Origin of the sequence: Pseudomonas sp. MOIL14HWK12:I2, assembly GCF_000510745.1 — a bacterium.
Taxonomy (GTDB): domain Bacteria; phylum Pseudomonadota; class Gammaproteobacteria; order Pseudomonadales; family Pseudomonadaceae; genus Chryseomonas; species Chryseomonas oryzihabitans.
On sequence record NZ_AZOA01000012.1, the window covers coordinates 56,472 to 235,011 of the forward strand.

164 protein-coding genes and 1 tRNA gene (1 of these 165 running past the window's edge) are annotated in these 178,540 nt (G+C 66.6%); 103 read left to right on the forward strand and 62 right to left on the reverse strand.

Going from position 1 to position 178,540, the window contains the following annotated elements:
- From PSK12I2_RS0111190 to glsB, 3 genes are all read left to right on the forward strand, one after another.
- Positions 1–102: the end of a response regulator transcription factor gene (locus PSK12I2_RS0111190; protein ID WP_081347947.1), read on the forward strand. It extends 594 nt beyond the left edge of the window; only the last 102 of its 696 coding nucleotides appear in the window; the start codon falls outside the window, past its left edge; the stop codon is at positions 100–102.
- Positions 103–265: 163 nt separating this feature from the next.
- The gene (locus PSK12I2_RS0111195) at positions 266–1,582 is read left to right on the forward strand and encodes an ATP-binding protein (protein ID WP_027598456.1); all 1,317 of its coding nucleotides are present in this window, start codon (positions 266–268) and stop codon (positions 1,580–1,582) included.
- A gap of 76 nt (positions 1,583–1,658) precedes the next feature.
- A complete protein-coding gene (glsB, locus tag PSK12I2_RS0111200) occupies positions 1,659–2,573 on the forward strand; it encodes a glutaminase B (protein ID WP_216352417.1) in 915 nt (304 codons plus the stop codon).
- Here glsB and PSK12I2_RS0111205 read toward each other — a convergent pair.
- From PSK12I2_RS0111205 to PSK12I2_RS0111215, 3 genes are all read right to left on the reverse strand, one after another.
- Entirely contained in the window at positions 2,570–3,454 is an 885-nt protein-coding gene (locus tag PSK12I2_RS0111205) for a hypothetical protein (protein ID WP_027598458.1), read from the reverse strand. The two genes, glsB and PSK12I2_RS0111205, sit on opposite strands and share 4 nt — an antisense overlap.
- Positions 3,455–3,536: 82 nt before the next feature.
- Positions 3,537–4,976, reverse strand: a complete 1,440-nt coding sequence (cls, locus tag PSK12I2_RS0111210) for a cardiolipin synthase (RefSeq protein WP_027598459.1) — start codon at positions 4,974–4,976, stop codon at positions 3,537–3,539.
- Between the two features lie 28 nt (positions 4,977–5,004).
- On the reverse strand, positions 5,005–6,135 hold the full coding sequence (locus tag PSK12I2_RS0111215) for a class I SAM-dependent methyltransferase (protein ID WP_027598460.1): 1,131 nt from the start codon (positions 6,133–6,135) through the stop codon (positions 5,005–5,007).
- Positions 6,136–6,207: 72 nt separating this feature from the next.
- Here PSK12I2_RS0111215 and PSK12I2_RS0111220 point away from each other — a divergent pair, with 72 nt between their 5' ends.
- Both PSK12I2_RS0111220 and PSK12I2_RS0111225 read left to right on the forward strand, forming a co-directional pair.
- Positions 6,208–6,984, forward strand: coding sequence for a ferredoxin--NADP reductase (locus PSK12I2_RS0111220; protein WP_027598461.1), 777 nt, complete (start codon positions 6,208–6,210; stop codon positions 6,982–6,984).
- Positions 6,985–7,216: 232 nt separating this feature from the next.
- A complete protein-coding gene (locus tag PSK12I2_RS0111225; protein WP_027598462.1) occupies positions 7,217–8,770 on the forward strand; it encodes a TerC family protein in 1,554 nt (517 codons plus the stop codon).
- A 153-nt stretch (positions 8,771–8,923) separates the two neighbouring features.
- On the opposite strand, the gene mscL is transcribed toward PSK12I2_RS0111225, so the two are convergent.
- On the reverse strand, positions 8,924–9,373 hold the full coding sequence (gene mscL, locus PSK12I2_RS23930; RefSeq protein WP_042136748.1) for a large-conductance mechanosensitive channel protein MscL: 450 nt from the start codon (positions 9,371–9,373) through the stop codon (positions 8,924–8,926).
- Positions 9,374–9,599: 226 nt separating this feature from the next.
- Between mscL and PSK12I2_RS0111235 the strand changes: the two genes are divergently transcribed.
- From PSK12I2_RS0111235 to PSK12I2_RS0111255, 5 genes are all read left to right on the forward strand, one after another.
- Positions 9,600–9,839, forward strand: coding sequence for a YdcH family protein (locus PSK12I2_RS0111235; RefSeq protein ID WP_007162691.1), 240 nt, complete (start codon positions 9,600–9,602; stop codon positions 9,837–9,839).
- Between the two features lie 95 nt (positions 9,840–9,934).
- Positions 9,935–10,144, forward strand: a complete 210-nt coding sequence (locus PSK12I2_RS0111240) for a hypothetical protein (protein ID WP_007162690.1) — start codon at positions 9,935–9,937, stop codon at positions 10,142–10,144.
- 151 nt (positions 10,145–10,295) lie between these two features.
- Positions 10,296–10,565 carry a hypothetical protein gene (locus PSK12I2_RS0111245; protein WP_007162689.1) on the forward strand — a complete coding sequence of 90 codons (270 nt, stop codon included), beginning with the start codon at positions 10,296–10,298 and terminating at the stop codon, positions 10,563–10,565.
- Positions 10,566–10,684: 119 nt separating this feature from the next.
- Positions 10,685–12,046 carry a DNA repair protein RadA gene (gene radA, locus PSK12I2_RS0111250; RefSeq protein WP_027598463.1) on the forward strand — a complete coding sequence of 454 codons (1,362 nt, stop codon included), beginning with the start codon at positions 10,685–10,687 and terminating at the stop codon, positions 12,044–12,046.
- 86 nt (positions 12,047–12,132) lie between these two features.
- Positions 12,133–12,843 (forward strand): copper resistance protein B, encoded by a 711-nt coding sequence (locus PSK12I2_RS0111255; RefSeq protein WP_027598464.1) that lies wholly within the window; start codon positions 12,133–12,135, stop codon positions 12,841–12,843.
- Between the two features lie 410 nt (positions 12,844–13,253).
- Here PSK12I2_RS0111255 and PSK12I2_RS0111260 read toward each other — a convergent pair whose 3' ends face one another.
- The 3 genes from PSK12I2_RS0111260 to PSK12I2_RS0111270 all read right to left on the reverse strand — a co-directional run bounded on the left by PSK12I2_RS0111260 (position 13,254) and on the right by PSK12I2_RS0111270 (position 15,775).
- Positions 13,254–13,619, reverse strand: coding sequence for a PilZ domain-containing protein (locus PSK12I2_RS0111260; RefSeq protein WP_027598465.1), 366 nt, complete (start codon positions 13,617–13,619; stop codon positions 13,254–13,256).
- Between the two features lie 147 nt (positions 13,620–13,766).
- Positions 13,767–14,405 carry a response regulator transcription factor gene (locus PSK12I2_RS0111265; RefSeq protein ID WP_007162685.1) on the reverse strand — a complete coding sequence of 213 codons (639 nt, stop codon included), beginning with the start codon at positions 14,403–14,405 and terminating at the stop codon, positions 13,767–13,769.
- Positions 14,402–15,775 carry a cache domain-containing protein gene (locus PSK12I2_RS0111270; protein WP_027598466.1) on the reverse strand — a complete coding sequence of 458 codons (1,374 nt, stop codon included), beginning with the start codon at positions 15,773–15,775 and terminating at the stop codon, positions 14,402–14,404. Before PSK12I2_RS0111270 ends, PSK12I2_RS0111265 begins: the two co-directional genes overlap by 4 nt.
- 165 nt (positions 15,776–15,940) lie before the next feature.
- Between PSK12I2_RS0111270 and PSK12I2_RS0111275 the strand changes: the two genes are divergently transcribed.
- The 4 genes from PSK12I2_RS0111275 to PSK12I2_RS0111290 all read left to right on the forward strand — a co-directional run bounded on the left by PSK12I2_RS0111275 (position 15,941) and on the right by PSK12I2_RS0111290 (position 19,657).
- On the forward strand, positions 15,941–17,998 hold the full coding sequence (locus tag PSK12I2_RS0111275; protein ID WP_027598467.1) for a carbon starvation CstA family protein: 2,058 nt from the start codon (positions 15,941–15,943) through the stop codon (positions 17,996–17,998).
- Positions 17,999–18,010: 12 nt separating this feature from the next.
- A complete protein-coding gene (locus PSK12I2_RS0111280; protein WP_007162682.1) occupies positions 18,011–18,214 on the forward strand; it encodes a YbdD/YjiX family protein in 204 nt (67 codons plus the stop codon).
- 57 nt (positions 18,215–18,271) lie between these two features.
- Positions 18,272–19,264, forward strand: a complete 993-nt coding sequence (gene yjiA / locus PSK12I2_RS0111285; protein ID WP_027598468.1) for a GTPase — start codon at positions 18,272–18,274, stop codon at positions 19,262–19,264.
- A 213-nt stretch (positions 19,265–19,477) separates the two neighbouring features.
- Positions 19,478–19,657 carry a hypothetical protein gene (locus PSK12I2_RS0111290; RefSeq protein WP_027598469.1) on the forward strand — a complete coding sequence of 60 codons (180 nt, stop codon included), beginning with the start codon at positions 19,478–19,480 and terminating at the stop codon, positions 19,655–19,657.
- 43 nt (positions 19,658–19,700) lie between these two features.
- Here PSK12I2_RS0111290 and PSK12I2_RS0111295 read toward each other — a convergent pair whose 3' ends face one another.
- Positions 19,701–20,177 carry a DciA family protein gene (locus PSK12I2_RS0111295; protein WP_027598470.1) on the reverse strand — a complete coding sequence of 159 codons (477 nt, stop codon included), beginning with the start codon at positions 20,175–20,177 and terminating at the stop codon, positions 19,701–19,703.
- 234 nt (positions 20,178–20,411) lie between these two features.
- On the opposite strand from PSK12I2_RS0111295, the gene secA reads away from it, so the two are divergent.
- The 4 genes from secA (at position 20,412) to PSK12I2_RS0111315 (ending at position 26,223) form a co-directional block, all read left to right on the forward strand.
- Positions 20,412–23,153 carry a preprotein translocase subunit SecA gene (gene secA, locus PSK12I2_RS0111300; RefSeq protein ID WP_027598471.1) on the forward strand — a complete coding sequence of 914 codons (2,742 nt, stop codon included), beginning with the start codon at positions 20,412–20,414 and terminating at the stop codon, positions 23,151–23,153.
- Between the two features lie 188 nt (positions 23,154–23,341).
- The gene (argJ, locus tag PSK12I2_RS0111305; RefSeq protein ID WP_027598472.1) at positions 23,342–24,559 is read left to right on the forward strand and encodes a bifunctional glutamate N-acetyltransferase/amino-acid acetyltransferase ArgJ; all 1,218 of its coding nucleotides are present in this window, start codon (positions 23,342–23,344) and stop codon (positions 24,557–24,559) included.
- Positions 24,560–24,640: 81 nt separating this feature from the next.
- Entirely contained in the window at positions 24,641–25,279 is a 639-nt protein-coding gene (locus PSK12I2_RS0111310; protein WP_027598473.1) for a glutathione S-transferase family protein, read from the forward strand.
- Positions 25,276–26,223, forward strand: coding sequence for a Nudix family hydrolase (locus PSK12I2_RS0111315; protein WP_027598474.1), 948 nt, complete (start codon positions 25,276–25,278; stop codon positions 26,221–26,223). Before PSK12I2_RS0111310 ends, PSK12I2_RS0111315 begins: the two co-directional genes overlap by 4 nt.
- A gap of 166 nt (positions 26,224–26,389) precedes the next feature.
- Here PSK12I2_RS0111315 and PSK12I2_RS0111320 read toward each other — a convergent pair whose 3' ends face one another.
- From PSK12I2_RS0111320 to PSK12I2_RS0111330, 3 genes are read right to left on the reverse strand one after another with little or no spacing between them, the layout of a single operon-like run.
- On the reverse strand, positions 26,390–27,439 hold the full coding sequence (locus tag PSK12I2_RS0111320) for an alkene reductase (protein WP_027598475.1): 1,050 nt from the start codon (positions 27,437–27,439) through the stop codon (positions 26,390–26,392).
- 15 nt (positions 27,440–27,454) lie between these two features.
- Entirely contained in the window at positions 27,455–28,618 is a 1,164-nt protein-coding gene (locus tag PSK12I2_RS0111325; protein ID WP_027598476.1) for an MFS transporter, read from the reverse strand.
- 16 nt (positions 28,619–28,634) lie between these two features.
- Positions 28,635–28,925 carry a helix-turn-helix transcriptional regulator gene (locus PSK12I2_RS0111330; RefSeq protein ID WP_007161865.1) on the reverse strand — a complete coding sequence of 97 codons (291 nt, stop codon included), beginning with the start codon at positions 28,923–28,925 and terminating at the stop codon, positions 28,635–28,637.
- A 218-nt stretch (positions 28,926–29,143) separates the two neighbouring features.
- Between PSK12I2_RS0111330 and PSK12I2_RS0111335 the strand changes: the two genes are divergently transcribed.
- The 4 genes from PSK12I2_RS0111335 to PSK12I2_RS0111350 all read left to right on the forward strand — a co-directional run bounded on the left by PSK12I2_RS0111335 (position 29,144) and on the right by PSK12I2_RS0111350 (position 34,957).
- Entirely contained in the window at positions 29,144–29,839 is a 696-nt protein-coding gene (locus PSK12I2_RS0111335) for an OmpA family protein (protein ID WP_007161866.1), read from the forward strand.
- Positions 29,840–30,090: 251 nt separating this feature from the next.
- Positions 30,091–32,229 carry a bifunctional diguanylate cyclase/phosphodiesterase gene (locus tag PSK12I2_RS0111340; protein WP_169853363.1) on the forward strand — a complete coding sequence of 713 codons (2,139 nt, stop codon included), beginning with the start codon at positions 30,091–30,093 and terminating at the stop codon, positions 32,227–32,229.
- Between the two features lie 174 nt (positions 32,230–32,403).
- Positions 32,404–33,558 (forward strand): phosphatidylserine/phosphatidylglycerophosphate/cardiolipin synthase family protein, encoded by a 1,155-nt coding sequence (locus tag PSK12I2_RS0111345; protein WP_027598478.1) that lies wholly within the window; start codon positions 32,404–32,406, stop codon positions 33,556–33,558.
- Positions 33,559–33,706: 148 nt separating this feature from the next.
- On the forward strand, positions 33,707–34,957 hold the full coding sequence (locus PSK12I2_RS0111350) for an acyltransferase (RefSeq protein WP_037007676.1): 1,251 nt from the start codon (positions 33,707–33,709) through the stop codon (positions 34,955–34,957).
- On the opposite strand, the gene PSK12I2_RS0111355 is transcribed toward PSK12I2_RS0111350, so the two are convergent.
- The 6 genes from PSK12I2_RS0111355 to yaaA form a co-directional block, all read right to left on the reverse strand.
- Complete coding sequence (locus PSK12I2_RS0111355) at positions 34,932–35,300, reverse strand: putative quinol monooxygenase (protein WP_027598480.1); 369 nt, start codon at positions 35,298–35,300, stop codon at positions 34,932–34,934. The two genes, PSK12I2_RS0111350 and PSK12I2_RS0111355, sit on opposite strands and share 26 nt — an antisense overlap.
- Before the next feature lie 127 nt (positions 35,301–35,427).
- Positions 35,428–36,948, reverse strand: a complete 1,521-nt coding sequence (locus PSK12I2_RS0111360; protein ID WP_027598481.1) for a fumarate hydratase — start codon at positions 36,946–36,948, stop codon at positions 35,428–35,430.
- A gap of 230 nt (positions 36,949–37,178) precedes the next feature.
- The gene (locus tag PSK12I2_RS0111365; protein ID WP_027598482.1) at positions 37,179–38,153 is read right to left on the reverse strand and encodes a D-glycerate dehydrogenase; all 975 of its coding nucleotides are present in this window, start codon (positions 38,151–38,153) and stop codon (positions 37,179–37,181) included.
- 25 nt (positions 38,154–38,178) lie between these two features.
- On the reverse strand, positions 38,179–39,042 hold the full coding sequence (locus tag PSK12I2_RS0111370; protein ID WP_037007677.1) for a TIGR01459 family HAD-type hydrolase: 864 nt from the start codon (positions 39,040–39,042) through the stop codon (positions 38,179–38,181).
- A gap of 116 nt (positions 39,043–39,158) precedes the next feature.
- A complete protein-coding gene (locus tag PSK12I2_RS0111375; protein ID WP_027598484.1) occupies positions 39,159–40,619 on the reverse strand; it encodes a mannose-1-phosphate guanylyltransferase/mannose-6-phosphate isomerase in 1,461 nt (486 codons plus the stop codon).
- Positions 40,620–41,016: 397 nt separating this feature from the next.
- Positions 41,017–41,796: a peroxide stress protein YaaA gene (gene yaaA, locus PSK12I2_RS0111380; protein WP_027598485.1), complete on the reverse strand. Its 780-nt coding sequence runs from the start codon at positions 41,794–41,796 to the stop codon at positions 41,017–41,019.
- Positions 41,797–42,149: 353 nt separating this feature from the next.
- Here yaaA and PSK12I2_RS0111385 point away from each other — a divergent pair, with 353 nt between their 5' ends.
- From PSK12I2_RS0111385 to moaE, 4 genes are all read left to right on the forward strand, one after another.
- On the forward strand, positions 42,150–43,541 hold the full coding sequence (locus tag PSK12I2_RS0111385; RefSeq protein ID WP_007161876.1) for a PhoH family protein: 1,392 nt from the start codon (positions 42,150–42,152) through the stop codon (positions 43,539–43,541).
- Positions 43,542–43,627: 86 nt separating this feature from the next.
- Positions 43,628–44,107 carry a cyclic pyranopterin monophosphate synthase MoaC gene (gene moaC / locus PSK12I2_RS0111390; protein WP_027598486.1) on the forward strand — a complete coding sequence of 160 codons (480 nt, stop codon included), beginning with the start codon at positions 43,628–43,630 and terminating at the stop codon, positions 44,105–44,107.
- A complete protein-coding gene (locus PSK12I2_RS0111395) occupies positions 44,104–44,355 on the forward strand; it encodes a MoaD/ThiS family protein (protein ID WP_027598487.1) in 252 nt (83 codons plus the stop codon). Before moaC ends, PSK12I2_RS0111395 begins: the two co-directional genes overlap by 4 nt.
- A 2-nt stretch (positions 44,356–44,357) precedes the next feature.
- Positions 44,358–44,813, forward strand: a complete 456-nt coding sequence (gene moaE / locus PSK12I2_RS0111400) for a molybdopterin synthase catalytic subunit MoaE (RefSeq protein ID WP_027598488.1) — start codon at positions 44,358–44,360, stop codon at positions 44,811–44,813.
- Between the two features lie 288 nt (positions 44,814–45,101).
- On the opposite strand, the gene rhlB is transcribed toward moaE, so the two are convergent.
- The 3 genes from rhlB to PSK12I2_RS0111415 all read right to left on the reverse strand — a co-directional run bounded on the left by rhlB (position 45,102) and on the right by PSK12I2_RS0111415 (position 48,497).
- On the reverse strand, positions 45,102–46,607 hold the full coding sequence (gene rhlB / locus PSK12I2_RS0111405) for an ATP-dependent RNA helicase RhlB (protein ID WP_027598489.1): 1,506 nt from the start codon (positions 46,605–46,607) through the stop codon (positions 45,102–45,104).
- Between the two features lie 95 nt (positions 46,608–46,702).
- Positions 46,703–47,653, reverse strand: a complete 951-nt coding sequence (locus PSK12I2_RS0111410; RefSeq protein ID WP_037007679.1) for a GGDEF domain-containing protein — start codon at positions 47,651–47,653, stop codon at positions 46,703–46,705.
- Between the two features lie 199 nt (positions 47,654–47,852).
- A complete protein-coding gene (locus tag PSK12I2_RS0111415) occupies positions 47,853–48,497 on the reverse strand; it encodes an alpha/beta hydrolase (RefSeq protein WP_027598491.1) in 645 nt (214 codons plus the stop codon).
- Between the two features lie 384 nt (positions 48,498–48,881).
- On the opposite strand from PSK12I2_RS0111415, the gene PSK12I2_RS0111420 reads away from it, so the two are divergent.
- The 7 genes from PSK12I2_RS0111420 (at position 48,882) to PSK12I2_RS0111450 (ending at position 55,291) form a co-directional block, all read left to right on the forward strand.
- Positions 48,882–49,910: an amino acid ABC transporter substrate-binding protein gene (locus PSK12I2_RS0111420; RefSeq protein ID WP_027598492.1), complete on the forward strand. Its 1,029-nt coding sequence runs from the start codon at positions 48,882–48,884 to the stop codon at positions 49,908–49,910.
- 99 nt (positions 49,911–50,009) lie between these two features.
- Positions 50,010–51,197: an amino acid ABC transporter permease gene (locus PSK12I2_RS0111425; RefSeq protein WP_027598493.1), complete on the forward strand. Its 1,188-nt coding sequence runs from the start codon at positions 50,010–50,012 to the stop codon at positions 51,195–51,197.
- A 9-nt stretch (positions 51,198–51,206) separates the two neighbouring features.
- Positions 51,207–52,307, forward strand: coding sequence for an amino acid ABC transporter permease (locus PSK12I2_RS0111430; RefSeq protein WP_027598494.1), 1,101 nt, complete (start codon positions 51,207–51,209; stop codon positions 52,305–52,307).
- 10 nt (positions 52,308–52,317) lie between these two features.
- Positions 52,318–53,085 carry an amino acid ABC transporter ATP-binding protein gene (locus tag PSK12I2_RS0111435; protein ID WP_027598495.1) on the forward strand — a complete coding sequence of 256 codons (768 nt, stop codon included), beginning with the start codon at positions 52,318–52,320 and terminating at the stop codon, positions 53,083–53,085.
- Between the two features lie 264 nt (positions 53,086–53,349).
- Positions 53,350–54,042, forward strand: coding sequence for a phosphatidylcholine synthase (pcsA, locus tag PSK12I2_RS0111440; RefSeq protein ID WP_085982652.1), 693 nt, complete (start codon positions 53,350–53,352; stop codon positions 54,040–54,042).
- A gap of 2 nt (positions 54,043–54,044) precedes the next feature.
- Positions 54,045–54,365 (forward strand): GIY-YIG nuclease family protein, encoded by a 321-nt coding sequence (locus PSK12I2_RS0111445; RefSeq protein WP_177324646.1) that lies wholly within the window; start codon positions 54,045–54,047, stop codon positions 54,363–54,365.
- Positions 54,353–55,291, forward strand: coding sequence for a glutathione S-transferase family protein (locus PSK12I2_RS0111450; RefSeq protein WP_027598497.1), 939 nt, complete (start codon positions 54,353–54,355; stop codon positions 55,289–55,291). Before PSK12I2_RS0111445 ends, PSK12I2_RS0111450 begins: the two co-directional genes overlap by 13 nt.
- A gap of 59 nt (positions 55,292–55,350) precedes the next feature.
- On the opposite strand, the gene PSK12I2_RS0111455 is transcribed toward PSK12I2_RS0111450, so the two are convergent.
- The 5 genes from PSK12I2_RS0111455 to PSK12I2_RS0111475 all read right to left on the reverse strand — a co-directional run bounded on the left by PSK12I2_RS0111455 (position 55,351) and on the right by PSK12I2_RS0111475 (position 59,411).
- Complete coding sequence (locus PSK12I2_RS0111455) at positions 55,351–55,971, reverse strand: flavin reductase family protein (RefSeq protein WP_027598498.1); 621 nt, start codon at positions 55,969–55,971, stop codon at positions 55,351–55,353.
- A gap of 10 nt (positions 55,972–55,981) precedes the next feature.
- Positions 55,982–56,452, reverse strand: a complete 471-nt coding sequence (locus PSK12I2_RS0111460) for a metallophosphoesterase family protein (RefSeq protein WP_027598499.1) — start codon at positions 56,450–56,452, stop codon at positions 55,982–55,984.
- 9 nt (positions 56,453–56,461) lie between these two features.
- A complete protein-coding gene (locus tag PSK12I2_RS0111465) occupies positions 56,462–57,991 on the reverse strand; it encodes an apoptosis inducing factor family protein (protein ID WP_027598500.1) in 1,530 nt (509 codons plus the stop codon).
- Positions 57,992–58,071: 80 nt separating this feature from the next.
- Entirely contained in the window at positions 58,072–58,986 is a 915-nt protein-coding gene (locus PSK12I2_RS0111470) for a cation diffusion facilitator family transporter (RefSeq protein WP_027598501.1), read from the reverse strand.
- Positions 58,986–59,411 carry a hypothetical protein gene (locus tag PSK12I2_RS0111475; RefSeq protein WP_027598502.1) on the reverse strand — a complete coding sequence of 142 codons (426 nt, stop codon included), beginning with the start codon at positions 59,409–59,411 and terminating at the stop codon, positions 58,986–58,988. The genes PSK12I2_RS0111470 and PSK12I2_RS0111475 overlap by 1 nt, the downstream gene beginning before the upstream one ends.
- A gap of 102 nt (positions 59,412–59,513) precedes the next feature.
- Between PSK12I2_RS0111475 and hrpB the strand changes: the two genes are divergently transcribed.
- The 4 genes from hrpB (at position 59,514) to PSK12I2_RS0111495 (ending at position 64,450) form a co-directional block, all read left to right on the forward strand.
- Positions 59,514–62,018 (forward strand): ATP-dependent helicase HrpB, encoded by a 2,505-nt coding sequence (gene hrpB, locus PSK12I2_RS0111480; RefSeq protein ID WP_027598503.1) that lies wholly within the window; start codon positions 59,514–59,516, stop codon positions 62,016–62,018.
- A gap of 109 nt (positions 62,019–62,127) precedes the next feature.
- A complete protein-coding gene (locus PSK12I2_RS0111485; protein ID WP_027598504.1) occupies positions 62,128–62,958 on the forward strand; it encodes an oxidoreductase in 831 nt (276 codons plus the stop codon).
- A 12-nt stretch (positions 62,959–62,970) separates the two neighbouring features.
- Positions 62,971–63,909, forward strand: a complete 939-nt coding sequence (locus tag PSK12I2_RS0111490) for an AraC family transcriptional regulator (protein ID WP_027598505.1) — start codon at positions 62,971–62,973, stop codon at positions 63,907–63,909.
- A 112-nt stretch (positions 63,910–64,021) separates the two neighbouring features.
- A complete protein-coding gene (locus PSK12I2_RS0111495) occupies positions 64,022–64,450 on the forward strand; it encodes a pyridoxamine 5'-phosphate oxidase family protein (RefSeq protein WP_027598506.1) in 429 nt (142 codons plus the stop codon).
- Between the two features lie 170 nt (positions 64,451–64,620).
- On the opposite strand, the gene PSK12I2_RS0111500 is transcribed toward PSK12I2_RS0111495, so the two are convergent.
- The 8 genes from PSK12I2_RS0111500 to PSK12I2_RS0111535 form a co-directional block, all read right to left on the reverse strand.
- Entirely contained in the window at positions 64,621–65,829 is a 1,209-nt protein-coding gene (locus tag PSK12I2_RS0111500; protein WP_027598507.1) for an amino acid deaminase, read from the reverse strand.
- A complete protein-coding gene (locus tag PSK12I2_RS0111505) occupies positions 65,826–66,599 on the reverse strand; it encodes an IclR family transcriptional regulator (protein WP_027598508.1) in 774 nt (257 codons plus the stop codon). Before PSK12I2_RS0111505 ends, PSK12I2_RS0111500 begins: the two co-directional genes overlap by 4 nt.
- A gap of 14 nt (positions 66,600–66,613) precedes the next feature.
- Complete coding sequence (locus tag PSK12I2_RS0111510) at positions 66,614–67,000, reverse strand: RidA family protein (RefSeq protein ID WP_007161900.1); 387 nt, start codon at positions 66,998–67,000, stop codon at positions 66,614–66,616.
- Positions 67,001–67,028: 28 nt separating this feature from the next.
- A complete protein-coding gene (locus PSK12I2_RS0111515) occupies positions 67,029–67,805 on the reverse strand; it encodes an amino acid ABC transporter ATP-binding protein (protein ID WP_007161901.1) in 777 nt (258 codons plus the stop codon).
- A complete protein-coding gene (locus tag PSK12I2_RS0111520) occupies positions 67,802–68,464 on the reverse strand; it encodes an amino acid ABC transporter permease (RefSeq protein WP_027598509.1) in 663 nt (220 codons plus the stop codon). Before PSK12I2_RS0111520 ends, PSK12I2_RS0111515 begins: the two co-directional genes overlap by 4 nt.
- Before the next feature lie 10 nt (positions 68,465–68,474).
- Positions 68,475–69,137, reverse strand: coding sequence for an amino acid ABC transporter permease (locus PSK12I2_RS0111525; protein WP_027598510.1), 663 nt, complete (start codon positions 69,135–69,137; stop codon positions 68,475–68,477).
- Positions 69,138–69,185: 48 nt separating this feature from the next.
- The gene (locus PSK12I2_RS0111530; RefSeq protein ID WP_223855486.1) at positions 69,186–69,965 is read right to left on the reverse strand and encodes a transporter substrate-binding domain-containing protein; all 780 of its coding nucleotides are present in this window, start codon (positions 69,963–69,965) and stop codon (positions 69,186–69,188) included.
- A gap of 265 nt (positions 69,966–70,230) precedes the next feature.
- Positions 70,231–71,694: an amidohydrolase family protein gene (locus PSK12I2_RS0111535; protein WP_027598512.1), complete on the reverse strand. Its 1,464-nt coding sequence runs from the start codon at positions 71,692–71,694 to the stop codon at positions 70,231–70,233.
- 175 nt (positions 71,695–71,869) lie between these two features.
- Between PSK12I2_RS0111535 and PSK12I2_RS0111540 the strand changes: the two genes are divergently transcribed.
- From PSK12I2_RS0111540 to PSK12I2_RS0111550, 3 genes are all read left to right on the forward strand, one after another.
- Entirely contained in the window at positions 71,870–73,888 is a 2,019-nt protein-coding gene (locus PSK12I2_RS0111540; protein WP_027598513.1) for a methyl-accepting chemotaxis protein, read from the forward strand.
- A gap of 96 nt (positions 73,889–73,984) precedes the next feature.
- Complete coding sequence (locus PSK12I2_RS0111545) at positions 73,985–74,416, forward strand: LexA family transcriptional regulator (RefSeq protein ID WP_027598514.1); 432 nt, start codon at positions 73,985–73,987, stop codon at positions 74,414–74,416.
- Positions 74,409–75,680 carry a Y-family DNA polymerase gene (locus PSK12I2_RS0111550; RefSeq protein WP_027598515.1) on the forward strand — a complete coding sequence of 424 codons (1,272 nt, stop codon included), beginning with the start codon at positions 74,409–74,411 and terminating at the stop codon, positions 75,678–75,680. The genes PSK12I2_RS0111545 and PSK12I2_RS0111550 overlap by 8 nt, the downstream gene beginning before the upstream one ends.
- A gap of 15 nt (positions 75,681–75,695) precedes the next feature.
- Here the strand turns inward: PSK12I2_RS0111550 and cycA are convergent, their stop codons facing one another.
- The gene (cycA, locus tag PSK12I2_RS0111555) at positions 75,696–77,078 is read right to left on the reverse strand and encodes a D-serine/D-alanine/glycine transporter (protein WP_027598516.1); all 1,383 of its coding nucleotides are present in this window, start codon (positions 77,076–77,078) and stop codon (positions 75,696–75,698) included.
- A gap of 248 nt (positions 77,079–77,326) precedes the next feature.
- Between cycA and PSK12I2_RS0111560 the strand changes: the two genes are divergently transcribed.
- On the forward strand, positions 77,327–79,504 hold the full coding sequence (locus PSK12I2_RS0111560; protein ID WP_027598517.1) for an ATP-binding protein: 2,178 nt from the start codon (positions 77,327–77,329) through the stop codon (positions 79,502–79,504).
- A gap of 92 nt (positions 79,505–79,596) precedes the next feature.
- Here the strand turns inward: PSK12I2_RS0111560 and PSK12I2_RS0111565 are convergent.
- A tRNA-Gly gene (locus tag PSK12I2_RS0111565) sits at positions 79,597–79,670 on the reverse strand.
- A 134-nt stretch (positions 79,671–79,804) separates the two neighbouring features.
- On the opposite strand from PSK12I2_RS0111565, the gene PSK12I2_RS0111570 reads away from it, so the two are divergent.
- The 4 genes from PSK12I2_RS0111570 to PSK12I2_RS0111585 all read left to right on the forward strand — a co-directional run bounded on the left by PSK12I2_RS0111570 (position 79,805) and on the right by PSK12I2_RS0111585 (position 82,513).
- Positions 79,805–80,866 carry a M4 family metallopeptidase gene (locus PSK12I2_RS0111570; RefSeq protein WP_027598518.1) on the forward strand — a complete coding sequence of 354 codons (1,062 nt, stop codon included), beginning with the start codon at positions 79,805–79,807 and terminating at the stop codon, positions 80,864–80,866.
- 12 nt (positions 80,867–80,878) lie between these two features.
- Positions 80,879–81,214, forward strand: coding sequence for a protealysin inhibitor emfourin (locus PSK12I2_RS0111575; RefSeq protein ID WP_007161915.1), 336 nt, complete (start codon positions 80,879–80,881; stop codon positions 81,212–81,214).
- Positions 81,215–81,425: 211 nt separating this feature from the next.
- Positions 81,426–82,055: a SatD family protein gene (locus PSK12I2_RS0111580; RefSeq protein WP_037007682.1), complete on the forward strand. Its 630-nt coding sequence runs from the start codon at positions 81,426–81,428 to the stop codon at positions 82,053–82,055.
- Complete coding sequence (locus tag PSK12I2_RS0111585; protein WP_027598520.1) at positions 82,052–82,513, forward strand: hypothetical protein; 462 nt, start codon at positions 82,052–82,054, stop codon at positions 82,511–82,513. Before PSK12I2_RS0111580 ends, PSK12I2_RS0111585 begins: the two co-directional genes overlap by 4 nt.
- A gap of 2 nt (positions 82,514–82,515) precedes the next feature.
- On the opposite strand, the gene PSK12I2_RS0111590 is transcribed toward PSK12I2_RS0111585, so the two are convergent.
- A complete protein-coding gene (locus PSK12I2_RS0111590; protein ID WP_027598521.1) occupies positions 82,516–83,547 on the reverse strand; it encodes an MBL fold metallo-hydrolase in 1,032 nt (343 codons plus the stop codon).
- Between the two features lie 63 nt (positions 83,548–83,610).
- Here PSK12I2_RS0111590 and PSK12I2_RS0111595 point away from each other — a divergent pair, with 63 nt between their 5' ends.
- Entirely contained in the window at positions 83,611–84,225 is a 615-nt protein-coding gene (locus PSK12I2_RS0111595; protein ID WP_027598522.1) for a pseudouridine synthase, read from the forward strand.
- A 9-nt stretch (positions 84,226–84,234) separates the two neighbouring features.
- Here PSK12I2_RS0111595 and PSK12I2_RS0111600 read toward each other — a convergent pair whose 3' ends face one another.
- Together PSK12I2_RS0111600 and PSK12I2_RS0111605 are read right to left on the reverse strand one after the other, a co-directional pair.
- Positions 84,235–85,200 carry a hypothetical protein gene (locus PSK12I2_RS0111600; protein WP_027598523.1) on the reverse strand — a complete coding sequence of 322 codons (966 nt, stop codon included), beginning with the start codon at positions 85,198–85,200 and terminating at the stop codon, positions 84,235–84,237.
- A gap of 62 nt (positions 85,201–85,262) precedes the next feature.
- Entirely contained in the window at positions 85,263–85,862 is a 600-nt protein-coding gene (locus PSK12I2_RS0111605) for a LysE/ArgO family amino acid transporter (RefSeq protein ID WP_007161919.1), read from the reverse strand.
- A gap of 99 nt (positions 85,863–85,961) precedes the next feature.
- Between PSK12I2_RS0111605 and PSK12I2_RS0111610 the strand changes: the two genes are divergently transcribed.
- The 3 genes from PSK12I2_RS0111610 (at position 85,962) to PSK12I2_RS0111620 (ending at position 88,902) form a co-directional block, all read left to right on the forward strand.
- A complete protein-coding gene (locus tag PSK12I2_RS0111610; protein WP_027598524.1) occupies positions 85,962–86,849 on the forward strand; it encodes a LysR family transcriptional regulator ArgP in 888 nt (295 codons plus the stop codon).
- An 81-nt stretch (positions 86,850–86,930) separates the two neighbouring features.
- The gene (locus PSK12I2_RS0111615; protein WP_027598525.1) at positions 86,931–87,875 is read left to right on the forward strand and encodes an NAD(P)-dependent oxidoreductase; all 945 of its coding nucleotides are present in this window, start codon (positions 86,931–86,933) and stop codon (positions 87,873–87,875) included.
- 172 nt (positions 87,876–88,047) lie between these two features.
- On the forward strand, positions 88,048–88,902 hold the full coding sequence (locus PSK12I2_RS0111620; protein ID WP_027598526.1) for a hypothetical protein: 855 nt from the start codon (positions 88,048–88,050) through the stop codon (positions 88,900–88,902).
- On the opposite strand, the gene PSK12I2_RS0111625 is transcribed toward PSK12I2_RS0111620, so the two are convergent.
- From PSK12I2_RS0111625 to PSK12I2_RS0111640, 4 genes are read right to left on the reverse strand one after another with little or no spacing between them, the layout of a single operon-like run.
- The gene (locus tag PSK12I2_RS0111625; RefSeq protein ID WP_027598527.1) at positions 88,883–89,947 is read right to left on the reverse strand and encodes a hypothetical protein; all 1,065 of its coding nucleotides are present in this window, start codon (positions 89,945–89,947) and stop codon (positions 88,883–88,885) included. The genes PSK12I2_RS0111620 and PSK12I2_RS0111625 overlap by 20 nt on opposite strands.
- Entirely contained in the window at positions 89,944–90,504 is a 561-nt protein-coding gene (locus tag PSK12I2_RS0111630; RefSeq protein WP_027598528.1) for a cob(I)yrinic acid a,c-diamide adenosyltransferase, read from the reverse strand. The genes PSK12I2_RS0111625 and PSK12I2_RS0111630 overlap by 4 nt, the downstream gene beginning before the upstream one ends.
- Positions 90,505–90,525: 21 nt before the next feature.
- Positions 90,526–92,547: an ATP-binding protein gene (locus PSK12I2_RS0111635; RefSeq protein ID WP_027598529.1), complete on the reverse strand. Its 2,022-nt coding sequence runs from the start codon at positions 92,545–92,547 to the stop codon at positions 90,526–90,528.
- 43 nt (positions 92,548–92,590) lie between these two features.
- Positions 92,591–93,505, reverse strand: a complete 915-nt coding sequence (locus PSK12I2_RS0111640) for a putative 2-dehydropantoate 2-reductase (protein WP_027598530.1) — start codon at positions 93,503–93,505, stop codon at positions 92,591–92,593.
- 123 nt (positions 93,506–93,628) lie between these two features.
- Between PSK12I2_RS0111640 and PSK12I2_RS0111645 the strand changes: the two genes are divergently transcribed.
- On the forward strand, positions 93,629–94,108 hold the full coding sequence (locus PSK12I2_RS0111645; RefSeq protein ID WP_017640080.1) for a YajQ family cyclic di-GMP-binding protein: 480 nt from the start codon (positions 93,629–93,631) through the stop codon (positions 94,106–94,108).
- Between the two features lie 98 nt (positions 94,109–94,206).
- Positions 94,207–95,079 (forward strand): mechanosensitive ion channel family protein, encoded by an 873-nt coding sequence (locus PSK12I2_RS0111650; RefSeq protein ID WP_027598531.1) that lies wholly within the window; start codon positions 94,207–94,209, stop codon positions 95,077–95,079.
- A gap of 33 nt (positions 95,080–95,112) precedes the next feature.
- Here PSK12I2_RS0111650 and PSK12I2_RS0111655 read toward each other — a convergent pair whose 3' ends face one another.
- Positions 95,113–96,834 (reverse strand): AmpG family muropeptide MFS transporter, encoded by a 1,722-nt coding sequence (locus tag PSK12I2_RS0111655; protein WP_027598532.1) that lies wholly within the window; start codon positions 96,832–96,834, stop codon positions 95,113–95,115.
- A 28-nt stretch (positions 96,835–96,862) separates the two neighbouring features.
- Positions 96,863–97,201 carry an MGMT family protein gene (locus tag PSK12I2_RS0111660; RefSeq protein WP_007161930.1) on the reverse strand — a complete coding sequence of 113 codons (339 nt, stop codon included), beginning with the start codon at positions 97,199–97,201 and terminating at the stop codon, positions 96,863–96,865.
- 240 nt (positions 97,202–97,441) lie between these two features.
- Between PSK12I2_RS0111660 and PSK12I2_RS0111665 the strand changes: the two genes are divergently transcribed.
- From PSK12I2_RS0111665 to pncB, 10 genes are all read left to right on the forward strand, one after another.
- Positions 97,442–98,449, forward strand: coding sequence for a DUF481 domain-containing protein (locus PSK12I2_RS0111665; RefSeq protein ID WP_027598533.1), 1,008 nt, complete (start codon positions 97,442–97,444; stop codon positions 98,447–98,449).
- A gap of 151 nt (positions 98,450–98,600) precedes the next feature.
- Positions 98,601–99,068 carry an FxsA family protein gene (locus tag PSK12I2_RS0111670; RefSeq protein ID WP_027598534.1) on the forward strand — a complete coding sequence of 156 codons (468 nt, stop codon included), beginning with the start codon at positions 98,601–98,603 and terminating at the stop codon, positions 99,066–99,068.
- A 189-nt stretch (positions 99,069–99,257) separates the two neighbouring features.
- Entirely contained in the window at positions 99,258–99,551 is a 294-nt protein-coding gene (locus tag PSK12I2_RS0111675; protein ID WP_007161933.1) for a co-chaperone GroES, read from the forward strand.
- A gap of 39 nt (positions 99,552–99,590) precedes the next feature.
- Positions 99,591–101,231: a chaperonin GroEL gene (groL, locus tag PSK12I2_RS0111680; protein ID WP_027598535.1), complete on the forward strand. Its 1,641-nt coding sequence runs from the start codon at positions 99,591–99,593 to the stop codon at positions 101,229–101,231.
- 197 nt (positions 101,232–101,428) lie between these two features.
- The gene (locus PSK12I2_RS0111690) at positions 101,429–102,103 is read left to right on the forward strand and encodes a response regulator transcription factor (protein WP_007161935.1); all 675 of its coding nucleotides are present in this window, start codon (positions 101,429–101,431) and stop codon (positions 102,101–102,103) included.
- 2 nt (positions 102,104–102,105) lie between these two features.
- A complete protein-coding gene (locus PSK12I2_RS0111695) occupies positions 102,106–103,395 on the forward strand; it encodes a HAMP domain-containing sensor histidine kinase (protein WP_027598536.1) in 1,290 nt (429 codons plus the stop codon).
- A gap of 91 nt (positions 103,396–103,486) precedes the next feature.
- Entirely contained in the window at positions 103,487–104,173 is a 687-nt protein-coding gene (locus PSK12I2_RS0111700; RefSeq protein ID WP_027598537.1) for a class I SAM-dependent methyltransferase, read from the forward strand.
- 28 nt (positions 104,174–104,201) lie between these two features.
- Positions 104,202–104,900, forward strand: coding sequence for a lipopolysaccharide kinase InaA family protein (locus PSK12I2_RS0111705; protein WP_027598538.1), 699 nt, complete (start codon positions 104,202–104,204; stop codon positions 104,898–104,900).
- Positions 104,897–105,115, forward strand: coding sequence for a hypothetical protein (locus PSK12I2_RS0111710; RefSeq protein WP_027598539.1), 219 nt, complete (start codon positions 104,897–104,899; stop codon positions 105,113–105,115). Before PSK12I2_RS0111705 ends, PSK12I2_RS0111710 begins: the two co-directional genes overlap by 4 nt.
- Positions 105,116–105,198: 83 nt before the next feature.
- Positions 105,199–106,401, forward strand: a complete 1,203-nt coding sequence (pncB, locus tag PSK12I2_RS0111715) for a nicotinate phosphoribosyltransferase (protein WP_027598540.1) — start codon at positions 105,199–105,201, stop codon at positions 106,399–106,401.
- Positions 106,402–106,603: 202 nt separating this feature from the next.
- On the opposite strand, the gene selO is transcribed toward pncB, so the two are convergent.
- The 3 genes from selO to PSK12I2_RS0111730 form a co-directional block, all read right to left on the reverse strand.
- Positions 106,604–108,064, reverse strand: coding sequence for a protein adenylyltransferase SelO (gene selO, locus PSK12I2_RS0111720; protein ID WP_027598541.1), 1,461 nt, complete (start codon positions 108,062–108,064; stop codon positions 106,604–106,606).
- Between the two features lie 169 nt (positions 108,065–108,233).
- On the reverse strand, positions 108,234–111,578 hold the full coding sequence (gene mscK, locus PSK12I2_RS0111725) for a mechanosensitive channel MscK (protein ID WP_027598542.1): 3,345 nt from the start codon (positions 111,576–111,578) through the stop codon (positions 108,234–108,236).
- Between the two features lie 98 nt (positions 111,579–111,676).
- Positions 111,677–113,416, reverse strand: coding sequence for a potassium/proton antiporter (locus tag PSK12I2_RS0111730; RefSeq protein WP_027598543.1), 1,740 nt, complete (start codon positions 113,414–113,416; stop codon positions 111,677–111,679).
- A gap of 129 nt (positions 113,417–113,545) precedes the next feature.
- Between PSK12I2_RS0111730 and PSK12I2_RS0111735 the strand changes: the two genes are divergently transcribed.
- On the forward strand, positions 113,546–114,382 hold the full coding sequence (locus PSK12I2_RS0111735; RefSeq protein WP_027598544.1) for a 23S rRNA (adenine(2030)-N(6))-methyltransferase RlmJ: 837 nt from the start codon (positions 113,546–113,548) through the stop codon (positions 114,380–114,382).
- 126 nt (positions 114,383–114,508) lie between these two features.
- Here the strand turns inward: PSK12I2_RS0111735 and msrA are convergent, their stop codons facing one another.
- The 4 genes from msrA to aceE all read right to left on the reverse strand — a co-directional run bounded on the left by msrA (position 114,509) and on the right by aceE (position 122,793).
- Positions 114,509–115,168: a peptide-methionine (S)-S-oxide reductase MsrA gene (gene msrA, locus PSK12I2_RS0111740; RefSeq protein ID WP_007161945.1), complete on the reverse strand. Its 660-nt coding sequence runs from the start codon at positions 115,166–115,168 to the stop codon at positions 114,509–114,511.
- Between the two features lie 80 nt (positions 115,169–115,248).
- On the reverse strand, positions 115,249–117,855 hold the full coding sequence (locus tag PSK12I2_RS0111745) for a bifunctional diguanylate cyclase/phosphodiesterase (RefSeq protein WP_027598545.1): 2,607 nt from the start codon (positions 117,853–117,855) through the stop codon (positions 115,249–115,251).
- Between the two features lie 281 nt (positions 117,856–118,136).
- Positions 118,137–120,122, reverse strand: a complete 1,986-nt coding sequence (aceF, locus tag PSK12I2_RS0111750) for a dihydrolipoyllysine-residue acetyltransferase (RefSeq protein ID WP_027598546.1) — start codon at positions 120,120–120,122, stop codon at positions 118,137–118,139.
- 28 nt (positions 120,123–120,150) lie between these two features.
- The gene (gene aceE, locus PSK12I2_RS0111755) at positions 120,151–122,793 is read right to left on the reverse strand and encodes a pyruvate dehydrogenase (acetyl-transferring), homodimeric type (protein ID WP_027598547.1); all 2,643 of its coding nucleotides are present in this window, start codon (positions 122,791–122,793) and stop codon (positions 120,151–120,153) included.
- Between the two features lie 329 nt (positions 122,794–123,122).
- Between aceE and glnE the strand changes: the two genes are divergently transcribed.
- From glnE to PSK12I2_RS0111820, 13 genes are all read left to right on the forward strand, one after another.
- Positions 123,123–126,083: a bifunctional [glutamate--ammonia ligase]-adenylyl-L-tyrosine phosphorylase/[glutamate--ammonia-ligase] adenylyltransferase gene (glnE, locus tag PSK12I2_RS0111760; protein WP_027598548.1), complete on the forward strand. Its 2,961-nt coding sequence runs from the start codon at positions 123,123–123,125 to the stop codon at positions 126,081–126,083.
- Between the two features lie 113 nt (positions 126,084–126,196).
- Positions 126,197–127,231, forward strand: a complete 1,035-nt coding sequence (gene waaF, locus PSK12I2_RS0111765) for a lipopolysaccharide heptosyltransferase II (protein WP_027598549.1) — start codon at positions 126,197–126,199, stop codon at positions 127,229–127,231.
- Positions 127,232–128,239: a lipopolysaccharide heptosyltransferase I gene (gene waaC / locus PSK12I2_RS0111770; protein WP_007161951.1), complete on the forward strand. Its 1,008-nt coding sequence runs from the start codon at positions 127,232–127,234 to the stop codon at positions 128,237–128,239. It abuts the gene before it with no gap.
- Positions 128,236–129,354, forward strand: coding sequence for a glycosyltransferase family 4 protein (locus PSK12I2_RS0111775; protein ID WP_027598550.1), 1,119 nt, complete (start codon positions 128,236–128,238; stop codon positions 129,352–129,354). Before waaC ends, PSK12I2_RS0111775 begins: the two co-directional genes overlap by 4 nt.
- Positions 129,351–130,157 (forward strand): lipopolysaccharide core heptose(I) kinase RfaP, encoded by an 807-nt coding sequence (rfaP, locus tag PSK12I2_RS0111780; protein WP_027598551.1) that lies wholly within the window; start codon positions 129,351–129,353, stop codon positions 130,155–130,157. Before PSK12I2_RS0111775 ends, rfaP begins: the two co-directional genes overlap by 4 nt.
- Positions 130,157–130,888: a lipopolysaccharide kinase InaA family protein gene (locus PSK12I2_RS0111785; protein ID WP_027598552.1), complete on the forward strand. Its 732-nt coding sequence runs from the start codon at positions 130,157–130,159 to the stop codon at positions 130,886–130,888. The genes rfaP and PSK12I2_RS0111785 overlap by 1 nt, the downstream gene beginning before the upstream one ends.
- Entirely contained in the window at positions 130,885–131,640 is a 756-nt protein-coding gene (locus PSK12I2_RS0111790; protein WP_027598553.1) for a lipopolysaccharide kinase InaA family protein, read from the forward strand. The genes PSK12I2_RS0111785 and PSK12I2_RS0111790 overlap by 4 nt, the downstream gene beginning before the upstream one ends.
- The gene (locus PSK12I2_RS0111795) at positions 131,637–133,058 is read left to right on the forward strand and encodes a lipopolysaccharide kinase InaA family protein (RefSeq protein WP_027598554.1); all 1,422 of its coding nucleotides are present in this window, start codon (positions 131,637–131,639) and stop codon (positions 133,056–133,058) included. Before PSK12I2_RS0111790 ends, PSK12I2_RS0111795 begins: the two co-directional genes overlap by 4 nt.
- 186 nt (positions 133,059–133,244) lie before the next feature.
- Positions 133,245–134,987, forward strand: coding sequence for a carbamoyltransferase (locus PSK12I2_RS0111800; RefSeq protein ID WP_027598555.1), 1,743 nt, complete (start codon positions 133,245–133,247; stop codon positions 134,985–134,987).
- Positions 134,984–136,117 (forward strand): glycosyltransferase, encoded by a 1,134-nt coding sequence (locus PSK12I2_RS0111805; protein WP_027598556.1) that lies wholly within the window; start codon positions 134,984–134,986, stop codon positions 136,115–136,117. Before PSK12I2_RS0111800 ends, PSK12I2_RS0111805 begins: the two co-directional genes overlap by 4 nt.
- A complete protein-coding gene (locus PSK12I2_RS0111810; RefSeq protein ID WP_027598557.1) occupies positions 136,114–137,073 on the forward strand; it encodes a glycosyltransferase in 960 nt (319 codons plus the stop codon). Before PSK12I2_RS0111805 ends, PSK12I2_RS0111810 begins: the two co-directional genes overlap by 4 nt.
- Positions 137,074–137,153: 80 nt before the next feature.
- Entirely contained in the window at positions 137,154–137,885 is a 732-nt protein-coding gene (locus PSK12I2_RS0111815) for a glycosyltransferase family 2 protein (protein ID WP_169853368.1), read from the forward strand.
- A gap of 5 nt (positions 137,886–137,890) precedes the next feature.
- On the forward strand, positions 137,891–139,057 hold the full coding sequence (locus tag PSK12I2_RS0111820; RefSeq protein ID WP_027598559.1) for an O-antigen ligase: 1,167 nt from the start codon (positions 137,891–137,893) through the stop codon (positions 139,055–139,057).
- 160 nt (positions 139,058–139,217) lie between these two features.
- On the opposite strand, the gene PSK12I2_RS0111825 is transcribed toward PSK12I2_RS0111820, so the two are convergent.
- Complete coding sequence (locus PSK12I2_RS0111825) at positions 139,218–139,859, reverse strand: lipopolysaccharide kinase InaA family protein (RefSeq protein ID WP_027598560.1); 642 nt, start codon at positions 139,857–139,859, stop codon at positions 139,218–139,220.
- A gap of 117 nt (positions 139,860–139,976) precedes the next feature.
- On the opposite strand from PSK12I2_RS0111825, the gene PSK12I2_RS0111830 reads away from it, so the two are divergent.
- Together PSK12I2_RS0111830 and PSK12I2_RS0111835 are read left to right on the forward strand one after the other, a co-directional pair.
- A complete protein-coding gene (locus tag PSK12I2_RS0111830) occupies positions 139,977–141,026 on the forward strand; it encodes a hypothetical protein (protein ID WP_027598561.1) in 1,050 nt (349 codons plus the stop codon).
- Positions 141,027–141,048: 22 nt separating this feature from the next.
- The gene (locus PSK12I2_RS0111835) at positions 141,049–141,888 is read left to right on the forward strand and encodes a glycosyl transferase (RefSeq protein WP_027598562.1); all 840 of its coding nucleotides are present in this window, start codon (positions 141,049–141,051) and stop codon (positions 141,886–141,888) included.
- Here the strand turns inward: PSK12I2_RS0111835 and PSK12I2_RS0111840 are convergent.
- The gene (locus PSK12I2_RS0111840; RefSeq protein ID WP_027598563.1) at positions 141,863–142,459 is read right to left on the reverse strand and encodes a serine acetyltransferase; all 597 of its coding nucleotides are present in this window, start codon (positions 142,457–142,459) and stop codon (positions 141,863–141,865) included. The two genes, PSK12I2_RS0111835 and PSK12I2_RS0111840, sit on opposite strands and share 26 nt — an antisense overlap.
- A gap of 104 nt (positions 142,460–142,563) precedes the next feature.
- On the opposite strand from PSK12I2_RS0111840, the gene msbA reads away from it, so the two are divergent.
- The 5 genes from msbA (at position 142,564) to PSK12I2_RS0111865 (ending at position 149,740) form a co-directional block, all read left to right on the forward strand.
- Entirely contained in the window at positions 142,564–144,375 is a 1,812-nt protein-coding gene (gene msbA, locus PSK12I2_RS0111845; RefSeq protein WP_027598564.1) for a lipid A export permease/ATP-binding protein MsbA, read from the forward strand.
- Positions 144,369–145,265: a GNAT family N-acetyltransferase gene (locus PSK12I2_RS0111850; RefSeq protein WP_027598565.1), complete on the forward strand. Its 897-nt coding sequence runs from the start codon at positions 144,369–144,371 to the stop codon at positions 145,263–145,265. Before msbA ends, PSK12I2_RS0111850 begins: the two co-directional genes overlap by 7 nt.
- A gap of 1 nt (position 145,266) precedes the next feature.
- Positions 145,267–146,682: a PIG-L deacetylase family protein gene (locus PSK12I2_RS0111855; RefSeq protein ID WP_027598566.1), complete on the forward strand. Its 1,416-nt coding sequence runs from the start codon at positions 145,267–145,269 to the stop codon at positions 146,680–146,682.
- A 90-nt stretch (positions 146,683–146,772) separates the two neighbouring features.
- On the forward strand, positions 146,773–148,200 hold the full coding sequence (gene hldE, locus PSK12I2_RS0111860; protein ID WP_027598567.1) for a bifunctional D-glycero-beta-D-manno-heptose-7-phosphate kinase/D-glycero-beta-D-manno-heptose 1-phosphate adenylyltransferase HldE: 1,428 nt from the start codon (positions 146,773–146,775) through the stop codon (positions 148,198–148,200).
- A gap of 49 nt (positions 148,201–148,249) precedes the next feature.
- Positions 148,250–149,740 carry a helicase HerA-like domain-containing protein gene (locus PSK12I2_RS0111865; protein WP_027598568.1) on the forward strand — a complete coding sequence of 497 codons (1,491 nt, stop codon included), beginning with the start codon at positions 148,250–148,252 and terminating at the stop codon, positions 149,738–149,740.
- Positions 149,741–149,799: 59 nt separating this feature from the next.
- Here PSK12I2_RS0111865 and PSK12I2_RS0111870 read toward each other — a convergent pair whose 3' ends face one another.
- From PSK12I2_RS0111870 to PSK12I2_RS0111880, 3 genes are all read right to left on the reverse strand, one after another.
- Complete coding sequence (locus PSK12I2_RS0111870; protein WP_007161971.1) at positions 149,800–150,573, reverse strand: OmpA family protein; 774 nt, start codon at positions 150,571–150,573, stop codon at positions 149,800–149,802.
- A gap of 45 nt (positions 150,574–150,618) precedes the next feature.
- Positions 150,619–151,050, reverse strand: a complete 432-nt coding sequence (locus PSK12I2_RS0111875; RefSeq protein WP_007161972.1) for a DUF4398 domain-containing protein — start codon at positions 151,048–151,050, stop codon at positions 150,619–150,621.
- A gap of 267 nt (positions 151,051–151,317) precedes the next feature.
- Entirely contained in the window at positions 151,318–151,653 is a 336-nt protein-coding gene (locus PSK12I2_RS0111880) for a hypothetical protein (RefSeq protein WP_007161973.1), read from the reverse strand.
- Positions 151,654–151,816: 163 nt separating this feature from the next.
- On the opposite strand from PSK12I2_RS0111880, the gene ppc reads away from it, so the two are divergent.
- The 7 genes from ppc to PSK12I2_RS0111920 all read left to right on the forward strand — a co-directional run bounded on the left by ppc (position 151,817) and on the right by PSK12I2_RS0111920 (position 159,090).
- Positions 151,817–154,453, forward strand: a complete 2,637-nt coding sequence (gene ppc / locus PSK12I2_RS0111885; RefSeq protein ID WP_027598569.1) for a phosphoenolpyruvate carboxylase — start codon at positions 151,817–151,819, stop codon at positions 154,451–154,453.
- A gap of 190 nt (positions 154,454–154,643) precedes the next feature.
- Positions 154,644–155,291 carry an adenylate kinase gene (gene adk / locus PSK12I2_RS0111890; protein WP_007161975.1) on the forward strand — a complete coding sequence of 216 codons (648 nt, stop codon included), beginning with the start codon at positions 154,644–154,646 and terminating at the stop codon, positions 155,289–155,291.
- Between the two features lie 137 nt (positions 155,292–155,428).
- Positions 155,429–156,112: a tRNA (adenosine(37)-N6)-threonylcarbamoyltransferase complex dimerization subunit type 1 TsaB gene (gene tsaB, locus PSK12I2_RS0111895; protein WP_007161976.1), complete on the forward strand. Its 684-nt coding sequence runs from the start codon at positions 155,429–155,431 to the stop codon at positions 156,110–156,112.
- Positions 156,113–156,249: 137 nt separating this feature from the next.
- Positions 156,250–156,609 carry a hypothetical protein gene (locus PSK12I2_RS0111900; protein ID WP_007161977.1) on the forward strand — a complete coding sequence of 120 codons (360 nt, stop codon included), beginning with the start codon at positions 156,250–156,252 and terminating at the stop codon, positions 156,607–156,609.
- A complete protein-coding gene (locus tag PSK12I2_RS0111905) occupies positions 156,609–157,466 on the forward strand; it encodes a DUF72 domain-containing protein (protein WP_007161978.1) in 858 nt (285 codons plus the stop codon). Before PSK12I2_RS0111900 ends, PSK12I2_RS0111905 begins: the two co-directional genes overlap by 1 nt.
- Before the next feature lie 108 nt (positions 157,467–157,574).
- On the forward strand, positions 157,575–158,276 hold the full coding sequence (locus PSK12I2_RS23935) for an extensin family protein (RefSeq protein ID WP_037007685.1): 702 nt from the start codon (positions 157,575–157,577) through the stop codon (positions 158,274–158,276).
- A gap of 31 nt (positions 158,277–158,307) precedes the next feature.
- A complete protein-coding gene (locus PSK12I2_RS0111920; RefSeq protein WP_027598586.1) occupies positions 158,308–159,090 on the forward strand; it encodes a class I SAM-dependent methyltransferase in 783 nt (260 codons plus the stop codon).
- Positions 159,091–159,145: 55 nt separating this feature from the next.
- On the opposite strand, the gene PSK12I2_RS0111925 is transcribed toward PSK12I2_RS0111920, so the two are convergent.
- Genes PSK12I2_RS0111925 through PSK12I2_RS0111935 form a run of 3 tightly spaced genes read right to left on the reverse strand, consistent with a single transcriptional unit; the run spans position 159,146 to position 162,143 of the window.
- Positions 159,146–160,654 (reverse strand): tripartite tricarboxylate transporter permease, encoded by a 1,509-nt coding sequence (locus tag PSK12I2_RS0111925; RefSeq protein WP_027598571.1) that lies wholly within the window; start codon positions 160,652–160,654, stop codon positions 159,146–159,148.
- Between the two features lies 1 nt (position 160,655).
- On the reverse strand, positions 160,656–161,114 hold the full coding sequence (locus PSK12I2_RS0111930; RefSeq protein WP_007161982.1) for a tripartite tricarboxylate transporter TctB family protein: 459 nt from the start codon (positions 161,112–161,114) through the stop codon (positions 160,656–160,658).
- Positions 161,115–161,162: 48 nt separating this feature from the next.
- Positions 161,163–162,143, reverse strand: coding sequence for a tripartite tricarboxylate transporter substrate binding protein (locus PSK12I2_RS0111935; RefSeq protein ID WP_007161983.1), 981 nt, complete (start codon positions 162,141–162,143; stop codon positions 161,163–161,165).
- Between the two features lie 330 nt (positions 162,144–162,473).
- Here PSK12I2_RS0111935 and PSK12I2_RS0111940 point away from each other — a divergent pair, with 330 nt between their 5' ends.
- Positions 162,474–163,145: a response regulator gene (locus PSK12I2_RS0111940; protein WP_007161984.1), complete on the forward strand. Its 672-nt coding sequence runs from the start codon at positions 162,474–162,476 to the stop codon at positions 163,143–163,145.
- Complete coding sequence (locus PSK12I2_RS0111945) at positions 163,138–164,541, forward strand: sensor histidine kinase (protein ID WP_027598572.1); 1,404 nt, start codon at positions 163,138–163,140, stop codon at positions 164,539–164,541. Before PSK12I2_RS0111940 ends, PSK12I2_RS0111945 begins: the two co-directional genes overlap by 8 nt.
- 2 nt (positions 164,542–164,543) lie before the next feature.
- Here the strand turns inward: PSK12I2_RS0111945 and PSK12I2_RS0111950 are convergent, their stop codons facing one another.
- Positions 164,544–165,374 carry an HDOD domain-containing protein gene (locus tag PSK12I2_RS0111950; RefSeq protein ID WP_027598573.1) on the reverse strand — a complete coding sequence of 277 codons (831 nt, stop codon included), beginning with the start codon at positions 165,372–165,374 and terminating at the stop codon, positions 164,544–164,546.
- 41 nt (positions 165,375–165,415) lie between these two features.
- On the reverse strand, positions 165,416–166,333 hold the full coding sequence (locus PSK12I2_RS0111955; RefSeq protein WP_027598574.1) for a folate-binding protein YgfZ: 918 nt from the start codon (positions 166,331–166,333) through the stop codon (positions 165,416–165,418).
- 122 nt (positions 166,334–166,455) lie between these two features.
- Between PSK12I2_RS0111955 and PSK12I2_RS0111960 the strand changes: the two genes are divergently transcribed.
- Both PSK12I2_RS0111960 and PSK12I2_RS0111965 read left to right on the forward strand, forming a co-directional pair.
- Complete coding sequence (locus PSK12I2_RS0111960) at positions 166,456–166,713, forward strand: succinate dehydrogenase assembly factor 2 (protein WP_007161988.1); 258 nt, start codon at positions 166,456–166,458, stop codon at positions 166,711–166,713.
- Positions 166,697–167,149, forward strand: a complete 453-nt coding sequence (locus tag PSK12I2_RS0111965) for a protein YgfX (RefSeq protein WP_027598575.1) — start codon at positions 166,697–166,699, stop codon at positions 167,147–167,149. Before PSK12I2_RS0111960 ends, PSK12I2_RS0111965 begins: the two co-directional genes overlap by 17 nt.
- Here the strand turns inward: PSK12I2_RS0111965 and nadB are convergent.
- A complete protein-coding gene (gene nadB / locus PSK12I2_RS0111970; protein WP_027598576.1) occupies positions 167,106–168,728 on the reverse strand; it encodes an L-aspartate oxidase in 1,623 nt (540 codons plus the stop codon). The genes PSK12I2_RS0111965 and nadB overlap by 44 nt on opposite strands.
- Positions 168,729–169,057: 329 nt before the next feature.
- Here nadB and rpoE point away from each other — a divergent pair, with 329 nt between their 5' ends.
- From rpoE to pdxJ, 10 genes are all read left to right on the forward strand, one after another.
- Positions 169,058–169,639 carry an RNA polymerase sigma factor RpoE gene (gene rpoE, locus PSK12I2_RS0111975; RefSeq protein ID WP_026083736.1) on the forward strand — a complete coding sequence of 194 codons (582 nt, stop codon included), beginning with the start codon at positions 169,058–169,060 and terminating at the stop codon, positions 169,637–169,639.
- Positions 169,640–169,672: 33 nt separating this feature from the next.
- The gene (locus PSK12I2_RS0111980; RefSeq protein WP_027598577.1) at positions 169,673–170,200 is read left to right on the forward strand and encodes a sigma-E factor negative regulatory protein; all 528 of its coding nucleotides are present in this window, start codon (positions 169,673–169,675) and stop codon (positions 170,198–170,200) included.
- Between the two features lie 220 nt (positions 170,201–170,420).
- Entirely contained in the window at positions 170,421–171,845 is a 1,425-nt protein-coding gene (locus tag PSK12I2_RS0111985; protein ID WP_007161993.1) for a DegQ family serine endoprotease, read from the forward strand.
- Positions 171,846–171,992: 147 nt separating this feature from the next.
- Positions 171,993–173,792, forward strand: a complete 1,800-nt coding sequence (lepA, locus tag PSK12I2_RS0111990) for a translation elongation factor 4 (RefSeq protein WP_027598578.1) — start codon at positions 171,993–171,995, stop codon at positions 173,790–173,792.
- A gap of 5 nt (positions 173,793–173,797) precedes the next feature.
- Positions 173,798–174,652 (forward strand): signal peptidase I, encoded by an 855-nt coding sequence (gene lepB / locus PSK12I2_RS0111995; RefSeq protein ID WP_027598579.1) that lies wholly within the window; start codon positions 173,798–173,800, stop codon positions 174,650–174,652.
- Complete coding sequence (locus PSK12I2_RS0112000; protein WP_007161996.1) at positions 174,649–175,044, forward strand: DUF4845 domain-containing protein; 396 nt, start codon at positions 174,649–174,651, stop codon at positions 175,042–175,044. Before lepB ends, PSK12I2_RS0112000 begins: the two co-directional genes overlap by 4 nt.
- Positions 175,041–175,730 (forward strand): ribonuclease III, encoded by a 690-nt coding sequence (gene rnc, locus PSK12I2_RS0112005; protein WP_007161997.1) that lies wholly within the window; start codon positions 175,041–175,043, stop codon positions 175,728–175,730. Before PSK12I2_RS0112000 ends, rnc begins: the two co-directional genes overlap by 4 nt.
- Positions 175,723–176,628, forward strand: coding sequence for a GTPase Era (gene era / locus PSK12I2_RS0112010; RefSeq protein ID WP_027598581.1), 906 nt, complete (start codon positions 175,723–175,725; stop codon positions 176,626–176,628). Before rnc ends, era begins: the two co-directional genes overlap by 8 nt.
- Positions 176,629–176,630: 2 nt before the next feature.
- On the forward strand, positions 176,631–177,314 hold the full coding sequence (gene recO, locus PSK12I2_RS0112015) for a DNA repair protein RecO (protein ID WP_027598582.1): 684 nt from the start codon (positions 176,631–176,633) through the stop codon (positions 177,312–177,314).
- Positions 177,315–177,317: 3 nt separating this feature from the next.
- Entirely contained in the window at positions 177,318–178,058 is a 741-nt protein-coding gene (gene pdxJ, locus PSK12I2_RS0112020; RefSeq protein ID WP_027598583.1) for a pyridoxine 5'-phosphate synthase, read from the forward strand.
- The last annotated feature ends 482 nt before the right edge of the window (positions 178,059–178,540 follow it).

Here is a 178,540-nt window from a genome sequence, read left to right on the forward strand (position 1 = left end):
TCCAAGCTGCGCCGGCGCTTCGAAGAGCACCCCGGCGACGCCCGGCGGATCAAGACCGTCTGGGGCAAGGGCTATCTCCTTTCCCGCGCCGAGTGGGACTAGTGTGGTGTCTCAGAAGTTAACTGCACAATTTTGGCGGCGCTTTTTGCTTCTGAGCGTCGTTGCCCCTCCTCGCCATAGCCCTGCTATGACTCGTCGCGGCGCCTAGCCCATAAGCAAAAATCACTCGCCAATTCTTGCGCGAACTTCTGAGGCACCACACTTGATGCTCAAGATCCTCGTCCGCCTCTACCTCATCCTGCTGGTGACCTATGGCGCCGCCAGCTACCTGGTGCCCGAGGCGCTGCTGCAGGTGTTCTACGAGCGCTACAGTCGCTACACCCTCGAACAACTGCACGGCCCGCTCAGCCTGGTGCAGCGCACCTTCAACCAGGCGCCGCCGGCGCGCTGGCCAGCCCTGCAGGAGGAGTTGGCCGCGGAGCTGGCGCCCATCAGCCTGCGTCTGGTCCCGCTTGAGGATCCAGCCCTCACTCCGGAGGAGCGCGCCGATCTGGCCGCCGGCCAGCGGCGGGTACGCCTGGGCGACTATGGCGAACCCAGCGCGGCCCTGGTGCCGCTGCCGACGGATCAGGTGCTCTGGGTCGGCATCCCCGAGGCGCCCACCGACATCGCCCTGACCTATTGGGCGATGAACGCCTTGATCGGCGCGGCCCTGCTGGTCTGCCTCTATGTCTGGCTGCGACCGCACTGGCGCGACCTGGAGCGGCTGCGGCGTACCGCGGCGCGGCTGGGCAAGGGCCATCTGGGCGAGCGCACGGCCATCTCGCCGCGCTCGGACATCGGCGAGGTGGCGCGGGCCTTCGATGACATGGCCCAGGAACTGGAGGCGCTGATCGTCCAGCAGCGCGACCTGCTCAACGCCGTCTCCCATGAATTGCGCACGCCGCTGTCACGCCTGGAATTCGGCCTGGCGCTGTTGCAGGCCGATCCGCTGCCCGCCGAGACCCACCGTCAGCTGGAACAACTGGTGCGCCACGTCCGCGAACTGGATGCCCTGGTTGACGAATTGCTGTCCTTTGCCCGCCTGCAGAGCAGCCAGCAGCCGCCCGAACGCCTGAGCCTGGAACTCGAAGCCTTTCTCGACAGCGTGCTGGCCGACTTCGCCGAAGAGCAGGAGCGCCGCGGCGTCGTGATGCACCTGGACCTGACGCAGGCGCCCAGGCGGGCCGAACTGGCGCCACGCCTCACCGCCCGCGCCCTGCAGAATCTCGTCGGCAACGCCCTGCGTTATTGCCAGCGCGAGGTCTGGGTAGCGGTCCGTGACGACGGCGACGCGTTGCTGATCGCCGTCGAGGATGACGGCGAGGGGATTCCCGCGGCGGAGCGCGAGCGGGTCTTCGAACCCTTCTATCGCCTGGATCGCAGTCGTGACCGCGCCACCGGCGGCTTCGGCCTGGGCCTGGCCATCAGCCGGCGCGCGGTGGAAAACCAGGGTGGCCGGCTGGACCTGAGCGCCGGTGCCCAGGGTGGCGCTCGATTCGAGATCCGCCTGCCATTGCCGCCGCGCCTGGGGCTCGCCTGAGGCCGCCGTGGCCCCTACACTTGGCGCCCCCGCCCGTTTCGGAATCGTCATGGCAGAGCCCTTCGACCGCCACTCGCTGCAACCCCTGCTCGACCGTATCGCCGCCGCCGCGCCGCGCCATTTCGGCGAAGGCGAGGTGGCCGACTACATCCCGGCCCTGGCCGAGGTGGCGCCGGATCAGTTCGGCATTGCCGTCTGCGACGTCAAGGGCCAGGTGTGGCGCGCCGGGGCGGCCGACACGGCCTTTTCCATCCAGTCCATCTCCAAGGTGCTCAACCTGGTGATCGCCATGCAGCGCCTGGACGAGGCGGATATCTGGACCCGCGTCGGCCGCGAGCCTTCCGGCCATGCCTTCAACTCCATGGCCCAGCTGGAAGAAGAGAAGGGCGTGCCGCGCAATCCCTTCATCAACGCCGGCGCCGTGCAGGTCTGCGAATTGCTGGTGTCGCGCATCATGTCGATCCACTGGATGATGCGCGAACAGGCGCGCCGTCTGGCCGGCAATCCGACGCTCAACTTCGACGACCGCGTGGCCCGCTCGGAGATGGACCACAAGGCGCGCAACGCCGCTCTGGCCTATCTGATGAAGGCCTACGGCAATCTGCACAGCGAGGTCGATGACGTCCTCGACGTCTATTTCCACGGCTGCGCCCTGGCCATGAGCTGCGTCGACGTGGCTCGCGCCTTCGCCTTTCTCGCCAACGGCGGCATCAATCCCCAGGATGGCCAGGCCGTGGTGACGCCCCAGCAGACCCGCCAGCTCAATGCGCTGCTGCTGACCTGCGGCCTCTACGATGCGGCCGGCGACTTCGCCTGGCGCGTCGGCCTGCCGGGCAAGAGCGGGGTAGGGGGCGGCATCGTCGCCATCGTGCCGGGACAGATGAGCATCTGCGTCTGGTCGCCCCGGCTGGACAGCTACGGCAACTCGGTGGCCGGCCTGCGTTCTCTAGAGACCCTGGTGGAAGGGCTGGGCGTGGCGCCGCTCGGCTAGTAGGCCATGGACAGGCTGAGGGTCACCTGGGGCACCACGCCGTCGGTCTCGCCCTCCGGACCGCTCAACTCGCGCAGCGCGCCGTCGCGATAGAGCGCCAGGGCTTCGGCGCGAGCGCTCCAGCGCGTCTCGCCCCAGCGAAAGGGCTGCTCCAGCGCCAGCCCGGTGCGGGCATAGAGGCGATCGCCGGAATCCGGTCCATAGAAGCCGTTCCACCCCACCCCCAGGGCACTGGGGAAACTCAGGCGCAGGCCACTGGCCGAGATGTTCAGTCCGGGTTCCAGGCTGCCCTGGGTATAGAGACCGCTGTCGCCCTGGGTGCGGGTGGTCACCGCCAGCCCCGGACGCCAGGCACCCAGGCCCGACTCGGCCTGGTAGGCCAGGGCCAGGCTGGCTTCCTGAGTGGTCGCGGCAACGTCGTTGGGACTGCTCTTGACCGTGTAGACGAAGCCGACCCTCAGGCCCTCGGCCGGTGACACCACCAGGCCCAGCAGGTTGTTGCTCTCGTACCAGCGCCGCGGGCTGACCCGTTCCTCGCTGGAGGGGCTGTGCAGGCCGTTGCTGCTGCTGAACACCAGCCAGGCATCGGCATTGCCGTTGCTTCCCTGGTGCAGATCCAGGGCGAAGCCCGCCTGCAGGTGCAAGGGGACGCGGTCGAGGCTGGCCGCGTCGTCATCGTAGTTGCCGCGGGAAAAGTCGCCGTTGCGCACGTCCATGCCCAGTTGCGGATGGAAGCGCCCGGAGTTTTCGCTGACCTCCACGCTGCCCAGGGCGGCGTCTTCGCTTTCGATGGACGGCACGCTGCGCGGCGCGGCGGTGGCCTCCAGGGCCAGACAGCCCGCCAGCAGACCGGCGCAACGCAGGGGCGAGGGGCGCGACATGGCGACTCCGGGATGCGCGGGGCGCTCCGGGTGAGGCGCCATGGGGCATCGGACCAGGCCGCCGCCGAGCGGGTTCCAGGCCCTAGAGCACCGGCGAAAACACCCGGGCCACCCGCATGGCCACCCGCCGCCAGCGGCGCAGGGCGGCATTGTCCTCGGGGGTGAGTTCGCGGGAGCGACTGAAGTCCTGCTCCAGCATCTTGCGCACCTCCCAGGCGAAGGGGACGTCCATCACCATCAGCATGACCTCGAAGTTGAGGCGGAAGGAACGGTTGTCCAGGTTGGCGCTGCCCACCGCGGCCACGTCCTCGTCGATCAGCACCACCTTCTGGTGCAGGAAGCCCGGGCCGTAGCGGAACACCCGCACCCCGGCGTGCACCGCTTCGAAGGCATAGAGGTAGGAGGCGGCATAGACCACCTTGTGGTCGGGTCGCGAGGGCAGCAGGATGCGCACGTCCACCCCGCGCAGGGCGGCCAGGCGCAGGGCCGCCGAAACGGCTTCGTCAGGAATGAAGTAGGGCGTGGTGATCCAGACGCGGTGGCGCGCCGAGTGGATGGCCTCGACAAAGAACAGCGAGCAGGTCTCCTGATCGTCCGCCGGCCCGCTGGGCACCACCTGGCAGAGCACGCCGCCTTCTTCGTAGCGTTCCGGCAGCAGCAGGGTGGGCAGCTTTCTGGTCACCCAGTACCAGTCCTGGGCAAAGGTCTCCTGCAGGGTGGCCAGGGCCGGACCGCGCAATTCCAGGTGGGTGTCGCGCCAGGGCGCCAGGGGCGGCTTGAGCCCCATGTATTCGTCGCCGACGTTGAGCCCGCCGGTAAAGCCCACCTCGCCATCGACGATGACGATCTTGCGGTGGTTGCGGAAGTTGACCTGGAACCTGTTGATCAGTCCGCGTCTGTTGCTGAAGCCCTTCACCTCGCAACCGGCTTCGCGCAGCTTTTCCACATAGGCGCGCGGCAGGGCATGGCTGCCGATGGCGTCGTACAGCAGAAAGACCTGGACCCCGGCGCGGGCGCGGTCCAGCAGGGTGTTCTGCAGAGCCAGGCCGAGGGCGTCGTCGTGGATGATGAAGAACTGCACCAGCACCACCTTCTGCGCCCCGCGGATGGCCGCGAGGATGGCGGCGAAGGTCTCCTCGCCGTTGATCAGCAGCCGCACCTGGTTGTTGGCCACGCAGGGCGTGCCGGTGAGGGCGGTCATGGCCTTGAGCTTGCGATTGGCCGCGCTGCACTGCTGGGCGGCCATGGCCTCGGCGATCCAGGGTCGCCAGTCCAGTTCGGCGGCCTGGCGCGCCATCTCCTCGTCGGCCTGGCGCCGCGCCTTCACGTAGCTGTCGAAGCGCCGCCGGCCAAAGACCAGGTAGGGAATCAGGCTGAGGAAGGGCATGAACACCAGCGCCATGGCCCAGGCCATGGCGCCCTGGGCGGTACGCACCGTGATGATGGCGTGGATCGCCGCGCTGATGCCGATCAGTTCGAGGACCAGGGCGATGTAGTGGAGATCGAGGGGCAGGGAAGGCACGCGGGCAGCTCTCGCTCCTGGGTGGATGTCAGAGGGGTTGGACCGCCCTGAGCACCACGAATTTCGGCGTGGCCGCGATCTGTTCGACACGCCTGAACAGCCGCTTGAGCTTGACGTGGTAACCCAGGTGGCGATTGCCCACCAGCCAGAGTTCGCCCTGCTCGGTCAGCGCCGCCCGCGCCTGCTGGAACATGCGCCAGGCGAGGAAGTCGCCCACCACCTGCTGCTGGTGAAAGGGCGGATTGCACAGGATCAGCTCCAGCGACCGCGGCGCCTGGTCGGCCAGGCCATCGGCCGCGCGGATTGCCACCGGTCGCTCGCCGAAGGCCGCGCTCCAGTTCTCGCGCGCCGACTGCACCGCCATGTAGGACTCGTCCACCAGGGTGAATTGCGCCTCCGGATTGGCCAGGGCGCAGGCCAGCGCCAGCACGCCGTTGCCGCAGCCGAGATCGGCCACCCGGGCCTGGCCCAGGCCCTGGGGCAGGTGTGGGAGAAAGGCACGGGTGCCGATGTCCAGGCCCTCGCGGCAGAAGACGTTGGCATGGTTGACCAGGGTCAGTGGCGGCGCATCCAGGCGATAGCGACTCGGGTAGGGCGAGGCCACCGCCGGTCGCGCCTCGGGGGTGGCGAACAGCAACCGCGCCTTCTTTACCGCCAGCGAAGCCTGCACCGGGCCGATATGCCGCTCCAGCAGGTCGCCGGCGGCGCGGGGCAGGTGCTTGAGCATGCCGGCGGCGATCACCCGGGCACCCGGCGCCAGCTGGCCGTGCAGGCGGATCAGTTGCTCTTCCAGCAACGCCAGGGTCTTGGGCACCCGCACCAGCACCAGATCGAAGGGACCGCTGATCGCCTCGCTGGCCGGGACGAAGGTTACCGCCTCGGCGGCGAGGCCGTTGCGCGCCAGGTTGGCCGCCAGCGCCAGGGCCGCCAGGTGCGAGTCGCCACTGGAGGTCACCTGGGCATGAGCGGCGAGACTGGCGGCCAGGGCGCCGAAGCCGTCGTTGAGCACCAGCACCCGGGCGGATGGCGCCAGGCCATCCTCGGCAACCTGTTGCAGCAGGTATTCGTCGGCGGCGTCGAAGGCCTGCAGGGGATCGTCGCGGCGCGGGGGCTGACGGTCGAGTTCGAGGGTGGCGAAGGGCGAGACGAGAGAAGGCATGGTTTCTGTCGGTGTTTATCGGCGGCTCACTGCGGGACAATGGCGCCAAGCAATCGGGAAAAAGAGGCCAGTATGACCGCCACCGAAGACAAGTTCACCCGCGAGACGATCACCGCCGTCTGGCCCTGGAGCGACAACCTCTTCAGCCTGAGGACCACCCGCGATCCGCGCTATCGCTTTCGCGCCGGCCAGTTCGCCCGGCTGGGCGTGCGCAAGGCCGATGGCGACATCGTCTGGCGGGCCTACTCCATGGTCTCGGCACCCCACGACGACTTCCTCGAATTCTTTTCCATCGTGGTGCCGGGTGGCGCCTTCACCAGCGAACTGAGCCGCCTGCGCGAGGGCGACGAACTGCTGGTGGAAAAGCAGCCTTATGGCTATCTCACCCTGGAGCGCTTCGGCGGCGGTCGCGATCTCTGGCTGCTGGCCACCGGCACGGGCCTCGCGCCCTTTCTGTCGATGCTGCAGGAACCCGATACCTGGGAGCGCTTCGAGCGCATCGTGCTGGTCTACAGCGTGCGCGAAGCCCGCGATCTGGCCTACCAGGAGGTCATCCGCGGTTACGGCGAGGTGGAGCACCTCGAAGGCCTCACCGACCGCCTGGTCTATGTTCCCGTGGTTACCCGCGAGGATCACCCCGGCGCCCTGCGTGGCCGCATCACCACCCTGATCGAGAACGGCGAGCTGGAACGCGCCGCCGGCGTCGAACTCTCGCCCGAGCACTCGCGCATCCTCATCTGCGGCAATCCGGAGATGGTCGACGACACCCGCCAGCTGCTCAAGACCCGCGATCTGCAGCTGGCCCTGAGTCGCCGACCCGGGCAGGTGGCGGTGGAAAACTACTGGTAACAGGGGCCACCACCGGCGTCTTTACGTTTTCTTCACAATTGGAAAAGGTTGGGCCTTTAGCTTTGGCCCCGCCTTGCTCTAGGATCGGAATTTCCAAGGCTACTTTCCGAGTCCCGATGAGCAGTGACAGATCCGAGCCGCCCCCGGCCCCCAGGCCAGGTGCGGCTGACACCCCCTACCGTCTTTCTTCCTCCGCGGCCGTTCGGCCCTCTATCGCGGAGGCATCCCGCTAATGGAATGGATCGCCGATCCCACCGCCTGGTTGGGACTCCTCACCCTGATCGTCCTGGAAATCGTCCTGGGCATCGACAACCTGGTGTTCATCGCCATCCTCGCCGACAAGCTGCCGCCCGCGCAGCGTGACAAGGCACGGGTGATCGGCCTGTCGCTGGCGCTGATCATGCGTCTGGGCCTCTTGGCCAGCATCTCCTGGATGGTGACCCTCACCGAGCCGCTGTTCGAGGTCTTCGGCAAGGCCTTCTCCGGCCGTGACCTCATCATGCTGTTCGGCGGTATCTTCCTGCTGTTCAAGGCCACCACCGAGTTGCACGAACGCATCGAGGGCCACACCCACAAGACCGGTGGCAATCGCGCCTATGCGGCCTTCTGGCCGGTGGTCGCGCAGATCGTGGTGCTTGACGCCGTGTTCTCGCTGGACGCCGTCATCACTGCCGTGGGCATGGTCGAGCACCTGAGCGTGATGATGATCGCCGTGATCATCTCCATCGGCCTGATGCTGGTGGCGAGCAAGCCGCTGACCGCCTTCGTCAACGCCCACCCCACGGTGATCATGCTGTGTCTGGGCTTCCTGATGATGATCGGTCTGAGCCTGACCGCCGAAGGCCTGGGCTTCCACATTCCCAAGGGCTACCTCTATGCCGCCATCGGCTTCTCGATCCTCATCGAGCTGGCCAACCAGGTGGTGCGCTGGAAGCGCAAGCGCCAGTTGCACGAGCGGCTCGGCATGCGCGAGCGGACCTCCCAGGCCGTGCTGCGGCTGCTGGGCGGTCGCCTGCGCGAAGACGAGGTGGACGAGGACATCGCCGAGCTGATGGAAGGCGAGAAGGGCGAAGGCCCGGTCTTCGATCGCCGCGAGCGCCTGATGATCAGCGGCGTGCTGCAACTGGGCGAGCGCCCGGTGCGCACGGTGATGACCGCCCGCGCCGACGTCGACATCCTCGATGCCGACGCCGCCCCGGAACGGCTGCGCGAGCAGCTGCTGGCCTCGGCCCACTCGCGCCTGCCGCTGGTGGTCAACGGCAACATCGATGAACCCCTGGGCTATGTGCACAAGAAGGAGCTGTTCGCCGACATCCTGCAAGGCCAGTCGCCGGATCTGCGTGCCCGGGTGCGCACCCCCATCCACCTGCCGGCCCAGGCCACGGTACTGGGCGCCCTGGAACAGCTGCGCGCCGCCTCGACACACGTGGCCTTCGTGGTCAATGAATTCGGTGGTTTCGAAGGCCTGTTGACCCTGACCGACATCCTCGAGGCCATCGCCGGCGAATTGCCGGACGCCAGCGAGGAGAGCCTGCCGGAATTGGAAAAGGTGGAGAACGGCTATCGCGCCAGCGGCGGCCTGAACCTGCATCCCCTGGCCCAGCGCACCGGTTTCCAGATCGCCGAAAACGAGGACTACCAGACCCTCGGCGGCCTGGTGGTGGACCTGCTGGGACGCCTGCCGGTGGCCGGTGATCGCCTGGAATACCAGGGCTGGCAGTTGACCGTGGAATCGGTCAAGGATCGGCGGATCGGCTGGATCCGCCTGGAGCGGCCCGCCTCCTAGCGAGGCGGGCGTTCTGTAAGCCTGTTCAAAGGCTGCGAGCTAGAGTCAAACAAGGCGAAAATGGCTGAGGAAGCGGAGTTTACAAGTGGTAAATGAGCATTCCGAAGCCATTTTCAACGCAGGTTGGCTGACGCGCAGCCGCTTTTGAAAGGCTTACAGCGGGTTGACCGGCGGTTCCTGCTTCACCACGGGAACCTCGGTCGCCTTGCTGTTCTGCTCCTTGAGCAGGTCGCGGATCTCGGTCAGCAGCACCTGGTCCTTGGTCGGACCGGCCGGGGCGGCATCCTGGTGCAGGCGCAGGCGGTTGAGCACCTTGATCGCCATGAAGATGGCGAAGGCGATGATCACGAAGTCGAAGATGGTCTGCAGGAACTTGCCGTAGGACATGACCACGGCTGGCTGGTCACCCACGGCGGCCCTCAGGGTGATCGCCAGTTGCGAGAAATCCACACCCCCCAGCAACAGACCCAGCGGCGGCGTGATGATGTCGGCCACGAAGGACGACACGATCTTGCCGAAAGCCGCGCCCAGGATGATGCCGACCGCCAGGTCGACCACGTTGCCTCTCATGGCGAATTTCTTGAACTCGGCAATGATGCTCATGCTGCACTCCTTTGGATGGTTTCGAAGAGACGATAGACGATTGTGCTCGCTTCGCTCGGGTTTGGAACCCTGCTAACGGTCTCCAGGTTCCCCGGAAGCGGCAAATCGCCGCGCGATCGGCAACTGGTCGCGGCTGTCGCACTTTGTCGAAGGGGCCGGGTCCACCCTTGTACGCCGAGGGCTGCAACCCTCGCGACCTCCACCTCTCGTCCCCAAGGAGCCCCTGATGGTTGCCAAACACGACCTGCACAAAGACTTTCCCGAGTACGCCGAGCAGCTGGACAGCCGTCCCCAGACCGATGCGGCCTTCGCCAAGCTGCTGGAAGACTATGCCAAGCTCGACCAGCAGATCCTCGACCTGGAGGAAGTGGAAGAATCCAGTGGCGACGAGGAACTGGGTCGCCTGCGTCGCGAGCGCGTCCTGCTCAAGGACAAGATCGCTCAGCAGCTGAAATACCCGTCCTAGCCGTACCGGGCTCGGCGCCGGTCGTCGAGCTTCGATTATCGCGATTGGCAAAGGCCGCTGGCGTTGCCATCATGGCTTCCTTTGGAGAGGAGCCGATGACCGACGAAGTGGCGATGTACCAGCAGTGGCACCTGTGGATCACCGAGGCGGCCGTGGAAGCCCAGCGCCGTCGCGTGCAGCTCGAATTCGCCGAATACAGCCGGCTGCTGGCCGACCTGCAACTGCTCGAACAGCAGCGCTGGCAACAGGCGTTGCCCGTCTGGTTGCGTGGCGAGGCAGAAATGGTATCGACGCTCAAGCACTAGCGGCTGATCGGCGAACCTCCCCCGGCAGAGCCTGATGACAGCGCGATGAACGACCAGCGGTGCCCGGCGGTCAATGGGTTACCCCAGGCTACTTTCACGGGGTGAGCGAGGTTTATCCGGCCTACCTGGCCCTCTCAACGAGGATGTCCCCATGAAGCGTACCGCCCTGATCGCCCTGATGATGTTTGCCGCCGCCCCCGTATTCGCCAAGGATCTGTGCGCGGTCCAGCTGCAGAAGCTGGACGATGCCAGCAAGATGAAGACCAACATGATCGGCCCGGGCAGTTCCCAGGCCCAGCAGATCGCCGAATTCCGCAAGAATGCCATGGCTGCCCAGAAAGCCGGTGACGAGAAGAAGTGCATCGCGCAGGCCAACCAGGCCCTGACCATGCTGCGTCAGCCGGGTGGCGAGGGCAACTAAGGCCCAAGCCTGCCGTTCGAGAAAAGGCGCGCTCCCCCGCGGGAGTGCGCCTTTTTACTGTCTATGCATCCAGTCGTGTTATGCTGGGCGTCTTCCCTTCTCGACTGGAGAATTCCGCCATGGCCAAGGCCAAGCGTCTCTACGGCTGCACCGAATGCGGCGCCACCTTTCCCAAGTGGGCGGGCCAGTGCGGCGAGTGCGGCGCCTGGAACACCCTGGTGGAAACCGTCGTCGAGACCTCCGCTGTCCCTTCCGGACGCGCCGGCTGGGCCGGAGCCCAGGCGACCATCAAGACCCTGGCCGAGGTCAGCGTCGAGGAAACCCCGCGCTTCACCACCGATTCCACCGAACTCGACCGGGTGCTGGGTGGCGGCCTGGTGGATGGCTCCGTGGTGCTGATCGGCGGCGATCCCGGCATCGGCAAGTCCACCATCCTGCTGCAGACCCTCTGCCACCTGGCCGCGCGCATGCCGGCGCTCTATGTCACCGGCGAGGAGTCCCAGCAGCAGGTGGCCATGCGTGCCCGCCGCCTGGGCCTGCCGGAAGACAAGCTCAAGGTCATGACCGAGACCTGCATCGAGTCCATCGTCGCCACCGCCCGCCAGGAAAAGCCGCGGGTCATGGTGATCGACTCCATCCAGACCATCTTCACCGAGCAGCTGCAGTCCGCGCCCGGCGGCGTGGCCCAGGTACGCGAGAGCGCGGCGCTGCTGGTGCGGTTCGCCAAGCAGACCGGCACCGCCATCTTCCTGGTCGGCCACGTCACCAAGGAAGGCGCCCTGGCCGGACCGCGGGTGCTGGAGCACATGGTCGACACCGTGCTCTATTTCGAGGGCGAATCCGACGGCCGCCTGCGCATGCTGAGAGCGGTCAAGAACCGCTTTGGCGCGGTCAACGAACTGGGCGTGTTCGGCATGACCGACAAGGGCCTCAAGGAGGTCTCCAACCCTTCGGCGATCTTTCTCAACCGGGCGCAGGAGGCGGTGGCCGGCAGCGTGGTCATGGCGACCTGGGAAGGCTCGCGGCCCATGCTGGTGGAGGTGCAGGCACTGGTGGACACCAGTCACCTGGCCAATCCGCGGCGGGTCACCGTGGGCCTGGACCAGAATCGCCTGGCCATGCTGCTGGCGGTGCTGCACCGCCATGGCAGCATTCCCACCTACGATCAGGACGTCTTCATCAACGTGGTCGGCGGGGTCAAGGTGCTGGAGACGGCGGTGGACCTGGCGCTGATGTCGGCGGTAATCTCCAGCCTGAGGGACCGCGCCCTGCCGCACGACCTGCTGGTGTTCGGCGAGATCGGCCTGTCTGGTGAGATCCGCCCGGTGCCCAGTGGCCAGGAACGGCTCAAGGAGGCGGCCAAGCACGGCTTCAAGCGGGCCATCGTGCCCAAGGGCAATGCGCCCAAGGACCCGCCACCCGGCTTGCAGGTGGTCGCGGTGACGCGTCTGGAGCAGGCGCTGGATGCCCTGTTCGAATAGCCCTTGGCGGCTTTTGTAATATTTTTTAAAACTCTCGGCGGGGCAGGGTGGTCTATCAGGCGCTTCCATGACCCTGGATACCCGCCATGTCTCGTCTGCTCCCGCTTTCCGTATTCCTTGCCGGCTTCGCTACCAGTGCCCTGGTCCAGGCCGCCGATCCCAGCAGCTCCGCGCCGGCCAGTCTGGAGGTGGATCAGCTGGAGTGGCAGCATGCCGACGAAGGCAGCGTCTTCAACTGGGATCTGGAAGGCTGGGCCCTGGGCGGCGGCGCCAATCGCCTGGATTTCCGCAGCCAGGGCGAGCGCACCAACGGCCACACCGAGCAGGCCGAGGTGCAGGCGCTCTGGGGGCACGCCCTGGCCAAGGGCTGGGGCAGCGTGGCCGGCTTCCGCCAGGATTTCAAACCCGGCTCGCCGCAGACCTGGGCCGCCCTGGGCATCCAGGAACACGATCCCGAGGATCTCGACATCGAGATCACCGCCTTCTTCGGCGAAAACAGCCAGACCGCCCTGCGTCTGGAAGCCGAATACGACTGGGCCCTGACCCAGCGGCTGATCCTCCAGCCCCATACCGAACTCAATTTCTACGGCCGCAACGACGAGTCCCGCGGCCAGGGCGCCGGTTTCGCCGAAAGCGAAGCCGGGCTGCGCCTGAGATACCAGGTGACCCCGGAGGTCGCGCCCTATGTCGGGGTGTCCTGGAACGCCACCCACGGCAACACCGCCGCCATGGCGCGGGAAGAGGGCGAAGACACCCACGACGCCCGCCTGGTGGTGGGTCTGCACCTGGAGTTCTAGGCCCGGTCCTACGGAAGACTTCGCCCTTCGCTTCGGACAGGCGCCCTCGCTCAGGTGGTAGGCAGAGGTGACCTGGCTGTTCTATCGCGGCCACGGGCCACTCCTGCAGCGCTTTCCGTGTACCTGTAGGAGCGATCGCTAAGTCGCACCAACATGGCCGCGATAGAGATCAGGCAGAGCAGTAACGTGGAAACGGCGCAGCCTTTTCCACTGGGCCTTCGCGGCGAGGGACACCCTCACCCCAACCCTCTCCCGAGGGGAGAGGGGGCTATCCGTGCAGGTGTTCATCTCCATCGGCTTCAGGATCGCGATCAGCTGTCTGTCTACACCTGTAGGAGCGCCCCGTGACCGCGATAAGCCGCAATCAGCACAGACGATAAAGCGCTAGCCAGTACCGTCGACCCCAAGACCTAAGGCGTACCCAGTGCCGCCAACTCGCGTTCCAGCAGGGTTTCGTCGCCCAGGTTCAGCTCCACCAGGCGGCGCAGGTGGCTGATGGAATCCAGATCGATCTGGCGGCAGGCGAAGGCCAGCTGCTCCGCGGTTTCCCGAACCAGCTCCACGTCCATGCTCACCTGGGCCTCGTCGTTCAGCAGGATGCGCAGCTGATAGGTCGCGCTCGGCTGGGCCGACCAGTCGGCAGGCCGCGCCAGCAGCACGCCCTTGAGCGAGATGTCGTCCACGGGCGCTGCCCACTGGCGCTCACCCTGGTGCAACTGGGCAGGGGCATCGAAGGTGAAGCGGGTAAAGCGGCGACGCTCGTTGGTGTCGTTCATGGAAGGGCTTCCTGAGGTTTCCTGATCACTGTAGACGACCGTGGCCGTCCCGTATCGACTGCGCCTGGCAGGGTAGCCGGCGGCGGCCGCTGGGGCCAGGACGAGAGGGCTCATTGGTCGCCAGGGGGGGAGCAGCGGCCCAATTCGTCAGACGTTGGAGGTGCCCTCCGGGCGCCAGCCGTACTCGCGCGCATGGCGGACCAGATCGGCCGGCTTCTGGATGTCCAGCTTGCGGCGGATGCTCAGGCGGTGGGTTTCCACCGTGCGCACGCTGAGTCCCAGCTGCTGGGCCATGGTCTTGTTGTTGAGGCCCTGGGCCATGAGCAGCAGCACCTGGCGCTCCCGCGGGGTGAGGTCGCCGTCACTGGCGCCCCCTTCGCCCAGGCGGGCGGCGATGGCGCTGCTGTAGAAGCGCCCACCGACCGCCAGGGCTTCCACCGCGGCGATGATCTCCTCGGACGGCGCATCCTTGAGCACATAGCCGGCCGCGCCGACCCGCAAAGAGGTGCTCACGTATTCGCGATTGTCGTACATGCTCAGGATCAGCACCCGGGCGCGCGGGGCGCGTTCGGCGATCAGGGCGGTCAGCTCCAGGCCGTTGATGTCCTTGAGGCCGATGTCCACCAGCAGGATGTCCGGATCGAGCCGCGCCAGCAGGTCGAGGGCTTCCGCACCACTGCCGGCCTCGCCGACCACGACGAAGCGCTCGATGGTGCCCAGCAGCGCCCGCACCCCGGCGCGGACCAGGGCATGGTCGTCGACCAGGAGGATGCGGATGGGCGTCATGTCGGGCTTTCCTCGTCGGCCGGGAGGTCCGAGCGTAGCAGAACCACGTCCAGGGTCGTGCCGCCGGGGCCGGACTGGATGGCGCAGCGACCGCCGAACAGCTCCACCCGCTCGCGGATGTTGCGCAGGCCGATGCCGCCGCTGAGATGTTCCACCTGGCCGGTATCGAAGCCCCGACCGTCGTCGTGCACGGTCAGGCAGATCCAGCGCCCGCGCCGCTGCAGGTCGATGACGACCTTGCGCGCCGCTGCGTGGCGCTCGATGTTGGTCAGGGCCTCCTGGACGATGCGGAACAGGGCGACGTCCATGTCGCCGCCGGCGGTGCTGTCGTCCAGGGTCTGCCGATAGTCCACGTCCAGGCCGCTGCGCTGGCGGAATTCCTCCACCAGCTGCCCGAGCGCCGCGGGCAGGCCGAGGGTATCCAGCAGCGAAGGGTGCAGGTCGTGGGAGATGCGGCGAATCTCGCCGATGGCGGCGGCCAGGCGCTGGGTGCCTTCGCGCAGGGTCTCGCCGGCGCTGGGCTTGCCGGTCCCCAGTTCGCGGCTGGCCAGTTCGAACTGGAACTTGATGGACACCAGCAGCTGGCTGATGCCGTCGTGCAACTCGCGCGACAGCCGCGATCTTTCCTCTTCCTGGGAGGTGATGAGTCTCTGGGTCAGCTGCTTGAGCTTGCGATCGGCCAGGCGGTGCTCGCTGACGTTGAGCGTCAGGCCGCCGGCGAACACCAGCAGCACCGCCACCAGGGCCACCCCGGCGCTGGCCAGCAGGGTGGTGCGGATGCCAGCGGCCACGTCGTGGCGCACCTGGGCGAGGGCGGCGTCCACGTCGTCCAGATAGAGGCCGGTGCCCAGCACCCAGCCCCAGCGCTGCAGCTGGGTCACGTAGGCGAGCTTTTCCGCCATCTGGCCGCTGGAGGGCTTCTGCCAGCCATAGCGCTGGAAGCCGTCGCCCTGGCTGGCACTGCGCAGCAGCGCCTGGATCACCAGCAGGCCGTTGGCGTCGGTGAGTTGCCAGAGATCCTGGCCGACCAGCTCGGGCTGGCGCGGATGCATGAGATTGCGGCCATGCTGGTCGTAGACGAAGAAGTAGCCGTCGCTGCCGAAATTCAGGCTGGCCAGCAGCGCCAGTACCCTGGCCTTGGTCTCCTCGTCGTCGCGACCGCTGCCGTACAGCGGCTGGATGGCACTGACGCCCATCTCCACATAGTTGCGCAGCTCGGTCTTCTTGCTGCCGAGGATGCTGTGTTCGAGCAGCCGTGCCTGCTGCTCGCCCAGGCGCTGGCTCTGTTCCAGCACCACCAGGCAGACCGCGGCCACCGCCAGCAGCAAAGGCAGCAGTCCGAGGGCGACCATCTTGTATTTGAGCTGCATCGGCACCTGTCCGGGCTGGCGGCTACGTAGAACTACGTAGCGGGCCTTGGGTAGTTCTGCGAATTTCGCTGTTGCGTCGAGCCGCCGATAGTAATATGGCTCCGCTGTGGGCTCTCACAATAACAAGTATCGCCGCGGCCACCGGTGCGCGGCAGGAGAACAAGCATGACCCGAATGGCCAGCCATCTTGCCTGGTTCGCCGTTGCCGTACTGGGCGCCTTCGCGCTGGGTACCGTGGCGCTGAGTCGAGGCGAAGCGATCAACGCCCTCTGGATCGTGGTCGCCGCCGTGGCGATCTACCTCGTTGCCTACCGCTACTACAGCCTGTTCATCGCCACCAAGGTGATGGGCCTGGACGCCAAAAGAGCCACGCCCGCCGTGCTCAACAACGACGGCCTGGACTACGTCCCCACCAACAAGCACATCCTCTTCGGCCACCACTTCGCCGCCATCGCCGGCGCCGGTCCGCTGGTGGGCCCGGTGCTCGCCGCCCAGATGGGCTATCTGCCCGGCACCCTCTGGCTGATCGCCGGGGTGGTCTTTGCCGGCGCGGTGCAGGACTTCATGATCCTGTTCCTCTCCACCCGCCGCAACGGCCGCTCCCTGGGCGACATGGTGCGCGAGGAGATGGGGCGCATCCCCGGCACCATCGCCCTGTTCGGCTGCTTCCTGATCATGATCATCATCCTCGCGGTGCTGGCGCTGATCGTGGTCAAGGCCCTGGCCGAGAGCCCCTGGGGCATGTTCACCGTGATCGCCACCCTGCCGATCGCCATGTTCATGGGCGTCTACATGAGATACATCCGCCCCGGGCGCATCGGCGAGATCTCGCTGATCGGCGTGGTGCTGCTGCTGGCCTCCATCTGGGTGGGTGGCGTGGTCGCCGCCGATCCGGTCTGGGGCCCGGCCTTCACCTTCACCGGCGTGCAGATCACCTGGATGCTGATCGGCTACGGCTTCGTCGCCGCCGTGCTGCCGGTCTGGCTGGTGCTGGCCCCGCGTGACTACCTGTCCACCTTCCTCAAGATTGGCACCATCATCGCCCTGGCCATCGGCATCCTGGTGACCATGCCGATGCTGAAGATGCCGGCTCTGACCCAGTTCGTCGACGGCACCGGTCCGGTGTGGAAGGGCACCCTGTTCCCCTTCCTGTTCATCACCATCGCCTGCGGCGCGGTGTCCGGCTTCCATGCCCTGATCAGCTCGGGCACCACCCCCAAGCTGATCGCCAAGGAAACCCATGCCCGCTACATCGGCTACGGCGCCATGCTGATGGAGTCCTTTGTCGCCATCATGGCCATGGTCGCCGCCTCGGTGATCGAGCCGGGCGTCTACTTCGCCATGAACAGCCCGGCCGCCGTGGTCGGCGCCGACGTGGTGTCGGTGGCCGCCAAGATCAGCACCTGGGGCTTCGTGGTGACGCCCGAGATGCTGCAGGCCACCGCCACCGAGATCGGCGAGCACACCATCCTGGCCCGTGCCGGTGGTGCGCCGACCCTGGCGGTGGGCATCGCCCAGATCATGCACAACGTGCTGCCGGGCGAGAACACCATGGCCTTCTGGTACCACTTCGCCATCCTGTTCGAGGCGCTGTTCATCCTGACTGCGGTGGACGCCGGCACCCGCGCCGGACGCTTCATGCTGCAGGACCTGCTGGGCAGCTTCGTACCGGCGCTGAAGCGCACCGACTCCTGGACCGCCAACGTCATCGGCACCGCCGGTTGCGTCGCCCTCTGGGGCTGGCTGCTGTACCAGGGCGTGGTCGATCCGCTGGGCGGCATCAACACCCTCTGGCCGTTGTTCGGCATCTCCAACCAGATGCTCGCCGGTATCGCCCTGATGCTGGGCTCGGTGGTGCTGATCAAGATGAAGCGCCAGCGCTACGTCTGGGTGACCCTGGTGCCGGCGGTGTGGCTGCTGATCTGCACCACCACCGCCAGCCTGATCAAGCTGTTCGATTCCAATCCGGCGGTCGGCTTCCTGGCCCTGGCCAAAAAGTACAGTACCGCCATGGCCCAGGGCCAGGTGATCGCCCCGGCCAAGAGCATGGAGCAGATGCAGCACATCGTCTTCAACGCCTACACCAACGCCACCCTCTCGGTGCTGTTCCTGGTGGTGGTGATGAGCATCCTGTTCTTTTCCATCAAGGTCGGTCGCGCCGCCCTGGCCAAGCCCGAGCGCAGCGATCGCGAGACCCCGTTCCAGCCGGCCGCGGGCGTTTAAAGGAGAATCCCTATGTTCAATGACCTGGGTCGCATGGGTAAGTACCTGGGGCAGGCCGCCAAGATGCTGGTGGGCATGCCCGACTACGACACCTATGTCGAGCACATGCGCGGCAAGCACCCGGACCAGCCGGTGATGAGCTACGAAGCCTTCTTCCGCGAGCGCCAGGAAGCGCGTTACGGTGGCGGCAAGTCCGGCGCCATACGTTGCTGCTGACCCAGGGTCTCCTCCAGGCCGGGCCTCGAGCCCGGCCTCTTTCTGTCTGGAGTTGCCATGCACGAACCCATCCCCGTCACCGTCCTGACCGGCTTTCTCGGCGCCGGCAAGACCACCTTGCTCAAGCACATCCTGCAGGCCGAGCACGGCCTCAGGATCGCCGTGATCGAAAACGAATTCAGCGCCCTCGACGTCGACGGCGAATTGCTGGAAGACGCTGGCGCCGTACAACTGATGAAGGTCGCCAACGGCTGCGTCTGCTGCACCGGCAGCAAGGACCTGGCCTATGCCCTGACCGTGCTGCTGGAGCGGCTGGACAGCGGCGAACTGGATTTCGAGCGCCTGGTAGTGGAATGCACCGGTCTCGCCGATCCCGGTCCGGTGGCCCAGACCTTCTTTACCGACGACCTCCTGCGCGAACGCTATCTGCTCGACGGGGTGCTGACCCTGGTGGACGCCGTCCATGCCAGCGAGCAGCTGAGCGATCCGCTGCTGCAGGCGCAGATCGGGTTCGCCGATCGCCTGCTGCTGACCAAGCTCGACCTGGCCGAGCCGGCCGCCGTCGAAGCGCTGGAAAATCGCCTGCAACGCATCAACCGCCGCGCCCCCATCCGTCATGTCGACCATGGGCGCATCGAGCTGGCCGAATTGCTGGATATCCGCGGCTTCAACCTGCACGACGAGGACCTGGCAGCGCCGACCCTGTTCCGCCCGCTACGGCCGGTCGCGGAGGCCGTCAGCCTCACCGAACGCATCCAGTCCATCGCCATCCGCGAGCCGCGCCCCTTCGACCAGGCCAAGATCAGCGGCGTGATGGAGATGCTGCTCGATACCCTCGGCTGCGACCTGCTGCGCTACAAGGGGCTGCTCAACATCGCCGGCGAGGATCGCCGCCTGCTGTTCCAGGGCGTGCAGCAGATCTATGCCGCCGACTGGGAGCGCGACTGGCTGCCGGACGAGGCGCGCGAGAGTCGCGTCGTGCTGATCGGCATGGACCTGCCGGAAGAGCGCATCCGCGCCGCCTTCGAGCGGGCGGTGGCACGCGCCTGAGGCGGGCTGGACATCCAGCAACGTATTCCGGGACGGGCAGGAATACTCAGGGCGGCCAGGCGGACAACTGCAGGCTGCCTTCGACAAGGGCTTCAGGCGGCGCCCCAGCGCAGTGCCTGCCCCGTTAATGCGGTGTTAAGGGCTACCAGGTTAATAACGCCGGACGGGGCATAAGGCCACGGAACGAAGTATCCCTAAGCGAGGACTCCCTGCATGCTCCTGCTATGGCAAGCCTTGGCCACCGGTGGCCTGATGATGCCGGGCTCGTTGCTGGTCGAGCTCTGGTTGCCGCACCAGGAGACGCGCGCGCGACGCTGGTGGCGACGGATTGCCTATTCCTGTCTGGGCGGTCTGGCCGGCATCGCCGGGCGGCTGTTGGTGGGCTGGTCCTAGGCCTCTGCCGAAAAAAAGCTAACGCCCAACCGCGCTCCTTGCCCTAGGCGTCGCTGTCCGCAGCAGGCGCCTTGGGCGCTGCGCGGCTGGCCAGGCGTTCCAGGGCCGCCTTGAGCCCTGGGTCGCGGATACCGGCAGCCACTTCCCTGAGACTCTCGGCGCCCACCTGGCTGACCTGGCGCGGCGGTCTGGGTCGGGTGGCGACGCCCGGGCTGGGCTGCATCTTGAATTGCAGACGCAGGAGGCCGGCGAATTCCGGCGCCTGCTGCAGCAGTCTGAGCAGGCGGCGCTGCTGATAGCGCAGCCGCGTCGCCCAGTGGGCATCGTTGACCACCAGCAGCAGAGTGCCCTCGCGCCAGCTGGCCACCCGGCAGTGGGGGCGGGCAGCCGGTTGCAGCTGTTCTTCCAGCAACTGTTGCAGGCGCCCCAGTCGCTCGGCTTCGCGAAACAGCGACTTGAGCGGTTTGGCCTGGCGCAGCAGGGCAGCGGGAGCGACGGCGGAGAGAGGGCGAAAGGCCATGCGCAGGACTCGCGATGGGCGAAGAGAAGACGCCGATGGTAACAGATCGCTCTGGCGTCCTGGCGGCTGGGGGCCCGTCGTTCTTTCCTCATCGGCATTTCCGAGTAGAATGCCCGATTACCATCGCGGGACACCGCGGGTCTCAACCCCCGCGCCCAGGCGTCTGGCCAGGCTCTGCAGAGGCCTTGCCGCCCGTTTCGCTCCCCTCATTCCAGCGGAAGAATTCCAGTCGATATGTTTGCGCCTTTGTTGAAGAAATTCTTTGGAAGCAAGAACGAACGAGATGTCAAACGCCTAGGCAAGGTCGTGGTGGCCACCAATGCGTTGGAATCCCAGATTGCCTCCTTGAGCGACGAGCAACTGCGCGCCAAGACCGAGGAATTCAAGCAGCGCGTGGCCAAGGGCGAGTCCCTCGATGCCCTGATGCCGGAAGCCTTCGCCGTGGTCCGCGAGGCCGGCAAGCGCGTCATGGGCATGCGCCACTTCGACGTCCAGCTGATCGGTGGCGCGGCGCTGCACGAAGGCAAGATCGCCGAGATGCGCACCGGTGAGGGCAAGACCCTGGTGGGTACCCTGCCGGTCTACCTCAATGCGCTGTCCGGCAAGGGCGTCCACGTGGTCACGGTGAACGACTACCTGGCCCGCCGCGACGCCAACTGGATGCGGCCACTGTACGAATTCCTCGGCCTGTCGGTGGGCATCATCCTGCCGTTCCAGCCGCCGGAAGAGAAACGCGCCGCCTACGCCTCGGACATCACCTACGGTACCAACAACGAATTCGGCTTCGACTACCTGCGCGACAACATGGCCTTCAGCATGGCCGAGAAGTACCAGCGCGAGCTGAACTTCGCGGTGGTCGACGAGGTGGACTCCATCCTCATCGACGAAGCCCGGACCCCGCTGATCATCTCCGGTCAGGCCGAAGACAGCTCCGAGCTCTATCAGAAGATCAACCAGCTGATCCCGCGTCTGCAGCAGCACATCGAGGAAGAGGAAGGCAATCCGACCCAGGTCGGCCACTACACCATCGATGAAAAGACCCGCCAGGTGGAGATCACCGAGCTGGGTCACCAGTACATCGAGGAGATGCTCACCGAGGCCGGGCTGCTGGCCGAGGGCGAGAGCCTCTACTCGGCGCACAACCTGGGCCTGCTGACCCACGTGTTCGCCGGTCTGCGCGCCCACACCCTGTTCCATCGCAACGTCGAGTACATCGTCCAGCAGGACCAGGTGCTGCTGATCGACGAGCACACCGGCCGGACCATGCCGGGTCGCCGCCTTTCCGAAGGCCTACACCAGGCCATCGAGGCCAAGGAGGGACTGCCGATCCAGCCCGAGAGCCAGACCCTGGCCTCGACCACCTTCCAGAACTACTTCCGCCTCTACAACAAGCTCGGTGGCATGACCGGCACCGCCGACACCGAGGCCTTCGAATTCCGCCAGATCTACAACCTCGACGTGCTGGTCATCCCGACCCACCGCGAGATCGCCCGTAAGGACTTCAACGACCTGGTCTACCTGACCCAGGCCGAGAAGTACCAGGCCATCATCGAGGACGTGAAGCAGTGCCAGGCCGAAGGCCGCCCGGTGCTGGTGGGTACCGCCTCCATCGAGAGCTCCGAGTACGTCGACCAGCTGCTGACCCAGGCCGGCATCGAGCACAAGGTGCTCAACGCCAAGTACCACGAACGCGAAGCCGAGATCATCGCCCAGGCCGGGCGTCCGGGCGCCGTGACCATCGCCACCAACATGGCCGGTCGCGGTACCGACATCCTGCTCGGCGGCAACTGGGAAGTGGAAGTCGCGGCCCTGGAGAATCCTTCCGAGGAGCAGATCGCCGCGATCAAGGCCGCCTGGCAGGCGCGCCACAAGCAGGTCATCGACGCCGGCGGCCTGCACGTGATCGCCTCCGAACGCCACGAATCCCGCCGGATCGACAACCAGCTGCGCGGCCGTGCCGGTCGCCAGGGCGACCCGGGTTCCAGCCGCTTCTACCTGTCGCTGGAAGACAGCCTGATGCGCATCTTCGCCTCCGACCGGGTGAAGAACTTCATGAAGGCCCTGGGCATGCAGGGCGGCGAGGCCATCGAGCACCGCATGGTCACCAACGCCATCGAAAAGGCGCAGCGCAAGGTCGAAGGCCGCAACTTCGACATCCGCAAGCAGTTGCTGGAATACGATGACGTGGCCAACGAGCAGCGCAAGGTGATCTATCACATGCGCGATACCCTGCTGGCCAACGAAGACGTCGGCGACACCATCAAGGGCTTCCGCGAGGAAACTCTGACCCAGGTGATCAACGAGCACATCCCCCCGCAATCGCTGCCCGAGCAGTGGGACATCCCCGGCCTGGAAGCCGAGCTGTACAGCGTCTTCGGCCTGCAACTGCCCATCGGCCAGTGGCTGGACGAAGACGACAAGCTGTACGAGGACACCCTGCGGGTGAAGATCCTCGAGCAGCTCGAAGCCGCCTACATGGAAAAGGAAGACCTCGCCGGTCGCGAGGCCCTGCGCAACTTCGAGAAGCAGATGCTGCTGCGGGTGGTCGACGACCTCTGGAAGGACCACCTCACCACCATGGACCACCTGCGCCACGGTATCCATCTGCGCGGCTACGCCCAGAAGAACCCCAAGCAGGAATACAAGCGCGAGTCCTTCACCCTGTTCCAGGAGCTGCTGGACAGCATCAAGCGCGACACCATCCGCGTCCTGTCCCACGTCCAGGTGCGTCGCGAGGATCCGGCCGAGGAAGAGGAGCGCATGCGCCGCGAGGCCGAGGCCATGGCCGAGCGCATGCAGTTCCAGCACGCCGAGGCGCCTTCGCTGGTCGATCCCGAGGTGCTCGAGGACGAGCAGGGCGAAGACACCGTGGTGCCCTTGCAGCCCCAGCGCAATGACCAGAAGATCGGTCGCAACGAGCCGTGCCCCTGTGGTTCCGGCAAGAAGTACAAGCAGTGCCACGGCAAGCTCGATTGAGGGCCTGCCCAGGCAGTCGAGGCGACGGCAACCTGTCGGCATAGCCGCCGACAGGTTGTAAACTCCACTCGCTAGGCTGTTTGCGCCCCTTGCCCCGGCTGGGCGAGGCGGGCGCTGGAAGGCTGCTTTCCACGCCGCGACCGGTTTTCCGCTCGCGGCGTTTCCTTTTCTTTCACTGGAGTTTTCCCATGGCTGTCGGTCTCGGTCCGCTCTCCACGCTGCACCCGGTTCCCGGTTTCGAACTCGGTATCGCCTCTGCCGGCATCAAGCGCCCCGGGCGCAAGGATGTGGTGGTGATGCGCTGTGCCGAAGGCTCCAGCGTGGCCGGGGTCTTTACCCTGAACGCCTTCTGCGCGGCCCCGGTGATCATTGCCCGTCAGCGCTTCGCCGGCCCCGTGCGTTACCTGTTGACCAACACCGGCAATGCCAACGCCGGTACCGGACAGCCCGGCCTGGCCGCGGCCGAGCGCACCACCAAGACCCTGGCGACCCTGGCCAGCGTCGGCGAGGAGGCGGTACTGCCGTTCTCCACCGGCGTGATCGGCGAACCGCTGCCGGTGGAAAAGATCGAAGCCGCGCTGCCGGCCGCCCTGGCCGATCTGGCCGAGGACAACTGGGCCGCCGCCGCCACGGGCATCATGACCACCGATACCCTGCCCAAGGGCGCCAGCCGCCAGTTCCAGGTGGACGGCACCACCGTCACCGTGACCGGCATCAGCAAGGGCGCCGGCATGATCAAGCCGAACATGGCGACCATGCTCGGCTACGTGGCCACCGACGCCAAGGTCGCGCGCGGTCTCTTGCAGGATCTGCTGGCCGACGCCGCCAACCGCTCCTTCAACCGCATCACCATCGACGGCGACACCTCCACCAACGACTGCTGCATGCTGGTGGCCACCGGTCAGGCGGCCATGGCGGAGATCACCCAGCCCAACGGCGCGGCCTTCGAGCAGCTGCGCGAGGCGGTGTTCGCGGTATTCGCCGAACTGGCCCAGGCCATCGTGCGTGACGGCGAGGGTGCCACCAAGTTCGTCACCGTGCAGGTCAATGGCGGTGGCAATGCCCAGGAATGCCTGGACGTCGGCTACGCCGTGGCCCATTCGCCGCTGATCAAGACCGCGCTGTTCGCCTCCGATCCCAACTGGGGGCGCATCCTCGCCGCCGTCGGCCGGGCCGGCGTGCCCCAGCTGGACGTCAGCCTGATCGACGTCTTCCTGGGTGGCGTGCAGATCTGCCAGCAGGGCGGTCGCGCGGCCACCTATACGGAAGAGCAGGGCGCGCGGGTCATGGCCCAGGCCGAGATCGAGATCCGCATCGAGCTGGGTCGCGGCAGCCACAGCGAGACCATCTGGACCACCGACCTCTCCCACGACTATGTGAAGATCAACGCCGAGTACCGTACCTGACGGCTACCCGACGCCTTGGCGTCCGCTCCGGCGGGCGCCAAGGCGGTCCTCGCGGGCCGCATCGTTTCGAGGAATCCCCGCATGTCCCAGCTGCAACTCGTGATCGGCAACAAGAATTTCTCCTCCTGGTCGTTGCGGGCCTGGCTGGCCATGGAGCTCAGCGGCGCCGCCTTTGAAGAGGTGTCGATCCCGCTCTATGCGCCCAACAGCCGCGCCTTGCTCAAGGCCCAGTCGCCCACCGGCAAGGTGCCGGTGCTCAAGCTGGCCGAGGGCACCATCTGGGATTCCCTGGCCATCGTCGAATACCTCGCCGAGGCCTATCCCGACGCCGGGCTGTGGCCCGCCGAGACGCTGGCCCGCGCCCATGCCCGGGCGCTGTGCGCGGAGATGCACAGCGGCTTCCTGGCCCTGCGCCGCGAGCTGCCCATGGATCTGCGTCGCCGCCAGCGGTTGAAGTCGACCACCGCCGAGGCGGTGGAAGACATCCAGCGCATCCAGCGCCTGTGGCGCGAATGCCGCGAACGCTACGGCCAGCAGGGTCCCTATCTGTTCGGTACGCCGACCATTGCCGATGCCTTCTATGCTCCGGTCGCCAGTCGCTTCCGCAGCTACGGGGTGGAGCTGTCGGCCGAGGCGGCCGCCTATGTCGAAACCATCTACGCCTGGCCGGCCTTCCAGCGCTGGCTGGCGGAGGCCGAAACCGAGGAGCAGAGCGCATGACTCGTCTGCATGTCGTCGCCGCGGTGATCCGCGACCCCCAGGGCCGGATCCTCATCGCCCAGCGCCCGGCGCACAAGCACCAGGGTGGTCTCTGGGAATTCCCCGGAGGCAAGGTCGAGGCCGGTGAGGCCCCGGCCGCGGCCCTCGCCCGCGAACTGGCCGAGGAGCTGGGCATCCAGGTCACAAGGGCGCGGCCGCTGCTGCAGGTGCGCCACGACTATCCCGACCAGGCGGTGCTGCTGGATGTCTGGCAGGTGGACGCCTTCACCGGTGACGCCCATGGTGCCGAAGGCCAGCCCTTGGCCTGGGTCGCGCCTCGCGAGCTGGTCGACTACGACTTCCCGGCGGCCAACCGGCCCATCGTCCAGGCGGCGCGGCTGCCCGAGCGCTACCTCATCACCCCCGGCGAGCTGACCACCGCGGAATTGCTCAATGGCCTGCATCGGGCGCTGGACAGCGGCATCCGCCTGGTCCAGCTGCGCACGCCGGACAACTTCGATCCCCAGTACCGCGACCTGGCCGGCGACGTCCAGGGCCTCTGCACCGGCCGCGCCCAGTTGATGCTCAAGGGGCCGCTGGAGTGGCTGGGGGATTTTCCCGCGGCTGGCTGGCACCTGACCGCCGAGCAGTTGCGCCGCTATGCGCCCAATGGCCGGCCTTTTCCAGAGCACCGTCTGCTGGCGGCTTCCTGCCATGACGCCGAGGAACTGGCCCTGGCCCAGCAGATGGGCGTGGACTTCGTCACCCTGTCGCCGGTGATGCCCACCGCCAGCCACCCCGGCGCCCCGACCCTGGGCTGGGTCAAGGCCCAGCAGCTGCTGGCCGACTGCAATCTGCCGGCCTATCTGCTGGGCGGGCTGGGCGAGGACGACCTCACCAGCGCCTGGCAGGCCGGCGCCCAGGGCGTGGCGGCGATCCGGGCGTTCTGGCCTGGGGGCGTTTGAGACAAATGGTGTAATCCAATCGCGGCCATGCCGGTGCGCCGTAGCGACCGCTCCTACAGGGGCACCGAACACCTGTAGGAGCGGCCGCATCGGCGGACCGCCATGGCCGCGATATCGGCACAAAAAAAGCCCGCCAACCGGCGGGCTTTTTTATCCACGGAAAAACCTACAGCCGCGGATAGTCGATGTAGCCGACCGGGCCCTTGCTGTAGAAGGTGTCCGGGTGCGGCTCGTTCAGCGCGGCGTCCTGTTCCAGGCGTTGCGGCAGGTCCGGGTTGGCGATGAAGGGCACGCCAAAGGCCACGGCATCGGCCTTGCCTTCTGCCAGCCAGGCATTGGCCTTGGCCTTGTCGAATTTCTCGTTGGCGATGTAGACGCCACCGAAGGCCGCCTTGAGGTCCGGGCCGAGGCTGTCGCTGCCGGCCGCTTCGCGGATGCAGATGAAGGCGACCTGGCGCTGGCCGAGCTCGCGGGCGACATGGCCAAAGGTGGCGGCAGGGTCGTTGTCGCCCATGGTGTGCATGTCGCCACGGGTGGACAGGTGCACGCCGACGCGATCGGCGCCCCAGACGTCGATGCAGGCATCGGTCACTTCCAGCAGCAGACGGGCGCGATTCTCGATGGAGCCGCCGTAGTTGTCGGTGCGCTGGTTGGTGTCGCTCTGCAGGAACTGGTCGAGCAGATAGCCATTGGCCCCATGGACCTCGACGCCATCGAAGCCGGCGCGCTTGGCGTTCTCGGCGCCATGGCGATAGGCGGCGACGATGCCGGGGATCTCGGCGGTTTCCAGTGCCCGCGGGGTGACATAGTCACGCTTGGGGCGCAGCAGGCTGACGTGCCCCTGGGCGGCGATGGCGCTCGGCGCCACCGGCAGTTCGCCGTCGAGGTAGCTGGGATCGGAGATGCGGCCCACGTGCCAGAGTTGCAGCACGATGCGGCCACCGGCCTTGTGCACGGCGGTGGTGACGCGCTGCCAGCCGGCCACCTGCTCGTCGGACCAGATGCCGGGGGTGTCGGGATAGCCCACGCCCATGGGGTCCACCGAGGTGGCCTCGGTGATGATCAGGCCGGCGGATGCGCGTTGCACGTAGTACTCGACCATCAGGTCGCCCGGGACCCGGCCCGGTTCGGCGCGGCAGCGGGTGAGGGGCGCCATGATGACGCGGTTGGGCAGTTCCAGGGCGCCGATCTTGATCGGGTCGAACAGCTGAGTCATGGCTAGCTCTCTTGATTAGCTGGCGGTCGCCAGGCCGCTCTTGCGGGCCTGGCTGGCGGTCAGCAGGGTGGCGATAAGGGCCAGCAGGGCGAGCCCGCTGGCGGCGAGGGGTACCGCGGTAAGACCCAGGCCGTGGTCGATCACCAGGCCGCCGACCCAGGCGCCGAGGGCGTTGCCCACGTTGAAGGCGCCGATGTTGAGGGTCGAGACCAGATTCGGCGCGTCCTTGCCGAAGGTGACCACGTTGATCTGCAGGGCCGGCACGGCGGCGAAGGCGGCCGCGGCCCAGAGGAAGAGGGTGATCTCGGCGGGCAGGAAGGCCTGGCCGGTCCAGCGCAGGGCGGCGGAGGTCAGCGCCAGGGCCACGAAGATGCCCACCAGGCTGGTGGCCAAGCGCCAGTCCGCTAGGCGGCCCCCGATGAAGTTGCCCAGGGTCAGCCCCAGGCCGATCAGCAGCAGGGTGCCGGTGACGCCACGGGGCGAGACGCCGGTGACCTCCTGCAGCAGCGGCGCCACATAGGTGAAGAGGGCGAACATGGAGGCGGCGAAGAACACCGTCATCGACAGCGCCAGCCAGAAGCCCAGGCCGCGCAGGGCGAGCAATTCCCGGCGCAGGTCGGCGCGTGGCTGGTTGCGGTCGGCCGGCAGCACCCGCCAGAGACCGATCAGGGCGACCACGCCGATCGCCACCACCGCCCAGAAGGTCGAGCGCCAGCCGGCGGCCTGGCCGAGGGCGGTACCCAGGGGCACGCCCAGCACATTGGCCAGGGTCAGACCGGTGAACATCAGGGCCACCGCCGAGGCGCGGCGGTTCTCCGGGACCAGGCTCGCCGCCACGACCGCGCCGATACCGAAGAAGGCGCCATGGCAGAGGGCGGTGACCACCCGCGCCAGCATCAGCATGTTGTAGCCGCTGGCAATGGCGCAGAGCAGGTTGCCGACGATGAAGATACCCATCAGCGCGAGGAGGGCACGCTTGCGCGGCCAGTGGGCGGTGGCCAGTGCCATGAAGGGCGCGCCGACGGCCACCCCCAGGGCATAGCCAGTGACCAGCCAGCCGGCGCTGGGAATGGATACGCCGAGATCAGCGGCGACGTTGGGCAGCAGCCCCATGATGACGAATTCGGTGGTGCCGATGGCGAAAGCGCTCAGCGCCAGCACGATGAGAGAAGCGGGCATCAGGATTCCTTGCAGACTAGAGTTCGCGGGCGAGACGTTGCAGAAAGGCCTGGATGGCGGCCTCGTCGCGTTGGTAGAACACCCATTGGCCGATGCGCCGCGTGGTGACCAGGCCAGCCCGGGTCAACACCGCCAGGTGCGCCGAGACCGTGGACTGCGAGAGTCCGGCACGAGCTTCGATCTGTCCGGCACAGACGCCCGTACCCAGGTCGTGTTCCTGGTGCGGGAAATACTGCCGGGGATCGCGCAGCCAGCCGAGGATCTGGCGGCGCAGGGGATTGGCCAGGGCTTTGAGGATCTCGTCCATCACGGTCGCATCGTCATATTGGATTGTAACGAACCTTAGATCGCGAAAAATCGATATGCAAGCTATCTATCTTCGATTCTGCCTATCGCGGACTTAGAGGCTCACTATCGCGATAAGTGTCCGCGAGCGCCGCTTCGTTCAGTTGCGATTCAGATCACGCGGCTAGAATTGCCGGGTGCGGCCCCATTCGCCGCAATGGATTTCCAAGGAGCAAAGACATGGCGCTGCCCACCCGTATCCTTCTCGCCAGCCTGGCCCTGGCCACCCTGGCCGGATGCGCATCCCCCAATCCCTACGAAAACCAGGGTCAGGCCAGCGGTGGTACCTCCAAGACCGCCAAGTACGGCGGCCTGGGTGCCCTGGCCGGTGCCGTCGCCGGTGCGGCCATCGATCACAACCACCGCGGCAAGGGTGCGCTGATCGGCGCCGCCGCCGTGGGTGCGGCCGCCGCCGGTTATGGCTATTACGCCGATCGCCAGGAAGCCGAGTTGCGCCGGCAGATGGAAAACACCGGCGTCGAGGTGCAGCGCCAGGGCGACGACATCAAGCTGATCATGCCCGGCAACATCACCTTCGCCACCGATTCCGCCGATATCGCCAACAGCTTCTACAAGCCGCTGAACGACCTGGCCAATTCCTTCAAGCAATTCGATCAGAACAGCATCGAGATCGTCGGCTACACCGACAGCACCGGCAGCCGTGCCCACAACGTCGAGCTGTCCCAGCGCCGGGCGCAGAACGTTGCCGGCTACCTGACCGCCCAGGGCGTACCCGCGGCGCGCCTGAGCACCCGGGGCGCCGGTCCCGATGCCCCCATCGCCAGCAACGCCACCGCCGATGGCCGCGCGCAGAATCGCCGCGTCGAGGTCAATCTGCGCCCCCTGCCCGGAGCCACCGGCACCCCCGCCCAGTAGCGACCGCTCGTCGCCGGCGACCGGCAGTTTCCGCGCCTTCGGGCAGCCTGGCGGAAACTGCTTTTTCATTTTGCGCTCTGATAGACGTCGCGAAGGGTCCCGCCTGCCAATCGGCAGGCGGCAGACCCCTGTCCGGCTGCTACCCTAGTAGGGTTGAGAGCGACGCGTCGCATAACGGTCACGACGGGAAGAGGTAGCCAGCCGCGCATGGCTGCTGCACGGCGGCAGAGGCCGCGGGGAGAAGAGGCTTGATGGAGTGCCCGTTGCCGCAGACAGAGCAAGGTCCGGTGTTGCTGGTTGTCGACGACCGCCTGGAGAACCTGCTCGCCATGCAGGCGGTACTGGAGGTCGGAAACTGGCGGGTGATCACGGCCGCTTCGGGTGAGCGTGCCCTGCAATACCTGCTGGACGAAACCGTGGATCTGGTGCTGCTCGACGTCCAGATGCCGATCATGGACGGCTTCGAGGTGGCGCGCATCATGCGCAGCAACCTGCGCACCCGCTTCACCCCGATCATCTTCGTCTCCGCCGAAGCCCACTCCTACGAATCGGTCCTGCGGGGCTATGCCACCGGCGCGGTCGACTATCTGCTCAAGCCGGTCGATCCCAATATCCTCAGGCACAAGGTGCGCTCGCTGCTCGATCACGAGCGCAATCGCCGCGAATTGCTGCAGGCCACCCAGCAGCTGGAACTGGCCAAGTCCTTCAGCGATTCGCTGCTCGACAATGCCGCCGAAGGCATCCTCACCGTCAACGAACAGGGTCGGGTGACCTTCGCCAACGCCGCCATCGCCCGCATGCTGAGATGCAGCGTCAGCGACCTGGTGCACGCCAATTTCCTCGACTTCCTCGAAGGCGGCAGCGGTCTCGACGACTGGCAGACCTCGCCCTTCATGGAGCACTACGACCGCCGCGAGACCTATCGCCTGCACGATGCCCGCCTGCGCACCAATCGTGGCGACAGCCTGCCGGTGGCGCTGTCCTGCGCGCCGCTGCCGCGGATGCAGCGGGCCATGGTCATCATCGCCCTGGACATGTCGCGCATGCGCGAGCTGCAGGACCAGCTGGAATCCCAGGCCGTCACCGATGCCCTGACCGGTCTGCTCAATCGCCGCGGCTTCAACCAGACGCTGGAAGCGGCGCTGGCGCGCAGCGGCCGCAACGGCAAGCGCATGGCGGTGCTCTACATCGATCTCGACGGCTTCAAGCGCATCAACGATTCTCTCGGTCACGAAGCCGGGGATCGGGTGCTGTGCATCGTCGCCGAGCAGCTCAAGAGCTGCATGCGGCCCTACGACATCCTGGCGCGCATGGGCGGTGACGAATTCACCGCGCTGCTCGATTCCCTGGAGCATCCGGAGGACGCTGCCCGCGTGGCCGAGAAGCTGCTGGAGCTGCTGGCCACGGTGCATCGCATCGACGGCATGGAAGTCAGCCTGGGCGCCAGCATCGGCATCGCCAGCTATCCCGACTGCGGCCATACCGTGGACGGCCTGCTGAGATCCGCCGACATCGCCATGTACGAGGCCAAGCGCGGCGGGCGCCAGCAATACCGCTTCTTCTCGCCGGACATGAACGGCCGCGCCCGTTCCCGGTTGATGCTCGAAGAAAGCGTGCGCAACGCCATCGACAACAAGGACTTCGTGCTCGCCTACCAGCCGCAGGTCTATCTGCGCGACGGCCGCCTGCGCGGCTTCGAGGCGTTGCTGCGCTGGGAGCACACGGTGGCCGGCAAGGTCTCGCCGAGCGTCTTCATCCCGCTGCTGGAAGAGACCCGGCTGATCAACCGCATCGGCGACTGGATCTTCCGCGAAGGCGCGACCAAGCTGCAGTCCCTGCAGGAGATCTATGGCGACGAGCTGCTGCTGAGCATCAACCTCAGCCCGGTGCAGTTCGGCATGCCGCAGCTGGCGGAAAGCCTGCGCCAGATCATCGAGACCCACGGGCTGCGACCCGAGCAGCTGGAAATCGAGGTGACCGAGTCGGCGCTCATGCACGACATCGACTACACCCGCGCACAGCTGTCGCAACTGCGCGCCCTCGGCGTGCGCATCGCGGTGGACGACTTCGGCACCGGCTATTCCTCGCTGGCCTATCTGCGCCACTTCGAACTCGACACCCTCAAGATCGATCAGCTGTTCATCGCCAACATGCTGGATTCCTCCCGCGACGCCGCCATCGTCAGCACCATCCTCGAACTGGGCCGCAACCTGGATCTGGAGGTCATCGCCGAAGGGGTGGAGACCCTGGAACAGCGCGACTGGCTGATCGAGCACGGCTGCGAGATCATGCAGGGCTTCCTGGTCTCCCGGCCGCTGAGCGCCGAGGTGACCGGTCGCTTTCCCCAGCAGGTGGACTGGACCGCCCGACGCCCCGAGCCCACGCTCTAGGCGCGCTGACGGCCTGCTCCAGGGGCAGGCCCCTCCGTCCATCGGCGCAGGCCGTCGAGCAGGCGCCGCGCCAGAGCCGGCGGTGCTCCCCTGGCCAGCCAAACCACGCCTGCCACTGAACGAACCCCCGTCCGCGCCTTCTTATGCAATGGCCACAGGCACGGAGTAGGAAGCATGCGGGGCGCCGTCTTTCCATGGCGGGAAAACAACAGGTTCGAATTGCTGGTGGACGGCGGTCGGTTCTTTCCGGCCATGCTCGAATCCATCGCTGGCGCCAGCCGCCGGATCGATGTCGAACTCTATCTGGTGGAAGCCGGCAGTTGCTCCGAGCAGCTGCTCGTGGCCCTGACCGAAGCGGCCCGACGCGGCGTCGCGGTGCGTTGCCTGTTCGATGGCTTCGGCACCCTGCGCATGGATGCCGGCTTGCGCCGCCAGCTGGAAGAGGCGGGCGCCGAGCTGCGCATCTTCAATCCCGTGCGCTTCGGTCACGGCTTGCACAACCTGCACCGCGACCATCGCAAGATCTTCATCATCGACGGCGAAGAGGCCTTCGTCGGTGGCAGCGGCGCGACCGATGACTTCTGGGATCCGGCCAAGAGCGACTGCAACTGGCACGAGGTGATGGTACGCATCCAGGGACCCCTGGTGGAGGACTGGCTGGCGCTGTTCGAACGGCAATGGGAAGCGGTGGGTCGCCGCCGCGCCTGGAAGCCACGCCCGCGGCGGGGTCGCGAGCGACCGCCACCGCCGCCTGCCGCCCAGGAAGGGCAGGGCCGGGTCGCCTATGCCGATGCCCGTCAGCACCGCGACATCCTGCAGGCGCTGATTCGCGCCCTGGTGGGCGGCCGCGAACGCATCTGGTTCGCTACCCCCTATTTCCTCCCGACCTGGCGCGTGCGCTGGGCCTTGCGACGGGCCGCGCGTCGCGGCGCCGACGTGCGGCTGCTGCTCACCGGTCGGCACACCGACAATCCACCGGTGCGTTTCGCCGGGCAGCGCTACTACCGCAGCCTGTTGCGCGCCGGTGTGCGCATCTACGAATACCAGCCGAGATTCATCCACGCCAAGATGGTCCTGGTGGACAACTGGGTCAGCGTCGGCTCCTGCAACTTCGATCACTGGAATCTGAGGTTCAACCTGGAGGCCAATGTCGAGGCGGTGGATCGCGGCCTGAGTCAGGCGGTGGCGGCCAGCTTCGTCAAGGATTTCGCCCAGAGTCGCGAGATCACCCTGGAATTCTGGCGCAGTCGGCCCTGGTGGCGGCGCGCACGCGAGTGGCTCTGGGGTTCGCTGGATCGCCTGGTGATCGGTGTACTGGGGCGCGGTTAGCAGCCCCGGGTGTCAGGTGCGGGTAACATAACCGATCCGGCGCTGTAGGCCGGACCCATCGTCCCGCGGACGAGGCCAGACGAGTAACGCCTTAGTGCAGACTTTAGATAAACACCGCTTCATCGGTCTGGAGTGGCTCAGGTTCCTGATGGGTTTCTATGTGGTCGTCTACCACACCATCCATTTCTATCCCGAGCGCAAGACCATCCCCCTGCTGGACGAGATCACCAGCATGGGCTTCTTCGCCACCAGTACCTTCTTCGTGCTCTCCGGCTTTCTGCTCGCCCACGTCTATTGCGGCCGCGGCAGCCTGCGCGAGCCGGCGCGCAGTTTCTGGGTCAAGCGTTTCGCCAACCTCTATCCGATCCATATCTTCGCCCTGCTGCTGGCGATGGCGGTGGTGACCTGGATCGGCAGTCTGGGCATTCCGCCGGGCGCGGCCACGGCGAGCATCCGCTTCGTGGTGTTCGACACCAACGAGCCCCTGGCCCGGACCAACCCCGAGCTGTTCCAGCACTTCATGAGCAACGCGGAGCTGGCCTTCAACGCCGTGCTGCAGCTGTTCATGCTGCAGGCCTGGAATCCCTACTACCTGACCTTCAACGCACCGCTCTGGTCGATCTCGGCGCTGTTCTTCTTCTACCTGACCTTTCCCAAGCTGGCCCCGCGGCTGATGACCAGCGAGCGCCCCTGGCAGCTGTTGCTGCTGGTCTGGGTGCTCTATCTGATTCCGCCGCTGCTGGTGATCCTGCACCAGAACTACGGCATGCCCTTTACCGGCCTGCTGCAGCGAGTGCCCCTGTTCCGGCTGCCGGAGTTTCTCGCCGGCATCCTGCTGTACGCCATCTTCCGTCGCCAGCACACGCGGGGCTGGATACCCTCGGAGCGGCAGCGGCTGCTGCTGGCGAGCTACCTGATCCTGAGTTTCGCCCTGGGCACGGCGCTGTTCACCCATGGACCCAAGTTCTGGTACTTCCTGTTCCACAACGGCCTGTTCCTGCCGTCGCAGCTGATTCTGGTCTATCTGGCCGCGCTGGCGCAGGAGCCGACCAGCGAACGCATCCGCCACTGGTCGCCACGACTCGGCGGTGCGTCGCTGTCGATGTTCGCCCTGCACGTGCCCCTGTCGGGGATCTACATGACCCTGGAACAGCTGATCGGCGGCAATCTGAAGGCCTGCCTCAGTGGCGATCGCGAGGTCTGCATCGCCGCCGCCGGGGCCTATACCAACTCCATCGAGTGGTACTGGCTGTTCCTGCTGGCGGTGGTGGTGCTCTGCGTGCTGTTCCAGGAGCGGCTGGTGGTGCCGACCCGCAAGCGCATCCTCGCGGTGCTGCTGCCGCGCCTGGCGCCGCCGCAGCAGCCGCCCCAGGCTAGCGGCGGAAGCCTGCGGCCATGACGAAGAAACGGGCGTTCAGGGCCGCCAGCGGCTCGCGCAGCTGCTCCAGCTGATCGGCCGCACCGAATACCTCGAAGCGCTCCAGGGTGGCGATGGCCTGGGCCTGCTCCAGCAGATCGCCGACGTTGTCCAGGTGCGCCAGCAGCGCCTGGGCATCGCGATAGCCTTCGCGGCAACGCGCCGTGGTGCCGTCATAACAGAAGCCGTAGTAGAGGCAGCCGGGTTCGTTGCGGGTGCGCTCCAGCATGGCCTCGCCCAGGCGCTTGAAGGCTTCGAGCTGATCGGGCTGGACGGCGAAGACGGGGGCCAGGCTGCAAACGGAATCGCTGGGAAGAGTGGGCATGGGGGCTCCGGGGTCGGGGATGGTCTGCATGCGACCTCGGCCGGTCGGCAGTGCTCCCGCCGGCTGACGGACGTGCGCCCAAAGAAAAGCCCAGCATGGGGCTGGGCTTTTCTGTCGCGACGGGCGCTTAGATCTCGACGGCCAGGCTGTCGGCGATCTTCTTCTGCCACACCTGCGGACCGGTGATGTGCACCGACTCGCCACGGGTGTCCACGGCCACGGTCACCGGCATGTCTTTCACCTCGAACTCATAGATGGCTTCCATCCCCAGTTCCGGGAAGGCCAGCACCTTGGCGCCCTTGATGGCCTGGGCCACCAGGTAGGCGGCGCCGCCGACGGCCATCAGGTACACGGCCTTGTGGTCCTTGATCGCCTCGATGGCGATGGGGCCGCGCTCGGACTTGCCGATCATGCCCAGCAGACCGGTCTGGTCGAGGATCTGGCGGGTGAACTTGTCCATGCGGGTCGCCGTGGTGGGACCGGCCGGGCCGACCACCTCGTCGCCCACCGGATCGACCGGGCCGACGTAGTAGATGAAGCGGCCCTTGAGGTCCACCGGCAGCGGCTCGCCCTTGTTGAGCATGTCGACCATGCGCTTGTGGGCGGCATCGCGACCGGTCAGCATCTTGCCGTTGAGCAGCACGGTCTCGCCCGGCTGCCAGCTCTGCACCTCTTCCGGAGTCAGGGTGTCGAGATCCACGCGACGGGCGCTCGGACCGGCTTCCCAGACGATTTCCGGATAGGCGTCCAGCGGCGGGGCTTCCAGGCTGGCGGGGCCGGAGCCGTCGAGCACGAAGTGGGCATGACGGGTGGCGGCGCAGTTGGGGATCATGCACACCGGCAGGGAGGCAGCGTGGGTCGGGTAGTCTTTGATCTTGACGTCCAGTACCGTGGTCAGGCCGCCCAGGCCCTGGGCACCGATGCCCAGCTGGTTGACCTTGTCGAAGATCTCCAGGCGCAGCTCTTCCAGGCGATTCTGCGGGCCGCGGGCCTTCAGCTCATGGATGTCGATCTCGTCCATCAGCGATTCCTTGGCCAGCACCGCGGCCTTCTCGGCGGTCCCGCCGATGCCGATGCCCAGCATACCCGGCGGGCACCAGCCGGCGCCCATGGTCGGCACGGTCTTGAGCACCCAGTCGACGATGGAGTCGGACGGGTTGAGCATGGCCATCTTCGACTTGTTCTCGGAGCCGCCGCCCTTGGCCGCGACGTCGATCTCCACGGTGTTGCCGGGAACGATCTGGTAGTGGATCACCGCCGGGGTGTTGTCCTTGGTGTTCTTGCGGGCACCGGCCGGGTCGGCCAGGATCGAGGCGCGCAAGACGTTTTCCGGCAGGTTGTAGGCGCGGCGCACGCCTTCGTTGATCATCTCGTCCAGGCTCAGGGTGGCGCCGTCCCAGCGCACGTCCATGCCGACCTTGGCGAAGACGGTGACGATGCCGGTGTCCTGGCAGATCGGCCGGTGGCCGGTGGCGCACATCCGCGAGTTGATCAGGATCTGGGCGATGGAATCGCGCGCGGCGGCGGATTCTTCGCGCAGATAGGCCTCGTGCATGGCCTGGATGAAATCGACGGGGTGGTAATAGGAGATGAACTGCAGGGCGTCGGCAACGCTCTGGATCAGGTCATCCTGCTTGATCACGGTCATGTACGCGCTCCTCTTGGCGGTTTCTTGCGTCTCGGCCACGGGCGGTGGCGAGACGGGCGCGCAATTCGGGTCGCACGGACCGGGCCGCGAAGGAGCCCGATCGGAGGGGTGGCCTGACACACTGAGAGAGGCCCACCCGGCCAGGGCGGCCGACCCGAGAGCGGCGCGGCAGTATAGCCTTTAAGCGCCCGGACGGCACGCCACCTGGGTCGACGGTGGGCGATCAGCGCCTAGCGGCGATCCAGCGCCGCCGGGTTGACCAGGTCGGTCGGGCGCTCACCGGTGAGGGCCGCGATCAGGTTGTTCACCGCGCGTTCGGCCATGGCGTAGCGGGTCTCGTGGGTGGCCGAGCCGATGTGCGGCAGGGTGACCACGTTGGGCAGTTCGAACAGTGGCGAGGCTTCCAGCGGCTCGCGAGTATAGACGTCCAGGCCGGCGCCGCGGATCTGGCCCTGGCGCAGCGCCTCGATCAGCGCCGGCTCGTCGATGACCGGGCCGCGCGCCAGGTTGATCAGGATGGCGCTGGACTTCATCAGCCCCAGTTCACGGGCGCCGATGAGGCCTTCGGTGGCGGCCGACAGGGGCACCACCAGGCAGATGAAGTCGGCTTCCTTGAGCAAGTCGTCCAGCGCGCGGCGCTGGGCACCCATCTGCTCTTCCAGTTCGGGCTTGGCGCTGTTGGCGGTATAGAGGATCGGCATGTCGAAGCCGAAGTGGCCACGCTTGGCGATGGCCGCGCCGATGCGACCGGCGCCGACGATGCCCAGCGTACGGCCATGGATGTCGGTGCCGAAGTGTTCTTCGCCGATACCCTTGCGCCAGTGTCCGGCCTTGACGAAGGCGTCCAGCTCCGGCACCCGCCGGGCGGCGCTCACCAGCAGGGTGAAGCCGAGGTCGGCGGTGGTATCGGTGAGCACGTCCGGGGTATTGGTGAGCAGGATGCCGCGTTCGGTGAGGTAGTCCACGTCATAGCTGTCGTAGCCGACCGAGACGCTGGCGATGGCTTCCAGGGTCGTGGCCATTTCCAGCTCCTTCTCGCCCAGCTTGCGACTGGCGCCGATCAGGCCCTGGGCCTTGGCTGCGGAAGCGGCGAACAGGTCGATGTTGGCACTGGCGGGAATCACCTCGACGGTGAAGTGTTCGCGCAGGCGTTCCACCAGCTGTTCGGGCAGGCGGTTGAAGACCACTACGTGCTTCTTGCTCATCGATACCTCGGCGTGCGGAAAGGGATTAGGCCAGACCGGCCGCGGCGAAGCGCGGCCGCTCGGGATGTTGCCTGAGCAGCGGCTCGAGCCCCTCGCGGGTCGGCTCCTGGTTGAAGTCCAGACCGAGGGCCTCGCGGTGGATGCCGGTGGCCGCCAGCCAGAGGCAGTCGATGCCCGCCGCCACCGCGCCGGGTACATCGGTCACCAGCGAGTCGCCCACGAACAGCAGACGCTTGGCGCCACGCTCGGCCAGGGCGCCTGCCGCGCAATGGAAGGCATAGGGATCGGGCTTGCCATACCAGGTGACCGCGCCTCCCAGGGCGGCGAAGCGATCGGCCAGCTTGCCGGCTGCATAGAAGGGTAGACCCCCGGACACCACGTTGCGATCCGGATTGGCGCAGAGAAAGGGCTTGTCCAGCGCCATGGCCAGGGGCGCGAAGCGCGCCTCCAGTTCGTCTTCCGGAAAGCTGCCGACGCCCAGGATGATGGCTGCCTGCTCGATGTCCTCGACGAAGCGCGCGCGGATTTCCGCAGGCCAGCCGACCTGGCCGGTGCCAGGGCCGGAGAGGTAGATGCCGCCTTCGCTGAAGGTCGGGTCCTGCTGAAAGGCATCGATGGCCAGCTGACCCGAGGTGGTGATGCCGGCGAAGAGCTCGCGCGGCACGCCCAGCTTGCCCAGTTCTTCGACCATGCCGTCCGCATCGCGCGAGGCATTGCTGAGGAACCACACCGGCTTGCCTTCGGCGGCGCGGCGCTCCAGCCAGGCGCGAGCGCCGGGAAAGGTTTCGTAGCCGTCGATCAGCACGCCCCAGAGGTCGAGGATGAAGCCGTCGTAGGCGGCCAGGGCCTCGTCCAGTTGATCGAGGCGGAGCAGGGTGGGAGCGGTCATGCGGCGAATCCGATGGCGAAAGGGGAAACGACAAGCCTAACCGGTTTTGCCGAGCGGTTGCCGAAAACGCAGACACCGGCCGGAGCCGGTGTCTGTTCATTGCCGTACAGCGAGGCTTAGCGGGTAGACGCCTTGCCTGCCTTGGCGACTTCCAGGGCCTGGGTGTCGACGCGGCCGTAGATGTCTTCGAAGCGGACGATGTCGTCCTCGCCCAGGTAGCCACCGGACTGCACTTCGATCAGCTCCAGCGGTACCTTGCCGGGGTTGGCCAGGCGGTGCACGGAGGTCATCGGCAGGTAGGTGGACTGGTTTTCGGTCAGCAGGAAGACCTTGTCATCACATGTGACCTCGGCGGTACCCGAGACCACGATCCAGTGCTCGGCACGGTGGTGGTGCATCTGCAGCGACAGCTGGGCGCCCGGCTTGACGGTGATGCGCTTGACCTGGAAACGCTGGCCCATGTCGATGGAGTCGTAGGAACCCCAGGGACGGAAGACTTCCTGGTGGGCCTTGACCTCGTTGCGGTTCTGCTTCTCGAGGGTGTTGACCAGCTTCTTGACGTCCTGGACCTTGTCCTTGTGGGCGATCATGACGGCGTCCTTGGTTTCCACCACGACCACGTCGTCCAGACCGACCAGGGTCACCAGCTTGCCGTTGCCGTGCACCAGGCAGTTGCGGCTGTCATGCAGGACGACGTCGCCCTTGATGACGTTGCCGTTGTTGTCCTTGGCATGCACGTCCCACAGCGCGGACCAGGAACCGACGTCGTTCCAGCCGGCGCTCATGGGCACCACGCAGGCGCGGGTGGTCTTTTCCATCACGGCGTAGTCGATGGAATTGTCCGGGCAGACGGCGAAGGTGGCGGCATCAATGCTGATGTTGATGCCGTCGATGCTGCTGCGCTCCAGCGCCAGCAGGCAGGTGTCATAGATGTCGGTGTCGTGCTTCTTCAGCTCTTCCAGGAAACGGCTGGCGCGGAACAGGAAGATGCCGCTGTTCCAGCAGTAGTCGCCGGAGGCCACGTATTCGGTGGCGGTGACGGCATCGGGCTTCTCGACGAAGCGCTCGACGCGGGACACGCCCTGGGGCAGGCCGTCGTTGGAGCCGGTCTTGATGTAGCCGTAGCCGGTCTCGGGCGCGGTGGCCGGGATGCCGAACAGCACCATCTCGCCACGCTCGGCGGCGGCGGCGGCCTGTTGCAGGGCGGCCTTGAATTCGGCTTCGTCCTCGATCACGTGATCGGCGGGCAGCACCAGCATCAGGTCGTCCTTGCCGTCAGCGACCAGTTGCATGGCGGCGATGGCCACGGCCGGCGCGGTGTTGCGACCGAAGGGCTCCATGATCAGCGCTTGCGGCTTGCACTCGACGGCCTTGAGCTGCTCTTCCACCAGGTAACGGTGTTCGGCGTTGCAGACGATGATGGGGCAATCGATGCTGCCCTCGCAGCCCAGGCGATTGATGGTCTCCTGGAACATGGTCTGTTCGCTAGTCAGTGCCAGGAACTGCTTGGGGTAGAGCTTGCGCGAGAGGGGCCAGAGTCGCGAGCCGCTACCACCGGACAGGATGACGGGAATCATGGGCGTTACTCCTTCAGCGTCTGCTGATTTGTGGCCGCTGTCCCTGAGGTCGGGACGAAGCGTCCATGCTTCGAAAGATCAACCGGCCGACAGGTCGACCGGTACAAATTGAACGTGCGGACTGATTGCCTTTGGCCAGCATGACCCAGGGCAAGGACCAGACAAAGACAGAATCAAACGAAAGTGGTTCTCAGCGAATTTTCCTTTTTCCGGAAAGGCAGCGGTTTTGAGATGTCCGGCAACTTTTCGCGCCTGAAACGTCTCCGCTACGGGGCTGAAACCTTTTTTATTGGAGGGAGATGACAGTCTTTCACGGATGGCAGGCGTCGAATGTGACCCCCTAGCCAGTTCGATGGCCCGATGTGCGGGCAATTGTGCCATCCGTCGATTCGCTCGGCTAATCCGGCGCTGCATCGCGCAGAAACACCAGCGTATCGGCCGAGGATCGCTCGCTCGAATAGCGATAACCCTGGTCGTCGAAGTCGCGCAGGTCGTCCACCGCGGTGACGCGCTGCTTGATCACGTGCCGCGCCATCAGGCCACGGGCCTTCTTGGCATAGAAGCTGATGATCTTGTAGTCGCCATTCTTGAGATCGCGAAACTCCACGTCCACGACCCGGGCCTGCAGGCGCGTGCGGCGTACCGCGCTGAAATACTCGTTCGAGGCCAGATTCAGCAGGACATCGTCACCCTGGGCCGCGAGATCCGCCTTGAGCCAGTCGCTGATGCGCTCGCCCCAGAAGGCGTAGAGGTCCTTGCCCCGGGCATTGGCGAAGCGGGTGCCCATCTCCAGGCGATAGGGTTGCATCAGGTCCAGCGGCCGCAACAGGCCATAGAGTCCGGAAAGCATGCGCAGGTGGCGCTGGGCGAAGTCGAAATCCTCTTCCTGGAAGTCTTCGGCGGCCAGGCCGGTGTAGACGTCGCCCTTGAAGGCCAGTAGCGCCTGCTTGGCATTCTCCGGTGTGAAGTCCGGGGTCCAGCTGCCGAAGCGGGCGACATTGAGGGTGGCGATCTTGTCGGACACCCCCATGAGCGCGGCGACCTCCGCCGGCGCGAGCTGCCGGAGTCCGTCGATCAGCTCACGGGAGTGCTCCAGGTATTGCGGCAGGGTATGGCGGGACGTGCTCGGCGGCGTGCTGTAGTCCAGCGTCTTGGCGGGTGAAATCACCATCAGCATCGGCTTGGCTCCTCTTGGCGAGGCGCCATTCTAGAAGCCTCCGCCGCTGGGCTCCAGTGGACCTTGCCGATGGGATCGATAGGTATTGACCACGCTCCCGGGGCGAGGTTGCCAGGCCAGGCAGCAGGAAATACCGGTCCGCGAAAAAAACCGCTTACCGCCAAAAAAAGCCTTTGTGCCTCAGACCTTTTGCGTTATTACCGAAGTGTCCGTCGCATCTCTCGGGTCCCGTGCCCTCATGTTGGCCGGTCCGTGAACCCGTTGCTGGAGCGACGGCACCTTTCGCAGCGGAGCGTCGTCTGGCGCTCCGTCGACAGGCTTGCGAGTCAAGCGTTTCTACGAGGTGACCGAGTATGGATGATCACGGACGTTCCCGCCCCACCCAGCCCACCCTCTATGTGCTCGACACCAACGTACTGATCCACGACCCCAACGCGCTGCTCAATTTCGAGGAGCACCACGTCGCCATTCCCATGACGGTCCTGGAGGAACTCGACAAGCTCAAGACCGGCAAGCACAACGTTGCCGCCGAATGCCGGCAGGCGATCCGCCTGATCGACAGCGTCCTCGCCGAATCCTCGCCCGAGGACGTCGAGCGGGGCGTACCCATCCCCCGCGGCAAGGGCGAGGCCAAGGGGCGGCTGTCCATCCTCATGGGGCGTCGCGCCGGGCCCATGGCCTGTCTGCCCGACGACATCAACGACAACCGCATCATCAACCAGCTCGTCGAATTGCGTACCCAGCATCCCCAGGAGCGGGTCGTGCTGGTGACCAAGGACATCAACATGCGCCTCAAGGCGCGGGGCTGCGGCATCGCCGCCGAGGACTACCAGACCGACCAGTTGCTCGACGACGTCTCCCTGCTGTCCCAGGGTTATCACAATCTGCCGGGGTCCTTCTGGGACAACGTAAGCAAGGTGGAAAGCCGGCAGGAGCTGGGCCGGGTCTGGCACCGGGTACAGCTGGCGGCCGAGATGCCGCCCTTCAACGTCAACGACTTCGTGCTCGACGAGCAGGGCTTCGTCGGCTGGGTCAAGGCGGTGCGCGATGGCGAGGTCATCCTGCTCGACATGCACCAGGAACCGCTGATGCACCAGGAAGCCTGGGGCCTCAAGCCACGTGACATCTATCAGGCGCTGGCGCTGTTCGCCCTGCTGGAGCCGGATATTCACCTGGTCAACCTGACCGGCGCGGCGGGTTCCGGCAAGACCATCCTGGCGCTGGCCGCGGCCATCGAACAGACCATGGTCACCAAGAGATACCGGCGGATCATCGCCACCCGCAGTGTCCAGGGTCTGGACGAGGACATCGGCTTCCTACCCGGGACCGAGGCCGAGAAGATGGAGCCCTGGCTGGGCGCCATCACCGACAACCTCGAAGCCCTGCACATGGATGACCACAACCCCCACGGCAGCGTGGACTACATCCTCAGCAAGGTACCGCTGCAGTTCAAGTCGCTGAACTACATCCGCGGCCGCAGTTTCCAGCAGAGTCTGATCCTCATCGACGAATGCCAGAACCTCACCCCGCACCAGATGAAGACCATCATCACCCGTGCCGGCAGCGGCTCCAAGGTGATCTGCCTGGGTAACCTGGCGCAGATCGACACGCCCTACCTCTCGGCCACCAGCTCGGGCCTCACCTATCTTTCCGAGCGCTTCAAGGGCTTCAACCACGGGGTGCACATCACCCTGCAGGGCGTGCCCCGTTCCGTCCTCGCCGAATACGCCGAGGCCCATCTGTAACTCCCCCGATCCCCGTCCGGCCACGGGCGGGGATCAAATCCCCAACCGCGGGTCTACAATGGCAGGTCTTTTCCAGGAGTCATGCCGTGCTGACCCATCTCGATTCCCAAGGCCGTGCCAACATGGTCGATGTCACCGACAAGCAGGTGACCTTCCGTGAAGCCACCGCCGAAGCCCGGGTGCGCATGCGTCCGGAAACCCTCGATCTGATCCAGAGCGGTGGCCACCCCAAGGGCGATGTCTTCGCCGTGGCCCGTATCGCCGGCATCCAGGCGGCCAAGAAGACCGCCGACCTCATCCCGCTCTGCCATCCGCTGATGCTGACCGGCGTCAAGGTCCAACTGGCCGCCGAAGCGCCCGATGGGGTGCGGATCACCGCCACCTGCAAGCTGTCCGGCCAGACCGGGGTGGAAATGGAAGCCCTGACCGCCGCCAGCGTCGCGGCCCTGACCCTTTACGACATGTGCAAGGCGGTCGATCGGGGCATGACCATCGAGGCGGTGCGCCTGCTGGAAAAGAGTGGCGGCAAGAGCGGTCATTTCCGCGCCGAGGAGCAACCGGCATGATCCGCGTGCAATTCTTCGCCCGCTATCGCGAGGTGTTGGGGCGTGCCGAAGAGACGCTGGCCTGGGCGCCTGAGCTGGCCACCGTTGGTGACCTGCGCGAGCACCTGGTCCAGCGCGGCGGCGGCTGGGCCGAGACCCTGGGTGAGCGGGGACTGATGTGCGCGCGCAACGAAGAACTCTGTGGCCTGGCCGAGCCGCTGCGCGATGGCGACGAGGTCGCCTTCTTTCCCACCGTGACCGGAGGTTAGCCATGGCCATTCGTGTGCAGGCCGCGGCCTTCGATCCCGGCCAGGAACTCAATGCCCTGCATGCCGCCAACACCGGTATCGGTGCCGTGGTGGGTTTCGTGGGGTACGTGCGGGATTTCAACGACGGGCGCGACGTCGGCGGGCTGTTCCTCGAACACTTTCCCGGCATGACCGAAAAGGCCCTGGCGCGCATCGTCGAAGAGGCGAAGCAGCGCTGGCCGCTGCTCGGGGTCGATATCCTGCATCGCGTCGGTCGCCTGGAACCGGGCGAGCCCATCGTCTTCGTCGGCACCGCCAGCGCCCATCGCCAGGCCGCCTTCGACGCCTGCAATTTCGTGATGGACTATCTCAAGACCCGCGCACCCTTCTGGAAGAAGGAAGATACGGCCGAAGGCCCGCGCTGGGTGGAAGGCCGCGCCAGCGACCAGGATGCCGCGGGGCGTTGGGCGAAAGAGTGATGGGGTAGGGTGGAAAACCGCGTAAGCGTTTTCCACCTGCTGCTTCAAGGCTGGCGGTGGATGAGGCTACGCCGTCATCCACCCTACGACAGGTGATTTCCAGCGGCTGGCAATCACCGCGCGTGCGCAGCGCTAACACTTATCGCGGCCATGGGTCGCTCCTACAGAGGCGCGATACAGGTGTAGGAGCGGCCGCATTGGCGGACCGCCATGGCCGCGATAAGAGAGGTTCAGCAAGCGGTCGCGTTGGTAGGCCACTTAGGGGGGGGGCGTTCCAACGCGTCTGCCCTAGCGCTGCCGCGGGACCGACTTGAGCAATTCGGCCGGGGGCATTTCGCAGGAGATCTTGCGACCCAGCAAGGTCTCGATAGGCGGCAGGGCGAAGGCGTCGTCCTCGCCGGCGAAGCTGATCGAGGTGCCGCTGGCGCCAGCCCGACCGGTACGGCCGATGCGGTGCACGTAGTCGTCCGGATCTTCCGGCAGGGTGAAGTTGATCACGTGGCTGATGCCGTCGACGTGAATGCCGCGACCGGCCACGTCGGTGGCCACCAGCACGCGGATCTTGCCGGCGCGGAAGCCTTCCAGGGTCTTGATGCGCTTGTGCTGGGGCACGTCGCCGGACATCTGGGCGGCGCTGATGCCGTCCTTGGTCAGGCGTTCCTCGATGCGGCGCACCTCGTCACGCCGGTTGGCGAACACCATCACCCGCTCCCAGTTGTTCTGGGCCACCAGGTTGTAGAGCAGCTTGTATTTGTCGCTGGAAGAGACCGCGTAGACGTGCTGCTCGACGGTATCGCTGGCCACGTTTTCCGGCTCGATCTCGACGATGGCCGGATCGGTGGTCCACTGCCGCGCCAGGTTCATCACGTCGTCGGTGAAGGTGGCGGAGAACAGCAGGGTCTGGCGTTCGCTCTTGGGCGGGGTCTGGCGGATGATCTGGCGAACCTGGGGAATGAAGCCCATGTCCAGCATGCGATCGGCCTCGTCCAGCACCATCACCTCGACCATGTCCAGGTGCACCTCGCCGCGCTGATTGAAGTCCAGCAGGCGGCCCGGGGTGGCAACCAGGATGTCGCAATAGCGCGCTTCGAGCTGCTTGAGCTGCTTGTCGAAGTCCATGCCGCCGACAAAGCTCATGACGTTGAGACCGGTGTACTTGGCCAGGTCCAGGGCATCGTTGGCGATCTGCACCACCAGTTCACGGGTCGGCGCGATGATCAGTGCACGCGGTTCGCCCATGTACCTTTCCTTGGGCGGCGGGGTGGTCAGCAACTGGGTGATCGTCGAGATCAGGAAGGCGGCGGTCTTGCCGGTACCGGTCTGGGCGCGACCGATGGCGTCCTTGCCCTTGAGGGTGAAGCCCAGCACCTGCGCCTGAATCGGCGTGCAGTAGGGAAAGCCGAGGTCATGGATGCCGTGCATCAGCCGCGGATCCAGCTTGAAGTCGTGGAAGCGGGTCTTGCCTTCCTGCGGCTCGACCACGAAGTCTTCCAGTTTCCAGGTGTCGACCGGCTTGGGCTTGCGCGGACTGCGTTCGCGACGCGGCTTGGCGGCTCTTTCCGCCTGCGCGCGGGGTTCCTGTTTTTCAGCCTGGGCGCGCGGCTCCTGGCTGCGCGATTCGCCTGAGTTGCGCGGTTTGCGCGGCGCCCGCTCGGCCTGGGGCTCGGGCGCGATGGGTGCAGAAGAGGAGGGGGCGGCAGGAGCGACGCTGGGGGTAGCTTGGGGCGCAGGGGAGGGAGTCGGCTGAGCGACCTCCTGATCCTTGCCCAGAAATTTTTTGAGTGCCTTGAGCACGGAGGGTCTCGATCATCGAAAGCGGAATGAGACCGCAGTGTAAAGCAACCTACGTGCCCGGCAACAACTACCTGCCGAACGCAAGCGCAATCCGCTCAGCCGCTGATCCGATTGCGCCCGGCATCCTTGGCCTGGTAGAGCGACTTGTCCGCACGCCCTACCAGTTCGTCCAGGGAGTCGGCCTTGCGCATCTGGGCCAGGCCGATGGACACGGTCACCCCCGGCAGCTTGCCGCAGGGCGAATAGAAGTCCTTGATCTCCGCCAGGCTCTGGCGCAGGCGCTCGGCGATGGCGATGGCTTCGTCGCGGTCGATCTCCGGCAGCAGGATGACGAACTCCTCGCCGCCATAGCGCGCCATGCTGTCCTTGGGTCTCAGCTGGTCGCGCAGGGTGTTGGCCACCAGGCACAGGGCATAGTCGCCCGCCAGGTGCCCATGGGTGTCGTTGTAGCGCTTGAAGTGGTCCACATCCAGCATCAGCAGGCTCAAGGGCTGCCGATTGAAGGCGCAACGGGTGCTCTCGCGCTCGAACAGCTGTTCGAGCCGCCGACGATTGAAGAGGCCGGTCAGGGTGTCGACGTTGGCATTGCGTTCGGTATCGACGATGAGCTGGTTGCCACGGCGCATCCGCTCGCAGAGGATGCCGAGCAGGTTGTGCATGGCCTTGGAGGAGCGCTCGATCAGTTCCAGCACCAGATCGCGGTGCAGGCAGAGCACCTGGGTGTCGGCTTCGGCGATGACGTGGGCGCTGGGTCGCTCGCTGTCCATGAAGCTGATCTCGCCCGAGCATTCGCCCGGACCCAGCAGATAGATGGGCGGATTGTCCGGCGAGCCCAGGTGGACCCGCAGGCGACCTTCCAGGATCAGATACATGTACTGGTTGAGCATGGCGGGCGAGAGCAGGCACTCGCCGGCGACCAGGCTGCGCGTGGCCGAGCGGGCAATCAGGGCTTCCAGCAGATGGGTCTCCACGCCCTTGAACAGGCGCAGGTCCTTCAGGGAATCGACCGGGACTTCGGCCAACCAGACGGACAAGGGGGCAGCCATCAAAGGATCACCCCGGGGACTGAAAGGAAAACTCGGGCCATAGCTGCTCCATGCACATCACGACCTTCAGGCACCCACACTGGACCGGATGGGTACCTCAAAGTTCGTTCGCTTTGCCCTTTCCAGGCCCCCCTTCGCGTCCAGATGCTGCAAATTGTCGACCGGTTTCCAAAAACGAAGCGGTCCGGCAATTCGCCCTTTATTTTCCGCCGAGACGTGCCAGCAGCCAGCCCTGGATGTCCTGGATCTCCGCGGGGATGACCTCGTGGCGCATGGGGTAGCTGTGCCAGAGCGCTTCCACGCCCGCGGCCACCAGCGCCTCGTAGGCGGCCCGCCCCAGGGCCAGGGGTACCACGTCGTCCTGCTCGCCGTGCAGGCACAGCACCGGGGTGGCGCCGCCCCGATTGACCTGGGCGTCCTCGAAGCTGGGCGCATAGGTCGACAGCGCCATGACGCCGCCCAGTGTCGGGCAGGCGGTGTTGTAGGCGGTGTGCAGGACCACGGCGCCGCCCTGGGAAAAGCCGGCCAGCACGATGCGTTCGGCCGCAATGCCCTGGGCCTGCTGGGTCTCGATCAGTGCCCGTACCGTGGCGGCCGAGGCGTCCAGCTGGGCGCGGTCGATGGCCCGGGCCGGATTCATGGCCAGGATGTCGTACCAGGACGGCATGGCCCAGCCGCCATTGATGGTGACCGCCTGGGTGGGCGCCTGGGGCAGGACGAATCGGGTCGACGTCAGGCTGCGCTGCAACAATTCGGCAACGGGTTCGAAGTCATGCTGGGTTGCACCCAGGCCATGCAACCAAATGACGCAGCTATCGGCGGTTCCGCTGGGCGATTCCAGCACAAGAGGCGAATTTTCCAAGGCTTTGCTCCAGTTTGGTGCCACTAAAAATGGGTGTGGTAACAGATGGTGCACAAAATGCGTGTCGCATTTTCGTAATTCTGTTGTTCGGCTTTTTGCTCGAAGTCACGCGATTGCCGGGTTTGAGCGAAGTGAGCAGCTGTCGCATTCACTGGTCCGCAAATTGCCTCATCTAGGCTGCGGCCAGGTAGTGCACTAACAGGTAACACTGACTCACTGCTTCGTCACGCCTTCCAGCGCGTCTCCTCCATCCCTTGATAGAGGACGCCCAGGGATCGGGTGGGCGAGTTACACGGCAATCAGGCGAGAGACATCGTGCTGCCGTGCGACTGGAAACGTAATTCATAAACAAAGTGGAGCTTATCGATGAAGATGGTGAAGTCTACCCTGGCAATTCTGACCACCGCCGCTGCTCTGGGCCTGTCCGGCATGGCTCATGCGGGCGCTACTCTGGATGCAGTGAAGAACAAGGGTTTCGTGCAATGCGGCGTCAGCGATGGCCTGCCGGGTTTCTCCTTCACCGACTCCAAGGGTGAATACAAGGGTATCGACGTGGACGTCTGCCGCGCCGTCGCCGCCGCCGTGTTCGGCGATGCTTCCAAGGTGCGTTTCACCCCCCTCACCGCCAAGGAGCGCTTCACCGCGCTGCAGTCCGGCGAGATCGACGTCCTGTCGCGCAACACTACCTGGACCAGCTCCCGCGATGGCGGCATGGGCCTGATGTTTACCGCCGTGACCTACTACGATGGCCAGGGCTTCCTGGTGAACAAGAAGCTGGGTGTGAAGAGCGCCAAGGAACTGGACGGTGCCACCGTGTGCATCCAGGCCGGTACCACCACCGAGCTGAACCTGGCTGACTACTTCCGCTCGAGCGGCATGAAGTTCACCCCCATCACCTACAGCACCTCCGACGAAAGCGCCAAATCCATGGAAGCCGGTCGTTGCGACGTGCTGACCTCCGACCAGTCGCAGCTGTACGCCCAGCGCATCAAGCTGGCCAAGCCCGACGACTACGTCGTATTGCCCGAGGTCATCTCCAAGGAGCCCCTGGCTCCCGCCGTCCGTCGTGGCGACGAAGACTGGTTCACCATCGTCAAGTGGGCTCAGTTCGCCATGGTCAGCGCCGAGGAAATGGGCCTGACCTCCGCCAACGTGGAAGCCCAGGCCAAGGACTCCAAGAATCCTGACGTGCGTCGCCTGCTGGGTGCCGATGGCGAATTCGGCAAGGATCTGAAGCTGCCGAAGGACTGGGCGCTGAACATCGTCAAGCAGGTCGGCAACTATGGCGAAGTCTTCGAACGTAACGTCGGCATGGGTTCCGATCTGAAGATCAAGCGTGGTCTCAACGCCCTGTGGAACGCAGGCGGCCTGCAGTACTCCCCGCCGGTCCGTTGATCTCGGCGCCCTAGTCGCCGACACCTTCCGGATGTGCAGATTCTCGCCCTGCAGCGCTTTTCGCGCTGCGGGGCGAGGGTTTAATGAGGCTTCCAGTAGATGCAAAACGTTAGCAAAACCTCGCCACCAGTCCGTGGGTCGCTACTGACCGACCCTCAGGTGCGTTCGTGGCTGTTCCAGGTCGTCGCCGTAGTCGCCGTCGTGGCCTTCGGCTGGTTCCTGTTCAACAACACCCAGACCAACCTGTCTCACCGGGGGATCACCTCGGGCTTCGGCTTCCTCAACAACTCTGCCGGCTTCGGCATCCCCCAGCACCTGGTTCCCTATACCGAGGGTGACACCTACGGCCGGGTATTCCTGGTCGGCCTGCTCAACACCCTGCTGGTCTCGGTGATCGGCATCGTGCTGGCGACAATCATCGGCTTCACGGTGGGCGTGGCGCGGTTGTCCAACAACTGGCTGCTGCGCAAGGTCGCCACGGTCTATATCGAGATCTTCCGCAACATCCCGCCGTTGCTGCTGATCTTCTTCGTCTACTTCGCCGTCCTCGCGCCGCTGCCTGGCCCGCGCCAGAGTCTGAGCCTGGGTGACGCCTTCTTCGTCAACAACCGCGGCCTGTACATGCCGGCCCCGAGCGCCGATGCGGGCTTCATTCCGGGCCTGATCGCCTTTCTGATCGCCGTCGTGGCGAGCGTCGTGGTGTTCCGTTGGGCCCGCAAGCGTCGGCACGCCACCGGTGAACGTTTCCCGGTGCTGTGGACGATCCTGGCGCTGCTGATCGGCATTCCGCTGCTGGCGACCCTGGTGTTCGGCAAGCCGTTCCACTGGGAGCTGCCGGAGCTGCAAGGCTTCAACCTGCGCGGTGGCTGGGTGATCATTCCGGAACTGGTCTCCCTGGCGCTGGCCCTATCGGTCTATACCGCGGCCTTCATCGGCGAGACGGTACGGGGCGGTATCCAGGCGGTCAGCCATGGTCAGACCGAGGCAGCCAGCTCCCTGGGCCTGCGTCCCGGGTTGACCCTGCGGCTGGTGATCATTCCCCAGGCGCTGCGGGTGATCATTCCCCCGCTGACCAACCAGTACCTGAACCTGATGAAGAACTCCTCCCTGGGCGCCGCGGTGGGCTATCCGGAGATGGTGGCGCTGTTCGCCGGCACCACGCTGAACCAGACCGGCCAGGCCATCGAGACCATGGCCATCACCATGAGTGTGTACCTGGCCATCAGCATCAGCATCAGCATCCTGATGAACTGGTACAACAAGCGCATCGCGCTGATCGAGCGTTAAGGAGCGCGTATGAGTAACCAGACCCATACCTTCAAACCGGACCTGCCGCCGCCACCCTCCAGCGTCGGTGCCCTGGCCTGGATTCGTGGCAATTTGTTTTCCAGCGTCGGCAATACCCTGCTGACCCTGCTCGGCCTCTACCTGGTCTGGCTGATCGTGCCGCCGGTGGTGAACTGGGCCTTCCTCAATGCCACCTGGAGTGGCACGACCCGGTCCGATTGCGCGCCGGGCGGTGCCTGCTGGGTGTTCATCAAGGAACGCATCGGCCAGTTCATGTACGGCTTCTACCCGGAAGACCAGCGCTGGCGGTTCGACCTGACCGTGGTGCTGGCCGTGGTCGGCGCCATTCCGCTGTTCCTCGACAGCTTCAAGCACAAGGCTCGCTACGGCCTGTCCCTGCTGGTGATCTACCCGCTGGTGGCCTTCTGGCTGCTGTACGGTGGTCTGGGCCTGCGAATGGTCCCCACCAGCGAGTGGGGCGGCCTGATGCTGACCATCGTCATCGCGGCGGTGGGCATCGTCGGCGCGCTGCCGCTGGGCATCCTGCTGGCCCTCGGCCGCCGCTCGAAGCTGCCGGCGATCAAGGTCATCTCGGTGACCATGATCGAGTTCTGGCGGGGCATCCCGCTGATCACGGTGCTCTTCCTGTCGTCGGTGATGCTGCCGCTGTTCCTGCCCGAGGGCATGAACCTCGACAAGCTGCTGCGCGCCATCGTCATGGTGATCATCTTCGAGGCGGCCTACATCGCCGAAGTGGTCCGCGGTGGCATGCAGGCCATTCCCAAGGGCCAGTACGAGGCCGCTGCCGCCATGGGCCTGGGCTACTGGCGAACCATGGGCCTGGTGATCCTGCCGCAGGCGCTCAAGCTGGTGATCCCGGGCATCGTCAACACCTTCATCGCGCTGTTCAAGGATTCGAGCCTGGTGATCATCATCGGCCTGTTCGACCTGCTCAACAGCATCAAGCGCGCCACCTCGGATCCGGCCTGGCTGGGCATGTCCACAGAGGGCTATGTGTTCGCCGCGCTGATCTACTGGGTTTTCTGTTTCGCCATGTCCAGCTACTCCGCTCGCCTGGAGCGCAAGCTGAACACCGGCCACAAGCGTTAGGAGTCATCAGATGAACGTAAGCAACAAGCAGCAGGTCGACAGCAGCAAGGTCATGATCCAGCTCAAGGACGTGAACAAGTGGTACGGCCAGTTCCACGTGCTCAAGGACATCAACCTGACCGTGACCCAGGGCGAGCGCATCGTGCTGTGCGGGCCGTCCGGCTCGGGCAAGTCCACCACCATCCGTTGCATCAACCGGCTGGAAGAACACCAGAAGGGCCAGATCATCGTCGATGGCACCGAGCTGACCAACGATCTCAAGCAGATCGAGACCATTCGCAGCGAAGTGGGCATGGTGTTCCAGCACTTCAACCTCTTCCCGCACCTGACCGTGCTGCAGAACTGCACCCTGGCCCCCATGTGGGTGCGCAAGATGCCGAAGAAGCAGGCCGAAGAAATCGCCATGCACTACCTGCAGCGGGTGCGCATTCCCGAGCAGGCCAACAAGTTTCCGGGCCAGCTGTCCGGCGGCCAGCAGCAGCGCGTGGCCATCGCCCGGGCGCTGTGCATGCAGCCGCGCATCATGCTGTTCGATGAGCCGACCTCGGCGCTCGACCCGGAGATGGTGAAGGAGGTGCTGGACACCATGATCGGTCTGGCCCAGGACGGTATGACCATGCTCTGCGTGACCCACGAGATGGGCTTCGCCCGCACCGTGGCCAACCGGGTGATCTTCATGGACAAGGGCGAAATCGTCGAACAGGCCGCTCCGGACCAGTTCTTCGACAACCCGCAGAACGAGCGTACCCGCCTGTTCCTCGGGCAGATCCTGCACTAAGCGCGGCCGGGGCGGAGACCTGTCCGCCCCGGTCGTCCTGCGAACCCAGTCACGGGCGTTCGGCGGGAAGGCGGGCAAAGGGCCGCAAGGCGCGGTATCCTCGACGTTTGGCGCCCGGTTTCCGGGGTCGGCGGTCAAGGTCCGCCTTGCCGTTCACCGGCTTCATTGTCGATTTCGTAGCGTATCGCCAGAACGGGCGGTGCGCTGGGCAGTCGAAGCCGTCATCATAGAGAGACGCCCGTGAACTCCATTTCCCATCCGCTCATGCTGACAAAAGCCAAGGCCTGGGGCGCCCATGCGGTGACCTCCAGTGGTGTGATCCTCGCGCTTCTGGCGCTGCTCGCTCTGGTCGACGGTCAACCCAAGGGTTGCCTGATGTGGCTGGGCATCGCTCTGCTCGTCGACGGTCTCGACGGCACCCTGGCGCGCAAGTTCGAAGTCAAGCGGGTACTGCCCCATTTCGACGGCTCGGCGCTGGACCTGGTGGTCGACTACCTGACCTATGTGTTCATTCCGGCCATCTTCATCTATCGCTTCGTGCCCTTGCCGCCGCATTTCGAACTGGTGGCGGTGGGCATCATCCTATTGTCGTCGCTGTTCTGTTTCTGCAATGTGAACATGAAGAGCGCCGACAACTATTTCGTCGGCTTTCCCGCGGCCTGGAACGTGGTGGCGCTGTATTTCTACGTACTGGACCTGGCGCCCTGGTTCAGCATGGCGGTGGTGCTGGTGCTGGCCGCCCTGACCCTGACCCGGGTCAAGTTCCTGCATCCCTTCCGCGTGCGCCAGCTGATGGCGGTGAACATCACCGTGACCTCCATCTGGCTGCTCAGCAGCGCCATGATGGTATTCGTGCATCCCGACAAGCCGCTGTGGCTGATGGTCCTCTGGTTCGCCAGCGGCATCTACTTCGTCGGCGTGTGCGTCTGGCGTACCGCCCGGGAGTGGTTCGCCTGACGGTGAGCGATAACTCCCTGCCACCCGCGCGCATCTGGTATGTCTACCTGGTGCGTGCCGAGAATCAGGCGCTCTATTGCGGCATCAGCGATGATCCCGAGCGCCGTTTCGCCCAGCACCGCAGTGGCCGCGGTGCCCGCTTCTTTGCCTCCAGTCCGGCCCAGGCGCTGGTCTATGTGGAAGCCTGTGGCGACAAGTCGACCGCTCTGCGTCGCGAAATCCAGATCAAGAAGCTGACCAAAAAAGCCAAGGAATCCCTGGTGCTGGCCCGCGCCGGCCTGGCGTCCGCGGCCCCTTCAGGAGAGCTGTCATGTCCGAGCTGATTCTGCATCACTACTGGCAATCGCCCTTCGCCGAGAAGGCGCGCCTGCTACTGGGCTTCAAGGGGCTGGCCTGGCGTTCGGTGATCATTCCGCGGATGCTGCCCAAGCCCGAACTGGTGGCGCTCACGGGTGGCTATCGCAAGACGCCGGTATTGCAGGTGGGGGCAGATGTCTATTGCGACACGGCCCTGATCGCCCGTCGCCTGGAGGCGGAAAAGGCCGTGCCGGCGCTGTTTCCGGAAGGCCAGGAAGCGGTGGTGGCCGCCTTTGCCGCCTGGGCGGACTCGGTGCTGTTCCAGCATGCCGTGGCGCTGATGTTCCAGCCGGAGATCATGGGTCCGCGCCTGGCCAGCCTGCCGCCGGAGCAGGCCCAGGCGTTCCTGGACGACCGCAAGGCGCTGTTCAGCGGTGGCAGCCTGAGCCGGCTGAGTCCCGAGCAGGCCCGGCAACAGTTGCCGACCCTGCTGACCCGCCTGGAGACCCAGCTCCAGCGCAGCGCCGGCGAATTCCTGTTCGGCGCGCCCTCGGTGGCCGACATCGCCCTGGCGCACAACTTCTGGTTTCTCAAGAGCACGCCGCAACTGGCGCCCCTGGTCGACGAGCGCCCCGAGATCGCCGCCTGGTTCGCCCGGGTGCTGGGGTTCGGTCATGGTACCTATGAGGAACTCGGCGCCGCCGAGGCGCTGGAGATCGCCAGGGCGGCGGAGCCACTGGCCTTGCCGCGCGACCAGGCCCTCGCCGTGGAAGGCTTCGCCTGGGGTGACCGGGTGAGTGTGGCGGCAACCGACTATGGGGTGGATCCGGTGGTGGGTGAACTGGTGCATGCCGATAGCGAGGCTCTAGTGATCCGCCGTCACGACGAGCATCTGGGGGCGATCCAGGTGCATTTCCCGCGCCTGAATTTCCGCGTCAGTGCAGCGGGCTAGGGGTCGCGACAACGACAACGGCGCCCGAGGGCGCCGTTTTGCATTTCAGAGCCTACCGCTCAGTCCGGGCGGCGCATGCGGAACAGCGCGGCCTCGGTGATCTCGAAATAGTCGGCCGGGCCACCGCCGCGGACGATGGGGCGAGCGGCCGCGGTCTGGTAGATGCCGTCCTTGAGCAGGCGCTTGTCGATGTGGGCGGCCACCACCTCGCCCAGCACCAGCCACTGGTCCAGTTCGTCCCCGGCGGCGGTCTTGAGGCGGACGATCTGGCTCAGCCGGCACTCGAAGGCAACTTGGGCACGGGCGACGCGCGGCACCTTGACCACCGTCGAAGCGGCAGGCTCCAGGCCAGCCAGGGCGAATTCGTCCACCTCGGGTCCGACCATGGCGCTGCTGGTGTTCATTTCCTCGGCCAGTTCGCGGGTGGCCAGGTTCCAGACGAATTCGCCGGTACGCTCGATGTTGGCCACGCTGTCCTTGTAGCCCTGGCTGGAAAAGCCGATCAGCGGCGGCTTGTAGTTGAAGGCATTGAAGAAGCTGTAGGGCGCGAGGTTCAGGACGCCGGTTTCGCTCTGGGAGGAGACCCAGCCGATGGGACGCGGCGCGATGATGGCGTTGAAGGGATCGTGGGGCAGGCCGTGGCCCTGGCTGGGTTCGTAGAAGTGGTAATCGATGCTCATCGGGATTCCTTCAGGGGGTGAGTTCCAGGATCTCGGCCTGGATCTGGCCGGCGTCCAGGGTCAGGCGGCCGACGCTGATCGGCAGCCGAAAGCGCCGTGGGCCAGCGCTGCCGGGGTTTATGTAGAGTACGCCATCGCGCTCTTCGATCAGCGGCTTGTGCGAGTGCCCGCTGACCACCACCCTTACCTGGGCACCGGCGGCGGCCAGGTCGAGCTCGGGCAGGATGTGCAGCATATGGATGTCGATGCCGTCCAGGGTCAGGGTGACGCGCTCGGGGATGTCGTCGGCCCAGGGCACGTCGTCATTGTTGCCCCGGACCACCGCCAGCGGTGCCAGCTCGCGCAGGGCATCGAGGATCTCGGGTTTGCCGATGTCACCGGCGTGCAGGATGAAGTCGCTGCCGGCGAGGGCCTCCAGCGCCTCGGGCCGGAGCAGACCATGGGTATCGGCGATCAGGCCGACGCGATAGGGATTGGCCATGGCGACTCCTCAATTGGCCTGGACGATGTCCAGGGCCTCGGCGCGTCCCAGCGGCTGGCGCATACGCTGGGCCAGGATGGCGGTGGCGCGTTCCCGTTGGCAGGCCACCACGCCCACCACCCGATCCTCGGCCAGCAGCAGGGCGACAAAGGTCTGTTCGCCGAGGCTGCCGTCCAGATGCATGTCGTCCCAGTGGCGGGGATGGCCCAGGTATTCGTAACGCTTGCCGTGATGCAGGGTCCAGAAGAAGGGCACGTCCGCGTAGCGTTCGGCGTGGCCCAGCAGATTGCGCGCCGCCAGGCGGCCGTGTTGCTGGGCCAGGCGCCAGTGCTCGATGCGGGTCGGCTGACCGGCGAAGGGAAAGGTGGCCAGATCGCCGACAGCGTAGAGGTCCTCGGCGGCCCGGAGCTGAGCATCCACCGGGACGCTGCCGTCATCCGCCAGGCGCAGATCGGTGAGGAAAGTGGTGGCCGGCGTGATGCCGGTACCCACCAGCACCAGGTCGGCGGGCAATTGGCTGCCGTCCTTGAGGCTGACCTGGCGGACGTGAGCGTCGCCGGTGAAGCCCACTATCTCGCTGGGGGCGTGGAAGGTCACGCCATTGGCCTCGTGCAGGGTCTTGAAGTGCTGGCCGAGGGTCTCGCCCATCTGCTTGACGAAGGGCAGGGAGGCGGGGGAGACCACGTCCACTGCCAGGCCTTGCTTGCGCAGGGCGGACGCGGCTTCCAGGCCGATGAAGCTGGCACCGACGATCACCGCGCGGCCCTCGGCGGGCAGCTCGGCGAGGATCGCGGCAGCGTCGGCGCGGGTCCGCAGCAGGTGGATGCCCTCGAGCTGGGCGCCGGGAACGTCTAGCGGCTTGGGTTCGCCACCGGTGGCGAGCACGCAGCCGTCGTAGCTCAGGGTCTGGCCGTTGGCGAGTTCCAGCTGACGGGTCTGGGGATCCAGGCGGGTCACCTCGGCATGCAACCGTTCGATGCGCTGCTGGCGGAAGAACTCGGGCTCGCGCAGCGGCGGGGCTTCGTCGGGGGCCTTGTCGCCCTGGAGGACGAATTTGGACAGGGCCGTCCGGTCGTAGGGCTCGCCCGGTTCGCGACCGATCAGCAGCAGGCGTCCGCCATAGCCGAATTCGCGCAGGGCGGCGGCCGCGGCGGTACCCGCAGCGCCGGCGCCGACGATGACGAACAGGCGGTCGTCGGGCCGGGATTCCGCCGCCTGGGCGGGCAGAGGATCGCGGCCGACCAGCACCTCGCCATCGCGCACCTCCACCGGATAGCGGTGCAGGGCGTCCAGCGCCGGCGGTTCGCACAGGCTGCCATCCTCGACGGCAAAGCTCGCCTTGTGCCACGGACAGACCAGGCGCCCATGGCAGACCGCGCCGTCGGCCAGCGGCGCGCCGGCGTGGGGGCATTTGGCCTGGAAGGCGCGGGCCTCGCCGCCGACGCGCAGCAGCAGGATCTCGGTGTCTTCGATCTTGACCGCGGTGCCACGGTCTTCGCGCAGGTCGGCGAGGCGCGCGACCGGATACATGGCTTTCATGGTGGACTCCGGCGCCGTCTGGGCGCTCTCTTGAATCAGGCTCAGCAGATTCGAGAGAGCGCAGCGGCGCCGGGTTCCACTCAGGTGGCGGGCGGCAGCGGATGTCGGTGCGGAACGTCGGGTGCGTCCAGTGGATCGGCGTGGACCAGGACCTCCGCCTGGGGATATTCGGCGCGGATGGCGGCTTCCACCTCGTCGCACAGCACATGGGCGCGGGACAGGCTCATCTCGCCCGGCAGCTCCAGGTGCAGTTGCACGAACCAGTGATTGCCGGAGAGGCGGGTGCGCAGGTCGTGTGCACCTTCCACGCCCGGCACCTGGCAGGCCAGCTGCAGCATGTGCTCGCTGATGTCGGCGGGCAGTTCCTGGTCCATCAGCACGCCAAAGGAGTCGCGGGCGATGCCGTAGGCGCTCCAGAGGATGTAGAGGGCGATGGCCAGACCGAACAGCGGATCCAGCCAGTACCAGCCGAAGCCGGTCAGCGCCAGGGCGGCCAGGATGCCGACGTTGAGCAGCAGATCGGAGCGGTAGTGCAGGGCGTCGGCGCGGACCACCGTGGAGTCGGTGAGGCGGATGACGTGCTGCTGGTAGGCCACCAGCACGGCGGTCAGGGCCAGGGAAAACAGGGTGACGGCGATACCCAGGGCATGGGCGCCCAGGGGCTCGGGTTGCTGTAGGCGCCCGATCGCCTGCCAGGCGATGAGCACGGCGCTGACGCCGATGAAGACCGCCTGGGCGATGCCGGCGAGGGATTCGGCCTTGCCATGGCCATAGCGGTGGTCGTCGTCCGCCGGCTTGAGGGCGTAGTGCACCGCCAGCAGGTTGAACACCGAGGCCAGGCCGTCGAGCAGCGAATCGGTCAGACCGGCGAGCAGACTGACCGAGCCGCTGAACCACCAGGCCACGGCCTTGGCCAGGATCAGCGTCGTCGCCACCGCCACCGAAGCGGCGGTGGCGCGACGCAGCAGCCGCTCGGTGCGGTGCGGGTCGCTCATCAGGCGCGCGGGGCGAGCCCCAGGCTGGCGAGCTGCTCATTGCTGCCGCTGCGCTGCAGCAGGCGCGGATCGTCCAGCGGCAGGCTGTGGCCGGTGGCCTGCTGGATGATGGCCTTGAGGCGCGCGCGATCGACGCTGCCGTCCGGATTGACCGCCTTGTTCAGCTCGCCGGGATCGACCTCGGCGCGCTTGTTGTCGGGCAGGTAGATGGCGCCGGTGGCGAAGTCCACGCCGAAGGCGATCAGGCCGGGAATGATGTAGAACAGCAGGCCGATGGCATCGAGAGCGACGATGCCCGGATCGATCCGGCCACTGCCGGTGATCTGGCCGCGACGCTCGGGATAGAACAGCGAGCCGCAAGCGGTCAGCTGGGTGAACAGGGCGGCGGCGAGGACGCCACACACCGCGCGGGTACGCATCGACATAGACAACCTCCTGTTGGATGAGGCCGCCACTATAGCGGCCGGAATCACGGCGGGCGAGACGCTTTATACTGCCCGCCCCGTTGAGACCACCGGCCGTGCCCAATGACGCCCTTGCCCATCGATGTTGTCCTGCCCGAGCTGCGCCAGGCCCTTGCCCACCGCGACGACTGCGTGCTGGAAGCGCCGCCCGGGGCCGGCAAGACCACCCGGGTGCCCCTGGCGCTGTTGCAGGAGCCCTGGCTGGCCGGCCAGCGCATCCTGCTGCTGGAGCCGCGCCGGCTGGCGGCGCGCGCTGCCGCTGAGCGCCTGGCCGCGGAGCTGGGCGAAGGCGTCGGCGAGACCGTGGGCTATCGCATCCGCCTGGAGAGCCGGGTCGGGCCGCGCACCCGTATCGAGGTGGTCACCGAGGGCATCCTCACCCGCCGCCTGCAGGACGATCCGGCGCTGGACGGCGTCGGCCTGGTGATCTTCGACGAATTCCACGAACGCAGCCTGGACGCCGACCTGGCCCTGGCGCTGACCCTGAGCGGTCGCGAATTGCTGCGCGATACCCCGCTCAAGCTGCTGGTGATGTCGGCCACCCTGGAAGGCGAACGCCTCGCCGCGCTGCTCGGCGGCGCGCCGGTGGTGCGCAGCGAAGGACGGATGTTTCCGGTGACGACCCGCTGGAGCCGGCCGCTCGGCCAGGACGAGCGCCTGGAAGCGCGGGTGGCCGCCACGGTGCTCCAGGCGCTGGACGAGGAAGCCGGCAGCCTGCTGGTGTTCCTGCCCGGCCAGGCGGAGATCCGCCGCACCGCCGAGCGCCTGGCGGAGCAGCTGCCCGCCGGGGTATTGCTCTGTCCGCTGCATGGCGAGCTGGAACTGGCCGCCCAGCGTGCGGCCATCGAGCCGGCGCCGCCAGGTAGCCGCAAGGTGGTGCTGGCCACCAACATCGCCGAGACCAGTCTGACCATCGAAGGGGTGCGGGTGGTGGTGGACGCGGGCCTGGCGCGAGTGCCGGCCTTCGATCCCGGCAGTGGCATGACCCGCCTGACCACCCGGCGCATTTCCCGCGCCTCGGCGACCCAGCGCCAGGGCCGCGCCGGCCGCCTGGAGCCGGGCGTCTGCTATCGACTCTGGTCGGAGGAAGGGCATCAGCAGTTGCCGGCCTATGACAGTGCCGAGATCCTCCAGGCCGATCTGGCCGGACTGGCGCTGCAACTGGCGCGCTGGGGCATGAACGCCGAGGAGCTGGCCTGGCTCGATCCGCCACCCGCCGCCGCCCTGGCCCAGGCCCGCGATCTGCTGGTGCGCCTGGGCGCCCTGGACGACCAGGGCGTGCTCACCCCTCACGGCCAGGCCATGAGCGGCCTGCCGGCTCATCCGCGGCTGGCGCACCTGTTGTTGCGGGGGCAGGCCTGGGGCCTGGCCGAGCGTGCCTGCGAGGTCGCCGCGCTCTTGGGCGAGCGCGACCTGGCCCCGGGGCAGGGCGCCGATCTGCACACCCGCCTGCTGCTCCTGGCCGGTGAAGGCCGAGGTCCGCGCGGCGGCGTGGCGCGGATTCGGCAGCTGGTCCGCCAGTATCGCGGCCTGTTGCGTGGCCCGGCCGGGCAGCCGGTGGCCGATCCCGAGCACCCGCGCTGGACCGGTGCGCTGCTGGCCTGCGCCTATCCGGATCGCATCGCCCAGCAGCGCAAGGCCGGCGGCCAGGACTATCGCCTGGCCAACGGCCGGGCCGCCAGCTTTGGCGAACCGGATGGACTGATGAAATCGCCCTGGCTGGTGGTGGCCGATCTGGGCAGTCGCCAGGGACAGCGCGAAGAGCGTATCTACCTGGCTGCCGAACTGGATCCGGCGCTGTTCGAGGGGCCGTTGGCCGAGCAGGTGGCAGGCCACGACGAACTGGACTGGGACGAGCGCGAGGGGGTGTTGCGCGCCGAACGCCAGCGACGGATCGGCCAGCTGGTGCTAAGCCGCGAACCCTTGAAGAATCTGGACACCGCCGCCCGCAGCCGGGCCCTGCTCGGACTGGTGCGGCGCAAGGGGCTGGAGTTGCTGCCCTGGACGCCAGAGCTGCGCCAGTGGCAGGCGCGGGTGGCGCTGCTGCGCCAACTGGATCTGCAGCAGCAGCCGACGAGCGACTGGCCGGACGTAAGCGACGCCGCCCTGCTGGCCAGCCTGGAAGTCTGGCTGCTGCCCTATCTGGATCGCGTCAGCCGCCTGGCCCACTTCGCCACCCTGGACCTGGCCGCCATGCTCCAGGGCCTGCTGCCCTGGCCGCTGCCCCGTCAGCTCGACGAGCTGGCCCCGCGAGGTCTGGCCGTGCCGTCGGGTTCCACGATCCGCCTGGACTACAGCGAGCAGCCGCCGGTGCTGGCGGTGCGGCTGCAGGAGCTGTTCGGCCTGGCCGACACCCCGCGCCTCGCCGGTGGCCGTCTGGCGGTCAAGCTGCACCTGCTCTCGCCCGCGCGGCGACCGGTGCAGGTCACCCAGGACCTGGCCAGCTTCTGGGCCAATACCTACGCCGAGGTGAAGAAGGATCTCAAGGGCCGCTATCCCAAGCACTACTGGCCGGACGATCCCCTGATCGCCGAACCCACGGCCCGAGCCAAGCCGCGGGGGACCTGAGCACGGGGCGTCGATGCCGAGAGGATTAGGCAAGACACCCAGACGATCCGGCAGTGGGGGCGCCAGACACCGGCGCTAGCATGGCCGCTTCCAACGATGGGAGTGGACCATGAACGAGCACAAGACCCTTTTCATCACCGGCGTGAGCAGCGGCCTGGGCAATGCCCTGGCGCGGGAAGCCCTGGCGGCCGGCCACCGCGTCATCGGCACGCTGCGCCGGGAAGCCGATCTGGAGGCCTTCGCGGCCTTGTCGGACCGGGCCCATGGCGTGCTGCTGGATGTCACGGACCATGCGCGCCTGGCGACAGTGGTGGCCGAGGTTCAGGCAGCCCACGGTCCGGTGGATGTCCTGGTGAACAACGCCGGCTACGGCCATGAGGGCATTCTCGAGGAATCGCCGCTGGAAGAGCTGCGCCAGCAATTCGAGGTCAACGTCTTCGCGGCGGTCGCCATGACCAAGGCCTTCCTGCCATCCTTCCGCGAACGGCGCCGCGGTCATATCATCAACATCACCTCGATGGGTGGCACCATCACCCTGCCGGGTATCTCCTACTATTGCGGCAGCAAGTTCGCCCTCGAGGGTATCTCGGCGGCCCTGGGCCAGGAGTTGGTACCCTTCGGCGTCTGGGTCACCGCCGTGGCACCCGGCTCCTTTCGCACCGACTGGGCGGGTCGCTCGATGCGTCGCAGCGCACGCGGCATCGCCGACTACGACGAGCAGTTCACGCCGATCCGGGCGGCGCGGGAGGCCAAGAGCGGCAAGCAGCTGGGCGATCCACGCAAGGCGGCCCAGGCGCTGCTGCAGCTCATCGCCCTGCCGGCGCCGCCAACGCACTTGCTGCTGGGGAGCGATGCCTTGCACCTGGTTCGCGAACGCCTGGCCACGGCCAGCCGGGAAATCGACCGCTGGGAAGCCCTGACCCTTTCCACCGATGGCTGAAGCGGAGGCCCCATGAATCCGAGCGATCCCCTTGCCAGCCGGCTGGTGACGCTGCTGGGCAGGCTGGCGCCCCAGGAAGGCTACAACCTCAGCCCTCTGGAGGATGTGCGCTTCCTGCGCTCGGATCGCCCGCTGACCGGCGTACCCGTGCTCTATGATCCCGGGGTCGTCATCGTCTGCCAGGGCGGCAAGCGCGGCTACTTCGGTGACCGCGTCTATCAGTACGATGCCCAGCACTACCTGGTGGTCTCCGTGCCCGTGCCCTTCACCATGGAGACCGATGCCAGTCCGGAGGCACCGCTGCTGGCCATCTATCTACGCCTGGATTTTCGGCTGCTCGGCGACCTGGTGCTGCAGCTAGACAGCGAACTGGGGCCGGCGCTGGAGGCGCCCCGCGGGCTCTATGCCTCGCCGATCGATGAGCCGCTGCGCGCCTCGACGCTGCGCTTTCTGGAGGTCCTGAGCGTGCCGACCGACGCCCGGCTGCTGGGGCCGGCGCTGCTGCGTGAGCTCTACTATCGGATCCTCACCGGCGCCCAGGGCGGCTCGTTGCGCGCGGCCCTGGATCGCCAGGGGCGTTTCGGCCGTATCGCCCGGTCGTTGCGCACCCTGCACGCCCGCTATGCCGAGCGGCTGGACGTCGCCGCGCTGGCGCAGGAAGCGCGCATGAGTCAGCCCAGCTTCCACCGGCACTTCCGCGACATTACCGGCACCACGCCCATGCAGTATCTGAAGTTGACCCGTCTGCACCAGGCGCGGCTGTTGATGCTGCGCGACGCCCTCCCGGCGGCGAACGCGGCCTTTGCCGTAGGCTACGAGAGCGCCTCCCAGTTCAGTCGCGAATTCAAGCGGCTGTTCGGCCGGACCCCGCTGGCGGAGATCGACTGGATGAAGGCCACCTATGCGCTGCCGGCACCGCCGGCGACGGCGGTCTATGTCGCTTCCCACTAGGGCTGTCCGTCCGAAAAGCCCGGGCGACGCCGCTGCGCCGGAACCAAGCGGCCGCCGCCCCCGGTCTGAATGGAGACGGGCACTGCCTGCCCGCCCAACCGGAGCGACCCCCATGGCCGACAAGACCCTGCACGACCTTTCCAAAGCGATGCGCGATCTGGATTTCTGCATGCTGACCACCGGCACCGGGCGCCTGACCAGCCGGCCGATGAGCAACAACGGCGACGTCGAATACGACGGGGACTCCTGGTTCTATGCCTACGAGGACTCGGCCAAGATCCGGGACATCGAGCAGGATCCGGCGGTGGGACTGAGCTTCAGCGAAGGCAAGAGCCTGCTCGGCAAGCCCGGCATCTTCATCGGCATCGAAGGGCACGCCGAGCTTATCCGCGACAAGGCGCAATTCGAGGCGCACTGGACTAAGAGTCTGGACCGCTGGTTTCCCCAGGGCACCGACACGCCCGGCATGATCCTCATCAAGGTGCATGCCGAGCGCATCCGTTACTGGGATGGCGAGGAAGAGGGCGAGCTGCGCCCCTAGGCTTTGTCTGAAAGGTGCCTGCACTCGGTCATGCTGAGTTAAAAATCTGCTGGAATGCCAGCCCAGTCGGAATGCTCATTTACCATTCGTAAACTCGAGCGCGAGTCCGATCCGCTTCCTCACAGATTTTTGCCTTGCCTGACCTTCGTTCGACGACCTTTCAAACAAGCCTAAAAGCAGGTGGCGAAGGCCTCCACGACCTCCAGTCCTTCGTCGACGATGCAGCCCTGGCGCCACTTGTCGAAGGTCAGGCAGGGGTGGGAGGTGCCCAAGGCGATGAGGTCGCCGATGGCCAGCGCGGTCCCCGGGGCGACGACCATGAAGGCGTGCTGGTCCATGATGGCCGTGACCGTGCAGCCGCTGACGTCGACCGCCTCGGCAGCAGTCTGGCCGGGCCGGTAGCGGCGCAGCGGCAGCGGCAGGCCGGCATCGTGGGCGATGTCGCGCTTGCCCAGGGCGAGGATGGCGAAACCGGGTTCGGGCAGGGATTGCACGTGAGCCCAGACCTCCAGCGCCGGTTGCAGACCCTCGTTCAGACCAGTGCGGGCCAGGACGCCACGCTGGGCCTCGCGATAGATCCCATGGTCATGGACCACATAGCTGCCGGGCCGCATGACGGCGAGAAAGCGCTCGCGCACTTCTAGCTGGTCGAAGGCGGCGGCGATCAGGTCGTACCAGGCCGAACCCGAGGCGGTGACGATGGGTCGGTCGAGGGCGAAGGCGCCCTGGCCGCGCAGTTCCTCCGCCAAGCGCACCAGGGAATCGGCGAAGGCGCGGATGTCGGTGGCCGCCTCGGCGCCGTGGATCACCCCCTCGTAACCTTCGATGCCGGTCAGGCGTAGCGCCGGTTGCCCGGCGATGGCCCGGGCCAGTTCTCGTACCTCGGCTTCGCTGCGGCAACCACAACGGCCGCCCGGTACGCCGTACTCGATCATCACCTGCAGCGCCAGCCCCCGTGCGCCAAAGAAGGCGCCCAGGGCGGTCACCTGGTCGGGATGATCCACCAGGCAATGGAAGTCGAAGTCCGGATCGGCGGCGAGCAACTCGGCGATCAGCGCCATGTTCGGTGCGCCCACCAGCTGGTTGGCCATCAGCACCCGGCGCACGCCCTGGGCCTGGGCGGCGCGGGTCTGCACCGCGGTGGCCAGGGTCATGCCCCAGGCACCCGCGGCCAGCTGCCGCTGGAACAGCGCCGGCGCCATGCTGGTCTTGCCATGGGGCGCGAGTTCGGCGCCGCGGTCGCTGGCGAAGGCCTGCATCCAGGCGATGTTGTGGTCGAGCGCAGTCTGGTGGATGACCAGGGCGGGCAGGGCGATGTCGCTGAGCAGGTTGGCGCCAGGACTGGCGGCGCCTTTCTCGGGGGCGATGAGGGGGGTCATGGATTCTCCTGGCCGCCCAGGCGCTGGGACAGGCGGCGGGCGCTGTCGACCAGCACCTGGCGGTACTCGGCATGGTGGGCCTGGGCGTCGGCGCGGGGCGCCACGATGCACAGGGTGGCGATGCTCAGGCCGCTGGCGTCCTGCACCGGGGCGGCGAAGCAGTGGGTGTAGGTGTCGGCGATGCTGTCGAAGGAAAAGAAGCCTTCGGCGCAGGCGCTGCGGATCTCGGCGATAAAGGTCGCCGGGGGCAGGCGGCTACCGTCGGGCAGGATGAAATCGTCCGGATCGATCAGGGCGATGATCTCGGCATCGCTCAGATGACCGAGCAGCAGTCGCCCGGACGCGGTCCAGGGAATGGGCGCGTCCTCGCCGACATTGGACGAGATGCGAAAGGCGCGGGCGCCTTCCTTCATCAGCGAGACGGTGTACTTGCGGCCGTTGAGCTGGCACAGCTGGGCGGTCTCGCGGGTCTGGGCGACGATGTCGTCCAGCAGCAGCCCGGCCTCGCGGGCCAGATCGAAGTGGCGCAGGTGCGCCTGGCCGAGAAAGTACAGCTCGCGGCCCAGGTAGACCTGGCCGTCGCGGCCCACGGCATCGAGCATGTGCCGCTCCAGCAGCAGGCCGACCAGGTCGTAGACGGTGGACTTGGGAATGCCCAGGCCCGCGGCGATCTCGTTGGGGCGCAGCGGCCGACCCACCCGCTTGAGGTGATCGAGGATGTCGAAGGCGCGGTCCAGGCCGCGGGCTCGTTGGCGGGTAGGTTCGGTCATCTGGGCGGTTTGTCTCAGGCCTTGGGTTTGTAGGCGATGCAGTCGATCTCGACCTTGCAGTCCACCATCATGGAGGACTGCACGCAGGCGCGCGCCGGGGCGTGGCCGGCGAAGTACTCGGCGAACACCTTGTTGAAGCTCCAGAAATCGCGCGGATCGTCCAGCCAGACGCCGGCACGCACCACGTGCTCCAGACCGTAGCCGGCTTCGTGCAGGATGGCGATCAGATTCTGCATGGTCTTGTGGGTCTGGGCGACGATGCCGCCGTCGATGATCTCGCCATTCTCCATGGCCACCTGGCCGGAGACGTGCAGCCAGCCATCGGCTTCCACCGCTCGGGCGAAGGGCAGGGGTTGGCCGCCTGCGCCGCGTTCGCCGGCGCCGTATCGGGTGATGCTCATAAGGGTGCTCCTGTAGCGGGGGAAGGATTCAGAAGGAGGTCCGGCCGAGAAATTCGGCGAGACGGGTGGAACGGGGTCGCTCGAAGAGTTCGCGGGGCGGGCCCTGCTCCTCGATGCGGCCCTGGCTCATGAAGACGATGCGATCAGACACCTCGTAGGCGAATCTCATCTCGTGGGTCACCAGCAGCATGGTCATGCCGTCCTGGGCCAGGTCCTTGATCACCGCCAGCACCTCGCCGACCAGCTCCGGGTCCAGCGCCGAGGTGGGTTCGTCGAACAGCATCAGGCTGGGATTCATGGCGATGGCGCGGGCGATGGCCACCCGCTGCTGCTGACCGCCGGAGAGTTGGCCGGGATGATGGTCGCGTCTTTCGATCAGGCCGACCCGGCGCAGCCACTGTTCACCCAGGGCGATGGCTTCGTCCTTGCCCATCTTCTTGACCTTGCGCAGGCCGAGGGTGACGTTTTCCAGGGCGGTGAGGTGGGGAAACAGATTGAACTGCTGGAAGGCCATGCCGGTGAGCGAGCGCTGGCGGGCGATCTCGCGCTCCGGCAGGCGCTGGCGGCGACCGCCTTCCTCGCGGTAGCCGATGGCCTCGCCGGCCAGCTGGATGCTGCCGCCCTGGAAGTCTTCCAGCAGGTTGACGCAGCGCAGCAGGGTGGTCTTGCCCGAGCCGCTGGAGCCGATCAGGGTGACCACGTCACCGCGGTCCAGGGACAGGTCGATGCCCTTGAGCACCTCGGTGGCGCCGAAACTCTTGTGCAGGCCGTTGATGCTCAACAGCGGGGCGTTGGCGTCGGTCATGGCAGGGTCACCCGTTTTTCCAGATAGCGGCCGAGCCGCTCGATGGCGAAGTTGATGAGAAAGAACAGCAGCCCGGCGAACAGATAGAACTGCAGGGTCATGAAGGTGCGGGCGATGACCTGCTGGCTGCTCAGCAGCAACTCGGCCACACCGATCACCGAGAGCAGGGTGGAGGCCTTGACGATCTCGGTGGAGGCATTGACCCAGGTCGGCAGGATCTGGCGCAGCGCCTGGGGCAGCAGCACCTCCTTGAGACTCTGGGCGAAGGTCAGGCCGATGGCCTTGGCCGCCTCGTGCTGGCCACGGGGGATGGCCTGCAGGGCGCCGCGGACGATCTCCGCCACGTGGGAGCCGCAGAACAGTAGCAGCGCCGCGGTGCCGGCCTGGAAGGGCGTGGGCCGCAGACCCAGCGCCGGCGCCATGTAGTAGCAGGCCAGCACCAGCACGAACACCGGGGTGCCGCGGATCAGGTCGGCATAGACGCGGAACGGCAGGCGCAGCGGCCAGCGGCCATAGGTCAGCGCCAGGCCGCCGAGGGTCCCGAACAGGGTGCCGCCGAGCACCGCCAGCACGGAGCAGGCCAGGGTGGTGGCGAACCCGGCGGCCAGGGTCTGGCGCGCGTTCCACAATTCCAGGAACCAGGAGGGGGCTTCGTACACGATCGGGCTCCTAGCGGGTCAGGCTCAGGCGTCGCTCCAGCTGGCGCAGCAGCAGGGCGATGACGTAGCAGGTGAGGATGTAGAGGGCGCTGGTCACCAGCCAGGTCTCGATGACCCGGTAGCTTTCCAGGTTGATCTTGCGCGCCTGGTAGGTCAGCTCCGGCACGGCGATGGCCGCCGCCAGGGAGGTGTCCTTGAACAGCGAGATGAAGCTGTTGGAAAGCGACGGCAGCACGTTGCGCAGCATCACCGGAATGATGACGTAGGCCTTGATCTGCCACTCGCGCAGGCCGATGGCCAGGCCCGCCTCGCGCTGGCCCTTGGGAATGGCCATGAGCCCGCCGCGAAACACCTCGGCCAGGTAGGCCCCGGCATAGAGCGCCAGGGTGATGAGAAAGGAGCTGAGCTTGTCCAGGCGGATGCCGACGCTGGGCAGGGCGAAGTACAGCAGCAGGATCAGCACCAGGATCGGGGTGTTGCGCACCAGGGTGACATAGCCCCCCGCCAGCCAGCGCAGCGCCCGCACCGGCGAGAGCAGGGCGAAGGCGGTGGCCAGGCCGATCAGGCAGCCGATGGCGATGCCTACCAGCGCCAGCTGCAGGCCGAGGGCGAGCCCGGCCAGCAAATGGTCCAGGTTCTGCCACACGGGGGCGAAGTTGAGGGTGTAGTTCATGCTCGACGTCTACCTAGAGGGCGCGGACGGACCGCGCCGGGGCCAGGATCACTTGAACTCGACGGGGAAGCCGATCGCCGGAGAGGGGAGCTCGACGCCAAACCACTTCTTGAAAGACGCCTGATAGGTGGGGAATTCCACGCCGGTCATGGCCTCGTGCAGGGCGGTGTTGACGAAGTTCAGCCAGTCCTGGTCGCCGCGCTTGACCGCGCAGGCATAGGTCTGGGGACTCCAGGCATAGTCGGGCGAGCGGTAGCGGCCGGGATTCTGGGTCATCAGGTACTTGACCGAGGACTGGTCGGTGGCCACGGCGTCGGCGCGGCCGGTGCCCAGGGCCTGGTAGAGCAGGTCGACGCTGTCGTACTGGTCGACCTTGGCGCCGGGCAGCGCCTGGTGCACCAGTTCCTCGGCATAGACGTTCTGCAGCACGGCCACGGTCAGGTCGCCCTTGGCCGCCTTGAGGTCGTCGATTTGCTGGTAGCGGCTGTTGGCCGGCAGGAGCAGGGCCACGCCTTCGCGGTAGTAGGGCAGGGTGAAGGCCACCTGCTGGGCGCGGCTGGCGGTCACGGTGATGAATTGGCAGCTGATGTCGACCTTGTCGGTGAGCAGGTTCGGGATGCGCGCATCCGAGCCCTGGACGACGAACTCGACCTTTTCCGGATCGTTGAACAGGCCCTTGGCGATGACCTTGGAGATATCGATATCGAAGCCTTGCAACTTGCCGTCGGCGCCCTGGAAGTGCCACGGCGCATTAGTGCTGCCGGTGCCCACGACCAGATGGCCGCGCTTGAGCACGTCATCCAGCTTGGCCGCCTGGGCGCCGGTCATGGCGACCAGGCCGACCAGCAGCGCCAGCGTTTTCCACCCCTTCGTCTTGCCTGTCATCGCATGTCTCCTTTTCCGTTATAGCGGAAGTATGTTCGTAACAACGGAATAGATTGCAGCGACTGTGCCAGCTATTCGCATGACGTTGCAAATCAAGGGCTTGGCACGGGGGACAGGCAGCGGAAGGGGTTCCCGGTGCGCCAAGGGGCACCGGGAGGTGGCGGAAGGTAACGGGGATGCACCAGCTGGAGGCGTTACCCGGTAGCGCTCAGGCGGAACGTGGGAAGGTCGACCGCAGATCCCCGGCGCGCGGCAGGAAGCGACCATGACGCTCGCCAATGGCCTGCCCCGGTGCATAGGCCAGGTGCCCATTCACCCAGACCGCTTCGATGCCTTCGGCAGGCCGTTGCGGCTCGCTGAAGTCGGCCACGTCGCGGATGCGGGCGGGGTCGAACAGCACCAGATCGGCCTGGGCGCCGGGCTCGATCAGGCCGCGACCCGCCAAGCCGAAGCGGGCGGCGGAGAGGCCGGTCATCTTGTGCACGGCGGTGTGCAAGGGAAAGAGGCCAAGGTCGCGGCTGAAGTGACCGAGCACCCGCGGGAAGGCGCCCCAGAGTCGCGGATGGGGGAAGGGGTCCTCGGGCAGGCCGTCGGAGCCGATCATGCTCAGCGGATGGGCGAGGATGAGGCGCACGTCGGCTTCGCTCATGCCGTAGTAGACGGCACCGGCCGGTTGCAGGCGACGGGCGGTGGCCTGCAGGTCCAGGCCCCAGTCGGCGGCGATGGCGGCCAGGTCGCGGCCGCCGCACTCGGGGTGCGGGGTGGACCAGGTGATGGTGATGCGGTGGCGGTCGGTGACCTGCTTGAGATCCAGGGTGGAGGAGCTGGCGGCATAGGGATAGCAGTCGCAGCCGACCGGCTGGCTGTGGGCGGCCCGCGCCAGGGCGCCGAGCAACTCCGGCGCGCGGCCCCAGTTGTCCACCCCGGCGCACTTGAAGTGGGACACCACCACCGGCGCCCGGGCCTGGCGACCGATGTCCAGGGCTTCGTCCAGGGCTTCGTGCACCGCGGCGAATTCGCTGCGCAAGTGGGTGGCATAGAGTCCGCCCACGGCGTCCAGCTCGGCGGCCAGCTCCGCCACCTCCGCGGTTGGCGCCGCCATGGCGGAGGCGTAGGCCAGGCCGGTGGAGAGCCCCAGAGCGCCAGCGGCCAGGCTATCGCGCAATTCGGCGCGCATGGCAGCGATCTCGGCAGGGGTGGCGGCGCGCTGGAGATCGTCCAGGTGATTGTTGCGCAGCGCCGTGTGCCCGACCAGGGCGGCGACGTTGACGCCGGGACGGGCCTGCTCCACCGCCGCCCGGTAGGCGGCAAAGGTGGGATAGCTGAAGGCCGCGGCCGGGCCCAGCAGATTCAGCGGATCCGGCGGCTCGCCACGCAACCGCACCGGGGCGGCGCTGATGCCGCAGTTGCCGACCACCACGGTGGTGACCCCCTGACTGAGCTTGGGCAGTTGCTCGGGGCGGCGGATGACCATGGTGTCGTCATGGGTATGGACATCGATGAAGCCGGGCGCCAGCGCCAGGCCGCGGCCATCGCGGACCTCCCGTGCCGGTTGCCCGGCCAACTGACCGAGTGCCTGGATACGCTCGCCGGCAATCGCCACGTCGAGAACCCGGCCCGGACGGTCGCGACCATCCAGCACAAGGGCATTGAGAATCACTACATCATGCATGCTAGAGCCATCCTGCGACCGTTGGGAGACGCCTTTCGACCGTCGAGTGGCAAAGGGCCATATAAGCGAGACGGCAGGCCGATAGCGATAGAACTGTTACAGAAAACTCTGTCTATTAGGTCACAAATTGGGCGGTACAGCCCAAGTGACCCCCTCTGCCGCCCGTGAGCCCGCCATGAATCTGTTGACCCCTGTCGTAAGCCTAATGAATCGCCTGAGATTCCCCGCCAAATTCGCCTGCCTGGCGGCCATCATCCTGGTGCCCCTGGTGTTTCTCAGCGTCTATCTCTATCAGGATATCCAGGAACAGCGGGTCGGTCTGGCCCAGGAAATCGACGGTCAGCGCTATCTGACGCAACTGACGCCGGTCGCCCGCTTGAGCATGTTGCAGCGCGCCCTGACCAAGCGACTCCAGGATGGCGATGCCTCGGCCCAGCAGGATTGGCAGAACAACCGTGACAACCTGCTCAAGGCCTATGACGACCTCGGCCGGCTGGATCGCGAACTCGGCACCCAGCTGGAAACCGGCGATCGCCTGAGCCAGCTGCGGCGAGGCGCCGAGCGCCTGATGCAGGGAGCCACCGGCACCCCGCTGGAGGGATTCGAGGCCTGGAACGAGCAGCTGACCCAGACCCTCAATCTCTTCTATTACGTGTCGGCCACCTCCGGCCTGGCGCTGGATTCGGATTACACCAGCCTCTTTCTCATCGACATCACCTCCGTGCGCCTGCCGCGGGAAATCAACCTCATCGGCCAGCTGCGCGGCCTGGCCTTCGGCCTGAGTGCCACCAACCGCTTCGATCCGGCCAGTCTGAATCTGGCGCGCAGCGTGGTGAACCAGGAACGGCAGAGCGCCGACGAACTGGAGCAGGGCCTCAGACTCCTGGCGCGGCAGGCGCCGGAGCTGGCCCAGCGCCTCAAGGGCTCCCTGGCCCAGGCGGCGGACGACTATGCCAACTTCCGTCAGGGCATGCAGGCGGCCATGACCAATGAGGGTACGGTTTCCGGTCGCGCCCTGGGTGCCCAGGGCAATGCCGTGGTCGCCCGCTACTACAAGGTTCAGGAGGAAGCGCAGGGTCAGCTCTCCCAGCTGCTGGCCGAGCGTCTGGCCCATGCGACCACGCTGCGTAATCTTGTCGTGGGCATGATCCTGGGCGCCCTGCTGCTGCTGGCCTATACCTTCGCCGGCATCTACCAGGCCCTGCGCCTGGGGATCGCCGAACTGGTCGGGGTGACCGCCGCCGCCGCCCAGGGCGATCTGAGTCGCCGCGCCGCCCTGCACGGGCGTGATGAGATCGCCGACATCGGCCGTAGCCTGAACGCGATGCTGGAGGCCTTCGGTCGCTCGCTGCGCGAGGTGGATCAGGCCTCCAGCGCGGTGGCCGAGGCCTCGGGGTCCCTGGCCGGCTCCATCGGCCAGGCCCGTTCGACCATGCAGACGCAACAGGGCGAGACCGATCAGGTGGCCACCGCCATCACCGAGATGACCGCCAGCGTGGCGGACGTCGCCAACAACACCGAAGGCGCCGTGGCCGCGGCCCAGCAGGCCGATCAGGCCACCCGGGAAGGCACCCGGGTGATGCAGCAGACGCAACAGGCCATCGAGGCCCTGGCCGCCGAGGTGGACCTCAGCGCCACCAAGGTCGCGGCCCTGGAAACCCACAGCCAGGCCATCGGCGGGGTCATCGCGGTGATCCGCACCATCGCCGAGCAGACCAACCTGCTGGCGCTCAACGCCGCCATCGAGGCCGCTCGGGCCGGCGAGCAGGGCCGCGGCTTCGCCGTGGTGGCCGACGAGGTCCGCACCCTGGCCTCGCGCACCCAGACCTCCACCGAGGAAATCCGCCGCATCATCGAGCAGTTGCAGGCCGCCACCGGCGAGGCCGTCGGGCAGATGCAGGCCAGCCGCGGCCATGCCCTGACCGGCGTCGCGGCGGCCGAGCAGGCCAGCGTCAGCCTGACCAGCATCGGCGCCGCGGTGGAGCGCATCGTCGACGTCAACGTGCAGATCGCCAGTGCCGCGGAACAGCAGGCGGCGGTCTCCGAAGACATCAACCGCAACACCACCGGCATCCGCGCCAGCACCCTGCAGGTCCTGACCGGTATCGAGTCCGATGCCGGTACCGCCGAACGCCTCGCCGGCCTCTCCCAGGACCTGCGCGGCATCGTCTCGCGCTTCCGCCTCAGCGCCTGATGGCGCCGCTCATCGGCGCAGATTAGGTCGGACTTTACAACACGGCAGCTGCGGATAACTGTATAAGTAGACAGTTATCCGCAGGAGCGCCTTGTCATGTCCGTTACCGTCCTGGGTTGCCTGGAATCGTCCGACACCCGGCTGCCGCTCTATGATTTTCGCCTGCCGTGCGGCTTCCCGTCGCCGGCCCAGGATCATCTGGAGCGCCAGGTCTCGCTGGACGAGCTGGTCGACCTGCGCGCGCCCCACACCTATGTCATCCAGGTCAGTGGCGACAGCATGACCGGCGCCGGCATCTTTGCCGGCGACCTGGTGATCGTCGATCGCGCCCGGCCGGCACGGGTCGGCGACATCGTGGTGGCGGTGCGCGATCGCGAACCCACCCTCAAGCGCCTCGGTCGGCGCGGCGCCAATTTCGTCCTGCTGGCGGAAAATCCCGCCTATGCCCCCCTGGTCATCGGCGAGCGCGACGACTTCGAGGTCTGGGGTGTGGCCACCCACAGCCTGAGGCGTTTCGGCCATGGCTGAATCGGTGCTGGCGCTGATCGACTGCAACGCCTTCTATTGCAGTTGCGAGCGGGTCTTCCGACCTGATCTCGCCGGGCGCCCGGTGGTGGTGCTGTCCAACAACGACGGCTGCGTGATCGCCCGTTCGCCCGAGGCCAAGCGCCTGGGCATCGCCATGGCGGCGCCCTGGTTCCAGGTGCGCGAACTGGCCCGGCGCGGCGAGGTGACGGCCTTCAGTTCCAACTATGCCCTCTATGGCGATCTCAGCGATCGGGTGATGCGCACCCTGGCGACCCTGGTGCCGCGCCTGGAGCGTTACAGCATCGACGAGGTGTTCGCCGATCTGGCCGGCCTGCCCGAACCCCTGGACGCCCTCGGCCATCGCCTGCAGGCCCGGGTGCAGAAGTGGACGGGCATCCCGGTCAGCGTCGGCATCGCTGGCACCAAGACCCTGGCCAAGCTGGCCAACGCCACCGCCAAGCGCTGGCCGGAGCGCACCGGCGGGGTGCTGGATCTGCGCGATCCGGCGGTGCATGACTGGGTGCTCAGGCATTCGCCCATCGAAGACGTCTGGGGCGTCGGCCGGCGCCTGGCCGCGCGGCTGCGCGGGGAGGGGGTCAGCACGGCCTGGGACTTGGCCGGGCAGGACGCCTGGTCATTGCGCCAGCGCTACAGCGTGGTGCTGGAAAAGACCGCGCGGGAATTGCGCGGCCTGGCCTGCCTGAGCCTGGAGGAACTGGGGGCGCCGCGGCAGACCATCTGCAGCAGTCGCATGTTCGGTCGCCGCCAGTATCAGTTCGGCGCCCTGGCCGAGGCGGTGGCCAGCTACACCGCCCGCGCCGCGGAAAAGCTGCGCGCCCAGGGTTCGCTCTGTCGCACCCTGAGGGTCAGCATCCAGACCGGCATGCACGGCGCCGACGAAGGCCGCTACGCCAATGCCGCCCTGCTCAACCTGCCGGTGCCCAGCGACGACACCCGGGTGCTCAACGACCAGGCCCAGGCGGGCCTGCGCGAGATCTTTCGCGACGGCTTCGGCTACGCCAAGGCCGAGGTGCTGCTGCTCGATCTCTGCGGCCGTAGCGAGGTGGCGGCGGATCTCTTCGCCGCCGCCCCGGATCCGGCCGCGGCCCGGCTGATGGCGACCCTGGACGCCATCAACGGCCGGTTCGGTCGCGAGACCCTGAGACCGGCGCGGATCCCGCGCGATCCCGCCTGGCAGATGCGCCGCGACCTGCTCAGCCCGCGCTACACCACCCGGCTCGATGAACTCTGGACGCTGGGCTGAGCGGTCAGCGTCCGGCTAGCCGGCGCGTACCACCCGCCGCCCGCGCCACCAGTAGCCCACCCCCAGCAGCAGGAACCACAGCGGACTGGCCAGCAGCGCCTGGCGGGTGTCGTCCTGCAGGGTCAGCAGCACCAGCACCGCGGCGAAGAAGGCCAGCACCCCGTAGCACACCCAGCGCCCGCCGGGCAGGCGGAAGACCGAGGCGGCATGGCGCTCCGGACGGTTGCGGCGGTAGGCCAGCCAGGCCAGCAGGATCAGCGACCAGACGAACATGAACAGCACCGCGGCCAGGGTGGTGACCAGGGTGAAGGCGGTGACCAGGTTGGGGATCAGGTAGATCAGCACCGTACCCAGCAGCAGGCACAGGCAGGACAGCACCAGGCCACGCGCCGGCACCGCCGCCCGCGAGAGGCGAGTGAGGCCGCGTGGCGCATGGCCTTCGCGGGCCAGGCCATAGAGCATCCGGCTGGTGGAGAAGATGCCACTGTTGGCCGAGGAGGTAGCGGAGGTCAGCACCACGAAATTGATCAGGCTGGCGGCCATGGGCACGCCGGCCAGCACGAAGAGTTCGACGAAGGGACTCTTGTCCGGCACCACCTGGCGCCAGGGCGTCACCGCCATGATCACCACCAGCGCCAGCACATAGAACACCAGGATGCGCACCGGAATGGAGTTGATCGCCCGCGGCAGGTTGCGCCGCGGATCGGCGGTCTCGGCGGCGGTGGTGCCCACCAGTTCGATACCGACGAAGGCGAAGACGGCGATCTGGAAACCGGCGAAGAAACCGCCCAGCCCCATGGGAAAGACGCCGCCGTCGTTCCACAGGTTGGCGAGGCTGGCGACGTTGCCCGAGGGCGACTGGAAGCCCCAGAGCACCAGGCCGAATCCGGTGACGATCAGGGCGCAGATGGCGACGATCTTGATCAGCGCGAACCAGAATTCCAGTTCGCCGAACAGTCGCACCGTGACCAGATTCAGACCCAGCAGGAGCAGCACGCAGAGCAGCGCCGGGATCCAGGGCGCGAGGCTGGGAAACCAGAACTGGGCATAGGCGGCGATGGCGATGACATCGGCGATGGCGGTGACGATCCAGCAGAACCAGTAGGTCCAGCCACAGAAGAAGCCGGCCCAGGGCCCGAGCAGATCGGTGCAGAAGTCGATGAAGGACTTGTACTCCAGATCCGACAGCAGCAATTCGCCCAGGGCGCGCATGACGAAGAACAGGGCGCTGCCGATGATCAGGTAGACCAGCAGGATCGAGGGGCCGGCCAGGGCGATGGTCTTGCCCGAGCCCATGAACAGGCCGGTGCCTATGGCGCCGCCGATGGCGATCAGTTGCAGATGGCGATTGGACAGGCTGCGTTGCAGCCCCTCGGGCGGGGTGGGAGACGCGGACATGACGAGCGGATACCTGACAGCGACAGCGGGGGCCACACGGTAAGAGATGCACGGCGCCGGTGCCAGTCGTTTCACCGGGACAGCATGCCGCAGGCCCGGTCCCGCCTCGGGTGGGCAGGGCGGTGCCAGCGATGGATCACGGTACTGGCAGGGGCCTTGCGTACCTGCCTATCATGGGCATCCGGGCGCCTCGCGGCAGGCCCGGACGGCCACGAGATCCCTCCGCGCCTCTGCCAGTGAGTCGTCCCTTGTCCTATCTCGAAAGTTTCGCCTGGGAAACCACGCCACTGGGCGCGCGCGCCAGCTGGCCCGTGGCCCTTCGGACCACCTACGACCTGCTGATGGCGTCTCCCTTCGCCATGTGCGCCACCTGGGGCGCCGAGCAGACGCTGATCTACAACCAGGCCTACGCCCCCTTTCTCGGCGCCCGCCATCCGGCCGCCCTGGGGCAGCCGATCAATGAGGTCTGGGCGGAATTGTGGGACGAGATCGCGCCGCTGATCGCGCGGACGCTGGCCGGCGAGGCGCTGCACTTCGTCGACAAGCACTTCGTGATGACCCGCAACGGCTATCCCGAGGACACCTACTGGAGCTTTTCCTACAGCCCGCTGCGCGATGGCGAGCGCATCGTCGGCATGCTCAACATCACCACCGAGACCACCGCCAGTGTTCAGGCCCACCGTCAGCGCGATGTGGCCGAGGCCGCCCTGCGGCGGCACAACCTGACCCTCGAACAGGAGCTTTCCGCACGCATCGACGAGCTCGATAGCGCCCGCGCCGCGGAGAGCAGCGTGCTGGCCGCCGCCGAGCGCGTGCAGCTGGCCCTCGCCGCCGGCGCCATCATCGGCACCTGGTACTGGGATCTGCCCACCGACAGGTTCACCGTCGACGAGGCCTTCGCCATCAACTTCGGCCTCGACCCGGCCCTGGGGCGCGATGGCCTGAGCCTGGCGCAAGTGGTGGCCACCGTCCATCCGGACGACCAGGCCGGCCTGGCCGCGGCCATCGCCGACGTCATCGGCCGTGGTGGCCGCTATGCCCACCAGTACCGGGTCCGCCGCAGTGACGGCCGCTACTACTGGCTGGAGGCCAACGGCCACGTCGAACTGGCGCCGGATGGCACCCCGCTGCGCTTTCCCGGCGTGCTGCTGGACGTGGACGCCCGCCGGGCCCTGGCCGACGAGCGCGACCGCGCCCTGGCGGACCTGCGGGACCTGACCGCCACCCTCGAGCAGCGGGTCGAAGAACGCACCGAAGAATTGCGGCGCTCGGAAGAGGCCCTACGCCAGTCGCAGAAGATGGAAGCGGTCGGCCAGCTCACCGGCGGCCTGGCCCACGATTTCAACAACCTGCTCGCCGGGATCTCGGGCAGCCTCGACCTCATGAGCCTGAGAATTGGCCAGGGGCGCTTCACCGAGCTGGAAAAATACCTGACGGCTGCCCAGAGCAGCGCCAAGCGCGCCGCGGCCCTGACCCATCGGCTGCTGGCCTTCGCCCGCCGCCAGACCCTGGCCCCGGAAGCCACCGAGGTCAACCAGCTGGTGGGCGGCCTGCTCGACCTGGTGCAGCGCACCGTGGGGCCGGCCATCCAGGTGCAATTCAGCAGCCTGCCGGACGACCAGCCCCTGCTGGTGGACCAGTCCCAGCTGGAGAACGCCCTGCTCAACCTGTGCATCAACGCCCGCGACGCCATGCCCAAGGGCGGACGCATCCTCATCGCCGCCAGTCATCGCACCCTGGGCGAAGCGGATATCCGCGACTTCGAGCTTGCACCTGGACGCTATCTGCATCTGAGCGTGACCGACAGCGGCAGCGGCATGACGCCGGAAGTCGCCGCCAAGGCCTTCGAGCCCTTCTTCACCACCAAGCCCATGGGGCAGGGCACAGGCCTGGGGCTGTCGATGATCTATGGCTTCGCCCGCCAGTCGGGCGGTCAGCTGCGGCTGCGCTCGACGCCCGGCGAAGGCACCACCGTCTGCCTGTACCTGCCCCTGCGACCGGTGGAGCGGCCGTGCGGCTCGCCTCTGGCAGACGGTCAGCCCTGTCTGCTGGAGGGCGTCAATGCCACGGTGCTGGTGGTCGACGACGAACCCACGGTGCGCATGCTGGTGACCGATCTGCTGCGCGAACTGGGCTACGTCATCATCGAGGCCGCCGATGGCGCCGGCGGTCTGGAGGTGCTGCATTCCGATGCGCGCATCGACCTGCTGGTCACCGACGTCGGCCTGCCCGGCGGCATGAACGGTCGCCAGCTGGCCGACGCTGCCCGCGTCCGCCGCCCGGCGCTCAAGGTGCTGTTCATCACCGGCTTCGCCGAAACCTCGCTGCTCAGCGACGGCCACCTGGAACCGGGCATGGCGATCCTGACCAAGCCCTTCGCGGTCGAGGCGCTGGCGCAGCGGGTAAAGGGGCTGGTGGCGGGGTAGGTTTCGCGCGCGAAACCCCTTTGGCAGGGCCCGGAAACGCAACGGCCCCCAATCAGCGTGTCCGCAAGGACTGATTGGAGGCCGTCTGGATCTGGAGCGGGCGAAGGGAATCGAACCCTCGTCATGAGCTTGGGAAGCTCAGGTAATGCCATTATACGACGCCCGCGTGGGGTGCCTTTGTACCAGAAGCCTGCCTCCGGGTGAAGAGGCGGGAGCCGTCTGGTCGTTTCGTGGTCCAAGAAACACGGACCGCACGCTGCGGTGATCGGGGACTCTGTCCCCCAGAGGAGGAGGGCGCGCATGTCTCGTAACCCGGGCACCTACCAGGGGGTGATTCCCCCCTACATTCTTGGTCGCATCATCGATCATGGCGACGAACACCAGCGTTCCTGCGCCCTGACCACCCTGAGTCACGTCCAGAGTCTGCTGCACAATCCCGGGCGCCCCGGCGTGCGCCAGGCACCGGTCGGGCCGCTGCCGCGTACCGATGACGCCAGTCCGCAGCGCAGCATCTTCGATGCCGGCAACGCCATGCAGCTGCCCGGGCGTCTGGTGCGCCAGGAGGGGCAGCCGGCACTGAGCGATGTGGCGGTGGACGAGGCCTACGACTACCTGGGTGCCACCTTCAAATTCTTCAACGAGGTGTTCGGGCGCAATTCCATCGATGGCCAGGGCCTGCCACTGGCCGGCACCGTCCACTATGGCCAGGACTACCAGAACGCCTTCTGGAACGGCGAGCAGATGGTGTTCGGCGATGGCGACGGCGAGATCTTCAACCGCTTCACCATCGCCCTGGACGTCATCGCCCACGAACTGGTGCATGGCGTCACTGAGAGCGAGGCGGGCCTGGTCTACTTCAACCAGTCCGGCGCGCTCAACGAATCGGTCTCCGATGTCTTCGGCGTTCTGGTCAAGCAGTACGAACTCAAGCAGACCGCCGCCGAGGCGGACTGGATCATCGGCGCCGGGCTGCTGACCAAGAAGATCAACGGCAAGGGCCTGAGGTCCATGGCCGAGCCGGGTACCGCCTACGACGATCCGACCCTGGGCAAGGACCCCCAGCCCGGGCATATGCGCGACTACATCGAGACCCGCGAAGACAACGGCGGTGTCCACCTCAACTCGGGCATTCCCAACCGGGCCTTCTACCTGGCGGCGATGGCCCTGGGTGGCTACGCCTGGGAAAAGGCCGGGCCGATCTGGTACGACACCCTCTGTGACAGTCGCCTGGCCAACGATGCGGATTTCGCCGCCTTCGCCCGTTTGACCGTCTCCAATGCCGGTCGCCGCTTCGGTGCCGAGTCGGCGGAGGTGCGTGCGGTCGAAGAGGCCTGGGCCGGCGTGGGCGTCACTCTCATCTAGAGGAGCAGGGCAATGCGCGAACTTCCCCCGCTGGGCAAGGACACCGTGGTGCGACTCTCGCGACAGGGCGGCTTCGCGCCCCTGCACGCGCTGAGCAAGCCGCGGGAGATCGAATTCGGCCAATACGACAGCGCCCAGCGCGGGCGCATCTGCTCGGTGCTGGAACGCTGCCTGCCGGAATCCGGCGAACCGACCCAGGTCGGGCGGGGCGATCAGCGCTACTTCAAGGTGGAATTGCGCTTCCGTCCCCAGCCCGCCGAGCAGCAGGACGAACTGACCCTGCTGATTCCCGAGGACCGCGCGCCCAGCGAGCTGGTACGACTCTGGGACAAGGGGCTGGTGGAATAACCTGAATTAATGGGCGGGAGCAGCGAGGTGTTGAGGGCATCCTCAAGCGTCCTGGCTGCTTTTGTCTCTTGCCCTGCTGATTACTGATGACATTTAGCGCTAGGCGAGTCGCACCGTTTTTGGGTAAAAAGAAGCGATTGACCCTTTTATGGTTACATCGCGAAGAATGACCCCAAAACAGGAAATAACTGCCAGGACACTCGCGGTGGTAATGGGCGACCTGGTGCATAGCGAGCACGCTGCCGATATCGCGCAGTTACACAAGGCTTTCAATGAAGCGGTCGTGCAGTGCAACAGGCGTTGTGCCGACGTCCTGGCATCACCGTTGACCATCACCCTTGGAGACGAATTTCAGGGCTTGGTGACGTCCCTGAATGCCGGCGCTCGGCTGTTGCGTGACATCAGGCTGGATCTCCTGCAGCGTGGTATCGATTGCCGTTTCGTGCTGGGGCTGGCCCGGATAGAAACGGCTGTGAATCCGCAGCAGGCCTGGAACATGATGGGGCCGGGTCTTAGCCGCAGTCGGCACAAGCTAAACGAAAAGCGCGCGCTCTGCCGCTATGGTTTCTCGCTGCCTCAGGAGCCGCTGTTGGAGACCACTCTCGATGCACTAGGGGTTGGCTTGACGGTTATCGAGAAGGGTTGGACGCAACGTCAATTGAGCGACATCGCGGCACTGTTGAACGGACAGTTACCCGCGGAGCTGGCAGAGCAGCGTCAGGTATCGGTCCATAGCATCTACAAGGTACGCACCTCCGGTCACTTCGACGCCTATAGCCAACAGTGGAATGCCGTGCTGGAAGTGCTGGCGGATCTGGATCGCAGGGAGGCTGAGCAATGAACGGGTTGCTGCAAGGATTGCATGCACTGGCCTATACGCTCTTCGCCTTGGCCCTGTTGACCGAGCTTGGCAATGTCTTGTGTCGCAGGATGCTCATCCGCATGACACGGCCAAGAATGCCAGGCGCGTCCAGCGATGGCGCCTTTTCCGCGGGACGCCTCATCGGCTGGCTCGAACGTCTGGTGTTGGCTGCGGGACTGCTAAGCAACAGCTGGGAAATCCTCGCGGCGGTGATAGCGCTCAAGACCGTCGCTCGCTTCAAGGAGCTGGATCAGCGGGACTTTGCCGAATACTTTCTGGTCGGCTCGCTGTTCAGCATTCTCTGGGCCATCGTGATTACCGGGGCCTGGATGCTTTATGACCAGCATTGGGGAGTCGGTATGAGAGCCACCCTGATGGATTGGCTCAGCGCCTCCTCCTTGCCGCCTTTGATCGAAGCAGCAAAGGTCGGCGGCTGACCTCAGGGCACCGACCAGACCTCGCCCGGCGCCAGTGTCCGGAACGCCTCGTCCGCCAGGCCATGCAGGGCGCGGGCGTGGGCCAGGTCGCGGGGCGGGGCGAACTGTTCTTCGTCGCTCAGGGAAAAGGTGCCGAAGTGGATGCCCAGACTGCTGACGGCGCCCAGCGCCTGATGAGCACGTACCGCATCGTCGGGATTCAGATGGCTGTCCCGCATGAACCAGCGCGGTTCGTAGGCGCCGATGGGCAGGGCGGCGAAACGCGGTGTCCCCAGGCGTTCGCGGATCTGCGCGAAGTGCGGGCCCCAGCCGGTATCACCGGCGAAATAGACCGGTCCGGTCGGCGCTTCCAGTACGAAGCCGCCCCACAACCGGCGGTTGGTGTCGAAGCGACTGCGCGCCGACCAGTGCTGGCCCGGCACCAGGTGCAGGCGCAGGCCGTCCTTGAGCGGCAGGCTCTGCCACCAGTCCAGTTCGATGACGGTGACGAAACCGGTCTCGCGGCGGATCAGCTCGGCGTTGCCCAGAGGCGTCACCACCGGCGTCAGGGGCGCGCGCTCGGCCAGGCGCCGCAGCGTCGCCAGATCCATATGGTCGTAGTGACTGTGGCTGACGAAGATCAAGTCCAGCGGCGGCAGGTCGTCCAGGGCCACGCCCGGCGCGTGATAGCGTCGCGGACCAATGAAGCTGAAGGGACTGACCCGCTCCGACCACACCGGATCGGCGAGGATGTTGAGACCCTGATACTGGATCAGCAGGGTGGCATGATTGACGAAGGTCACCCGCAATTCGCCACCCTCGACCCGGGCCACTGGCCGCGTCGGTACGGCCGGCCCTTCCTGCCAGGTCCACTCGGGACGGGTGCGGGTGAACTGCCATTTCAGCAGGGTCCAGAGGCTCTTGTCTTCGCGCGGCGCCAGGTTGTGAAAGCGCTCGCCGTCGAAGTGATCGGAGCGCGGACCCTCGTAGGCGGAGGAGGCGCAACCGGCCAGGGTCAGCAGGTGGATCAGCCACAGCGGACGAAAGATGCGCATGGGACCTCGGACGAATAGACTGGGCGGTCCAGATTACCCTTTGGCTAGCCGCCGTCGATCCCCATGTCGCGAAATACCCGTTCCACCCCCGGCCAGCGTCCGCGGCGCCAGGCCAAGGCACCGCCGGTCACGCCGCGGTTGCTGCTGCTCAACAAGCCCTTCGACGTGCTCACCCAGTTCGCCGACGCCGACGGCCGCGCGACCCTCAAGGCCTATGTCGAGGTGCCGGGCGTCTATCCCGCTGGCCGCCTGGATCGCGACAGCGAAGGCCTGCTCCTGCTGACCAACGATGGCCAGTTGCAGGCGCGTATCGCCGATCCCCGGCACAAGCTGCCCAAGACCTACTGGGCCCAGGTGGAGGGCACACCTGGAGAAGAGCAGCTGCAGCGCCTGCGCCAGGGCGTCGACCTCAATGACGGCCCCACGCTGCCGGCCGAGGCGCGCCTGCTGGCGGAGCCGCCGGCGCTGTGGGAGCGCGATCCGCCGGTGCGCTTTCGCAAGAGCGTGCCGACCGCCTGGATCGAGCTGACCATTCGCGAAGGACGCAATCGCCAGGTGCGGCGCATGACCGCCGCGGTGGGCCTGCCGACCCTGCGCCTGGTGCGCGTCCGCATCGGCCCCTGGACCCTGGACGATCTGGCGCCGGGCGCGTGGCGCGAGGTGCCGGCGCAGCTCTAGGGGCGGAGCTCAGTCCTGCCGCTGGCTGGCGGCCTCCTCTAGATCGCCGGCGATGTCGGCGAGGCGGCGGCTGACGTCCTTGAGCACCTGCGGATCGACCTCTCGCGGCGGCTGTCCCGGCTCGGTCACCAGCTGATTGGCCAGCAGCGCGCTCAGGGCGCCCACCTCGCCGGCCTGGTGGCGCAGGTCGTGGGTGTGCTGCACGGCGGCGTCGCGCAGGAGATTGGTGCTGTGGACCAGGCGCCCCATTTCGTCATCGCGGCCGCCGGGCAGGCGCTCGCCGAAACGCCCGCGCGCCAGCAGCCCCAGTTGCCGGGCGCAGGCCACCAGCGGATCCACCAGCCGCCGCTCCACCAGCCGTATCCCGAGGAACAGCAGGCCGCCGCCACAGAGCAGCAGGGCGAGGCCGGCGAGCAGGATGTCGCGCTGCGCCTCGGCGCGGATGGCGGCGATCTGCGCGGCGGTGCGTCCGTGCAGGTCGTCGACCAGGGCGGCGAAGCCCTCGGCGGTCTCGCGGTCGATACCACGGACCTCGGCATCGCCGCGACGCGGATCGCGATCATGGGCGAGATAGGCGGCCTGGCCGGCGCGATAGCGCTCGCCCAGGCGTTGGTGCTGGGCCCGCAGCGCCTGCAGCCGCGGTTGCAGATCGGGATCGACGCTGCCGGTCAGTTGCTGCAGACGCCGGTCGACCTCCGCCTCCCGGGTCAGGAAGGCCTGCCAGTAGCGCTCGGCCGTCGTGGCATCGCCGCCGCGCAGGAGAAAATTCTTCCACTCCTGGACCTGGATCTTGAAGATCAGGTGGGTGTCGTCAATCTCCACCAGGCGCTCCAGCGGGCCTTCGATCAGGTGCTGGTAGCGATGCAACTCGCGGGAGAGCAGGCCGAAGCCGGCCAGGGCGATCAGCAGCATCAGCAGCAGACTGCCGCCGAACAGGAGCAGGCTCTGACTGCGGAGCGAGCGGGCGAAGGGCATGAGGACTCTCGACAGGAAACGCAGAGCCGCAGCTTAGGGCGCTCGCCCGGGGAAGGCCAGCCTCAGGTCGAGACCAGCAACTGGGCGGCGACGGCGAACATCACCCCGGCCACCAGCAGATCGATCAACCGCCACACCCCTGGGCGGGCCAGGTAGGGCGCAGCCCAGGCGGCGCCCAGGGCGAGGCCGAAGAACCACAGCATGGAGGCCGTGGCCGCGCCGAACACATAGGCCAGGGGCGCGGCCTGCTGGCTGCCCAGGGAGCCGACCAGCAGCACCGTGTCCAGATAGACATGGGGATTGAGCAGCGAGACCGCCGCGGCGGCGAGCAGCGCCTGCCGCCGGCTGCGTGGCTCCGCCGCGGCCAGGGTGCCCATAGCCGCCGGCCGCCAGGCCCGACGCAATGCCTGGGCGCCATACCAGAGCAGAAAGGCCGCGCCGCCCCAGCGCAGGATGTCCACCAGCAACGGACTGTGCTGGATCAGCGCGGCCAGGCCCAGCACCCCGGCGGCCACCAGGATCACGTCGCAGGTGAGGCAGAAGGCGGCGATGGCCAGATGGTGCTCGCGGCGCAGCCCCTGGGCCAGCAGATAGGTGTTCTGCGCGCCCAGCGCCATGATGAGACTGGCCATGGTCAGGAGGCCGGTGACGTAGCTGTTCATTGCGGAAGTGATGCCCTGTCGTGCTGGATTGGCTGCCACCTTGCCGCGTCCAGGTGTATAAGAAAAACCAATATTCCTTATGCAGCATTAGCTGAATCGATGATCGACTACAAGTTGCTGGAAGCCCTGGCAGTGGTGGTGGAAGAGGGCGGTTTCGAGCGGGCGGCGCGGCGCCTGGGGCTGTCGCAATCGGCGGTGTCCCAGCGCATCAAGCTGCTCGAAGCCCGGGTCGGCCAGGCGGTGCTGGTGCGGGAGACACCCCCGCAGCCGACGGCGCCGGGTCTGCGGCTGTTGCGCCATATCCAGCAGGTGCGGCTACTGGAAGCCGATCTGGGCAGCGAGGTGCCGGGTCTGGCCGAAGAGGCGCCGCAGCGCCTGCGCATCGCCCTTAACGCCGACAGCCTGGCCAACTGGTGGCCGCTGGCGGTCGGCCCCTGGGTCCGGGCACAGCGGGTGTTGCTGGATCTGGTGGTGGAAGACCAGGACGTGGTGCTCCGACGGATGCGCGCCGGCGAGGTGGCGGCCTGCCTCTGCGCCAACGGCCAGCCGCTGGCCGGCGCACGGGTCAGCGCCCTGGGCGCCATGCGCTACCGGGCCCTGGCCAGTCCGGAATTCCGCGCTCGGCAACTGGCCGCATTGCCGGATCCCCAGGCCCTGGCACGGGCGCCGGCCATCGTCTTTGGCCCGGATGATCGCCTGCAGCATCGCTATCTGGAGCAGCTCGGCGTCACCCAGACCTTCGACTACCACCTCTGTCCTTCCGCCGAGGGCTTTCTGCAGATGACCCTGGGTGGCATCGGCTGGGGTCTCCTGCCGGATATCCAGAGTGCGACCGCCCGGGCGCGGGGCGCGCTGGTGGATCTGGCGCCCGGTCACTGGGTGGACGTGCCGCTGTTCTGGCATCACTGGCGCAATGGCGGCGCCGCCTTGCAGGCCCTGACCCGGCACCTCGAACAGGTCGCCGGCCAGTGGCTGGTGCGCGACTAGCGGCGTCTATCGAAGGCTTTGGTTACACTGGCGGATGGGTCGCCCCGGGCGACCGCGGACAGCTTCGGGAATCCCAGCGACATGCGTATCTTGATCACGGGCGCCAGCGAGCCGCTCGGTGCGGGCCTGGCCTGCGACCTGCTCGACCGCGGCCAACTGGTGCGGGTGCACGGCCGCCCCGGCGCGACCCTGGACGCCCTGGTCGAGCGCGGCGCCGACTATCACCCGGCCTTGCTCGACCAGCCCGCGCAGGTGGTGGCGCTGTGCGACGACATCGATGCCATCGCCCACTGTACCGATGTGGCCGGCGTGCCGAGCGCAGCCGATCTCGACCACGGCCAGGTGCTGATCGAAGCCGCCCTGCAGCAGCAGGTCGCGCAATTCGTCTATGTCTCGTCCGCCCGCGTCTACGAGCGGGGCGGCGAAGCGCTCAAGGAAGACCAGGTGCCGGCCAAGCCCGCCAGCAGCGAGGCCCAGCGCCGTCTGCAACTGGAGCGCCTGGCCCTGGCCGCCGGCGAATTCGGCCCCCAGGTCACGGTGTTGCGGCCGGCCCAGGTGCTCGGCCTGGCCGATCGCGACTGGGCGCGCTGGTTGCTGGAAAGGGCCAAGGCCAGGCAGTTGGGCCGCAGCGGCAACGGCCTCAATCGCTGGGACTTCACCAGCGCCGGCAATCTGCGCAAGGCCCTGGTGACCTTGCTGCTCAGGCAACCGGCCGCCACCCAGGGCAAGGTCTTCAACCTCAGCGATGGCCAGCCGCTGGTGTGCTGGGATGCGATCAACTTCCTGCTGCGGCGCTTCGAGCTGCCGCCGGTGGTCGAGCGCAAGGCCTTCGATCCCCGGCGTCTCTATGCCCGCCTGCGCACCCCGGGTCACGAGTCGCGCTGGCCCGAGCTGCTCGACAGCCCCTTCACCCTGGACATCCGCGCCGCCCAGGAGGCCTTCGGCTACCTGCCCGAGGCCAGCTCTTGGAACGCCCTGGAAGAATATCGCCCGCGGGCGCCCCAGGCCCGCAGCGGCCCGGTCTAGTACCGCACCAAAGGCACTCGGGATATGGCATGCTGGCGCTTTGCTATCGGCGCAGACTGCGTTTCGGCGCACGCTCCCGGGGTGAATCCGTCTGCGCACGGCCTCGCGTCGGCGCCGACGGCCGTTATACTGGCCGCGATTTCGTCTTCCCGCCTTTGCTCACAGGTCTGCCATGCGCAACGATCTTCTCGATGAAATGGATAACGTCCCGAGTCTGACGCCGGAGCGTGACGATCGCCGTCCCGCGGGTCGCCGGTCGGTCGAAGCCGAGGAGGTCTATCGCGAACCCACGGCCGGTCACGCGCGCGCGGCACGCCGTGGCCCGTCCACCGCGCCGCTGTGGGTGCTGGTCGCGGCCCTGACTCTGGCCCTGGCCGGAGTCGCCTGGTGGAGTCATCAGCAACTGGTGCTGATGCAGGAGCAGGTGGTGGCCACCCAGGAAAACTTCGCGCGCATCAGCGAAGACGCCCAGGGTCGCCTGAGGGACATCTCCGGCAAGCTGGTGGAAAGCGAATCCTCCGGTACCACCAGTCGCGAGGCGCTGCTGCTGCAGGTCAAGACCTTGCAGACCAAGGTCGCCGAACTCACCCGCCAGCAGCAGGGGGTGACGGACAACCAGCAGGCCCAGGACAACCGTCTGCAGAATCTCTCCACCGCGGTCCAGACGGTGCAGACCGGCAGTGGCGAGGTGGATACCCGCCTCAAGGCCCTGGCCGATGAGCAGACCGCGCTGAAGAACGGCCTGGCGCAGACCGCCAGCCTGACCGAGCAGGTCGCCAGCCTCACCGCGCAGAACAAGGCGCTGCAGGCCGACATCGCCGCGCTGAAGAAGCCCAGTGCCCAGAATCAGGCCCTGGGCGAGATGCAGCAGGACCTGCTGGTGCTGCGCAGCGAGCTGGATGCGCGCCCGGTGGGCCCGGACAGCAAGGAATTCGACGCCTTCCGCCTGCAGACCACCCGCAACATCACCACCCTGCAGACCCAGGTGCAGAATCTGCAGCAGCAGATCAGCGCCGGGGCGCGTTGATCGGATCGATCTCGCTGCGCTGCCATTCCTGCGGCCAGAGCTCGCCATCGAGTTGATCGAGCCGGCGCTGCAGGACCTTCTGCTTGAACACCTCGAGGATCTCCACCAGCACCTCGTCCAGGGCATTGTCCTGGGCGCCGCTGGGCAGACTCTGATCGAAGCCGTGATCGGCCAGGCGACTGGCCAGGGCGCGGAAGTCGCGGGTGCGCAGGCTGGCCGCCGCCTCCCTGACCAGGCCGTTGACGATATCAGTGAGCACCCCGTCCAGGGTGTCGGCCAGGCGCTCGCCCATGGGCAGCCGCTTGAGCCGGGCCAGGTCGGGATTCTCGTCCAGGGCGCGCTGCACCACGTCGCCAACCAGGCGCTCCAGGGTGGCGCGATTCTGGCTGTAGCCCTGTTCCACCATCGTCTGGATGCGCAGCGCCATGCCGTCGATCAGCCGCTGCTTGCGCGGGCGGATGACGCGGTCGATCACGCTCTGGGAGAAGTCGTCGCGGGTGTTGAGTTCGTCCTGCAATTCGCCGCAGATCTTGATCATCACCCGATCCGACAGGTCTTCCATGAGCAGCTGGTAGTAGTGGTTGAACAGCCGATAGGGCCGCCAGCGGCGCATGTCGATCAGCCCCAGGCGTTGCAGGCGCAGCAGCAGCGAGACGATGCGCAGCGCCCGCAGCAGGCGGAAGCCGCCCAGGGGGATGCAGCCGAGCACGTCGTACCAGTGGATGAAGGGGTAGTGGTACCAGCGCGCATGGCGGCGTTCGATCACCGCCACCAGCCAGCCGAGCAGCACGTCGGCGATGAAGAAGGCGACGAACACCAGGTCGATGCGGGTGAAATGGGCGTGGATGCGTTCGCCATAGAAGGCGTGGAAGCCGGGCAGCACCGCGGCCAGGGCCTGGTTGAGCGGTCCCAGGGCATAGAGGCTGTCGAACAGGATCAGCGCCAGGTTCACGCAGACCAGGATCAGGATCAGGCCGTCCCAGAGCGCCAGCAGGCCCTCGTGGCGGCGCGGCGGTGGCGCGGCGGGTGCGGCCGGCGCGCTCATGGCCGCGCGGCCTGCCAGAGCACCTCGCTCACCCCCTGGCGCCGGGCGACGATGCGGGCGGCGACGAACAGCAGGTCGGACAGGCGATTGAGATAGGGCAGGCCCTGGCCCTCCAGCGGCTCCACCGCGTGCAGGCTGCGGCAGCGGCGCTCGGCGCTGCGCGCCAGGGTGCGGCAGACATGGGCCTGGGCCACGGCGCGCGAGCCGCCGGGCAGGATGAAATTCTCCAACGGCCCCAGCTCGGCGTTCCACCGATCGATGGCGCCCTCCAGGCGTTCGATCTCCACCGGTTGCAGGGCGCGATAGCTGGGCATGGCCAGTTCGCCACCGAGGTCGAACAGGCGGTGCTGACAGGGCGCCAGAAGCACGCTCACCTCGGCCAGGCGGGCATCCTCGGCCAGTTCGGCGAGCAGCAGACCCAGGGCACTGTTGAGCTCATCCACCGCGCCGATCGCCTCGATGCGCGGATGGTCCTTGGGTACCCGGCTGCCGTCGGCCAGGCCGGTGTCGCCGGCGTCGCCCTGGCGGGTGTAGATCTCGGTGAGGCGAAAACCCATGGCGCAGCTCCTGATGAGGTCCTAGGCCGCGTCGAAGTCGGCCTGGACGAGGGGCAGGCGCAGGGTGAAGCAGGTCCCTACGCCAGGCGTGGAGTGCACCTCCATCTGCCCCTTGTGGTTGTTGGTGATGATGAAATACGACACCGACAGGCCCAGACCGGTGCCCTGGCCCACTTCCTTGGTGGTGAAGAAGGGCTCGAAGATGCGCTTGCAGATGTCCTCGGGGATGCCGATGCCGTTGTCTTCCACCTGGATCTCGGCCCAGCCGCCGCGCAGCTTGGTGCGCAAGGTGATGCGGCCGTATTCGCCTTCTTCCTCGTCGTCGCGCAGGTGGATGGCCTGGGCGGCGTTCTTCAGCAGGTTGAGCAGCACCTGCTCCAGTTCGTTGCCGATCACCGGCACCGGTCCCAGCGCCGGATCGAATTCGCGGATGATCGACAGGGTGCGGAAGTCGAAGCCCTCGGCCAGGTCGAAGTCGTTGCCGGCGATCTCGATGGCCTGGTCGATCAGCGGCGGCAATTCGCTGGCTTCCATCTTGCGATTGCTGCGGCGACTGAAGGCCAGCATGTGGCTGACGATCTTGGCCGCGCGGCTGCCGGCCTGGTGGATGCCGTCGAGCAGCCGCGGGATCTGCCGGCTCTCCAGGTAGCAGTTCACCGCATTGAGCTCGACACCGGATTCGGCGGCCTGCTCGACGTTCTTCGGCAACTCCGGCGACAGCCGCCGGCGGATGTTCTGCACGTTGTGCAGGATGGCGCCCAGCGGATTGTTGATCTCGTGGGCCATGCCGGCGGCGAGGCCGCCCACCGAGAGCATCTTTTCCGACTGCACCATCATCTCTTCCATGTTCAGGCGCTGGGTGATGTCGTCGATGCGGATCACCACGCCACGCCCGGCGCCCCCCATCAGCGGGTAGAAGGTCAGGGTGTAGTGGCGCGGGGTATCGGTCAGCGCCCAGGTCACCCGCTCCACCTTTTCCACCCGCAGCAATTCGGCGGTGCGACTCAGCTGCGGCAGGAACGGCTTGAGCGAAGGAAAGGCCAGGAACACCGGCTGGTTCAGGGCCTCGTCCAGCTGGGTGCCGGAGAGGTGGGTGGCCTCCTGGTTCCACTGGGTGACGTAGAACTGCTCGTCCACGGCGATCAGTGCCGAGGGCATGGAGTCGATGATGCTGTTGAGGTAGTTCTGGAAGCCGGTGAGCTTCTTCTCGATCTTGCCGCGGACCTGCACCTCCAGCTCCAGCTTGCGGTTGGAGCGGCGGGTTTCCTCGGCCAGGCTCTGGGCCTGCAGCACCGCGTACTGGGCGTCGTCGCGGGCGCGCTTGAGTTGCTGCTCGCGGCCCTGGATGCGGCCGAGCATGGTGTTGAAGGATTCCGCCAGGCGGCCCAGTTCATCTTCGCTGCCCTTGCTGGCGCGCAGCGAATAGTTTTCCTCGCGGGTCACCTGGCGCGAGAGTTCTTCCAGTTCGCGGATCGGCAGGGTGATGAGTCTCTTGATCTGCCGCGCCACCACCAGCCAGAGCAGGATACTGAAGGTCAGGATCGCCAGGCTGGCGGTCAGGGTGCCGCGGTAGAAGGCCCCCGGCAGTTCGCTGCTGGCCACCAGCAGCAGATGCCCGGGAGCGCCCTCGGGACGCGGCAGCTCCACCAGCAGATTGGTGCGGAATTCGCGCAGGCGCCAGGTCTGCAGCTCTTCGAAGCGCGCCGGCACCTGCAGGCGATCGCCATTGTGCAATTCGGCCAGGCGCTGGCCCTGGCTGTCGTAGACCGCGGCCAGGCGCAGCGGCGCATAGCCGTCGAGCTGGCGCAGCTGCACCTCGGCCGCCGCCGGCGAGGCCAGCACCTCGCGGCTGAGCACCGGGCTGGCGAACAGCCGGCCCAGGGTCTGCAGCGCCTGGGGTGCCACGCTCTCCTGGGAGATCCAGTAGGCGGCGCTGATAAAGGTCACGTTGGCTACCACCAGCACCGCGATCATCATCACCAGCAGGGCAGCCAGCAACTTGCGGCCGACCGGGAGATTCTTCAGGCGTTTGGCGAGGATCATGGCGCAGCCGTGGCAACAGGGAAGCGGGCAGGGTAGCCCGCTGCTAATCGACGGGCAATCCGCGCTCCGCGAGCCGGACCTGCAGTCGCTGCTGCAGCTCGGTCAGGTGCGGCACCGGCAGGCGCAGCCGTCCGGCGATCGGCAGGGCGTGGCCGAGCAGGTAGCTCACCTCGGTGCGCTGGCCGCGCTCCACGTCCTGCAGCATGGAGGATCTGTTGTGGGCGGTGGCGGCGATCACCGCCTCGACCTCCTGCTGCAGCCCCTGGGCCGCCGGGGCGAGGCCCATGGCTTCCAGCAGCGCCGCGAGTTCGTCGCAGAGCGCCGTGACCTCGGGCAGATGCTGGCGCAGTTCGCCATTGGGGCAGCGATAGAGCACGGTCAGCGGATTGATGGCGCAGTTGATCGCCAGCTTGCGCCACAGGCGGGCGTCGATGTCGTCGGTCCAGCGCACCGGGAAACCCAGCTCGGCGAGGGTATCCAGCCAGGGCGGCGGGGTATGGCTGCCGAGCTGGTCGCCGATCCAGATCTGCCCGGCACCGGCCGCGACCACATGGAAATCGGTCTCGCGATAGGCTCCCTCGGTGGTGCTGGCTCTCAGGCAGCGCGCCCGCGGTACCCGGGCGGCCACGGCGTCCTGGCTGCCCAGGCCGTTCTGCAGCAGCAGGATCTCGGCTTCCGGTTCCAGGCGCGCGGCGACGCTGGCGATGGCCTCTTCGGCGTCGTAGCTCTTGCAGGCGAGGATCAGCCGGCGGATCGGATTGCCGGCCTCGGGCGTCTCGGCCGGCAGCGGATAGAGGCTGGTGGTGTCGCCTTCGCTGAGTTGCAGGCCGCCGCGGGCGCGATACTGCGCCAGGCGCGTGCGATCTCGCAGGATCAGCCGGACCGGCTCGCCACCGCGAAACAGCCGCGCGGCCCAGAGTCCGCCGAGACTGCCGGCGCCCAGCACGTGCCAGCTCACAGCTGTGACTCCAGTGTCGATTCCTTGCGCATGGTCGGATTCCTGAGGAAGAGGGCCAGTCGTTATAATGGTCGGTCAGGCTGCAGCGTCAAGGCTGCCCCACCCCAACCGAGGAGAAAATCCATGCCTTCCTTCGACGTCGTATCGGAGCTGGACAAGCACGAAGTCACCAACGCCGTGGACAACGCCATGAAGGAGCTCGAGCGCCGGTACGACCTGCGCGGCAAGGGCAGCTTCGAGGCCAAGGACCTTACCGTCACCCTGACCGCCGACGCCGATTTCCAGCTCGAGCAGATGCTGGAGATCCTCAAGGTCAACCTGGCCAAGCGCAAGATCGACGTCCAGTGCCTGGAGGTCAAGGATGCCTATGCCTCCGGCAAGACCGTGAAGCAGGAGACCACCCTGCGCGAGGGCATCGACAAGGAGCTGGCGAAGAAGATCGTCGCCCTGATCAAGGACAGCAAGATCAAGGTCCAGGCCGCCATCCAGGGCGAACAGGTGCGCGTCACCGGCAAGAAACGCGACGAATTGCAGGAGGTCATCGCCCTGCTGCGCGGCCAGTCCCTGGGCATGCCGCTGCAGTTCGACAACTTCCGCGACTGAGCCGCGTTTCGGAACCTCTCGGGCTACCGTCCGTCGCACATAGGGCGCTGCCATTCAGGCCGCGCCCGACTTTTTTCTTGTGCGTGGAGAGGTAGACGATGGATTTGAGTGCCCAGACCGATCACCTGCTGACGGCCTTCATGGCCTGGCTACCGGTGATCCTGCAATATTGCGGCAAGGTGGTACTGGCCCTGATCACCCTGTGGATCGGCTGGTGGATCATCAATCGCCTGACCGGGCGACTGGCCGCGCTGTTCACCGCACGGCACATGGACCAGGCCCTGGAAACCTTCGTGGTGACCCTGGTCAACATCGGTCTCAAGGTCATGCTGGTGATCAGCGTCGCCTCCATGATCGGCATCGCCACCACCTCCTTCGTCGCCGCCCTCGGCGCCGCCAGCCTGGCCATCGGCCTGTCGCTGCAGGGCAGCCTGGCCAACTTCGCCGGCGGGGTGCTGATCCTGCTGTTCCGGCCGTTCAAGATCGGTGACTACATCGAGGCCCAGGGCGTGCAGGGCACCGTGGATTCGATCCAGATCTTCCATACCGTGCTGCGCACCGGCGACAACCGCACCGTCACCGTGCCCAACGGCAACCTGTCCAACGGCATCATCACCAACCAGTCGCGCCAGGCGACGCGGCAGATCGTCTTCGACGTCAAGGTCGGCTACGACGCCGATCTGCAGAAGGCCAAGCAGGTGCTGGCCGACATGGCCAAGGATCCGCGGGTGCTGGAGACGCCGCCGCCCGCCATCGTGGTGGCCGGCCTGGGTGACACCTTCATCACCGTGTCGCTGCGCTGCTGGACCGCCAACAGCGATTTCTGGGGCACCCAGTTCACCTTCAACGAGCAGATCCGCGATCGCCTGCGGGCCGAAGGCATCGACATCGCGCTGCCCAGCCGGGTGGTCAAGGTGATCGACGACAAGGGCGACGAGCGCGCCGCCGCGGCCGCACGCGGCGAAGCCTAGGGCAGGTCGGGGCGGCCGTAGGCCGCCCCGGTCTCAGTGGCCGCTGCCGGAAGGACCGCTGGGTATCGCGGTCCGCCGCTGGCGCAGCCAGAGCACCGCGATCAGCAGCAGCGTCGGCACCCCCATCAGGGCGGTCAGCGAGAAGAACGAGCTGTAGCCGACGTGCTCGACCATGGCCCCCGAGTAGCCGCCCAAGAGCCGCGGCAACAGCAGCATCAGCGAGCTGAGCATGGCGTACTGGGTGGCCGAGAATCTGAGGTTGGTCAAACTCGACAGGTAGGCGACAAAGGCCGAGGTGGCCATGCCGCCACTGACGTTGTCGGCGCAGATGGTGGCGATCAGCAGCGGCACGTTGGCGCCGGTGGAGGCGATCACCACGAACAGCAGATTGGTCAGCGCCGAGGCGGCGCCGCCGAGAAAGAGGATCGGCAGGATCCCCACCCGGGTAATCAGCACGCCGCCCAGGCCCGCGCCGAACAGGGTCATGAACACCCCGAAGATCTTGCTGACCCCGGCGATGGTTTCCTTGCTGTAGCCCACGTCGATATAGAAGACGCTGGCCATCACGCCCATGACCGTGTCCGACAGCCGATAGGTGGAGATCAGGCCGAGCAGCAGCAGCGCCTGCCACTGGTAGCGCTGGATGAATTCAGTGATGGGCGTCAGCACCGGTGCCATCAGCCGGCGCCCCGGCGCGGTGAGGCAGAGCCAGGCGATCAGGCCGTACATCAGGCCGCGCGGCCAGTAGCCGCCGGCCAGCGCCGATAGGCCACCGGTGACGGCGACGATAAGCACGATCAGCAGGATCACCGAGACCATCTGGTGGACGAAGTCGAAGCGCGGCAGCTCTTCGGCATTGGCCGCATCGCGCAGTCGCAGCGGTTCGCGCATGCGCCGCATGAGATCGCTCAGCGGCTTGGAGCAATAGCGCCCCCAGGGCGACAGGCAGCCGACGATGAACAGGCTGTAGAGCAGGGCGCGCGGCCAGGCCTGGGCGATGGCGGCATTGATGGCGGCGGGGATGGAGACCAGCATCACCAGCAGCAGGGCGACCGCCACCAGCTGGTGATTGAAGCCGAAGCGCGATTCCGCCATGGCCATGGGCGCCACCGGCTCGGGCTCGCGGATCAGCAGGCTGGTGACCAGGCCGGGCAGGACCAGCAGGGCGAACAGCATATAGGTGGTGGCCCAGGCGTTCTGGCTGTAGCCCAGGCGGGACGAGCCCAGTTCCTCGGCGAGAAACAGCGCGCCGGCGCTGGCCAGCAGGGCGGCGATGCGATAGCCGGTCATGTAGCAGGCGGCGAGGGCGGCCTGGCGGTCGTCGCTGGCGATCTCCAGGCGATAGGCGTCCACGGCGATGTCCTGGGTGGCCGAGGCGAAGGCTACCAGCACGGCAAGGGCGATCAGTTGTTCCAGGTGCTGCTGCGGATTGCACAGCGCCATGCCGATCAGCCCCAGACCCACCAGGATCTGCGACAGCACCAGCCAGGAGCGGCGACGGCCGAGCTTGCCGATCAGCGGCAGCTTCCAGAGGTCGAGCATGGGCGACCAGACCCACTTGAAGGCATAGGCCAGGCCGATCCAGCTGGCGTAGCCGATGGTCTCGCGACTCACGCCCGCTTCGCGCAGCCAGACCGACAGGGTGGAAAACACCAGCATGGCCGGCAGGCCCGCGGCGAAGCCCAGCAGCAGCAGGGCCAGGCAGGCCCTGGATTTGTAGGTGGTGACGGCTTCACGCCAGAAACGTGCAAACATGCCCTTGGGCTCGGAAAAAACGCGCACTCTACTCGACACTCTCAGCTGGATTCCACCGGTACCGACGCATGTCTACCCGGTCCTCGTGCAGCAGCACGCCCTCGGCCCGCAAACGCTCGCGTTGCTCCCGGCCAGAGGGGCTGTCGCGGGTCAGGCTCGGGCGGCCGTCCGCGGCGATCACCCGGTGCCAGGGCAGGGCACTGCCCTCGGGCAGGCGTCCCAGCACCCAGCCCACCCAGCGCGCGCCGCGACCGAGGCCGGCGAGCTCCGCCAACTGGCCATAGCTGACCACCCGTCCCGCGGGAATGGCGGCCAGCGCCAGGAAGACGGCCTGACGCCGGGGTTCGAGGGGAGGGGATGCGCTCATGACGCCCTGCTGCTCCGGGGGAGAAGAGTGCCAGTGTGCCGAAAAGTTTGGTTACGGTGGTGCTGAAACGTGTCGAGCTGCCACATTCTCCCAAGACGTCCGACCTTTGGGCAGTATTTGCGGAAACTTGCCTAACTTTTACCCAGGAACGGTTGCGCGGGTCTCCGGCACCCGGATAATCGCGCCCCTCTCGTTTCGTTACCTTTCCACCCAAGTCCACCCAAAGGTGTCCTGGTGCCCATGCGTTTTCGATTGCTCTCCTCGCTCGCGCTGTTGTCACTCGCCTCCTTCGCCCATGCCGATACCGTCTGGCTGAAGAACGGCGACCGCCTGACCGGAACCATCAAGCTGCTCGACAGCAAGAAGCTGCTCCTGCAGACCGAATACGGCGGCAACATTCCCCTGTCCTGGGACAAGATCAAGACCCTGCAGCGTGACAAGCCCGTCATCGTCCAGCGCGGCAAGTACGAACCCGATTTCCCGGTGGAAAGCCTCAAGCCGGCCGACGACGGTCAGGTGGTGGTCAGCACCGCCGACGGCCAGCAGACCGTGCCCCTGGCCAGCATCACCCAGATCGTGCCGCCGCGTCCCTTCCTGCGCGACTTCGCCTGGAAGGGCAACATCGACGCCGGTCTGGACTACATCAGCTCGTCCCAGGACAGCGAAAAGTACGACATCGACTTCAAGACCCAGGCCCGGCACGGCATGTGGCGGCACAACGCCAACGGCAGCTATGACCGCTACAAGACCGACGACGTGGTCTCGACCAGCAAGTACGGTCTGCAGTACGCCCTGGATCGTTTCTTCGACGAGAAATTCTTCTGGCAGGGCCGCGCCGAATACAAGCGCGACTGGATCCAGGACCTGGCCAAGCAGCGCACCCTGGGTACCGGTCCCGGTTACCAGTTCTGGGACAACGAACTGGGTGCCTTCTCCCTTACCGGCCTGCTCAACCACAACCGTTACGAGTACTCGGACGGCGGCTCCGACCAGTTCCTCTCGGCGAGCGTGAAGTGGGACTACAACCGCTACCTGTACGGCCAGACCATCCAGTTCTTCACCAATGGTGAACTGGGCCGGCCGCTGGACAACACCGCCAACTTCACCTTCGACGGCGATGTCGGCCTGAGATACAAGGTGACCAACTGGGCGTCGCTGAACCTCAAGGCGTCCAAGGAACTGACCAGCGGTGCCGAGGGCAACGTCAACCAGACCGAGTACACCGCCGGTGTCGGGGTGTCCTGGTAACGTCATGTTTCCCTAGGCAGGCGCCAATCCGTCAAGGCCGCGATTTTCGCGGCCTTTGCGTTTCCGGGCGGCGTCGGGCGGCCACCTTGAAATCGGCTCGGCCGCCTCCATCTCCTGACTTTCAACCGGCTTCCACCGTGAAGGACCCGAGATGCGCGTGACCGCCTTACTCTTCTTGCTGTTCCCCTTTGTGGAACTGGCCGTACTCATCAAGATCGGCAGCGAAATCGGCGTGCTCGCCACCTTCGCCCTGCTGTTGCTGAGCTTTCTGGTCGGCGTCGCCCTGCTGCGCGTCGCCGGCTTCACCACCCTCTGGCGCATCCGCATGCGCCTGGCCCAGGGGCAGATGCCGGAGCAGGAGGTCATCCAGGGTCTGACCCTGGCGATCGCCGGCGCCCTGCTGATCTTCCCGGGCTTCATCAGCGATGTCCTGGCGCTCGTCTGCCTCCTGCCGGTGACCCGCAAGGCCCTGCTGGGCGCGGTGATCGGCCGGGTGACCCGGCGCAACCCCGGTGCCCAGGGCTACCAGGGCCATCAGCCGGGCTCCGGTCAGGCCGCGCCCCATCGCCCCGAGGTCATCGAAGGTGAAGTGGTGCACCGCGACGAGCAAAAGCACTAAAAATTTTGCCCCCCGCCCTTGAAATGCCTGGCGACAACCTCATGTAGCGGACACCGCAAGGTTGTCGCCGCAAGGCGAGCAGGTTTCGCGTCCTGTCATGCACGGGGCGCACCCGGCGCAGCCGGTAAAAACAAACTGCCGATGCAGTCATCGGCGCTGGAAACACTTAGAACTTTGGGAGATACGACAATGGCGCTTCGTCCTCTGCATGATCGCGTTGTGATTCGTCGCAGCGAAGAAGAGACCAAATCCGCTGGCGGCATCGTGCTGCCGGGCTCGGCTGCCGAAAAGCCGAACCGCGGTGAAGTGGTTGCCGTAGGCACTGGACGCGTGCTGGACAACGGTGATGTCCGTGCTCCGGCGGTGAAAGTGGGTGACAAGGTGGTTTTCGGTCCCTATTCCGGCAGCAACGCCATCAAGGTCGATGGCGAAGAACTGCTGGTGATGGCTGAGTCCGAAATCCTGGCCGTCATCGAAGGCTGATCCCCGCTCACTTTTCGAATTTCTTAGAGGAAACAGAACATGGCTGCAAAAGACGTCAAATTCGGTGACTCCGCGCGCAAGAAGCTGCTGACCGGTGTCAACACCCTGGCCGACGCCGTCAAGGCCACCCTCGGCCCGAAAGGCCGCAACGTGGTGCTGGAGCGTAGCTTCGGTGCTCCCCTGATCACCAAGGACGGCGTTTCCGTCGCCAAGGAAATCGAGCTCAAGGACAAGATCGAGAACATCGGCGCCCAGCTGGTGAAAGACGTGGCCTCCAAGGCCAACGACGCTGCCGGTGACGGCACCACCACCGCCACCGTGCTGGCCCAGGCCATCGTCACCGAAGGCCTGAAGTCCGTGGCCGCCGGCCTGAACCCGATGGATCTGAAGCGCGGCATCGACAAGGCCACCGCGGCCGTCGTCGCCGAGCTGAAGAACCTGTCCAAGCCCTGCGCCGACAGCAAGGCCATCGCCCAGGTAGGCACCATCTCCGCCAACTCCGACGACAGCATCGGCAACATCATCGCCGAAGCCATGGAGAAGGTCGGTAAAGAAGGCGTCATCACCGTCGAAGAAGGCTCGGGCCTGGAAAACGAACTGTCCGTCGTCGAAGGCATGCAGTTCGACCGTGGCTACCTGTCGCCCTACTTCATCAACAAGCCCGACACCATGTCGGCCGAGCTGGACAGCCCGCTGCTGCTGCTGGTCGACAAGAAGATCTCCAACATCCGCGAACTGCTGCCGGTGCTGGAATCCGTCGCCAAGGCCGGTCGCCCGCTGCTGATCGTCGCCGAAGACGTCGAAGGCGAAGCCCTGGCCACCCTGGTGGTCAACAACATGCGCGGTATCGTCAAGGTCGCTGCCGTCAAGGCGCCCGGCTTCGGTGATCGTCGCAAGGCCATGCTGCAGGACATCGCCATCCTGACCGGCGGTACCGTCATCTCCGAAGAAGTCGGCCTGAGCCTGGAAAGCACCACCCTGGAGCACCTGGGTCAAGCCAAGCGTGTGGTCCTGAACAAGGAAAACACCACCGTCATCGACGGCGCTGGCGTCGAAGCCGACATCCAGGCCCGTATCAAGCAGATCCGTGCCCAGGTTGAAGAAACCTCTTCCGACTATGACAAAGAGAAGCTGCAAGAGCGTCTGGCCAAGCTGGCTGGCGGTGTTGCCGTGATCAAGGTTGGCGCTGCCACCGAAGTCGAGATGAAAGAGAAGAAGGCCCGCGTTGAAGACGCCCTGCACGCGACCCGTGCTGCGGTGGAAGAAGGCGTGGTGCCTGGCGGCGGTGTCGCCCTGGTGCGTGCCCTGGAAGCTCTGAAAGACCTGAAAGGCATCAACGAAGAGCAGAACGCCGGTATCAACATCCTGCGTCGCGCCGTCGAAGCGCCCCTGCGCCAGATCGTGACCAACGCCGGTGACGAAGCCTCCGTCGTGCTGGACAAGGTCAAGCAGGGCAGCGGCAACTACGGCTACAACGCCGCTACCGGCGAATACGGCGACATGCTGGAATTCGGCATCATCGACCCGGCCAAGGTGACCCGCAGCGCGCTGCAGGCCGCTTCCTCCATCGCCGGTCTGCTGATCACCACCGAAGCCATCGTGGCTGAGCTGCCGAAAGACGACGCAGCCCCGGCCATGCCCGACATGGGCGGCATGGGTGGCATGGGCGGCATGATGTAAGAACCGCTCCGGCCCTAGGGCCGAGCCGAACCCCGGTGCTCCTCGCGGACACCGGGGTTTTTTATGGCCGGTGATCCTCGATGCTCCCACCCTGCGCGCCGCCGCCGCGCTGGTCGCGGTCGCCGGGGCCGGTTAGGCTCTGTGCCGAACAGACGACAACGAGGCCCGCAGCGGACTCGGGCAATGAGGTCAGCGACATGCGTATCCTGGTGGTAGAAGACAACAAGGACATCCTCAGCAACCTGCTGGATTACCTCAGCCTCAAGGGCTACAGCGTGGATTGCGCCCAGGATGGCTTGTCCGGCCTGCACCTGGCCGCGACCGAGCACTATGATCTGCTGATCCTCGACATCATGCTGCCCGGCATCGATGGCTACACCCTCTGCCAGCGGTTGCGCCAGGATGCCCGCCGCGACACCCCGGTGATCATGCTCACCGCCCGCGATCAGCTCGATGATCGCCTGGAAGGCTTTCGCTCCGGCGCCGACGACTATCTGGTCAAGCCCTTCGCCCTGTCCGAACTGGCCGCTCGCGTCGAGGCGGTGATGCGCCGGGCCAAGGGCGGCGGACGCCGCCAGCTGCAGGTCGCCGATCTCAGCTATGACCTGGACACCCTGGAGGTCAGTCGCGCCGGCAAGCCGCTCAAGCTCAATCCCATCGGCCTCAAGATCCTCGCCCTGCTGATGCAGAAGTCGCCCCACGTGGTGCGGCGCGAGGTGCTGGAAGAGGCGGTATGGGGCGAGGACTACCCCGACAGCGACAGCCTGCGCAGTCACGTCCACCAATTGCGCCAGGTGATCGACAAGCCCTTCGAGCAGCCGCTGCTGCGCACCATTCACGGGGTGGGCTACAAACTGGTCGAGCAGGAGTAGCCATGGAATACCACCTGAGCCTGTCACGGCGGATCGTCATCGCCTTCGTGCTGATGACCTTCCTGGTCGGCGGGGTGTTTTCCCTGGGCATCGTCGCGGTGGTGCACACCGTGGAAGAGCGGCTGATCTCCACCGACCTGCGCAACGAACTGGAGCGCATGGTGCAGCGCGACATGAAACGCGGTGGCCAGCCGGTGCTGGATCCCGACATGCGCCTGTATTTCGTGCCCCTCGCCGAGGTGGCGCAGTTGCCTGCCCACCTGCGCGAGTTGCCGGCCGGCTTCAGCGAGGTGGAGGAGGACCAGCAGTACTTCTATGCCTATGTGGCCGAGCTGGAGGGCAATCACTTCGTCCTGCTGCAGAATCAGAGCGACTTCGAGGCGCGCGAACGGCTGCTCTACAAGGTGGTGCTGGTCGGCTTCCTGATCAGCGTGGCCCTGGCCTGGCTGCTGGGCTGGGCGCTGTCGCGGCGGGTGATCGCCCCGGTGGTGCGGCTGGCGCGTCAGGTGCGTCGGCGTGATCAACTGCTCGATGTGACGCCGCCCCTGGCGCCGGACTATGCCAAGGACGAGGTCGGCGAGTTGGCCGGCGCCTTCGACGATGCCCTGAATCGCCTGCGCGCCGCCCTGGCGCGGGAGCGCCTGTTCACCAGCGACGTCAGCCACGAGTTGCGTACCCCGCTGATGGTGATCAATTCCTCCTGCGAATTGCTCGAGGCCACGCCGGACCTGCCAGCCCGGGCGAAGGGGCCGCTGGAACGCATGACCCGCGCGGCGCGGGAGATGCAGGAGCTGGTCCAGACCTTTCTCGCCCTGGCGCGCAACCAGGGCGACAACGACACCCAGGCGCCGCGTGCCACCCTGGCCCAGGTGGCGCGGCGCCAGACGCAGGAGTGGCAGGCGGCGGTGGAAGCCAAGGGCCTGCAGTGGCGGCTGAGCGTGGCGCCGGAGGCCGACCAGGCGCTCTGGCACGAGCCCTTCCTGCGCTCGGTGATGAGCAATCTGCTGCGCAATGCGCTGCACTACACCGAGCGGGGCTATATCGGCCTGCAGGTCGGAGCGGACGGCTTCGTGGTGGAAGACAGCGGCGTCGGCATTCCCGAGGAGCAGCGCGAGGCGATGTTCCAGCCCTTCGTGCGGGGCGCCGAGGGGCGTGGCGAAGGCCTCGGGCTGGGGCTGTCGCTGGTCCGCAGGATCTGCCAGCTGCAAGGCTGGACCGTGACCCTGGGTGACAGCGCGGCGGGTGGCTGTCGCTTCGAGATAGCGCTGGGCAGCGACAGCCTAGCGGACTGAGGTTACAGAATTTTCACAACGCCTTGACCGCGGTTTGACAGCGGCCTGGGTAGGGTGGCGGCACTTCTCCACTCCCTCAGGAGCCGCCTCCGTGAAAGCGCCCATCGACCTGCCCTTTTCGCAAAAGTACGACGCCGACCACGCCCGCCAGTATTACCTGAAGCATCAGGACGGCCTGGCCCGGCGCCTGTCCAACTGGCGCGACCAGCAGCTCGCCCGGCAGGCCCTGAGCATCGCCGGCCAGCCCAATCTGGTGCTGGATCTGCCCAGTGGCGCCGGCCGCTTCTGGCCGCTGCTGGCGGAGAAGCGCAATCGCCTGATCATCGGTGCCGACTACTCGGAAAACATGCTGGCCACCGCCCGTGAACAGCAGCCCGCGGACGTCGTGGCCCGGGTGAAGACGCTACAGACGTCGGCTTTCGCTATCGACCTGTCCGACAATTCTGTAGATTGCATCTTCTGTATGCGTTTGTTTCACCATGTGGGCGAATCGGCGGACCGTCTGGCCCTGCTGCAGGAGTTCCACCGGGTGACCCGCGACAGCGTCATCCTGTCGCTGTGGGTGGACGGCAACTTTAAGGCCTGGCGGCGTCAGGCACTGGAACGTCGTCGCAAGGCTCAGGGCCGCGACCGCGGCGGTTATCAGAACAGATTCATCGTCGAGCGCAGCCAGTTCGAGGCGGAAGTCGCCCAGGCCGGCTTCGTCGTCGACCGGGCCCTGGACTTCCTGCCGGGCTATGCCATGTGGCGGGTCTACGTCCTGCGCAAGGCCAATTGAAGCTATTTCAGAATAAGAGAGGCAGCCGATGGGAGCCGTGACGCAAGGCGAAGAGCGTTTCGATCGCTGGTGGAATACCGCGGGCGACTGGGTGGAAGCGCCCAACGTCCGCCGTGGTGGCGAAAGCGGTGTCCAGCGCCTGCAACTCCCTGACGGTACCCTGGCCTACGTCAAGCGCCAGGTCGGCCACCTCTATCGCAGCCTGCGTCACCCCCTGGGGCGTCCCACCGCCCTGCGCGAGCGCGATGCGCTGATCGCCTTTCGCGATCTGGGCATCCAGGTTCCCGAATTGCTGTTCTGCGCTGCCCAGCATGCCCAGGGCGGCTGGCGCGCCCTGCTGGTGAGCGCGGCCCTGGAAGGCTACCAGGACCTCGATCACTGGTATGCCGAAGGCGGTGGCAAGGCGCTCAGCGAGGCCGAGCACGAGCGGTTCCTGGCCACCCTCGGTGAGGTGCTGGCGCGCATGCACCGGCATCGCTGGCAGCACGGTTGCCTCTATCCCAAGCACATCTTCGTCGCCGAACGAGCCGGTCCCCAGGGCAAGGAATTCTCGGTGGCCCTGCTCGATCTGGAGAAATGTCGCCAGCGCCTCGGTATAGACACGGCCGCTCGTCGGGATATGCTGCAATTGCGCCGCCATTCGTCGTGGAATGCTGCGCAATGGCGAACTCTCCTCTACGTTTACCAACAGGCGTTGGGACGGAAGATCAGAGGGTTGGAGCCATGACTTCACAAATTACTCGAGGTTTGCTGATCGCGGCTTTCTGCGGGGTCACCACCCTGGCCTATGCGAGCTGGCTACGGCCGGCAGCTGCAGTGGTGGGCAGCGAGGGTCTGGACTACTGCCAGACACCGGTCGCCCGCAGCCTGACCACCTCCAGCACCGGTAGCCAGGACCTGCTGCTGTTTCTCTTCGGCATGACCCAGACCCACAACCGCTAGGCCCCCGAGCGGTCAAGCGCCTTTCGCTTCCTCGGCAAGTTGGGCATCCTGTCGTCTGACTTCTAGCTGCCGAGCCCCCGCCAATGATGGCCGATAGTTTTTCCGAGCAGGCCGTGCAGAGCCTGCTGGACACCGACTTCTACAAGCTCACCATGATGCAGGCCGTCCTGCACAACTATCCCAATGCGGAAGTCGAGTGGGCCTTTCGCTGTCGCAACGACGAAGACCTGCGTCCCTACCACGCGGCCATTCAGGCCGAGATCGATGCCCTGGCCGATGTCGCCATCAGCGACAGCCAGCTGGCCTTTCTCGAGCGCATCCCCTTCATCACCCCCGACTTTATCCGCTTCCTGCGACTGTTCCGTTTCAATCCCTCCTATGTGTTCCTCGGTGAGGAGGAGGGGCGCTTCACCCTGACCCTGAAAGGCCCCTGGCTGCACCTGATCCTGTTCGAGGTGCCGATCCTGGCGCTGATCAGCGAGGTGCGCAATCGCCAGCGCCATGCCGACCTGCCGCTGCAGGTGGCCCGGGATCAGCTCTATCGCAAGTTCGACTGGCTGGCCCGGGAGGCGGGCGCCGACGAGCTGGCCGAATTCAAGATGGCCGACTTCGGCACCCGGCGGCGCTTCTCCTATGGCGTGCAGGAGATGGTGGTGCGCAGCCTCAGGGATGACTTCCCCGGTCGCTTCGTCGGCACCAGTAACGTCCACCTGGCCTGGAAGCTGGGCGTCGCGCCCCTGGGTACCATGGCCCACGAGTGGCTGATGGCGCACCAGCAACTGGGTCCGCGGCTGATCGACAGCCAGATCGCCGCCCTCGACTGCTGGGTACGGGAGTATCGCGGACAACTCGGCATCGCCCTGACCGACACCATCACCATGGAAGCCTTCCTGCGCGATTTCGATCTCTACTTCGCCAAGCTGTTCGACGGCCTGCGCCATGACAGCGGCGATCCCCTGCAGTGGGCGGAAAAGGCCATCGCCCACTATCAGCAGCTGGGCATCGACCCCCTGACCAAGACCCTGGTGTTTTCCGATTCGCTCAATCTGGAAAAGGCCCTCGCCCTGTTCCGGGCCCTGCGCGAGCGGATCAACGTGAGCTTTGGCATCGGCACCCATTTCACCTGCGACATCCCGGGGGTGCAGCCGATGAACATGGTGCTCAAGATGAGTCGCTGCAACGGCCAGCCGGTGGCGAAGATCTCCGACGCCCCGGGCAAGGCCCAGGGCGGCGAGCCGGACTTCCTGCACTATCTAAGGCACGTCTTCCAGGTCAACGGCGCCTAGATACGGTTAGCTCTCAGAGCCTTTTTATAATCTCGCGAGCTAGAGACAAACAAGGCCTGGGCGGCCCCGCAAAAAGGCTTGAGGAAGCGGACCGGGCTCGCGCGCGAGTTTACGAGTGGTAAATGAGCATTCCGACGGGGCTGGCCTTCCAGAGCCTTTTCAACGCAGTTCGGCCGACGCGCAGCAGGTTATAAACAGGCTCTCAGGACGAGCAGCTGATCTCCAGGTGCTTGCCCCAGTCCGGCGGCCGCTGGGCGAAGCGTTCGCGTCCCGGCTGGGCTTCGAAGGGGCGTGACAGCACGTCGTGCAGCAGGCGCACCTCGCTGTAGTCGCCCGCTTCGGCCTGCTCGATCGCCTGCTGGGCCAGGTAGTTGCGCAGCACATACAGCGGATTGACCGCGTTCATGCGGGTGGTGCGCTCGGCCGCCGCGCCGCCTTCGGCGTCCAGGCGGGCGCGATAGGCCTGGCTCCAGTCGTCGAAGCCGCGCAGGTCGATGAAGTCCTCGCGCACCCGGGCCAGCGCCGCGGCGGGTTCGTCTTCGCCCAGCTGGCGGAAGAACAGGTGATAGTCCACACCGCCCTGCTGCATCAGGGCCAGCAGGCGTTCGACCAGCTCCTGGTCTTCGTCGTGCGCTTCCTGCAGACCCAGGCGTCGGCGCATCAGGTCGAGGTAATGCGCCTGATACAGCGGCAGGAAGAGCGCGATGCTCTCCTGCAGCGTCTCGACCGCCACCTTGGGTGTCAATGCCTGGGCCAGGGCCGCCAGGTTCCAATGGGCGATGGGCACCTGGTTGCTGTAGGAGTAGCGCCCCGTGTGATCGGAGTGGTTGCAGATGAACTGGGCGTCGAAGTCGTCGAGAAAGGCGAAGGGGCCGAAGTCGAAGGTGAGACCCAGGATCGAGAAGTTGTCGGTGTTCATCACCCCATGGCAGAAGCCATAGGCCTGCCAGTAGGCGATCAGCCGGGCGTTGCGTTCGACCACCTCGCGAAACAGCGCCGCCCAGGGTTCCGGGGTGCCCAGCAGGTCGGGGAAGTGCGCGGCCAGGACGTGTTCGCCCAGTTGCTCCAGCAGGGAGTGCTGGCGGGTGTAGTAGAAGTATTCGAAGTGGCCGAAGCGCACATGACTGGGGGCCATGCGCAACAGGGTGGCGCCGGTTTCCAGCCGCTCGCGCACCACCTGGGTGCTGGAGCCGATCACGCACAGGGCGCGGGTGGTCGGGATGCCCAGGGCGTGCAGGGCCTCGGAGGCGAGGAATTCGCGGATCGAGGAGCGCAGCACGGCGCGGCCGTCGCCCATGCGCGAGAAGGGCGTGAGGCCGGCGCCCTTGAGGTGCAGATCCCAGTGCTCGCCGCGGTCGTTGACCACCTCGCCCAGCAGCAGGCCGCGGCCATCGCCGAGGCGGGGGTTGTAGGAACCGAACTGATGACCGGAATAGACCATGGCCCGGGGCTCGGCGCTGTCCCAGAGCTGGGCCCCGGCGAACACCTGGGTGAACTCGGGCGTCTCGGCCACCGTCGGATCCAGGTCCAGCAGGGCCAGGGCGGCGGGCGAAGCGACCACCAGCCGCGGATCGTCCAGCGGCCGGGGGTCGATACGGGTGGAGAAGTCATCGCCCAGGCGGGCGAATCTGTTGTCGAAGGTCAGGTCGAGCAGCTGTTTCATGGGTATCCCAGGGGCTGTAGAGCCTTTCCATAATCTCGCGAGCTAGAGCCAAACAAGGCGAAAAGGGCTGAGGAAGCGGAGTTTACGCAGGGTAAATGAGCATTCCGAAGCCATTTTCAACGCCGTTTGGCCGACGCGCAGCAGATTATGGACAGGCTCCTAGTGGCCGTCAGGCCTTGGATGGCTTGGGATCCTCGGCCTCCTGCTGGGCATCCCCTTCAGGTAGGAGAGGCTTTTTGCCCAGTTGTTTCTCCGCTCCGTGTCGATTCTTCAGGGTGATCTCCATCTGCGGCGTGGACAGCAGGTTGATGCCGGCGTCGCGCAGCAGCTGGTCGACCCGGCGGATCAGCTCATCGGTGGCGGCGCTGCGATCGCCCAGTTCCCGGACATAGATGCGCAGTTCGTGATCCAGGGTGGTGGCGCCGTAGTGGGTGACGAACAGCGAGGGTTCGGGGTCGTGGAGCACCCGCGCATTCTCCTTGACCGCCTGCATGATCAGCTGTTGCGCCTGGGCCAGGTCACTGCCGCGATTGACGCCGAAGGTCAGCACGATACGGGTGACGGTGTCGGTCAGCGTCCAGTTGATCAGCTGGCTGGTGACGAAGGTCTTGTTCGGCACCACCACCGACTTGCGGTCGGCGTCGGTGATATGGGTGGCGCGGATGCGGATCTTGTTCACCGTACCGGTCACGTTGCCGATGGTGATGAGATCACCGACGCGCACCGGGCGCTCGAAGAGAATGATCAGGCCGGAGATGAAGTTACCGAAGATCTCCTGCAAGCCGAAACCCAGACCGACCGAGAGGGCGGTGGCCAGCCACTGCAGCTTGTCCCAGCTCACACCCAGGGTCGCCAGGGTGGTCACGGTGCCGAAGCCGACGATGACGTAGGAGAGCAGGGTGGTGGTGGCGTAGGCGCTGCCCTGGGCCAGATTCAGCCGCGACAGCACCAGTACCTCCAGAAGGCCTGGCAGGTTGCGTGCCAGGGCGACGGTGAGACCGGCGATCACCAAGGCGATGATGAACACCCGCAGCGTCAGGGGCACCTGGGTGGCGGCGGCGCCGGTACCGCTGGTGTACTGGTAGAGGGTGACGTTGTCCAGGTAGGAGAACACCGCCACCACATCGGCCCAGACCAGGTAGAGCACGCCGAGGAAGGCCAGCAGCAGGGTCAGGCGCAGCAGGCGCGAGGACTGCTGGTTGACCTGTTCCATGTCCAGGGTCGGCTCCTGCACCACCTCGACGCCCTCGGCGTCTTCCTGCTGCGCCTGGCGCTTCTGGATGGCGCGCTGGTAGGCCAGGCGCCGCGCGGCCACGCTCAGGCCGCGGGCCAGGGTGGCTTCGAGGATGATCCAGGCCATCAGCACATAGAGGGTGTCCACCAGCCGATCGGTGAGCTTGAGCGCGGTGTAGTAGTAGCCAAAGAGCACGGCGAAGAACAGCACGGCCGGAATGGCGGTGATCATCAGGCCGAGCAGCAGGCGGAAGAACGGCAGGCGCTCGCGGGCGGTGGCATTGAGCAGGGAGCGACCGAGCATCCAGGCCAGGCTGGCATAGGCGACCAGCACGATGAGGATGCCGAGGACGTCGTCGGCGAGGCCGGCGAGCTGGCGCTCGGCGATGGCCACCACCGCCATCAGCGCCAGAGCCAGCAGACCCACCCGTCTGACCAGCCGGCGCAGCGACTGTGCCTGGGGCCGCGCCCAGCGGAAGTGGGTCTCGGCCACGCCGCCGGAGGCCAGCAGGCGATACACCGTGTAGAACACCAGCCAGCCGGCGGCGATCTCCAGCAGCGCCGCGCCGATGGCGGCATTGACCCCGCGCTCGTCACCCTCCAGGGCCACGCCGCCCAGCCAGAGCACCAGACTCGCCGGCAGGCCCAGCAGGATGGTGAGCAGGATGGCCTGGGGAGTGTGCAGCTGGCTGTCCCGCTGATAGTGGCCGATGTCCTGGTTGAGCTTGTTGACCCGCCCATGGATGCGCGGGCGTTGCCAGATCAGGGTGGCGAAGGCCAGTACCAGCGGCAGCAGCAGCAGCGGCCGCTCGGCCAGACCGACATAGAGTTCGTGCAGGCTTGAGCCCCAGGGCACGTCGCGCAGCTGCTGCAGCAGCTTGCGAGGCGCGGTCTTGACCCAGTTCCAGTCCAGCGGCTTGTTGCTGGGAATCCAGAACATCTGCTCGTCGAGGGTGCCGCGCAGGCTGGTGATGGTGCTGCGCAGCTGGTTCTGGTTGAGCTGCAGATCGATGGATTCGCTGAGCAGAGCATTGAGCTCGGTATTGAGACGCTCCTGCAATTCGCTGCGGGTCTTGAGCAGGTCGAGCAGTTGCTGACGCAGCTGCGGGGTGGCCTTTTCCGGCGGCTGCTGGGCCAGCAGATTGTCGACATAGCCTTCCGGATTGGCGATCTGGGCGCGCTGCTGATTGAGTTCGAACTGATAGAGGCGCAGATCGGCGATGTCGTCGGTGAGGTCCTTGTTGACCTTGACCGAGGGCAGCGCCGCCCGCTGCTGATAGAGCAGCTTGGACAGCAGCACGCTGCCCTTGAGCACGCCGATCTGCTGTTCCATGTTCTCGGTGGTCTGCTTGAGCTGATCCAGCTGCTGGCGCGACTCGAGATTGCGGCGATTAAGGTCGTTGAGGCGATCGGTGGCGCGCAGCAGGTAGTCGGACAGTTGCAGATTGAGCCCGGTCTCCTGGGACAGCACATCGTCCCCGGCGGTCTTTTCCGATTCGCGCGAGGCTTCGGCCAGGGTCTTTTCCGATTGCTGGCGGCGCTTGCCGCTGATCAGCGTCTGCAGGTCCAGGGTCTCCTGCTCGTAGCGCTTGACCTGCTCGGTGAAGAGTTCGCGGCGGATGGCGCCCAGATCCTGCAGCACGCTGTTGCCGGCCAGTTCCTGGCGCAGCAGCTGGATCTGCGCATTGGCGGCCGCCTGTTCCGCCAGCAACTGCCCGCGCCGCTCGGCGGTGAGGGGCTTGGCGTTCTCGCGTCCGGCCTTGAGCAGATCGGCGATCTGCTGCAGGCGCGTCTGCAGATTGGCGATGTCCACCTGGGCGCGCTCGGGGCGGGTCTGGGCGTTGATCACCAGACTGTTGGCCGCATTGAGGTCGTCCTGCACGCTGTTGAGCGCCAGGCTGGTCTCGCTCAGGCGCTGCTCCAAGGCCTGGGGCGTGGCGCCGGCATAGCGCTGTTCGGCCGGCTTGATCGGTTCGGCGCGCAGCCGCGCCAGTTGCCGCTGGGCGTCCTTGGTCTGCTGCGGCGCCTGGGCCAGTTGCTGGCGCAGATCGGCCAGCTGCTTGACGTACTGGTCGCGCTGGTCGAGCAGCTTGAGGGTCTGCTGCAGGCTGTCCTGGGCGGCGCTCTGCTCGGGGGCGGGCAGCTTGCGATCGGCCAGGCCGTTCAGATTCTGCTGCACCTGCTGGGCATCCGGCGGCCCGGAGTCCTGAGCGACGGCGGGAAGGGTGAACAGGCAGCCGCAGAGTGCGGCGGCGCGAAGCAGAGCGGACAGGCGGTGCATGCGGCAGGCGTCGGGCAGTGGAAAGGCGCGAGGTTAAAGCCAGGCTGCCTGGGGTGCAAGGCAGCACCCCTCAAGCCGCGAACCCTGTTCATCCATCGTTAAAGAAAGAGCGCGGGCCCGCTGTTGCGCCCTTCGGGAAACTTCACACCGACCTTGCGCACGCGCTTGTTCTCGATGGCCGCGACGATCCACACCAGGCCGTTCCATTCCACCAGGTCGCCAACGATGGGTTCCCCACCGATCTCGTGGGTGATGAAGCTGCCGAGGCGCTGGTTGCCGTCCACCTCGCCCAGTTGCAGGCCGTAGAGCGCAGCCACGGCGCTGAGTTCGGCGTCGGCTTCGAGGACGAAGTCGCCAAAGAATCTCTGGGTCTGCTGCGGCGCCTGGCTGAACAGCCGCCCCAGGGCCGGCAGGTCGTGTTCGTGGCCGACCACGCAGAGGATGTCGCCGGCTTCCAGGGTGGTACTGCCGGAGGGGTGGAGCAGGGTCTCACCGCGGAACAGCGCGGCGATACGGGTGCCCTCGGGCATCTTCAGCTCGCGCAGGGCGGCGCCGATGCACCACTTCTCGGCGCCCAGACGATAGATGAACAGCTCCCATTCGCTGGTCGGATGGACCTGCAGCCCGGCGCGGGAGAAAGGCGCCGGCTCCGGCGGCACCGTCACCTTGAGCAGCTTGGCCGCCAGCGGCAGACTGGAGCCCTGCACCAGCAGCGACACCAGCACGATGAAGAAGGCCACGTTGAAGAACAGCTGGGCCTGGGGCAGCCCGGCCATCATCGGGAACACCGCCAGGATGATGGGGACTGCGCCGCGCAGCCCGACCCAGGCGATAAAGGCCTTTTCGCGGTCATGGAAGGCGCGGAAGGGCAGCAGGCCGATGGCCACCGACAGCGGGCGGGCGACCAGGATCATCCACAGCGCCAGACCCAGGGCGGGCAGGGCGATGGGCAGCAGGTTGTGCGGCTCCACCAGCAGGCCCAGCACCAGGAACATGCCGATCTGCGCCAGCCAGGCCATGCCGTCGAGCATGTGCAGCATGCCGTGGCGGCTGCGGATCGGCAGGTTGCCCATCAGCAGACCGGCCAGGTAGACGGCGAGAATGCCGCTGCCATGGGCGGCGTTGGTCAGGGCGAAGATCAGCAGGCCACCGCTGATGGCCAGCAGCGGGTAGAGGCCGTCGGCGAGGTGGATGCGGTTGATCAGTTGCAGCAGCAGCCAGCCCCCGCCGAGGCCGATCACCCCGCCGATGGCGAATTCGCTGACGAAATGGCCCAGCAGACTCCAGCTGAAGCCGCTCTGGCCGCTGGCGAGCATCTCGATGAGGGTGACGGTGAGAAACACCGCCATGGGGTCGTTGCTGCCGGATTCGATTTCCAGGGTCGCGGTGACCCGTTCGTTGAGACCGCGGCCGCCGAGCAGGGAAAACACCGCCGCGGCATCGGTGGAGCCGACGATGGCGCCGATCAGCAGGCCCTGCAGCAGGCTGAGGTCGAACAGCCAGGCGGCGGCGACCCCGGTCAGGCCGGTGGTGATCATCACCCCCACGGTGGCCAGCGACAGTGCCGGCCAGAGCGCCACGCGGAAACTCGATACCCGGGTGCGCATGCCGCCGTCGAGCAGGATCACCGCCAGCGCCAGGTTGCCCACCAGGTAGGCCATCGGATAGTTGTCGAAGGCGATGTGACCGGGGCCGTCGACGCCGGCGAACATGCCGACCACCAGGAAGATCACCAGGATCGGGATGCCGACCCGCGAGGAAATCGAGCTGACCAGAATCGACAGGCCGATCAGCACCGCACCGATCAAGAACAAGCTGTTGATGGTGACAGCGTCCAAGCGTGACTCCTGGGGTAAAGAATTGAAGAACCAGGGGATTTAACCCGCTGGGTGGCCGGGGTGTCAAAGCGCGACGCCGCGGGTGCCCGAGGAAGGCGGTACACTGTAGGGCTGACGCTGGAGTATCCCATGAATTACCGACACGCCTTCCACGCCGGCAATCACGCCGATGTCTTCAAGCACGCCACCCTGTTGCGCCTGGCCGCGCTGCTGGCGCGCAAGGAGACGCCCTTCGTCTATCTGGACAGCCATTCCGGCGTGGGTCGCTATGACCTGGCCGGCGACCAGGCCAGCCGTACCGACGAATGGCGCGAAGGCATCGGACGTCTGTGGGCCCTGGAATCCGCGCCGGCGGCCTTTGTCGGCTATCGCGAAGCGGTGGCGGCGCTCAATCCCGATGGCGTGCTGCGCTACTACCCCGGTTCGCCCGAATTGATGCGCCAGGCGCTGCGCCCCCAGGATCGACTGCTGCTCAATGAGCTCCACCCCGAGGACGGTCGTCTGCTCAAGGAAAACATGGCTGGAGATCGCCGGGTGGCGGTGCACCAGAAGGATGGCTGGCTGCTGCCCAGGGCGCTGCTGCCGGTGCCGGAGCGCCGGGCCCTGCTGCTGATCGATCCGCCGTTCGAGAAGGCCGACGAGCTGGAGCGCTGCGCCAAGGCGGTCGCGGAGGCCGTCGGCCGCATGCGCCAGACGGTGGTAGCGCTCTGGTATCCGATCAAGGATCGCCGCCAGTTGAGGCGCTTCCATGCCGGGCTGCAGGCCAGCGGCGCCCCCAAGTTGCTCAACGTCGAATTGCTGATCCGCGCGGCGGACGATCCCACCCGGCTCAATGGCTCGGGACTGGCCATCGTCAATCCGCCGTGGGGGCTGGAGGAAGAATTGCGCGAGTTGTTGCCCTGGCTGGCCGAGCACCTGGCCCAGGGTGAAGGCAGCTGGCGACTGGACTGGCTGATCGCGGAATAGCGAGGCCGGGACCGTTGGGCTTCGCTGGGCTCAACCCAACCTACGGGGGAAGAGCCTGGCGCAGGTTGGGTTGAGGCGGCGCTACCGCCGCAGCCCAACAGAGAAAGCCGCCGCAGCGGCTCGGGATCAGACCGCGAGGCTGGGCGGCAGGCAGACACCGGTACCGGCCAGGCCGCAGTAGCCGTTGGGATTCTTCGCCAGGTACTGCTGGTGATAGGCCTCGGCGTAGTAGAAGGGCGGCAGCGGGGCGATCTCGGTGGTGATCTCGCCATAGCCGGCCTCGGCCAACTGCGCCTGGAAGGCGGCCTGGCTGGCTTCGAAGGCTTCCCGCTGGCTGTCGTCGGCGTAATACAGGGCCGAGCGATACTGGGTGCCGACGTCGTTGCCCTGGCGCATGCCCTGGGTCGGATCGTGGGCTTCCCAGAAGATCTTCAGCAACGCCTCCAGCGAGGTCTGGGCCGGATCGAACACCACCAGCACCACCTCGGTATGACCGGTCAGGCCGGAGCAGACCTCTTCGTAGGTGGGGTTGGGGGTATGGCCGCCGGCATAGCCGGCCGCGGTGGTCCAGACGCCGGGTTGTTGCCAGAAGCGCCGCTCTACGCCCCAGAAGCAGCCCATGCCCACCACCAGACTCTGCAGGCCGGCGGGGAAGGGGCCTTGCAACGGATTGCCGTTGACATAGTGGGCCGCGGGTACGGCCATGGCCGTCTCGCGGCCGGGCAGTGCCTGCTCGGCGGCGGGCAGATGGGTCTTCTTGGTCAGGATTTCGGAACGCAGGACCATGGGATACCTCGTGGGAAAGGGCCAGGCGAAAGGCTCAGTGTACGCAAAATCGCGGCAGCGGGGTCAGTCCGCGCGGCGGGTCAGCGCGTCGGCAGGTAACGCGCCAGGGCGGCGTCGAGCTGGTCGGCCGGGATGGGCTTGTCGAACAGATAGCCCTGGCCGATATCGCAGCGATGGTGGCGCAGGAAAGCCAGCTGTTCGGTCGTCTCGATGCCCTCGGCAACCACCTGCAGCCGCAGGTTGTGGGCCATGGCGATCACCGCGGAGGTGATTTCCATGTCGTCCTGGTTGTCCGGGATGTCCTTGATGAAACTCCTGTCGATCTTGATGACGTCGATGGGGAATTTTTTCAAGTAGCTGAGCGACGAATAACCGGTGCCGAAGTCGTCCATCGCCAGGCTCATGCCCAGGTGCTTGAGGGCTTCGAGGGTGTTGCGGGTAGCGTCGGTGGCATCCAGCAGGAGGCTTTCGGTCAGTTCCAGCTCCAGCCGCTTGGGCGCGATGCCCTCCTCGTCGAGGATGGTGACGAAGGACTGCACCAGGTCGGGATCGGTGAACTGCTTGGGCGACAGGTTGATGGCGATCTGCAGATCGTCGAAGCCGGCGGCGTCGAGGCGGTGCAGCTGGCGGCAGACCTCGCGGATGATCCATTTGCCGATGGGCACGATGAGCCCGGTTTCCTCGGCGATGCTGATGAACTGATCCGGGCGGATCATGCCCTTTTCCGGGTGCTGCCAGCGGATCAGGGCCTCCAGGCCCAGCAGCTTGGCGCGTTTCAGGCAGACCTTGGGCTGGTAGTGCACCAGCAGTTCGTTCTGCTCCAGGGCCCGGCGCAGGTTGTTCTGCACGAACAGCTTGTTGCTGGCCTCGGCGATCAGCGCCTCGGTGAACACCTGGACCTGATGGCCGCCGGTGGCCTTGGCTCGGTGCAGGGCGAGGCCGGCGTGCTTGATCAGGGTCTGCGGATCGGTTTCGTGCGGTCGCGCGGTGGTCAGGCCGATCGAGCAGCTGATCAGGGTCGGGTGGCCCTCCACATAGAGCGGCGGATCCAGGGCCACCAGGGTGTCGCGGGCCAGGCTGTCGGCGGCGACCGCGTCCATGCCTTCGAGTAGCACGGCGAATTCGTTGCTGGCGATGCGGGCGATCAGCGCGCCCGTGCCCAGGGCGCTGCGCAGGCGCCGGGCCAGACCCACCAGCAGCTGGTCGCCGATACGATGCCCCAGGCTGTCGTTGACCCTCTTGAAGTTGTCGACGTCCACCAGCAGCAGCGAGTGTTCGCGGTTGGGATTGGACTGCTCCAGGCGGGCTTCCAGGCGGGCGATGAAGTGGCTGCGATTGGCCAGCCCGGTGAGGCTGTCGCGAAACACCAATTCGTCGTTGTGCTGCTGGGCGAAGCGGGTCTTGCTGGTGTCCTGGAAGATGCCCAGATAGCCCTGCAGGTCGCCATTGGGCTGCTTGATCTTGGAGAGCGACAGCTGGCCCCAGTAGCTCTCGCCGTCCCGGCGATAGCAGCGCAGTTCGCCCTGCCAGCTGTCCTGGTGCGCCAGGCGTTGCCAGGCTTCGTAGAGCAGCTCGCCCCAGTTTTCCAGGGCGGGCAGGGATTCGACGTGCAGCCCCTGGAGCTTGCCGATGGGATAGCCGGTGATCCGCGCGAAGCTGTCGGTGGCGTGCTCCAGGCAACCGCTGGCATCCAGCAGCAGGAAGGCATCGTTGCTGGCTTCCATCACCCGAGTCAGGGGGTGGGCGAGCTTGGACGGGCGCTGCGGTTGCTGGAGCAGGGCGGCCAGGCATTCCGCCAGGCTGCGAGCGAAGGCGACGTCCTCGGCTTCCCAGGTGGCCGCTCGGTCCCGTCGCAGGCAGAGCAGACCGGTCAGTTGACCGTCGTGCAGCAGTGCCACGTCCAGCGCCGTTCCGCCTCCGCTGTGGGACGGGTGCAGCACCTGGCTGGCGTCTTCGATCACGCCCTGCTCGCGCAACCGGCGCCGGTGGTCGCTGCACAGGGTCGGCAGGCGTTCTTCCTTGCACAGGGTGACGAGGCCATTGCCCTCGTAGCGCCACAGGCTGAGTTCGTCCACGGCAAAGGCGGCCGGGCCCTGGGCGCGCAGCAACTGCACCAGGTCATCGTCCACCGGCGCCTGGCGCAGGGCCAGGCGGGACAATTCGAGCAACAGGGTCTGCCGCGCCTGGGCCATCGCCAGGCGTCGCTGGCTGTGATCCTGGCTGTCCTGCAGGAGTGCCAGGGTCGAGCGCAGGGCCACGTTGTGTGCTTCCCATTCGCCGGCCAGGGCGTCGTCGTTCATCACCCGCAGCAGATAGCCGCGCAGCAGCGGGCGACCATGGCGCTGCAGGCTCTCGCCGACCTCGACGACCTGGCAGGGCGCCGTAGGGGAGTGGAACAGGTAGCGCACCTGATAGCTGCCGTGTTCGGCCAGTTGCAACTGGATGTCTTCGTGCAGCCGATGACGGACGCTGGGCTCCATCAGGCTGGCATAGGGGGCATCGATGAGCGAGCACAGCGCCTGGGCGGGCAGGCCGAGGCTGGCTTCGCAGCGGGAATCGAGATAGAGCATCGCCCAGGAGGCTTCATTCAGACGCTCGAAACGCAGCAAGCCCAATCGGGCAGGAGCGCTGAGCGCGCCCGCCTGATCGGCTACCGCGGCATCGGCAGCATCGGAGTGAATACTCATGCGAGGGTCCGCGTCCTTGTGAAGACGGAAAGATGTCCTAGGTTTATCGGAAAGGACAGACAAATCATTAATCCTTTTTCCTTTCCGCCTCGCCAGCACGCTGGGATGGCTGTCAGGTTGCCCGATAGGGCCCGGCGCATGCAAGGGGCGGCGCTCGGGGCGCTCATCCTACCTTTTTCCTGGATCTTTCGGTTGATCTGACAGCAAAAACCCCGCGTGAGCGGGGTTTCTGAACTACACCAGGGGACGGTAACGGCCTTCCGTTACCGTCCTGTGGCGGTTTACAGCAGCAGACCGCGGATTTCCGCCAGCAGATCGCCCAGGCGCTTGGTGAAGCGCGCGGCGGCCGCCCCGTTGATCACGCGGTGATCGTAGGACAGCGACAGCGGCAGCATCAGGCGCGGCTGGAAGGCCTTGCCGTCCCAGACCGGCTGCATGCTGGCCTTGGACACGCCGAGGATCGCCACTTCCGGGGCATTGACGATCGGCGTGAAGCCGGTACCGCCGATGTGACCCAGGCTGGAGATGGTGAAGCAGGCGCCCTGCATGTCGTCGCCGCTGAGCTTCTTGGTCCGCGCCTTTTCCGCCAGTTGGGCGGCTTCGGCGGCGAGTTGCAGGAGGCTCTTCTGGTCGACGTTGCGGATGACCGGGACCAGCAGGCCGTCCGGGGTGTCCACGGCGAAGCCGATGTGCACGTACTTCTTGCGGATCACCGCCTTGCCGCTGGGGGCCAGGGAGGCATTGAAGTCCGGCAGTTCCTTGAGCACATGGGCGCAGGCCTTGAGCAGGAACGGCAGGATGGTCAGCTTGACGCCGGCCTTTTCCGCCACGGCTTTCTGGCCGACCCGGAAGGCCTCCAGATCGGTCACGTCGGACTGGTCGAACTGGGTCACGTGGGGCACGTTCAGCCAGCTGCGATGCAGGTTGTTGGCACCGACCTGCATCAGGCGCGTCATCGGCACCTCTTCGATCTCGCCGAACTTGCTGAAGTCCACGGTGGGGATCGGCGGGATGCCGGCACCACCGGTGGCGCCGGCAGCCGCGGCCGGAGCCGCCTTGCTCTTCTGCAGCTGATCCTTGACGTAGGCCTGGACGTCTTCCTTGAGGATGCGACCCTTGGGACCGGTCGGGGTGACCTCGCCCAGATCGACACCGAACTCGCGGGCGACCATGCGCACGGCCGGGCCGGCATGGACCTTCTTGCCCTTGCCGGCGGCAGGGGCGCTGGCGGGAGCGGCGGCCTTGGCCGGCGCCTCGGCCTTCTTCTCGGCAGCCGGCGCGCTGGCGGTGTTGCCGGCAGCCGGCTTGGCCGCCTGCTTGGGCGCGGCACCGGCCACCTTCAGGGTCAGGATCAGATCGCCGGTCTTGGCCTGGTCGTTGACCTTGATGGCAACGCTTTCCACCACGCCCGCCTTGGGCGCCGGGATTTCCATGCTGGCCTTGTCGGACTCCAGCACGATCAGCGACTGCTCGGCCTTGACCTGGTCACCGGCCTTGACCAGCACCTCGATGACGTTGGCGCTGCCGGTAGAGCCGATGTCGGGGACCTTGATCTCCTCGACCGATTCACCGGCCGGCTCGGCGGCGGCTTCCTCGTGCAGCTCGGGCTCGGCGGCTTCCTTGGCCGGCTTGTCGCCGGCCTTGGACTCGACGCTCTTGCTCGGCTTGGCATTGGCGGCGCCCTTGAGCACCAGGATCAGATCGCCGGTGCCCACTTCGTCGCCGACCTTGACGGAAACGCTCTCCACCACGCCGGCGGCGGGGGAGGGAATTTCCATGCTGGCCTTGTCGGACTCCAGGGTGATCAGCGTCTGCTCGGCGGCGATGGTGTCGCCGGGCTTGACCGCCACCTCGATGATGCTGGCCTTGCCGCTGGAGCCGATGTCGGGGACATGGATCTCCTGGGCTTCGCCTTCGCCGGCGGACGCCGAAGCGTCCTCGTCGCCGGCCGGCGTCGGGGTTTCGCTTTCCTCGACCTGGGTCTGCTTGGACTCGGCCTTGGGTTCGGCGGCGGGTTCGCTGCCGGTGGCGGCGTCCTCGCCTTCCAGGTCGATCAGCAGATCACCGGTCTTGAGGGTGTCGCCGACCTTGATGTGCAGGGCGGCGATCTTGCCGGCCTTGGGGGCCGGGATCTCCATGCTGGCCTTGTCGGACTCCAGCACCACCAGGCTCTGTTCGGCCTCGACGGTATCGCCGACCTTTACCAGCAGCTCGATGACTTCGCCGTCGCCACTGCCGATGTCGGGTACGCGGATGGTCTCGCTCACAGTTGTTTCCTCTTATCCGTGTGCCGCATCAGCAATCCAGGGGATTGCGCTTCTCGGTGTCGATGCCGAACTTGGTGATGGCATCGGCCACGACCTTACGTTCCAGCTTGCCTTGGTTGGCCAGCGCCTGCAGAGCGGCGACGGCGACCCAACGGCGGTCGACCTCGAAGTGATCACGCAGCTTCTTGCGGCTGTCGCTGCGACCGAAGCCGTCGGTACCCAGCACCTGGAATTCGGTGGGGACCCACTGGCGGATCTGGTCGGCGAACAGCTTCATGTAGTCGGTGGAGGCGATGACCGGACCCTGGCGCTCGCCCAGGCACTGCTCGACATAGGTCAGGCGGCGCTCTTCCAGCGGGTGCAGGCGGTTCCAGCGATCCACGGCCAGGCCTTCACGGCGCAGTTCGTTGAAGCTGGTGACGCTCCAGATGTCGGCGCCGACGCCCATCTCGCGCAGCAGGCTCGCGGCAGCGCGGACCTCGTTGAGGATGGTGCCCGAGCCCAGCAGCTGGACGCGGTGCTTGAAGTCGCCCTTTTCTTCTTCCAGCAGGTACATGCCCTTGATGATGCCGTCCTCGACACCTGCGGGCATGGCCGGCTGCTGGTAGTTCTCGTTCATCACGGTGATGTAGTAGAAGACGCTCTGCTGCAGTTCCATCATCTGATGGATGCCTTCGCGCATGATCACCGCCAGCTCGTAGGCATAGGTGGGATCGTAGCTGCGGCAGTTGGGGATGGTGCCGGCCAGGATGTGGCTGTGACCGTCCTCGTGCTGCAGGCCTTCACCGTTCAGGGTGGTGCGGCCGGAGGTGCCGCCCAGCAGGAAGCCGCGGGTCTGGGCATCGCCCGCCGCCCAGGCCAAGTCGCCGATGCGCTGGAAGCCGAACATCGAATAGAAGATGTAGACCGGCAGCATGGGCTGGTTGTAGTTGCTGTAGGCGGTACCGGCGGCGATGAAGGAGGACATGGCGCCGGCCTCGTTGAGGCCTTCCTGGAGGATCTGGCCGTCCTTCTCCTCGCGGTAGTACATCACCTGGTCGCGGTCGACCGGCTCATAGAGCTGGCCGTGGGGCGAGTAGATGCCCAGCTGGCGGAACATGCCTTCCATGCCGAAGGTACGGGCCTCGTCGGCGAGGATGGGCACGATGCGCTTGCCCAGGTCCTTGTCCTTGACCAGTTGCGACAGGATGCGGCCGAAGGCCATGGTGGTGGAGATCTCGCGATCGCCGGAGCCGTCCAGTACCGCCTTCAGGGTGTCCAGGGGCGGCGTGGGGATGCTGATGCTGCGGGCGCGACGCTGGGGCAGGTGACCGCCCAGGGATTCGCGACGACTCATCAGGTACTTCATCTCGGCGCTGTCGTCGGCCGGACGATAGAAGGGCAGCTCGCTGAGCTGGGAGTCGTTCAGCGGGATGTCGAAGCGATCGCGGAATTTCTTCAGCGACTCCACATCGACCTTCTTGGTGTTGTGCGCGGTGTTCTTGGCTTCGCCCGCACCGGTGCCGTAGCCCTTGATGGTCTTGGCCAGGATGACGGTGGGCTGACCCTTGTGGTTGACCGCCTGGTGGTAGGCCGCATAGACCTTGTAGGGGTCGTGACCGCCACGGTTGAGCTTCCAGATCTCGTCGTCGGACAGGTCCTCGACCATCTTCAGCAGCTCGGGATTGGCGCCGAAGAAGTGCTTGCGCACATAGGCACCGTCTTTCGCCTTGTAGTTCTGGTATTCACCATCGACCACGGCGTCCATGCGCTGCTGCATGCGGCCTTCGGTGTCGCGGGCGAACAGCGGATCCCACATGCGGCCCCAGAGGACCTTGGTGACGTTCCAGTCGGCGCCGCGGAAGATGCCTTCCAGTTCCTGGACGATCTTGCCGTTGCCGCGGACCGGGCCGTCGAGGCGCTGCAGGTTGCAGTTGATGACGAAGATCAGGTTGTCGAGGTTCTCGCGGCCGGCCAGGGAGATGGCGCCCAGGGTTTCCGGCTCGTCGCACTCGCCGTCGCCGATGAAGCACCAGACCTTCTGCTTGCCGGCGGGGATGTAGCCGCGGTTCTCCAGGTACTTCATGAAGCGGGCCTGGTAGATGGCGGTGATCGGACCCAGACCCATGGATACGGTCGGGAACTGCCAGAAGTCGGGCATCAGGTGCGGGTGCGGGTAGCTCGACAGCCCCTTGCCGTCCACTTCCTGGCGGAAGTTGTTCATCTGGTCTTCGGACAGGCGGCCTTCCAGGAAGGCACGGGCGTAGACGCCGGGGGAGGCATGGCCCTGATAGTAGATCAGGTCGCCGCCGTGCTCTTCGTTGGGCGCCTTCCAGAAATAGTTGAAGCCGATGTCATAGAGGGTGGCGCTGGAGGCGAAGGTGGAGATGTGGCCACCCAGATCCGGATCCTTGAGGTTGGCGCGCATGACCATCGCCAGGGCGTTCCAGCGAACCAGCGAGCGGATGCGTCGCTCCATGAACAGGTCGCCCGGCATATGGGCTTCCTTGGTCACTGGAATGGTGTTGCGATAGGGGGTATTGATGGAGTAGGGCAGCTGGGTACCACTGCGGGTAGCCAGTTCGCCCATGCGGGTCATCAGATAATGAACGCGCTCCTCGCCTTCGTGGTCGAGGACGGACTCCAGGGCGTCCAGCCATTCCTGGGTTTCGACGGGATCGAGATCTTGCATGGCTTGCTCCAGGGCGGAAAGGCTTCCAAAATCGGTCGCCTCAGGGTCGCCGCCGGCCTCTTGGGGGCAGCGAAAATTCTTGGATTTATGACCGGACGGTTCCGATCGGCGTGTAGTTTTACTACAAATTCAAATCCGTTTCAGCTCCGAGCTGTAATGCGATAAAAAACAATTCGACGTTTGTCGAACGCGCTGCTCGAGGGCTCGCGAACTCCGAACCGCGGACGTGAAAACGGTTCCCGCTCGGACCAGGTGGTCCGTCGGAATGTCCCTGGCAGGGGGTTCGCGGCAGGGTGGCGGGATTCGACCGTCCCTGCGCAGGACTGCCCATGATACCCCTCCTTCGTCCCGATCTGCCTCCGACTCTCGTCGCATGTGCCGAGCTCGCCGACCGGCGTCTGGCCGATGCCCTGGCCACGCTGCCCGCGGCGGCGGCCCGCCAGGCGAACTGGTCCGCGGCGCAATGCGCCGACTGGCGACGGGTGGCTGCCCTCAGCGACTTCGTCGTCGAGCAGTTCTGCCGGTTGCCCGAGCCTTGCCTGGCGCTGGTCGACAGCGGCGACCTTGCGCTGTCGCTGGCGCCGGGGGCCATGGCGCAGCGCCTGCGCGACGCCCTGGCCGACTGCCCGGACGAAGCCGAACTGGGACGGCGGCTGCGGCGCTTCCGCATGCTGCAGCAGGTGCGCATCGTCTGGCGCGACCTGACCCGCCGCGCCGATCTGGTGGAGACCTGTCGCGACCTCAGCGACCTGGCCGATGCCTGCATCGACCAGGCCTGCGCCTGGCTGTACGCCCAGCAGTGCAGCCAGTTCGGCGTGCCGACCGGACGCCACAGCGGCCAGCCGCAGCAGCTGGTGGTGCTGGGCATGGGCAAGCTGGGCGCGGGAGAGCTCAATCTGTCCTCCGACATCGACCTGATCTTCGCCTATGGCGAGGCCGGGGAGACCCGCGGCGCGCGGCGCGAGCAGGACAACCAGGAATTCTTCACCCGCCTCGGGCAGCGCCTGATCAAGGCGCTGGACGCCGTCACCGTGGACGGCTTCGTCTTTCGCGTCGACATGCGCCTGCGGCCCTATGGCAGCGCCGGTGCCCTGGTGCTGAGCTTTGCCGCCATGGAGCTCTATTACCAGGACCAGGGGCGCGACTGGGAACGCTACGCCATGATCAAGGCGCGGGTGGTCGGTGGCGACCAGGCCAGCGGCGCCGAGCTGCTGACCCTGCTGCGGCCCTTCGTCTATCGGCGCTATCTGGATTTCTCCGCCATCGAAGCCCTGCGCAGCATGAAGCAGCTGATCCGCCAGGAGGTGCGCCGGCGCGGCATGACCGACAACGTCAAGCTGGGCGCGGGTGGCATCCGCGAAGTGGAATTCATCGCCCAGGCCTATCAGCTGATCCACGGCGGACGCGATCCGGCGCTGCAGCAGCGACCGCTGCTCAGGGTGCTGACCAGTCTGCGCGAGCGCGACTATCTGCCGGCCGCGGCCGAAGCCGAGTTGCGCGAGGGCTATTGCTTCCTGCGCTATGTCGAGCACGGGCTGCAGGCCATCGCCGACCAGCAGACCCAGACCCTGCCGGTGGATCCCCAGGGCCGGGCGCGGGTGGCCTTTCTCATGGGCCATGCCGACTGGGATGAATTCAGCGCGGCGCTCGACGGCTGGCGCAGCCGCATCGACTGGCACTTCCAGCAGACCATCGCCGATCCCGAGGAGGAGACCCAGAGCGCCGAGTTGGAAGACAGCTGGCTGCCGCTGTGGGACGACCTGCTCGATCCCGAGGAGTCCCTGGCGCGACTGCGCGAGGCGGGCTTCCAGGCGCCGGAGCAGGCGCTGGAATTGCTGGCCAGCCTGCGCGCCAGTGGTCAGGTGCGCGCCATGCAGCGCGCCGGTCGCGAACGCCTGGATGCCTTCATGCCGCGGCTGCTGGATGCGGTCAGCGCCGACGAGCAACCCGATCGGGCGTTGGAGCGGGTGCTGCCGCTGGTGGAGGCGGTGGCGCGCCGCTCGGCCTACCTGGTCCTGCTTAGCGAGAATCCGCCGGCCCTGGCGCGGCTGCTGGAACTCTGCGGCGCCAGTGCCTGGGTGGCCGAGCAGATCGCCCGCTATCCGGCGCTGCTCGACGAATTGCTCAACGAAGGGCGGCTCTATCATCCGCCGCAGAAGCCGGAACTGGCCGCCGAGTTGCGCGAGCGCCTGATGCGCCTGCCCGAAGAGGACCTGGAGCAGCAGATGGACGTGCTGCGCCACTTCAAGCGCGCCCACAGCCTGCGGGTGGCGGCGGCGGAGATCGCCGGCAGCCTGCCGCTGATGAAGGTCAGCGACTATCTCACCTGGCTGGCCGAGGTGATCCTCGAAGAGGTGTTCGGCCTGGCCTGGCGTCAGCTGGTGCAGCGTCATGGCACGCCGCAGCGGCGCGATGGCTCGCCCTGCCAGCCGGATTTCGTCATCGTCGGCTATGGCAAGGTCGGGGGCATCGAACTCGGCCACGGCTCGGATCTCGACCTGGTGTTCATCCACGACGCCGATCCCCTGGCCGAGACCGATGGCGCCAAGCCCATGGATGGCGCCCAGTTCTTCAATCGCCTCGGTCAGCGGATCATCCATCTGCTCACCACCACCACCCCGGTGGGCACCCTCTACGAGGTGGACATGCGCCTGCGGCCGTCCGGCGCGGCGGGGCTGCTGGTGAGTTCGCTGGAGGCCTTCGAGCGCTACCAGCAGAGCGAGGCCTGGACCTGGGAACACCAGGCCCTGGTGCGGGCGCGGGTGGTGGCGGGTTGCCCGCGGCTTGGCGAGCGCTTCGACGCGGTGCGGGCGCGCATCCTCGGTCGGCAACGGGAGCTGGCGACCCTGCAGGCCGACGTGGCCGGCATGCGCGACAAGATGCTCGACAACCTCGGCACCGCGCTGACCGCCGGCGGACTGGGGCCGAACGCACGCCGGCCGGAGCAGCTGTTCGACCTCAAGCAGGATGCCGGCGGTATCGTCGATATCGAATTTATGGTCCAATATGCCGTTCTGGCCTGGTCGTGGCAGCATCCCGAATTGCTGCGTTTTCCCGACAACATCCGCATCCTGGAATCCCTCGAAGCGGCTGGTCTGGTACCGGCCACGGACGCCATTGCCCTGCGCGAAGCCTACAAGGCCTACCGCGCCGCGCTGCACCGCCTGGTCTTGCAGAAGCAGCCGGGCAAGGTGCCGGCCGACGGCTTTCTCGCCAAGCGCGACGAAGTACGCCGTATCTGGCACGGCCTGGGGCTGGACACGCCGTCCGGCAATCCGGCCACCTTTTAGGCCGTCATCAGTAAGGAGAGGCAAGATGTCGATGTCCGTGCGCGAGCTTTCGATCAGGCCGGGCCTGAGGGAGTGGGAGTCGGCCACCCGCTAGGTGCCGATCGCCTTCCAGCATGAATATTCTGATCATCGGACCCAGTTGGGTCGGCGACATGGTGATGGCGCAGACCCTCTTCGTCTGCCTCAAGCGCCAGCACCCCGACTGCCAGATCGACGTACTCGCCCCCGAGTGGAGTCGCCCGCTGCTCGAGCGCATGCCCGAGGTGCGCGAAGCCCTGAGCTTTCCCCTCGGCCATGGCGCCTTCGAGTTGGCCACCCGCCGGCGCATCGGCCAGCAGCTGCGAGGTCGCTATGACCAGGCGATCCTCCTGCCCAACTCGCTAAAGTCGGCGCTGGTACCCTATTTCGCCGGCATCCCAAAGCGCACCGGTTGGCGCGGCGAGATGAGATTCGGCCTGCTCAACGACATCCGCACCCTGGACAAGGCCCGCTATCCGCTGATGATCGAGCGCTTCATGGCGCTGGCCCATGCACCCGGTGCCGAGTTGCCCAAACCCTATCCCGAACCGCGCCTGGCTATCGATCCGGCCAGCCGCGACGCCGCCCTGGAACGCTTCGGCCTGAGTCTGGACCGGCCGGTGCTGGCGCTCTGTCCGGGTGCCGAGTTCGGCGAGGCAAAGCGCTGGCCGGCCGAGCACTATGCCGCCGTGGCCGATGCCCGGCTGCGCCAGGGCTGGCAGGTCTGGCTGTTCGGCTCGCAGAAAGATGCCCCGGGCGGTGAAGAGATCCGCGAATGGGTCACCCCCGGCTTCGAGGAAGATGTCTGCAACCTCGCCGGGCGCACCTCCCTGGCCGAGGCCATCGACCTGCTCTCCTGTGCGAGCGCCGTGGTCAGCAACGATTCCGGGCTGATGCACGTGGCCGCCGCCCTGGATCGCCCGCTGGTGGCGGTCTATGGCTCCACCTCGCCGGGCTTCACGCCGCCACTGGCCAGTCAGGTCGAGGTGGTGCGCCTGGGGCTGGAGTGCAGTCCCTGCTTCGACCGCACCTGTCGCTTCGGTCACTACGACTGCCTGCGCCTCTTGCAGCCGAGCCTGGTGCAGGACGCCCTCGGCCGTCTGGTCGCCGATCCGGTCGAGGTGGGCTAGATGCGCGTGCTGCTGGTCAAGACCTCGTCGCTCGGCGATGTCATCCATACCCTGCCGGCGCTGACCGATGCGGCCCGGGCCATCCCCGGCATCTGCTTCGACTGGGTGGTGGAAGAAGGCTTCGCCGAGATTCCCGCCTGGCACCCGGCGGTGAGCCAGGTGATCCCGGTGGCCCTGCGGCGCTGGCGCAAGCAGCCCTTTTCCGCCTGGGCCAGTGGCGAATGGGGCGAATTCAAGAGTCGGGTGCGCGAGCAGCGCTATGACCGGGTGATCGATGCCCAGGGCCTGCTCAAGAGCGCCTGGCTGACCCGCTATGCCGAGGCGCCGGTGGCCGGTCTCGACCGAAATTCCGCGCGCGAGCCCTTGGCCAGCCGCTTCTATGACGAACGCTATCACGTGGCCAAGGGGCAGCATGCCCTGGAGCGGATCCGCCAGCTGTTCGCCCAGGCGCTGGACTATCCGCTGCCGGCCGGCGTGGGTGACTACGGCCTGGATCGGCAACGCCTGGCCGGGCCCAACGAGACGCCCTATGTGGTGTTCCTGCATGGCACCACCTGGGTCAGCAAGCACTGGCCCGAGGCCCACTGGCGCGAACTGGCCGAACGCATGAGCCGGCTGGACTGGCCGGTGCGGCTACTGTGGGGCAACGAGGCGGAGCACGCCCGGGCCGAACGCATCGCCGACGGCCTGGATGGCGTCCAGGTGCTGCCGCGCCTGAATCTCGCCGGGGTGGCCAAGGTGCTGGCCGGCGCCCGGGCCTGCGTGGCGGTGGATACCGGCCTTGGCCACCTGGCGGCCGCCCTGGACGTGCCCACCGTTTCGCTCTATGGCCCGACCAGTCCGAAGAAGGTCGGCGCCTACGGCCGCTCCCAGGTGCACCTGAGCGCCGTGGGCCTGGATGGCACCGACGAGCCGCGCGATCAGCCCGCCGCGAGTCTGGCCGCCCTGACCCCGGAGCGGGTCGAACTGGAACTGGAAACCCTGCTGTTGGAAGACCTCCCCGCATGACCCTGGCTTTCGTGCTCTACAAGTACTTTCCCTTTGGCGGCCTGCAGCGGGACTTCCTGCGCATCGCCCAGGAGTGCCAGCGCCGCGGCCATGCCATTCGCGTCTACACCCTGATCTGGGAAGGCCCGGTACCGGAGGGCTTCGATGTGCGGGTGGCCCGGGTCAGCGCCCTGTTCAATCACCGACGCAACGAGAAATTCCACGCCTGGCTGCAGGCCGACCTCGCCCGCGATCCGGTGGATCGGGTGATCGGCTTCAACAAGATGCCGGGACTGGACGTCTATTACGCCGCCGATCCCTGTTTCGAGGACAAGGCCCAGACCCTGCGCAACCCGCTCTATCGCCAGTGGGGTCGCTATCGCCACTTCGCCGAATACGAGCGGGCGGTGTTCGCGCCCGAGTCCTCCACCGAGATCCTGATGATCTCCGAGGTGCAGCAGCCGCTGTTCGTCAAGCACTACGGCACGCCGGCGCCGCGCTTCCACCTCTTGCCGCCGGGCATCGCCGCCGACCGTCGCGCGCCGGCCAATGCCGCCGAGATCCGCGCCGACTTCCGCCGCGAATTCGAGCTGGAGGAGGGCGAGCTGCTGCTGGTGCAGATCGGTTCCGGCTTCAAGACCAAGGGCCTTGATCGCAGTCTGCGCGCCCTGGCCTCCCTGCCCAGGGAATTGCGCAAGCGCACCCGGCTGTTCGCCATCGGCCAGGACGATCCCAAGCCCTTCCTGCTGCAGGCCAAGGCCCTGGGCGTGAGCGATCGCGTCCAGATCCTCAAGGGGCGTAGCGACATCCCACGCTTCCTGCTCGGCGCCGATCTGCTGATCCATCCGGCCTATAACGAGAACACCGGTACCGTGCTCCTGGAGGCGCTGGTCGCCGGGCTGCCGGTGCTGGTCACCGACGTCTGCGGCTATGCCCACTACATCGACGAGGCCCGCGCCGGCGAGGTGGTGCCGTCGCCCTTCGCCCAGGAGATCCTGGACCGGATGCTGGCCGAATTGCTGGCCGATCCCGAGCGCCGTGCGGTGCAGGGTCGCAACGGCCTGGCCTTCGCCGACAGCGCCGATCTCTATTCGCTGCCCGAGCGCGCCGCCGATGTCATCCTGGGGGTGGCATGACCCTGGAATTGCGTGAGCCCTTCGCCAGCCTCTGGGCCGGCCAGGATCCCTTCGTCGCCGTGGAGGCCCTGCAGGGCCAGGTCTATCGCGAACTGGACGGCCGCCGCACCCTGCGCACCGAGGTGGCCGGGCGCGGCTACTTCGTCAAGATCCACCGCGGCATCGGCTGGGGCGAGATCGCCAAGAATCTGCTGCAGGCCAAGCAGCCGGTGCTGGGTGCGCGCCAGGAATGGCAGGCCATCGAGCGGCTGCACCAGGTCGGCGTGCCGACCATGACCGCCGTGGCCTTCGGCGAGCGCGGCGTCAATCCGGCGACCCAGCACTCCTTCATCATCACCGAAGAGCTGGCGCCCACCGTCAGTCTCGAAGACTTCAGTCTCGACTGGGTCCGCCAGCCGCCCGAGCCGGCGCTCAAGCGGGCGCTGATCGCCGAGGTGGCGCGCATGACCGGCACCATGCACCGGGCCGGCGTCAATCATCGCGACTGCTACATCTGCCATTTCCTGCTCGACACCGCCCAGCCGGTCACCGTGGCCACTCTGCGACTCTGGCTGATCGACCTGCACCGCGCCCAGTGCCGCGCCCAGGTGCCCCGGCGCTGGCGCGACAAGGACCTGGCCGGACTGTATTTCTCCGCCCTGGGCATCGGCCTGACGCGGCGCGACTTCCTGCGCTTCCTGCGCGGTTACTTCCAGCGCCCGCTGCGCGAGATCCTGCGCGACGAAGCCCCGCTGCTGGCGCGGCTGGAACGCAAGGCCGCCGCCTTGCTTGAGCGCAAGGAACGCTACGGGGACCGGCTCTGATGGCTGACTGGCGCATCGATTCCAGCGTCGCCCACCTGCCCGAATTCGCGACGCTGGACGCGGTGTTCGCCCTGACCGGCGAACGCCTGACCAGCGATCCGCTGTCGGAAGTGGTGCGCATCGAGCGCGACGGCATCCGCTACTACGTCAAGCGCTACCACGGCGCTGGCAAGGGGCTACGGCGCTATGTCGGGCGGCCGCGGGTCAAGGCCGAGTGGCAGAATCTCAAGCGCTTCGCCAAGTGGGGCATCGCCACCGCGCCGGTGGTGGCCTGGGGGATGGAGCGTTCGCCGCGGGGGTTCACCCGCGGCGCCATGATCACCCGCGAGATTCCCGACACCCTGGATCTCGCCGAACTGGCCCGGCGCGAGGATCCACGCCTGCGCGACCGGGTCTGGGTCGACAACGTCAGCCGCCAGCTGGCCGCGGCCACCCGCACCCTGCACGACCACCATTTCGTCCATAACGATCTCAAGTGGCGCAACCTGCTGGTGGATGGCCAGGGCGTGCTCTATTTCATCGATTGCCCGGCCGGCGCCTTCTGGGTCGGCCACTGGCTGCGCTGGCGCATCGTCAAGGACCTGGCCTGCCTGGACAAGGTGGCCAAGTACCAGCTGTCGCGCACCCAGCGCCTCAGGTTCTATCTGCAGTACCGCGGTCGCGCGCGCCTCAGCGACAACGACAAGGGGCGCATCCGCGAGGTGCTGGACTATTTCAAGGGGCGGGAATGAACGAGGTATGGGCGGCCGAGGATCGGGCCGTGCTGGCCGGCCAGGGTCTGGACAGCTTCGCGGCGCTGTGGGCGCTGGAGCTGCCCGCGGTGGATGAACCCAACCAGGGGCGCGGCGGCTTCAGCCAGGTGTTTCGCCTGGACGTCGCCGGTCATGGCTACTACCTCAAGCGCCAGCGCGACTACCTGACCCGGACCCTGGCCCGCCCGCTGGGCGAGCCGACCTTTGCCCGCGAGAGTCGCAACATCCGCCGCTACGCCGAGCTCGGCATCCCGGCACTGGAGCTGGCCTATTACGGCGAGCGCCGCGACGACCAGGGCTGGCGCGCCATCCTGCTGACCCGGGCGCTGGATGACTGGCGCGATCTGGACAGCTGGCTGCGGGTCTGGCCGCACCTGGCGCCGGACGAGCGCCAGGCGGTGCTGGTCGCCGTCGGTGAACTGGCCCGGCAGCTGCACGGCGCCGGCCAGGTGCACGGCTGCTTCTATCCCAAGCATCTGTTCCTGCAGCGCCAGGGCGAAGGCCTGGTCGCGCGGCTGATCGATCTGGAAAAGACCCGGCCGCTGCTGTTCGGCCGGCGCGATCGCCTGCGCGATCTCGAACCCCTGCTGCGCCGCGCGCCGCAATGGCGTGAATCGGACATCGCCCGCCTGCTGGCGAGCTATCTGGACCAGCCGCTGGACAGCGCCGCCGTGCGGGACTGGAGCCAGCGTCTGGCCGGGCGTCGCCGCCACAAGGAGCGCAAGGCATGACCCTGGAGCAACTGGCCAGGGCCGGCCGCGCGCCAGCCCTGCCGCTGCGCATCGAACTGCCCGGTGGCGAACTGGAAGTGCTGTCGCTGCTCAGGGTGCTGCCCGGTCAGCGCTATGTCGGCGAAGCCCGCTGGCAGGGCCGGCGGGTGCTGGCCAAGCTGCTGGTCGGCGAGCGCGCGAGCCGGCAATTCGCCCGCGAGCGCGAGGGCTGTCGCCTGCTGGCGGCCGCCGCGGCGCCGACTCCCGCGCTGCTGGACAGCGGCGAGGCAGGCGGGCAGGGCGCCTGGCTGCTGTTCGACTTCATCGAGGCGGCGCCCAGCGTCGAGCAGCTCTGGCAGCAGGTGGCCGCCGAGCCACCCCTGTCGCCGGCGCAGAACGACTTGCTTGGCGCCGCCCTCGCCACCCTGGCGCGGCTGCATGCCCAGGGCCTCTGGCAAGCCGATCTGCACCTGGACAACCTGCTGGTCAAGGACGGCGCCGCTCTGGTCATAGATGCGGCGGACATCCAGGCCGAGAGCGTCGGCCAACCGCTGTCCCAGGCGCGGGTGCAGGAGAATCTGGCGGTGTTCTTCGCCCAGTTGCCGGCCGCCCTGGATGCCCAGCTGGAAGAACTGCTGATTCACTACCTGCTGGTCAATGCCGAGCACGCCCTGCGCCTCGACGCCCTGCTGGCGCGCACCGCCGAGATCCGCCGCTGGCGCCTGGCCGACTACCTGAAGAAGAGCGGTCGGGAGTGCACTCTGTTCGCCGTCACCCGCAGTGCCTTCGGCCTGATCGCCGTGCGCCGTACCTGGCTGAGTCGCCTGGAAGGCCTGCTGGCCGATCCCGATGCCGCCCTGGCCGGCCTGCCGACCTTCAAGGACGGCGGCGCCGCCACCGTGGCCCGGCTGCAGTGGCAGGGCCAGGACCTGGTGCTCAAGAGATACAACATCAAGGGCTTCGGCCACTGGCTGACGCGCTTCTGGCGACCGAGCCGGGCCTGGCACAGCTGGCGCGAAGGCCATCGCCTGCTGTTCCTCGGCATTCCCACCCCCGAGCCCCTGGCCGTGCGCGAGCGGCGCTTCCTCGGCCTGCGCGGTCGCGCCTATCTGGTCACGCCCTTCGTCGACGGACCCAATCTGCTGGAGCGTTTCGCCCCCTATGTGGATTCCGCACCGCCGGCGGCCGAGCTGGACGCCCTGCTGGCGCTGGTCGAGGCCCTGCGTCGCGAGCGCCTCGGCCATGGCGACTTCAAGGGCACCAACCTGATCTGGCACGACGGCCGCTGGCTGGTGATCGACCTCGACGCCCTGCAGGCCCACGGCAGCGACAGCGCCTATGCCAGTGCCTATGCCCGCGACCGTGCCCGCTTGCTGCGCAACTGGCCGGCCGACAGCGCCCTGCACCGGTTGCTCGACGAGCGCCTGCCGCCGGCTTGAGCGAAGCGCCGCCATCTGTACCAGGGCTGAATCGCCGTGCGCTAAGCCCCGCTCCGGCGTGCGGCCATTACCCGTGGCCTGCCTGAACGGCTATAATTCGCCGTTTTTGAGGCGAGGCGGGCCTGCAGCGGCCTCGCGAAACCCCGGCGAACTCCCCTGGCTTCGCCCTGTACAGAGGCTTTACCTGTGTCCCTGACCGTCCTTGGCCTGTCCGGCGCCCTCAGCCACGATCCCTCCGCCGCGCTCTATATCGACGGCAAGCTGATCGCCGCGGTGGAAGAAGAACGCTTCGTACGCGACAAGCATGCCAAGAATCGCATGCCCTACGAGTCGGCCAAGTTCTGCCTGGAGCAGGCCGGGATCACCCCCGCCGACGTCGACGTGGTGGCCATTCCCTATGCGCCCATCAGTCTCTTCGGCGAAGCCCGCTGGCACTACGCCAAGCGCTATGCCTACGCGCCGGATCGCGCCCTGGACGCCATCCTGTTCGGCAATCGCCGCTATCACCGCTACCAGAAGCGCATCGAGTGGTGCCTGGTGCAGCTCGGCTTCGACCTCAAGAAGGTCAAGCTGGAAGCCGTCGAGCACCACCTGGCCCACGCCTCCAGTGCCTATCACTGCTCGGGCTTCAGCGAAAAGACCGCGATCCTCGGCATCGATGGCAAGGGCGAATACGCCACCACCTTCTTCGGCTACGGCGAGAACGGCAAGATCCACAAGATCAAGGAGTTCTACGATCCGGACTCCCTGGGTGGCCTCTATGGCGCCCTCACCGAATTCCTCGGCTTCGAGATGCTCGACGGCGAATTCAAGGTCATGGGCATGGCGCCCTATGGCGATGCCAGCAAGTACGATTTCTCGCGCCTGGCGAAATTCGAGAACGGCGAGCTGATCATCAACACCGACTACGCCAACGTCATCGGTTTCCGCCGCTACAAGGAAAAGGGCAAGGGCTACTACTTCTCGCCCAAGCTGATCGAGTGGCTGGGGCCCAAGCGCGAAGGCGATATCGCCGACGATCCCTACATCCACTATGCCGCCAGCATGCAGGCGCTGTTCGAGAAGCTGGCGCTGGAGATGATGGACTACTACCTGGGCGACATCATCCGCCAGACCGGCAAGATTGCCTTTGCCGGCGGCTGCGCGCTCAACGTCAAGCTCAACCAGAAGATCATCGCCCGTCCCGAGGTCAAGGAGCTGTTCGTCCAGCCGGCTTCGGGCGATGCCGGCACCGCCGTCGGCGCTGCCGCCTACGTCTCCCATGCCCGCGGCGTGCCGGTGGAGAAGATGGAGCACGTCTATCTCGGCCCCGGCTACAGCAACGAAGACGTCATCGCCGCCTGCGCCCGCCATCCCAACGCACCCAAGTGGGAGCGGATCGACGACATGCCCCGGCGCATCGCCGAGATCATGGTGGCCGGCAATCCGGTGGCCTGGTTCCAGGGTCGCCTGGAATTCGGTCCGCGCGCCCTGGGCGGTCGCTCCATCATCGGCTGCCCCAGCGTGCCGGGCGTGGCCGATCGCATCAATGCCCAGATCAAGTTCCGCGAGCGCTGGCGGCCATTCTGCCCGTCCATGCTCGACACCGTGGCACCGCAGATGCTCAAGGTCGACCATCCCTCGCCCTTCATGACCTTTACCTTCGAGGTCAACGAAGAGTGGAAGAGCCGGGTACCCGAGGTGGTCCACGAAGACGGCACCTCCCGCGCCCAGGTGCTGGAGCGCCGACACAATCCGCGCTGGTACGACCTCATGGTCGAGCTGGAAAAGCTCACCGGCAACGGCGTGTCCCTCAACACCTCGCTCAACCGCCGCGGTGAACCCATGGTCTGCTCGCCCACCGACGCCCTGAACATGTTTTTCGGCTCGGATCTGCAGTATCTGATCATGGAAGACATCCTGGTGGTCAAGGAGGGGGCTGGCGTATGACGCGTTCCGCCGAACCGCGGGTGCTGCAGTTCTGTCACGGCTACGACGGTCCCTTCCTCGACTGCGCCCGCCAGACCGCCAGCCTCTTCGCGGGCAGCGGCTATCGCGTCACCACGGTCTTTCTCACCGGCACCGCCGACGCCGAGGTGGCGGCCGGCTGCGGCAGCGACGAGGTGCTGTTCCTGGAGTACTCTTCCCGGGACGTGCGCGGACTCAAGCTCGGCGCCATCCAGGCGCTGCGCGAGATCGTCCGTTCGCGGGGCATCCGCTTCGTCATCGCCCATCGCTTCAAGCCGATCTGGATCGCCTGCCTCGCCACCAATCTGCCGGTGATCGGCGTGCACCATGCCTTTGGCGACTACGACCGGCTCGGCCGGCGGCTGTTCGCCAAGCTGATGAGCAAGCGGCTGACCCTGCTGGGCGTCTCCGACGCGGTGCGCGACGAATTGCGCCTGCGCCTCAAGGACTGGCCCGCCGAGCGCATCGAGACCCTCTACAACCGCCTGGACGTCGAGGCGGTGGAGCGCGAACTCCTGCCGGCCGACCAGGCTCGCGCCGAGCTCAAGCTGCCCCATGACGCCTGGATCGTCGGCAACGTCGGTCGCCTGCATCCGGACAAGGATCAGGCCACGCTGCTGCGCGGCTTCGCCGCCGCCCTGCCGAATCTGCCGGCCAACGCCCTGCTGGCGATTCTCGGCAAGGGTCGCCTGGAAGAAGACCTCAAGGATCTGGCCCGCGAACTGGCCATCGCCGACCGGGTGCTGTTCCTTGGCCAGGTGGAAGGCGCCCGGCGCTATTTCAAGGCCTTCGACGTCTTCGCCCTGAGTTCCGACCACGAGCCCTTCGGCATGGTCCTGCTGGAAGCCATGGCCGCCGGCGTGCCCCTGATCGCCACCTCCTGCGGCGGCGCCCGGGAGATCGTCGAAGGCGTGGGCTTTCTCTTTCCCCTGGGCGACGCCGAGGCCCTGGGCCAGGGTCTGCAGCATCTGGGCCGCCTGGCGCCGAGCCAGAGACGCGCCTGCGTGCAGCACATGCGCGAGCGCCTGGCCGAGCGCTTCTCCGACGAGGCCGTGCGCCGCGACTTCTGGCGGCTGCCGATGGTCGCCGCCTTCAAGGCCCCGGCGCCGTGAAAGTCCTGTTCCTGGTCCAGAAGGAGCAACGCATCCTGCTGGACCACTTCTATGCCAGCATCGCCGCCCATTGCGACTGCGACCTGCGCTGGCTGAGCGACGAGGAACAGGCCGATCTGCGCGGCTATTTCCGCCGCGCCGTGCCCCAGCCCGAGCAATACGACCGCATCCTGCTGTTTCTGAGGTTCAAGAAGCAGCTCAAGCAGATCTCCTTCATTCGCAGCCTGCCCAATCTGGTGGAGCTGGAACACGACGCCTACCAGAATTTCATCCCCTGCAAGTACACCGGCAAATTCAGCCGCTACTACCGGGCCATGCCCCACGTCCGGGTGCTGGTCTCCGGCGCCGGGGTGGCGCGGCGGCTGCAGGAGGAGGGGATCGACGCCCACTTCGTGCCCAAGGGCTACGACGACAGTCGCCTGCGCGACCTGGGTGTCGAGCGCGACATCGAGCTGGGCTTCGTCGGCAGCCTGGGCAGCGTGGCCTACAGCGGCCGCAAGCAGCTGCTGGAAGATCTGGCCAGGGTCGAGCCGCTGCTGATCACCAAGACCCGCTCGGGCGACGAATACCTGCAGACGCTCAACCGCATCCGCTTCTTTGTCGGCGCCGATGTCGGCATGGGCGAATACATGATCAAGAACTTCGAGGCCATGGCCTGCGGCTGCGTGCTCTTCACCTATGACCAGGGCGAAGAAGAGAACCGGGCGCTGGGCTTCGAGGATGGCGTCAACGTGGTGCTCTATCGCTCGCTGGAGGAATTGCGCGAGAAACTCGCCCGGCTGCGAAGCGATCCGGCGCACGCCGCGGCCATCGCCAGGGCGGGAGAGGCCCTGGCGCGTCACTCTTTCGCCTTCGGCCACTTGGGTGAGCGCATCGTTTCGGCTATAACCCCAGCGCTGCGACCGGCCGTCGCACCGGGGTTCCTCCGCCGCCTGCTGAGCTGGCTGGGACGCTGATGCGCCGCGCAAGGTCCGGCTTTCGACTCAACTGGCAGAAAGGGTAGAACGTGCAGTTTTCCGCCGACAGCGACATCTCTATGGTCGTCACCAGCTGCGGGCGCTTCGACCTGCTCAGGCAGACGCTGGCGACCTTCGACGAATTCAACACCGCGCCCATCCGCCGGGTCTTCATCACCGAGGACTCCGGCGACGAGGCGGTACGCGACTGCATCCCGGCGCACTGGCGCGAGCACACCGAGTTCATCGTCAACAACCCCAAGCTCGGCCAGATGCGCAGCGTCGACGCCGCCTATGCCCGGGTCGAGACAAGCTGGATCTTTCACTGCGAAGACGACTGGGCCTTCTATCGCCCGGGCTTCATCGAGGATTCCCAGGCGCTGCTGGAGGCCGATCCCCAGGCGCTGCAGGTCTGGCTGCGCAGCCATGCCCATGACCTGGCGATCCACAGCCCCTACGTCTATCTCAAGCCGCGCCAGGTGCATGCCGGCATCGCCTTTCATGAGGTCGGCTCGCACAAGCCCGAATGGCAGGGCTTTTCCTTCAATCCCGGTCTGCGCCGGCGCGCCGACTACCTGCTGCACGCGCCCTATGGCGACCTGAGCGGCGAGAAGGAACTGTCCCGGCGCTATGCCGACGCCCAGCGCCACGCGCTGATCCTGGAAAACGATGCCGTGCTGCACACCGGCTTCGGCCAGCACGTGGTCAGCGACAAGGACCGCAACGACAAGCGGAAGCGCCGGCGGATGGAACGCATCAAACTGGCACTGGCCTTCCTGGTCGGTGCACTCCTGGGAGCCCTGTTGTGGTGACACCCTTGCTCGATCGCCTGCAGCAGAGTCGCTATTTCACCCTGGCGGTGCTGGTGTTCATGGCCGCCTACCTGTGCATACCCACGGCCAAGTGGATCAACAGCTACTTCTATGCGGCGATCGCCCTGCCGGCGCTGATCCTCTTCGTGCTGCGCCCGCGGCTGATCGACTGGCGCTCGCCGCTGCTGCTGCTCTGGCTGGTGTTTCTCGCCTGGTTCATCGTGCCGGGGGTGCGGGCCGAGGAGGGGCAGTTCTTCAAGCACATCCTCTATGTGCTGCTGTTCGTGCTGAGCGTGGCCTGCCTGGTGGATGGCGACTTCTTTCGCCGGCCCGGCTTCGTGCGCCTGGCCTTCTGGGTGGTCTGCGCCTATGCCGTGGGCTCCAGCCTGGTGTTCTGGCTCACCGGCCACTATGCCGTCGGCCAGCGGGTCATCCACCTGCCGGGACGCATCTCCAATCCCATCTATGTGAGCATCTGGATGGTCTGCCTGGGCGGCCTGGCGGCGCCCACCTGGATCCGCGAGCGGCGCTGGATCGAGTTGCTGGCGGCGGTGGTGGTCACCATCGTCGGCATCTCCTTCGCCCTGCAGACCCGCACCGGCCTGGTCGGCATCGGCTTCCTGGCCGCCCTCGGCGTGCTCTTCGCCTTTCCGCGCTTTCCGCTGCGTACCCTGGCGCTGGTGGTCCTGGTCAGTGCCCTGATTGCCGGGGTGATCCAGGTGGTGCACACCGAAGCCTGGTTCGTCGCCTTTTGGGGCCGCGCGGATTCCGGGCGCATCGAGCTGTTCCACTTCATGATCAAGGACTGGGAGTCCTGCGGCTGGTGGCTGGGCTGCGGTCTGGGCTATCAGAGTCACGACCTGCTGCACGGCACCGAGGCCATCCAGCACCCGCACAACATCTTCGTGTCCTTCGGCATCTACACCGGCCTGGTGTCGCTGCTGATCTTTGGCGTGCTGATGCTGGCCAGCCTGGGCGCGGCCCTGCGCCAGCGCGATCCCTGGGGACTCTATCTGGCCGTGGCCCTGCTGATGCTCAATTTCGATGGCGCCAAGCTGATCGGCAATCCGGACGAGTTGTGGCCGCTGGTGCTGTTGCCCGCGGCGATGATCGCCGGCGCGGAGGTGCAGCGCCGGCGCAAGCTGGCGCTGGGACAGGCGGTGCCGGTCTAGTGTGGTGTTTCAGAAGTTCGCGCAAGAATCGGCGAGTGATTTTTTTGGTATGGGCTAGGCGCCGCGACGAGTCATAGCAGGGCTATGGCGAGGAGCGGCAACGCCGCCAAGGCCAAAAAAGTGCCGCCGAAATTGTGCAGGTAATTTCTGAAACACCGCACTAGTCCTGGAGTTGCCGGTCGAGCTCGCGCCAGTCCAGGGGCTGGCGGCAGGCTTCGGCATAGGCCCTGAGGAAGGGTTCGCGACCGGGTTCGAACAGCCAGTCGCGATCCTCGGTATAGCGCAGCAGGTGGTGGAAGTTGCGCACCCGCAGGCGCAGCGGCAGACGGCGCGCATGGCAGCGCAGGTCGGCGATATCGATCAGCCCCAGTTCGCCTTCCGGCGTCAGCACCACGTTGCCCAGGTGCAGCGAACGGAAATAGACACCACTGTCGTGCAATTCGGCGATGAAGCGACCCAGCGCAGGCCGCAGGGTCGCGGCCTCGCTCGAGGTACGCAGTTGACGCAGGGTGGCGCCCGGCAGCGGACTGTAGTGCACCAGGTCGCGCTGCAGCGAGGCGGCGCGATAGACCTCCAGAACCTGCGGGCAGGGGATGCCGCGCTCGGTCAGTTGGCGGGCGTTGTCGGCAAAACGCTGGGCGTAGGGAAACAGCGCCGCCGAGGTCAACAGCCGCTTGCGGCGAAACAGCTTGAGATAGCTGCCATCGGTGAGGCGCAGGACCTTGTCGCCATGGTGGTCGGCTTCCACTACCTGGGCGGCGTCGCGCAGTTCGAGATAGCGCGAATGTTCGAGAGGCTTCATGCAGGACCCGTCAACGTCAGGGCGTGCATGTTACCCGAAGGTGGCAGGCTGTGAAGTGACCCTTACGACCTATCCGGCCGCTTGTTGCTAGAATCAGATTTTTGCCGGCAGCTTTACATGCGCCCAACACGCCAACTCCTGTATTTCGTCTACGGCGGTGCTCAGGCCTATCGGCAGGAGCTGAAATTCAGCCTGCTCAGCGCCCTGCACTGGCGCCAGGGCCAGGACATCGCCCTCCGTATCCTGACCGATCGGCCGCAGGACTATCGCGGCTGGCCGGTTGAAGTGCTGGCCATCGAGGGGGCGACGCTCAAGGCCTGGCAGGGGCAGCACGGCTATCTGCACCGCAGCAAGGCCTGCGCCATCGCCTGGGCGCTGCCCGCCGCCGACAAGACCCTGTTCCTCGACAGCGATACCGTGGTCCAGACGCCGCTGGCCGCGCTGTTCGACGGCATCGATGAGCAGCGCGGGTTGATGGACATCGAGGAGTGGCCGTGGCGCAAGGCCCGTACCCGTCCGGAATTCGCCCGTTTCGCCGCCGCCCTGGCCGCGCGTGGCCAGGAGCCGGCGGAAGAGACCCGGCTCTATAACAGCGGCGTCTGCGGTCTGGCACGCAGCCATCTGCCGCGGGTCGAGCGGGCCATCGCCCTGATCGACGACTGGCATGGCCACGATGAGGAGGTCCATACCCTGGAGCAGATCGCCCTGTCGTTCAGCCTGGCGGATCTGGCCATCAGCGCGGCGCGCGGTCCCGTGCGCCACTACTACGCGGAAAAGCGCTTTCTGCACTTCATGCTGGCGCACTTCTTCGAGCGCTATGGCGAAGACTATTCCCCGGAGTTACAGCGGCACTGGCAGGAGGTGCCGCTGACCAAGCCGCTGCCGGATGTCTGGACCCGCCTGCGGGTGAAGTGGCAACTGGCCGGACTGGACAAGCAGCGCGCGAGTCTGGGGCGCAAGCTGCTCTATGGCTGCCTGGCACCCCAGGACAGCTATGCCCGCGCCTGCCGCCACGTCTGGTGGGAGCGGGCGCTGAGCGAGCGCCTCGGCGGCGGTGATCGCCAGGCCTTCGCCGAAGGCATCTGGCCCAACGACCTGCCGCGTCCGCACCTGGCCGACGAAGCCAGCGCGGCCCTCGACTACCTGCGCAAGCGGGTGCGCGGCTAGGCCGCCATCCTCAGGAAAGCCCATGCGAACGCTCTTTCTCGTCGTCCTCTATGGCTTGCGCCCTGGGGAGTCGGCCACCCTCGACAGCCTGCTGGCCCAGCCCTCTGCCAGCCTGCCGGCCGACAGCGTCCTGCTGGTCTGGAACAACGGGCCCCAGCCCCTGGCTCAGGCGGATCGCCAGACGCTGCTCGCCGCGCCGGGCTGGACGGAGGTGCTCATCAGCGAGGACCTCGGCAATCCGCCGCTGAGCCGGGTCTACAACCAGGCCTTGCGGCTGGGCGCCGAGCGCCTGGTGATCTTCGACCAGGACACCGTGGTGGACGCACGCTTTCTGCAGGCGCTCGGGCAGCAGGCCGAGTTGCTGGTGCCCCTGGTGCTGGGGGCGGGCGCCATCCGCTATCCCCATCAGTACAAGGCGGTGGTGACCGTGGAGGGCCCCCTGGATCCCCAGGCTACCGTGACCATAAGTTCGGGGCTGTGCCTGACGCAGGGCCTGGCCGCGCGTATCGCGGCCCGCCACGGCGATGTCTTCGACGAGCGCTTCGCCCTCTATGGCGTCGATGTCTCCTTTTTCCTGCGGGTGCAGGCGCTGGCGCGGGAAGAGCCGGTCGAACTGCTTTGCGCGGGCATCCTCGACCATTCGCTGTCCGAGCTGGAAGCCGAGACCCCGGCCCAGCGGCGCTTTCGCGACATCGAGAAATTCTATGTCGCCCTGCTGCTGCGCCTGCATTACAAGGGCGCCTCGCGCGGCAAGGTGCTGCGCTATCTGGGCCGGCAGCTCTTGGGCAACCGGCTGTATCTGTATGGCGTCCTGCCGCAGATGCTGCGGACCGTCCTCAGCGGGCGGCATCCCCGGGCGTAGTGCCCGGCAGCGGGCGGATCACCGCCTCGTGGCGGCTGTAGTAGAGGCTGTCGGCGGGGATGTCGCGCATCACCAGGGCGCCGGCGCCGACCACCACATTGTCACCGATGGTCAGGTGGTCGCCGACGATGCAGACGTGGGCGCCGAGGCTGACGTTGTCGCCGATGAAGATGCCGACCAGTCGCGCCGGATCATCGCTCTTGATGCCGATGGTGGTGTGCTGGCGGATCATCACGTTGCGCCCGATCACCGCCAGATTCGACACGCAGATGCCCATGCGATGGGGCAGGCGCAGTCCGGGACCGATGCGCGCGCCCAGCAGGATCTCGATATTGTGCCGGCGGATCAGCCGGCGATTGATGCGCTCGGCCAGCTTGCGATAGTTGAGCAGGCCGCGCGGGCGGCAGTAGAGAAATTGCGCCAGGCGATACCAGAACAGAAAGCTCGGACTCTCTCCGGCCGCTACGCGCCGGAACAGGCGCTTGAGGCGCAAGGGCTTGCCCGGCGCATCCAGCACCTCCACGCGCCAGAAGTCCTTGAGTTCGGCGAAGGTGGCGATGAGTGGGGGCATGACGGACGTTCCGGAGCAGGGGAGGGCAAGCCTAGCGGAAAATCCCGCCGCTGGGTCGGCGGCAGGTGCGTGTTAACATGGCGCTTTTGCGTCACGACGAGACCATGAGCCAAGACTCCCCTGCGCAGACCTCCAGTCTGAAGATCTATTTCCGCCTGCTCGGCTACGTGCGGCCCTACATCGGCATGTTCGCCCTGAGTATCGTCGGCTTCCTGATTTTCGCCTCCACCCAGCCGATGCTGGCGGGCATCCTCAAGTACTTCGTCGATGGCCTGAACAACCCCAATGCCTCCATGTTTCCGGGCTGGCCCATCGTCGGTGGCCTGCACCTGGTGCAGGCGGTGCCGCTGATGATCATCCTGATCGCCGCCTGGCAGGGCGTCGGTTCCTTTCTCGGCAACTACTTCCTGGCGCGGGTCTCCCTCGGCCTGGTGCACGACCTGCGGGTGGCGCTGTTCAACCACATGCTGCGGCTGCCCAATCGCTACTTCGACGCCAACAACTCGGGTCATCTGATCTCGCGCATCACCTTCAACGTCACCATGGTGACCGGCGCCGCTACCGAGGCGATCAAGGTGGTGATCCGCGAAGGCATGACCGTGGTCTTCCTGTTCGCTTCCCTGCTGTGGATGAACTGGAAACTGACCCTGGTGATGGTGGCCATCCTGCCGCTGATCGCCCTGATGGTGACCAGCGCCAGTCGCAAGTTCCGCAAGCAGAGCAGCAAGATCCAGTCGGCCATGGGCGACGTCACCCACATCACCTCCGAAGCCATCCAGGGCTATCGGGTGGTGCGCAGCTTCGGTGGCGAGCGCTACGAGCAGCAGCGCTTCCTCGATTCCAGCACGGCCAACACCGACAAGCAGCTGACCATGACCAAGACCGGCGCGGTCTATACGCCCATGCTGCAGCTGGTCATCTACTCGGCCATGGCGGTGCTGATGTTCCTGGTGCTCTGGCTGCGCGGCGAAGCCTCCGCCGGTGACCTGGTGGCCTACATCACCATGGCCGGCCTCTTGCCCAAGCCGATCCGCCAGCTCTCCGAGGTCAGCTCCACCATCCAGCGCGGCGTGGCCGGCGCGGAAAGCATCTTCGAGCAACTCGACGAACCCGCCGAGCGCGACGAAGGCCGCGAAGAGCGCGAGCGCGTCCAGGGTCGCCTGGAGGTGCGCAACCTGACCTTCCGCTATCCGGGTACCGAGAAGGCGGTGCTGGAAGGCATCGACTTCGTCGCCGAGCCCGGCCAGATGGTGGCCCTGGTGGGTCGCTCGGGCAGCGGCAAGTCGACCCTGGCCAATCTCATCCCGCGCTTCTACCAGCACGAAGAGGGCGAGATCCTCCTCGATGGCCTGGAGATCCAGGACTATCGCCTGACCAACCTGCGCCGGCACATCGCCCTGGTCACCCAGCACGTCACCCTGTTCAACGACAGCGTCACCAACAACATCGCCTATGGCGATCTGGCCGGGGCGCCCATGGAGCAGGTCAGGGCGGCGGCCGAGGCGGCCTATGCCGACGAATTCATCGAGCGTCTGCCGCAGCAGTACGACACCCAGGTCGGCGAGAACGGTGTGCTGCTCTCCGGCGGCCAGCGCCAGCGCCTGGCCATCGCCCGGGCCCTGCTGAAGAACGCGCCGCTGCTGATCCTCGACGAGGCCACCTCGGCGCTGGACACCGAGTCCGAGCGCCACATCCAGGCCGCACTGGATCGCGTCATGCAGGGCCGTACCACCCTGGTGATCGCCCACCGCCTCTCCACCATCGAGAAGGCCGACCTGATCCTGGTGATGGATAATGGCCGCATCGTCGAGCGTGGCAGCCATGGCGAGCTCCTGGCGCTGAACGGCTACTATGCGCGGCTGCATGCCAAGCAGTTCGAGGAGGTCGCGCCGCCGGCGCCGACGATCGAATGCTGAACAGATTCCGCTTCTGGCGCGAGCGCGGCTGGACCACGATTTCCGCCGCCGACTATGCCGCCACCTGGCAGCGTCATGGCGGCAGCGTCGCCACCCACCCCGAGGTCATCGCCCGCCTGGCCGAGCTGGCCGGCATCCCGGTGCGCTACCTGGGCTGGCCCGGCGCGGATGGCCTGCAGGCGGCGGTACCCTGCTGGGGGCGCGAGCTGGCGCTGTCGCGTTCGGTGCTGAAGAAGCGCCGCCAGCGTGCCCTGTTCGACCTGGGCAACGCCGAGATCATCCTGCCGGCCGCCCCTGGCGCGCTGGCGCCCCTGCGCCAGCGCGCCCGCTATCTGTCGCCGCTGTGCGACGAGCGTTTCGCCGGTCTGCGCCGGCAGAGCGAAGAGCTGGCCATGCTCCGCGAGCCGGAAGCCTGGTCGAAGAAATTCCGCTACAACCAGAGACGCGAGCAGCGCCTGTTCGAAGACGCCGGTGGCCGCGTGGTCCCCATGGCCGAGCTGGACAGCGCCGAGCAGGCGCGGATCTATGCGCAGTTGTTCGAGGCGCGCTGGGGCTTCGAGGTGCCGGGCAAGGCGCGGCTGGCCGAGGTGTTCGCCCTGCTGCGGGAATTCATGACCGGTTCGCTGCTCATGCTCGGCGAGCGCCCGGTGGCGATCCAGGTGCTCTATCGGGTGGAAGCGCCCGACTGGATCAGCGTCGAGTACGTCAACGGCGGCGTCGATCCCGCGGCCAGCGACCTGAGTCCGGGCAGCGTCCTCACCTATCTGAACACCCAGGCCGCCTGGCAGGACGCCCGCGCCCTGGGCAAGACGTTGCGTTATTCCTTCGGCCGCGCCGATCGCGACTACAAGGACCGCTGGTGCCACCGCGTCACCGTCTTCGAGAGCTGAGATGACCGCCCGCAAACAAGCCCTGCTCAAACGTCACCGCCGCCACAAGCGGCTGGTCCTGGCGGTCATCGCCGTCGTGCTGCTCGGCTGCCTGGCGCTGGGGCCCTGGTGGAGCGCGCCGCTGCTGGCGCTGCTGGTGTGGCTCGGCCACGAGGCCTGGTTCGCCGATCACCTCTTCTATTCGCCGCGCGACAATTACAGCTATCAGTTCCCTGCCGACACCCTGGTGCTGGGCCTGCATCTGCGGCACGGTCGCCTGGCCGCGGTGGAATTGCCGCCGGGCGAGCTGACGCTGTTCCTGGAATGCCGCCTCAAGGCCAGTTGGCTGGGCCGATTACTGGATCCCCAAGTACGTCTGCGCGCAGGTGACGACGCGGATCGCCAGGACTTCGAGCGCGGCGTGGCCGGGCGGCGCTATGTCAATCTCAGCGGCTATACCGAGGCCCTGCGGCGCGGCGAATTGCACCTCTGGACGCGCTTCTGCCGGCTGCAGGGCGAGTTGCGCCTGCACGTCTTCGCCCAGCCGGATCTTCGCAGCAAGAGAGTGATGGTCATCGCGCCCCACGCCGACGACGCCGAGCTGGCCGCCTTCGGTCTCTACAGCCAGGCGCGGGAAGCCAGCATCGTCACCCTGACCCAGGGCGAGATCGAGGCCGGGTACTACCAGCGCCTGGGTCTCGATCGCCAGACGGCGGCCCGGCTCAAGGGGCGCCTGCGCACCTGGGACAGCCTGGTCACCCCGCTGTGGGGTGGGGTACCAACAGAGCGTTGCGTGCAGCTGGGCTACTACTGCCTGCAGCTGCCGGCCATGCGCCAGGCGCCGGAAGACGCCTTCGGCTCCCGCGAATCCGGCGAAGGCGATGTGCGCAGTGCCCGTCGCCACAACCCCCTGCAACTGCCCGGCGATGTCGACGGCGCCCCCACCTGGCGCAACCTGGTGGCCGATCTGGTGGCCCTGCTGGAGCACTTCCGCCCCGAGGTGGTGGTGCTGCCGCATCCGCAGATCGATCCCCATGCCGATCACGTGGCCAGCACCCAGGCCCTGCGTGAAGCCCTGACCCTCAGCCAGTGGCAGCCCGAGCTCGAATTGCTCTACGCCAATCACCTGCACGACAACGACCGCTGGCCCATGGGCCCGGCCGAGGGCGGCATCGCCCTGCCACCCGCCATCGAGACGCCGGCACCCCTGGTGCCCTGGAGTCCGCTGCTGACCCCCGAACGGCGGCTGGACAAGGCCATGGCCCTGGGGATGCAGCACGACCTGCTGGTGCCGCTGCCGGCCAAGAAGCGCCTGCGCCGGGCCATCCAGTGGCTGCTGGCCGGTCGCCGCTGGCCGCGCACCGGGGAAGACGAATTCTTCCGCAAGGCCGTGCGGCGTCACGAGCTGTTCTGGCTAAGCCGCCGCGACGAGCTCTGACCCCGGACTCTCCCGCCGGCAGGCGCTTCCGGGGCGCCTTGGCCCCTATGCTATGATCGCCGCCATTTTCGCGCTTTGGAGCCTGTCCCTATGAAGCTGACCATGCCTCGCTTCGATCTCGCGCCGGTCCTGGTGGTTGGCGACGTGATGCTCGACCGCTACTGGCACGGCACCACCTCGCGGATCTCCCCCGAGGCGCCGGTGCCCGTGGTCCGCGTCGACCAGCACGAGGATCGTCCCGGTGGCGCGGCCAACGTCGCCCTCAACATCGCCGCCCTGGGCGCGCCGGCCTACCTGGTCGGCGTCACCGGTCAGGACGAAGCTGCCGATGCCCTCACCGACAGCCTGAGAGCCGCCCACGTGCAGGTGCGCTTCCAGCGCATCGCCCAGCAGCCGACCATCGTCAAGCTGCGCATCATGAGTCGCCACCAGCAGCTGATCCGCGTCGACTTCGAAGAGCCCTTCGACACCGATCCCCAGGCGCTGGCCTCGGACACCGCCGCCATGCTGGCCGGGGTCAAGGTGCTGGTGCTGTCCGACTACGGCAAGGGCGCGCTGAAGAACCACCAGGCGCTGATCCAGCTGGCCAAGGCCCGCAACATCCCGGTGCTGGCCGATCCGAAGGGCAAGGATTTCTCCATCTATCGTGGCGCCAGCCTGATCACGCCGAATCTGTCCGAATTCGAAGCCATCGTCGGTGTCTGCGCCGACGATGCCGAGCTGGTCGCCAAGGGCAACGAGCTGATGGCGCGCCTGGAGCTGGGCGCCCTGCTGGTGACCCGTGGCGAGCACGGCATGACCCTGCTGCGTCCCGCCCAGCCGGCCCTGCACCTGCCGGCCCGGGCCCGCGAGGTGTTCGACGTCACCGGCGCCGGCGACACCGTGATCTCCACCCTGGCCGCCGCCCTGGCCGCCGGTGAAGACCTGCCGCAGGCCGTGGGGCTGGCCAATCTGGCTGCCGGTATCGTGGTCGGCAAGCTGGGCACCGCCGCCATCAGCGCCCCCGAGCTGCGTCGCGCGGTGCAGCGTTCGGAAGGCTCCGAGCGCGGCGTCCTGTCCCTCGAACAATTGCAGCTGGCCATCGAGGACGCTCGCGCCCATGGCGAGAAGATCGTCTTCACCAACGGCTGCTTCGACATCCTCCACGCCGGTCACGTGACCTATCTGGAACAGGCACGCGCCCAGGGCGATCGGCTGATCGTGGCGGTCAACGACGATGCCTCGGTGACCCGGCTGAAAGGCCCCGGTCGACCGATCAACAGCGTCGACCGGCGCATGGCGGTGCTGGCCGGCCTCGGCGCGGTGGACTGGGTCATCCCCTTCAGCGAGAACACCCCGGAGCGCCTGCTGGAACAGGTGCGCCCGGACGTGCTGGTCAAGGGCGGCGACTACAAGAGCGTGGACGAGGTGGTCGGCGCCCAGATCGTGCAGGGCTACGGCGGCGAGGTGCGCATCCTCGGTCTGGTGGAGAACAGCTCCACCACCGCCATCGTCGAGCGCATTCGCAACCGTACCTGAGCCCGGACGCTCGGGTTAAGCTGGCGCAGAACCGCTACGGAGCTGCGCCATGTCCTCGACGCCCCTGCTGATCCTGGGTACTGCCGTTTCCAATGACCAGAGCGCTGGTCAACCGCTCGGCCATCCACTCAAGCTGGCCAACCGCCACGGCCTGATCGCCGGCGCCACGGGCACCGGCAAGACCGTGACCCTGCAGCGCCTCGCCGAAGCCTTCAGCGATGCCGGCGTCGCGGTCTTCGCCGCCGACATCAAGGGCGATCTCTGCGGCCTCGGCGCGGCCGGCGCCCCCCAGGGCAAGCTGGCCGAGCGCATCGCCGCCCAAGGCCTGCCGCACCAGTCCCAGGCCTATCCGGTCACCCTCTGGGACGTCGATGGCCGGAGCGGTCATCCGCTGCGCACCACCCTGAGCGAGATGGGCCCGCTGCTGCTGGGCAATCTGCTGGAGCTGACCGACAGCCAGCAGGCCGCCTTGCACGCCGCCTTCAAGGTAGCCGATCGCGAAGGCCTGCTGCTGCTCGACCTCAAGGACCTCAAGGCGGTCCTCAATCATCTGCGCGAACAGCCCGACGCCCTGGGCGAGGACCGTGCCCTGTTCACTGGCGCCTCGGCCCAGGCGCTGCTGCGCAGGCTGGCGACCCTGGAGCAGCAGGGCGCCGAGGCCTTCTTCGGCGAGCCGGCCCTGCAACTGGAAGACGTGCTGCGCCCCGAGCCTGACGGCCGTGGACGCATCCACCTGCTCGACGCCAGCCGCCTGGTGCACGAGGCGCCCAAGGTCTACGCCACCTTTCTGATCTGGCTGCTGGCCGAGCTGTTCGAGCAGTTGCCCGAGCGTGGCGATGCCGATAAGCCGGTGCTGGCGCTGTTCTTCGACGAGGCCCACCTGCTGTTTGGCGACACCCCCAAGGCCCTGCGCGATCGCCTGGAGCAGGTGGTGCGGCTGATCCGTTCCAAGGGCGTCGGCGTCTATTTCGTCACCCAGTCCCCCGCCGATCTGCCGGATACCATCCTGGCCCAGCTCGGCTTGCGCATCCAGCACGGCCTGCGCGCCTTTACCGCCCGGGAGCAGAAGGCGCTGCGCGCGGTGGCCGACGGCTTCCGCCCCAATCCGGCCTTCGACAGCCTGGAGGTGCTGACCGAGCTGGGCATTGGCGAGGCCCTGGTGGGCAGCCTGGAAGACAAGGGCACGCCGGCGATGGTCCAGCGCGTGGCCATCGCCCCGCCGCAATCCCGGGTCGGCCCGCTGAGCGAAGCCGAGCGCCAGACGCTGATCCGTCAGTCGCCCCAGGCGGGTCGCTATGACCGGGCCGTGGATCGCGAATCGGCCTACGAGATCCTGCGGGATCGTCAGGCCGAGCGGGTCCCGGCGCAGGCGCCGGTAGCGGAAAAGACCCAGAGCGGGCAGGGTGGTGCCCTCGGCGATCTGGTGGGCGAACTCGCGGGCAATGCGCTCAGGAGCGCGGCGCGCCAGGCGGCCAATCAGCTCGGGCGGCAGCTGGTACGGGGACTGCTCGGCTCCCTGCTGGGTGGCAGGCGCCGCTAGCCGATCCGCAGGTAAAAAAAGACCCCGCCTGGGCGGGGTCTTCTAGCTTCACGCAGTCGTTACATGCGCGGGGCGACGGGGTTGGCGTCGTTGGAGATGGTCACTTCCACGCGACGGTTCAGGGCGCGGTCGGAGGCGTTGCTGTTGCTGGCCACCGGGAAGTTCTTGCCATAGCCACGGGCCTGGATGCGGCTCGGCTCGACGCCAGCGCTGACCAGGGCGGTCTGGATGGCCTGGGCGCGACGCTCGGACAGCTGCTGGTTGTAGGAGTCGCTGCCGACGCTGTCGGTGTAGCCCTCGACGATCACCTTGCGCTCGGGATTCTGCTTCAGGTAATCGGCCAGCTTCTGGGCGTTGGCATAGCCCTGGGGCTTGAGTTCGGCCTTGTTGAAGTCGAACAGCACGTTGCCGAAGGTCACCACGGTGCCGCGCTCGGTCTGCTTGGCCTGCAGGGCATCCTGCAGCTGCTTGAGCTGGGCGGTACGGGCGTCCAGGCGAGCCTGGGTGCGCTCGGCATCGACGCCCTGCATCTGGGCTTCGGTCATGCGCAGCTTGATGGTCTGCATGGCCGTCTGGATGCGCTGGTTGGTCAGGTAGGCCAGCTGGTCGACGGTCTTCTCGTTTTCACCGTCCTTGTAGGCCTTCTCGGTCTTCTGCAGCCAGGTACCGGCGTCCTTGGTCTCCAGGGCGGCCAGCTGGGCGGCCTGCGGCTGGGATTCCAGGGCGGAGTAGTCGGACTTGGCCTTTTCCAGGTTGGGGTTGGGCGGCGTGGAGCACGCGGCCAGGGCCAGGCTGAGCAGCGACACGGCAGGGATCAGAATGTGTTTACGCATGATGGTCGTCCTTTTAATTCGTGAAGGGAGGAAAGGGGCGGTCGCTTACTGCTGGACCTTCTTCTGCAGGTTCTGCTGGAGCTGCAGGTTGATCTGACCTTCCTCACGGATCTGCTGGATGCTGTTCTGGGCATCCTTGAGCGCGGCATCGGCCTTCGCGGCCTGGGTCTTGCGGGTGGCCAGGCGGGCATCCCACTCGGCCTGCTCGGCCAGTTGCTTGGCTTCGTCGTACTTCTCGTTGGAGAGAGCGGTCTGGGCCTGGGTCCACTTGTCCTGGGCCGACTTGGTCTCGATGGGCGCGAACTGGTTGCCACCGGAGCTCACGGCCTCGTTGACGGCGGACTGGGTCACGGCCATCTGCGCGGTCGGCGGATTGCCGGCGCAACCGGCCAGCAACAGCGAGCTGCCCAGGGCAAGGGCTGCCAGTTTCAGGGTGCAGGCTTTGGAAAGGGACTTTTGGGCAGTGGCACTCTTCATGGATTCAAGCTCCGTTGTTGATCCGAAAAGCGCGCCGCCGGCACGGGCAGGGCGGGCGCCTGGTCATGTAAAGCCGCATGTGGAAACAAGCCCGGCGCGGCCCTGAGAGGCCCGAGGCGGGTGCTGACAACCAGCCCTCGTCCAGCGCTGCGGTCTGAATGTGTGACCGCTCATCCGACAAAAATGTTCACTGGCTATCGAATTTCGCCAGGGCGCGGAGGCCCTTGGCAGAGCGGTAGCGCTGTAGGTAAAGGTGCAGGTCGGCGGCTAGTCGGGCGTTTCGGACTGCAGGCGATGCAGGTGCTTGCGCGCCAATTCGAGAAAGCGCGGGGTGGTGCCGGCATCGGCGTAGAGGGGATCGCCAAGCTCGTCGGTGGCCACCACGTCCTCGCCCTGCACATAGGGAAAGCTGGCCTCCAGCTCTTCGAAGGCGGCCGCCAGCAATTCACCGAGCAGGGCCTCGGGCGTGCGCTGGGGATAGAGTTCGCAGAGGGCCTCGAGACGGGCCGCGGTCTCCAGCTCCAGGTCGAGGTGGTAGCGGCGGGTGGTGCTGGAGGTGGTGGCCTGCTGCTCCCATTGGTGAGCGAGTTCGCGAATCTTCATGGGCATCTCCCGTGGCTTAGGCAAAGGTCGGATATTCAGGTCGAGCGCGGCTGGGCACCCTGCAACAGCCGGGGCTTGCAACCGTGACAGCGGGGTGCTGTCCTCTGCGCTAGACCGCAGCGGTTGCCGTGAGGTCCGAACCGGTACTTTCGAGGAGCACGAGATGGTGGAAATCGATGTTCGCCTGCGCGAGCAGGTGCGTTTGCTGGGTGAGCTCCTGGGGCAGACCATTGCCGACCAGCATGGCGCGGCCTTTCTCGACAAGATCGAGCGGATCCGCAAGGGCGCCAAGGCCGCCCGTGGCGGCTCCGCGGAGGGTGCCCGCCAACTGGGCGACACCCTGGATACCCTGGCCGAAGACGAACTGCTGCCGGTGGCGCGGGCCTTCAGTCACTTTCTCAACCTCGCCAACATCGCCGAGGAATATCACCGGGTCAGACGCCGCACCGAAGACGAGCCGCCGCCCTTCGAGCAGCAGGTACTGCCGGAATTGCTGGAGCGCCTGGGCGCGGCCGGTCAAGCGGGTAGCGAGCTGGCCGAGCGGGTGGCGGCGCTGGACATCGATCTGGTGCTGACCGCCCACCCCACCGAGGTCTCGCGGCGGACCCTGATCCAGAAATACGACGAGATCAGCGCGCAGCTGGCGGCCCTCGATCATCGCGACCTGACCTCCGCCGAGGTGGCCGCCATCGAGGCACGGCTGCGTCGGCTGATCGCCGAGGCCTGGCACACCGAGGAGATCCGCCGCCAGCGGCCGACGCCGGTGGACGAAGCCAAGTGGGGCTTCGCGGTGATCGAGAATTCGCTGTGGCAGGCGATCCCCAGCCTGCTGCGCAAGTTGGACGACTGCCTACAGGAACGCACCGGCCAGCGCCTGCCGCTGACCGCGGCGCCGGTACGCTTTTCCTCCTGGATGGGCGGCGATCGCGATGGCAATCCCAACGTCACCGCCGCCATCACCCGCGAGGTGCTGCTGCTGGCGCGCTGGATGGCCGCCGATCTCTACCTGCGCGATGTCGACCGGCTGGCCGCGGAGCTGTCCATGCAGGCGGCGAGTCCGGCCCTGCGCGAACAGGCCGGCGATCACCCGGAACCCTATCGCAAGGTGCTCAAGGTGCTGCGCGAGCGGTTGCAGATCACCCGCAGCTGGGCGGCCCATGCCATCACCGATCCCCATGCCGGCGCCCGTCATATCCTCAGCGACAACGCCGAGCTGATCGCCCCGCTGCAGCTGTGCTACGACTCCCTGCAGCACTGTGGCCTGGGCGTCATCGCCGATGGCTCCCTGCTCGATACCCTGCGCCGGGCCCGTACCTTCGGTCTCTATCTGGTGCGCCTGGACATCCGCCAGGACGCCGCGCGCCATGCCGCGGCCCTGGCCGATATCTGCCGCTATCTCGATCTGGGCGACTACGCCGCCTGGAGCGAGGCACAGCGCCTGGAATTCCTGCGTGGCGAGCTCGGCAGCCGGCGTCCCCTGCTGCCGCTGGACGCCGAGCTGGAGGCCGATACCCAGGAGGTGCTCGCCACCTGCCGCGTGATCGCCGCCTCGCCGCCCGATGCCCTGGGCTCCTATGTCATCTCCATGGCCGGCGCGGCGTCGGATGTCCTCGCCGTGCAGCTGCTGCTGCGCGAGTGCGGGGTACGCCAGCCGATGCGGGTGGTGCCGCTGTTCGAGACCCTCGACGACCTGGATCATGCCGGCAGCGCCATCGCCAGCCTGCTCGATCTGCCCGACTACCGCGCGCGCCTGGCCGGTCCCCAGGAGGTCATGATCGGCTATTCCGATTCGGCCAAGGACGCCGGCACCCTGGCGGCGGCCTGGGCCCAGTACCGTGCCCAGGAAGCCCTGGTGGACATCTGCGCCAGTCGGGGCGTGGAGCTGCTGCTGTTCCATGGCCGCGGTGGCACCGTGGGGCGGGGCGGTGGCCCGGCCCACGCGGCCATCCTCTCGCAACCCCCGGGCTCGGTGGCCGGGCGCTTCCGCACCACCGAACAGGGCGAGATGATCCGCTTCAAGTTCGGCCAGCCGGCCATCGCCGAGCAGAATCTGGCGCTCTACCTGGGCGCCGTGCTGGAAGCCACCCTGTTGCCGCCGCCCGCGCCGGAGCCGGCCTGGCGCGAGCAGATGGATCGCCTGGCCCGCGACAGCCTGCAGGCCTATCGCGGCGTGGTGCGCGAAGACCCGCACTTCGTCAGCTATTTCCGCCAGGCCACCCCCGAGCAGGAGCTGGGCCGGCTGCCCCTGGGCAGTCGCCCGGCCAAGCGCCGCGAAGGCGGCGTGGAAAGCCTCAGGGCCATCCCCTGGATCTTCGCCTGGACCCAGACGCGGCTGATGCTGCCGGCCTGGCTCGGCTGGGAAAGGGCTCTGGAAGAAGCCGAGCGCCGGGGCGAGTCGCCGCTGCTGCGCGAGATGCGCGAGCGCTGGCCGTTCTTCCAGACCCGCATCGACATGCTGGAGATGGTGCTGGCCAAGGCGGAGGCCGAACTGGCGCGGCTCTACGACCAGCGCCTGGTGGAAGCCGACCTGCAGGTGCTCGGCAGCCAGCTGCGCGAGCGGCTGCGCCAGGCGGGCGTGGCGGTGTTGCGCCTGACCGGGCAGGGCGAGTTGCTCGAACACCATCCGGAAACCCTGGTGTTCATCGCCGTGCGCAACACCTATCTCGATCCGCTGCACCTCCTGCAGATCGAGCTGCTGGCCCGGGCGCGGGCGGCCGGCGAAAGCCAGCCGGCGGCGCTCGATCAGGCCCTGCTGGTAAGCGTGGCCGGGATCGCCGCAGGACTGCGCAATACCGGTTGAACAGACTGTCGCTTTTGCCGGCGCCCGGGGTCGTCTGGACGGGCCCGGCACCTGCGACGCTTGGTAACTTGTGCGGCCAGGGGGCGCTGTGTATGGTTGGTCCCTTTGGCCGTCTCGTGTCGTCGACAACAATCATCGCGACAGCGCCCTGCGCGGGCTGCCAGTCCGAGACCATTCTAAGGAGCTACAGATGCGCGTAATCCTGCTGGGAGCGCCCGGTGCCGGCAAAGGTACTCAGGCCCGGTTCATCACTGAGAAATTCGGCATTCCGCAGGTTTCCACCGGCGACATGCTGCGGGCCGCGGTCAAGGCCGGCACGCCCCTGGGCCTGCAGGTCAAGGACATCATGGACAACGGTGGCCTGGTCTCCGACGAGATCATCATCGCCCTGATCAGCGAGCGTATCCTCGACGCCGATTGCGCCAAGGGTTTCCTGTTCGACGGCTTCCCGCGCACCATTCCCCAGGCCGAGGCCCTCGAAGCCGCCGGCGTCAAGATCGACCACGTGCTGGAAATCGCCGTGGATGACGAAGAAATCGTCCAGCGCCTGTCCGGTCGCCGCGTGCACCCGGGTTCGGGTCGCGTCTATCACATCGAACACAATCCGCCGAAGGTCGCCGACACCGACGACCTGACCGGCGAGCCGCTGGTGCAGCGCGAAGACGACCGCGAAGCCACCATTCGCAAGCGTCTGGACCTCTATCATTCCCAGACCAAGCCGCTGGTGGACTTCTACCAGAAGCTGGGCGCCGCCCAGGGCACGCCGAAGTGCAGCCGCATCGAGGGCGTGGGTTCGGTGGATGCCATCACCGCCAAGGTGCTGCAGGCGCTGAACTAAGCGCCGGTCACGGCCGCCTGTGCCTGCAGGCGGTCCGGTCAAGGCGCCGTCCTGGCGTCACGACCGATGGGCGGGTCCCCTCGCGACCCGTCTTCCTCTAGAATGCGCAGCCCTTTTCCCAGTTGCGGATCTGCCCCATGTCCATCCTGCTCGCCCTCGACACCGCCACCGAAGCCTGCTCGGTCGCCTTGCACCTGGGCGACGAGATCATCCATCGCTACGAGATCGCGCCGCGCCTGCATGCCCAGCGGGTCCTGCCCATGGTGCAGGAGCTGCTGGCCGAGACCGGTCTGAGTCTGGCGCAGGTGGACGCCATCGCCTTCGGGCGTGGTCCGGGCGCCTTCACCGGCGTGCGCATCGCTATCGGCGTGGTGCAGGGCCTGGCCTTCGGCCTGGACCGACCGGTACTGCCGGTGTCGAATCTGGCGATCATCGCCCAGCGCGCCTGGCGCGAGCGCGGCGTGACCCAGGTGGCTGCGGCCATCGACGCGCGCATGGACGAGGTCTACTGGGGCTGCTATCGCCTCGACGGCGCGGCCATGGTGCTCGCGGGGGCGGAAGCCGTGCTGGCGCCCGAGGCCATTGCCCTGCCGGCCGCCGCCACCGGCGACTGGTTCGGTGCCGGCACCGGCTGGGGCTATGTCGGCCGCATGGCCGTGCCGCTGATCGAGCAGGATGCCACTCTGTTGCCCCATGCCCGGGACCTGGCGGTTCTGGCGGCCACCGCCTGGCAGCGCGGCGAAGCCGTGTCGGCCGAGTCCGAAGCGGCGCAACCCGTTTATCTGCGTGATCGGGTCGCCACTCCCAAGCAGTCGGTCTGACGGCAGGAAACCACGCGTAATAGTCTGACGTCCAAGCTGTAGATGCCGCTCGTCCGCCGGTCGCGACGGGCGTCCGGCCCTTGATTGTCATAGCTTTCGACCCTACTTAGAGTAGTGCCATCCGTTCGGGACCTGCCATGCGCATTGACAGCGGCTATGCCTCCTCTGCTTATCCCCTGAATCGTTCCTCGCGCGCGGTCACGCCCGTACGCGAGGTGGCGAAGGATGAGGACGCCCGCCAGAATGCCATCGCCCGGGAGGCCGCAGGCAATCCCCGGCCCGACGTCGCACCCCTCCGCCGTGTGGAAGCGGCTGCGGCGACCGATGCCGACAATGGTAACGGTAACGGCCTGGTGCTCAGCGAGCGCGAAGGGCGCTTCGCCAGTCAGCTCACTGCCCGTGCCCAGCAGGCCCTGGCCAGCTACGGCAGCACCGCCGCCTTCGGCGCCGAGCCGGACGGCTCCTCCAGCGTCGTGGGCCTCGACCTCTACGCCTGATGCTGCCGTACTTTCTCGGCTGCCCCTCCTGGAACGACAACGCCTGGCGCGAGAGCCTCTACCACGGCTTGCGTCCGGGTGATTTCCTGCCGCGTTACGCCCAGGTGTTCAACGCCGTGGAAGGCAACACCACCTTCTACGCCTGGCCCGCGGCGGACACCATCCGCCGCTGGGCCGAATTGATGCCGACCGGCTTTCGCTTCTGCGCCAAGTTTCCCCGCGACATCAGCCATGCCGAGGATCTGCGGGTGCAACTCGCCAGCGCCCGTACCTTTCTCGAATTGCTGGCGCCCCTGGGTGAACGGGCCAGCCCCCTGTGGCTGCAACTGCCAGCGGGCTTCGGGCCCGATCGGCTCAAGGAACTGCAGGTCTTTCTCTCGGCCATGGCGCCGCGTTGCGCCCTGGCGGTGGAGGTCCGGCACCTGGCCTTTTTCGACAAGGGCGAGTCCGAGCGGGCCCTGAACCGGCTGCTCATGGACCTGGGCGTGGAGCGCGTCGGCCTGGATTCGGCCGCGCTGTTCAGCGCCGATCCGAGTGAGCCGGCCGTGCGCCTGGCCCAAGCCAAGAAACCGCGGGTTCCGGCTCGCGCCCTGGCGTTCAGCGAGCATCCCCAGGTGCGCTTCATCGGCCGCCTGGAGTTGGCCGCCAACGACTACTATCTGGCCAAGTGGGTCACGCGGGTGGCCGACTGGATCGAGGCGGGCAAGGTGCCCTATGTCTTCCTGCACACCCCGGACAACCGCCAGGCGCCCGAACTGGCCCTGAGATTCCATGCCCAGCTGCGCGAACGCCTGCCCGGTCTGCCGGCATTGCCCGAGCTGAGCACCGCCGACACCGAACAACTCGGTCTGCTCTAGCCCACGCCGGTTGTCGCGATACGTTTGGCGACGTTTTCGCCGGCATTCCCGCGGCTCGCTCCGGTCAGATGAGGTCTACCGCCTCGCGAATCTCCTTCGGCGCGCCGCATGAAAGCCAGACACCTGCTCGGTCTCGTCATCCTGCTCTATGGCGGTCTGCATACCGCCTTCGACCAGGGCTGGCTGCGTATCCCGCCGGCCTACAATCCCTGGGCGCCGCTGGATATCCAGGCCCCCACCAATGCCGTCACTCGCCTCAAGCTCTGGCGTCTGCAGGCCGATGCCGACTATTGCGCGGCGTCCCTGGCCACCTCGGCGCTCAACTATCGGGAATTGCGCGGCAATGCGGGGTCGGCCGACTGTCCGCTGGAGCGGGCCGTGCGCATCCAGCGCGGTGAAGGGGTGAGACTCAGCGGCAGCTTTGTCGCCAGCTGTCCCCTGGCGGTGAGCTTCGCGCTGTTCGAGCGACAGGCGCTGCAGCCGGCGGCCGAAGCCGTCTATGGCCAGCGGGTGGCCGAGGTGGAGCACTATGGCAGCTTCGCCTGCCGCAATATCTATGGCCGCGCCAGTGGCCGGCGCAGTCATCACGCCACCGCCAATGCCCTGGACATCGCCGGGTTGCGCCTGGCCGATGGGCGGCGCATCAGCGTGGCGCGGGACTGGACCGGCGATCCCCAGGCCCAGCGCTTCCTGCGGCTGGTGCGCGACGGGGCCTGCCGGTCCTTCAATACCACCCTGGGACCGGACTACAACGCGGCGCACCGCGATCATTTCCATGTCGACATGGGTGGCTTTCGCGTCTGCCGGTAGAATGACGGGTCTTTTCGCCTGCGAGTCGCCCATGTCCACCGCCCACCCCGCGCTTATCGTCGAAGCCCTGGAACCCGCCTTCACCGAGGCCGCCGCGGCCTGGGCCGCGCGCCTGGGCCTGCCCCTGGGCAGCGCCACCACCGAGGAATTCGCCGTGCAGGTGGGCGCCCAGGGCCTGCAACTGGTGCAGCGCGGCCCGGAGGCGCCGGGTCCGGTGCGGGTGGATTTCGTCGAGGGCGCGGCGGCGCACCGGCGCAAGTTCGGCGGCGGCGCCGGCCAGATGATCGCCAAGGCGGTCGGGATCGGCCCGGGCGTGCGTCCGCGCATCCTCGACGCCACTGCGGGTCTGGGGCGCGACGCCTTCGTGCTGGCCACCCTGGGCTGTGCGGTGACGCTGGTCGAGCGCCAGCCGCTGATCGCTGCCTTGCTGGAAGACGGCCTTGCCCGCGCCGCGCGGGATCACGAGGCGGCCGCCATTGCCGCCCTGATGACCCTGGTGCAGGCCGACTCCACCGCCTACCTGCAGCGCGGTGAGGGCGAGGTGCCCGAGGTGATTTACCTGGATCCCATGTTCCCGCACCGCGACAAGAGCGCCCTGGTGAAGAAGGAGATGCGCCTGTTCCGGCCGCTGGTGGGCGACGACCTGGACGCCCCGGCGTTGCTGGCCGCGGCCCTGGCCCGCGCCAGTCACCGGGTGGTGGTCAAGCGCCCGCGCAAGGCGCCGGCCATCGAAGGCGCCAAGCCCGGCTACGTGCTGGAGGGCAAGTCCAGCCGCTACGATATCTATCCGAAGAAGAGCTTCAAAACTTCTTGAACGAAAAAGCCCGCGGGCGGAAGGACTCCGGCCGCGGGCGCGGGTGTCGCCAACCTCAGACGGTCGCGGGCTTGGGCGCGCGACGCTTGCGCCAGGCACGGTAGAAGGGCAGGGCCACCATCAGGATGCAGACGATCCAGATGGCCTGGCTGATACCGCTCTGCCAGAGGATGCCCATGTCGCCGTTGGAGATCGACAGTGCGCGTCTCAGGCTGGTTTCCATCAGCTCGCCGAGGATGAAGCCCAGCAGCAGCGGCGACAGCGGGAAGTCCAGCTTGCGCATGATGTAGCCGAAGATGCCCACGCAGACCATCAGCACCAGGTCGAAGGTGGTGGCGTGCACCGCATAGACGCCGATGCCGGTGATGATGGCGATGGCCGGGGCCAGCGACCAGTTCGGCACCTCGAGGATCTTGGTGAACATCTTCACCATGGGCACGTTGAGGATCAGCAGCATCACGTTGGCGATGAACAGCGAGGCGATCAGACCCCACACCAGATTCGGCTCGTTCTGGAACAGCAGCGGGCCGGGGGTGATGTTGTAGAGGGTCAGGGCGCCGATCATCACCGCGGTGGTGCCCGAGCCGGGGATGCCCAGGGTCAGCATGGGAATCATGTTGCCGCACACCGCCGCGCCGATGGCGGTTTCCGGCGCTGCCAGGCCGCGCAGGTCACCCTTGCCGAACTTGCCATCGGCACCGGCCATGCGCTTCTCGGTGGTGTAGGCCAGGGCACTGGCCAGGGTCGCGCCGGCACCCGGCAGCACGCCGATGATGAAGCCGCTCACCGAGCTGCGCAGGTTGACCATGAACACGCTGCGCGCTTCGCGCACGTTGAACAGCATGCGCCCGGTGGCCTTGACCGCGACCTGGCCATGATGGGTCTGCTCCAGCAGCAGGAGCAGTTCGCTCACCGAGAACAGACCCAGCACCAGGATCACGAAGTCGATGCCGTCGGCCAGGTGCACGTTGTCGAAGGTGAAGCGGTAGACGCCGCTGTTGGCATCGATGCCCACGGAGGCGATGGCCAGGCCGAAGAGGGCGGCGACCAGGGTCTTGACCGGCTTCTCGGCGGCCATGCCGGAGAGGCTGAGGATGGCCAGGGCCATCAGCGCGAAGTATTCCGCCGGACCGAAGGCGATCGCCCATTTCGCCAGCAGGGGCGAGAACAGCACCATGCCGCAGGTGGCGATGAAGGCGCCGATGAAGGAGCTCCAGGCCGACAGCGACAGGGCCACGCCCGCCATGCCCTGGCGGGCCAGCGGATAGCCGTCCAGGCAGGTCATCATGGTCGCGGCTTCGCCGGGGATGTTCAGCAGGATCGAGGAGATCCGCCCGCCGTATTCGCAGCCCAGATAGACCGCTGCCAGCAGGATCAGCGAGGTTTCCGGCGGCAGACCCAGGGCGAAGGCCACCGGGATCAGCAGAGCGATGCCGTTGATCGGCCCGAGACCCGGCAGCAGGCCGACCACGGTGCCGATCAGGGTGCCGATGAGGGCCACGATCAGGTTGGTCGGCGTCATGGCGACGCCGAAGCCCTGCATCAGAAAATTCAAGGTATCCATGTCAGCCCTCCAGGAATTCCAGCACGCCAAGGGGTAGGGGGACTTCCATCACCCGATCGAACAGCACATAGAGGCCGATGGCGAGCAGCAGGCTGACCAGGGCGCAGGGCATCAGGCGACCGCCGTAGAGCAGGCCGCAGAGGGTGGCGGTGATGAAGGCGCTCAGCGGAAAGCCCAGCGGCTGGAAGGTCAGGGCATAGCCCAGCAGGATGGCGCAGCAGGCCACTACCTTGCGCAGCGAGGAGGCGTCCAGCGGTTTCTGGTCTTCGCCATCGCCGATCGGCGTGGGGCGGATGATCAGATAGGCCAGGCCCAGGCTCATCAGCCCGAACATCAGCATCGGATAGGCCCGCGGACCGACCGGCTCGTAGGAAAAGGGCGCCTGGTAATCCCGGGCGATGAACAGCATGACGAGTCCGGCCACCAGCCAGACCGCCATGAAGGCGCGTTGGAAGATCATGTCGACATCCTCGAAGGCGCCCGGAAGGGCGCCAGGGGCGGGGGCTCGTTACTGGATCAGGCCGAATTCCTTGGCCATGCCGCGGTAGCGCGCGACTTCCTTCTGCACATAGGCGTCCAGCTCGGAGCCGGTCATGGCGAAGGGGAAGAGTTCGCGCTGATCACGCAGCTTGGCGAAGTCGTCGGAGGCCAGCAGCTTGTCGAAGCTGGTCTTCCACCAGTTGTACTGCTCGTCGGTGACCTTCGGGCCCACATAGAAGCCGCGGACCACCGGCCAGACGATGTCGTAGCCCTGCTCGCGCGCGGTGGGGATGTCCTTCATCGCCGGTTCGTCGAAGCGCTGCTCGGCGAAGACCGCCAGCAGGCGCATGTTGCCGGCCTCGACATGGGGCATGGAGTCGGAGATGTCGGTGCTGCCGACCTGGATGTGCCCACCCAGCAGCGCGGTGGCGATCTCGCCGCCGCCTTCCAGAGCCACGTAGCGCAGATCCTTGGGATTGATGCCGGCGGCCTTGGCGATCAGCGCGGTCTGCATCCAGTCCTGGCTGCCCACGGTACCGCCGGAGCCGATCACCACCTTGCTCGGGTCCTTCTTCAGCGCCTCGACCAGGTCACCCAGGGTCTTGTAGGGCGAATCGGCCTTGACCGCGATGGCGCCATAGCTGGCGCCCACTGCCGCCAGCCAGCGCACGGCCTTCTCGTCGAAGCGACCGAACTTGCCTTGCGCCAGGTTCAGCAGCGAACCGCTGGAGAAGGCGACGATGGTGTCGCCGTCCGCCGGCCGCTGGGCCACCACGGTGTTGTAGGCCACCGCGCCCACGCCGCCGGGCATGTAGGTCACGCGCATGGGCTTGTCCAGCAGCTTGGCTTCCACCAGGCCGCTCTGGGCCAGCTTGCAGGTCAGGTCGAAGCCGCCACCCGGGGAGGCCGGGGCGATGCATTCGGGACGCTTAGGTTCGGCCATGGCCTGGGCGGACAGCAGCACGGAGGCGGCCAGGGTCAGGGTGAGGGTGCGCAAGGTGGTGCTCATCGACGTCTTCCTTTTGTTGTTATTTCAGAAGCTGACAGGCGGACACGGCTCAGGCTCGCCAGGGCGGCGATCGTTCGGAGAAGAGATACGGGAGCACGTGGAGCTGCGCGAGGGCGAGCATGGATGTCGTTCCGCTTGTTATTGTTGTTGGCCAACCAGGGGTGGCGCTTGGGCAAGCATCATGCGGTTCTGGGACCGCTACCTTTCACTCTAGACCGCCAAGCTTTCAACAGCCTTTCAGATGTGAAAGGCGGCGATAGTGGGGTTCCGGCTGCAGGCCAGCCGGCCGGTATCCGGTAAACTCGGATTTTTTGAGCGGGAGCTGTCAGCGTGCGCATCCTATTGGTCGAAGATCATCCGCCACTGGCCGAAAGCGTCGCCCAGGCGCTCAAGAATGCCGGACTCAACGTCGATCTGCTCAACGATGGCGTGGCCGCCGACCTGGCCCTGCAGAGCGAAAGCTATGCCCTGGCCATTCTCGACGTCGGCCTGCCGCGCATGGATGGCTTCGAGGTGCTGGCGCGCCTGCGCGAGCGCGGCGATCGCCTGCCGGTGCTGATGCTCACCGCCCGCGGCGAGGTCAAGGATCGGGTACAGGGGCTCAACCTAGGCGCCGACGACTACCTGGCCAAGCCCTTCGAACTCACCGAACTGGAAGCCCGGGTCAAGGCCCTGCTGCGCCGCAGCGTGCTGGGCGGCGATCGCCAGCAGCGCTGCGGCCCGCTGATCTATGACCTCAACACCTCGCGCTTCACCCTGGGCGAGGAGGCGCTGTCGCTCACCTCGCGCGAGCACGCCGTGCTGGCCGCGCTGATCGCCCGCCCCGGACGGGTCATGAGCAAGGAGCAACTGGCCGCCCAGGTCTTCGGCCTGGACGAGGAAGCCAGTCCCGAGGCCATCGAGATCTACGTCCACCGCCTGCGCAAGAAGCTGGAAGCCGGCGCCGTGCGCATCGTCACCTTCCGCGGCCTGGGCTATCTGCTGGAAGAGCAGCATGGCTGAAGTGGCGAAGGCGGCAGGCAGTCTGCGTGAGCGACTGCTGCTGCGACTGGTCGTGCTCTTGGCGGTGATCCTGGCGGTCAGCAGCCTGGCCGCCTATCTCAATGGCCGGCGGCTGGCCGACGTGGCCTATGACCGGACGCTGCTGGCATCGGCCCGCACCATCGCCGCCGGCCTGTCGGCCACCAATGGCACCCTGCGCGCCGACGTGCCCTACATCGCCCTGGACAATTTCGCCTACGACAACGTCGGGCGCATCTTCTACCAGGTGCTGGATACCCGCGGCCGGCTGATCTCCGGCTACGAAGAGATTCCACCACCGCCAGCGGACGCTCCGCTGACCCGCGACTATCCGGCCCTGGCGCGCTTCTACAACAGCACCTATCGCGGCAAGGACGTACGGGTGGTCAGCCTGGCCCAGCCGGTCAGCCAGCCGGATCTCACCGGCATGGCCGAGATCCGCGTCGCCGAGACCGCCGAAGCCCGCGAGGAGGTGGCCCGCAGCCTGCTCACCGACACCCTGATCCGCCTCGGACTGATGGGGCTGGGTGCCATCCTGCTGGTGTGGATGGCGGTCGGCGCCGCCCTGCGCCCCCTGGAGCGTCTGCGCCAGGCGGTGGAAGAGCGGGGCGTGGACGACCTGCGGCCGCTGCCCGAGGTGCGGGCGCCCCAGGAGTTGCTGCCGCTGGTGCATGCCCTGGAAGGCTTCACCCTGCGCCTGCGGCGGCTGTTCGAGCGTCAGGCGGACTTCATCGCCAACGCCGCCCACGAATTGCGTACCCCGCTGGCGGCGATCAAGGCGCGGGTCGAGCTGGGCCTGCGCGAACGCGAGCCCCAGGCCTGGTACGCCACCCTGGAAGAGACCCGCGCCAGTACCGATCGCCTGGCGCGCCTGGCCAACCAGCTGCTGTCACTGGCGCGGATCGAGAGCGGCGCCCAGGCCATCGCCGAAGGCGGCGCCGAACGCCTGGAACTCAGCGATCTGGCCAGGGAACTGGCCATGGCGCTGGCCCCCCTGGCCCATGCCAAGGGCGTCGCCCTGGCCTTCGAGCCCTTCGCCAAGGCGCCGGTGATCGGCGAGCCGACACTGCTCAACGAGCTGCTCTGCAATCTGGTGGAAAACGCCCTGGCCCATAGCCAGTCAGGTGGCAACATCGTGGTGCGGGTGCTGGCCCCGGCGGTGCTGGAAGTCGAGGATGACGGCCCCGGCATTCCGGCCAATGCGCGGGCCAAGGTCTTCGAGCGCTTTCAACGCCTGGATCCGCAATCCGGGGGCGCCGGTCTGGGACTGGCCATCGTCGGTGAGATCTGCGCTGCCCACCGGGCGCGCATCCAGTTGCTGGACGGCGCGCTCGGCGGACTGCGGGTGCGGGTCGAATTTCCCGCCGAGGAAGCCTAGGCTCAGCCGAGCAGGGTGCGCGACTGTTCCACCGCGTCCCAGAAGGACTGATCCTGGGCCGGATCCGGCTGGTTGTTCAGCCCCAGGCGGATACCGGCGGGCAGCGTCTGGACCGCGATCTCCTGCTGACCCTGGCGCTGCGCGTGCAGCTGGGTCGCGACCTGCACGATATCGGCATAGTCGGCCGCCGCGGGCTGCCGCTCCAGCGCCAGATATTCCCGCGGTACGCAGGCGATGTCGGCCGGGAAATCCCAAACCTTGAGAATGCGTTCGCCGATCTGCGGATGAATGCGCGCCGTCACCTGGTCGAGGGTGATGGCGTTGGCCAGCAGGTCTTCCTGTTCTTCGGCATAGGTGAGGATCGGCAGCACGCCGATCTGGTGCACCAGGCCGGCGAGCAGGGCGCGGTCGGCCATCAGCCGCGTGTACTTCTTGCACAGCGCATGGCTGATGGCGGCGATCTCGGTGCCCTGGCTCCAGACCTCGCGCATCTTGCGATCCACGGCGTCGCTGGTGGCCTGAAACATCTGCTGCATGGCCAGGCCCGTGGCCAGATTCGCCGTGTAGTTGATACCCAGGCGCCCGACCGCCATCTGCAGGTCGGTGATCTCCTTGCTGGTGCGCAGGAGCGGGCTGTTGACCACCTTGATCAGGCGCGCCGTCAGGGCGGCGTCCATGGCGATCACCCGGCTCAGCTCGGCGACGCCCACGTTGGGGTCTTCGGCCGCTTCTCTGACCTTCAGTGCCACCTCGGGGAGGGTGGGCAGCACCACGCGATCGGTGTCTATCGCGTGGAGAAGATCCTGGACAACTTTTTCGGCAAGAGGAGTCATGACGTACCTGTGTGAGGAGCGGATAAAGGCGATCCCAACCTTCAGCGCTTTATTTCACGATCGCTATCGAGTGAGTAGGGCAAATCGAGTAAACGGCAGTTTGGCCCGTCCGAGCTGCCCACCGAGACACGTCCGTCCTCGGCGGCATCGCCCTGCAGCACCGCCAGGAATTCACAACCCTCCGGGCTGGCCGCGGCCAGCACCACCTCGCCCACGCTGCTGCCATGCACCGGCGAGAACAGCTCGGTACCCACGGCAGGGGGCTGCTCGCTGCTGGCGAGGCGATAGAGGCGCCGCTTGAGCTTGCCCAGGTACTGCATGCGCGCGACGATCTCCTGGCCGGTGTAGCAACCCTTGCGAAAGCTCACGCCATCCAGCGCCTGCAGATTGATCATCTGCGGGACGAACAGCTCGCGGGTCGCGCCGAACACCTGGCCCACGCCAGCCCGTACCTGGGCCAGCAGCCATTCGTCGAGTGCCACCTCCGGCAGCGCCGGCGCCGCTGCGTCGGCCGCGCGCCAGGTCTCTACCCGGCCATCCTCCAACCGCAGGGCGAAGCCGCCTTCGAGCGGCGCCACGGCATTGGCCTGCTCGCCCAGCGCCACGTCGGGATAGGCGCTGGCGAAGCCGGCGGCCGAAAGTCCCAGCCGTTGCCATTGCGCGCTTTCGTCGGTCAGCACCGACTTGGAGAAGACCGCATATTTCTTCAGATCGGTCAGCAGCGGCTCGACCAGCTCCGCGGCCATCGCCAGCAGATAGCCGTCGGCCTGCTTGACGATGCGGAAGCTGGAGACCAGCCGTCCCTTGGGCGTGCAGCGCCCCCCCAGGCCGGCCTGGTCGCCAGCGAGATAATTGAGGTTGCAGGTGACCTGCCCCTGGAGAAACTTGGTCGCATCGACCCCGCGGATGGCCAGGACGCCTTCGTGGGTCAAGCGGCAGAAATACGGCGAGTCGGCCATTGCGGCTGCAGCTCCCTGTCGAGTGAAGCCGCTCATCATAGGCTCGCCCGGGGGGAATGTCAGGCGCACTGCGCGGCGGGGCGCTTCGGGCTTATACTGCGCCGATCGTCGCAGGAGTCCCCATGAGTACCGAAGCTACCGAACTCAACAGATTGTACTGGCACAGCCGTCGCGGCATGCTGGAACTGGATGTATTGCTGGTGCCCTTCGTCAAGGAGGTCTATGCCTCCCTGGGCGCGGAAGACCAGGCCCGCTACCGCAAGCTGCTCGAGTGCGAGGATCAGGACATGTTCCACTGGTTCATGCAGCGCGGTGAACCGGAAGACGCCGATCTGCAGATCATCGTGCGCATGATCCTGGACCGTGTCCAGCCGGCTTGAGCCCTTCGAATGTCGCTGGAGCGCCTCCGCCGGGCTCCTGCGACTGCATGCCCTGGCCGCGTTCGCCGCGGGGATTTGTCCCTGGCTTACGGCCATTCCCTGGACGCTCAAGCCACTCCTGACGCTGCTGGCGCTCTGGTCCTGGCACCGGGTGCGCCAGCGCCAGCTCCAGCAGCGCTGTCCAGAGGTGCCGCGCGGTTTGCGCCATGGCGCAGAAGGCTGGCAGCTGTGGTCGCCGGCGACCGGCTGGCAGGCCATCCAGCTGCGCCCGGACAGCCTGGCCCTGCCGCGGCTGGTGGTCCTGCGCTATCGACTGCCAGCGGCGAGACGTACCCGCAGTCTCTGCATCGCCCGCGACAGCCTCGCCGCGGACGCCCACCGCCGCCTGAGAGTCAGACTTCGCTTCGCTCCGCGCCGGTTCGCGGCGCCAGAATAGTGTCCCGGGCGCTGCTGGCCAGTTGCGGATAGTCCAGGGTGAAGTGCAGACCGCGACTCTCCTGGCGGGCGAGAGCGCTTTCGATGATCAGCTCCGCCACCTGCGCCAGGTTGCGCAATTCGATCAGGTCACGACTGACCCTGTAGTTGCTGTAGAACTCGTCGATCTCGTCCATCAGCAGGCGAATGCGATGGCGGGCACGCACCAGCCGCTTGGTGGTGCGCACGATGCCGACATAGTCCCACATGAAGCGCCGCAACTCGTCCCAGTTGTGGGCGATCACCACGTCTTCGTCCGAATCCGTCACCTGGCTGGCGTCCCAGTCGGGCAGGTCGCGCGGCATGGCGATCTCGGCCGCTTGCGCCTGGATGTCCAGCGCCGCCGAGCGGGCATAGACGAAGCACTCCAGCAGCGAATTGCTGGCCATGCGATTGGCGCCGTGCAGACCGGTACAGCTGGTTTCGCCAATGGCATAGAGGCCGCCGAGGTCCGCGCGCCCGTACTGGTCGACGCGCACCCCGCCGCAGGTGTAGTGCGCGGCCGGCACCACCGGGATCGGATCCCGGGTGATGTCGATGCCCAGTTCCAGGCAGCGGCGATAGACCGTGGGAAAGTGCTCCTGCACGAAGTCCGCCGGCTTGTGGCTGATGTCGAGAAAGACGCAATCGATGCCCAGGCGCTTCATCTCGTGGTCGATGGCGCGCGCCACCACGTCGCGTGGGGCGAGATCGGCGCGGGGGTCGAAGCGCGGCATGAAGCGTTCGCCATCCGGCAGGCGCAGGACGGCGCCTTCGCCACGCAGGGCTTCGGTGATCAGGAAACTCCGCGCATGGGGGTGGTAAAGGCAGGTGGGGTGGAACTGGTTGAATTCCAGGTTGGCCACCGAACAGCCGGCGCGCCAGGCCATGGCGATGCCGTCGCCACTGGCGCTGTCCTGATTGGTGCTATAGAGGTAGGCCTTGCTGGCGCCGCCGGTGGCCAGCACCGTGAAGCGTGCGTGTAGGGTATCGACCTGGCCGCTGGTCCGGTCGAGCACATAGGCGCCCAGGCAGCGCGCGCCCGGCCGGCCGAGCTTTTCCGTGGTGATCAGATCCACCGCCACCCGCTGACTGAGCAACTGGATGTTGGGCCGGCCTTCGGCGGTGCGCAGCAGGGTGTCGAAGATGGCCATGCCGGTGGCATCGGCCGCGTGGATGATGCGCCGGTGGCTGTGGCCGCCTTCGCGGGTCAGGTGAAAGCCCAGGCCGCCCTTGCCGGCGTCCTGCTCGCGGGTGAAGGGCACGCCCTGGTCGATCAGCCACTGCATGGCCTCGCGGCTGTGCTCGACGGTGAAGCGCACGGCTTCCTCGTCGCACAGCCCGGCGCCCGCGATTAGGGTATCCTGCACGTGCGCCTCGACGGTGTCGCCTTCGTCCAGTACCGCGGCGACGCCACCCTGCGCCCAGTAGGTCGAACCATGCGCCAATTCGCCCTTGCTCAAGACCGCGATGGACAGCGTCGCCGGTAGATTGAGCGCGAGCGTCAGGCCCGCGGCGCCACTGCCGATTACCAGGACATCGAATTCCAGATGACGCGCCATGACGTTTCCTTCTCACCGGGACGGCGAGTATAGGAACAAGGCGGCTGACGGCATAGCCATCGGATGGATCGGCAGGGAACTCGCGGGCGTCAGGCGGGGTCTATGTACAGATAATTGCTCATCCGTGCGGCCGGAATGCCAAGACGAGAATGGGCCATCTGCCAAAGCTAATTCAGTGACACCCAGGAGCGATCAGCAGCCATCTTAGTGCTCGCTCATCAACTGCTGTGGAGGGGAGAACTTTCGTGCAACAGCCCAGTCTAGCAGCGCGCGTCGATAGTGAAAGCAAGGACGATACCGAGCTGCAAGCCAAGGACAGCAAGCAAGCCCTGCCCACCCAGGAGCAGGATCAACAACTGGTCGAGCGCGTACAGCGCGGTGACAAGCGTGCCTTCGATCTGCTGGTGCTCAAGTATCAGCACAAGATTCTCGGTCTGATCGTGCGTTTCGTCCACGATACCCAGGAAGCCCAGGACGTCGCTCAGGAGGCTTTCATCAAAGCCTATCGCGCGCTCGGGAACTTCCGTGGCGATAGTGCTTTCTACACCTGGCTCTATCGCATCGCCATCAACACGGCAAAGAACCATCTGGTTGCCCGGGGTCGTCGTCCACCGGACAGCGACGTCAGTGCCGAAGATGCGGAATTTTATGAAGGCGACCATGCTCTAAAGGATATCGAGTCCCCAGAGCGGTCCCTTTTGCGGGATGAGATCGAGGCCACCGTGCATCGGACCATCCAGCAGCTCCCGGAAGATCTGCGCACCGCGCTGACCCTTCGTGAGTTCGAAGGCCTCAGCTACGAGGACATTGCGAACGTCATGCAATGTCCGGTGGGAACGGTCCGGTCTCGGATTTTCCGAGCTCGGGAAGCGATAGACAAAGCATTGCAGCCCCTGCTGCGTGATGCATAGACAGCGGCGACAGCTTTTAGAGAGGTAATACGTATGAGTCGTGAAGCCCTGCTGGAATCCCTGTCCGCTGTTATGGATAACGAAGCGGACGAATTCGAAACCCGGCGTGTCATCGCCGAGGTCAGCAAGGACCCGGAATTGCGCGCCACCTGGTCGCGCTACGCCATGGTCAGCGCCGTGATTCGCGGTGAGCCCATGCTGCCGAATCTGGATATCGCCAAAGGCGTCACCACCACGCTGGAGCGTGATGAGGCCGTCGCAGCCCCGGCAGCGCCCGTCGTTGCCCAGGCGCGCAAGAGTGGCTGGTCGAGCCTGGGTCGTGTCGCGGTCGCCGCGTCCGTGACCTTCGCCGTACTGGCAGGCGTGCGGATGTACAACCAGTCTGACGTCTCCACCCAGGGTCTGGCCCAGCAGGCGCCGAGCCAGCTGACCGTGCCGCAACCCGCGCGTAGCCCGGCCGTGCTGGCCAGCTTCAGCGAAGAAAGCACCAAGGCGAATGCCGAAGCCAAGGCTGACAAGCCGATGGCAGGTGAAAAGCAGGAAGCCCCTGCCCAGCGTTGATTCGCTGGCTTCACCTCGAAACGGCGTCCGGACTCTGTTCCGGGCGCCGTTTTTTTTGCCTGCCGGATGTCCGGATGGGGCGCAAAATGCTTCGAAAGCTATCGTTCAGCAAGGGCGTGCTATTTCTGCTGCCAGTCGTCTCTGACTGTGCCGCCGTTGCGGAGCAGGCAGGTCGCCAGCGATGTGTTCAAGTCATTGGATAGAGTGGAGCTGCACGCGCATGCGCAATCTAAAGCATTACACGGCCGCCCTGATGGGGCTCTGGCTGATGGGACTGACGGCCATGGCTCGGGCCGATCTGCCGGATTTCACCGGCCTGGTCGAGGCGGCATCTCCAGCGGTCGTCAACATCAGCACCCGCCAGAAAATTCCCGAAGGTCGTGGCGCCGGCGCCATGACCATGCCCGATCTGGAAGGCCTGCCGCCGGGCATCCGTGAATTCTTCGAGCGCAGCATCCCGCAGATGCCGCGCGGTCCCCGTGGCAAGCAGGAGCAGGCCCAGTCCCTGGGCTCGGGCTTCATCATCTCGCCCGATGGCTACATTCTGACCAACAACCATGTGGTCGCCGATGCGGACGAGATCCTGGTACGGCTGTCCGACCGCAGTGATCACACCGCCAAGCTGATCGGCGCGGATCCCCGTACCGACGTGGCCCTGCTGAAAATTGACGCCAAGGACCTGCCCACCCTCAAGCTGGGCAATTCCGATCAGCTCAAGGTCGGTGAATGGGTCCTGGCCATCGGTTCGCCCTTCGGCTTCGATCACTCGGTCACCGCCGGTATCGTCAGCGCCAAGGGTCGCAGCCTGCCCAACGAAAGCTATGTGCCCTTCATCCAGACCGACGTGGCCATCAACCCGGGCAACTCCGGCGGTCCGCTGTTCAACCTCAAGGGTGAGGTGGTCGGGATCAACTCGCAGATATTCACCCGCTCCGGTGGCTTCATGGGACTGTCCTTCGCCATTCCGATCGACGTCGCCATGAACGTGGCCAATCAGCTGAAGACCGAAGGCAAGGTCAGCCGCGGCTGGCTGGGCGTGGTCATCCAGGAAGTGGACAAGGATCTCGCCGAATCCTTCGGCCTGGATCGTCCGGCCGGTGCCCTGGTCGCCCAGACCCTGGACGACGGTCCCGCAGCCAAGAGCGGCATCAAGGTCGGCGACGTCATCCTCTCGGTCAATGGCCAGAAGATCGAGGAATCCGCCGACCTGCCGCACCTGATCGGCAACCTCAAGCCGGGTGCCAAGGCCGACATGGAGATCATCCGTGAAGGCAAGCGGCAAAACCTGAGCGTCACCGTGGGCGACATGCCCAAGGACGACCAGGCCGCTTCCGGCGGCGAGCGCGGGTCCGATCGGGCCAGCAATCGCCTGGGCATCGCCGTGGCCAATCTGACCGCCGAGCAGAAGAAGACCCTCGACATCCAGGGCGGCGTGGTCATCAACAAGCTCAGTGGCGACGGTCCTGCCGCGGCCATCGGCCTGCGTCCGGGCGACGTCATCACCCACCTCAACAATCAGCCCATCGAGTCCGCCGCGGCCTTCGAGAAGATCACCTCGGCACTGCCGGCAGGGCGCTCCATTTCGATGCGCGTGGTGCGTGAGGGTCGCGCCAGCTTCATCACCTTCAAACTGCCGGGCAAGTAACGGCAGGGGACAAGGCGAGGGGCAGGCGACTGCCCCTTCTTTTTGTCCGCTCGAACGGCGCGAGTCCCCTTGTTTGCCGCATTCAGGTAAACTCCCCCGCTATTTTCCCGGCGGATGTTCCGCTGCTGGCTATTCGAGTGCTGATTCGTGAGTGATCTGAGCCATATCCGCAATTTCTCCATCATCGCCCACATCGATCACGGCAAGTCGACGCTTGCGGATCGGTTCATCCAGATCTGTGGTGGTTTGAGCGACCGAGAAATGGAGGCCCAGGTCCTGGATTCCATGGATCTCGAGCGCGAGCGCGGCATCACCATCAAGGCCCACAGCGTCACGCTGTACTACAAGGCCCAGGACGGCAAGACCTACCAGCTCAACTTCATCGACACCCCCGGCCACGTCGACTTCACCTACGAAGTCAGCCGTTCGCTGGCCGCCTGCGAAGGCGCGCTGCTGGTGGTGGATGCGGGGCAGGGCGTGGAAGCCCAGTCGGTCGCCAACTGCTATACCGCCATCGAGCAGGGCCTCGAGGTCATGCCGGTGCTGAACAAGATGGACCTGCCCCAGGCCGAGCCGGACAAGGTCAAGGCCGAGATCGAGCACATCATCGGCATCGACGCCACCGACGCCGTGCCCTGCAGTGCCAAGAGCGGCATGGGCGTACCCGATGTCCTCGAGCAACTGGTCAAGGTCATTCCGCCGCCCGAGGGCGAGATCGACGCGCCCCTGCAGGCGCTGATCATCGACTCCTGGTTCGACAACTACCTGGGCGTCGTCTCGCTGGTGCGCGTCAAGCACGGGCGGGTAAAGAAGGGCGACAAGATCCTGGTCAAGTCCACCGGCAAGGTGCACCAGGTCGACAGCGTCGGCGTCTTCTCGCCCAAGCACACCGAGACGGTCGATCTCAAGGCGGGCGAAGTGGGCTTCATCATCGCCGGCATCAAGGAAATCCTCGGCGCCCCGGTCGGCGACACCCTGACCCTCAGCGCCACCCCGGACGTGGCCGTGCTGCCGGGCTTCCAGCGGGTCAAGCCGCAGGTCTACGCCGGTCTCTTCCCGGTCAGTTCCGACGACTTCGAGGACTTCCGCGAAGCCCTGCAGAAGCTGACCCTCAACGATGCGGCCCTGCAATACGAGCCGGAAAGCTCCGAGGCCCTCGGCTTCGGCTTCCGCATCGGCTTCCTCGGCATGCTGCACATGGAGATCATCCAGGAGCGCCTGGAGCGCGAATACGATCTCGACCTCATCACCACCGCGCCGACCGTGGTCTTCGAGGTGGTGCTCAAGGATGGCAGCATCATCTATGTCGACAACCCCTCGAAGCTGCCAGACCTGGCCTCCGTCGCCGAGATGCGCGAGCCCATCGTGCGCGCCAACATCCTGGTACCCCAGGAGCACCTGGGCAACGTCATCACCCTGTGCATCGAGAAGCGTGGCGTCCAACGCGACATGCAGTTCCTCAGCAGCCAGGTGCAGGTCAGCTACGACCTGCCGATGAACGAGGTGGTCCTGGACTTCTTCGACCGCCTCAAGTCGGTGAGCCGTGGCTATGCGTCGCTGGACTACAGCTTCGATCGCTTCGAAGCCGCCAGCCTGGTCAAGCTCGACGTCCTCATCAACGGCGAGAAGGTCGATGCCCTGGCGCTGATCGTCCATCGCGACAAGGCGCACTACAAGGGTCGCGCCCTGACCGAGAAGATGAAGGAGCTGATCCCGCGGCAGATGTTCGACGTGGCGATCCAGGCGGCCATCGGCGGTCAGATCGTGGCCCGGACCACGGTCAAGGCGCTGCGCAAGAACGTTCTGGCCAAGTGCTACGGCGGTGACGTGTCCCGTAAGCGCAAGCTGCTGGAAAAGCAGAAGGCGGGCAAGAAGCGCATGAAGCAGGTTGGTAGCGTAGAGATTCCTCAAGAGGCCTTCCTGGCCGTGCTCAAGGTGGATAGCTGAAGCCCATGTCCTGGAACTTCCCTCTGTTGCTGGTTCTCGCGGTCGCCGTCTGCGGCGCCCTGGCACTCATCGATCTGCTGGTGCTCGCACCGCGTCGTCGCAAGGCGATCCAGACCTACGGGCAGCAGGTCAGCGAGCCTGATCCCGCGGTACTGGAGCAGTTGAACAAGGAACCGGCCCTGGTCGAGTACGGGAAGTCGTTCTTTCCCGTCCTGGCCATCGTGCTGATCCTGAGATCCTTCCTGGTGGAGCCGTTCCAGATTCCTTCGGGCTCCATGAAACCGACCCTGGAAGTGGGCGATTTCATCCTGGTGAACAAATTCGCCTACGGCATCCGCCTGCCGGTGATCGACCTCAAGGTCATCCCGATCGGTGATCCGCAGCGTGGCGACGTCATGGTGTTCCGCTATCCCAGCGATCCCAGCGTCAACTACATCAAGCGCGTGATCGGGGTGCCGGGCGATACCATCCGCTATACCAGCGACAAGCAGCTGTACATCAACGGCCAGCGCGTCAGCGAGGAACTGGTGGGTGACGAGCCGGGTTCCCTGGGCAGCGTCAAGCTGTTCAAGGAGCAGCTCGGCAAGACCGAGCACCTGATCCGCGAAGAGATGACCCGCTACCGCATGGAGCCCGACCATGAGTGGAAGGTGCCGGCCGGTCACTACTTCATGATGGGTGACAACCGCGACAACTCCAACGACAGTCGCTACTGGGACGATCCCAGCATTCCCCGTGACCTGCTCGGCATGGTTCCCGACCGCAACATCGTCGGCAAGGCCTTCGCCGTCTGGCTGAGCTGGCCGGAGCCCAAGCTGCAGAGCATGCCCACCCTGTCTCGCGTAGGTATCATCAGATGAATGAACGCAGAGTGTCCGGTCGTCCGTCGCGTCAGCAGGGGCTGTCGTTTCTCGGTGGTCTGCTCGCACTCTGCGTCATCGCCTTCCTGGCCAGTACGGCCATGAAGCTCGTGCCGCATTACCTGGACTACAATGCTCTGACCAAGGTCATCGAATCCATCGGCGACAACCCCGATAACCAGATTCGCAGCGTGTCCGACGTCTACAGCTACGTGGGGAAGGGTATGCAGGTGAACGACATCCGTGATCTCGATCTGCAAAAGGCCATGCGCGTCGAAGCCGACGGCAACCACCTGCAGATCCACCTCGACTATGAAAAACGTGAACACCTGATCCGCAACATCGATCTGGTCGTTCGTTTCAATCGTGATTTCCGTATAAATCTCCCGTGACATTATCTCTAGATCGCCTCGAGCGTCGGCTGGGTTATACCTTCAAGGACCCGGACCTGATGCTGCTCGCCCTCACGCACCGCAGCTTTGCCGGTCGCAACAATGAACGCCTCGAATTCCTCGGCGACGCCATCCTCAACTTCATCATCGGCGAAGCCCTCTACGATCATTTCCCCCAGGCCCGCGAAGGCCAGCTGTCCCGCCTGCGCGCCAAGCTGGTGAAAGGCGAGACCCTGGCCTTGCTGGCGCGCAGCTTCGAGCTGGGTGACTACCTGCGCCTGGGGTCCGGTGAGCTGAAGAGCGGCGGCTTCCGTCGCGAATCCATTCTTGCCGATGCCATGGAAGCCCTGATCGGCGGCATCTATCTGGATGCCGGCATGGATGCGGCCAAGGATCGGGTCATGGCCTGGCTCGGCCCGCAACTGCGGGAGCTGACGCCGGTGGATACCAACAAGGATCCCAAGACCCGCCTGCAGGAGTTTCTCCAGGCGCGGGCGTGCGACCTGCCGCGCTACGAGGTGGTCGCCATCGAAGGAGAGCCCCATTGCCGGGTCTTCTTTGTCGAATGCGAGATCGCCATGCTCAACGAAAAGACGACGGGGCAGGGCGCCAGTCGCCGTATCGCCGAACAGATAGCCGCCTCGGCGGCCTTGATCGCCCTGGGCGTGGAGAATGGTCATGAATGATGAGCTGAAGGCATCGCGGTGCGGCTACGTCGCCATCGTCGGCCGTCCCAACGTCGGCAAGTCCACGCTGCTCAACCATATCCTCGGGCAGAAGCTGGCCATCACCTCGCGCAAGCCGCAGACCACCCGGCACAACATGCTCGGCATCAAGACCGAGGGTGAGGTGCAGACCATCTATGTGGATACCCCCGGTCTGCACAAGGAAAACCAGAAGGCGCTCAACCGCTTCATGAACAAGACGGCCGTCACCGCCCTGCGCGATGTGGACGTCGTGGTGTTCGTGGTCGATCGTACCCGCTGGACCGACGAAGACCAGATGGTGCTGGAGCGGGTACGCTTCGTGAAGTGCCCGGTGCTGCTCGCCGTCAACAAGCTGGATCGTCTGGAAGACAAGGCCGACATGCTGCCGCACCTGCAATGGCTGCAGGAGCAATTGCCGGAAGCCACGCTCATTCCGATCTCCGCCCAGCACGGCCACAATCTCGACGCCCTCGAAGAGCTGGTGGCCGAGCGCCTGCCTGAGGGCGAGCACTTCTTCCCCGAAGACCAGATCACCGACCGATCCAGTCGTTTCCTCGCGGCCGAGCTGATCCGCGAAAAGATCATGCGTCAGCTGGGGGCCGAATTGCCCTACCAGGTTGCCGTCGAGATCGAGGAATTCAAGTACGACAACGGGGTCCTGCACATCCACGGCCTGATCCTGGTCGAGCGCGATGGCCAGAAGAAGATCCTCATCGGCCAGGCCGGCGAGCGCATCAAGCGTATCGGCCAGGAAGCCCGCCAGGACATGGAAACCCTGTTCGACGCCAAGGTCATGCTCAATCTCTGGGTCAAGGTCAAAGGCGGCTGGTCCGATGACGAGCGCGCCCTGCGCTCTCTGGGTTATTCCGACCTCTAGCGATGCAGGCGTCCGAGCCGCTGTTCGTCCTGCATGCGCGTCCCTATCGGGAAAGCAGTGCGCTGGTGGACGTGTTCGGCGCCTTCGGCCGGGTCCGTACGGTGTTGCGCGCGGCCCGCTCCCGCTCCGGAAGTCTGGCCAGGCCCTTCATTCCCCTCGAGGCTCAGCTCAGTGGGCGAGGGGAGCTGAAGAATCTGCAAAAGGTGGCGGCCCTGGCGCCGCCCTATCTGCTCCAGGGGCAGGCGCTGTTCAGCGGTTTCTATCTGAATGAGCTGCTGGTCCGGCTACTGCCCGCCGAAGATCCCTATCCCGCGCTCTTCGAACTCTATGGTCTGACCCTGGCGGCCCTCGCCCAGGGGCGACCGGTCGAGCCCCTGCTGCGTACCTTCGAATGGCGCCTGCTCGACCTGCTGGGCTACGGCTTCTCGCTGTCGCTGGCGCTGGATGGCCAGGCCATCGACGCCCAGCGCCTCTATCGCTTCATTCCGGACCAGGGCTTCGAAGCCGTCGACGAAGTTCGCCCGGGCTGTCTGGCCGGCGCGGAAATCCTGGCACTGGAGCGTGGCGAGTGGGACGATCCCACCGTAGTCCGCGCTGCCAAGCGCCTGATGCGCCAGGCCCTGGCGCCGCACCTGGGCAGCAAACCCCTGATGAGTCGCGAATTGTTCGCCAAGCCAAGTGAATAAGCCATGAAAGAGTTCAGTCGTGTTCTGTTGGGCGTCAACATCGATCATGTCGCCACCCTGCGCCAGGCCCGGGGTACCCGCTATCCCGATCCGGTCAAGGCGGCGCTGGATGCCGAGGAGGCAGGGGCGGATGGCATCACCCTGCACCTGCGCGAGGACCGTCGCCATATCCAGGAGCGGGATGTCCGCCTGCTGCGCGACCTCCTGCAGACCCGCATGAATCTCGAAGTCGCCCTGACCCCCGAGATGCTGGCCTTCGCCCAGGAGATCCGGCCCGAGCACGTCTGCCTGGTGCCCGAGCGCCGGGAAGAGCTGACCACCGAAGGCGGCCTGGATGTGCTGGGCCAGGTGCAGCGCATCCGTGACGCCATCGCCGCACTGCCCGCTTCGGAAGTGTCCCTCTTTATAGATCCCGATCTGCAGCAGATTCAGGCGGCCAAGGACAGCGGTGCTCCGGTGATCGAGTTGCACACCGGTCGCTATGCCGAAGCCGAGACCCAGGAAGCGCAGGCCCATGAGCTGCAGCGCCTGGCCAGGGCGGTGGAATTCGCCACCGGCCTCGGGCTGGTGGTCAATGCCGGTCATGGCCTGCACTACCATAATGTCCAGCCCATCGCGGCGCTGCCGGGTATTAACGAGCTGAACATCGGCCATGCCATCGTGGCCCAGGCGGTCTTCGTCGGCTTCAAGCAGGCGGTCAAAGACATGGCCGAATTGATCCGCTGCAACTCAATCGTAAAATAACTGTTGACCTGCTCTGAAACTCCCCTATAATGCGCCCCACTTCCGGCGCAGACGCTGAAGCGGCTTGAAAATCAAGCACTTAGGTCTGAGTCGGGCGAGGGGTCCACGGATTCTTCGCCATTTGGCTCTCGCCTTCGGGTGATGACGAAATGAAGCGGGGGGGTTGACAGCGTCTTGGGATGCTGTAGGATTCGCCTCCCGCTGCCGAGATTGGCTAGATCGATCAGGCAAGCGCAAGTGGTTGAGTTGAAACGAAAAAGTTCAAATCAACGCTTGACAGGATGTGAGGACAGCGTAGAATGCGCGCCTCGGTTAGCGACACGGTCGCAACCAACTGCTCTTTAACAAGTTGAATCAAGCAATTCGTGTGGGTGCTTGTGAGATAAGTCTGATGTCGCAAGATTATCAGCAACACAAGTAACTCGTGAATTCATGAGTTTTTTGCGATTGCTGAGCCAAGTTTAGGGTTTTCTCAAAACCCG

Bases quoted from the DNA above. Each gene is read 5' to 3' on its own strand.
- PSK12I2_RS0111195 (WP_027598456.1), top strand. From the start codon at position 266: ATGCTCAAGATCCTCGTCCGCCTCTACCTCATCCTGCTGGTGACCTAT.
- PSK12I2_RS0111205 (WP_027598458.1), bottom strand. From the start codon at position 3,454: ATGTCGCGCCCCTCGCCCCTGCGTTGCGCCGGTCTGCTGGCGGGCTGT.
- PSK12I2_RS0111215 (WP_027598460.1), bottom strand. From the start codon at position 6,135: ATGCCTTCTCTCGTCTCGCCCTTCGCCACCCTCGAACTCGACCGTCAG.
- PSK12I2_RS0111220 (WP_027598461.1), top strand. From the start codon at position 6,208: ATGACCGCCACCGAAGACAAGTTCACCCGCGAGACGATCACCGCCGTC.
- PSK12I2_RS0111225 (WP_027598462.1), top strand. From the start codon at position 7,217: ATGGAATGGATCGCCGATCCCACCGCCTGGTTGGGACTCCTCACCCTG.
- mscL (WP_042136748.1), bottom strand. From the start codon at position 9,373: ATGAGCATCATTGCCGAGTTCAAGAAATTCGCCATGAGAGGCAACGTG.
- PSK12I2_RS0111235 (WP_007162691.1), top strand. From the start codon at position 9,600: ATGGTTGCCAAACACGACCTGCACAAAGACTTTCCCGAGTACGCCGAG.
- PSK12I2_RS0111240 (WP_007162690.1), top strand. From the start codon at position 9,935: ATGACCGACGAAGTGGCGATGTACCAGCAGTGGCACCTGTGGATCACC.
- PSK12I2_RS0111245 (WP_007162689.1), top strand. From the start codon at position 10,296: ATGAAGCGTACCGCCCTGATCGCCCTGATGATGTTTGCCGCCGCCCCC.
- radA (WP_027598463.1), top strand. From the start codon at position 10,685: ATGGCCAAGGCCAAGCGTCTCTACGGCTGCACCGAATGCGGCGCCACC.
- PSK12I2_RS0111255 (WP_027598464.1), top strand. From the start codon at position 12,133: ATGTCTCGTCTGCTCCCGCTTTCCGTATTCCTTGCCGGCTTCGCTACC.
- PSK12I2_RS0111260 (WP_027598465.1), bottom strand. From the start codon at position 13,619: ATGAACGACACCAACGAGCGTCGCCGCTTTACCCGCTTCACCTTCGAT.
- PSK12I2_RS0111265 (WP_007162685.1), bottom strand. From the start codon at position 14,405: ATGACGCCCATCCGCATCCTCCTGGTCGACGACCATGCCCTGGTCCGC.
- PSK12I2_RS0111270 (WP_027598466.1), bottom strand. From the start codon at position 15,775: ATGCAGCTCAAATACAAGATGGTCGCCCTCGGACTGCTGCCTTTGCTG.
- PSK12I2_RS0111275 (WP_027598467.1), top strand. From the start codon at position 15,941: ATGACCCGAATGGCCAGCCATCTTGCCTGGTTCGCCGTTGCCGTACTG.
- PSK12I2_RS0111280 (WP_007162682.1), top strand. From the start codon at position 18,011: ATGTTCAATGACCTGGGTCGCATGGGTAAGTACCTGGGGCAGGCCGCC.
- yjiA (WP_027598468.1), top strand. From the start codon at position 18,272: ATGCACGAACCCATCCCCGTCACCGTCCTGACCGGCTTTCTCGGCGCC.
- PSK12I2_RS0111290 (WP_027598469.1), top strand. From the start codon at position 19,478: ATGCTCCTGCTATGGCAAGCCTTGGCCACCGGTGGCCTGATGATGCCG.
- PSK12I2_RS0111295 (WP_027598470.1), bottom strand. From the start codon at position 20,177: ATGGCCTTTCGCCCTCTCTCCGCCGTCGCTCCCGCTGCCCTGCTGCGC.
- secA (WP_027598471.1), top strand. From the start codon at position 20,412: ATGTTTGCGCCTTTGTTGAAGAAATTCTTTGGAAGCAAGAACGAACGA.
- argJ (WP_027598472.1), top strand. From the start codon at position 23,342: ATGGCTGTCGGTCTCGGTCCGCTCTCCACGCTGCACCCGGTTCCCGGT.
- PSK12I2_RS0111310 (WP_027598473.1), top strand. From the start codon at position 24,641: ATGTCCCAGCTGCAACTCGTGATCGGCAACAAGAATTTCTCCTCCTGG.
- PSK12I2_RS0111315 (WP_027598474.1), top strand. From the start codon at position 25,276: ATGACTCGTCTGCATGTCGTCGCCGCGGTGATCCGCGACCCCCAGGGC.
- PSK12I2_RS0111320 (WP_027598475.1), bottom strand. From the start codon at position 27,439: ATGACTCAGCTGTTCGACCCGATCAAGATCGGCGCCCTGGAACTGCCC.
- PSK12I2_RS0111325 (WP_027598476.1), bottom strand. From the start codon at position 28,618: ATGCCCGCTTCTCTCATCGTGCTGGCGCTGAGCGCTTTCGCCATCGGC.
- PSK12I2_RS0111330 (WP_007161865.1), bottom strand. From the start codon at position 28,925: ATGGACGAGATCCTCAAAGCCCTGGCCAATCCCCTGCGCCGCCAGATC.
- PSK12I2_RS0111335 (WP_007161866.1), top strand. From the start codon at position 29,144: ATGGCGCTGCCCACCCGTATCCTTCTCGCCAGCCTGGCCCTGGCCACC.
- PSK12I2_RS0111340 (WP_169853363.1), top strand. From the start codon at position 30,091: ATGGAGTGCCCGTTGCCGCAGACAGAGCAAGGTCCGGTGTTGCTGGTT.
- PSK12I2_RS0111345 (WP_027598478.1), top strand. From the start codon at position 32,404: ATGCGGGGCGCCGTCTTTCCATGGCGGGAAAACAACAGGTTCGAATTG.
- PSK12I2_RS0111350 (WP_037007676.1), top strand. From the start codon at position 33,707: ATGGGTTTCTATGTGGTCGTCTACCACACCATCCATTTCTATCCCGAG.
- PSK12I2_RS0111355 (WP_027598480.1), bottom strand. From the start codon at position 35,300: ATGCCCACTCTTCCCAGCGATTCCGTTTGCAGCCTGGCCCCCGTCTTC.
- PSK12I2_RS0111360 (WP_027598481.1), bottom strand. From the start codon at position 36,948: ATGACCGTGATCAAGCAGGATGACCTGATCCAGAGCGTTGCCGACGCC.
- PSK12I2_RS0111365 (WP_027598482.1), bottom strand. From the start codon at position 38,153: ATGAGCAAGAAGCACGTAGTGGTCTTCAACCGCCTGCCCGAACAGCTG.
- PSK12I2_RS0111370 (WP_037007677.1), bottom strand. From the start codon at position 39,042: ATGACCGCTCCCACCCTGCTCCGCCTCGATCAACTGGACGAGGCCCTG.
- PSK12I2_RS0111375 (WP_027598484.1), bottom strand. From the start codon at position 40,619: ATGATTCCCGTCATCCTGTCCGGTGGTAGCGGCTCGCGACTCTGGCCC.
- yaaA (WP_027598485.1), bottom strand. From the start codon at position 41,796: ATGCTGATGGTGATTTCACCCGCCAAGACGCTGGACTACAGCACGCCG.
- PSK12I2_RS0111385 (WP_007161876.1), top strand. From the start codon at position 42,150: ATGGATGATCACGGACGTTCCCGCCCCACCCAGCCCACCCTCTATGTG.
- PSK12I2_RS0111395 (WP_027598487.1), top strand. From the start codon at position 44,104: ATGATCCGCGTGCAATTCTTCGCCCGCTATCGCGAGGTGTTGGGGCGT.
- moaE (WP_027598488.1), top strand. From the start codon at position 44,358: ATGGCCATTCGTGTGCAGGCCGCGGCCTTCGATCCCGGCCAGGAACTC.
- PSK12I2_RS0111410 (WP_037007679.1), bottom strand. From the start codon at position 47,653: ATGGCTGCCCCCTTGTCCGTCTGGTTGGCCGAAGTCCCGGTCGATTCC.
- PSK12I2_RS0111420 (WP_027598492.1), top strand. From the start codon at position 48,882: ATGAAGATGGTGAAGTCTACCCTGGCAATTCTGACCACCGCCGCTGCT.
- PSK12I2_RS0111425 (WP_027598493.1), top strand. From the start codon at position 50,010: ATGCAAAACGTTAGCAAAACCTCGCCACCAGTCCGTGGGTCGCTACTG.
- PSK12I2_RS0111430 (WP_027598494.1), top strand. From the start codon at position 51,207: ATGAGTAACCAGACCCATACCTTCAAACCGGACCTGCCGCCGCCACCC.
- PSK12I2_RS0111435 (WP_027598495.1), top strand. From the start codon at position 52,318: ATGAACGTAAGCAACAAGCAGCAGGTCGACAGCAGCAAGGTCATGATC.
- pcsA (WP_085982652.1), top strand. From the start codon at position 53,350: ATGCTGACAAAAGCCAAGGCCTGGGGCGCCCATGCGGTGACCTCCAGT.
- PSK12I2_RS0111450 (WP_027598497.1), top strand. From the start codon at position 54,353: ATGTCCGAGCTGATTCTGCATCACTACTGGCAATCGCCCTTCGCCGAG.
- PSK12I2_RS0111455 (WP_027598498.1), bottom strand. From the start codon at position 55,971: ATGAGCATCGATTACCACTTCTACGAACCCAGCCAGGGCCACGGCCTG.
- PSK12I2_RS0111460 (WP_027598499.1), bottom strand. From the start codon at position 56,452: ATGGCCAATCCCTATCGCGTCGGCCTGATCGCCGATACCCATGGTCTG.
- PSK12I2_RS0111465 (WP_027598500.1), bottom strand. From the start codon at position 57,991: ATGAAAGCCATGTATCCGGTCGCGCGCCTCGCCGACCTGCGCGAAGAC.
- PSK12I2_RS0111470 (WP_027598501.1), bottom strand. From the start codon at position 58,986: ATGAGCGACCCGCACCGCACCGAGCGGCTGCTGCGTCGCGCCACCGCC.
- PSK12I2_RS0111475 (WP_027598502.1), bottom strand. From the start codon at position 59,411: ATGTCGATGCGTACCCGCGCGGTGTGTGGCGTCCTCGCCGCCGCCCTG.
- hrpB (WP_027598503.1), top strand. From the start codon at position 59,514: ATGACGCCCTTGCCCATCGATGTTGTCCTGCCCGAGCTGCGCCAGGCC.
- PSK12I2_RS0111485 (WP_027598504.1), top strand. From the start codon at position 62,128: ATGAACGAGCACAAGACCCTTTTCATCACCGGCGTGAGCAGCGGCCTG.
- PSK12I2_RS0111490 (WP_027598505.1), top strand. From the start codon at position 62,971: ATGAATCCGAGCGATCCCCTTGCCAGCCGGCTGGTGACGCTGCTGGGC.
- PSK12I2_RS0111495 (WP_027598506.1), top strand. From the start codon at position 64,022: ATGGCCGACAAGACCCTGCACGACCTTTCCAAAGCGATGCGCGATCTG.
- PSK12I2_RS0111500 (WP_027598507.1), bottom strand. From the start codon at position 65,829: ATGACCCCCCTCATCGCCCCCGAGAAAGGCGCCGCCAGTCCTGGCGCC.
- PSK12I2_RS0111505 (WP_027598508.1), bottom strand. From the start codon at position 66,599: ATGACCGAACCTACCCGCCAACGAGCCCGCGGCCTGGACCGCGCCTTC.
- PSK12I2_RS0111510 (WP_007161900.1), bottom strand. From the start codon at position 67,000: ATGAGCATCACCCGATACGGCGCCGGCGAACGCGGCGCAGGCGGCCAA.
- PSK12I2_RS0111515 (WP_007161901.1), bottom strand. From the start codon at position 67,805: ATGACCGACGCCAACGCCCCGCTGTTGAGCATCAACGGCCTGCACAAG.
- PSK12I2_RS0111525 (WP_027598510.1), bottom strand. From the start codon at position 69,137: ATGAACTACACCCTCAACTTCGCCCCCGTGTGGCAGAACCTGGACCAT.
- PSK12I2_RS0111530 (WP_223855486.1), bottom strand. From the start codon at position 69,965: ATGACCGGCGCCCAGGCGGCCAAGCTGGATGACGTGCTCAAGCGCGGC.
- PSK12I2_RS0111535 (WP_027598512.1), bottom strand. From the start codon at position 71,694: ATGCATGATGTAGTGATTCTCAATGCCCTTGTGCTGGATGGTCGCGAC.
- PSK12I2_RS0111540 (WP_027598513.1), top strand. From the start codon at position 71,870: ATGAATCTGTTGACCCCTGTCGTAAGCCTAATGAATCGCCTGAGATTC.
- PSK12I2_RS0111545 (WP_027598514.1), top strand. From the start codon at position 73,985: ATGTCCGTTACCGTCCTGGGTTGCCTGGAATCGTCCGACACCCGGCTG.
- PSK12I2_RS0111550 (WP_027598515.1), top strand. From the start codon at position 74,409: ATGGCTGAATCGGTGCTGGCGCTGATCGACTGCAACGCCTTCTATTGC.
- cycA (WP_027598516.1), bottom strand. From the start codon at position 77,078: ATGTCCGCGTCTCCCACCCCGCCCGAGGGGCTGCAACGCAGCCTGTCC.
- PSK12I2_RS0111570 (WP_027598518.1), top strand. From the start codon at position 79,805: ATGTCTCGTAACCCGGGCACCTACCAGGGGGTGATTCCCCCCTACATT.
- PSK12I2_RS0111575 (WP_007161915.1), top strand. From the start codon at position 80,879: ATGCGCGAACTTCCCCCGCTGGGCAAGGACACCGTGGTGCGACTCTCG.
- PSK12I2_RS0111580 (WP_037007682.1), top strand. From the start codon at position 81,426: ATGGGCGACCTGGTGCATAGCGAGCACGCTGCCGATATCGCGCAGTTA.
- PSK12I2_RS0111585 (WP_027598520.1), top strand. From the start codon at position 82,052: ATGAACGGGTTGCTGCAAGGATTGCATGCACTGGCCTATACGCTCTTC.
- PSK12I2_RS0111590 (WP_027598521.1), bottom strand. From the start codon at position 83,547: ATGCGCATCTTTCGTCCGCTGTGGCTGATCCACCTGCTGACCCTGGCC.
- PSK12I2_RS0111595 (WP_027598522.1), top strand. From the start codon at position 83,611: ATGTCGCGAAATACCCGTTCCACCCCCGGCCAGCGTCCGCGGCGCCAG.
- PSK12I2_RS0111600 (WP_027598523.1), bottom strand. From the start codon at position 85,200: ATGCCCTTCGCCCGCTCGCTCCGCAGTCAGAGCCTGCTCCTGTTCGGC.
- PSK12I2_RS0111605 (WP_007161919.1), bottom strand. From the start codon at position 85,862: ATGAACAGCTACGTCACCGGCCTCCTGACCATGGCCAGTCTCATCATG.
- PSK12I2_RS0111610 (WP_027598524.1), top strand. From the start codon at position 85,962: ATGATCGACTACAAGTTGCTGGAAGCCCTGGCAGTGGTGGTGGAAGAG.
- PSK12I2_RS0111615 (WP_027598525.1), top strand. From the start codon at position 86,931: ATGCGTATCTTGATCACGGGCGCCAGCGAGCCGCTCGGTGCGGGCCTG.
- PSK12I2_RS0111620 (WP_027598526.1), top strand. From the start codon at position 88,048: ATGCGCAACGATCTTCTCGATGAAATGGATAACGTCCCGAGTCTGACG.
- PSK12I2_RS0111625 (WP_027598527.1), bottom strand. From the start codon at position 89,947: ATGAGCGCGCCGGCCGCACCCGCCGCGCCACCGCCGCGCCGCCACGAG.
- PSK12I2_RS0111630 (WP_027598528.1), bottom strand. From the start codon at position 90,504: ATGGGTTTTCGCCTCACCGAGATCTACACCCGCCAGGGCGACGCCGGC.
- PSK12I2_RS0111635 (WP_027598529.1), bottom strand. From the start codon at position 92,547: ATGATCCTCGCCAAACGCCTGAAGAATCTCCCGGTCGGCCGCAAGTTG.
- PSK12I2_RS0111645 (WP_017640080.1), top strand. From the start codon at position 93,629: ATGCCTTCCTTCGACGTCGTATCGGAGCTGGACAAGCACGAAGTCACC.
- PSK12I2_RS0111650 (WP_027598531.1), top strand. From the start codon at position 94,207: ATGGATTTGAGTGCCCAGACCGATCACCTGCTGACGGCCTTCATGGCC.
- PSK12I2_RS0111655 (WP_027598532.1), bottom strand. From the start codon at position 96,834: ATGTTTGCACGTTTCTGGCGTGAAGCCGTCACCACCTACAAATCCAGG.
- PSK12I2_RS0111660 (WP_007161930.1), bottom strand. From the start codon at position 97,201: ATGAGCGCATCCCCTCCCCTCGAACCCCGGCGTCAGGCCGTCTTCCTG.
- PSK12I2_RS0111665 (WP_027598533.1), top strand. From the start codon at position 97,442: ATGCGTTTTCGATTGCTCTCCTCGCTCGCGCTGTTGTCACTCGCCTCC.
- PSK12I2_RS0111670 (WP_027598534.1), top strand. From the start codon at position 98,601: ATGCGCGTGACCGCCTTACTCTTCTTGCTGTTCCCCTTTGTGGAACTG.
- PSK12I2_RS0111675 (WP_007161933.1), top strand. From the start codon at position 99,258: ATGGCGCTTCGTCCTCTGCATGATCGCGTTGTGATTCGTCGCAGCGAA.
- groL (WP_027598535.1), top strand. From the start codon at position 99,591: ATGGCTGCAAAAGACGTCAAATTCGGTGACTCCGCGCGCAAGAAGCTG.
- PSK12I2_RS0111690 (WP_007161935.1), top strand. From the start codon at position 101,429: ATGCGTATCCTGGTGGTAGAAGACAACAAGGACATCCTCAGCAACCTG.
- PSK12I2_RS0111695 (WP_027598536.1), top strand. From the start codon at position 102,106: ATGGAATACCACCTGAGCCTGTCACGGCGGATCGTCATCGCCTTCGTG.
- PSK12I2_RS0111705 (WP_027598538.1), top strand. From the start codon at position 104,202: ATGGGAGCCGTGACGCAAGGCGAAGAGCGTTTCGATCGCTGGTGGAAT.
- PSK12I2_RS0111710 (WP_027598539.1), top strand. From the start codon at position 104,897: ATGACTTCACAAATTACTCGAGGTTTGCTGATCGCGGCTTTCTGCGGG.
- pncB (WP_027598540.1), top strand. From the start codon at position 105,199: ATGATGGCCGATAGTTTTTCCGAGCAGGCCGTGCAGAGCCTGCTGGAC.
- selO (WP_027598541.1), bottom strand. From the start codon at position 108,064: ATGAAACAGCTGCTCGACCTGACCTTCGACAACAGATTCGCCCGCCTG.
- mscK (WP_027598542.1), bottom strand. From the start codon at position 111,578: ATGCACCGCCTGTCCGCTCTGCTTCGCGCCGCCGCACTCTGCGGCTGC.
- PSK12I2_RS0111735 (WP_027598544.1), top strand. From the start codon at position 113,546: ATGAATTACCGACACGCCTTCCACGCCGGCAATCACGCCGATGTCTTC.
- msrA (WP_007161945.1), bottom strand. From the start codon at position 115,168: ATGGTCCTGCGTTCCGAAATCCTGACCAAGAAGACCCATCTGCCCGCC.
- PSK12I2_RS0111745 (WP_027598545.1), bottom strand. From the start codon at position 117,855: ATGAGTATTCACTCCGATGCTGCCGATGCCGCGGTAGCCGATCAGGCG.
- aceE (WP_027598547.1), bottom strand. From the start codon at position 122,793: ATGCAAGATCTCGATCCCGTCGAAACCCAGGAATGGCTGGACGCCCTG.
- glnE (WP_027598548.1), top strand. From the start codon at position 123,123: ATGATACCCCTCCTTCGTCCCGATCTGCCTCCGACTCTCGTCGCATGT.
- waaF (WP_027598549.1), top strand. From the start codon at position 126,197: ATGAATATTCTGATCATCGGACCCAGTTGGGTCGGCGACATGGTGATG.
- waaC (WP_007161951.1), top strand. From the start codon at position 127,232: ATGCGCGTGCTGCTGGTCAAGACCTCGTCGCTCGGCGATGTCATCCAT.
- PSK12I2_RS0111775 (WP_027598550.1), top strand. From the start codon at position 128,236: ATGACCCTGGCTTTCGTGCTCTACAAGTACTTTCCCTTTGGCGGCCTG.
- rfaP (WP_027598551.1), top strand. From the start codon at position 129,351: ATGACCCTGGAATTGCGTGAGCCCTTCGCCAGCCTCTGGGCCGGCCAG.
- PSK12I2_RS0111785 (WP_027598552.1), top strand. From the start codon at position 130,157: ATGGCTGACTGGCGCATCGATTCCAGCGTCGCCCACCTGCCCGAATTC.
- PSK12I2_RS0111790 (WP_027598553.1), top strand. From the start codon at position 130,885: ATGAACGAGGTATGGGCGGCCGAGGATCGGGCCGTGCTGGCCGGCCAG.
- PSK12I2_RS0111795 (WP_027598554.1), top strand. From the start codon at position 131,637: ATGACCCTGGAGCAACTGGCCAGGGCCGGCCGCGCGCCAGCCCTGCCG.
- PSK12I2_RS0111805 (WP_027598556.1), top strand. From the start codon at position 134,984: ATGACGCGTTCCGCCGAACCGCGGGTGCTGCAGTTCTGTCACGGCTAC.
- PSK12I2_RS0111815 (WP_169853368.1), top strand. From the start codon at position 137,154: ATGGTCGTCACCAGCTGCGGGCGCTTCGACCTGCTCAGGCAGACGCTG.
- PSK12I2_RS0111825 (WP_027598560.1), bottom strand. From the start codon at position 139,859: ATGAAGCCTCTCGAACATTCGCGCTATCTCGAACTGCGCGACGCCGCC.
- PSK12I2_RS0111830 (WP_027598561.1), top strand. From the start codon at position 139,977: ATGCGCCCAACACGCCAACTCCTGTATTTCGTCTACGGCGGTGCTCAG.
- PSK12I2_RS0111835 (WP_027598562.1), top strand. From the start codon at position 141,049: ATGCGAACGCTCTTTCTCGTCGTCCTCTATGGCTTGCGCCCTGGGGAG.
- PSK12I2_RS0111840 (WP_027598563.1), bottom strand. From the start codon at position 142,459: ATGCCCCCACTCATCGCCACCTTCGCCGAACTCAAGGACTTCTGGCGC.
- msbA (WP_027598564.1), top strand. From the start codon at position 142,564: ATGAGCCAAGACTCCCCTGCGCAGACCTCCAGTCTGAAGATCTATTTC.
- PSK12I2_RS0111850 (WP_027598565.1), top strand. From the start codon at position 144,369: ATGCTGAACAGATTCCGCTTCTGGCGCGAGCGCGGCTGGACCACGATT.
- PSK12I2_RS0111855 (WP_027598566.1), top strand. From the start codon at position 145,267: ATGACCGCCCGCAAACAAGCCCTGCTCAAACGTCACCGCCGCCACAAG.
- hldE (WP_027598567.1), top strand. From the start codon at position 146,773: ATGAAGCTGACCATGCCTCGCTTCGATCTCGCGCCGGTCCTGGTGGTT.
- PSK12I2_RS0111865 (WP_027598568.1), top strand. From the start codon at position 148,250: ATGTCCTCGACGCCCCTGCTGATCCTGGGTACTGCCGTTTCCAATGAC.
- PSK12I2_RS0111870 (WP_007161971.1), bottom strand. From the start codon at position 150,573: ATGCGTAAACACATTCTGATCCCTGCCGTGTCGCTGCTCAGCCTGGCC.
- PSK12I2_RS0111875 (WP_007161972.1), bottom strand. From the start codon at position 151,050: ATGAAGAGTGCCACTGCCCAAAAGTCCCTTTCCAAAGCCTGCACCCTG.
- PSK12I2_RS0111880 (WP_007161973.1), bottom strand. From the start codon at position 151,653: ATGAAGATTCGCGAACTCGCTCACCAATGGGAGCAGCAGGCCACCACC.
- ppc (WP_027598569.1), top strand. From the start codon at position 151,817: ATGGTGGAAATCGATGTTCGCCTGCGCGAGCAGGTGCGTTTGCTGGGT.
- adk (WP_007161975.1), top strand. From the start codon at position 154,644: ATGCGCGTAATCCTGCTGGGAGCGCCCGGTGCCGGCAAAGGTACTCAG.
- tsaB (WP_007161976.1), top strand. From the start codon at position 155,429: ATGTCCATCCTGCTCGCCCTCGACACCGCCACCGAAGCCTGCTCGGTC.
- PSK12I2_RS0111900 (WP_007161977.1), top strand. From the start codon at position 156,250: ATGCGCATTGACAGCGGCTATGCCTCCTCTGCTTATCCCCTGAATCGT.
- PSK12I2_RS0111905 (WP_007161978.1), top strand. From the start codon at position 156,609: ATGCTGCCGTACTTTCTCGGCTGCCCCTCCTGGAACGACAACGCCTGG.
- PSK12I2_RS23935 (WP_037007685.1), top strand. From the start codon at position 157,575: ATGAAAGCCAGACACCTGCTCGGTCTCGTCATCCTGCTCTATGGCGGT.
- PSK12I2_RS0111920 (WP_027598586.1), top strand. From the start codon at position 158,308: ATGTCCACCGCCCACCCCGCGCTTATCGTCGAAGCCCTGGAACCCGCC.
- PSK12I2_RS0111925 (WP_027598571.1), bottom strand. From the start codon at position 160,654: ATGGATACCTTGAATTTTCTGATGCAGGGCTTCGGCGTCGCCATGACG.
- PSK12I2_RS0111930 (WP_007161982.1), bottom strand. From the start codon at position 161,114: ATGATCTTCCAACGCGCCTTCATGGCGGTCTGGCTGGTGGCCGGACTC.
- PSK12I2_RS0111935 (WP_007161983.1), bottom strand. From the start codon at position 162,143: ATGAGCACCACCTTGCGCACCCTCACCCTGACCCTGGCCGCCTCCGTG.
- PSK12I2_RS0111945 (WP_027598572.1), top strand. From the start codon at position 163,138: ATGGCTGAAGTGGCGAAGGCGGCAGGCAGTCTGCGTGAGCGACTGCTG.
- PSK12I2_RS0111950 (WP_027598573.1), bottom strand. From the start codon at position 165,374: ATGACTCCTCTTGCCGAAAAAGTTGTCCAGGATCTTCTCCACGCGATA.
- PSK12I2_RS0111955 (WP_027598574.1), bottom strand. From the start codon at position 166,333: ATGGCCGACTCGCCGTATTTCTGCCGCTTGACCCACGAAGGCGTCCTG.
- PSK12I2_RS0111960 (WP_007161988.1), top strand. From the start codon at position 166,456: ATGAGTACCGAAGCTACCGAACTCAACAGATTGTACTGGCACAGCCGT.
- nadB (WP_027598576.1), bottom strand. From the start codon at position 168,728: ATGGCGCGTCATCTGGAATTCGATGTCCTGGTAATCGGCAGTGGCGCC.
- PSK12I2_RS0111980 (WP_027598577.1), top strand. From the start codon at position 169,673: ATGAGTCGTGAAGCCCTGCTGGAATCCCTGTCCGCTGTTATGGATAAC.
- PSK12I2_RS0111985 (WP_007161993.1), top strand. From the start codon at position 170,421: ATGCGCAATCTAAAGCATTACACGGCCGCCCTGATGGGGCTCTGGCTG.
- lepB (WP_027598579.1), top strand. From the start codon at position 173,798: ATGTCCTGGAACTTCCCTCTGTTGCTGGTTCTCGCGGTCGCCGTCTGC.
- PSK12I2_RS0112000 (WP_007161996.1), top strand. From the start codon at position 174,649: ATGAATGAACGCAGAGTGTCCGGTCGTCCGTCGCGTCAGCAGGGGCTG.
- era (WP_027598581.1), top strand. From the start codon at position 175,723: ATGAATGATGAGCTGAAGGCATCGCGGTGCGGCTACGTCGCCATCGTC.
- recO (WP_027598582.1), top strand. From the start codon at position 176,631: ATGCAGGCGTCCGAGCCGCTGTTCGTCCTGCATGCGCGTCCCTATCGG.
- pdxJ (WP_027598583.1), top strand. From the start codon at position 177,318: ATGAAAGAGTTCAGTCGTGTTCTGTTGGGCGTCAACATCGATCATGTC.